Below are 223,907 nucleotides of genomic sequence, written 5' to 3' on the forward strand. Positions count from 1 at the left end.
AATCAGCGGCACGCTCAGCTTTCTCGCGTGCTTTGAGCTGTTGGGTGAGGGGGCCGTTCAGGGGGACCAGCGCTTCAAAATCACTCCACAAAGTGCAAGCGATCAAGCGCACCCCTTTGAAAATCACCACGCCTTGATGCAAAAACGTGATGCCTAAGCGCTGGCATGTTTCGCGCAAGCGCTCGTCCGCCACTTCAAATGGCATCCCATCGTATTCGTGGTTGCCTGGCACAAAGAAAACAGGCACTGGCCATGCGGCCAAATCTTGTCGGGGAGAAAATCGAGCCAAACCAAAATCGGTGTCCTGGTGATCTATCAACATTGAGCCATCTTGATAAGAACCGATGTCGCCTGCCAAGACCAAGACATCGGCCAAAGGCGAGGGTTCGGGTGTGAAGCGTGGGTGAGTTTCCAGATGTAAATCTGACAGCAGTTGAATGTTCATGAGGGCCTTGCACTTTTGAAAACACCGTGCGCAATGTCGATCAGAACTTCTCTTAACCAAACGTGTTCGTTTTGCGCCTGCTTGCGTCGGTGCCATACCGCATCGACGTGCAGGGTGGGCACTTTGAACGGCAGCTCGCACATGAACAGTTCATGGGCGATGCCTGTGGTGGGTACAAAGTGTTTGGGCAGAACGGTTAGCAAATCAGAATTCACAACCACACGGCCTGCGGTAAAAAATTGGTTCACGGTCATGACCACACGGCGCTGTTTTCCAATGGATGCCAAGGCCTCATCAATAAAACCATAAGGGCGGCCAGAAAAGCTCACCAACAAATGTCGAGCATTGCAAAACTCATCCAAACTGATGTTCTTTTGAGCCAAAGGATGCTGGCGCCGCATGACGCAAACATACTCACCGTCGTACAAGCGTTGGTGCTCGAATGCAACGGCCTCCCCCGATTGTGCTTTTGCGGTGAGGTCGGCCAATACAGCGGGGAAATAACCCAAAGCCAAATCGGCAGTCCCGTCGTTCAACATGTTTCTGGGGTCGCGCGTGGTCAGCGGCAAAACGCGAATAGAAACATTGGGCGCATGCTTTTCTAACACTTGACCCAGATCGCCCATCAGTTCTGCCGCAGTTGCATCGGCCATCGCCAAGACAAAAGAATTGCGTGCTTCAGCAGGCACAAAGTGTTGAGGCACCAAGGCCGTTTGCAATTGGTCAAGTGCGGCCCTCACGTTGGGCCACAGCTGCAAAGCAAAGGGCGTGGGCGTGATGCCATGGCCATCGCGCCTAACCAGATCGTCGCCCAATGTTTCACGCAGTCGGCGCAGTGCATTGCTCACAGCGGGCTGGGTGATCGACAAATTGCGCGCCGCTTTGGTCAAGCTCTTTTCTGCCATGACCTCATCGAAGACCCGAAGTAAATTCAGGTCCAAGGTGCGAAAGTTGGTATGAACAGCTTCAATCATTTCTATTGTGAATGTTTAGCATCATAAATATAAAGTTGAATAACACTAGAGTAAACCCTATGATTCGTTCATGGTCAAGCAAAAAGTGGGATTTTTCCCAAAGCTAAGGCCCAAACGCTAAGGCTCCGCATAGCCTTTCCTAACTAGGAAATCAAAATGAAACACAACTTTGTTCACGTAGAGTATCCCCTCACACACCCAGGTGTTGACCGTGCCGAGCGGGCGGTTGCCAACATCAAACGCATGAGCGACAGTTTCAGCCCAACACGCACCTTGGCAGCCATGCTTTTGGCGGCCATCGTGGTAGCGTTTGTGGTTGTGGCTGACCAAATGATGGCCACGTGGGCAGATGGCCATTTGCTGGCAGCATGGGTGACGCTTTGGGCGGTGGCCTTTGCCGCTGTCGGTTTGTTTGCTGGGGTGTCCAAATCACTGGCGATTCAAGCAAAGCAAGCCTTGAATGCTTGGTCTGCAAGCATGGCGCGCCGCCGCTCCGATGAGCGTCTGTGGGCAATTGCGCAAACGGATGCCCGCTTGATGTCTGAGTTGCAAAGTGCTTTGAGCCGCTCTGACAAAGACTTGCCCTCACTTCAAAGCAGCACACAGCGCCGAGTTGAGCGCATGCTTGAAAACCGTCAGTACTATATTTAATGGGCCGATTAATGAGCCGTATTTTGGGCCGACGCGAAAGCCTCCTTCGGGAGGCTTTTTTGATTTTGAAGTTGCGCCTCAGGCGGGTTCTTGAGAGTCAGAGTTGACTTTTTGCGAGGCCAAATAAATGCCCGGCAAAATGAAAGCGGCACCCACTGCATGGTGCCAACCCAAAGTTTCGCCCAAGAACAGCCAAGCCGCCAGGCCGCCATACAAAGGCCCCAGGTAAAGGCTTGTCGCCACACGACTCGCCCCCAAGGTTTTTTGACAAAAGCCGTAAGCCCAGTAAGCGCCCACTCCTGGGAAAATTGCTGCAGCAATTACAAGTAATCCAGCATTTAAGCTCCATCCAGCATGCTGCGTCGCAGTCCACTCGATGATTGCAAAGGGTAGTAAAACCAGGCTGCCGCCCAGGCAAGTGGCTGCCAATCTCGCGGTTGAGCTCAATGGACTGGCCCACTTTTTAAGCAACAAAGCGTAGGCTGCCCAAGCCACCATGGCTATCACCACCAGGCCATCACCCAAAACCCAAACGACTTGAGACAGTGCCACCCACTGGCCTTTGACCACCACATGCAAAACACCCAGCAAGGCGATGCCAACCCCAAGCGATTGTTTCCAAGTGAATGACTCTTTCAGTCCGAAGACAGCACCGAGGGTGATCAAGACTGGCGAGGCCGCATAGATCAATGCAATATTGATGGCCGTGGTTGTTTCTGCTGCCCAATAAACCCAGGCGCCGCAAATGAGCATGCCCAAACTGCCCAAGACCACATACTGCCGCCAAGCTTTCAGGGTGCTATGGCGCTCGTGCCAAAGCTCTTGGCGGGCAATCAAAGCCAAAATGAGACCGGCTAAAAACCAGCGCCCCAATGCCAAGACATGGGGACTGATGATGCCAGGTGCAATTCTGGCCACAATGTAATTCACCGACCACAAGGCCGGTGTAATCCATATCAAAGCTTGCGCCAGTTTTTGGCGCGAGTCTGTGTTGATCAGACCGCAGCCAAGCGTTGCTCCAACGCCGCTTTGGTGTCTAGCAATGCTTTTGGAAGTTTGTATGCCAATTGCTCAAAGTGTGTGGTGTGCAATTGGAACTCTTGCTGCCAGGCAGCTTTGTCAATGCTGGTCACAGTTTTGAACTGATCTGCTGTAAAGTTCAAACCTGTCCAGTTCAACTCGCCATAAGTGGGCGTGATGCCAAACATGGTCTCTTGACCTTGGGCCTGACCTTCCAAGCGGTCGATGATCCACTTCAAAACACGCATGTTGTCGCCATAACCTGGCCAGACAAACTTGCCAGCCTCGTCTTTGCGGAACCAGTTGACGCAGTAAATGCTAGGCAACTTGAAACCGTCGGCCTGAATTTTGGCGCCCATGTCCAACCAGTGTTGGAAATAGTCGCTCATGTTGTAACCGCAGAAGGGGAGCATGGCGAAAGGATCGCGGCGAACCACGCCTTGTGCGCCAAAGGCAGCTGCCGTGGTCTCAGAACCCATGGTGGCTGCCATGTAAACACCTTCGGTCCAGCTGCGAGCTTCAGTGATCAATGGCACGGTGGTGGAGCGGCGGCCACCAAAGATGAAGGCGTCGATAGACACGCCAGCGGCATCGTCCCAGGCACTCGTCAAGTGCTGGGTTATTGATGGCAGACACGGTGAAACGCGCATTGGCGTGGGCTGCTTTGGCGCCTGTTTCTTTGCCAATCTGGGGTGTCCAGTCTTTGCCTTGCCAGTCGATCAAGTGATCGGGTACTTTGCCGGTGTCTTTGTCCATGCCTTCCCACCAGACATCGCCATCATCGGTCAATGCCACGTTGGTGAAAATCACGTTTTTGTCCAAGCTGGCCATGCAGTTGGGGTTGGTGTGGTGGTTGGTGCCTGGGGCCACACCAAAATAACCGGCTTCGGGGTTGATGGCCATCATCTTGCCGTTGGCTTGGGGTTTGATCCATGCAATGTCGTCGCCAATGGTGGTGACTTTCCAGCCGTTGAAGCCTTCAGGCGGCACCAACATAGAGAAGTTTGTTTTGCCGCAAGCGCTTGGGAAAGCCGCTGCCACATGGTACTTTTTGCCTTGTGGGTTGGTTACGCCCAAAATGAGCATGTGTTCGGCCAACCAACCTTGTTCGCGGCCCATGCTGGAGGCAATGCGCAAGGCCAAGCATTTTTTACCCAGCAAAGCATTGCCACCGTAGCCTGAGCCGTAAGACCAAATTTCGCGTGTTTCTGGGTAATGAACGATGTACTTCAAGCTTGGGTTGCAAGGCCAAGAGGTGGCGTCTTTGGCGCCATTGACCAAGGGTGCACCCACGGTGTGCAAGCAAGGCACGAATTCGCCATCTGCGCCGATCACATCAAACACAGCCTTGCCCATGCGGGTCATGAGCTTTTGGTTAACGGCCACGTAAGCGCTGTCGGTCAATTCAATGCCGATGTGGGCAATGTGTGAGCCCAAGGGTCCCATCGAGAATGGCACCACATACATGGTGCGGCCTTGCATGCAACCTTCAAACAAAGGGTGCAAGGTTTTGCGCATTTCTGCAGGAGCCATCCAATTGTTGGTGGGGCCGGCTTCTTCTTTCTTTTCAGTGCAAATGAAAGTGCGGTCTTCTACGCGGGCCACATCGGATGGGTCAGAGCAAGCCAAGAAGCTGCCAGGGCGCTTGGCGGGATTGAGTTTTTTGAAGGTTCCCTTGTCTACCAAAAGTTGGCAAAGTCGGTCGTACTCTTCTTCGGATCCGTCACACCAGTAGACATTGTCAGGCTTGCACAGGGCCGCCATTTCTGTCACCCAAGCAATCAGCTTGGGGTTTTTCACATAGTTGGGGGTGTTGAGGTTCAGGCCCTGCATCACTGGTGAGTTCATGGGAAAAGCTCCTAAGTTTAAAAATCGTTTTTTGAAAAGCCCTTGTTGACGCCAACAATGAGCTTTTCAAAAAACGACACCCAGTCCCGTAACCTGCCCGTAACCGGTCCCGAATTTTAAAGACGATGGCGGAAAAAGGGTGCTCTTAATGATGAAAACCCTTCAAAATGTATGCAAAGCATGCATAACCCTAGTTTTTTGCTTGGGTTCCTAGGCGGTCTCTTTGTTGGGCGGGCGTAAAAAACCCGCCTTGAAGAAGGCGGGTAGGGCGATTTGAGATGGGCGTTTTAGGCCATGGCAATAGCAATGAAAGCCAGCAAAAAGATCAAAACTGCGCCAGCGACAGGGATCACGACGGGAATGTGCTTCACGACACCTTCAACAGGATCTTGGGTTTCGTGTGAATCGTTGTGTGCGGACATGAAAAAACCTCATTTTGTTCAGCCGGCTATTTTAGCTGAACTCGACATACCTGCAACACTTCCTGCCCGTAGGCCTCTAGCTTTTTCACACCAATGCCACTGATGCCGCGCAAATCGTCCAAATTTTGGGGGTTGGCTGAAGCGATGTGTGCCAGTGTGGCGTCGTGAAAAATGACATATGCGGGCAAATTATGTTCTTTGGCCACTTCTGCACGCCAAGACTTGAGGTTGATGTAGCGCACCAAATCGTCTTGGCTTAAATTGGCCGCTGCGGGTCCAGGCGCTTGGGGCTTGCGACCTTTTTTCTCGGGTTTGTGGCTCACAGACTCTCGCAGCAACACCTTGATGTCGCCTCGAAGCACCGCCCGAGAGCCTTCGGTCAGCTGCAAGGTATTGAACACTTGCCCCTGAACATTGAGAGCACCCATGGCTATGAGCTGGCGCAATACACCCCTAAGCTGTGTCTCGCTGAAATTGGCGCCAATGCCAAAAGTACTTAATTGCGAGTGGCCGAATTGGGTCATTTTTTCTGTGGACTTGCCGCGCAAGATATCCATGATGTGACCCGCTCCAAATGAAAAACCGCTGTGTTGCTCAGCCCGGAAAACGGTGGACAACAATTTTCGGGCGGCGTCGGTGCCATCCCAAACGGCGGGGGGATGAAGGCAGTTGTCGCAATTGCCACAGGGCTCGCTGTGTTCATCAAAATAAGCCAACAAGCGAACCCGGCGGCAGTCTGTGGCTTCGGCCAAAGCCAGCAAAGCATCCAACTTGCCACGCAACAGTTGTTTGAAGTTTTCTTCTGCAGGACTTTCATCAATCATGCGCCGTTGGTTGACCACGTCTTGCAGGCCGTAAGCCATCCAGGCGTCTGCGCGCAAGCCATCGCGGCCTGCGCGACCTGTTTCTTGATAGTAGCCTTCAATGTTTTTGGGCATGTCCAAGTGGGCCACGAATCGCACATCGGGTTTGTCAATGCCCATGCCAAAAGCGATGGTGGCCACCATGACCACGCCCTCGTCGCGCAAAAACCGATTTTGGTGTTTTTGCCTGATGGCGGCATCCAAGCCTGCGTGATAGGGCAAGGCATCGATGCCCGCTTCTTTCAATAGTTCGGCTACCTCTTCCACCCGCTTGCGTGATTGGCAATAAACCACGCCGGCCTCACCCTCATGTTCGCGCTCAATGAAGCGAAGCAGCTGGGTGCTGGCGTCTTTTTTCTCAACAATGGTGTAACGAATGTTGGGCCGGTCAAAGCTGCTGATAAAGAGGCGTGCGTCTTCCAGCTGCAAGCGCTCAATGATGTCGGCTCGCGTGAGCGCATCTGCTGTGGCAGTGAGGGCAACACGGGGCACATTGGCATAACGCTCGTGCAGCACTGTGAGGCCGCGGTATTCAGGCCGGAAGTCATGACCCCACTGACTCACACAATGCGCTTCGTCGATGGCAAACAGGCTTAGAGCATTTTGGCTGTAAAGCGAATCGAGCAAAGCCAAAAAACGGGGCGTGGTGATTCTTTCGGGGGCGGCATAAAGCAGGGTGATTTCGCCTCGGCGCAAGCGCTGCTCGATGGTTTGAGCCTCGTCCATGCTCAAGGTGGAGTTGAGGAAAGCAGCGCTAACGCCGGCTTCATGCAGCGCCCCAACTTGGTCGTGCATCAGGGCAATTAAGGGCGACACCACAATGGTGATGCCAAAGCCAGCGTTTTGCCTAGCAATGGCCGGAATTTGATAGCACAAGCTTTTGCCGCCACCTGTGGGCATGAGCACCAGCGCGTCTTGCCCGCTGGTGACATGCTCAATGATGTCGCGCTGCGGCCCTCTGAACGACTCATAGCCAAAGACCTCACTGAGGATGCTCAGAATATGGGGTGAAATGAGGACTTCGGTAGACACGGCCTGTATTGTCTCCGAAGCCTTGTTGCACTTTGGATGGGAAGCGGGTGTATTTCAAGGTATTTGATTGCAATGCACTTCAAGAGCCCCTGATGTTTTTTACAATAAGGACATGAAACCTCTGAACTACACCCGCGCCCAAGCCTTGCCAGCCATTCTGGAAAAACGCATTGCCATTCTCGATGGCGCCATGGGCACCATGATCCAGCGCTTCAAATTGAGCGAAGCCGATTACCGCGGTGAGCGCTTCAAAGATTTCCCCAAAGATGTGAAGGGCAACAACGAGTTGCTCAGCCTAACCCGCCCCGATGTCATTCGCGACATTCACGAAGGTTACTTGGCGGCAGGTGCCGACATGATTGAAACCAATACCTTTGGTGCCACCACCATTGCGCAGGATGACTACCACATGGCCGACCTAGCCATTGAAATGAACCGCGCCTCGGCCGCGTTGGCTCGCGCCGCCTGCGACAAGTTTTCAACCCCCGACAAACCGCGCTATGCGGTGGGTGCTTTAGGCCCAACACCCAAAACAGCCAGCATCAGTCCAGACGTGAACGACCCAGGTGCGCGCAATGTGGATTTTGAAAGCTTGCGCAAAGCCTATTACGAACAAACACAAGCCTTGGTGGAAGGCGGCGTGGATGTGTTGTTGGTGGAAACCATCTTCGACACCTTGAATGCCAAAGCGGCGTTGTTTGCCATTGAAGAATATTTCGCAGCCAGCGGCGAGCGCTTGCCCCTCATCATCAGCGGCACCGTGACCGATGCTTCTGGCCGAATTTTGAGCGGACAAACCGTCACAGCGTTTTGGCACAGCGTGCGCCATGCGCGCCCGTTGGCCATCGGCCTGAATTGCGCATTGGGCGCCACCTTGATGCGCCCCTACATTCAAGAGTTGGCCAAAGTGGCTGACGACACCTTCATCAGCTGCTACCCCAACGCGGGCCTGCCCAACCCCATGAGCGACACAGGCTTTGATGAAACCCCCGATGTCACCAGCCGCTTGTTGCATGAGTTTGCGGCTGAAGGGCTGGTCAACATTGTGGGCGGTTGCTGCGGCACCACGCCAGAGCACATTGGCGCGATTGACAAAGCAGTCAGTCCGCTGGCACCTCGCGGATTGCATCTTGGGGCGTTTTACAAGGAAGCTGCTTGAGTTGGTGCTTGCAACGCCAAGGGCGCACCAAACCGCAACGCGCCTAGCGATCGATGCGCCGCTTTGGTGCGGTGCTTGATTTAAATTTGAAACGCTAAGGCCCTTTATACAGGGCCAAACTGCCACGACACATATTAAACAGGGCCGACTGCAAGTTGGCCCATTGTTTGCATAGTACCTCTCGTCTTTACAGAAAAGAGGTTGCCATGTCTGAGTTCTTTGATCCGTACAACGCCGATCGTCCCTTGATGCTGAAATGCAGTTGCGGTCGCGATCACTCCCCCGCCGACCACTATGCAGAAGTTGCGGCCGATGCCGCAGCTGCTACATTGCGTGCGCGATCAGAAACCGCAGAGTTTGAGGCCTATAGCCAAGAGTTCATTGAAGCCACGTTAGTTAAAGCCTTGTTTCCACAAGACCAAGAGCGCCGCAACTTCTTGCGCGCGGTGGGTAAAAAAACCGCTATGGCCGCCATTGCCAGCGTGTTGCCTGTGGCCAGTCTGCAAGCCATGGCGCAAGAAAAAGGACCGCTTGAAAAACCAAACTTGAAGATTGGCTTTATTCCAATTACATGCGCCACGCCCCTCATCATGGCGCACCCATTGGGCTTCTACAGCAAGCAAGGCTTGAATGTTGAGGTGACCAAAACGGCTGGTTGGGCCTTGATTCGCGACAAGATGATCAACAAAGAATATGACGCGTCGCACTTTCTGTCGCCCATGCCTTTGGCCATCAGCATGGGGCTCGGTGCCAGCACCACGCCCATGAATGTGGCCACCATTCAAAACGTCAATGGACAAGCCATTACCTTGAGCTTGAAGCACAAAGACAACCGTGATCCGAAGAACTGGAAGGGCTTTAAGTTTGGTGTGCCGTTTGATTACTCCATGCACAACTTCTTGTTGCGTTATTACTTGGCAGAAAACGGTTTGAACCCTGATACCGATGTACAAATTCGCGTTATTCCACCTGCAGAGATGGTGGCCAATTTGCGCGCAGGCAACATCGATGGCTTCTTAGGCCCCGATCCTTTCAACCAGCGCGCAGTGTTTGATGAGGTGGGTTTCATTCACATGCTTACCAAAGATCTTTGGAATGGCCATCCTTGCTGCGCATTTGGCACCAGCACTGAGTTCATCCAAAAAAATCCGAACACCTTTGCTGCGCTTTTCCGTGCGGTGCTCACGGCAGCCGCCATGGCACGCTTGCCAGGCAACCGCGAATTGATTGCCAAAGTGATTTCCCCCACGCAGTACTTGAACCAACCCGAAGCGGTGATCAGCCAAGTGTTAACGGGCAAGTTTGCCGATGGCTTGGGCAAGATTCAAAACGTGCCCGACCGTGCAGACTTTGACCCCATGCCTTGGCAGAGTTTGGCGGTGTGGATGCTGACGCAAATGAAGCGTTGGGGTTACATCAAAGGCAATGTGGATTACAAACAAATTGCCGAAAAAGTTTTCCTCATTACCGATGCGCGCAAGCACATGAAGGATTTGGGGCAAACCGTGCCACCTGGAGGCAACTACATCAAGCACAAGATCATGGGCAAAGAGTTTGATGCGGCCAAGCCCGAAGAGTATTTGAAAACCTTTGCCATTCACAAGATGGGCTGATCGATTGTGAACACCATTTCAATTAATTTCCGAGCGGCGCTTGTCTCTTGCTTGATCTTGGTTTTTTTCTTAGGTGCGTGGCAGCTTTCATCGCAAGGCCCATCAATTGGTGCTGCAACCAAGGCGGGCGCAACGGCAGAAGAAATTGAGTATCAAAAAATGATGGGCAAAGACCCAGGCGCGAGCAAGAGCACGGGCTTTCCGCCGCCTGCAGAGGTTGCCAAGGCCGTAATCAAACAGCTTTCCAATCCGTTTTATGACAACGGACCCAACGACAAAGGCATTGGCATTCAATTGGCGCATTCATTGGGCCGTGTCGGTTTGGGTTTTGCGTTGGCCGTGCTGGTTGCCTTGCCATTGGGTTTTTTAATTGGCATGTCGCCGCTCATGCAAAAAGCCTTTGATCCGTTCATCCAAGTGTTGAAACCTATCAGTCCGTTGGCATGGATGCCTTTAGCGCTTTACACCTTGAAGGACTCCAGCATCAGCGGCATTTTTGTGATATTCATTTGCTCGGTCTGGCCCATGCTGATTAACACCGCATTTGGTGTTGCATCGGTCAAGCGTGAATGGTTGAACGTGGCCAACACCTTAGAAGTCAACCCATTGCGCAAAGCCTTCTTGGTGATCTTGCCAGCGGCAGCGCCCACCATTGTGACGGGCATGCGCATCAGCATGGGGATTGCTTGGTTGGTGATTGTGGCCGCTGAAATGTTGGTGGGTGGCACGGGCATTGGTTACTTCGTTTGGAACGAGTGGAATAACTTATCTCTGGTGAATGTGATTTTTGCAGTGCTGGTGATTGGTGTAGTAGGCATGTTGCTTGACATGGAGTTTTCAAAATTACAAAAAGGGGTGAGCTATGTGGAATGAACCCGGCGAGCGCACAGGCAATTTCGCACAGACCAACTTCTTGCAAATTGAAAAATTGGGCAAGGCCTATCAAGCCGACAAACCCGTTTTTGCGGATGTATCCTTTTCAGTGGCACGAGGCGAATTTGTTTGCATCATCGGTCATTCGGGCTGTGGCAAAACGACCATCTTGAATGTATTGGCTGGTTTGGATTCCGCCAGCGTCGGCCATGCCTTCATGGATGGCCGTGAAATTGCAGGTCCCAGTTTAGAGCGCGGCGTGGTGTTTCAAAGTCACGCGCTCATGCCGTGGTTGACCGTCAGACAAAACATTGCCTTTGCAGTGAAGTCTAAATGGCCTGATTGGAAAAGCGCGCAAGTCAATGAGCATGTTGAAAAGCATGTGGACATGGTGGGCCTGTTGCCAGCCATCGATAAAAAGCCCAGCCAATTATCGGGTGGTATGAAGCAGCGCGTGGGTATTGCAAGGGCCTTTGCCATTCAACCGAGGATGCTTTTATTGGATGAACCCTTTGGTGCTTTGGATGCGCTGACGCGCGGCACCATTCAAGATGAACTCATGGGCATTGTTCGCCAAACGCAGCAAACGGTTTTCATGATTACGCACGATGTGGACGAAGCCATTTTGCTGTCCGATCGAATTTTGCTTATGAGTAACGGCAGTGAAACCAGCGGCCGCTATGTGCCAGGCGGTTTGGCCGAGGTGGTGGTGAACAATTTGCCCAGAGACCGAACCCGATCGCAGTTGCATCACTTGCCCGGTTATTACGACATTCGAAATCACATTGTTGATTTCTTGGTCTCTCGCGCCAAGGCGCACTGACTTTCTCACTGATTTTTCACTGACTTTATATCTCAACTCATTTTCACGAGGAACATCATGAATCGCTTAGACGTGACAGAAAAAATCATCAGCACCAAGGTGTCCAAGGGCATCAAGTGGTCTGATGTGGCCGACAAAGTGGGACTGTCTAAAGAATGGGTCACGGCCGCTTGCCTGGGCCAAATGACCTTGGATACCCCACAAGCCAAGATCATTGGCAAGATTTTTGGCCTGACAGCCGAAGAACAAAAGTGGCTGCAAGTGGTGCCCTACAAAGGCTCTTTACCTACCGCTGTGCCCACAGATCCTCTTATCTACCGCTGGTATGAAATTGTGAGTGTCTACGGCACCACCATCAAAGAACTGATTCACGAAGAGTTTGGCGACGGCATCATGAGCGCCATTGACTTCAGCATGGATATCGTGCGCCAGCCCGACCCCAAAGGGGACCGGGTGAACGTGGTCTTATCGGGCAAATTCCTGCCTTATAAGCAGTATTGATGCGCCAAACGCCTTGGGCGTGGTTAAAATAGCCACTTCCCAAGGAGCGTTGCAGCCCGCCAGCCACATTGGCCGCGGGTCAGGCTTGGGGCTTCAAGCGGGGCTTTGCCCTATCTCATTTGCAAACTACGCTCACCTGCGATCCAAGGGGTGAGTTTTGTTTGATACTGTTTCTCCATTAAAGCTGTCGGGCCTTGAGCCGGTCTCGATTGGTACGAACTCTTTGTTTGTGAACATTGGTGAGCGCACCAACGTCACGGGCTCGAAGGCCTTCGCCCGCATGATCTTGAATGGCGAGTACGAGCAAGCTTTGGCCGTGGCCCGTCAGCAAGTCGAGAACGGCGCGCAAATCATTGACATCAACATGGACGAAGCCATGTTGGACAGTCAAGCGGCCATGGTGCGATTTTTGAATCTCATTGCTTCTGAGCCCGACATTGCCCGCGTTCCCATCATGATCGACTCCTCCAAATGGAGCGTGATGGAAGCAGGTCTGCGTTGCATTCAAGGCAAAGGCATTGTCAACTCCATCAGCATGAAAGAGGGCGTAGACGTCTTCAAGCAACAAGCACAGCTGATCAAGCGCTATGGCGCCGCGGCAGTGGTCATGGCCTTTGATGAAAAAGGCCAGGCCGATACCTACCAGCGCAAAATAGAAATTTGCGAACGCGCGTATCGCGTGTTGGTCGATGAGGTCGACTTCCCACCCGAAGACATTATTTTTGATCCCAACATTTTTGCCATAGCCACCGGCATTGAGGAACACGACAACTATGCGGTGGACTTCATTGAAGCCACACGTTGGATCAAACAAAACTTACCGGGCGCCAAAGTGTCGGGCGGTGTGTCCAATGTGTCGTTCAGCTTCCGCGGCAACGACCCTGTGCGCGAAGCCATTCACACCGTGTTTTTGTACCACGCCATTCAGGCGGGCATGGACATGGGCATTGTCAATGCCGGCATGGTGGGCGTGTACGACGAACTCGAGCCCGAACTGCGCGCGCGCGTAGAAGACGTGGTGTTGAATCGACGGCCTGATGCCGGTGAGCGTTTGGTGGAAGTGGCCGAGAACGCCAAAGGCGCAGCCAAAGACGACTCACAAAAGCTGGCTTGGCGCGGTACGCCTGATGCTCCTGTAGCGGTATCGGCGCGTTTGTCGCACGCCTTGGTGCACGGCATTACTGACTTCATCACCGAAGACACAGAAGAAGCCTATCAAGAAATTTTGGCCAAGAACGGCAGGCCGCTGCATGTGATTGAAGGCCCGCTCATGGATGGCATGAATGTGGTGGGTGATTTGTTTGGCCAAGGCAAGATGTTCTTGCCGCAAGTGGTCAAGTCGGCGCGCGTGATGAAGCAAGCGGTGGCGCACTTGGTGCCCTACATTGAAGAAGAAAAGCGCCAGCAAGAAGCCGCTGGCCAAGACGTGAAGTCCAAAGGCAAGATTGTGATTGCCACCGTGAAGGGCGACGTGCACGACATTGGCAAAAACATTGTGACGGTGGTACTTCAGTGCAACAATTTTGACGTGGTCAACATGGGTGTGATGGTGCCATGTCACGAAATTTTGGCCAAGGCCAAAGAAGAAAATGCCGACATCATTGGCTTGTCTGGGCTGATTACGCCCAGCTTGGAAGAGATGCAGTACGTAGCCAGCGAGATGCAAAAAGATGCGCATTTCCGCTTGCGCAAAATGCCTTTGCTCATTGGTGGCGCCACCACCAGCCGCGTGCACACTGCCGTCAAAATTGCACCGCACTACGAAGGCCCGGTGGTGTATGTGCCCGATGCCTCGCGCAGTGTGAGCGTGGCCCAAGGCTTGTTGTCAGACCAAGCTGCCACCTACATTGACGAGCTGAATGCCGACTACGCCAAAGTGCGTGAATTGCATGCCAATAAAAAACAAACGCCCATGTGGGCACTGGCCAAAGCGCGCAGCAACAAAACAAACATCGACTGGACAAATTTCAAATCGCCCACGCCCAAGTTCATTGGTCGCCGTGTGTTCAAGAATTTTGATTTGGCCGAGTTGGCACGCTACATTGACTGGGGCCCCTTCTTTCAGACGTGGGATTTGGCGGGACCTTACCCTGCCATTTTGAAAGACGAAGTAGTGGGCGTTGAAGCGCAAAAAGTTTTCAATGATGCACAGAAAATGTTGCAAAAAATCATTGAAGGACGCTGGATCACGGCGCACGGTGTGATGGGCTTGTACCCCGCCAACAGCGTGAACCACGACGACATTGCTTTGTATGCCGATGAGTCGCGCCAATCGCCTGTGCTCACTTGGCATGGCTTGCGCCAACAAACAGAAAAGCAGCCTGGAAAACCTAGCCGTTGCTTGGCAGATTTTGTAGCGCCACAATTAGATGCAAAAGGTCAGCCCACCAAGTTGCAAGATTACGTAGGCGTGTTTGCAGTGACTGCTGGCATCGGTATTGAAAAACGCGAACAAGCTTTTGAAGCGGCGCACGATGACTACAGCGCCATCATGCTCAAAGCCTTGGCCGACAGATTTGCAGAAGCCTTTGCAGAGTGCCTTCACGAGCGTGTTCGCAAAGACTTGTGGGGCTATGCTGCGCAAGAAAATGCATCGCTCGAAGATTTGGTTGCCGAGAAATACCAAGGCATCCGGCCTGCGCCTGGCTACCCTGCATGTCCAGACCACTCAGTCAAAAAGCAAATGTTTGAACTCTTGCAATGCGACGAGATTGGCATGGGGCTGACAGAGAGTTTGGCCATGACGCCGGCTGCGAGCGTGTCAGGTTTTTACCTGGGCCACCCCGATAGCCAATACTTCAACGTGGGCAAGGTGAGCGAAGACCAAGTGCATGATTTGGCAAAACGCCAGAACTTGAAAGTGTCAGACATTCAGCGATTGTTGGCGCCCAATTTGTGAGCGCTTTGATGAGCGCTAATTTGCGCCAGCCACAAGCACGCAACACCCAAAACGCCAGCAAGCAAAAGCCAGCGCAAGCCATGTGTGTAGCCCACCTCGGGCGTCCACAACAAACCTAAAGCCAAGGGCGCTGCTGCGCGGCCTAAAGCCAAAGGCAGGCCCAACATGCCATTGAGTTGGCCCACATGGTCGCGGCTGACATATTGCGCCATGGCGGTGCCCTTGACAATGGTGTTTAGGCCATTGCCCAAACCGTAGAAGGTGACAAACATCAAAGCAGCCCAAGGCTCCAAACCACCTGCCACTAAAAACAACAAGCCCAAAGGCACCAAACAAGGAATCCATTTATTGGCGGTATGAACATCTAAATGTTTTTCAAAGACAAACAACAATAATCGCCCCAACACTTGAATGACACCAATTGAGGCTGGAATGGCGATGACCCATGCGGGTGACAAATGTGCCTCTTCCAACAAACTCACCATGTGTGCTGGAAGTGCAGAGCTGACGCTGAAAGTTAAAAACATGAAGCAGGCAAGCAGCCAAAAAGGTGCGCGTTTTAAGTGAACACCGATGGCATCTGCTGGAATTTGTGGGGGCTGTAACTCAGGATTGCACGGCCCCTGAATTTCGAGTTTTTGATTCTCTTCAGCACTTTTCTTGCCATGGGCATGGCGCAAGAACCAAAAGTGCAAAGGCCAACAAATAAACCAATGCAACATGGCCAATACCCACAAGGCATGGCGCCAACCCAAAGATTGAATCAACCACGAAGACAGCGGAATGAACACCGTACTGGCCAGCCCCCCCAAGAATGTCATGATGATGATGCCCCGCCTAAAATCGTTGGGAAATCTGCGGGTGACGATGGCGAAAACAGGTGAATACAGAGTGGCCGACATGCCGATACCCAAGGCCAGCCATACGCCATAAAACCCCAGCAAGGAGTCGATGAAGCTGTGGGCCAGCAAACAAGCACCCACCCACACAGAACCCCAAGTCATGACCTTGCGCTCATGACCTTGATCAATCCAACGCCCAATGGGGTAAGCCATCAAACCATCGGCCAAGAGGGCCAAGCTAAAACCCAATGACACTTCGGCACGGGTCAGTCCTAATTCGCGCTCGACCGGCCCCATCAACAAAGAGAAAGTGTAGAAAACGCTGCCCCATGTGATGAGTTGGGCCCATGACAGCCAAACGGAAAAAGAACCCAAAGAGGGTGCTTCAAAATTTGGTTTTGATATTTCCCAAAAATGCCTGAATATGCGCATGTCTGCATTATCGGTCTGCTTCAATGGGTCTGCGGTACTGCACCGCTTCTGCCAAATCCGATATTTCAATTTCGGCTTTGCTCGACAGATCGGCAATGGTTCTGGCGACTTTCAAGACACGATGCGTGCCTCTACCGCTCCATCCAAAATGTGCAGCAACTTGTTGAAGGTATGTCGAAGCCTCTGACGACAATGCGCAATGCATATCTAGCAGAGCACCGCTGAGCAACTGGTTAGCGCATCCTTGCCTCTGTTGGGCAAAGCGGCTTGCTTGCAGGCATCTGCCCCTGATGATGGCAGTGCTTTCTGCGGCAGGCGCATGGATCAAAAGATTGGCATCTTGGCTAGGAACTTCAATGTGCAAGTCAATTCGGTCTAACAAAGGGCCGCTGATTTTTCGCATGTACCTTTGAACTTGATCGGGCGTGCATCGGCACAAAGGCCCATTGTGTTGACCCGAACGGACCTGACCCGCATAACCACATGGGCAAGGGTTCATGGCCGCAATCAACTGGAACCTGGCAGGGAACTCGGCCCGCATGGCGGCCCGCGAAATGGTCACGCTGCCCGATTCAAGTGGCTCGCGCAGTGCTTCTAGGGCAGACCTTGGAAACTCTGGCAGCTCATCTAAAAATAAGACGCCATGATGAGCCAGAGAAATTTCCCCAGGCCGCGGTGGCGAGCCACCGCCAACCAAAGCCACCGCACTGGCTGAATGGTGTGGATGGCGCGTAGGCCGCTTTGCCCAATGTGCAAGATCAAACCTTCCTGCGAGGCTGGCAATGGCAGCCGCTTCTAATGCTTCGCTCACATCGAGAGGCGAAAGCAAACCCGAAAAACGATGGGCCAGCATAGACTTGCCCGACCCTGGCGGGCCCATCATCAACAAGCTGTGACCCCCGGCCGCAGCGATTTCAAGTGCACGTTTGGCCCCTGCCTGTCCTTTCACATCGGCCAAATCGAGTACCTGCGCCATGGTTTGTGTGGGCAGTGCGCTGGGCTCTAACTTTGCCCAGCCCTGGTCGTCTTGAATGTCAGCAACTTCATGCTTTGAGTCCGCTAGGGCAAACCGTTTGGCCACAGCCTTTAAGCTTTTAGCTCGATAAACAATGACATCCGGCACCAGCGATGCTTCTTCTGCGCTACCTGGCGGCAGCACCAGGCCTCGGCCTTTGGGTTGTTGGTGCATGGCCAAGCCCATGATCAACCCACCTTTGACGGGTCGCAAAGCGCCAGACAAAGACAGCTCGCCGGCAAATTCAAAGTGCTTGAACTCATGGTCATCGATTTGTCCGCTGGCGGCCAAGATGCCCAATGCAATGGGCAGGTCAAAGCGCCCAGAGTCTTTGGGTAGATCGGCGGGTGCCAGGTTCACGGTGATGCGCTGGTTGTTTGGGAAATCAAAACCAGAGTTTTGCAGCGCAGAGCGAACGCGTTCACGAGCTTCTTTTACTTCAACATCTGCCAGGCCCACCAAAGTAAAGCTGGGCAAACCATTGGCAAGGTGCACCTCAACAGTGACTGGCGGTGATTGAAGACCCAGCAAAGCTCGACTTTGCACCAAAGACAGACGCATACCAGCTCCTTGCACCAAGTTAGTGCACCAAAGGGGTGGCTTTTGACAAGCCATACCTAGGGTGGTGCAAAAGTCATTGGAACACCGAACTGATGAAAACGGCGCATTTAAGGGGGATAACATTGGCTTGCACTGGTGCAGTGCAGCATTGGCATGCTAAATGCTAAGTTTCCAATGTCTATTCATAACTTTCAGGATCTACCAATGAAAAAAATCGTTTCCCCCCTCTTGCTGGCCATGTCTTTGGCAAGCGCTGGCAGCGCAATGGCCCAAACGGCGCCTGCAGCACCAGAATCAAGCTTGTCTTTCAATGTGGGCGCGGTCAGTGATTACCGTTATCGTGGTATTTCGCAAAGCCGCCTCGACCCTGCAGTTCAGGGCGGTGCCGACTATGCTGACAAGAGCGGTTTTTATTTGGGTGTTTGGGGTTCCAGCATCAAATGGATCAAAGACGCTGGTGGTGACTCCAACATGGAAGTTGACATTTATGGCGGCTACAAATTCACAGTTGGCGACATTGGCTATGACTTGGGTTTCTTGCGCTATGAGTACTCAGGCAACAAGCTGACACCAAGTGCCAACACCAACGAGTTGTATGGCGCCGTCACCATGGGCCCCCTGACTGCAAAGTATTCACAAAGCACGGGCAACCTGTTTGGTTTTGCAAACAGCAAGGGAAGCACCTACTTGGACTTAACCGCCACATTTGATTTGGGCGGCGGCTACACATTGGCGCCTCACTTGGGTCGTCAAACCGTCAAGGGTACTGACAACGGCAAGTATTCCTACACAGACTATGCACTGACATTGGGCAAAGATTTGGGCAATGGCCTGACAGCCTCTGCTGCCGTGATTGGCACTGATGCTGAAAAAGGCTCTTATGTATATGGCACCAAGCAACTCGGCAAAGCCGGTGTGGTTGTTGGTCTCAAATACGCGTTTTAAATTAGCTTAAACACAAGGAGCCATCATGAAACTGGTGACCGCCATCATTAAACCGTTCAAGTTGGACGAAGTTCGTGAAGCCTTGTCCGCCATTGGCGTTCAGGGAATTACGGTAACGGAAGTCAAAGGTTTTGGTCGACAAAAAGGTCATACCGAGTTGTATCGCGGCGCTGAGTACGTGGTGGACTTCTTGCCGAAAGTAAAAATTGAAGCCGCTGTTTCATCCGATCAAGTTGAACGTGTGATCGAAGCCATCGAGTCAGGTGCACGCACCGGCAAGATTGGCGACGGCAAGGTGTTTGTGTACGACTTGGAACAAGTCATTCGCATCCGCACCGGTGAAACTGGGGCAGAAGCCCTTTGATGTCCCTGAAAGAGAGAACAAAAATGAAAAAACTATTTGCCTCCCTCGCGTTGGGATTGTCCTTGTGCTTCGGTGGTGCTGCGTTTGCTCAAACTGCACCTGCCCCTGAAGCCAAAGTGGAAGCGAAAGCTGAGGCGAAAGCCGATGCTGCCGCTACAGCTACAGCTACAGCGCCTGCACCAGCACCAGCTTCTGCGCCCGCAGCCGCTGAAGCTGCTCCCGTCTTGGTCCCCAACAAAGGCGACACGGCTTGGATGATGGTCTCCACCATCCTCGTCATCATGATGGTGGTGCCAGGTTTGGCCCTGTTCTATGGCGGCTTGGTACGCAGCAAAAATATGCTGTCGGTACTCATGCAAGTCATGGTCACCTTCTCTTTAATCACCGTCTTGTGGTTCACTTATGGCTACAGTTTGGCGTTCACAGAAGGCAACGCCTTCATTGGTGGCCTTGACCGTTTGTTCATGAAAGGCATCTGGGACAACGCAGCAGGTACTTTTGCCAATGCCGCTACATTCAGCAAAGGTGTGGTCATTCCAGAAATCACTTTCGCTGGATTCCAAGCCACTTTCGCTGGCATCACGTGCGCATTGATTGTGGGTGCCTTTGCAGAGCGCATTAAGTTCTCTGCAGTCTTGCTCTTCATGACTTTGTGGTTCACTTTCAGCTACTTGCCTATTGCCCACATGGTGTGGTTCTGGATGGGTCCTGACGCTTACGCCACCAAAGAAGTGGTTGACGAGATGACGGGCAAAGCTGGTTTGATCTGGCAGTGGGGTGCGCTTGATTTTGCTGGCGGTACCGTTGTGCACATCAACGCAGCTGTGGCTGGTTTGGTTGGCGCCTTCATGATCGGCAAACGTGTTGGATATGGCCGCGAAGCCATGACACCTCACTCTTTGACATTGACCATGGTCGGTGCCTCTTTGCTGTGGGTGGGCTGGTTTGGTTTCAATGCTGGCTCTGCTTTGGAAGCCAATGGTTTTGCCGCTCTTGCTTTCGCCAATACCTTGTTGGCAACGGCCGCTGCTGTGTTGGCCTGGTGTGTGGGTGAAGCCCTCATGCGCGGCAAAGCTTCGATGTTGGGTGCGGCTTCGGGTGCAGTGGCTGGTTTGGTGGCCATCACGCCAGCTGCTGGCAACGTCGGTATTGGCGGCGCCTTGGTTATTGGCATCGTGGCAGGCTTTGCATGCTTGTGGGGCGTCAATGGCCTGAAGAAAATGTTGGGCGCTGATGACTCCTTGGATGTCTTCGGTGTGCACGGTGTGGGCGGTATTGTGGGCGCCTTGCTAACGGGTGTATTCAATTCCCCCGCCTTGGGTGGCCCTGGCTTTGTTGCCGACTGGGTAACCGTCACCATGGTCACTGCTGATGATTACTCCATTGCTGCACAAGTTTGGACACAAGCCAAAGCCGTGTTGCTCACCATTGTGTGGTCTGGCGTGGTTTCTCTGATTGCGTTCAAACTCGTTGACATGACAGTGGGTCTGCGCGTCTCTGAAGAAGCCGAGCGCGAAGGCTTGGACATCAGCTCACACGGCGAAACTGCTTATCACAGCTAAGCCATCCTAATTTCCGAGAAGTTAGTCTCCAAGTTCAAAGCCCGCTTCGGCGGGCTTTTTTTCGTCTGCCAACAGGTTTAAACCATTTGCATGGCGTTCTTAATTCACAATCTAGAGCTCAAAGTTCAAAGTTCGAATTTCAAACTACGACCGCCTGCACGACGAGAAACATGACAACGCCCATCATCAAGCCGCAATGGCATCGCATCACCTCCGACGCCGATGGTTTGGGAGAGTCGCCCTTTTGGCATCCTGCAGAAAATCGTTTGTACTGGGTCGACATCCCTGGCAAGCGTTTGCGCCGAATGAGCGTGTCTGACGATTTGTCATGCGGGCAAGTGCCTGACACGTGGTCACTTGATGAGGAGCCCGGTTGTTTTGCCCCAGCCGTTCACGGGGGCTGGGTCATTGCCTTGCGAAGTGGGGTATACCGTGCCAAATCTTGGGGCGGCGCCTTGCAAAAGTTGGCGGCCGCACCTTACGATGTTTCGCGCTTGCGTTTCAATGATGGCAAGTGTGATCCTGCGGGCAACTTTTGGATTGGTTCCATGTACGAGCCGCGCGATCAAGCCGCTGCTGTTTTGTATGCCTTGAAAGCCGATGGTCAATTGGCTGCCAAGGCCAAAGACGCTACGGTAGCCAATGGTTTGGCGTGGTCCCCTGACAGTAAAACAATCTATTGGTCTGACACAGGCGCACATTGCATCAGGGCTTGGGACTACGACCCTGACACGCAGGCCATGAGTCGAGAGCGTGTGTTTGCCCAATTCCCACAGAAGCCCAAAGACTGGGCTTACGGGACTGCCAGCGCACAGGCCTATTGGGGTCGACCCGATGGGGCCGCTGTAGATGCACAAGGCAATTACTATTCGGCCATGTACGAGGGGCAACGCTTGGCCAAGTTTGCGCCAGATGGTCGTTGCTTGGCTTGGATTGAGACGCCTGTTCAGTGCCCCACAATGCCCTGCTTTGGCGGCGCAGACCTGCGCACCTTGTTCATCACGACATCGGCCCATGGCCGAAGTGCAGTGGAGTTGCAGGCTTTGCCCCATTCAGGCTGCATTTTTGCCATGCGTGTTGATACGCCAGGGCAAGCTGTGAGTTTTTTCAAAAACTGAATTGACCTATTTCATTAGAGCAAAACTGCTTGAAAATGTCCTAAACAAGATACAGACGTTTACCATTGCCACATGAATTCAAGCCCACCCAACCTGCCAACGCTTTTGGAGACCATCCGTTCTGCCAGCGTAGAGCCTGAAGGCCGCCGACCCACATTTCGCATTCATGGCTCTGGCAGCCATGATTTTTATGGCGAATCCTTAGAGGGCGAATTGTTGGAAACGTGCGGCCTACAGGGCATTTCGCAGTACGAACCCAGTGAACTGGTGGTCACGGTGGCTGCGGGCACGCCTCTGCAGGAGTTAGAGGCTGCACTAGCAGACCAGGGGCAGTGCTTGGCTTTTGAGCCGCCTCACTTCCAAAGAGCTACTCAATCAGCCCCTTCCGCCAAACCAGCCACGGTGGGCGGCATGGTGGCCTCTGGCCTGAGTGGCCCTGCGAGGGCCAGCGTGGGTTCGGTTCGAGACTTTGTGCTAGGGCTACGGTTTATCAATGGCCGCGGCGAACACCTGAGCTTCGGTGGCCAAGTCATGAAGAATGTGGCCGGTTATGACGTGAGCCGTTTGTTGGCCGGCAGTTGGGGCACCTTGGGCCTGATCACCGAAGTTTCTTTGAAGGTCTTGCCCATGGCGCCTGCCGAAGCCTTTTTGATGTGCCAGCTGCCGCAAGACAAAGCACTCAATTTGCTACATCAGTGGGGGGGTCAACCTTTGCCCTTGAATGCCAGTTGCTGGGTTAAAGACACAACGCAAGCTGGCGCGCCCGAGTTTTTGTTCGTGCGTTTGCGAGGCGCACACGCAGCAGTGCAATCTGCCAAGCTGCGCATGTCGCAAGATGTGGCCAAGTTACAAAGTGAATTGATAGAACAAACTGCCGAAGCAGCAAGCCATGATTGGGTCTTGGCCCGAGATCAGCGTTTGCCATTTTTCACAGAACACGCCGCTTCTGAAGACTTGGCTTTGTGGCGATTGTCGGTTCCCCAAACTGCGCCAGTCATAAACTTGCCCATCACGGCCAGTGGCACTTTGATAGAGTGGCATGGTGCTCAGCGTTGGGTGTGGGCGCCGCTCAGCCAAGCATCTAATATTAGGCACGCAGTTGCAGCCGTGGGTGGACAAGCCACGGTTTTTCGTCGGCCGCAACAGGCCAGTGCGGCTATGCGCCTCGCCACGCCCGTCTTCACACCGCTTGACCCGGTGCAACAACGCATTCAACAAGCGTTGAAACACGAATTCGATCCTGCGGGCATCTTTGGTCCGCGCAGACTGAACGCGCATTTCTGAGGCTCAAAATGCAAACCCAACTCGCACCTGAGTTTCAAAACACCCTGATCGGCAAAGAGGCCGAGGCCATTTTGCGCCAATGTGTGCATTGTGGTTTCTGCTCTGCCACCTGCCCCACCTATCAATTGATGGGCGATGAATTGGACGGGCCGCGAGGCCGCATCTACCTCATGAAGCAAGTGTTTGAAGGGGCAGAGCCCACCCGCAAAACACAATTGCATCTCGACCGCTGCCTCACGTGTCGCAATTGCGAAAGCACCTGCCCTAGCGGTGTTGAATATGGACATTTGGTTGACCTCGGCCGCAAGGTGGTCGATGCCAAAGTGCCAAGGCCCGTGAAGGAGCGTGCACTGCGTTGGGTGCTCAAGGAAGGGCTTACTTCTGCGCTGTTTGCACCGGCCATGAAGCTGGGACAAAGTGTTCGAGAACTGTTGCCGGCCGCTTTGAAGGCCAAAGTTCCAGCGCCACAAAATGCAGGTGCGTGGCCCCAAAAAACGCATGCACGCAAGGTCTTGATGTTGGCCGGTTGCGTGCAGCCCGCCATGATGCCCAACATCAACACAGCAACAGCGCGCGTGCTCAATGCTTGTGGCATTCAGGTGGTCGTGCCGCCAGCGGCAGGCTGCTGCGGCGCTGTGAAGTTTCACTTGAACGATCAAGTGGGTGGTTTGGATCACATGCGTCACAACATCGATGCTTGGTGGCCATGGGTTGAGCAAGGTGTCGAAGCCATTGTGATGAATGTTTCAGGCTGTGGCGTCACTGTGAAAGAGTATGGTCACTTGCTACAACATGACGTGCAATATGCAGAAAAGGCAAAACGCATTTCTGAACTCACCCGTGACTTGAGCGAGTTGTTGCCCATGTGTTTGCCTGAGCTGCAAAAGAAATTAAAGCCCGAGCAAATTGCGCAAGTTGGCCTTCTTGCCTACCACCCGCCATGCACACTACAGCATGGCCAACAACTCAAAGGTGGGGTAGAGACCCAACTGGGCCAGCTGGGCTTCAAGTTGCGCGTGGCCGACAACGAGTCACATTTGTGTTGCGGCTCGGCCGGCACCTATTCTGTGCTTCAAGCCGACACAGCCTATGCCTTGCGCGATCGCAAACTGGGGCATCTCAACAAGTTGCAGCCCACAGCTATTTTGAGCGCCAACATTGGCTGCATTACCCATTTGCAAAGTGGCGCCGATGTGCCTGTCAGGCACTGGGTGGAGCTGGTGGATGAGGTGCTGTCAAAAAGTCAGTGAGTGCTAGTCAGAGCCGCTTCAATGTCTTGTGCCATTTTTTCTGGCTTGTCCATGGAAGCGTAGCGCTTGATCACGCGGCCATCGCGCCCAACCAAAAACTTGGTGAAATTCCACTTAATGGCTTTGCTGCCCAATAGGCCGGGTGCTTCGGCGCACAGCCATTGGTAAAGTGGGTGTGCATCAGGCCCATTCACATTGATTTTTTCCAGCATGGTGAAACTCACGCCGTAATTGACTTGGCAATATTGCGCGATGGCTTGATTGCTGCCGGGGTCTTGGTTGCCAAATTGGTTGCAGGGAAAGCCCAACACCGCCAGGCCTTGGTCTTTGTAGGCTTGATGAACTTTTTCGAGTCCTGCAAATTGAGGTGTGAAGCCGCAAGCACTGGCGGTGTTCACAATGAGCATGACTTTGCCGCGCAATTGACTCAGCGCCAAGCTTTGGCCGTTCATTTGAGTGGCTTCAAAATCGTAGATTGTTTTCACAGGATGCGCCTTTAAAAAGCAAAGTCAAATGAACAACAGGCTAAACGCTCAACCATGCAGGTTGTCATTTTTAGCCACTTCAATCAAATGATTCACCTCTTCACTGTGCTCGCGCAAGTTGCGTTCGTGCCAGCGTTGGATGAGCCACATGCAAAAGGCCACCACAAAACCAAATGCCGTGATGGCGCCAAAGGCAGAGAGCCCCATGCCGGTAGAGAAAGTGTATAAGCCGCCCAACAACAAAATACAGGCCTGCTCATTGAAATTTTGAACTGCAATTGAGCGTCCAGCTCCCATCAGGTTGTGGCCACGGTGTTGCAGCAAGGCATTCATGGGCACCACCAAAAAGCCACCCAAGGCGCCCAGCAATATGAGGAAAGGCGCCGCTACCCAAACGTTGTCAATGAAGTTCATGCCCATCACCAAAACGCCCATGCCAATGCCCAATGGCATCACCATTGTGGCTTGGTGCAGTTTCATGCGCATAGAGGCAACCACTGCACCCACTGCTGTGCCAATGGCCACGACACCCACCAAGCTCGAAGCTTGTGTGGTGGAGTAACCCAAAGCGGCGGCACTCCAAGCCAAGACGATGTAACGCAAGTTGCCCGAGACGCCCCAAAACAAGGTGGTGGTAGACAAAGAAATTTGTCCCAATTTGTCATTCCACAAACGTGAATTGCAACCCCAGAAATCGGGCAGCAAGGCCACTAAGTTCTTAGGCATTGGGCGCATCTCGACACCGGTGTTGGGAATGCGGGTGTTGAACCAAGCGGCCAAAGCATACAGAGAAATTAAAAGCAGAATGGCAGCTTCAGGCCCTGTATCGATGCCGGTATCAATGAACGGCATGTTGAAGCCCAACAAGAACTCAGTCACATTGGGGCCTACCAATTGGCCACCAATCAAAACACCCAAGATGATCGAGGCAATGGTCAAGCCTTCAATCCATCCGTTGGCTTTGACCAATTGAGAGGATGGCAGCAGCTCAGTCAAGATGCCGTATTTGGCGGGTGAGTAGGCTGCAGCGCCCAAGCCCACGATGGCATACGCCAGAAGTGGGTGCGTGCCAAACAGCATCATCAAGCAACCCACCACTTTGATGGCGTTGCTGATGAACATGACCTCACCTTTGGGCCTGGAGTCGGCAAAGGCCCCCACAAAGGGCGCGAGCACCACATAAAAGAGTGCGAACATGGGCACCAAAGCCGCACGTTGCCATTCGGCACCACCACTGATGCGAATGAGTTCAACCGCTGCGACAAAAAGTGCATTGTCGGCCAGCGAGCTGAAAAACTGGGCCGACATGATGGTGTAAAAACCGCGCTTCATGAAATCATGCTGTGTTTCGAGAGAGCAAAAAAACCGAACTCGAAATTATGAAAGTTGATGAAAGCAACACCTTCAATGCAAGTGTTGGCGTAAGTTTCTGTTATATCACGCTATGAAGTGACACAATCTAGGCTTCTTCCCTTGTGATTGATTTCAGTTTAACGATCTGACATGCCAAGACCGATTCAGGCCACCATCGACCTTCAAGCTTTGCGACACAATCTCGCGCAAATGAAATCAGCCGCACCCGATGCTTTGGTGTGGGCGGTTGTGAAAGCCAATGCGTATGGCCATGGCATTGAGCGGGTCTTGCAAGGCTTGCGTGCAGCGGACGGCCTTGCCCTGCTTGATTTGGCAGACGCAGAGCGTGTTCGGCAACTGGGCTGGCGCGGGCCCATTTTGTTGCTGGAAGGGGCTTTTGAAACTCGCGATCTGGAGTGGTGTTCACGTCTCAACTTGTGGCATGTGGTGCATTGCGAAGCGCAAATTGACATGTTGGCCATTCACAAAACACATCAAGCGCATCGTGTATTCCTTAAAATGAATACGGGTATGAATCGATTGGGTTTTACACCTCAGGCCTTTCGAGCGGCTTGGACACGCTTGAATGCATTGCCTCAAGTCGATGAGATCTCTCTCATGTCGCACTTCAGTGACGCAGATGGCGACAAAGGCATTTCGGCGGCCATGGCGATATTTCAAGAATTCACCCACGACTTATCGGGCGAACGCAGTCTTTGCAACAGCGCGGCCGTTTTGCGTCACGCCAAAGACGCCAAGGTACGCGTTGATTGGGTGCGCCCAGGCATTGCGCTGTATGGCAGCTCCCCAGATTACCCCGCACATTCGCCAGCGCACTGGGCTTTGAAACCGGTCATGAGTTTGAATGCGGCGATCATTGCCGTACAGCATTTGCAAGTGGGTGACACGGTTGGCTATGGCTCTGCGTTTGTTGCCGATCGGCCCATGCGAATTGGTGTGGTGGCGTGTGGTTATGCAGATGGCTACCCAAGACATGCACCGACCGGCACGCCCGTTTGTGTGGATGGAGTGAGATCGCGCACAGTGGGCCGCGTGAGCATGGACATGATCACCGTTGACATCACCGACTTGCCTCATGCCGATCGAGGCAGTGAGGTTACGCTGTGGGGCTTGCCCACAAAAACCAGCATACCATCTGCGGGCGTATCGATTGATGAAGTGGCCAGTGCGGCAGGCACTGTGGGATATGAGTTGATGTGCGCATTGGCGGCGCGTGTGCCTGTCACGGTTTTGGATTCGCCTTGAACGCCAAGCAGCAAAACACCTTGGCCCTGGTGGCCGCGTTCATGTTGATCTTGATTTGGGGCGCCAACTTCAGCGTTCAAAAGTATCTGCTTGACACCTTGTCACCGAGTGGTTTTTTATTCGCCCGTTACCTGATCATGCCGACCTGTGCCTTGATCATGATGCGCATCACATTGGGTCAATTTTTTCCGCCTATCGCTCGAAAAGACCTTTTTGAATTGGCCAGTCTGGGCTTTATTGGGCACAGCTTGCATGTGGGCATTGTTTGTTATGGCATTCATTTGTCCACGCCATTTTCAAGTTCTGTGATATTGGCCTGCGGCCCTATTTTTACCTTGCTGATTTTGCGCTGGAAAGGCCATGAGCGGCTTCAGCGTTACCAAGTCTTGGGTGTGTCGGTCGCGTTTGCGGGCGTGCTGCTTTTCCTTTCTGAAAAAATCATGAAAGGTGACATGCGGGCCACCGGTGGTGACGTGGTGCTTTTTATCGCGGCTGTCTTGTTTTCTTATTACACCGTGCAAGCCAAACCCATGCTCGAAAAACACGGCAACATTTTGACCATGGGCTATGCCACGCTGTGGGGTGGCTTGCCGGTCATGTTGTTGTCAATTCCAGCAGGACTCGAAGCGCCGTGGGCCACTTTGGGTGTTCAAGGTTGGGCTGCCATGGGTTGGTCGATTTTGATTTCCGCTTTTGGGGGTTGGCTGGTTTGGGGCTGGGTGAATCAGGTTCGGGGTGTGGCCAAAACGGCACCTCTCATGTACCTCATGCCGCCCGTGGCAGGTTTGTTTGCGTGGGCCATTACGGGTGAGCAATATACCGCCACCAAATTGGCGGGTGCCGCCATTGCATTGTTCGGTGTTGCCTACACGCAATTTGCGCCTCAGCGCAAAAATCCGTCGTAAGCGGTCTTCATGATGAGCATGCTCACGACGACCAAGAAGGCATAACGCACAAAGCCTGCGCCGTATTGGAGTGCCAGTCGGGTGCCAATCAGACTGCCAATCACATTGGCCAAGGCCATGGGAATAGCCAGATGCCACCACACATGGCCTTGCCAAGTGAACAAGGCCAAGGCCGAAAAGTTGGTGGCAGTGTTCATCAGTTTGGAAGAAGCCGAGGCGTTCAAAAAATCGTAGCCCAAGAAACGAACATAGGCAAAAACAAAAAAACTACCGGTCCCTGGTCCAAAAAAACCATCGTAAAAACCAATCAGCAGGCCCATGCCCGCTGCCACCAAAGCCTCTTTTTTGCCCTGAAATCTTGGCTCGTGCAACTGCCCCATGTTTTTCTTGGCAAGTGTGTAAATGAGCAAAGCGATGAGTAAAAACGGCAATGCTTTTCGCAGAAAACTCGGATCAATGTAAGTCACGGTCCATGCGCCGCAGGCAGAGCCCAACAGGCCAGCAGCCGCAGCTGGAATCAGAGCCGCCCAACGCAGGTCTACTTTTTTGCTGAATTGATAGGTGGCAAAGGCAGTGCCCCAAATGGCAGCACTTTTGTTGGTGCCAACCAAGGTGGCGGGGGGTGCATAAGGAAAGGCGGCAAAGAGGGCGGGAACCAAAATGAGTCCGCCGCCACCCACAATGGAGTCGACCATGCCCGCAAACAGCGAAGCCAGGGAGACAAGCAAAATTTCCATCAAAAAAAAGCGCCGCTTGCGCGACGCTTATAAAAAGTCACATCTCGTTTTGGATGTTTATGTTCGATTAGTTTGGGTGTCTCCTCTGCCCTCAAAACGAACCCAAACTGCAGTTCATCGAGTGCATGAAATGTAAAACGCTTCATGAGGCTTTGCCATCAGGGATTTCCCGCGGCAGACTCCTTGGCATTTCTGGCCATCCAGTGGGCCGCTTTTTCGGCAATCATCAAAGTGGGGCTGTTGGTATTGCCACTCGTGATGGTGGGCATGACGCCGGCATCCACCACGCGCAAACCGCGAATGCCGCGAACTTGCAATTGGCTGTTGACCACCGCCATGGGGTCGTCCTCACGGCCCATTCGAGTGGTGCCCACTGGGTGAAAAATGGTGCTGGCAATGTCGCCAGCAAGTCGGGCCAACTCTTCATCGCTTTGGTATTGAACACCCGGCTTGAACTCTTCAGGCTCAAAGCTTGCCATGGCTGCCTGCGACATGATGCGCCGGGTGACGCGCAGGCTGTCGGCGGCTACTTTGCGATCTTCCTCTGTGCTCAAATAATTGGGCGCAATGGCCGGCGGCACTTTGAAATCTGGGCTCTTCAAGCCCACGCTGCCGCGGCTGGTGGGGTTCAAGTTGCAAACGCTGGCCGTGATGGCAGGAAAGCTGTGCAAGGGTTCGCCAAAGGCGTCTAGGCTGAGAGGCTGCACATGGTATTGAATGTTGGCCCACTCGCGCTGTGCATCGCTTTTTGTGAAGGCACCCAATTGGCTGGGTGCCATGCTCATAGGCCCCGATCTAGACAAAGCATATTCCAAACCAATTTTGGCCTTACCCCACCAGCTGTTGGCCAAGGTGTTCAGCGTTTTGGCATTCTTTACTTTGTAAACAGAACGAATTTGCAAATGGTCTTGCAAATTAGCACCCACACCCGGCAAGTCATGAGCCACATCGATGCCCACTTGCTTTAGAGCATGGCCGGGGCCGATGCCAGAGAGTTGCAAAATTTGGGCAGAACCAATGCTGCCTGCACTGAGCGCCACTTCGCGCGTGGCGGTGGCGGTGACCAATTGGTGGCCGTCCCAAACCTTGACGCCCGTGCATCGCTTGCCACCATCGGCATCGGTTTCAATGACCAGGCCGGCCACTTGGGCTTGAGTCCAAAGTTCAAAGTTGGGACGCGCGTAGCAGGTGGGCCTTAAAAAGGCTTGTGCCGTATTCCAGCGCCAGCCACTTTTTTGGTTCACTTCAAAATAGCCCACGCCTTCGTTGTTGCCCTGATTGAAATCACTTGAAGAGGGAATGCCTGCTTGCTGAGCCGCAAGCGCAAAAGCATCTAGCACCTCCCAACTCAAACGTTGTTTTTCAACACGCCATTCGCCGCCTGCTTGGCGCGCTTTGAGAAGTTGAAAGTAATCGATAGAAGCGGGGTTGTCATGCGTTTGGGGCTTGAGCAGTTCAGTGACAACGCCTTTTGCGCCATGCACGTCAGAGGCGCCCATGTGGTGATCTTCGTGCAACCTGAAATAGGGCAGGCACTGATCCCAGCGCCACGCGTCATCACCTGTGAGCTTGGCCCATTGATCGTAATCACGCGACTGACCGCGCATGTAAATCATGCCGTTGATACTGCTACAACCGCCCAATACTTTGCCACGAGGGTAGCGCAAGGTTCGGCCGTTCAAGCCTTGTGCAGCCTCTGTTTGATACAGCCAATCGGTGCGGGGGTTGCCAATGCAATACAAATAACCCACTGGAATGTGAATCCAGTGGTAGTCGTCGCGCTTGCCGGCCTCGATGAGCAGCACACGTTTGCTGGCATCGGCTGACAAGCGGTTTGCCAAAAGACAACCTGCAGTACCTGCGCCAACGATGATGTAGTCAAAAGTGCTGTCGTTCATGGCGCTTCAAAAAAGAGTCTTTGCTTACTTGGCCGTTGGCATGACGAACTCGGCGCCCTTGCCAATGCTCTCTGGCCAGCGTTGCATGATGGATTTTTGCTTGGTGTAAAAGCGCACGCCTTCTTCACCGTAAGCGTGCATGTCGCCAAACAAACTGCGCTTCCAGCCGCCAAAACCATGCCAGGCCATGGGCACAGGAATGGGCACGTTGATGCCCACCATGCCGACTTGAATGCGGCGTGAAAACTCGCGCGCCACATTGCCATCGCGCGTGAAGCAACTCACGCCATTGCCAAACTCGTGGTCATTGATCATTTGCACGGCTTGGCCAAAATCCTTCACGCGCACGCAAGACAACACAGGCCCAAAAATTTCTTCTTTGTAAATTTTCATGTCGGTGGTGACGTTGTCAAACAAAGTGCCGCCTAACCAGAAACCGTTGGCGCAACCTTCACCTGCTTTGGCGCCATCAAAATGCCGGCCATCGACCAACAATTGGGCACCTTCAGCCACGCCGGCGTCAATGTAGCCACTGATGCGCTGCTTGGCTGCCGCTGTAACAATGGGGCCCATTTCGGCGGCCAAATTCTCGCCATTCAAAACTTTGAGCGCGCGTGTTTTTTCTAACAACAAGGGCATCAAGCGTTCGGCCACATCGCCTACCAAAACGGCCACGCTGATGGCCATGCAACGCTCGCCTGCAGAACCGTAAGCTGCGCCAATGAGTGCATCAGCAGCTTGGTTGATGTCGGCATCGGGCATGACCACCATGTGGTTTTTGGCGCCGCCCAAAGCTTGTACGCGCTTGCCGTGGCGAGCGCCGTTTTCGTACAGGCTGTTGGCAATGGGAGTTGAGCCTACAAAACTCACAGCCTTCACATCGGGGTGTGTGACCAGTGCATCCACGGCTTCTTTGTCACCTTGCACCACATTGAAAACACCATCAGGCAGGCCCGCCTGTTTCATAAGCTCAGCCATCAACAAACTGGGGCTCGGGTCGAGGGGGCTGGGCTTTAAGACAAAGGTATTGCCACACGCAATGGCCACTGGAAACATCCACATGGGCACCATGACGGGAAAGTTAAAGGGTGTGACACCTGCTACAACACCCAAAGGCTGGCGCAAGGTCCAGTTGTCAATGCCGGTTGAAACTTGGTCTGTGAAGTCGCCTTTGAGCAATTGAGGAATACCGCAAGCAAACTCGACAATTTCAATGCCGCGAGTGACTTCACCTTGTGCATCGGTAAAAACTTTGCCGTGCTCTGCCGTGATCATGTGCGCCAGTTGGTCGCGGTGAAGGTTGAGCAGCTCCAAAAATTTGAACATCACCCGGGCGCGGCGAAGTGGCGGTGTGTCGGCCCAAGCTGGAAACGCAGCCTGAGCAGACGCAACAGCCTGATTGACGTCTTGGGTGTTGGCCAAATGCACGCGGCCTGTAACGGCGCCGGTGGCGGGGTTGAAAACATCTTGCGCGCGAGCGCTGGTGCCCGACACAGTTTGGCCTGATATGAAATGAGCAATGCTGGTGACAGTCATGAAGAATCCTGCGGCCTCAAGGGCGAGTGAATATAGGGTTTGTGGATATGTGAATATTAATCGGTCTTGGGCTGTGCGGCACCAGGGTGGCGGCGTCTGAACATGCTCCAGCCCTCCATTTGCAAAACGTACTCTCCATGTTGGTTCTTCATTTCCCATTGGGTGCGCACCAAACCGACATCGGGTTTAGAGCGCATGGGCCTGGACTCCAAAATTTTGTGCTTCAAGTGCAAGATGTCATTGGGGAAGACGGGTTTTTTCCATTGCACGTTTTCCAAGCCTGGTGAGCCCAGACTGGAAGACTCTTGCAAAAAGTTGGTCACCATCAGTCGCATGGCCATCGAGCAGGTGTGCCAACCGCTGGCGCACAAATTGCCAAACACAGAAGCCTTGGCCGCCTCATCGTTCAGATGAAATGGTTGTGGGTCGAACTGTGTGGCAAAAGCAATGATCTCTTCTCTTGTGGGGGAGATGGTGCCCAAATCGCGCTCTTGGCCGGCTTGCAAGTCTTCCCAGTAGTAGCGGATGGTGCGCGCGCTTTCACTCGACATCAGCGTGCCCCAGACACGTCAATCAAGCTCATGGTGGTGTAGCTGGCGTCTTCAGACAGCAGCCACACAATGGCCTGCGCCACTTCCATCGCGGTGCCGCCCCTCTTGGCAGGCACCAAATGCTCCAAGTCTTTGACACGATTTGGCAGGCCACCCGAAGCATGGATTTCGGTGTCAATGAGCCCGGGGCGAATGGCATTGACGCGAATGCCCTCGCCGGCAACTTCCTTGGCCAAACCCAAGGTGAAACTGTCAATCGCGCCTTTGGCTGCGGCGTAATCCAAGTATTGACTTGCTGCGCCGAGCCGAGATGCCGCACTCGAGAGATTCACAATGCTGCCGCCTTGGCCGCCGTGTTTGGTGCTCATTTGCAAGATGGCTTCGCGCGCGCACAACATAGAGCCCAAGACGTTGATGTCAAACATTCTGCGCCAGCGCGCCATGCTCATTTCATCGAGTCGCGCGTAGACATCGATCACACCAGCGTTGTTGACCAGGCCTTGCATGGGGCCCAATTCGGCTTTCACGCGCTTGAACATGGCCAGCACTTGTGCTTCGTCAGCCACATCGGCTTGGACGGCGATTGCACGCGCCCCCGTGGCCTGAATTTGCTTCACCACCTGTTGGGCAGCTTCGGCATTGGCGGCGTAATTGACCGCCACATCCCAGCCTTTTTGAGCTGCCAAAACGCATGTGGCAGCACCAATACCGCGGCCACCTCCCGTGACCAATACAACTTTGCGCATGCTTTGTCTCCTGCAGAGTTATGGCCAAACTGTTAAAACAGAGGCCTGTGTTTGCTTTATCTGCGCAGATTACCTTAAGTAGGAGCTTTTTGTGAGTCACTCAGTCGACTATTATTTCGCCCCGCAAAGCCCATGGGCTTATTTGGGCCACCAACGTTTTCAAAACATCCTGCAAAAATCGGGGGCCTCGGTTCGCGTCATGCCAATCGATTTGGGCGGCAAGGTTTTTCCTATTTCTGGGGGCCTGCCTTTAGGTCAAAGAGCGCCTCAAAGACAAGCTTATCGCTTGACGGAACTGGCGCGCTTTAGCAAATGGTTGGGTGCACCCTTGCACCTCAAGCCCACATTTTTTCCGGTCAGTGGCGACGACGCAGCCAAACTCATCATTGCGGTCGACATGGCCGCAGGCGCCAATGCCGCCATGGCCATCACGGGCGCTATTTTGTCGGCGGTTTGGTCGCAGCAGCGAAACATTGCCGATGAAAAAACCTTGGTTGAATTGCTGAAGGAGCAAAACCTGCCAGCCACTTGCCTAGAGCAGGCCTACAGTCAAGCGGCCCAAGAGCGCTATGAAACCTATACCCAAATGGCCATTGATGTGGGGGTCTTTGGCGCACCCAGTTATGTGGTGAATGGCGAAATTTTTTGGGGTCAAGACCGCCTTGATTTTGTCGAGCGAGCGCTCGCGACTTAATTTTTCAGGAGTAACTCATGGGATCCACCATTCAATTGACTGCTGCAGACGGCACGCAAGTGCCGGCCTATGTGGCCACACCCGCCGCGCCCGCCAAGGCGGCCGTGCTGGTCATTCAAGAAATTTTTGGGGTCAATGCGCACATCCGAGAAGTGGCTGATGCCTATGCCAGTGAGGGTTTTTTGACCATTGCACCGGCCATGTTCCAACGCGTTCAAGCCCAGGTGGAGCTGGGTTATGCGGAGGCCGACATGGGTGCTGGCATGGCCCTCAAAACAGCCGTTGAAGCACTGCCCGAACCCGGCGCCTTGCAAGACATTCAAGCCGCCATTGACCATGCACACGCCAGCTGTGGTGGCAAAGTGGGCATTGTGGGTTATTGCTGGGGTGGCTTGCTCACTTGGCGATCGGCTTGCCTTTTGAATGGCTTGTCTGCGGCGGCCCCTTACTACGGTGGCGGCATGACCACAGAAGCTGAATCTGCACGCCAAGCCAAAGTGCCTGTCATGGCGCACTTTGCTGAAGAGGACAAATGGATTTCAATGGAATCTGTGGCCGCCTTCCAGAAAGCACAACCTGCTGCGCAGGTGTTTACCTATCCTGCGCATCACGGCTTCAATTGCAACCACAGAGGCACTTGGCAAGCGGAGGCTGCTGCTTTGGCCAAGCAAAGAAGCTTGGCGTTTTTCAAAATGCACCTGCTGGGCAGCGCACATTGAACTTACCTCCCTGATCGCGCCAAAAAGCGCTTGCGCCAAAAGAACCAGCCCAAGCACAAAGCGATCAGGGCCATACAGCCGATGATCCACCAAAACCCCGTTTGTGCGTGCAACAGCGGGACGACATCGAAGTTCATGCCAAATATAGCGGCAATCAAATTCAAGGGCAGAAAGATAGCCGTGAGGGTTGTGAGCATTCGCATCGACTCGTTCGTGCGATTGCTTTGCGCGTTAAAGTGAATTTGTACGGCTGTCTCGATACTTTGCTCCAAGCGCCGCACGTGGTTCACAACCCGATCAATGTGTTCTAGAACATCGCGGCTTCGCACTTTGAGAATTTCGTGTTCATTGGCCAAGTCATTGGAATTAGGTGACGCCCAAGTGTTCAATGACTCTAGCCAAGCTTGCATGGCGCTGCGTTGGTCTTCGCAAATTTCATCCAAGTGGTGCAGAGACAAGCGCGCTTCCAAAAGTGCGGCCCAATTGTTAAATCGGGTGTAGGGATTGATGAGCTCAGCTTGCCAATGATCCAGTTGACGCGTAAGGTCACGGCGCAAATCCAAATAAGCATCGACCACCAAACTGACCATGCGAAGCATCATGTCTGCGGGGCTGAAAGGGATGCCTCTGGCGCTAGCCGAGCGGCTGTCGGCGGCATCCTGAGCTTGCCCTGAAGTTTGGCTTGCGCTTTCTTTCTCAAGCAAAGCATGGCTGGCCGCCAAAAGCCGATCGGCATAAGCTTCTCGAACGGCGCAGTCGTCAGGGTGGACCGTGAGCAGCACCCGGTCAAACACAGCAAAGCCAATGGGACTGGTATCGACACGGCGCAAAGCTGGCGGCCCACTGAGCTTGGGCTTTCTTTTTCTCTGGCCAGTAAGCTCCGCATTTTCAGTTTCGCGAGCAGCATTGGCCAAGCGCCTGAACACCAAAATATCGCAGTCAGAAGTTAAATCAAACCGAGAGGGCAGTTGGCTATTGAGTAAATCTGACACATGCAAATCGAGCAAGCTGTGCCCGTTCAACTCAAGCAGAGCTTTTTGAACTTGAACCAGCTCTGTTTGAAAAAAAGTTCGCGAACAGGCCAGCCAAACAAAACCTCGGTCAGGCAGGCTTCTTGGCAATGTCAAGGCGGCTTGCACGTGATGGCCTGAAACAGTAAATACGCGCATGTGAGGGGGCCTTATATTGATGGGCGGCAGAGGGGCTTAGGGTGAGCGAATCATGCCATTTGAAAATTGTGCCTGATCTTTGTCAAATGAAGCGACGGGGCTACACTTAGGGCATGCTCTGGATCAAAGCCTTTCACATTGTCTTCGTGGCCAGCTGGTTTGCTGGTTTGTTTTATTTGCCCCGAATTTTCGTCAATTTGGCCATGGTGCCAGACGACTCCGTGGCAGAGCGCGAGAGACTGCTGCTCATGGCCAGAAAACTGTTGCGCTTCACCACCATTTTGTCGGTGCCCGCCATCGCGCTCGGTGTTTGGCTTTGGTGGGGCGTTGGCATTGGCTGGGGCCCGGGCAATGCTTGGATGCACGCCAAGTTAGGTTTGGTGGTTTTGATTGTGGGCTATCACCATTATTGCGGCCGAATTTTGAAAAAATTTGAAGCCCAACAAAACACAAACAGCCATGTTTGGTACCGCTGGTTCAACGAAGCGCCTGTTTTGTTGCTGGTCGCAGTGGTCATTTTGGTGGTGGTTAAACCTTTTTAAGCCAAGCCAACACGCACGATGAATAAAACAGCGGCATGGCCTTTGGCTGGCATTTATGCCGTGTTGATCATCTATGCCAGTCTTTATCCATTTGAAAGTTGGCGTTCACAGGGGGTTGATTGGACGGCCTTTTTTTGGGCGCCTTGGCCGCGCTATTGGACTTCTTTTGATGTCCTCTCTAACGTTTTAGGCTATGCGCCCTTGGGTTTTGTGGTCGCCTTGGCGCTGCAGCGCAGTGCCCCCCAATGGCCCGCGGTAATCTTGACCTTGGCCATGGGTTCCCTTTTGGCGCTGGCCATGGAGTCTATGCAGCTTTTTCTACCGGCCCGAGTACCTTCAAATTTGGACTGGTGCTTGAACAGCTTGGGCACTTTGATAGGGGCTGGCACTGCTTGGATTTTGGAGCGTTTTGGTTTTTTAGATCGGTGGAGCCGATTTCGAGCCAACTGGTTTTTGCCCGATGCCAAAGGCTCATTGGTGTTGCTGGCCTTGTGGCCTGTTGCCTTGCTTTTTCCAGCCCCAGTGCCCATGGGCTTGGGACAGGTTTTGGAGCGTGCTGAAGAAGCATTGGCCTTGTGGCTGCAAGAAACCCCATGGCTTGATTGGCTGCCAGTTCGGGAAGTGGAACTCCAACCATTGCTCCCGTTTTATGAAATCTTGTGTGTCAGTTTGGGCCAATTGCTGCCCTGCCTGTTGGCATTTAGCCTGGTTCGGCAAGGGCATCAAAAAGTGGTGTCTTGGTTTTTCTTGTCAGGATTTGGCTTGCTGTGCACCGCCCTCTCGGCGGCTTTGACGTATGGCCCTGCGCATGCGTGGAGCTGGCTAAGCCCGCAGGTGCAAGTGGCCTTGGTGTTGGCCGCCTTGGCGGCTTGGCCCTTGATGTGGCTTAAAGAAAAAACACTGCAAGTGTTGGCGCTGGTGGGCTTGGTTTTGCAACTCACCCTGCTCAACAATGCATCGGCCAATGTCTACTTTGCCTTGACCCTGCAGAATTGGGAGCAAGGACAATTTATTCGATTCCATGGCTTGATTCAGTGGGTGGGCTGGCTTTGGCCCTTTGTTTTGCTGGTTTATTTGATGCGCCGTTTGTCTTCAGCCCGCCACACTAAAATGAGCGCATGAGCCAAACTGCAACCTCCCCAACAGAGTCAAGCCAAGCGGCTGCTCCTAGCAAGCCCTACTACGAACGCCATATTTTTTTCTGTTTGAACGAAAGAAAGAATGGCGAAGCCTGCTGCGCACTTCAGGGCGCCCAAGCGGCCTTTGACCACTGCAAGTCACGCGTCAAGAGCCTCGGACTTTCTGGACCTGGACAAGTTAGAGTGAACAAAGCCGGCTGTCTTGACCGTTGTGCAGGCGGGCCTGTGGCTGTGGTCTATCCCGAGGGCACTTGGTACAGTTTTGTAGACAACGCGGACATCGATGAAATTGTCGACAGCCATTTGAAAAATGGCCAGGTTGTCACTCGCTTGTTGACGCCACCCGAACTTGGGCGCTGATGAACGCTGCCACGCAAAGCCTGCTGCTTCAAGGGCCTGCGGGCGTTTTGGAGAGTTTGTGTGATGTGCCTGAAGGCGGCATTTATCACGGCACAGCGGTAATTTCACACCCACACCCTTTGTTTGGCGGCACCATGCAAAACAAAGTGGTGCAAACTTTGGCCAAGGCCTTTGTCCAAAGTGGTTGGCGCGCCATTCGATTTAATTTTCGCGGCGTCGGAGCAAGCGCGGGTGTCTATGACGAAGGCCGCGGTGAGGTGGATGATTTGATGAGCGTGATTCAAGCCACATTTCAAAGCTCGCAGCCGCTGGCGCTTGCTGGGTTTTCTTTTGGCGCCTTTGTCACAAGCCAAGCCGTTATTCGCTTGCCTGCTACCATGCCCTTAGAAAAACTGGTGTTGGTTGGCACGGCCGCATCGCGTTTTCAAGTGGCCCCAGTGCCCACCGAGCTCCATGAAAAAACCTTGGTTGTGCATGGCGAAATTGACGACACAGTGCCATTGGCCAGCGTCATGGACTGGGCTCGGCCACAATCCTTGCCGGTCACGGTCATTCCTGGTGTTGAACACTTCTTTCACGGACAATTGCCCCTCCTTCGGACCTTGGTCAGCCGCCATCTCCGCGCTTGATGTTGTTTGACGCTTTCACAAACCCACCATGACAACTTTGTTTTCAACACTCCGCCAATACACGCTCCGCGCTGGACTCACCTTGAGCCTTGCGCTCACGGTTGTCGTTGGCCTGCCTGGTACCGCGCAAGCGCAGGGCCCAGCGCCTGTGCCACCAGAAGTTGCAGCCCGTGCCTATTTGTTGTTGGATGTCACAGCTAACCAAATTTTGGCCTCCCGCGACATGGACATGCCTGTGGAGCCGGCCTCCTTGACCAAGCTCATGAGCGCCTATTTGGTTTTTGATGCCTTGAAAGCCAAAAAAATTGACTTGAAACAAACTCCCAGCGTCAGCGAGCGTGCTTGGAAAATGCCTGGCTCGCGCATGTTCATTGACCCCAAAATGAAAGTGCCAGTTGAAGACCTGATCAAGGGCATGATCGTGCAATCGGGCAATGACGCCACTGTGGTTTTGGCTGAGGGCGTGGGCGGCACGGTGGAGCGCTTTGTCCAGATGATGAACGAGCAAGCCAAGGTTTTGGGAATGAACAGCACCAGCTACAAAAACCCAGAGGGTTTGACCGAAGCGGGGCACACCACCACCGCGCGCGACTTGGCCACCTTGGCCACGCGATTGATGCGAGACTTTCCTGAATATGTCCCAACTTATGCCATCAAAAAGTACCGTTACCCGGGTACGCCAGCCGCCAATGACAGCAATCGCAATTTGTTGCTGTTCAAAGACCCAACCGTCGATGGTTTAAAAACGGGCCACACGGACGCCGCAGGCTACTGCTTGGTGGCAACCGCCAAGCGCGACCTCCCAAATGTTGGCCCCCGTCGCTTGATGGCCATTGTGTTGGGCACCAACAGCGAAATTGCCAGGGCCAATGAAGCGCAAAAATTACTCAACTGGGGCTATACCGCTTTTGATGCCGTTAAATTGTTTGATGCGGGCCAAGCCGTTGCCACACCGGCCATTTGGAAAGGCAAGGCCTCCAGCGTCAAATTGGGAAGATCCGAAGCCCTTGTGGTGGCTGTTCCCGCAGGCTCAGCGGCGCAAATCAAAACCCAATTGGTGAGGCCCGACCCCTTGGTGGCCCCTGTGACCAAAGGCCAAGCCATTGGAAGTCTTCAGGTTTTCCGTGGCGACCAGCTTTGGGTTGACTTGCCGCTGCAGGCCCTAGACTCGGTTGAGCAAGCTGGCGTGTTGGGCCGAGCCTGGGATGCTGTTCGTTTGTGGATCAAATAAGAAAAGTTGGTACTTGCCAACTTTGGTCAGCACGGACCTCACGCAGAAATTTTTGCCTAAGCCTTAATCCAACGCTATACTAGAAGGCTTTTCCGCATTTGGGGCGGAGAAGTATTTTTTTTTAATTCCAAACGTTTAGGGACGTTTTTTTAAATGCCAACCATCAATCAATTGGTGCGTCAGGGGCGCGAGGTCGAAAAGACCAAGTCAAAAAGCCCTGCGATGCAAAACTCTCCGCAGCGCCGCGGTGTGTGCACCCGTGTGTACACCACGACGCCTAAAAAACCTAACTCCGCTCTGCGTAAAGTTGCCAAAGTGCGCTTGACCAACGGCTTCGAGGTGATCTCCTACATCGGTGGTGAAGGCCACAACTTGCAGGAACACTCCGTGGTTTTGGTACGTGGTGGTCGTGTGAAAGACTTGCCAGGTGTGCGTTACCACATCGTGCGTGGTTCACTCGACTTGCAAGGCGTGAAAGACCGCAAGCAATCGCGTTCTAAATATGGCGCTAAGCGCCCGAAGAAAGCTTAAGTTAGCTTTCAAAAAAGGTGTTGTTCTGGTTTTTAGACGAGCCGGTTCAACGAAGTGACTCCATGTTGGAGTCGAGTAAGTGCAAGTTCAAATTGAATTTGCAGGGTGTCTGGATCGGACGTCCAGCCATCAAACTGAAGCAAAGAGGTGAAATATGCCACGTCGTCGTGAAGTCCCTAAACGTGAAATCCTGCCGGACCCCAAGTACGGTAATGTCGAACTTTCCAAATTCATGAATGTGATCATGGAAGGCGGCAAAAAAGCGGTTGCCGAGCGCATCATTTATGGTGCCTTGGAAAACATGGAAAAGAAAACGGGCAAAGACCCTGTCGAACTTTTCTCAATCGCCATCAACAACGTCAAGCCCATGGTGGAAGTTAAATCCCGCCGCGTGGGTGGTGCCAACTACCAGGTGCCAGTCGAAGTTCGCCCTGTCCGTCGCTTGGCTTTGTCCATGCGTTGGATCAAAGAAGCGGCCCGCAAGCGTGGTGAAAAATCCATGGCTTTGCGTTTGGCCAACGAGTTGCTCGAGGCCAATGAAGGCCGCGGCGGCGCGATGAAAAAGCGTGATGAAGTGCACCGTATGGCTGAAGCCAACAAGGCCTTCTCACACTTCCGCTTCTAATTTCTGCGGTTGGTGCTCGGCCCTGTGGTGGGCCCCAACCGAAGTTCAAGCCCTGTAGAGACCCTGCAGGGCATTTGTATTTTTTGTTTTAACTGAATTCCAAGAGGTTGATCATGGCTCGCAATACTCCCATCGAGCGCTATCGCAACATCGGTATTTCCGCGCACATTGACGCGGGTAAAACCACCACCACCGAGCGTATTCTTTTTTACACCGGTGTGAATCACAAAATTGGTGAAGTGCATGATGGCGCTGCCACCATGGACTGGATGGAGCAGGAACAAGAGCGTGGTATCACGATCACTTCTGCAGCCACCACATGTTTCTGGAAGGGCATGGACGGCTCTTTCGAAGATCACCGCATCAATATCATTGACACCCCTGGTCACGTTGACTTCACCATTGAAGTTGAGCGTTCCATGCGCGTGCTAGACGGCGCTTGCATGGTTTACTGTGCAGTGGGCGGCGTGCAGCCACAGTCTGAAACTGTGTGGCGTCAAGCTAACAAGTACAAAGTGCCCCGTTTGGCCTTCGTGAACAAGATGGACCGCACTGGTGCCAACTTCTTCAAAGTGGTCGACCAAATGAAGTTGCGCTTGAAGGCCAACCCTGTGCCAATCGTCATCCCCATCGGCGCTGAAGACAACTTCACCGGCGTTGTCGACCTTCGCAAAATGAAGGCCATCATTTGGGACGAAGCCTCACAAGGCATGAAGTTCACATTCGAAGAAATCCCCGCTAACTTGGTCGAATTGGCCAAAGAGTGGCGCGAAAAAATGGTCGAAGCTGCTGCTGAAGCCACCGAAGAATTGATGAACAAGTACCTCGAAGAAGGTGACCTGTCCGAAGAAGAAATCACTGCTGGTTTGCGCATGCGCACCATCAACAGCGAAATTCAGCCCATGCTGTGCGGCACCGCCTTCAAGAACAAAGGCGTGCAGCGCATGTTGGACGCTGTTTTGGAATTGATGCCTTCTCCATTGGACGTGAAAGCCATCAAAGGTTTTGACGAAGACGAAAAAGAAGTCACACGCAAGGCCGACGACGAAGAGAAATTCTCTGCCTTGGCATTCAAACTAATGACCGACCCGTTCGTGGGTCAACTCACTTTCGTTCGTGTTTACTCTGGCGTTCTGAAAAAGGGCGACACCGTTTACAACGCGGTGCGCGGCAAGAAAGAGCGTATTGGTCGTATCGTGCAAATGCACGCCAACAACCGCGAGGAAGTTGACGAAATTCGCGCCGGCGACATCGCTGCTTGCGTGGGTTTGAAAGACGTGACCACAGGCGAAACATTGTGCGACCCCAACGCGGTCATCACTTTGGAGCGCATGGTGTTCCCCGACTCCGTGATCCGTCAAGCTGTTGAGCCAAAGACAAAAGCCGACCAAGAAAAAATGGGCATGGCCTTGTCACGTTTGGCGGCAGAAGATCCATCTTTCCGCGTTCAAACCGACGAAGAATCTGGCCAGACCATCATTGGTGGTCAGGGCGAATTGCACCTCGAAATTATTGTCGATCGCATGAAGCGTGAATTTGGCGTTGAAGCCAACGTGGGCAAGCCTCAAGTGGCTTACCGCGAAACCATCCGCAAAGTTGTCGAAGAAGCCGAAGGCAAGTTCGTTCGTCAATCAGGCGGCAAGGGTAAGTACGGTCACGTGGTCTTGAAGGTTGAGCCACAAGAAGCCGGCAAAGGTTTCGAATTCGTTGACGCCATCAAGGGTGGTGTGGTTCCTCGCGAATACATCCCTGCGGTGGAAAAAGGCGTGATCGAAGCTTTGGGCCAAGGCGTGTTGGCTGGTTACCCAGTGGTTGACGTTAAGGTTACTTTGCATTTCGGTTCATACCACGACGTTGACTCCAACGAAATGGCTTTCAAAATGGCCGCCATCTTTGGTTTCAAAGAAGGTTGCCGCAAAGCCAGCCCCGTCATCTTGGAGCCCATGATGGCCGTTGAAGTTGAAACACCGGAAGACTACGCTGGTAACGTGATGGGCGACTTGTCCTCACGCCGCGGCATGGTTCAAGGCATGGACGACATGGTCGGCGGTGGCAAGGCCATTAAAGCTGAAGTGCCACTTTCTGAAATGTTCGGCTACTCCACCACATTGCGCTCGATGTCACAAGGCCGCGCCACGTACACGATGGAATTCAAGCACTACGCTGAAGCGCCCCGTAACGTTGCTGAAGCTATTGTGGCCTCAAGGGCAAAGTAAAGACATTGCGGGACTGATCAAAATGCAAAGCGTTTTGCTCTGTCCTCAACTGATCAATCTTCCTTAGCAGGATAGAAAAAAGTTAAACCTGTCTGCGATCCAGTGCCACGCTGTACCCGTGCGGTGTGAACAAGCAATTGGATGCAAACATAAAACCACAACACGGGCTTTGTTCTTTGGAGAATTGAAATGGCAAAAGAGAAATTTGAGCGGACAAAACCGCACGTGAACGTTGGCACCATTGGTCACGTTGACCACGGCAAAACAACATTGACAGCTGCTATCACCACCGTGTTGGCAGCCAAGTTTGGCGGCGCTGCTAAGGCGTATGACCAAATTGACGCAGCGCCTGAAGAGAAGGCCCGCGGCATTACCATCAACACAGCGCACGTTGAGTACGAGACGGCCAATCGCCACTACGCTCACGTTGACTGCCCAGGCCACGCCGACTATGTGAAGAACATGATCACTGGCGCGGCTCAGATGGACGGCGCCATTTTGGTGTGCTCCGCTGCTGACGGCCCCATGCCCCAAACCCGCGAGCACATCTTGTTGGCTCGTCAGGTGGGCGTGCCTTACATCATCGTTTTCTTGAACAAGTGCGACATGGTGGACGACGCCGAGTTGCTCGAGTTGGTGGAGATGGAAGTTCGCGAGTTGTTGTCCAAGTACGACTTCCCAGGCGACGACACACCGATCATTCAAGGCTCAGCCAAGCTGGCTTTGGAAGGCGACAAGGGTGCTTTGGGCGAAGAAGCCATCATGAAGTTGGCAGACGCTTTGGACTCCTACATTCCTACACCCGACCGCGCGGTTGACGGTGCATTCTTGATGCCAGTGGAAGACGTGTTCTCCATCTCTGGTCGCGGCACAGTGGTCACTGGCCGTATCGAGCGCGGCATCATCAAGGTTGGCGAAGAGATTGAGATTGTGGGTATTGCTGATACGCAAAAAACCACATGCACAGGCGTTGAGATGTTCCGCAAGTTGCTGGACCAAGGCCAAGCCGGTGACAACGTGGGTATTTTGCTGCGCGGCACCAAGCGCGAAGACGTGCAGCGCGGCCAAGTGCTGTGCAAGCCCGGCTCGATCAAGCCACACACACACTTCACAGGCGAAATTTACGTTTTGTCTAAAGACGAAGGTGGTCGTCACACGCCATTCTTCAACAACTACCGTCCTCAGTTCTACTTCCGTACAACTGACGTGACAGGCGCTATTGAATTGCCAGAAGGCAAAGAGATGGTGATGCCAGGCGACAACGTGTCGATCACTGTGAAGTTGATCAACCCGATCGCCATGGAAGAAGGTCTGCGTTTTGCGATCCGCGAAGGCGGCCGCACTGTGGGCGCTGGCGTTGTGGCCAAGATCCTCGCTTAATTCAACACATTTAAGTTTGGAACTTACACATGTCAGCTAAACAAAAAATTCGCATTCGCCTCAAAGCGTTTGATTACAAATTGATCGACCAGTCTGCTGCTGAGATCGTGGACACTGCCAAGCGCACCGGCGCAATTGTCAAAGGCCCCGTACCTTTGCCAACACGCATGAAGCGTTTTGACATTCTGCGTTCACCGCACGTCAACAAGACCAGCCGTGACCAGTTTGAAATCCGTACGCACCAGCGTCTGATGGACATCGTTGACCCTACAGATAAAACTGTGGACGCCTTGATGAAGTTGGACTTGCCTGCTGGCGTGGACGTCGAAATCAAGTTGCAGTAATTTGCAATTGAAAGACAGTTGAGGCCTTGCTAGCCTGGAAAACCAGGCCGGCAATGTCCTCATCGGGGTCTGAAAAAGCCCCAAAAAGACTCGAATTTAAAAACCGCTTGCCATATTCCTTGACGAGCGGCTATAATTTGAGGCTCAGCCCAATTTGGGTTGGGATTTATTAACCTTCTTTCATACATAACTCAGTGGCCAATTGAAGTCGCTGGGGTGGAAGTTTTGGAGAAAAAAACATGAGTCTTAGCAACTCCCTAGGGTTGCTGGGCCGCAAGGTGGGCATGATGCGTCTGTTCACTGATGATGGGGACGCAGTGCCTGTCACAGTGGTAGATGTTTCAAACAACCGCGTGACCCAGGTTAAAACCCAAGAGAACGATGGCTACGTTGCCCTTCAGGTAACGTTCGGCTCGCGCAAAGCATCGCGCGTGACCAAGCCAATTGCTGGCCACCTTGCGAAAGCAGGCGTTGAAGCCGGTGAAATCATTCAAGAATTCAAAGTGACTGCTGATACAGCAGCTCAGTACGCCGCTGGCGCTGCTGTGCCTGCTACGGTGTTTGCTGTGGGCCAAAAAGTGGACGTGCAAGGCACTTCCATCGGTAAAGGCTTCGCGGGCACCATCAAGCGTCACAACTTCAAGTCACAGCGCGCGTCGCACGGTAACAGCCGTTCGCACAACGTGCCAGGCTCGATTTCTATGGCGCAAGACCCAGGTCGCGTGTTCCCAGGTAAGCGCATGTCCGGTCACCTCGGTGATGTCACATGCACAACCCAGAACCTCGACGTCGTGCGCGTAGACGAAGTTCGTGGTTTGCTCCTCATTAAAGGCGCAATCCCTGGTTCCAAAGGCGGCTTCGTCACTGTGCGTCCCGCCATTAAAGCTAAAGGAGCGAACTGATGCAGCTCGAACTCCTGAACGACCAAGGCCAAGCCGCTTCAAAATTTGATGCGCCAGAAACCGTGTTCGGTCGTGCATACAACGAAGACCTGATTCACCAGATCGTGGTGGCTTATCAAGCCAATGCCCGTCAAGGCACCCGCGCTCAAAAAGACCGTGAACAAGTTCACCACTCAACCAAGAAGCCATTCAAGCAAAAAGGCACCGGTCGTGCACGTGCTGGTATGACTTCTTCGCCTCTGTGGCGCGGCGGTGGTCGGATTTTCCCGAACATGCCCGACGAGAACTTCACACAGAAGATCAACAAGAAGATGTACCGCGCTGGTATGGCTTCTATCTTCTCTCAATTGGCACGCGAAGGCCGTTTGGCGGTGGTCGACTCCCTCAAGGTTGAGTCCCCCAAAACCAAACAGTTGGCTGCCAAGTTCAAAGCCATGAACCTCGACTCCGTCTTGGTCATTGCCGACGAAGTCGACGAAAACCTGTATTTGGCTTCCCGCAATTTGGTCAATGTCCTCATTGTTGAGCCCCGTTACGCCGATCCAGTTTCTTTGGTGCACTACAAGAAAGTGCTTGTGACCAAAGCAGCTGTCGACAAACTCAAGGAGATGTTCGCATGAGCACACAAAAGTTTGACGAAGGTCGTCTGATGGCTGTGTTGGTTGCACCTATCGTGTCCGAGAAGGCCACCATGGTTGCAGAAAAATCAAACGCCGTCACATTCAAAGTGCTACAGGACGCTACCAAGCCTGAAATCAAAGCTGCTGTGCAGTTGATGTTCAAGGTGGAAGTTAAGGGCGTGTCTGTGGTGAACACCAAAGGCAAGACCAAGCGTTTTGGCAAGACAATTGGCCGTCGCGACAATGTTCGCAAGGCTTATGTCACCTTGATGCCCGGTCAAGAGCTGAACCTCTCAGGGGAGGCCGCTTAATCATGGCAGTCATTAAACTCAAACCAACCTCACCCGGCCAACGTGGCGTGGTGAAGGTGACTCGCGATCACCTGTACAAAGGCGAGGCCTATGCGCCTTTGCTCGAAGCACAGCATCAAAAAGCGGGTCGCAACAACAACGGTCACATCACAACCCGTCACAAGGGTGGTGGTCACAAACATCACTACCGTGTTGTTGACTTCAAACGCAACAAAGATGCAATTCCAGCCAAAGTGGAACGCATTGAGTACGATCCAAACCGCACAGCGCACATTGCACTGGTTTGCTACGCAGACGGTGAGCGTCGTTACATCATTGCACCCCGTGGCTTGGAAGTTGGCGCAACCTTGTTGTCCGGTTCGGAAGCTCCGATCCGTGCAGGCAACACATTGCCCATCCGCAACATTCCAGTGGGTTCCACCATTCACTGCATCGAATTGAAACCAGGTGCCGGCGCTCAAATCGCTCGCTCTGCTGGTACTTCTGCCACATTGTTGGCCCGCGAAGGCATCTACGCTCAAGTGCGTATGCGTTCCGGTGAAGTTCGCAAGATTCACATCGAATGCCGTGCAACCATTGGTGAAGTCGCCAACGAAGAACACAGCTTGCGCCAGTTGGGCAAAGCCGGTGTGAAGCGTTGGATGGGTATTCGTCCTACCGTCCGCGGTGTGGCCATGAACCCTGTTGATCACCCACACGGTGGTGGCGAAGGTCGTACCGGTGAAGGCCGTCATGCAGTTGACCCATGGGGTAACCTGACCAAGGGCTACCGTACCCGTAACAACAAGCGCACGCAGGTCATGATCGTGTCGCGTCGCAAGAAGTAAAGGGTAGCCAATGACTCGCTCACTTAAAAAAGGTCCATTCGTTGACCATCACCTCGTTGCCAAGGTTGAAAAAGCCGTTGCAACGAAAGACAAGAAGCCCATCAAAACATGGTCACGTCGTTCTATGGTCTTGCCCGATTTCATCGGTTTGACCATTGCTGTGCACAACGGCAAGCAACACGTGCCTGTTTATGTGACTGACCAAATGGTTGGCCACAAGCTGGGTGAATTCGCTCTGACCCGTACATTCAAGGGTCATCCAGCGGACAAAAAAGTCCAGAAGAAATAAGGAAAGACCATGGAAACACGTGCAGTCCTCAGGGGCGTCCGTTTGTCGGTCGATAAAGGCCGCCTGGTCGCCGATTTAATTCGCGGCAAAAAAGTGGATCAAGCTTTGAACATCCTCACATTCACGCAGAAAAAAGCTGCTGGCATTGTGAAGAAGGTTTTGGAGTCCGCCATTGCCAACGCTGAACACAACGACGGTGCTGACATCGACGAGTTGAAGGTGAAAACCATCTACGTCGAACAAGGCGCCACACTCAAGCGTTTCACAGCCCGCGCCAAAGGCCGTGGCAACCGTATCAGCAAGCCCACATGCCACGTGTATGTGACGGTTGGCAACTGAAAGGCCTAGGAAGAATATGGGACAAAAAATCCATCCTACCGGCTTCCGCCTGGCGGTCAGCCGCAATTGGGCAAGCCGTTGGTACGCAAGCAACCGTGATTTCGCCGGCATGTTGGCCGAAGACATCAAGGTTCGTGAATACCTCAAGGCCAAGTTGAAGAACGCTGCTGTGGCACGCGTCCTCATCGAGCGCCCCGCCAAAAACGCACGCATCACTATATTCTCGGCTCGTCCGGGTGTGGTGATCGGCAAAAAAGGCGAAGACATCGAGAGCTTGAAGAAAGAACTCGCAGCTCGTTTGGGCGTGCCAGTGGCAGTCAACATCGAAGAAGTGCGCAAGCCCGAAATCGATGCCCAACTGATTGCTGACAGCATCACACAACAGCTCGAAAAGCGGATCATGTTCCGCCGCGCCATGAAGCGTGCCATGCAAAACGCCATGCGTCTGGGTGCCCTTGGTATCAAGATCATGTCTGCTGGCCGTCTGAACGGTATCGAGATTGCACGTACCGAGTGGTACCGTGAAGGCCGCGTGCCTTTGCACACTCTGCGCGCAGACATTGACTACGGCACTTCTGAAGCCAAGACCACCTACGGTGTGATTGGTGTGAAGGTCTGGGTCTACAAGGGTGATACCTTGGGTCGCAACGATGCACCTGCATTGGCTGAGCCCCGTCAAGAAGAAGAGCGTCGCCCACGTGGGCCGCGTCGTGATGCACGTCCGGGTGACCGGCCTGCGCGCGGTGCGCCACGTCGTGCTGGCGGTACCAACACAGCACCTGTTGACGGCAGCGACAAGCCCGCCGACGCAGGTGGTGATGTCAAACCCACCGTTAAGCGCGTACGTAAAGTAGCCGCGCCAGCTGCAGCAGCTGACGGTGCCAAAGGAGAGTAAACATGCTGCAACCCGCTCGCAGAAAGTTCCGTAAGGAACAAAAGGGCCGTAACACCGGCGTCGCAACCCGTGGCAACACGGTTGCGTTTGGTGATTTCGGTTTGAAGTCCACCGACCGTGGCCGTTTGACGGCCCGTCAGATCGAAGCTGCACGTCGTGCAATTTCACGTCACGTGAAGCGTGGCGGCCGTATCTGGATTCGTGTGTTCCCCGACAAGCCAATCTCTACAAAACCTGCAGAGGTTCGTATGGGTAACGGTAAGGGCAACCCCGAGTACTACGTGGCTGAAATTCAGCCCGGTAAGGTGTTGTATGAAATCGTTGGCGTGCCAGAGCAATTGGCCCGTGAAGCGTTTAAATTGGCCGCAGCCAAACTGCCCTTGCGCACGACGTTTGTCGCACGCATGATTGGCCAGTAATTCAGGAGAACTCACAATGAACACAACTGAACTGCGCACCCAAGACGAAGCTGGTTTGGCGAAAGAAATCAAGGATCTGCAAAGAGCCCATTTCAATTTGCGCATGCAAAAAGCCACTCAGCAACTCGGCAACACGAACCAACTGCGCGAAACTCGCCGCAGCATCGCTCGCGCCAAAACCATCCTTGCCCAAAAGCAAGCCGCCAAATAAGGAGTGACCATGACGGAAGCTAAAACATCCCTCAAGCGCACCTTGATCGGCAAGGTGGTCAGCGACAAGCGCGCCAAAACCGTAACGGTGTTGGTGGAGCGTCGCGTGAAGCATGCTTTGTATGGCAAGATTGTTGCCAAATCAAGCAAGTACCACGCACATGACGAAACTGGACAATATGGCATCGGCGACGTGATTGAAATCACCGAGAGCAAGCCAATTTCCAAAACCAAAAACTGGGTTGCCACCCGTTTGGTTGAAAAGGCTGTCGCGATCTAAGCTTTATCAGCTCATTTCAGCAAGCTTTCAAAAAACGACTCACAATAGTGGGTCGTTTTTTTTCGTTTCAACAGTTCACTTTTAAGGAATTAGCATGATCAAGGTCGGAGACACCATTCCCGCAGTCACATTGACAGAGTTTGTAGAAGTAGAAGGCAACGGTTGCAGCATTGGCCCCAACCCCGTGGATGTTGCAAAAGCTTCTGCTGGCAAAACCATCGCTTTGTTTGCTTTGCCAGGAGCCTTTACGCCCACCTGCTCAGCCAAGCACGTGCCTGGTTATGTGGCGCAATTTGACGCCTTGAAAGGCGCTGGTGTCGATGAAATTTGGTGTGTCAGCGTGAACGATGCGTTTGTGATGGGCGCATGGGGCCGTGAATTGCAAAGCACAGGCAAAGTTCGCATGATGGGTGACGGTAGCGCCGATTTCACCAAGGCCACAGGCCTGACTTTGGACCTCACAGCGCGCGGCATGGGCTTGCGCAGCAATCGCTATTCCATGTTGGTGAAAGATGGCAAAGTGGCTACTTTGAACGTCGAAGGCCCTGGCAAATTTGAGGTCAGCGATGCTGACACCATGTTGTCTCAAGCGAAAGCCTAAATAGCCATTGCGCCTGGTCGCACATCAAAGCATCACGCGGAGATAGTGCGCACCAGGCAATGGGTTGTGATAGTAGGGCGGAACCTCTTCAAACCCAAGGTCTTCGTAAAGCGCGCGCGCAGTTTCCATCTCGTCTAGCGTGTCTAACAAAACGCAGCTGTAGTCGCATTGACGTGCAGCATCCAAAATACTCTCAGCCAATTGACGCCCTAAGCCAAGGCGCCTAAATGCGGGCCTCACATACAAGCGTTTCATTTCTGCCGCGTTGGGTGAGTCGGCAGAGTCTAGGGGTCGCAGTGCACAGCATCCCGCCACTTCTTGATTCACCATGGCCAACAACAGAGAGCCCCGTGGTGCTGCGTATTCACCTGGCAATTGCGCCAACTCCGAATCAAAATCTTGAAAGCAAAGATCAACACTGAGCGATTGAGCGTACTCAAGAAAAATCTCACGCACCGCCAACATGTGTTCAGCCGTTGTTGCTTCGAACAAAGAGATGGTGGGAGGTGTGGAGGGATGCAAGTGAGGCAAAGTAGCTAGGGCTGAGCAAAAAGTACGGTGAAAGTTTAGCGGTAAATGGTTGCGATCAAATGGGCGAAGCACCCAGATTGATCAGGGCAAACACCAAGCCAGCACTGATCAAGATGCAGACCAAAGCCAACAACCAATGGGTGGGGCCATCTTTGGAAGAGGGTGCGGGAGTCTCAACTGATTTATTGCCTGTCAACATGGCGCGAGTGAGGTTTTCTTTTTTCTTGATCAAATACCAGAGGATGGCCAACAGATGAATGGCCACCAGCATAAGAATGATTGTCTTGCCGTAGCCTTTGTGCCAGCGTGTGGCCAGACTCACAGTGCTTTCTGAAACAAAGCGAACCAAGGGACCCGAATTGGCAATTTCGTCGTCACTGAAAAGCCCGGTGCTTGCTTGCAAAGCCAACAAGCCAAGGATGGCGATGATGGAGAGAGAACCCAAAGGGTTGTGGCCTAGAAAAGAGGTGTGCTGCGCAGAAGGCGTTAAATACTGACGCACCAAGCCTGGCGTGCAAGTCAATTGCTGCCAGCGAGACCAATAGCCGCCACAAAAGCCCCACATGACTCTAAAAATGAGCAAGCTCAAAACGCCATAACCGCATCTGAAATGCCAGACCATGGCATTGCCGCCCACATTGCCTGTGATCACCAATGCAATGATCAAGCCCGCCAAAGTCCAGTGGAAGAGGAGAGTTGGCCAATCCCAAACGCGTATCTGAATCATGAAAAAACTTTCGAAACCTGAAGTTTTGTCAACAAAGAATAAAAAAACTATGAGAAACTGTAAAGCAGTTCAACGCCATTGGGAGTTTTTATGAAAAAACAATTTGCCTTCTTTTCGGGCTTGCTAGCCCTTTTGCTGGCTTTGCCCGCTTCAGCGCAATTTGCCAAACCCGAAGATGCCATCAAATACCGCAAGGCCAGCTTCACCGTCATGTCGGCCCACTTTGGCCGCGTGGGTGCCATGGCCTCAGGCAGAGCGCCCTATGACGCCAAAGCCGCAGCAGAAAATGCAGACATTGCAGCGGCCATGTCCAAGTTGCCTTGGGCTGCATTCACTGAAGGCTCTGACAAAGGCGATACCCGTGCCAAGCCTGAAATTTGGAAAGACAGCGCCAAGTACAAAGAAGCCGCAGACAAAATGCAAGCCGAACTCACCAAGCTTTCAGCTGCCGCCAAAGTCGGCAATGTCGATGCATTGAAAACAGCCTTTGGTCCTGCTGCAGCCACATGCAAAAATTGTCACGACAATTTCCGCAAAGAATAATCTTTAAGCTTCAGCGCATGCCAACAGCAGCGCTGTCAATTCTGTCGGGGCACTGATCATCGGATCGTGCCCCGTTTTCATTTCGATCACGCGTGAATTTTGTTGCCACAAACCATCCCAAAATTGGGGGTCCATCACACGTCGTCTGGCCACATCGATGGTGGCCAATGGCGGCACAGTGCAATTGATGAAGGTTCGCGGCACGCTGGCAACGCGGGCTGCATCAAAGTTCAAAACATGTTGGTAGGTACCGCCAGGGTGCGGCGTTTGTTGCCTTTGAACCCATTCATAGCCTTGGGCAGACAGGCCAAACACAGCGGGGTCGGGTGGCGGAAAACTGTTGTTGATACTTTCAGCCGCCGCATCGATGCGGGCTTTTTGGGTGGCACTGGCATGTGTGCTGCTCCAGCTTTCACCGGGCTTGGGAACCACAGCATCTAAGTAGACCAAGTGTTTCAAGCGAGAGGCACGTCGATCAGCCACGGCCGTGCCCAGCATGCCCGCGTAGGAGTGCACCACCAAGATGGCGTTTTGCATTTCTTCTGCGTCGAGCGCTTGCAACACATCTTGAATGTGAGTTTCTAAATCAATCCCTCGGTGCAACAAATGCGAGCGCTCGCCCAAACCCGTCAGCGTCACAGCGTGAGCACTGTGACCTGCACGAATGAGGCTTTCGGTCACGTGCTTCCAGCACCAAGCACCATGCCATGCGCCATGCACCAATAAAAATTGCGCCATCAGATCACACCTTTGGTTTGAAGTTGTTCAATTTGTGCAGGGCCATAACCCAGTACCTCGTTCAGTACCTGTGTGGTGTGTTGCCCCAATTGAGGCGGCACATGGTCTTGCCGCACAGGGGTGAGGCTGAGCTTCAGAGGGCTGGCCACAAGTTGCAAATCTTTTTGATGTGGGTGTTGCCAGGTGCTCACCATGTTGCGAGCCGTTACCTGCGGATCTGCAAATACTTCAGCCAAACTGTTAATGGCACCACACGGCACCTTGGCCAATTCAAGCGCAGACAACCACGCAGCTTTGGGCCGCGTCATCATGATCTTTTCAAGCAAGGGCACCAACACCGCTCTGTTTTTGACGCGCTCGGTGTTCTTGCTAAATCGCGGATCAGTGGCCAATTCGGGGTGACCCGCCACTTCGCAAAACTTGGCAAATTGACCATCATTGCCAACCGCCAAAATCAGATGGTCGCGCGAACCAGGTATGGCATTTGTCGCAGGCATCACCTCAAAGACTTGATAGGGCACGATGTTCTGATGCGCATTGCCAGCGCGTCCTGGGGTTTTGCCGCTGACCAAATAGTTGGCCCCCAAATTGGCAAGCATGGCGACTTGGGTGTCTAGCAAAGCCATGTCGACATATTGGCCTTCGCCGGTTTTTTCGGCATGCCGCAATGCCGCCAAAATACCCACAGTGGCATACATGCCCGTGAACAAATCGGCCACGGCAACCCCCACTTTTTGGGGGCCACCTCCCAAATCATCGCGCTCGCCAGTAACGCTCATCAGACCGCCAATGCCTTGGACCGCATAGTCATAACCTGCTCTGTCACTGTAAGGGCCAGTTTGTCCAAAGCCGGTGACGCTGCAATAAACAAGTCGGGGGTTGAGCGCTTTCAAACTGGGGTAATCAAGCCCATAGCGGGCCATGTCGCCCACCTTGAAGTTCTCAATGAAGACATCGCAATGAACTACCAACTCCCGTATCAAGGCTTGGCCATCTGGTTTAGAAATATCACAAGTGAGTGAGCGCTTATTTCTGTTGGTGCCAAGGTAGTATGCTGCTTCAGGCGTATCTTTGCCTTGTGCATCTTTCAGAAATGGGGGGCCCCAGCTGCGGGTGTCGTCGCCTGCACCCGGGCGTTCTATTTTGATCACATCAGCGCCGAGGTCGGCCAATGTTTGGGTACACCAGGGGCCCGCGAGCACGCGGGAGAGATCTAGGATGCGAATGCCGTCTAATGAATTCATACCGTCATTGTCGCGAAAAATAAACTCACATGCAGGCGTTGATAATCGAAGCATGCGCAATTATTTTTTGAAGAATGCGGCAGCCGTCTTTTTCGCCATTGCAGGCCTCACCGCATGCCAGCCCAGTTTAAATTGGCGGGCTGTGCAATTGGAGGGGACGAACCTCAAGTTTGAGCTGCCGTGCAAGCCAGATAAAACCACCAAATCCGTCAAAATGGCTGGGCTTGACATCGACTTGTCGATGGTGGGTTGCGAGGCCAATGACGCGGTTTGGGCCGTCATGACAGCCCAAGTACCGGCCACTGCCGACCGTGTTGAAATTTTGAAAGGTTGGCGCACAGCCACCCTGCAAAACATGCGAGCCACTCAGACGCAAGACTTAACTTGGTCACCAAGCCGCGTGGCAGCCTTGCCCGGTACTCTTCGCATCAAGTCTCTTGGCACATCGGCCAAGGGTCAGCCCGTACATGCTCAAGCCGTTTGGTTTTCACATTTAGAGGGCGAGGCGGTTCGTTTGGTGCATGCGGTGGTTTATCAAAACCAAGGCCCCAAAATGGACTCAAGTGCTGAGCAGTTGATTGAAAGTTTGAAATTACCATGAACCCAGTGATGAGCCCTAATTTGCCGACGCGACAAATGGTGGGGGTCTTTTTGGCTTTTGCCTCGGCTTATTTCTTTTCGAATTTGATCCGCGCCATCACGGCCACTTTGTCGCCCACCTTGACCCAAGAGTTGGCCTTGTCTGCGCAAGACCTGGGCTTGCTGGCGGGGGGGTACTTTCTGGGCTTTTCAGCCACCCAACTCCCTTTGGGCAAATGGCTTGACAGGCATGGCCCTAAAAAAGTTTTGTTGTCTTTTCTGGTGGTTGCCGTTTTGGGTTGCATCGCTTTTGCGATGGCCCAGAGTTTCATGGGCCTGTGGCTGGCCCGGGTTTTGTGTGGAGTGGGGGTTAGCGCATGTTTGATGGCGCCTTTGACTGCCTATCGAAGATGGATGTCACCCGGTGCACAGTTGCGCGCCAACTCTTGGATGCTCATGACGGGTTCTTTGGGCATGGTCTCATCTACATTGCCCATTCAATGGCTGATGCCGATGGTGGGCTGGCGAGCCATATTTGCAGGCATGGCCGTTTTGGTCGTTTTGTCGATGGTCATGATTTATCTGTTGGTGCCTGTGTGGGCAAAGCCAGAATCCGACGCAAAAGATTCCCCAACGAAAGCCGTTGAAAGTGAAGAGGGCTATAGACCCATTTGGCGCAGCGCGTATTTTTGGCGCATGGCACCGCTTGGTTTTTTTGGCTACGGTGGCTTGGTGGCATTGCAGACCCTTTGGGTGGCGCCTTGGATGACCGTGGTCGGAGGCTACTCGGCGATGGATGCTGCAACGGGTTTGTTCGGCATCAACGTTGCCATGTTGCTTACTTTTTGGGCTTGGGGCTTGGTCACGCCCCATTTTGCAAAGCGTGGCATTTCAGCCAATCAAGTGATTGCATGGGGTCAGCCCCTTAGCTTCGTGGTGCTGGCTTGGATCATTGTGTCTGGCCCTCAACTGGGCGACAACACTGCGCTGGCTTTGAGTTTGTTTTGCATCAGCAGCACTTTTGTGTCTTTGGCGCAGCCTACTGTCGGCATGTCTTTTCCGCCCCATTTGGCGGGTCGTGCACTGTCTGCTTACAACCTGGTTATTTTTGTTGGTGTGTTTGTGGTTCAGTGGGGCATTGGCTTGGGCATTGATTTGTTCAAGTCGCTAGGATGGCCGCCTGTTTTGGCCTTTCAAGCGGCCTTTTCGGTATTTGGCTTGTGCCTTGTTTTGTCCTATGTTTATTTTCATTGGGCAAACCGCGATAATTCAGCATGATCGGAATTCTCATCATCGCTCACGCGCCGCTGGCTTCTGCCCTGCGAGATTGCGCTTTGCATGTCTTTCCCGAATGTGCCGCTGGCGTTCAAGCCTTAGACATTGCGCCTAACGCAAGCCCTGAGGAAAGTCTGTTGCTGGCCAAAGCGGCCATGGCAAGGCTCAACACGGCAGAGGTTTTGCTTTTAAGCGACGTGTTTGGAGCCACCCCATCGAATGTGGCAGAAAAACTCAATGACGGCATTGACACGCGTTTGCTCGCTGGCGTGAACTTGCCCATGTTGCTACGCAGTGTTTGTTATCGCCATGAAAGCTTAGATGCCCTAGCTGCGCGTGCGCAAGCTGGCGGTACCCAAGGCATCATGCCGGTAGGCTTTACAGCCCCACAAAATCAATCAGGACCCCGACATGCTCCAAGCTACCACGACCATCAGCAATAAGCTCGGTTTACATGCGCGAGCCTCCGCCAAATTGACCAAGTTGGCGGGAGGCTTCCCGTGTGAAGTTTGGATTGCCAAAGGTGAGCGCCGTGTCAATGCCAAAAGCATCATGGGCGTGATGATGTTGGCAGCAGGCATTGGCAGTCAGGTCACCATCGACACCGATGGCGATCAAGCTCAAGAAGCCTTGGATGCTGTTCTGGCTTTGATCGCAGACAAATTTGGTGAGGGTGAATGACTTTCAGCATCCATGGCTTAGCAGTTGCTAGAGGCATCGCCATTGGACGGGCGGTGCTGGTGGCGTCGAGCCGTGTGGATGTAGCGCACTACTTTATACAGCCCGATCAAGTGGGGGCAGAAATTGCTCGTTTGCGACAAGCTCGCGATGCCGTCATTGAAGAGCTAAGGCGACTTCAAAACGATCTGACAAGCGATGCGCCGCCCGAGTTGGGGGCCCTGCTCGATGTTCACCTTATGCTGCTAGAAGACGAGAGTTTGTCAGTGGATGTGAAGCAGTGGATTGAAAAGCGGCTTTACAACGCAGAGTGGGCCCTCACCAGTCAAATGGAAGTCATTGGCCGACAGTTTGACGAAATGGAAGATGCCTATTTGCGTGAGCGCAAGGCAGACCTTGAGCAAGTGACCGAGCGTATTCTGCATTTCTTAAAAGGCGGAAACTCCCCTGTGGTGCGCATCAAGCCACAAGCCAGGCCCCAACAAGAGTTGCAATTGGGCGACACATTGGATGTGCCTTTGGTGTTGGTAGCGCACGACCTGTCACCGGCCGACATGCTGCAATTCAAGCAAAGTGTGTTTACCGGCTTTGTCACCGACGTTGGCGGCAAAACTTCTCATACGGCCATTGTGGCCAGAAGCCTAGACATTCCCGCAGTGGTCGGTGCGCGCAGTGCCAGCCAACTGATTCGGCAAGACGATTGGGTCATCATTGATGGCGATGCGGGCGTGGTCATTGTCGACCCTTCTTCCATCATCTTGGCAGAGTATGGCTTCAAACAACGCCAGGGCGATTTAGAGCGCGAACGCCTGAGCCGACTGCGCCACACCCCTTCGGTCACCTTAGATGGCCAAAAAATCGAATTGTTGGCCAACATCGAAATGCCTGAAGATGCCAAAGGCGCTTTGCAGGTGGGCGCTGTTGGCGTTGGTCTTTTCCGCAGCGAATTTTTGTTCATGGGCCGGCAAGGAAACTTGCCAGATGAAGAAGAGCAGTTCCAACAATATCGGCGCGCTGTGGAGGGCATGCAAGGCTTGCCCGTCACCATTCGCACGGTGGATGTGGGGGCTGACAAGCCCTTGGATGAAGCCAGACATGACGCCGCTCACTTGAATCCGGCGCTTGGTTTGCGCGCCATTCGGTGGAGCTTGGCCGATCCTGAAATGTTCTTAACCCAGCTGCGCGCTATTTTGAGAGCGGCTGCTTTAGGCAAGGTCAATCTGTTGGTGCCCATGCTGGCGCACGCCAGTGAAATTCACCAGACGCTGGCTTTGGTCAAGCAAGCGCAGCTTGATTTAGATGCACGCGGCGTGGTGTATGGCCCCGTGCAAATAGGCGCCATGATCGAAATTCCAGCCGCTGCCTTGTCGCTCAAATTGTTCTTAAAGTACTTTGACTTTTTATCAATTGGCACCAACGACCTCATTCAGTACACGCTGGCCATTGACCGTGCTGATGAAAGCGTGGCCCATTTGTACGACCCCTTGCACCCTGCGGTGCTCAGACTGGTGGCCGACACCATTGCTGAAGGTGCAGCGCAAGGCAAGGAGGTTTCGGTGTGTGGCGAGATGGCCGGTGATGTGAGCATGACCCGTTTGCTGTTGGGCATGGGCTTGAAAAGTTTTTCCATGCACCCCTCACAGGTGCTGCAAGTGAAGCAACAAATTTTGCGCTCAGATGCGGCCAAGCTCAAAGCGTTTGCGCAACAAGTGCTGGCGTCAGAAGATCCATCGAGCCTGATGGCCAGCTGATTCAAGCAAGCTCTAATTGGAGCTCGACTTGATTTCAAATTGAGGATCGTTGGCCGCTTGCTGGTTCTTGCTTGTTCGCCCCAGCCATGCGCCCCCCACAATGAGCACGCCGGCCCATGCCACCAAACTTGTGAGTGCTTCCTGTCTGTCAATCAAGAGCAACAAGGTGGAGCCAAGAGGCGTTAAAAAGCTGAGCAGTCCTATGTGTTGCGCGTTGCCATGTTTCAAGGCGGCATCCCACAAATAAAAAGCCAGACCCAAGGGCCCAAGGCCCATCCAAATGAGCAAGGCCGCATCGCTAAAGCTGAGCGACACAGGTGTTTCGAGTGTGAAGTGACACAGCAAAGACAGAACGCCGGAGACAAATCCGAAGTAGCCGATGGCTGCGGTATGAAAGGGCTGTACCCGCTGCGTCATGAGCGAATAAGTGGCCCAAATGAAAGCAGAAGCCAAGGCGGCCAAATAGCCCAAATTGAAATCGGCATCAATGGCTTGGCCGTTGGTCATGACCAACACCGCACCAGAAAATCCCGATATGGCTGCCAGCACTTGGCGAAAGTGCAGGCGGCTGTGTTTGTGAAACAAAGGCGCCAACACCACGATCAACAAAGGCCACAAATAGTTCACCAAATTGGCTTGAACGGCGGGCGCCGTGCGAAATGCCAAGAACAACAAAAAGTGATAACCAAACAAACCGTAGATACCAAGCGCCAACGTTTTGGCGGGCACGATGGCCAAGCGCCATTGAAAGCCCGACCATGGCAAAGCCACCAAGCTGCCAATTAAGAGCGCGCAGCCTGCCGTTAAAAATGGCGGCACATGCGACAAGCGCACACCCACTGGCGCCAAGGTGGCCCACAGTGCAATGGCGCCTAAGGCCAGCCAAGTGGCGCGAAGGCTAGAGCGCATTAGCGTGACAAACTAGCGCCGTGCGCTTGCTGATCAGCGTGATAGCTAGAGCGCACCATGGCACCCACAGCGGCGTGTTTAAAGCCCATCTCGTAGGCCTTCTCTTCAAACATCTTGAAGGTGTCTGGGTGCACATAGCGCTTCACGGGCAAGTGGCTGGTGGACGGCGCCAGGTACTGCCCCAAGGTGAGCATTTCAATGTTGTGCTCGCGCATTTCGCGCATGACTTGCAAAATTTCTTCGTCTGTTTCACCCAGGCCCACCATGAGGCCGCTTTTGGTGGGCACATGTGGGAAAAGCGCTTTGAATTTTTTCAGCAACTGCAAAGAAAATTGATAGTCAGAGCCGGGTCGAACTTCTTTGTACAAGCGCGGCACGGTTTCTAAATTGTGGTTCATCACATCGGGTGGTGCAGCCTTCAAAATTTCAAGTGCGCGATCGTCACGGCCGCGAAAATCTGGGACCAACACCTCAATTTGCGTTTTGGGTGAAAGCGCTCGCGTTTCGCGAATGCAGTCGACAAAATGGCCTGCACCGCCATCGCGCAAATCGTCACGGTCGACGCTGGTGATCACGACATAGCTCAACTTCAAGTCGGCAATGGTGCGGGCCAAGTTGTCGGGTTCATTCACATCCAATGGATCGGGGCGGCCATGACCGACGTCACAAAAGGGGCAGCGCCGTGTGCATTTGTCGCCCATGATCATGAAGGTGGCAGTGCCTTTGCCAAAACATTCGCCAATGTTGGGGCAACTGGCTTCTTCGCAAACGGTGACCAAATTGTTTTTGCGAAGGATGTCCTTGATTTCGTAGAAGCGGGTGGTGGGCGAGCCGGCTTTGACACGGATCCAGTCTGGCTTTTTGAGAACTTCGCCAGGCGTGACTTTGATGGGAATGCGAGACAACTTGGCGGCCGCTTTTTGCTTGGCCGTGGGGTCGTAGTTTTCTTGAGATTGTGCCTCGCGCACAACCTGGCCGGTTGAGATGGATTCTTTGGTCATTGCATTCTTTCTGTTTCAGGGGGCGAGCAAGGCGCTGAGCTTGTGCGCCAAGACGTCCGCAGCTTCCTCCCAAGAGGTGTTGATGCCTATTGTAAAAAGGTCTACCGATTGCAAACCAGCATAGCCACATGGATTGATGCGCTGAAAGGGCTCCAAGTCCATTTTCACATTGAGTGCCAGGCCGTGGTAGCTGCAGTGTCTGGAGACTTTGATGCCCAAGGCACTGATTTTCCCCAAGCCTTTGAAGGGGTCGTTGGGTGATACAGGGCCTGTCAATGCGGTGTGAGCGAAGGGGTCGGCCATGCGCACGTAAATGCCGGGTGCATTGGCAACACGGTGTCCTGTGACGCCAAAATGAGCCAGCGTTCTAATAACAGACTCTTCTAGGCGATAAACATATTCTTTGACAAAGTAGCCTCGGCGCTGCAAATTGAGCAAGGGATAAGCCATCACTTGTCCAGGGCCGTGGTATGTGACTTGCCCGCCTCGGTTGGTGGCAATGACGGGCGTTGTGCCCGGGTTCAAAACATGATTTGCCAAGCCCGCTAAACCTTGCGTGAAAACCGGGGGGTGCTCGCAAAGCCACAACTCATCGCCAGTTTCAGCGGTGCGCAAGGCCGTGAAGTCTTGCATAGCTTGGTAAGTGTCCGTGTACGGAACAAGACCCAGTTGTTTGACCAGCATGGCGGTGGGCTTAGAGCGCTACTTTGACCATGGGGTGGCCCGTGAGTGCGCGGTAGAGATTGTCTAGTTGTTCTCGGCTGGTGGCTCTGATGGTGAGGGTCAGGCTCAGGTAATTGCCGGCTTTGCTGGGGCGCATTTCAATGGTGGCGGGGTTGAAGCCGGGGTCGAATTGTTGGGCAATTTGAGCCATGGTTTCGGCAAAACCGTCGACCCTTGCGCCCATCACTTTGATGGGAAAGTCGCAGGGATATTCAATCAGGGACTCTTTTCGAGAGTCGCTTGGGATGGGGGGAATGGCGGAGGCGCTCATGAGATCGGTTTTCTTTGGGGCTGAATTTAACGACAAATGACCACGGCTCCGACGGCAATCCAGCTCAAGCCAAAGTTTAAAAGAACAAGCGGGTGAATTTTGCCCAGTTGAGCGCCTGCGCTCGAAAGATCGCCTGCGCTCAGAGCAGCTTGCATCTTTCGAAATGGGCCGAAGTACAAGTGACCAAAGACCAGACACATGAGCAAGCCAACGCCCAACATGACATGCCAACCTTTGGGGACAAGTCGCATGTCCACGCCCATGAGCATCAGGCCGCCGCTGGCCAGCAGCAACAAAATACAAAGTCCCACCATCTTGAAAAAACGCGCCAAGATACCGCCCAACAGGGGCAAGCGCAAAACCGGCTCTAGCTGGGCAATGGCCACAGGACGAATGGCCCAAATCATGAGCGCCATGCCCCCCATCCAGACGATGCCAGCAGCCAAATGGACAAATTTAATGATTTCATACATGAGGATTGACTCGTTTCAAAGGAATGCGACAAAATAATGACCAGTTCGATTGTGAGCCTTTTCCGATGTATGGGTTTTCACTTACAATCGTGAGCTTTGCGGAACCAAGGGTATCTGTAACCTGGTTGTAAACAAACATGGTCAGAATACCGCCACAAGATTTTGAAGACGATGGTGACGTCAATGGTGCTGAAAAGTTCAGGCCCCTGACAGCTGAGGAAGCACAAAAGCTAAGACTTCAGCAACCCCTCCTCTCCATTTGGCGAGTGGTTTTGGCGCAATTTGTGGTTGGTTTGGCTGTTGCGGCCCTCACTTGGCTCTTTACGGGGCGAGTTTCGGCGGCATGGTCGGCAGCTTATGGTGCTTTGGCGGTGGTCATTCCTGCAGCTTTGTTTGCGCGGGGCCTCACGAGCAAAGCCACCACCTTGAACTCAGGAACTGCGGTTTTTGGATTCTTGTTGTGGGAAATGGTGAAGATCGGCCTTACGATTGCCATGCTTTATGCGGCAACCTGGTTGGTCAAAGATTTGAGTTGGCCTGCCATGTTGGTGGGTCTGGTGGTCACAATGAAGGTTTATTGGGTGGTGTTTGCCTGGCGCAAAGTGTTTCACCCAGAAACTTGATTTGAAACCAAGTTGAAAAGTTAAAGTTAATTTTTAAAGAGCCTAGAGAATGTCAGCTTCAAACGCTCCCAGCGCCGGTGAATACATTGGCCACCATCTGAAGCATCTCCAAAACAAAGAGATGTCGGGTGTAATTGACTTTTCAGTTTTTAACATCGACTCCATCTTTTGGGGTATCTTTTTAGGCGTTGTGGGCAGCTTCTTGCTTTGGAAGGCTGCCAGCAAAGCCACCTCGGGTGTGCCTGGCCGTTTTCAAGCCGCTGTCGAAATTTTGTATGAAATGGTCGACTCACAAGCCAAGGGCATCATTCACAACGCCCAAAGCCGCAAGCTGGTTTCACCCTTGGCCTTGGCGGTTTTCGTATGGATTTTCTTGCTCAACTCCATGGACTTCTTGCCAGTTGACTTGTTCCATTCCTTGTTTGTCTTAACAGGTCTCGACAGCAGCATTCACTACTTCCGCGTTGTGCCCACAGCCGACTTGTCTACCACGCTGGGCATGTCTGTGTCTGTGTTGTTTATCTGCCTCTACTACAACATCAAAATCAAAGGCCTAGGTGGCTGGTTCCATGAACTCACCACCGCACCTTTCGGCGCACATCCTATTTTGTGGCCCTTCAATTTTGTGTTCCAAATGATTGAATTCGTCGCCAAAACCGTGTCTCACGGCATGCGACTGTTCGGCAACATGTATGCTGGCGAACTGATTTTCATGTTGATCGCTTTGATGGGTGGCGCGGCCGCTATGTCATTGACAGGCATTCTGTTGCCCATCGGTCACGTGATCGCTGGCTCCATTTGGGCCATCTTCCATATCTTGATCGTGGCTTTGCAAGCTTTCATTTTCATGATGTTGACTTTGGTCTACATCGGTCAAGCGCACGATGCTCATTGAGTATCTATTTCAGGTTTCTTTCTTAACTTTTTTTATCATCCATAGGATCAATTAAATGGAACACGTCCTCGGTTACGTCGCACTGGCATCTGGTCTCATCATCGGCATGGGCGCGATTGGCGCTTGTATCGGTATTGGCATCATGGGCAGCAAATACCTCGAAGCAGCTGCTCGTCAACCCGAATTGATGAACGAACTGCAAACCAAAATGTTCTTGTTGGCTGGTTTGATCGACGCGGCTTTCCTGATTGGCGTTGGTATCGCCATGATGTTCGCCTTCGCGAACCCGTTTGTTCTGAAGTAATTCCTGCAACAACCATAAGAAAGGTGTTGCCGTGAGTATCAATGCAACCCTGTTTGTTCAAGCCATTGTTTTTGCAATCTTGGTTTGGTTCACGATGAAATTCGTGTGGCCACCCCTTGCAGCCGCATTGGATGAACGAGCTCAAAAAATCGCCGACGGCCTCGCCGCTGCTGACAAAGCCAAATCTGAACTCGCCGCTGCCAACCAGCGCGTCGATGCCGAATTGGCCACCTCACGCAACGAAACGGCTGCACGCTTGGCTGACGCCGAGCGCCGTGCTTTGACGATCATCGAAGAAGCCAAAGCCCGTGCCACTGAAGAAGGCAACAAGATCATTGCTGCAGCCAAAGCTGAAGCAGAGCAACAAACGGTGAATGCCCGTGAAACTTTGCGTGAGCAAGTTGCGGCATTGGCTGTGAAGGGCGCCGAGCAGATTCTCCGCAAGGAAGTCAATGCGGGTGTTCATGCCGATCTGTTGAACCGTCTGAAGACCGAGCTGTAATCCTTAACAGTCCGAGAAGACCATGGCAGAACTTGCAACCATCGCCCGCCCCTACGCCGATGCGCTTTTCAAAGCGCAATCGGCCGACCTTGCGGGAACTGCAGCTTGGCTCGACGAGCTTGCCGCAGTTGCGAGCAACGCGCAACTGTTGCAATTCTCTGAAAACCCCAAGGTGACCGACGCGCAGGTTTTCGATCTAATTTCTGGCGTCGTCAAAACGGCGTTGCCAGCGGCAGGTCAAAACTTTTTGCGCTTGGCCATTGAAAACCGCCGGCTTGTGGCCTTGCCCGAAATTGCCAGTCAATTTCGCGCATTGAAAAATGCACAAGGTGGCACAGCCGATGCGATCGTTCACAGTGCTTTCCCCATTGATGCAGCCGCTTTGGCTGATCTGTCTGAAACGCTTGAAAAACGCTTTGGCCGCAAACTCAACGTCAGCGTTGAGATCGATGCGTCACTGATTGGTGGCGTGCGCGTGGTCGTGGGGGACGAGGTGTTAGACACTTCCGTCAAGGCCCGTCTGGAACAAATGAAAGTGGCTCTCACTGCTTGATGCAGCGAGAGGCCCGATCTAATTAAAGAAAGAAGGAAAGAGTCATGCAACTCAATCCAGCAGAAATTTCTGAGCTGATCAAGAGCCGAATTCAAGGTTTGTCTTCTGATGCAGACATCCGCAACCAAGGCACTGTGGTGTCCGTCACTGACGGTATCGTGCGCGTTCACGGTTTGTCTGACGTGATGCAAGGCGAGATGCTTGAGTTCCCCGCTACGGCCGCAGGTGTTGCAACCTTCGGTTTGGCTTTGAACTTAGAGCGCGACTCTGTCGGCGCCGTGATTTTGGGTGAGTACGAGCACATCTCTGAAGGCGACACGGTCAAATGTACCGGCCGCATTTTGGAAGTGCCCGTGGGCCCTGAACTGATTGGCCGTGTGGTCAACGCTTTGGGTCAGCCAATTGACGGCAAAGGCCCCATCAATGCCAAGATGACCGACGTGATCGAAAAGGTTGCGCCTGGTGTGATCGCACGTAAATCTGTTGACCAGCCAATGCAAACTGGCTTGAAGTCAATTGACTCCATGGTGCCCGTGGGCCGTGGCCAACGTGAATTGATCATTGGTGACCGTCAGACTGGTAAAACAGCTGTAGCCATCGACGCCATCATCAACCAAAAAGGTCAGAACATGACCTGCGTCTATGTGGCGATTGGTCAAAAAGCTTCTTCCATCAAAAACGTGGTTCGCGCGTTGGAGCAAGCTGGCGCCATGGCTTACACCATTGTGGTGGCAGCCTCCGCTTCTGAATCTGCGGCCATGCAATACGTGTCAGCCTACTCTGGTTGCACCATGGGTGAATATTTCCGCGACCGCGGCGAAGACGCATTGATCGTTTATGACGATTTGTCTAAGCAAGCTGTTGCCTACCGTCAAGTGTCTTTGCTCTTGCGCCGTCCACCAGGCCGCGAAGCTTACCCTGGCGACGTGTTCTATCTCCACAGCCGTTTGCTCGAGCGCGCAGCTCGCGTCAATGCTGAGTATGTTGAAGCCTTCACCAAAGGCGCTGTCAAAGGCAAAACAGGTTCACTCACAGCTTTGCCAATCATTGAGACGCAAGCCGGTGACGTGTCTGCCTTCGTGCCAACCAACGTGATTTCGATTACCGACGGCCAGATCTTCTTGGAAACATCTTTGTTCAACGCCGGTATCCGTCCTGCGATTAACGCTGGTATTTCCGTGTCTCGCGTGGGTAGCTCGGCTCAAACCAAAGTCATCAAGGGTCAGTCTGGCGGTATTCGTACCGACTTGGCGCAGTACCGTGAATTGGCTGCGTTCGCGCAGTTCGCTTCCGACTTGGACGAATCTACACGCAAACAACTCGACCGCGGTGCCCGCGTGACAGAACTCCTGAAGCAGGCTCAGTACAGCCCCTTGTCCATCAGCTTGATGGCAGCTTCTTTGTTCGCTGTCAACAAAGGCTTCATGGACGACGTAGACGTGAAGAAAGTTCTGTCCTTCGAAAGTGGTTTGCACGCGTACCTCAAAGATAAATGTGCCGCCCTGTTGGCCAAAATCGAAGAGACCAAAGCTTTGGACAAAGATGCCGAAGCTGAGTTGAACGCTGCTGTGGCCGCATTCAAGAAATCTTTTGCTTAATTTCTACCTGACCAAAAGGAGCCTCTAATGGCATCGGGCAAGGAACTACGCACCAAGATCAAATCGGTGGAGAACACCAAGAAGATCACCAAAGCGATGGAGATGATTTCTGTCTCCAAAATGCGCAAAGCGCAGGAGCGCATGCGCACGGCGCGTCCTTACGCCGAGAAAATTCGCGCCATCGCGAGCAATCTCGGCCAGGCCAACCCTGAGTATGTGCATGCTTACATGAAGCACTCTGACGGCAAAGCCGTTGGCTTCATTGTGGTCACCACAGACAAAGGCTTGTGCGGTGGTTTGAACACCAACCTGTTGCGTGCAGTCACAACCCAATTGCGTGAAACGCAATCGGCTGGCAAAACTGTTCAAGCAGTGGCCATTGGCAGTAAAGGTTTGGGTTTCCTCAATCGCGTGGGTGCCAAGGTGGTTTCTCACGTCACTCACCTGGGCGACAAGCCCCATTTGGAAAAACTCATCGGCCCCGTCAAGGTCATGCTCGATGCTTATGCCAATGGTGAGTTGAGCGCGGTTTACCTTTGCTACAACAAATTTATCAGCACCATGGCTCAGCAGCCCACCATCGATCAGTTGTTGCCTTTGTCGGCCGACAAGATGGAAGCTGAAACCAAGGCGTCTGGTACGCATCACGGTTGGGACTATTTGTACGAACCCGATGCACAAGCCGTCATTGACGACTTGTTGGTTCGTTATGCGGAAGCTTTGGTTTACCAAGCTGTTGCAGAGAACATGGCCTCCGAGCACGCTGCTCGCATGGTGGCCATGAAAGCCGCAACAGACAACGCGGGTAATGTGATTGGCGAGCTCAAACTCGTTTACAACAAAACTCGTCAAGCAGCCATCACCAAAGAATTGTCCGAAATCGTTTCTGGCGCTGCGGCGATCAGCGGTTAAGTCAATTCAGCTAATTCAAATTATTGGAGCGAAAAATGCAAGCCCAAGGAAAAATTGTTCAATGTATTGGCGCCGTGGTTGACGTGGAATTTCCACGCGATCAAATGCCCAAGATTTATGATGCTCTGAAAATGGATGGCTCAGCCCTCACATTGGAAGTGCAGCAGCAACTCGGTGACGGCGTGGTGCGTACCATTGCGCTCGGTTCATCCGACGGTCTGCGCCGCGGCTTGATGGTGTCCAACACGGGCAACCCCATCACTGTGCCCGTGGGCAAAGCCACATTGGGTCGCATCATGGACGTGCTCGGCACGCCTATCGATGAGCGCGGCCCCGTGAGCCAAGAACTCACAGCTTCTATTCACCGCAAAGCCCCTGCTTATGACGAGTTGAGCCCATCACAAGAATTGCTGGAAACCGGCATCAAGGTGATTGACTTGGTTTGCCCATTCGCCAAGGGCGGTAAAGTGGGTCTGTTCGGTGGTGCCGGTGTGGGCAAAACCGTGAACATGATGGAGTTGATCAACAACATTGCCAAAGCGCACAGCGGCTTGTCCGTGTTCGCCGGTGTGGGTGAGCGTACTCGTGAAGGTAACGACTTCTATCACGAAATGGCTGACTCTGGTGTGGTGAACTTGGAAAACCTGCTTGAGTCCAAAGTGGCCATGGTGTACGGTCAGATGAACGAGCCACCAGGCAATCGTTTGCGCGTGGCCCTCACAGGCTTGACCATTGCCGAATCTTTCCGTGACGAAGGCAAAGACGTGTTGTTCTTCGTTGACAACATCTACCGTTACACATTGGCCGGTACCGAAGTGTCTGCCTTGTTGGGTCGTATGCCTTCTGCTGTGGGTTATCAGCCTACACTGGCCGAAGAAATGGGCCGTTTGCAAGAGCGTATTACGTCTACCAAAGTGGGCTCCATCACTTCCATCCAAGCCGTTTACGTGCCAGCCGATGACTTGACCGACCCATCACCTGCCACCACCTTTGCTCACTTGGACTCCACTGTGGTGTTGTCTCGTGACATCGCATCTTTGGGTATCTACCCTGCGGTTGATCCTCTGGACTCTACAAGCCGTCAGCTCGATCCATTGGTTGTGGGTGTCGATCACTACGAAACAGCTCGCGCTGTTCAAGGCACATTGCAGCGCTATCGCGAACTGCGCGACATCATTGCCATTATGGGTATGGACGACTTGGCACCTGAAGACAAGTTGGCTGTGGCCCGTGCCCGTAAGATTCAACGTTTCTTGTCACAACCATTCCACGTGGCTGAAGTGTTTACAGGTTCACCTGGTAAGTACGTGCCTTTGTCTGAAACCATTCGCGGTTTCAAGATGATTGTGGCCGGTGAGTGCGATCACTTGCCAGAACAAGCGTTCTACATGGTTGGCGGCATTGACGAAGCCTTCGAAAAGGCCAAGAAAATGGCGTAAGCCATTTTTGTAAACCCTTTTCAAGGAACAAACTATGAACACCATCCGCGTTGATGTGGTCAGTGCCGAAGAGTCCATCTTCTCAGGTGAAGCCCGTTTTGTGGCCTTGCCTGGTGAAGCTGGAGAGTTGGGCATTTACCCCCGTCACACACCGTTGATTTCACGCATCAAGGCTGGCTCTGTTCGCATCGAAAAAGCCGACGGCACCGAAGAGTTTGTCTTCGTGGCTGGCGGCGTTTTAGAAGTGCAACCCGACCACGTAACCGTGTTGTCTGACACTGCTATTCGCGGTAAAGATTTGGACGAAGAAAAAGCCAATGCGGCAAAAGCTTCTGCAGAAGACGCGCTTCGCAATGCCAAATCTGAAATCGACATGGCACGTGCGCAAAGCGAGTTGGCAGTGTTTGCTGCCCAACTGGCGGCCTTGCGCAAGTTCCGCACTAAAAAATAAAATGATGGCGTTGAACACGCTGTTTGTTTTCTGAAACCCGGCGCACGCCGGGTTTTTTGCTTCTAAGGACACCATGCGCAAAGCCAAACTTCAAGCGGCCACATTGGGCGGCAACCCTGACGACATTGAGGCGGCTTTTTATGACGCACTCAGACAAGGCGACATTGAGCGCTTGATGGCTTGCTGGGCGGACGAAGAAGAAATTGTGTGCGTGCACCCAGGAGGCCCCAGACTGATTGGGGCTGGGGCTATCCGCGCCACCTTTGAAGCCATGTTTGCCAACGGCACGGTTCAAGCGCACCCAACGCAAGTGCACAAGGTTGAATCCTTGGCCAGTGCCATGCACCATTTGCTTGAGCGGGTTGAAGTGCTAGGCCCCGATGGACCTCAGACAGCCTATGTATTGGCCACCAACGTGTATCACAAGACGCCACAAGGTTGGCGCATGGTGGCGCACCACGCCAGTCCTGGTACGCCCAATGCGCCTGCAGAAGTTTCCTCCAGCCCTTCAACACTGCATTGACAGACTATTTAGCACCTCCTTGGCTGCCTGGCGGCCATCTGCAAACCATTTGGCCAGCCTTGTGGTCGCGCAGGTTTGAAGCTTCTCCACCGCAATGGCGGCGCGAGCGATGGAACACGCCTGATGGTGATTTTGTTGATGTCGATTTTTGTGAAGCCCAGTCTTCAGGTGGAACTGGCTTGAATCAAAGACACAGACCTTTGCTGGTGTTGTTTCATGGGCTCGAAGGCTCTTCAAGCAGTCACTCTTCGCAGGCCTTTGCAGATTGGGGCATACGCAATGGCTGTGATGTCGCAGTGCCTCACTTTAGGGGGTGCAGTGGCACATTGAATTTGATGCCCCGCGCCTATCACTCCGGTGACCATGAAGAGGTTGATCATTTGCTCCGTCGATTCAAGCAAAAGGTTGACGCACAAGGACGACCTGGACTTGTGGCGGCGGGCGTGTCATTGGGCGGCAATGCCTTGATGCGCTGGGCTGGTGAACACGGCCAGTCGGCGCAACAAATTGTGAAAGCCATAGCCAGCATTTGCTCACCATTAGACCTTACAGCCAGCGGCAAAGCCATTGGAGAAGGCTTTAACCGACAGGTTTACACGCGCATGTTTTTGCGCAGCATGAAGCCCAAAGCCATGGCCAAACTCAAGCAGTTCCCTGGCCTGTTTGATGCACGCAAACTGATGGCCGCCAAAGATTTGTACGAGTTTGACGATGTGTTCACCGCGCCCTTGCATGGCTTTCTAAACACCGATGATTATTGGTTGAGGGCCTCCGCATTGCCCCTCTTGGGCCAAGTTGCTGTACCTGCTTTGGCTTTGAATGCTCAAAACGACCCATTCATACCGTCAAACAGTTTGCCAACTCAGGCCCAAGTTAGCACTCACGTAAAGCTGTGGCAACCAAGGGGTGGTGGCCATGTGGGATTTGCCAGCGGCGCACTCCCCGGGCATTTGAAAGCCATGCCACAGGCTGTGGGTCAATGGCTTTTACAGCACATCGCCTAAGATTGAAGCCATGGACGATATTGTCAAACAAGCCATGGCCAAGTGGCCCAATGTGCCTCATTGTTTGGGCTGGTTGGGCCTGGATGAGCGCGGACATTGGTACCTCAGAGACGACCATGCGCAAGCACGCGGCCGTTTTCAAAGTGGTGTACCTGGCTCTAAAGGCTCATTGCTTCAGCACGACAAACTCATCGAGTTCATTCATCGCAATTACGCGGTGGATGAAAAGGGTGCCTGGTTTTTTCAAAATGGCCCGCAGCGTGTTTATGTGGAGTTGGCCGCCACGCCCTTTGTTTGGCGCATGTCATCGGATTTCAAATTGACCGCTCAAACGGGACAAGAAACGCTGGCCCAAACTTGCTTCACTGACCAAGCCGGAAGAGTTTATTTTGAAACCGACATGGGCTTTGGTTTGCTTCACACTTTGGATGTGGCCAAGGCGGCAGAAGGCTTGGAGATGGATCTGTGGCCCTTAGAGCGTGTGGATGCCGCAGAGATACCAAGCCGATTTGCCTACACCCTTAGCCCAGAAGCAGACAACAAAAAACCGCTCTGACGTGCATGACGTTGATCGAGCGGTTTTGAAGCAAGCCCAGAGACTGGGCTGACCAAACTAATTTACTTTTTCTCAGCAGGCGCAGCAGGTGCTTCTGGCTCTTTGAACTTGCCACCTGCAGAGGATGTGAGGTAGGCAACGGCGCGGCCAATTTCGAGGTCGCTGTAATCGCCGCCACCTTGGGCACCCATGGCGCCTTTGCCTTTGAGCACAGAATTGACCAAAGCGTCATAACCTATTTTGAGTCGAGGCGCCCAGGCACCTGCGTCGGCGTACTTAGGAGCACCTGCAGCGCCAGCATCGTGGCAAGCGGCACACTGTGCTTTGTAAACTTCTTGGCCGGCTTTCATGGGGCGGTTGGCATCGCGCACTTCAACCGCACCTACTTTTTGAATGCGCTCGGCAACAGTGCGCTCGGTGTCGCTGCCAGGGGCTGTTTTGTTGGCGGATGTCACGTAGTACACCAGGCCAATGATGATGAAGACGGGAATGATGAAGGAGGCAAAGCTCAGCATCAACATTTGCTTGGGTGTTTTGACCGGGCCAGTGTGGTCTTCGTGGGCTTGATCGTGGCTTTTGTCGCTCATAGCGTCCTCAATGAATCTCTATTGAACTGTATCCGGTTGAACGGAATCAACTTTCGATTATAACCTCCGAGATTTAGTGCGCGGCCCTGGCAAGCTATGAATTGCGGGGTCGCATGCCATAATTGACCGCTACCATCAGCAATGAAACAGGCGCGGCTGTAGCTCAGTGGATAGAGTATTGGCCTCCGAAGCCAAGGGTCGTGGGTTCGATCCCCGCCAGCCGCACCACTTGCTCATCGATTTTTTCCGCCACCCACCACACCTTCGCTGGGTACGAGTTGAATATCGTCTTTGCGCCGGCGCGTGCCAATGGGTGTGGAAGTGAGGCCCTTTTGTGAGGCCTCAATGTCTTCTTGGCTAGGATAATCTCCCAATAACCAGTAGTCAAAAACACGTCTGGCGATGGGCGCCGCTTGGGCTGCGCCAAAGCCTGCGTTTTCAACCACGATGGCCAAGGCAATTTGTGGATTGTCTGCAGGCGCAAAAGCCATGTACAAAGCATGGTCGCGTTGATGCTCTTCCAGTTTGCTGGCGTTGTACTTGTCTTTTTGGCCAATGGTCACAGCTTGCGCCGTGCCAGTTTTGCCAGCGCTTTGATAGGGTGTGCCTGCAAACACACGCGCAGAGGTTCCATCTTTGGCAACGCCAATCAAGCCCTGTTTGATCACTTCCACATGTTCGGGTTTGTAGCCCAAATTAACAGGCGCATCGCTCTTGACTGCGCGATCGACGCGCTGAATTGGATCTTGGGTGGCCATGACCAAGCGAGGTTTGTGGAAGGTGCCACCATTCGCCAGAACGGCCGTTGCATTGGCCAATTGCAACATGGTGAACGCGTTGTAACCCTGCCCAATGCCCAAGGAAATTGTTTCTCCGCCATACCAACGTTGTTGTTCTGGCTTTTTATAAGTTTTCTTTTTCCACTCGGTGCTGGGCAAGGTTCCGCGCAGTTCACCAGGCAAATCGAGCCCCGTGATTTGACCGAAACCCAGTGGCTTCATGAAGTCATGGATGGCGTCGACGCCCATGGTGTTGGCCAATGAATAGTAATAAACATTGCTAGACAGCACGATGGAGCGAACCATGTCGACAGGCCCTAAGCCTGCATCGCCGTGGCTTCTGAAGGTGTGACCGCCATAGGTCCAAGTACCGGTGTCGTTGGTGATTTCGGTGGCACTTCGTTTGCCTGTTTCAAGGGCGGCAAGTGCCATGAAGGGTTTGTAGGTGGAGCCGGGTGGGTAGGTGCCGCGGATGGCGCGATTGAGAAGCGGTTTGTCAATCGACTCACTGAGCATTTTCCAACTCTCGCTGTCGATGCCATCAACAAACAAGTTGGGATCAAAAGTGGGCTTGCTCACAAAGGCCAATATTTCACCGGTACGGGGATCAAGCGCAACCAAAGCGCCGCGTCGATCGCCGTAGAGATCTTCAATCATCTTTTGCAATTTGATGTCGATCGAAAGCACCACGTTTTGACCAGGCGTTGCCGGCTTACTGGCCAGCCTTCTAACTGCTCGACCACCAGCGGATGTTTCTACTTCTTGGACGCCAGTGATGCCGTGCAATTCACGTTCGTAGCGTTGCTCGACGCCCAGCTTGCCAATGTACTGCGTGCCATGGTAATTGGCTTCTTCGTCGCTTTCTTCAAGCTGCTCTTTTTCTTTTTGGTTGATCCGGCCAATGTAGCCCACCACGTGGCTACCTAAATGACCAAAGGGATAGTTGCGAAACAACCTGGCTTTGATTTCAACGCCCGGAAATTGAAATTGCTGCGCTGTGAACTTGGCAACCTCCTCGTCGGTGAGTCGAGAGCGAATGGGCAGCGAGTCAAAGTTTTTTGACTCTTCGCGCATGCGCTTAAAGCGCCGCCTGTCGCGCAGTGGGATGTCAATGATTTCAGACAATCGGTCGATGGTGGCTTCGACGTCCTTCACGCGCGAGGGTGTGATCTCTAAGGTGTAAGCGGAGTAGTTGTTGGCCAGCACCACACCGTTGCGGTCCAAAATAGTGCCGCGGTTGGGCACTGTGGGCAAGATGGCGGTGCGGTTGTTTTCAGCTTGCGCCAGCAAGTCATCGTGGCGAATGACTTGAAGATAAAACAAGCGCATGCCCAGCAACGCAAAACACAAAAGCACGACACCCTGCATCACCATCACGCGCGTTTGAAATTTGAAAATTTCAAATTCTGTGTTGCGCAACTCGCTTAACGAGGGCAGGTGAAAGGCCATGATTTAGATGGGCCGATTGGCGTCGGGGTCATGTGCCCGACGTTGTGGCGCGAGCAAGATGAAATTGGCGACGGGCCACAACAAGGTTTCTAAAAATGGTGCGAGCAACATGGGCCAACCAGGGAAGTCATTGCCAGTGCTCAGACGAATGAGCAGGCCAATGGCTTCTGCCAGAATAAAGAAAGGCGCAATTTGCAGCATTTGCTCTTTGATGGGAAACCAAAGCAATCGACGGTGCAAGCTGAAAGCAAAGTAGCTGAGCACCACATACGACAGTGCGTGCTGGCCAAACAAGGATGAGTGCTGCACGTCCATCCAAAGACCCAAAACGAAGGCAATGGCCATGCCGACTCTGCGAGGTTGATGAATACCCCAGAAGAAAATACACACGGCCAAAACGTCTGGCATCCAAAGAGCTTGTGAAAAACTCAACAACATGCTCAGCAGCAATGCACAGATTAAGCTGCCCGCAATGAACCAGGGGCTGACAGGCAACAGCAAGGCTTCGCGACGATCCATGATCATGGTGCTTTGCCTTTGGTGGAGGCTGAAGCGGCTGAAGCAGCTGAAGCAGCTGTTGCGCCAGTGGGTTGAAGGATCAAGACATGTCGACCTTGCAGCTCGGCCAGCGGTTTGGCGTGAATGCGCGCAAAAGAAATATCGACACGCCTTTCAATGTGACTAATGCGGGCAACTTGAAGTCCTGCAGGATAAACACCATCGATGCCACTTGTGATGAGCAAGTCACCTTCTTTGACGTCGGCGCTGGCAGGTACAAATTTCAACTCAATCATGGGCACACCCTCCAACATGTCGCCGTTGGTGATATTGCGTGAGCCTGTTCGGCTGTTCAAAACAGGAATGCTTTGTTGGTGGTCGGTTAAAAGTGTGACTTCAGCGGTCATGGGCAATAAGCGCGTGATTTGTCCAATCACACCTCCCGCATCAATGACGGGTGATCCCAAAACGACGCCATCGACTTGTCCTTTGTTGAGCACAAGGCGTTGGTTGTAGGGGTCGGGGACATCAAATAAAATTTCGGCGGCTTGCGATGGTGTAGAAATGTTGGATGACAGCCCCATCAATTGGCGCAGTGTTTGATTTTCGAATTTCAATTGCTCTACTTGTTGTGAGCGAGCAGACAGCTCAAGGATTTTGAGGTCTGCGGCCTTGAGATTTTCTTGGGCTTGTTCCAAGCTTTGAAAATGTTTGCCTGCAAAGTTCAGTGCTTGTCCAGGCTGAAGCACCAGCCACTGAACAGGCAAAATGAGTGTTGAAAGCGCTGCGCGAAGGGGCTTGGTGAATTGCAGTTGCATGTCGCCAAACATGAGCAACAAGGACAATGCTGAAAAAAAGACAAGCTTGGTGAGAGGCGCAAAGCCCACCCTGAAAAAGGGTGGAGGAGAGCGATCAAGAGACTCTAGCGCCATGTATTGCGCCAGCGTTATTCACTGGTGAAGATACTGCCCAGGCGGTCCATGCGTTCGAGGGCCATGCCGCAACCGCGTGCCACGCAAGTGAGAGGGTCTTCGGCCACCAAGACGGGCAAGCCGGTTTCTTCGGACAGCAAACGATCAAGGTCGCGCAATAAAGCGCCGCCGCCTGTCAGCATCATGCCGCGATCTGAAATGTCGGCGCCCAGCTCGGGAGGCGTTTGTTCCAGAGCGGTTTTGACGGCTGAGACGATGTTGTTCAGAGGATCGGTGAGGGCTTCCAAAATTTCGTTGCTGCTGATGGTGAAGCTGCGGGGCACGCCTTCTGACAGGTTGCGGCCCTTGACTTCCATCTCGCGCACTTCACTGCCTGGGAAGGCCGAGCCAATGTTTTTCTTGATGGCTTCTGCGGTGGGCTCACCAATGAGCATGCCGTAGTTGCGGCGAATGTAGTTGATGATGGCTTCGTCAAACTTGTCGCCACCCACGCGCACGCTGCCTTTGTAGACCATGCCGCCCAAAGAAATAACGCCCACTTCGGTGGTGCCACCACCAATGTCGACCACCATGGAGCCGGAGGCTTCAGACACCGGCAAGCCGGCGCCAATGGCTGCGGCCATGGGCTCTTCAATGAGGTAAACCTCGGAAGCGCCAGCGCCGAGGGCTGATTCGCGAATGGCACGGCGTTCAACTTGGGTAGAACCACAGGGCACACAAATAATGATGCGGGGGCTGGGCCTGAAGGTGCTGCGGGGGTGCACCATGCGAATGAATTGCTTGAGCATTTGCTCGGTGACGGTGAAGTCGGCAATCACACCGTCTTTCATGGGTCGAATGGCTTCGATGTTGCCGGGTACTTTGCCCAACATAGACTTGGCTTCGTGGCCAACAGCCTGCAAAACTTTCTTGCCTTGGGGCCCGCCCTCGTGGCGGATGGCTACCACTGAGGGCTCGTCTAGCACGATGCCTTTGTCGCGCACGAAAATGAGGGTGTTGGCGGTACCCAGATCAATGGCCAAATCGGTAGAAAAATAGCGGCGAAACGAACTGAACATAACAAATCCTAAGCAACTGCTGTCGTGATGCGGGCGGCATGCAGTTTGGGGGTCATTGAAGGGCGTAAATTGTGGGCTTGAACAAGCTTTTTTGGAGAGCTGGCAGCGAACACACGATAATAACCGATCGCTTGAAAAAAATGCGGTTTAAAAGCCCAAATTTGTGGCGCTTGAAGCGCCAGTCATGAGTCACCATTTATGTCCTTAACTGCCCAAGACATCGACCGAATTGCCAATTTGGCCCGGTTAGAGCTACCGCCAGAGGAGGGCCAACGCATGTTGGACCAAATCAATGGCTTTTTCAGCATTGTGGAAGCCATGCGTGCGGTTGACACCACCGGTGTACAGCCCCTGCCACACCCCATTGCCACCATCCAAGAGATGGCGCTGCGCTTGCGCGATGACGTGGCCTCTGAGCCCAATCAGCGAGAAGCCAATCAACAAAGCGCCCCTGCTGTTGAGCGTGGCCTGTTTTTGGTTCCCAAAGTGATCGAATAAGGGAACGCCATGACTGCTTTACATGATTTAAGCGTTGCAGCTTTGGCTGCCGAACTTCGCACCAAAAAGGTTAGCGCTACAGAAGTGGCCCAGCACTTTTTGGCACGCAGCCAAGCGGATACGTCTGGCGCGTTTTTAAGTCTCAACCCAGAAGCCACCCTGGCGCAAGCCAAAGAGGCCGATACCCAACTGGCGGCGGGCATTGCCGGGCCTTTGGCTGGCGTGCCCATGGCCCACAAAGACATTTTTGTCACCACCGACTTTCCCACCACGGCAGGCTCCAAAATGCTGGAGGGCTATCGCTCGCCCTTTGACGCCACAGTGGTGCGCAAATTGGGAGTTCAGCCCGGCGGTGCAGGTATGGTCAATGTGGGCAAGCTCAATTGCGATGAATTCGCCATGGGCTCGTCCAATGAAAACTCGGCTTACCAATCAGTGACCAACCCTTGGGACACAACACGTGTACCGGGTGGTTCTTCTGGCGGAAGTTCTGCGGCTGTGGCTGCACGCTTGGTGCCCGCGGCCACAGGCACAGACACGGGTGGCTCCATTCGCCAACCGGCCAGCTTTTGCGGCATCACGGGCATCAAACCCACCTATGGCCGTGCCTCACGTTACGGCATGATTGCCTATGCTTCTAGCTTGGATCAAGCTGGGCCCATGGCCCGCACCGCAGAAGACTGCGCGCTCATGTTGTCAGCCATGTGCGGCCCCGACCTAGACCGCGATTCCACTTCACTCGATGTGCCCGCAGAAAACTTTGCACGCGATTTGAATGCGTCCCTCGATGGTTTGCGCATTGGTATTCCCAAAGAATTTTTTGGTGATGGTTTGGCGTCTGGTGTTCGTGCAGCTGTCGATGCGGCTTTGAAAGAATACGAAAAACTCGGCGCCAAGTTGGTACCTATCAGCTTGCCTCGCACCGAACTTTCTATTCCTGTTTACTACATCATTGCGCCCGCAGAAGCGTCCAGCAATTTGAGCCGCTTCGATGGTGTGAAGTTTGGCCATCGCACCAAGGACTACACCGACTTGGTGTCCATGTACAAGCGCTCGCGCGCTGAAGGTTTTGGTGAAGAAGTGAAGCGCCGCATCATGACGGGTTCCTATGTGTTGTCGCACGGTTACTACGACGCATACTACCTGCAAGCGCAAAAAATCAGGCGCATGATTTCCGATGACTTCCAACAAGCTTTCAAAGTTTGCGACGTCATTGCAGGTCCGGTAGCGCCCACTGTGGCGTGGAAGTTAGGCGAGAAAGCCGACGATCCTGTGGCCAATTATTTGGCTGACATTTTTACGCTGCCCGCATCTCTGGCAGGCTTACCTGGCATGAGCGTACCAGCAGGTTTCGGTGAAGAGGGCATGCCTGTTGGCTTGCAACTCATTGGCAATTATTTCAAAGAAGCACAGTTGCTCAACGCCGCACATCGTTTGCAGCTAGCCACTGACTTCCACCTCCGTCAACCTGGAGGCGCAAAATGAGCACAAAACAAAAATCTCTCTTGTTCCAAGGCTACGAAGTGGTCATTGGCTTTGAAACGCACGCACAGCTTTCAACCCAAAGCAAAATTTTCAGCCGCGCACCCACAGCGTTTGGTGCAGAGCCCAACACGCAAGCTTGTGCGGTTGACTTGGCTTTGCCTGGCACGCTGCCCGTCATGAACAAAGGGGCGGTTGAGCGCGCTATTGAATTGGGCTTGGCGGTAGGCGCCCACATTGCTGAAGCCAGTATTTTTGCGCGCAAAAATTATTTCTATCCCGATCTGCCCAAGGGCTATCAAATCAGTCAATTTGAAATTCCCGTTGTGCAAGGCGGCGAGGTGTCTTTCTTTGTTGGTGACGAAAAGAAAACCGTTCGCTTGGTGCGTGCGCACTTGGAAGAAGATGCGGGCAAATCTTTGCACGAAGACTTCATTGGCCAAAGCGGCATTGACCTCAACCGCGCGGGCACACCGCTCTTAGAAATTGTGACCGAGCCCGACATTCGCTCTAGCGAAGAAGCCGTGGCCTACGCCAAAGAGTTGCACAAAATTGTGACTTGGATTGGCATTTGCGATGGCAACATGCAAGAGGGCAGTTTCCGTTGTGATGCCAACGTGTCGGTGCGCAAACCGGGGGATCCTTTGGGCACACGCCGCGAAATTAAAAACTTGAACAGTTTTAAGTTCATGCAGCAAGCCATCGACTTTGAAGTGCGCTGGCAAATTGAACAAATTGAAGACGGCTTCGAGATCCAACAGGCCACCGTATTGTTCGATCCAGACACGGGCGAAACACGCGCCATGCGCACCAAAGAAGATGCGGCAGATTACCGCTACTTCCCCGACCCCGATTTGCCGCCGCTTGTCATTGGTCGCGATTGGGTGGCCCGTGTGCAGTCTGAGATGACCGAGTTGCCACGTGTCATGGCTGCGCGTTTTGTGGCCGACTACGGACTGCCCGAGTACGATGCCACCACGCTCACGCAAAGCAAAGCCATGGCCGCTTATTTTGAAGCGGCTGCCAAGGCTTGTGGGCAAGCCAAGTTGGTCAGCAATTGGGTGATGGGCGAAGTGTCACGTCGCTTGAACGCCAGCGAAGTGGGCATTGAGAACGCACCAGTCAGTGCTGCACAACTGGCTGCCATGATTGCGCGCATTGCCGACAACACCATCAGCAACAGCGCCGCCAAACAAGTGTTTGATGCGCTGTGGACGGAAGGCGGCGAAGTGGATGCCATCATTGAGGCCAAAGGCCTGAAGCAGATGAACGACAGCGGCGCCTTGGAAGCCATCATTGACGAAGTATTGGCGGCCAACCCGAAGAACGTGGAAGAGTTCAGAGCTGGCAATGCCAAAGCTTTGAACGGCTTGGTGGGCCCCATCATGAAGGCCAGCAAAGGCAAGGCCAACCCGGCTCAGGTGAATGAGTTGTTGCTAAAAAAGTTACAGGGTTAAGCCAAGTATTGGAGAGGGATGAAGCTGGTACCGGGTGCCACGCCCGGTGCCAGTTTGCACCAACAAACCAGCTTCGAGCAGGGCTGTCAATTCGCGATAAGCTGTGGCGCGTGACACGCCGCAGAGGTTGACGTATTTCTCGGTACTCAAACCGCCACTGAATCCATCGGGCCCTGCATCGTAGAGTTTATTGATGGCTTTGTTTTGGGATGGTGTGAGGCTTGAATGATGTTCTCGCAAGCCTGCCCAAAAACGTGTTTTGTGCATGGCTGATTGCATTTGTTCCCAGCTGCTGTCAGCGGCCTTGTGAATGCAAGCGACGAACCATTGAACCCAGTGCGTGACGTCCATGTTGGCGCTGCTGGTTGCCGATTGAAGTTGTTCGTAATAGGCGCTCCTTGCATGCCAAATTTGTTGTGACAAGCTCCACAGGCGTTGTTCTGTTTGAAGATCTTGAGCCAAGGCCATCTCCACCAAGGCGCGGCCAATGCGGCCATTGCCATCTTCAAAGGGATGAATGGTTTCAAACCACAGGTGAGCCAACGCGGCACGAACCAAACCATCTTGTTTGCCCAGACTGCTGTTAAACCAATCGATGAAGAGTTCCATGTTGCGCTTGACATCTTTAGAAGCTGGCGCTTGGTAGTGCACAAGGTCGGGCTTGCCCATTCGAGGTGTGACGATTTGCATGGGCTCCGGATGTGTCCGATAAGCACCTGTCAGAATCTTTTGGGAGCCACTCCGGCCGGTTGGAAACAAAGCGGCTTGCCAGTCAAACAAAGTTTGGTGACTCAGCGCGCGATGACTATTTTGCAAGGCGCCTTGAAGTAGATTGAGTGTGGCCTCGGCGCGCGCGTCGCGTTTGTTTTTTTTTCCGTCAGCCAAACCCAAACGACGTGCGGCAGACGCTCTGACCGAGTTGAGTTGCAGTATTTCGCCTTCAATTTGAGCTGTTGCCAAAGCTTCATCTGACCAGCCCTGAAGTTGAAGCGCGACGAGGTCAGGCAATTGCAGGTGCGTCGCGAGTCCCATGGCTCTTCCCTGTGAAAAGCGTGTGGCCGCTATCGCGGGTTGAAGTGCAGCCAGGTCGACCTTGAAGTGAGGCCATTTGGAAGATTGCCAGAGGTACATAAAGCGCATCATAAGCTTTTACGCTTCAAATGTGAAGCGTAAAATGAAAATTTACGCTTCACTTGGCTGTCATTAGACGCCGTAACGATCCCGATAGGCCTGTACTTTCGGCAGGTGTTGGCCCATCTCGTTGCCGCTTTGTGTGGACAAATACGCCAGCAAATCAGACAGCTGCGCAATGCAGCACACGCTCATGCCCAGGGTGTTGCGTACATATTGCACAGCGCTGTGGGGGACGTCTTTGACCGTGCCACCCGCTTGTACTTCGGTGGCCATTTCTTGTCGGTCTAAAGCAATGGCAATGGCATGCGCAGTCGCACCGGCTTTTTTGATCAGCTCAATCGACTCGCGCGCGGCAGTGCCAGCGCTCATCACGTCATCCACAATGAGCACACGGCCTTTGAGCGGTGCACCCACCAAGGTACCGCCTTCGCCATGGTCTTTGGCTTCTTTGCGGTTGTAGGCAAAGGGCACGGTTTTGCCTAGGCGTGCGAGTTCAATTGACACAGCCGCACCCAGAGGAATGCCTTTGTAGGCGGGTCCAAAAATCATGTCAAATTCGATGCCGCTCGCCATCAAAGCTTTTGCATAGAATTGAGCGAGTTTTCCGAGTTTGGCGCCATCGTCAAACAGGCCTGCGTTGAAGAAATACGGGCTCATGCGGCCTGCTTTGGTTTTGAATTCACCAAACTTGAGCACACCCGCATCGACAGAAAATTGAACAAACTCTTGCGCCAAGGCCGCTGTGTCGGTTTGGGGTGTGTGTCCAGTCACCATGGGGAAATCCTTGTTTAAATTAAGCAGCTTGAATTTGAACGGCATCCGTTCTGCGGCCACCAAAGGGGTGGAGGCTTGGATTGCTCAAAACAATCCTGATTGTATTTGCGTGCAAGAGGTTAAAGCGCAAGCGCCCGATGTGGCGGGCAAATTTGAGACTTTGGCTGGGCTCAAGGGTCATTTTCACTTTGCTGAGAAAAAAGGCTACTCGGGTGTGGCGGTTTACACCAAGCACGAACCCAGCGAAGTGCTTGTGGGTATGGGTTGTGATGAGTTTGATGCTGAGGGTCGTTTTGTAGAGTTGCGATTTGATACACCCAAGCGCAAGCTGTCGGTGATCAGCACGTATTTTCCAAGTGGTTCTTCAGGTCCTGAAAGGCAAGAAGCCAAGTTTCGCTTCTTGGACCACATGGGCCCGCACCTCAAGTCTTTGGGTGCCCAGCGCGAATTCATTGTGTGCAGTGATGTGAATATCGCGCACCAACAAGCCGACTTGAAAAACTGGAAAGGCAACCTCAAGAACAGCGGTTTTTTGCCCGAGGAGCGTGCATGGATGACGCACATGACCACCGAAGGCCCCTTGGTGGATGTGTACCGCAGGCTGCATCCCGATACCACCGACGAGTGCTACACCTGGTGGAGCAACCGAGGACAAGCCTACGCCAAGAATGTGGGCTGGCGCTTGGACTATCACTTGGCTACTGCCGCATTGGCAGCAGGTGCACAAAAAGCTGAGATCTAAAAAGAAACGCGCTTCAGCGATCATGCGCCTTTGACCATCGATTACAACTGGACATTGTGAGCGCAGTTTGAGTTCTAAGCATTAAGTGCGCAGAACTTAATCGCGCAAATAGGTGAGCATTCGGCCTTTGTAGGCCGCCTCTGTTTGTGTGGCTGACATGATCAGTGTTTCTTCATTGAGCGAAAAACCTTGTGCGGCCATGTTGCGATGAAAGTGGGAGCGATTGCCTCGATTGGGATCAACCACCCAAACCTCCGCATGGTCTTCAATGTGCTCGTTGATGTAATGGGCCAGGTCGCCACGCTCATCGCGTTCGTAAAGAATGTCGCTGCCAATGATCAAGTCGAACTTGCTGCTTACAACAGGGTCTTGTTGTTGTGCAGCGTGTTCGCCCCATTGACCATGCTGGTAACTCATGGGGCTCAAGTTGTTGAGGCGCAAATTTTCTTTCAAAAACTCACCGGCCAGTGGGTGACAGTCTGATGCCGTGATATTGGCACCTCTGCGATGCCCAACCAAGCTTGCCAGCGCCAAGCCACAGCCCAGTTCAAGGATGCGTTCTTGTGCAATTACAGGCCGGGTGGCCAAGCGCTCTGCCAACTTTGAGCCTGAGGGCCAGAGCAAACCAAACAGCGACCAAAAAGCGGATGAAATGCCAAGGGCCTGTGCGGCACCTTCAGGGTCAAAAAATTGTTGCTTGTTGAGCAAAGAGCGAATGAGCAAATTGGGAACGCCTAGAACAGCGATGGACTCGTGCTTGATTTGATAGCCGTAAGCGCAGTTGGATGGAGGGTCGTTCAGACCCAGTGAGGGAGTTGATGTGTGATGTGGCAGATAAACAATCGGGCAAGCACGGGTTGTGCTTAATTCAACCCATCTTACGCTCAAGCCGGAAGCTCTGGCAAGCTGAAGTGCACATGCCTGTCTGCGCGGGCAATGGTTTCAGGGCGGTGGGCAATCACAATGCGCGTGAGCTTAAGCTGTGCCAGTGTGTTGGAAACGGCACTTTCATTTTGCATGTCCAAATGACTGGTGGCTTCGTCTAAGGCCAAAACGCTGGGCTGCGCATAGAGCGCACGCGCCAACAAAATACGCTGCTTTTGACCGCCACTGAGGCCCGTGCCCAACTCGCCAATGAGCGTTTGATAGCCCATGGGCATGCGTGTAATTTCTTTGTGAATTTCTGCCAATTGGGCACAGGCTTCAATTCTGGAAAGGTGAGGCGACATATCAAAGAAGGCGATGTTGTCGGCAATGCTGCCCGTGAGCAAGGCATCTTCTTGCATGACAACCCCAATTTTGCGGCGAACATTGGACATGCCCAATTGGCTGATGGGCACGCCCCCATACAAGACCATGCCCTGTGTTGGCGTGAGCAGGCCCAATAAAATTTTGAGTAAAGTGGTTTTGCCGCAGCCGCTGGCGCCCGAAATGGCCACATGCTCCCCCGCCTGAATGCAAAGGTCCATGTTGTAAAGCAGCCAAGGTTCGCCCTCGCTGTATCGAAATGACACCTTGCGAAGTTCAAGACTAGCCGGCAAGTGGGCCAAGTCGTGAAAAGGCAAGTTGCCTTGGGGTGTATCTTGTTCAGGCGGTGTGAGCACAATATCGGCCAGCCTGTCGCGGTGCAAATTGAGCATCTTGAATTCAATGCCTTGGTTGATGAGTGCACTGACACGACCCGTGAATTGAATTTTGTAACTGATGAAGGCCAGCAGCATGCCCACTGTGAAAACGCTTGTACTTTGATTGAGTGCTTGCGAAGGCAAAATGATTTTGGCACCTAGCCAAAAGACGCATAAATTTTCAAGGCCAAAAATAAGTGTTCGTGCCACATTGAAACCAATATTCAATTTGGCGGTTTGAAAATCACGGTTCATGACTTCCACCATCAGACTTTGCCATCGCGCGCGCCGTTCATTTTCTCTTGAAAACAATTTGAGGGGTGTCATGGCTCGAAGCGTTTCAATAAAGTGACTTTGCTCCTGACCTGACAAGACCAATCGCTCTGAGGCGGCGTGCCTGAACGGCGAATAACTGACCCAGCGCACCAGAGCATACAAGGCGCAAGCGGTGACAACCACCCAAGTGAGTGAGGGTGAGTAAATGAACATCATGACCAAGGCCGCAATGGCCATCAAGCCATCGAGCAGTGATTCGATAGCGGTTTGAGTGAGTGTTTTTTGAATGTCATGAACCGCGTTGAAGCGCGATGAGATATCGCCCAAGTGGCGCTTGCTAAACCAGTCGGCTGGTAATTTGACCAAGTGCGCAAACACATTGCCAAGCCATTGAACCGAAACGCTTTGGCTGAGCACCATGACCCACCAACTGCGCGCGTAGGACAGCGCCGATTGAATGAGGAGAATGATGGCAAAGCCGATGGCCAACACAGAAAGCAATTCGTGATCACCCGAGCTTAAGACATCGTCTACCACGACTTGGTTGAACATGGGCGTGAGGATGGCAAACAGCTCGAGGACCAATGCCAGAGCCAATATTTGGAGTGCCGATTTGCCAAAGCCTTGGAGCTTGCCGGTGAGCATGGAGAGTGGAAAAGCCTTGGGTGCTGGGATGGTTTTGAAGTCGGGTTGGGGTGTGAGCTCCAAAGCGATGCCCGTGAAATGCTGCGAAATTTCAGCGCGTGAGACCAGCCTTAAGCCCAATGCAGGATCGAGCAAGGTGATTTTGTTCCCTTTGATTTTTTGCAGGACCACAAAGTGATTCAAGTCCCAATGCAAGATGCATGGCAAGCGCAATTGGCTCAGCTCTTCCAACTCCAAGCGAACGGGGCGGGCATTGAATCCCAACACCAGGCTGTGATCGATGAGTTGCTTGAGGTTGGCGCCCTTGAGTGATTGTGAAAACTTGTGCCGCAAATCCATCAATTGCCAATGTTGACCATGGGCGTTGGCAATCATGCACAAACAAGCCAAGCCGCATTCAGACGCTTGCAATTGCAAAACAGGATTCAAGGGGAATTCATTTCTGATGTGTGAAAGAAGATGCCTGCGCACCGTTGGTGCGCAGGCAGTTGCAGGTCAGACTTATCGCGTGCACATGTTCCCGGAGAAGTCGCCCATGGGGTTGTAGGCATTGGGGTCTGGCTTTTCACGCGAAGAGGTGTCAATATCTAACAATCCAGCCGCCTCATACACGGCATACATGTTGGCGATGGCTTCACCTAGCTTGACTGCCCATCGATACGCAATATTTCCCCCCTCGACTTGGCCCAATTCTTCTATGTTTAAATTTCTCATTTTATTCTCCTGGTTGTGCTGAAAAAATCGTTTCAGCGGCGATATAAAAATCAAATGCAGACAAGACCAAAATCACGGTGGCATTCACTGATGAGTGAAGAATGCAGCTCAACAGATACGCCTTACCCTTGCCCATTTCCAACTTGTGCAAGTCGTACTGTTTTAAAAAAAAGTAGAAGAAGAAAAACAATGCAATGAGTCGGATGAAAATGGGGACTGGCAGATCGTCTGGCGTTGTGAAGTGAAGCAAGGCCATGAACAATGGCGCCACCACAAACAGCAAGCGCCTATTAAACAGTTTCTCGTGAATGGCGGCCGCCACAATCATGATGAAATTTTCAATAAGCGGTGCTACCAACATCATGAAAACCGCAATGGATACGAGCGACTTGGTTTCTTCGTCGTCTGGGCCACCATCTAAATTGCAAAGCACGGCAATCAAAGTGATGTGGATGGCTTGAATCAGATTGATGCCAACCAGCACGTCAATGAATCCATGCCGATTGAGGGGCAAGGCCCTGATACTTTGAATGAAGCTCATGACATTTTTTGACGTGCATGAATGGCCAAGAGGGGCTCAAAGACCCATTCCCAAATGCCACGCAAATCGTGAATGACGTCGGCTTCGAGTGTCATGCCTGGGCGCAAGGGCCGTGCCTCGCCAAAAGCCATGACATGCTGGGATGCTAATTCGACGTGGATTCTGTAGAGCGGCTCGTTGCTTTGCGTGGAAGCCATCAGGGCTGTGCCTTGTCCATGCGGCAAGTCCTGTGGCGCAATAGGGGTGCCGCTCACCTTCAGAACGCGACCTCTGGCCAGCCCAAACTTTTGATACGGATAGGCGGCCAAGCGAAGCCACACTTCTTGACCGGGTTGAATGAAGCCGGCGGTGCGAGTGGGCGCAAACAGAGCGGCAACCAAGGTGTGAGCCGATGGGCTAGCGAGCGGCACCATGCTGGCAATGGTTTGGCCATTCTGCGCCATGGCGCCTAGGCTTAAGTGAACGGTGCTAACTTGGCCTGCCTGCGGTGCAAGCACACTGCTGGTTTTGCGCGATTGAATTTCGGCTGTTTCTTGATCGAGGCTGGCCAGGCTGCGGTCGATTTGGAGCAGATCGATGGCCAACTGCCTTTGCAGGTGGGCCAAGTCGGCCTGCGCTAAGTTTTGCTCGCGTGCCAAAGCATTGCCGTTGCGCAGCGTATTTTCCAAGCGAGATTGCAGGTCTATGAGTTCTTCTTGTTTGCCTTGCGCTTGAATGTCGGAGACAAAACCTTGAGCCGCCATTTGCTCAAATCGGACAGAGGTTTTTTGCGCCAATTCAACCCGCCGCTTTGCCAAAGCGTGTTCTTGGGCTGCTTGTGCGGCTTCGAGTGTCAAAGAGCGAATGCGATCTGCCAAATGAGCTTCGCGCTGGTGGTTTTGAGCAACGCGCGAGCCGCGTTCAGCCAACAGCGTGCTGCGGCGTTGTGCCAAATGCGATGCCAGCAAACTTGCTGTGCTGCCTTCTATCGAGATTTTGTCGGTGTTGACTACAAATAAAACTTGTCCTTGTTCAACCCAGTCGCCTTCTTTGACGCGCTGTTCGAGCAGCACACCTGAAACGGCAGAACTCAACTCCACGGTACCCCATTGCGGCATGAGGACGCCAGGAATGCGAACCTTGCGAGCCACTTGGCCCCATGCTCCGTAAGCCAGCAAAGCACCTGCCAGCAGCAAAGCCATGCCAGCCACAACGCTGAAGCGCGGATGGTGTGCCAGGTGAATGGGACCCATCCAAGAGGCCTGCTTGGATTGGGTAACTTCTGTGCGGAAAAGTGGTGTGGTCATGTGAGAGTCAGTGAACAAGACCTCACAATACGAGTTTCAGAGGCAAACTTTGTTACATTGCCTTGCAAGCGAAACCCATTGAAATTCCAGCATGCTTCAGTACCAAACCATCCCTGTCACGCCGTTTCAACAAAATTGCTCTTTGGTTTGGGACGATCAAACCCAGCAAGCCGCAGTGATCGATCCTGGCGGTGACCTTGATTTGATCTTGGCCGAGGTTCAACAACGGGGTTTGAAACTCGAGCAAATTTGGCTCACCCATGCACACATCGATCATGCAGGCGGTACCGCTGTGTTGGCGCGCACTTTGAATTTACCCATCATAGGCCCGCACCCTGGTGATCAGTTTTGGATTGATCGCTTGTCTGATCAAGGCCGCATGTTTCAGTTTCCCGACGCAGAAATTTTCACACCCACCCGATGGCTTGCGGATGGCGATACCGTAACCTTGGGCTCACACACACTGAACGTGCGGCATTGCCCTGGACATACGCCAGGTCATGTGGTGTTTTACTCAGCTGAAATCAAACGTGCGTTTGTGGGCGATGTGCTGTTTGCCGGTAGCATTGGCCGCACTGACTTTCCGCAAGGCGACCACGACACCTTGATTGCCAGCATCACGCAGCGTTTGTGGCCCATGGGCGATGACACGGTGTTCATTCCTGGACATGGCCCCGAGAGTACCTTTGGTCGTGAGCGTCGCAGCAACCCTTATGTGGGTGGGACCTGAGCCTTCAAGGGCCCTTAACTCAATTGTGTTCAATTGAGTTCAATTGAACTCAATTGAGTGGTGCGGTACCACTACCCTGAATGGCTTGCGCATAAAGGTGCGCCACTTTGGGTAAGTTGGCTTCAAGTTCCTGAATGCGGTTGTTGCCGCTCGGGTGTGTCGACAAAAAAGCAGGTTGCCCTTTGCCGCCGCCAGTGGCACTCAGCATTTTTTTCCAAAGCTGGACACTGGCTTCAGGTTTAAAACCGGCGCGCGCTGCAATTTCAAGCCCGACCAAATCGGCTTCTGTTTCGTCGTCGCGGCCATACTTCAAGGTGAGCAATTGGGTGCCTAAGTTGGCCGCAACATCGCCCAGTTGGCCCAGGCCCAAGAGCTGTGAGGCCACCGACAAACCCATGCCTGTAGCTTTTGATTTGGCCAAGCGCTCACGCGAGTGCTCGCGCAAAGCATGCGCCATTTCGTGCCCCATGATCATGGCCACTTCATCATCGTTGAGCTTGAGTTGATCGAGGATGCCGGTGTAGAAAGCAATTTTTCCACCGGGCATGCACCAAGCATTGATTTGCTTGCTGTTAATCAGGTTGACTTCCCATCGCCACTTGCGCGAATCGGGGTTCCATTGGGCGGTGAACGGAATCAGTTTGGCGGCGATGGCGCGCAGGCGTCTGAGTGGTGGATAGTCGTCTGGGGCCAAGGCACCTTTGCTGTCGGCTTCTCCCAGGGTTTGTTGATATTGTTGCTTGGCTGATGCCTCCAGCGTTTCGGCTGGAATGAGCTTGCGAATACCAGAGGCTTTGCCCACGTCGACTTGTGCATGGGCAGTGCCGGCCAGCAATGCGCTGAAGCCCAAGCCGGCCCCGCCCAGTTGGTTCAAAAAAGCACGGCGAGAAGACCCCTCTGCTTCAGAAACTGAAGGCTCTAAGGGGTCAGGCCCGTTCAAATTTGAATAGCATCGCCAGCACATGCTTCAATCATAGTGCCGCACCCACAGATTTCAAGGCAAGGGACTCGCAAAATCCGCATACATGCTTGGATAATGTCGTTATGACAGAAAAGCCCATTTCAAATCAGCCCACTTTTTCTTGGCTTGCCTCTTGGCGCGTTTATTTAGAGCCTGCCAGCTTGCGCATGGTGTTTTTGGGTTTTGCGGCAGGCCTGCCTTTGCTGTTGGTGTTGGGTACTTTGAGCTTTCGTTTGCGTGAGGCTGGCATCGACCGCAGCACCATTGGCTACCTCAGTTGGGTGGGGCTGGCCTATGGTTTTAAGTGGGTTTGGGCGCCTTTGGTCGACCGCATGCCCATTCCTTGGCTCACGCGCTCTTTGGGCCGCAGACGCAGTTGGCTCTTGCTGGCGCAGGCCATGGTCATGCTGGGCTTGGTGGGCATGGCACTGAGCGATCCTTCACATACTTTAGGCCCTGTGGTTTGGTGTGCCTTGTTGGTGGCTTTTGGCTCTGCCACCCAAGACATTGCACTCGATGCTTTTCGCATTGAGTCAGCCGACCCCACACACCAAGCTGCGTTGGCGGCCAGTTATCAAACGGGTTATCGCTTGGCCATGATTTGGGCCGGTGCGGGTGTGTTGTGGGTGGCTGCATGGGTGCAGGGCGACAGTGGTAGTGGCTACATGCATGCTGCTTGGCAAACAGCTTATTTGGTGATGGCGGCTAGCATGTTCGTCGGTGTCATCACGGTGCTGCGATCGCGTGAGCCCAAGCCAGCCGAATTGCCGCCCGCAAAAAATGTGAAGGAATGGTTGAAAGGTGCTCTCATAGATCCCTTTGCCGATTTTGTGAAGCGCTACAAGTGGCAGGCAGCCTTGATATTGAGCTTGATTGCGGTGTATCGCATCAGCGATGTGGTGATGGGCATCATGGCCAACCCGTTTTATGTGGACATGGGCTTCACCAAAACAGAGGTGGCCAGCGTCACCAAACTCTATGGTGTGCTAATGACTCTTCTGGGTGCTTTTGTAGGTGGTGTCATGGCACTGCGCTGGGGGGTGATGCGCATTTTGTTGCTGGGCGCCGTGCTCAGTGCTTTAAGCAACTTGTTGTTTGCGTGGTTGGCCGGACATGGCCATGATGTCAATGCGCTGATCCTGGTGATATCGGCAGACAACCTGGCCAGTGGCATTGCCTCTGCTGCGTTCATTGCCTACTTGTCTTCCTTGACCAATATTCAATATTCGGCAACGCAATATGCGCTTTTGAGTTCCATGATGCTTTTATTGCCCAAGTTCATTGCCGGTTTCTCGGGTGATTTTGTCAATGCCCATGGCTATGCCGACTTCTTCAATGCCACGGCCCTGCTAGGTTTGCCAGTGCTGGTTTTGGTTGCGCTGGCAGCGCGTTATCAGACTGCTGAACCGTCCTCTTTTCAGCCTCCTACTGAGGACTGATTCAAGTGATTCACCGCGACCTGCCGGATAGAGGACGGTGCTTTTTAGGTGTTATTTAGACGCATGACCTCAAGTTGCGCCTCTTATACTTGAAGCCATGAAAATTACGCATTTGCTGTTGACGCATAGTTTTGCTGGCACCGAACGGTATGTGGTTGAACTTGCCAACGCACAAGCCCTGTCAGGCCATGAAGTAACAGTTATTTTGCACAAGCGAGCTGCGCAAGATCGACCCAACTCAATCGCTCATCGGTTTAACGAAAAGGTTCGGCAACTGTTTGTGGGAGGCCCCAGTTGGATTGCTTTTTGGTGGGCACGCCAAATCGTTCAAAAATTACAAATCGATGTGGCGCACGCCCATTTAAGTGGGGGGTGCAGAGCTATCCAGTCGCTGCGCGCACCTTTTTTGCGCGTTGCAACATTGCACATTCATTACAAACCGCAGCAGCATCGCGGCATGGACGGATTGATTGCCATCGCACCATGGCAAATGAAAGAGATTCCACCAGATCAATTGGCTTGTACAGAACAGATTAACAATTGGACGCAAGCTACAAAACCAGATGCCTCAGCACGCGAAAAAATACGTGCTGAACTCGGCATACCACCTGATACTTTTTTAATTGGCGCCTTGTGTCGCGCAGAAAAAAGCAAGGGCTTAGACGTTCTGATTGACGCCTACTTGACAAACCCGCCAGCTAATTCTCGCTTGGTGATTGTTGGGGGTGGACATGAATGGAAGGCCTTGAGAAAAAAAACACCCACCGAGATCCTGATGCCGGGTTTTGTGAATCGACCACAAGATTGGTTCAGCGCCTTTGATGGCTATGTGAGTGCAGCAAGGTATGAGCCATTTGGACTTGTTTTTTTAGAGGCCTTCGCTGCTGGTTTGCCTGTGCTGTCCACCGCCAGCGATGGGGCTCAAATGTTTCAAGCCCTGATCGGGCGGCCCTTGTTGAAGTGCGGAGACGCACAGTCAATGGCCGAAGGACTGCAGCAGTTTTTAAGAGAACGTCCCGCAAAACGCAGCTACGATCTCAGTGATTTCAATTATGAAAATCAGGTCAATCGGATCGAAGCTTTTTACAAAAAGCAATGGGCCCGTTAACCCTCAAATTCATCCAATGAAAAATTTACTTTGCAATAAATTCCCAAGCGATATGCGTGAATTTATTCTTGAGTTTGTAGTTCATGCGGCGAAATTGTTGACTCAGATTGAGTGGGACCAGTGGCGTCAATGCATCTTTGTGCACCACCCATTCAACTTTGCGCGCTTCAAATTGACCCGAGAATCCATACATCCTGCCTAAGGGGTTTGCACCCGTAAAGTAGAGATGTGTTTTCTCGGTCATGATGTTGACATGCGTCGGGTCTTGAAATGCTTCAAAAGCGGGATAGCAGGGAGTGAGAGCATACAAAATGCCCCCTGGTCGAAGTACGCGATGTATTTCGTTCATCAAATCAATGAACGGAAAGCGAGTTGACAATCCGTCCTGCGTGGGTAGAACGCGCGGCACATGCTCCAAGAAATCAAAAGCTGACAGCGAATCGAAGTAGTGATCTGGAAAAGGAATTGCTTGCAGCGTTAAATTGGCCTGGCGAATGGTAATTTGAGATGAATTTTCTGTGGGTGCAATGTCGACACCAAAGAGCTCATCCTGTTGGTAAGGGTTGCGAGGCACTGGGCCGCAGCCTAAATCTAAATGTCGTGTTCTTTGCATGGTGAAGCTTGGATTATTTCTTTGAATTCACAGATTGAAGGTAATGCGCAAGAATGGCAATGGCTTGACTCAGACGTGCAGACCATCGAATGGGAGCCTGCAAGGAGAAACAAAAGTAGATCCAAAATTCAGAAAAACTTGGTGTGGGCTTGGTTCGAAATTCATATTTTGCAAGTTTCAACCATTGCGTTGTAACGCCCATTTCATTTCGGTAAAAAGCCAACATCTTCTCGACACGCAAAGCGTAGCGTGCATTTTTGATTGGCGAATGACGGAACTCAAGCAGGGCATTGTTGGCATGCTCTCGGTGCATCACCAGCGGTTCTGCCAAATAGTATTTGTGAGCACCGAGGATGTCGCTGCCGTAGAAAAGACAATCGTCAGGGCGAGACTTCCATTCGGCAACTTGTTCCTTGGGCAATTGAAGAATTTGATTCAGCAGAGACCGCTTGAGTGTGTTGCCTGAAGTTGCAACACCTTGCCAGCGCTGAATGAAGGCGCCCATAAGAATGGACAAGCCAAGGTCGCGGCTTTTTTGGTGGCGCTTTCGATTCAATACGAGCCCTTCGGAGGCGCCAAACTTTTGCATGTTGCAATAGACGTAATCGAGACTGGGGCTGGCCTCGTAGATGGCCGCCATTTTTTCCAAATAATTTGAATTCCACAGATCATCTGAATCAAGCAGCGCCACGACATCACCATTCGCCTTTGCGCATCCTGTGATCCAGGCCGCCATTTGGCCCGAATTGGGCTGTGTCAAAACGCTCACTTTGGGATGCTTGTTAAAGGCCTGCGTCAGACGCGCCACGGATTCGTCTTGAGAACCGTCGTCCACCACGATCACTTCGAGGGGCGGATAAGTTTGTGACAAAGCAGATAGCACAGCCTCAACGACATAGTCTTGGTAGTTGTAACTGCTGATGAGAACGGAGATGCTGGGCTTGTTCATTTCAATCAGTTTGATATTTAGACGGACTGAAAAAAGCTTTGGCTTTCAAGCCCCAAAAATGCTTCAATGCAAAACGAAAGAAAGACTTCTTTTTGTTGATGTAAAGCAAATCATTCGCACGAAGGCGCAAATGACGAATCAACTCAAACGACAGCCATTGCTTTGATTGTGCTTGGTACAAGTTGGACAATGTTTGCAAGTAGGCTTGATCCTGACTGGGCACGCTGGCTAAGTATGAAAACCAGTTGCAGCGCTCTTTGAACAAGTCAGCCCGATTGCCCGCCTCTACCCGATTGACTTGTCGAGAGACGTCGGTTTGACCACCAGCATGTTGGCGATATTGAACCAGTGCTTCGTCGACATATTTAATGTCGCCCACAGTGGCTGCCCAAAACGCTAACCACCAATCGTGAAATTTAATGGGCGGTATGGGCAGGGCTTGTTCCAAGAGGGTGCGTTTGAAAAGCATCGCATGACCAGAGATGCAATTCCAGAATGCAAAGACGGCGGGTTGATGGCCTTGGTACATGTGAAGCCGATCAGAAATTCGCATGTTCATAGGTGATCCATCGGCATTTATGAGTTGGGAGTCACAATAGGCCATCACGTGGTCGCCCAGCTGATGTTCTAATCGCATCAACTTGTCAGGATGCCAAATGTCATCTTGGTCGCAGGGAGCAATCAATTCGCCTTGACACAAACTCAAGGCGCGGCTGAAGTTTTGGTTAATGCCTAAATTTTGAGCATTTTTGTAAATGCGAATTCGGTGATCTTTTTGTCCGCGTTCTTCGGCAATGGCAAGGGTTCCATCTGTCGAGCAATCGTCCACAATCACGAGCTCTAAATTTTTCCAAGTTTGATTCAAGATGGAATCAATTTGCGCCGCTAAGAATCGTTCACCGTTGTAAGTACACATGGCAATCGAAATTAACGGTTGCCCAGTGTTTGAAAACATGGCTTAGTGGGTCAATTTTCGTTCAGTGCGATGAGCCGACTGTTTCGCCCGGTTTCAGCTGGTACACCGTGCCGCAGTAGGGGCACTTGGCATGACCTTCGCGGGCCACATCCAAGTAAACCTTAGGGTGGTTGTTCCAGACTTTCATGTCAGCCTTGGGGCTGGGGCAAAAGACACCACCTTGTGGGTTTAAGTCTTTCGCCAGAAGTTCAATAGCTTGGCTCATGAACAGGGTCCTTTTTGAATTAAACGCGCGTCAACCAGTGAGCGTATTTGGGATTCTTACCGTTCACGATGTCAAAGAAGCCAGTCTGAATTTTTTCAGTGATAGGGCCGCGGCTGCCAGCGCCAATTTCGATGCGATCGAGTTCGCGAATGGGCGTGACTTCGGCTGCCGTGCCAGTGAAGAAGGCTTCGTCGCAGATGTAAATTTCATCGCGTGTGATGCGCTTTTGCACAATCTCAAGCCCCAAATCTTTGGCGATGTGGAAAACGGTGTTGCGCGTGATGCCATTCAATGCACCGGCCGACAAGTCGGGGGTATAGATCACGCCATCTTTAATTACAAAAATATTTTCGCCAGCACCTTCGGACACAAAGCCAGAGGTGTCGAGCAACAAGGCTTCGTCGTAGCCCTCATCGACAGCTTCCATATTGGCCAAAATGGAGTTGGTGTAGTTGCTCACCGCTTTGGCCTGGGTCATGGTGATGTTCACATGGTGGCGCGTGAAGCTGGAGGTTTTGACGCGGATGCCGCGCTTCAAGCCCTCTTCGCCCAAGTAAGCGCCCCAAGTCCATGCAGCCACCATGAGGTGGATGGTGTTACCTTTGGGGCTGACACCCAACTTTTCGGATCCAATCCAAGTCAGAGGACGGATGTAGCCGCTTTCCAAATTATTTGCTTTCACCACGGCTTTTTGCGCTTCGCACACTTCCTCTTTGGTGAAGGGCAACTTCATGCGCAAAATTTTGGCGCTGTTGAAAAGTCGGTCGGTGTGCTCTTGCAAGCGGAAAATGGCGGTGCCATCGACAGTTTTGTAAGCACGCACGCCTTCAAAGGCGCCGCAGCCGTAATGCAAAGTGTGAGTCAAGACGTGGATCTTGGCGTCGCGCCATTCGACCATCTTGCCGTCCATCCAAATTTTGCCGTCACGGTCTTCCATCGAGGGTGTTGCGGTGCTCATTGTTTTGTCCTTTGTTGCCAGTTTCGCAAAGCGTTCATTTTACGAGCCTTATGGGGGTCTTTTGCTCGACTTCTATTCGACTTTTTCTCGACTTTTTTCAGTTCTTAAAGAGAAGCTACAGATTCTTCAGCTTCTTCTTGCAAAGGCCGCGTCATCTCCCATCCCTGTAGCTTGCCAGCTTTGAATGTGCAGACGACAAAAGAGTCTCCAGGGTCGGTCCACTTGAAAATTTCAGGCTGCGCGTTTTCTTCAGAAAGTCGCACGCCCAAAGACTTGGTCATGGCAATCACGTGCATCAGATTGACGCCTTTTTTCAACTTGACATTGAGCATGACGGCACTGTCGACATGCCCAACAGGCCGATTGGCGGCTCGGCTCAAGACGGTCACCATGCGGGTGAAATGCAACAAAATCCACATCACCACAGCGCCTGTGGCCACAGCCACTCCTGGCCACTTGTATTCATGCCAGGCCGCAGCAACAAAGACAATTACCCCAATCGGGATCAGTATTCTGGAAAAGTTCATGGCCGGATCTTAAAGTCCCCGAACGCAGTTCATAGCGTCTTCGATGCGGTCAACCGGATAAATGTTGAGGCCTTCAAAGTTCTTGTCGTTCTTTTTGGGCGCATTGGCTTTGGGCACCACGGCCACGGTAAAACCCAACTTGGCAGCTTCTTTGAGGCGCTCTTGGCCGCGCGGCGCCGGCCTCACTTCACCCGCCAAACCTACCTCACCAAAGGCAATAAAACCCTTGGGCAAAGGCTTGCCCCTAAGTGATGAAGTGATTGCTAACATTACTGCCAAGTCAGCTGCTGGCTCACTTATTCGAACGCCGCCTACTGCATTGACAAACACATCTTGATCCATGCAGGCCACCCCAGCGTGCCGGTGCAAAACCGCCAAGAGCATGGCCAATCGGTCTCTTTCAAGGCCCACTGACAGCCTGCGCGGGCTGGGGCCGCCGCTGTCGACCAGGGCTTGAATTTCGACCAAAAGGGGCCGCGTGCCTTCCAAGGTGACCATGACACAACTGCCCGCCACCGGCTCTGCATGCTGCGACAAAAAGATGGCGCTGGGGTTTGAAACACCCTTCAGGCCTTTTTCGGTCATGGCAAAAACGCCAATTTCATTGACCGCGCCAAAGCGGTTTTTGATAGCCCGAATGAGGCGAAAGCTGCTGTGGGTGTCGCCCTCAAAGTACAAAACGGTGTCGACCATGTGCTCCAAAACACGTGGCCCCGCCAAGGCGCCCTCTTTGGTCACGTGGCCTACCAAGACGATGGCTGTGCCCGTGGCTTTGGCGGCGCGGGTGAGGTGAGCGGCGCACTCTCGAACTTGAGCCACCGAGCCAGGCGCAGAGGTGAGTTGGTCGGAGTAAACCGTTTGGATGGAATCGATGACCGCAATGTGCGGACGCTCAGTTTGAAGCGTTGCCAGAATTTTTTCGAGTTGAATTTCGGCCAGCACTTGAACTTGGCTGTGGTCTAGCCCAAGCCGTCTGGAGCGCAGTGCCACTTGGGCGCCGCTTTCCTCACCGGTGACATACAGGGTGTTCATGCCTTTGCGTTGCAGGGCATCAAGCGCTTGCAACAGCAAGGTGGATTTGCCAATACCGGGGTCGCCGCCAATCAACACCACACCGCCTTCCACCACGCCGCCGCCTAAAGCCCGGTCGAGCTCTTCAATGCCGGTGGGGCTGCGGTCGACGTCGGTGGCTTCGATGTCACCCAGTTTGGTGAGCTCTGAGGTTTTGGCCAGCGCTTGAAATTGGCTGGTGTATCTGTTTTTGGCGCTGCCGCCAGCATCAAGAGTGCTTTCGATGAGGGTGTTCCAGGCACCGCAAGCAGGGCATTTGCCCAACCAGCGTGGCGTGGTGCCACCGCAATCGGAGCAAGTGAAAATGGTTTTGTCTTTGGCCATGTCGCAAGCCTAACACTCTGAAGCTGACAAATGTGCAAGGGCCGCTGTCATGCCCAAGCTTGCAAGAGTTTGTGCGCGATGTCGGAGGCAGGCAAAGCTTCGCAGTCGGAGGCATTTTGACCTGACCACAAGGGCGAATAATCGCTCTGGCCTTTGGCTTCAGCTGCTGCTCGCAAAGGCGCGACCGCTGCGGTAGCCAAGGGAAACGCGGGGGCCTGAGGGTTGAGGGGGCCAAGGTCGCGCATAAATTGATTGACTATGCCGCGCGCGGGTCTGCCGCTAAAAAGGTTGGTTAAGGCGGTGTGCTTTGCAGCGTCGGACATCAGGGCTTGGCGGTGCAAGTCGCTGGTGCTGGCTTCGTGGCTGGTTAAAAATGCGGTGCCCACTTGAACTGCGCTGGCGCCCAATATTTTGGCGGCACTCACCGCCGCTGCATTTGAAATGCCACCTGCGGCAATCACGGGCAATTGCACGGTTTTTTTAATTTGGGGAAGCAAAGCCAAGGTCCCTAATTGGGTGCTCAGGTCTTCTGTGAGAAACATCCCGCGATGACCGCCCGCTTCGAGGCCTTGCGCAATGACGGCATCAACGCCGTGTTGCTCTAGCCACTGCGCTTCTTGCACGGTGGTGGCAGAAGACCAAATTTGGATGCCCCAAGCCTTGAGTTGCTTGACCCATTCGGCTTTGGGCAGGCCAAAGTGAAAGCTGACGATGGCAGGTTTGATTTGGCCTAGCAACTTCAAACTCTCTTCGCTAAAGGGCGCGCGACCTGGTCCGGAGGCCACAGTGGCAGCGTCAATGCCGTGCGCTGCATAAGCCGAAGCGAGCTTCAAACGCCAGGCGCTTTCTGTTTCGGCTTGCGGGGCCGGTGGTGTGTGGCAGAAAAAATTGACATTGACTGGCAACAAGCCCCCCCAGGCCGCTGAATTGCGAGTTGCAGTGGCATTGCTCGCGACGTTTTGAATCGCATCGCTGAAAGCGTTCAGCTCGTGTTGCAGTTGCTCGATGCTGAGCATGGCGGCTGGAATGCTGCCGATACCGCCTGCTTTGAAGACGGCCGCCGCCAGTCGGTGATTTTGAGAACCAGCCATGGGCGCTTGAATCAGGCGGAGCGAGTGGGTGTCAAAAAATGAAGTGCGCATCAAGCAATTATTCCCGCAGCGCGGGCCCATGAGGAGAGCCATTTCGGAATTTTTTGGCAGAAATGGGGTTAACCCGATTTGGCATTGTTTAGAAATTCATTTAACATGTTAAATAAATTCAAAACCCATGAAACAACAAGCCTTTGTCCACCGCAATTTGCCTCGTTTGCTGCTCCAAGCACGTGAGGCGGTGATGGCGCACACCCGCCCCAGCTTGCGCGAGCATGGCTTGTCCGACCAACAATGGCGAGTTTTGCGTGTGTTGGGCGAGCATGCGCATTGCACCGAGGGCGTGGAGACCGGGCGCGTCGCCAAAGAGGCTTTTTTATTGGGGCCAAGTTTGACGGGCGTTTTAACGCGCATGGAACGGGCCGGCCTCATTGCGCGAAGCCGCTGCGCTCAAGATGCGCGCAGAACGGTGGTGCGTGCCACCCCATTGGGCTTGTCCAAAGTGGTTCAGTTGTCGCAAGCCATTGAGGCGCACTATGAATGGATGGAAAGCGAATTGGGAAAACAAAAATTGGCCCAGTTGTACCAATTGTTGGATACGGTCATTCAGTTGGAAACCGCCCCCATGGATCAGATGGATCAAATGGATGAAAAGGGTGAGCAAGTTCAGCCAGTGGCAGAAATGGAATAAATCAAGATGACTCAAAACGTTTCAAGTCCCCAAGGCTATTGGCCGCAAGGTACGGTGTATGGTGCGCTGCTCAACTTCCAGCAAGAGTGGCAAATCAAGGCGCCCCAAATGCCAGACGCGCCTTACAAAGGCGCGCCCAAAGCGCCCGTGCTTTTCATCAAAACGGCCAACACCTTCACGCCATCTGGGGGCCGCATTGCGCTGCCATCGACAGTGGCCGAAGTTGATATTGGTGCCAACTTGGCTTGGATCTTTGGCCCCGATGCTCAGCCTGTGGCGTGTGTGTTGGTCAATGACGTGTCGATTCCGCATGAGAGTTATTACAGGCCGCCTGTGAAGTTCAAATGTATCGATGGATTCTTGGGCGTGGGCGCAACAGCCCAAAGCATTGAGCAGGTCAGCACAGATGCGGTGGTATTGACGGTGAAGTTGAACGGGCAGCTTGTTCAGCAACTGAATTACGCAGACACCGTGCGCAAATCGCAAGCCTTGTTGGCCGACATTTCAGAATTCATGACTTTTCAAGAAGGCGATGTGTTGTTGCTTGGCAGTGATTGTTTGCCGGATGGCAAAAGGCCCCGCGCCAAAGCAGGCGATGTGGTCGAAATTTCAGCCGATGGTTTCGAGACCTTGGTGAATTCATTTGCAGGAGGTGCTGTATGAAGCACGCACGCATTGCATGGGCAGGCGCCATTCACGAAGCGGTGGAATCGGATGGCGAGTTGTTGCTCACGCGCAGTCCATGGTCTGGCAAGCGCTTGAAGTTTGACGAGGTGGTGTGGTTGCCACCACTGGCGCCTGTGGCGCAAGCCAGAACCATTTTGGCTTTGGGGCTGAACTACGCGGACCATGCCAAAGAATTGGCCTTCAAAGCGCCGGAAGAACCCTTGGTGTTTGTCAAAGGTGAGGCCTCGCTCATTGGCCACAAGGCCCTTACACGCAGACCGCAAGGCGTGACTTACATGCACTATGAATGTGAGTTGGCCGTGGTGATAGGGCGCACAGCCAAGCATGTGAAAAAAGAAAACGCTTTGGATTATGTGTGCGGCTACACCGTGGCCAACGACTACGCCATTCGCGACTATTTGGAAAATTGGTATCGGCCCAACTTTCGCGTGAAGAACCGCGACACTTGCACGCCCATAGGACCTTGGCTGGTGGACGCCAAAGACATTCACGATGCCTATGGCAACCCCATGAACTTGAGTTTGCAAACCACGGTGAATGGCAAGGTAACGCAGAGCGGCCACACACGCGACATGATTTTTGATGTGCCCACCTTGATCGAGTATTTCAGCGCCTTCATGACCCTGCAGCCCGGCGATTTGATTCTGACAGGCACACCCGATGGTGTGGTCAATTGTGAGGTGGGTGATGTGATTGTCACCAGCATTGAAGGTGTGGGCGATTTGATCAACACCTTGGGTGAATAGCCTTAATGCTCGGGTCATTGAACCCAGCATCAGAAAAAAACATCCGAACAAAACAGGAATAGAAATGCGCATTGACCATTTGATTGACGGCCAAAAAGTGGCCAGCTCACAAACCTTTGAAACCATTGACCCGGCCACGCAAGAAGTCTTGGCCGAGGTGTCGTCGGGCGGTAAGCTTGAAGCCAATCAAGCCGTGGCAGCTGCCAAAGCGGCCTTTCCAAAATGGGCAGCCACCCCAGCCACCGAGCGCGCCAAGATCATGCGAGAGTTGGGCGAACTCATTGCCAAGCATGTGCCAGACATTGCCGAAACAGAAACCCGCGATTGTGGCCAAACCATTTCGCAAACAGGCAAGCAGTTGGTACCCCGGGCCGCCGACAATTTTTCTTACTTTGCAGAAATGTGCACGCGGGTAGATGGTCATACCTATCCCACACCCACGCACCTGAACTACACCTTGTTTCACCCAGTGGGTGTGTGTGCCTTGATCAGCCCCTGGAACGTGCCCTTCATGACAGCCACCTGGAAAGTGGCGCCTTGCTTGGCCTTTGGCAACACAGCGGTGTTGAAAATGAGCGAGTTGTCGCCCATGTCGGCAGCTCGATTGGGTGAGTTGGCATTGGAAGCGGGTGTGCCACCTGGCGTGTTGAATTTGGTCCATGGGTATGGCCGCGATGCTGGCGAGCCCTTGGTGTCACACCCCGATGTGCGGGCCATTTCGTTCACAGGCTCTACCGCTACTGGCAACCGCATTGTGCAAAGCGCAGGCCTTAAAAAGTTCAGCATGGAGTTGGGCGGCAAATCACCCTTTGTGATTTTTGAAGACGCTGACTTGCCCCGCGCATTGGACGCAGCCGTGTTCATGATTTTCAGCAACAACGGCGAGCGCTGCACGGCAGGCAGCCGCATCTTGGTACAGCAAAGTATTTATGCCGACTTTGTGCAGAAATTCACGGAGCGCGCCAAACGTATTTCTGTGGGCGATCCACTGGACGAGAACACCATCGTGGGCCCCATGATCAGCCAAGCGCATTTGGCCAAAGTTAAAAGCTATATCGAGCTCGGCCCCAAAGAAGGTGCCACGCTTTTGTGTGGCGGTTTGGACAGACCTTCTTATGCGCCTGAACTATCAGACCGTGTGAAGAAAGGCAACTTCGTTTGGCCCACTGTGTTTGCCGATGTCGACAACCGCATGAAAATTGCACAAGAAGAAATTTTTGGTCCAGTGGCTTGCTTGATTCCTTTCCGCGATGAAGCGCACGCCATTGAGTTGGCCAACGACATTCAGTATGGTTTGTCCAGTTATGTGTGGACAGAAAACATTGGCCGTGCGCATCGCGTGGCAGCATCGGTTGAAGCTGGCATGTGTTTTGTCAACAGCCAAAACGTGCGCGATTTGCGCCAACCTTTTGGTGGCACCAAAGCCAGCGGCACAGGCCGTGAAGGTGGCACTTGGAGTTACGAAGTTTTTTGCGAACCTAAAAATGTGGCCGTGTCGATGGGCTCACACCACATTCCACATTGGGGAGTATGAGCATGGGACAAGTTTCACTCGCGGCCAAAATCACGCATGTGCCGTCCATGTATTTGAGCGAGCTGGACGGTCCTCAAAAAGGCACGCGCCAAGCGGCCATTGATGGCCATCACGAAATTGACAGGCGCTGCCGTGCCTTGGGTGTAGACACCATCGTGGTCTTTGACACGCACTGGTTGGTGAACTCTGCCTATCACTTGAACAACGCGGTTCATTTCAAAGGCAACTACACCAGCAATGAATTGCCGCACTTCATCAGCAACATGCCCTATGAATACGACGGCAATCCTAAGCTGGGTCACATTTTGGCCAAAGCCTGCAATGAAGCGGGCGTGACCACCTTGGCCCATGAGCACACCAGCTTGGCCTTGGAATATGGCACCTTGGTGCCCATGCGCTACATGAATGCCGACAGGCACTACAAAGTGATTTCGGTGTCTGCTTTGTGCATGGTCCATTCCTTGTCTGAAAGCGCGCAACTGGGTTGGGCCATGCGCCAAGCGGTAGAGCAACATTACGACGGCAATGTGGCCTTTTTTGCCAGTGGCTCTTTGTCGCACCGCTTTGCCCAAAATGGTTTGGCGCCTGAATACGCCAACAAAATGTGGAGTCCGTTTTTAGAGCAACTTGACCACAGCGTGGTTGAAATGTGGCAACGTGGCGATTGGAAAACTTTCTGCGCCATGCTACCTGAGTATGCGGCCAAGGGCCATGGCGAAGGCTTCATGCACGACACCGCCATGTTGCTCGGTGTCTTGGGCTGGGATCGGTATCAAGGCCAAGCCGAAGTGGTCACGCCTTATTTTCCAAGCTCGGGCACGGGGCAAATCAATGTGGTGTTTCCGGTCACACCTGTCAATGACGAAACAGGCCATTCATTGCATACGCTCAACCTCCAAAGCCTGAAAGACCCCGCAGCGGTTTACGCTGCAGGCGCTAGCCGTTTGTGATTTATTTTTGAAAGTTATCAGATGCCTCATTTGGTCATTCTTTACACCGGTCAGTTGGATGCCGAAACCAATATGAAAGTGTTGTGCCGTGATTTGGCCGACGCCATGTTGAGCGTGGTCGATGAAGCGGGCAAACAAGTATTTCCCACTGGCGGTACTCGTGTGTTGGCTTACCCCGCGCCGCACTACGCGGTGGCCGATGGCGGTGCGGGCGGACGAAAGGCGGCCATGTTTGACAACAACCCGCATGGGGGCTCTGAAGACTACGCCTTTGTCTATTTGAATGTTCGCATGGGCAAGGGACGCAGTGCGGCCACACACAAACGTGCGGGTGAAATTTTGGTGGAGGTCACGCATAAACACTTCGCTGAATTGTTTGCCAAACGCCACATTGGCATCACTTTGCAAATTGACGAGGGCCCTGAAGTGTTTGACAACAAACACAGCAACCTTCATCCTTTGTTTGCAGCGCTTTAAGCCTTTGAAAAGAAATCCATGTTTGATTCAGACCGCATTGCACAGTTGGCCGCAGAGTTGCAGCAATCACAGAAAACACGCCTGCAGGTCGAGCACTTTTCCAAGCGCTTTCCAGGCATGACCATTGAGGATGGTTATCGTGTGAGCCGAGCCTGGGTGGCGCTTCAATTGGCAGAAGGTCGCCAAATCATTGGGCACAAAATTGGCCTCACGTCGCGTGCCATGCAACAGGCCAGTCAAATTGACGAACCCGACTACGGCACTCTGCTCGACAACATGCTGTACACCTGCACGCCAGGCAAAGTTCTTGACATTGCCTTCACCGATTTTGTAGTGCCGCGCGTTGAAGTTGAATTGGCATTCGTTTTGAAAAAAGATCTTCACGGCCCCAACGTGACGTTGCAAGAAGTATTGGCTGCCACGGAGTACGTCACGCCTGCCATCGAAATCATCGATTCACGCATCGAACAATTTGACCGCCACACCAAAGTGATGCGCAAAGTCTTCGACACCATCAGCGACAACGCGGCCAATGCCGGCATTGTGGTGGGCGCCGAAAAAGTCGACCCCCTCGCTACCAATTTGCCTTGGTGCGGCGCCATTTTGAAATTGAATGGCGTGGTGGAGGAAACCGGCTTGGCGGCAGGTGTCCAAGGCCACCCTGCGGTGGGCATTGCTTGGCTTGCCAACAAGTTGGCTCCTTGGGGTGAGCATTTGAAAGCGGGCCAAATTGTGTTGGCCGGCTCCTTTACCAAACCAGTTCCAGCCAAAGTGGGCGACGTGTTCGAAGCCGACTATGGCGCTTTAGGTTGTTTGCACTTTAAATTCATTTGAAAGAGACATCATGAAAACTCCTGTTAATCGTTTCAAACAAGCCCTTGCTGAAAAGCGCCCCCAAATTGGCTTGTGGCTGGGCTTGGCCAGCAGCTACAGCGCCGAGATGTGCGCCATGGCAGGCTTTGATTGGTTGCTGATTGATGGCGAGCATGCGCCCAACAATTTGCAAACCATTCAGCAACAACTTCAAACCATTGCAGCCTATCCTGTCAACAACGCCGTAGCGCGTGTGCCTGTGGGCGATACTGCCTTGATCAAACAGTATTTGGATTTGGGTGCCGAAACTTTGCTCATCCCCATGATCGATACAGCCGAGCAAGCGGCGCAATGTGTTCAAGCAATGCGCTATCCGCAAGACGATGGCAAGGGTGGTGTGCGCGGAATGGGTGGCGCGCGCGCCTCACGCTGGGGCATGTTTCCCAACTACACCAAAGAAGCCAATGAACGAGTTTGCTTGTTGGTGCAAGCCGAAACGCGCGAAGCCTTGAAAAATTTAGAAGCCATTGCCAACACGCCCGGTGTGGATGGTGTGTTCATTGGCCCTGCCGATTTGTCGGCGTCTTTGGGCCATGTGGGCGACCCCAACCATCCTGAAGTGCAAGACGCCATTGAAAAGGCCATTGCGCGCATTTTGAAAGCAGGCAAAGCACCAGGTATTTTGACCTCTGACGTAGCCCAAGCCAAACACTACTTAGAGCTAGGCGCTTTGTTTGTAGCGGTGGGTCTTGACACTCAAATCTTGGTTCGCCACACATCTGCTTTGGTGCGTCAATTCAAACCTGATGCAGGCATTGCTTTACCCACAAGCGGCCAGGTGTATTGATCATGTTGACGCACCAACTTCCGCCGTCTCGATCTTTGCAACACGAAGTGCACCCCAAGGAGTGGGAGGCGCGCGTGCAATTGGCTGCCTGCTACCGAGTTTTTGCCTTTTTAGGCTGGACTGAAATGATCTACAACCACATCACCTTGCGCTTGCCGGAAGAAGTGAGTGGTGCCGAAAAACATTTTTTGATCAACCCATTTGGATTGCACTACAGCGAAGTCACGGCCAGCAATTTGGTGAAAACTGATTTGAAAGGCAAGCCGCTAGACGGCTCGCCTTACCCAGTCAATCCTGCTGGATTTACGGTGCATGCTGCTTTGCATGACAACCTGCCTGGCGCACATTGCGTGATGCACACCCACACCACCGCAGGTGTGTCAGTGGCTTGTTTGAAAGAGGGTTTGCAACAAACTAATTTTTACACGGCGCAATTGCACAACATGATTGCCTACCATGACTTCGAAGGCATCACCATTCATTCTGAAGAGGCCCCCCGCTTGCTCAAAAGCATTGGCAATAAACAAGCCGTGATTTTGCGCAACCATGGCTTGCTGTCTTGGGGCGCCACCTTGCCTCAAACTTTTGCCATTCTTTGGACATTGCAACGAGCATGTGAAATTCAATTGGCCACCTTCAGCATGGGCGGCCCGTCCCAAGTGATTCCGGTTAGCGAAGAAGTGGCTGCAAAGTGCACCCGCGATGCACTGCAGTTCAACCCCAACCATGGCGCCGGCACCGATGTGCTGGATGCGCTGATTCGACAGGTAGACCGACAGTTGCGCAAACCCGAAGAAAGTTATCGTTTATGAAAGTTTGCATCTACGGCGCAGGCGCGATTGGCGGATGGATTGGCGCACACTTGGCGCAAATTGGCCACGAGATCAGCGTGGTGGCGCGCGGCGCAACATTGCAAGCTTTGAAAAAAGACGGACTGCAATGCATTCAAACGCAGCCCAGTTTGATCACCCTCAAAGCCCAAGTCAAAGCATCGGACCAAGCTGCTGATATGGGCCCGCAGGATGTGGTCATCGTGTCGGTCAAGGCGCCTGGCATGTTGGACGTTGCTCGCAACATGGCGCCACTGCTGGCGCCTCATACCATGGTCATGACGGCCATGAACGGTGTGCCTTGGTGGTTCTTCAATGGATTTGGTGGCGCACTTAAGGGCACGCGTTTGAACACCATCGATCCTGAAGGGCACATTGACCACGCCATTCCTGCCCACCATGTGGTGGGTTGCGTGGTGCACGCCAGTTGCTCCTTAGATGCACCAGGCGTGGTGCGCCACCATTTTGGCCAAGGCCTTATTTTGGGCGAACCTGCCCAACAGGGCGAGCAGGTGGCTGAGCGTGTGCAAGAGCTGGTGGCACATTTGCAAACCGCTGGATTCAACGCCAGTGCATCGGCTCAAATTCAAAAAGATGTTTGGTACAAGCTGTGGGGCAACATGACGGTCAACCCTATCAGTGCCTTCACAGGCGCCACCACCGATTTGATCATGCAAGACGATTTGGTGCGCAACTTTGTTTCTCAAATCATGCTGGAAGCCAAAGTCATTGGTGAGAAGATTGGTATACCGATTGCACAAACACCAGAAGACAGACATGCGGTCACTCGCAAATTGGGCGCCTTCAAAACATCCATGTTGCAAGATGTCGAAGCGGGCAAAGCGGTTGAACTCGATGCTTTGGTCAGTGTGGTGCGGGAGTTGGGCCAACTCACCCAAGTCAGTACCCCTTACACCGATGCGCTGTTGGGCTTGAGTCGCCTGCATGCCAGAGTGCACGGGCTCTACCCTGCACAATGATGGCATGACCGAACAATCAAAATCGCTGTCCAGCACCGCCTTCGCCACCTTGCTGCTCATCGCCTTCATGATGGGCGCGAACCATGTGGCGGCGCGCTTTGCTTTCAACGATGGTGTCGATGTTGTCACGGCGGTCACCTTTCGCAGCGTGCTCACCGCCATCGTGGTAGGTTTGATTTTGTGGCAGCAAAAAGTCCAAATTCAAGTAACTGCGCACCACAAAAAATACATGCTCATCATTGGCGCGCTGATTGCCGTTCAAAGTGTGTGCTTGTACTCTTCGGTGGCCAGACTGCCTGTGGCCTTGGCTTTGCTGGCTTTCAATACCTACCCATTGTCGACAGCCTTTTGGGCAAGGGTGCTTTATGGCCATCAACCAGAGAAAGCGGTGCTTTGGAGCATGCCCATTTTGTTGTTGGGCTTGGCCCTGGCTTTGGATGTGATGGGTGCAGCGTCTGGTTTAGGCGCGGCCGAGCACTGGTCACAAATTGGCAGTGGTGTGGCATTTGCATTGGCCGCTTCTGCCACCTTTGGCTTGGCGCTGGTCTACACCCAACATGAAACCACTGGCTTAGATGGTCGCTTGCGCACCTTTTCTTCGATGTCCATTGTGGGTGTGTTTGCCATAGTGGTTGCCATGAGCCAAGGGGGCTTTCATTTGCCGCAGGCGCCTGCGGGTTGGTGGGGTCTTGGCATGCTCTCATTTTTGTACGGCACCGCTTTCACCATTTTGTTTACCGTGTTGCCCAAGTTGGGCGTGGTGGGCAACTCAGCCATCATGAACGTTGAGCCCATCTTCGCTTTGGTCTTAGCGTGGGCGCTGCTAGGTCAGAGCATTGCACCCATTCAATTGATGGGCGCGGCGCTGGTGGTGGGCACTGTGATGTGGCTGGGTCTTCGCAAACGCTGAAGGCCCAACAAGACTCGAGCCTGTTGCATCCAGATGGTTTACTCAAGGCCCTTTTTCAAACTCAGCGCAGTGTCATAAAGCACATTTTTGGATGCGCCAGTGATGTCGCTGGTCATTTTGACGGCGGTCTTCAAGGGCAGTTCGGTGAGCAGCAATTTCAAGGTGCGCAAGCTGCTGGCGTCTAATGCCTCAGTGGGGTCTGTTTTGGGTTTTTCAAGCGCATGAATGACCAAGGCAAATTCGCCTCGCACACGGTCTGTGTGTTCGGCAAACCAAGCAGTCAATTTTTGGGCTTCAAGGGTGTGCACTGTTTCAAATTGCTTGGTCAATTCACGGCCGATGGTCACAAGCCTGCCGCCTAAAATGTTCAGAGCCTGTGCGAGTGCTTCAATGCGATGAGGCGCTTCGAGCAGCACCACTGCACGCTGCTCACCCACCAATGTTTCGATGGCGCGCTGTCTTTCTGCCGCCTTGGAAGACAAGAAGCCCGTGAAGACAAAGCCCCCTTCTCCCACAACGCCAGCGGCACTCAAAAGCGTGGTCACACTGCTGGCGCCAGGCAAAGGCATAACCCGATAGCCAGCAGCTGCAACTGCCGCTACCAAGCGTGCGCCAGGGTCGCTGATGGCGGGTGTGCCGGCATCACTCACATAAGCAACGCGCTCACCTTGTGCCAAGCGCGCGATGACTTGGGCAGCCGCTTCGGCTTCGTTGTGCTGGTGAACGGCCAACAGTTGAGAGTTGTTTCTATCTAAGCCATAAGCCCGCAGAAGTTGTTGGGTATGCCGGGTGTCTTCGCAAGCCAGTGTATTGGCCCTTTCAATCACATACAAAGCGCGCAAGGTGATGTCGGCCAGATTGCCAATGGGGGTGGCCACCACATACAGTGTGCTGGCGGGATGGTTTTGCGGACCCACAGCCTCGCGGGCAGCCTGAAAGGCTGTGCCATACACCGAGCTTAGCGCTGCAGAAGGTTCAGAAGGCAATGTTTCAGAAAGTCGTGTCAATGGTGTTCCTCAATCCAACAAATCAACGCAAAGCTTCGGCACATCAAAGCACCAAAGAAGCGGGCGATGCCGCAGAAATTGCGGCGCTGCGTTTTCTGCAAGCACAGGGCTTGCGCTTGTTGCAGCGCAATTATCGAACGCCCGGACGGGGTGGTGGCGAAATTGACCTCATTTTGCAAGAATCCGACAGCACGGTGGTGTTCGTGGAAGTTCGAAAGCGAACTTTAAGTCGCTTTGGCGGCGCATTGGGCAGTGTGAGCGCCATCAAACAAAGGCGTATTATTTTTGCAGCGCGGTATTTTTTGTTGCGCTGGCAGCACCTTCCACCTGCCCGTTTTGACGTCATTGCGTGGGAGCCACAAGGCATGATTTGGGTCAAGGCCGCTTTTGATACCTCTAATTGAAGCCTTTTCTTGAAGCCTTTTTTAGCGCTATGGAATCGGCAGAGGGTATCATCAAGCCCATGTTAGACCTGCGCATTCAGCAACACTTCATCGACAGCGCCGACCTGCAATACCAAGCGGCCGAAACCTTGGCCAAGCCCTTGGACGCGGGTGTGCAGGCGCTCATGGCCTGCGTCACCAGTGGCGGCAAGGTGTTAGTGTGTGGCGAGGGTAGCTCGGCAGCCTTGGCGCAGTACTTCGCCAGTTTGTTTGTTGGCGGATTTGAGCGCGAGCGTCCCGAGTTGGCCGCCATAGCGCTGCGCCACGAAGGCTTAGGCGACCCTGCTTATGCAAGTTTGGCCAGGCAAGTGCGTGCCTTGGGCCAAGCCGGTGATGTGCTTCTGCTGCTCACCACCAACGGTGAAGAAGAGGGCTTGATGCGGGCATTGCACGCAGCCCATGAACGCGACATGACCGTCATTGCGCTCACGGGCAAAGGCGGTGGCGCTGTGGCCAAAGCCCTGCTTGAAACAGACGTGCATGTGGGCGTCCCCCACGATCGTGCTGTGCGCATTCGCGAAGTTCAACAACTGGCTTTGCACTGTTTGTGCGATGGTGTGGATGCCCAACTCATGGGCGATCAAGACTCGGGGGCATGACGAAATGAAGGGCATTTCTTTTCCATTTCTTCCTGATTAAAATATTCAAAGATTCTCAAAGGACTTTTCAAGTGAAACTCAATCTCAATCGTTGGATGCTTTCTGGTTTGGCCATCAGCGCCTTGGTCACCAGCCTCTCGGCCTGTGCGCCTTTGATTGTGGGCAGTGCTGTCATGGGTGGCTTTGTGGCCATTGACCGCCGTACCGCAGGCATTCAACTGGAAGACGAGAGCATTGAACTTCGCACTGCTCAGGGCTTGCGCCAAAATTTGAGCAATGCGGCACATGTGAATGTCACCAGCTACAACCGCATGGTCTTGCTCACAGGCGAGGTGAGTTCAGCCGCTGAAAAAGAGTTCGCCGAAAGACTGGCCAAGAGTCAAGAGAACGTCAACTCTGTGGTCAATGACTTGGCCATTCAGCCAGCCAGTTCACTCACGCAGCGCTCTAAAGATGCCATCACCACGGGTCAAATCAAGGCTTTGTTGGTGGATGCCAAAGACTTGCAATCAAATGCCTTCAAAGTCATCACTGAGCGCGGCATTGTTTATTTGATGGGCCGTGTTACACCCCGAGAGGCACAGCGCGCCTCTGAAATTGCTCGCAGCGGTAGCGTTAGTGGTGTGGTCAAAGTGGTTCGGGTGTTTGAAACCATCACCGATGAAGAGCTGAAGCGAATCAGTGCTCAGCCGCTGTCGCCTCAAGCGCAGCCCAAGCTCTGAACAATTTGTCACTTCAATAAAAAGGGCGCCGGTCAAATCGGCGCCCTTTTTTTCACATTGCAATCAACCCAAGCGTTTGATCAAGCTGGAAGTGTCCCAACGCTTGCCACCCATTTGCTGCACATCGGCATAAAACTGATCGACCAAGGCGGTTACCGGCAAGCGCGCACCATTGCGCTTGGCCTCGTCCATGACCAATCCTAAGTCTTTGCGCATCCAATCGACAGCAAAACCAAAGTCAAATTTGTTGGCCACCATGGTCTTGCCGCGGTTGTCCATTTGCCAGCTTTGGGCGGCGCCTTTGCCAATGACATCCAACACCAGGTTCATGTCGAGACCGGCTTTTTGACCGAAGGCAATGGCTTCGGATAAGCCCTGCACTAGGCCTGCAATGCAAACTTGATTCACCATCTTGGTGAGTTGGCCCGCACCTGACTCGCCCATGAGGGTATAGGCGCGTGAGAAAGCCATGGCGGCAGGCTTGGTGGCTTCAAAAATAGCGGCATCACCACCGCACATGACGGTGAGCAAACCATTTTGTGCACCGCCTTGACCACCCGATACGGGGGCGTCGATGAAATTCAAACCTTGCGCTTTGGCAGCTTGGTAGAGCTCGCGCGCCACATTGGCGGAAGCGGTGGTGTGGTCGACCAAAATAGCGCCCTTCTTCATACCAGCCAATGCGCCATCTGCACCGAGCACCACTGCGCGCAAATCGTCGTCATTGCCAACGCAGCAAAAAACGATATCGGCATGGGCCACTGCTTCACGCGGTGTTGCTGCGTGGGCTGGTTTTTTGGTGTCTGCAAACTCTTGGCACCAAGCGGCTGCTTTGGCGGCACTGCGGTTGTAAACCGTCACGGCGTGACCAGCGCGGGCCAAGTGTCCGGCCATGGGATAGCCCATCACGCCTAAGCCCAAAAAGGCCACATTTTGGGAAGGAGCGGATTCGTAGGTTTTTGCGTTGAGGCTGCTCATGATTGTCTGTGTGAAAGAGTTGAAGAAATGATCAAGCTTGCAATTGTCCACCAGATTGAGATTTTTGGTAACCTTGTGCCCATGAGTACTCAAGTTTCAGACAAGCTCCAGCAGGTGCGCCAACGGATTGCGAAGGCTTGTGCTTCGGTGGGGCGAGCGGCAGATGCTGTAACCTTGTTGGCCGTTTCGAAGACCATGCCAGCACAGGCCGTTCGGGAGGCCTATGCAGCTGGCCAACTGGCGTTTGGCGAAAACTACATTCAAGAGGGTGTCGACAAAATAGCCGAATTGGCAGACTTGCCCCTGCAATGGCATTGCATTGGGCCCATTCAAAGCAACAAGACCCAGCTGGTGGCCAAACATTTTGGCTGGGTACACAGCATTGATCGTTTGAAAATTGCCGAGCGTTTGTCTGCTCAACGGCCTGCCCATTTGCCACCGCTTCAGGTTTGTTTGCAAGTCAATGTCGATGGTGGCGCCAACAAGTCGGGTGTAGCGCCGCCAGATCTTTTGGCCTTGGCAGAGGCTGTTGCCAAGTTACCCAATTTGCAATTGCGTGGCCTCATGACCATTCCAGAGCCTGCCGAAAACGATACCGCGGCTCGCGCGGTACACCGTCAGGCCAAAGAACTTTTTGACAGCTTGAATGCCGCGGGCTTGAAGTTAGACACCCTGTCGATGGGCATGACCGCCGATATGGAAGCGGCCATTGCCGAGGGCAGCACGTGCGTGCGAGTTGGCACGGCCATCTTTGGAGCGCGCCCCACAGCCGCTTAAAAGCGCGGTAAATCGGGGTGCGATATTTGGCCACCCCGAACCAACATCTTGCCGTACTCAGCACAGCGGTTGAGCGTTGGAATAACCTTGCCTGGATTGAGCAAGCCCATTGGGTCAAAGGCTTTTTTCAAGGCAAACATCTGCGCATTTTCTTCCGCTGAAAACTGCACGCACATGCTGTTGAGTTTTTCAACGCCTACACCATGCTCGCCTGTGACGGTGCCGCCCATGGCCACACTGGTTTCCAAAATCTCGGCGCCAAACAATTCACAGCGGTGCAGCTGATCGGGGTCGTTGGCATCAAACAAAATGAGTGGATGCAAGTTGCCATCGCCCGCATGAAACACATTGGCACAGCGCAGCTGGTACTTCTTTTCCATCTCGGCAATGGCCAACAAAATATCGGCCAAGCGTTTGCGCGGAATGGTGGAGTCCATGCACATGTAGTCGGGGCTGATACGACCCGAAGCCGGGAATGCATTTTTGCGGCCGCTCCAAAAGCGCAAGCGCTCGGCTTCGTCTTTGCTCACGGCAATGGCCGTAGCGCCGCAGCCGCGCAGCACATCGCTCATGCGGCCAATTTCTTCTTCAACCTCTTCGGGCGTGCCATCGCTTTCGCACAACAAAATGGCCTCGGCATTGAGGTCATAGCCCGCGTGCACAAAATCTTCCACCGCAGCGGTCATGGGTTTGTCCATCATCTCTAGGCCTGCAGGAATGATGCCGGCTGCAATGACCGCTGCCACCGCGTCGCCCGCTTTGCGAATGTCGTCAAAGCTGGCCATGATGCAACGTGCCAATTGGGGCTTGGGCACCAGCTTGACGGTCACTTCGGTGGTGATGGCCAACATACCTTCACTGCCCACCAAAACCGACAGCAAATCAAAACCAGATGTATCAAGCGCATCGCTGCCAAAGGTGATGGCATCGCCTTCAATGGTGAAGCCCTTCACCTTGAGCACATTGTGCAAGGTGAGGCCGTACTTGAGGCAGTGCACGCCGCCTGAGTTTTCTGCCACGTTGCCGCCAATGGTGCATGCAATTTGGCTGGAGGGGTCGGGTGCGTAATACAAGCCATGTGGCGATGCGGCTTCTGAAATAGCCAGGTTGCGCACACCGCATTGCACCACCGCTGTTCTTGAATGCGCATCAATTTTGACAATCTGATTGAACTTGGCCATCGACAAAGTAACGCCCAATTTGTGCGGCATGGCGCCCCCCGACAAACCGGTGCCAGCGCCGCGCGCCACCACCGGCACGCCCAAGGCATGACAAGCCTTTAAAACAGCTTGCACTTGGCTTTCTGTTTCGGGCAACGCCACCACCAAGGGACGCTCGCGATAGGCCGTGAGGCCATCACACTCATAGGGCACGGTGTCCTCGAGGGTGTAGAGCAAAGCGTGTGCAGGCAGCACGCCGCTTAGAGCGTGCACCACTTGCGCTTGTCGATCGGCGCGCGACAGCGCTTCGAAGTTGGTGAGTGCGTTCATGGCAATCTTTGCAAACGAGAAATCAAATTTATTTGAAGATCACGGTTTTGTGACCGTTCAAGAGCACGCGGTGTTCGCTATGCCACTTCACGGCACGTACCAACACCTGACTTTCGGTATCGCGCCCTTGAGTGGTGAGGTCTTCAACGGTTTTAGAGTGATCTACACGGGCCACATCTTGTTCAATGATGGGGCCTTCGTCAAGGTCGGCGGTGACATAGTGGGCTGTGGCGCCGATCAATTTGACGCCGCGATCGTGCGCTTGGTAATAAGGCTTGGCGCCTTTGAAGCTGGGCAGGAAGGAGTGGTGAATATTGATAGCGCGGCCCGACAGCTTGCGGCACAAGTCGTCAGACAAAATTTGCATGTAACGCGCCAGCACCACCAACTCGGCGCCTTCAGACTGAATGATCTCGTACTGTTTGGCTTCGGCCTCGGCTTTGTTGGCCGCTGTCACGGGGATGTGGTGAAAGGGCACGTTGTAGCTGGCCGCCAGCTGGTAGAACTCGCGGTGGTTGCTCACAATGGCGCGAATGTCGATGGGCAGCAAGCCGCTTTTCCAGCGAAACAGCAAATCGTTCAAACAATGGCCTTCTTTGCTGACCAAAATGACCGCAGGCATGGGCTGTTGGGTGTTGTGCAAGTTCCAGGTCATTTGGAAGGGGACTGCAAAACTGGCCAATTGGCTGCGCAAATCGGCCTCGCTCACCTGGTCGCAGGCAAACTGCACGCGCATGAAAAACAGGCCGGTATCGTGGTCGTTGTACTGGGCGGCCTCTTCAATGTTGCCGCCGCGCTCTAGCAAAAAGCCCGACACGGCGTGCACGATGCCCGTTCTGTCGGGGCAGGATAGCGTGAGAATAAATGCGTGATTCATAGGCGACATTGTCGCAGGGACGAGACTTTTTTGCCGAAACGGAGACTTTCACGGGGTTACACTGTTTTTATCCAGCTTTTGGCACTTTATTTGAAGCGAGGCGATCACATGTCTTCTCAGGAAACTCAGCGCGCACCGGGCGCCTTTCAAATCAACATGGACCACCAATGGTTGCCGTTCACGGCCAACCGCCATTTCAAGCAAGATCCGCGTGTTTTTGTGGCGGCTGACGGCATGCACTTCACCACCCACGATGGCCGAAAAGTGGTCGACGGTATCTCCAGCTTGTGGTGTGTGGGCGCTGGCCACAACCGCAGACCCATTGCCGAGGCCATCAAAAAGCAACTCGACACCCTCGATTACGCCACGGCCTTCCAAGTCAGCAACGATCAGGCTTTTGAAGCCGCCCAAATGATTGCCGATTTGTGCCCGGGCGATCTCAACAAAGTGTTGTTCTGCAACTCCGGCTCGGAGGCCGCCGACACTTCTTTGAAGGTGGCATTGGCCTACCACCGTGCGCGCGGCGAAGGCCACCGCCATGTGTTCATTGGCCGCGAAAAAGGCTACCACGGCGTTAATTTTGGGGGCATGAGCGTGGGCGGATTGCCTGCCAACCGCAAAGTCTATGGCGCTCAGCTGCTGCCGCGTGTCGACCACATGCGCTTCATTCACGACCCAGTGAACCATGCCTACATTCACAACCAAGAACCCGTTTGGCAAGAAGACCCCCTCTTAGAACTAGAAGGCCGCATCTTGGCCTTGCACGACCCCAGCAATGTGGCGGCCATCATTGTGGAGCCGGTGGCAGGTTCTGCTGGGTGGTATTTGCCGCCCAAAGGCTACTTGAAGCGCCTGCGCGAGATTTGCGACAAGCACGGCATCTTGCTTATTTTTGACGAAGTCATCACGGGCTTTGGCCGCATGGGCACCAACTTTGGTGCCGACTACTACGGCGTGGTGCCCGACATGCTCAACTTTGCCAAGTGCGTCACCAATGGCGTCATTCCTTTGGGCGGCGTGGTTTGCCGCGACTTCATTTACAACGCCATGATGAACGCTGGCGCGCCCGAATATGCAGTAGAGTTTTTTCACGGCTACACCTACTCTGGCCACCCTGTGTCTTGCGCGGCGGCCATTGCCACTTTGAATTTGCTCAAAGAAGAAAATCTGTTTGCGCGTGCTGGCCAGATGGGCCCCGTGTTGGGCGATGCCATGCACAGCGCCTTCAAGGGCTTGCCCAATGTCACTGGCATTCGCAGCTTGGGACTGGCCGGCGCTGTTGAACTTGCTCCCATTCCAGGAGCGCCCGGAAAACGTGCCTACGACATCTTCTTAGACTGCTTTCACAAGGGCGTGTTGGTGCGTTCTGCAGGAGAAAATTTGGTCCTTTGCCCGCCATATATTGTTGAAAAAGAGCACATTGATCAAATGGTCAACACACTGGCAGACAGCATTCGAAAACACGCCTGAGTTTTTTGCGCGCGTTGCCTTACTTTTTTCAATTGTCATTGACACTGCTGGTGGCCACAGCGGCGGCGCTGCTGTGTGAGTGGCTTCACACGCCCATTCCTTGGATGCTGGGGCCCTTAATGGCCACGGCTTGTTTGTCGGTGTCGGGTGCGCCCACCAAGAGTTCAGGCTATTTGCGCAATGTGGGGCAATGGACCATTGGTGCCGCTTTGGGTTTGTATTTCACGGCCGAAGTAGGGCAGTTGGTGCTGAGCTTGTGGTGGGCCATTTTGCTCGGCATTGTGTGGGCCTTGGCCTTGGGCTTTGGTTTTGGGCTATGGCTGCAGTGGCGCAATGCGCCATACCTGCCAGAGCTCTCCGCCAAAGACATGCGCGCCACTTCGTATTTTGCAGGCGCCATTGGCGGCGCATCCGAAATGACGCTCATGGCCGACCGCCACCATGCACGCTCAGATTTGGTGGCGGCTTCTCACAGCTTGCGCCTTGTGATGGTGGTCATTTGTTTGCCATTTGCCATGCAATGGTTTCAAGCGCACTTTGGTTTGAATGTGAATTCCAGCCTGTTGCCAGGGCCCAGAATTTTGCAGTGGCCAGGCATTTTTTATTTGGGCTTGGCCACCTTGGTGGGCGCACTGCTGATGGTGCTCATCAAACGCAACAACCCGTGGTTCATGGGTCCCTTGTTGGCCTCCATGGGGTTGACCTTGGCGGGTGTTCAATGGACAGCCATTCCCTCTGAAATGTCCAACATGGCGCAGCTTTTCATTGGCATCAGTTTGGGTGTGCGTTTTAAGAAAGAGTTCATTCGCACAGCGCCGCAATGGTTGTTGTCAGTGGCAATTGGTACCGTGGGCATGATGCTGGCATCGGTAGCCTTTGGTTGGGCCTTGGCCTTGGGTACTGGTTTGCATCCGGCCACTTTGATTTTGGGCACTTCGCCGGGAGGCATTGCCGAGATGGCCATCACGGCCAAAGTGCTGGAACTGGGCGCGCCCGTGGTCACGGCTTTTCAGGTTTGCCGCTTGATGGCTGTGTTGCTGATTGTGGGGCCGCTTTACCGCAGGGTGGCGGTGCCCGATTGATGGCGCAAGCTAATTGAGTAGCAACTAGTGAACGACAACAGGCTGCTGTGCCAAGCCCGTGTAACGCTCAAGGGTGTCTTCCACCTCTTCTTGCGTTGGGGTATTTTGTTGCCAGGCCTGAATGTGCATTTGAAACATTTCGGCCCACGAGCCATCGAGGTAAACCTCTTTGCCCGAGCGTTTGTCGACGATTTCAAAGCCGTGTCGCTCTAGCGTGGGGGGCTTTGAGAGGGGAGTAGCCTCGCCGGTGTCGTTGGCCAACACATGCATGACGGCAAATGATTCGGATTCGTACAACAAGTTCATAGTGACATTCTGACTTAAGTCTGTCTCATTTAGATAGGGTTGTTGTAAATTTTTTCAAGATGGCAAAGCGGGTAGCTTTTCGGTGTTGCGCATTTCCATGTCAATGAAGTTGCCATTGACTTGGCTGATCTTGATTCGCAAGGGCAGACCGCCATGCGCAGGTGAAAGCCAGAGTTCAATTTGACTGTCGTACTTGCCTCTGGGCAAGCAAACCCAACGCTGGGTCTCAAGCTTTTTGCCATCGACGACGATCTCTTCTGTCGATTGGAATGTGATTGTCCAGTTCACGGCATCTCGTGCGGTGGCAGTTTGCACCATGAGCTGAGAGCCTGGCGCGTAATTTTTCGCAGTCACTGCCGCCGCCATTTGAATGAACAAGCTCACTTGATCTTGTGCGCCTGCTTGTAACGGGGCACTGGGCATGTTGCCGCTGAAACTGATTTTTTGATTCGCGGTTTCAAAGTGGGCTGCGCGCTCACCCCGCCAGCGGTCGGAGTATCGAAGCGGTGCCAACCCGTTGTCTGTTAACGAACCTATGCTTCGCCAAACACGGCTGCCCATTAAAAATGCCTTGACCTGAAGCTCTGCCTCGTAGGCTCTGGGTAAACCCTTGTCATTGGCAGCTTGGGCCTGCCATTTGAGTGATCCGGATGCGTTGTAAATCAAACCGCGCTCTTGCCCGACCAGTTTGTAGTTGATTTGGGTACTGGGGGGAAAGTCGCCTGTTTTGGCGGTGAGTGCATTTGATGCAGGCGGCGTTGCTTGCGCCATGGGCAAAGATGTTTCAGCTGCAATCGGTGGTACTTCTGTGTCTGGCTGTACAGGTGTTGAAGTGGCCGCAGTCCCAATTTCCGGCGCAGGGTTTGGCGCTGGTGCAATGGCTTGTTTTGGAGCGGCCTCAGTTGCACTGACCTCGATGGCACTGGCCTCTGGAGCCGGCAAAGCTTCGGAGGGCAAGGCTGTGATGTTGGCGGGGGGCAGTGTGCTGGGCGAATTCGAGGCTTGCGGTGGCCTCAATATAGGTTTAGGTTTAGATTGAGTCTGAGCCAGTGCCTGTGCTGGCGGCCTGGGCTCGGCGGAAATAGGGGCCGGCACCATGCGGGTTTGCAAGGGCCCCAACTTTTGCGATTCTGCTTCAATTTTCCAAATATCGATGCCAGGTGCCCAGAGCAGCCAAAGGTGAACGCCCAACACCAATGCACCCAACATGGCCAAGGTGCCATGGCGCTGTTGGGCCTTGTCTTGGGTTAAATCACGGTCAGCGGGCATTTGAAAAAAATCTAGCTATCTTGTGTGTCGGAAAATAGAGGGTGATTGAGATTGGTTAAACTGAAGACACGCTTTGAATCTTTTGCATTCAGCTTGAAACATCAATGAGATTCTTTTTTGAGGCTCCCCCATGAAATTAGCGACATACAAAGACGGATCACGTGACGGTCAATTGATTGTGGTCTCGCGTGACTTGAGCACAGCACATTATGCGACTGGCATTGCCTTGCGCATGCAGCAGGTACTAGACGACTGGAACTTTTTGTCGCCCCAACTCGAAGACCTGTACCAAACGCTGAACAGTGGCAAAGCCCGCCATGCATTTCCCTTCGACCCGGCAAACTGCATGGCCCCTTTGCCCAGAGCCTATCAGTGGGCAGACGGCTCAGCCTATTTGAACCATGTGGAGTTGGTGCGGGCCGCCCGCAGCTCTGAAGTGCCGCACAGTTTTTACACCGATCCACTCATGTACCAGGGCGGCAGTGATGACTTCATTGGGCCTTGCGACCCAGTGGTTTGCCGCGACGAAGCCTTTGGCATTGACTTTGAGGCCGAAATTGCCGTTATCACTGGCGATGTGCCCATGGGGGTCTCCCCCGAAAATGCCTTGGACGGTATTCGTTTGGTAATGCTTGCCAATGACGTGAGTTTGCGAAACCTCATCGCCAATGAGCTGGCCAAAGGCTTTGGATTTTTTCAAAGCAAACCAGCAACCGCTTTCAGCCCAGTAGCCGTCACCTTGGATGAACTGGGCGATGCCTGGGATCATGGCCGTGTGCACCTGACCATGCAGTCAACTTGGAACGGTCGCAAAGTAGGCATGTGTGAAGCTGGCCCCGAAATGACCTTTCACTTTGGCCAACTCATTGCGCACATTGGCAAAACGCGCAACGTGCGCGCGGGCTCTATTGTGGGAAGTGGCACGGTTAGCAACAAGAGTATCGACGTCAATGGCAAGCCTGAGTGGCCCAAAGGCTATAGCTGCATTGCTGAAAAGCGGGCCATTGAAACCATTTTGGATGGCAAACCCAGCACCGAGTTCATGAAATTCGGTGACAGCATTCGCATTGAAATGAAGGGCAAAGACGGACAAAGTGTGTTTGGCGCCATTGACCAGAAAATTGCGCCTTTCGAGCAAGCCTGACCGACGGCCTCATGCGAACTTGACCATTTTTCTGGAGACCTTCATGAGCCAAGTCATTGACTACAGTCGCTACCAAACACTGCAAATCACGCGTCGGGGTGCCAATCAAACGGTGCTCGATATTCAGATGAAAGCCGGTGGCCCTGGTGGCAATGGCAAGCTGCCAACAGCGGGTCACGAAGGTCATTGGGAGCTGGCCGAAATTTGGCGTGATGTGTCGCGCGATGACAGCGTGCGAGCTGCGGTGCTGCGAGGTGAAGGCATGGGCTTTTCGGGCGGTGGCGATTTGGCCTTGGTGGAAGACATGGCGCGCGATTTCGAGATTCGCAGCAGGGTCTGGAAAGAAGCCCGCGACCTGGTCTACAACGTCATCAACTGCGACAAACCCATCGTGAGTGCCATGCACGGACCGGCAGTGGGCGCTGGGTTGGTAGCGGGGTTGTTGGCAGACATTTCCATTGCCAGCAAGACCGCCAAAATTGTGGATGGCCACACCCGCTTGGGCGTTGCAGCGGGCGACCATGCCGCCATCATTTGGCCATTGCTTTGTGGCATGGCCAAAGCCAAGTACTACTTGTTGTTGTGTGAGCCTGTGAGTGGCGAAGAAGCCGAGCGAATTGGCTTGGTGTCGTTGGCGGTTGAAGAAGACCAGCTATTACCTAAGGCCTATGAGGTGGCCGATCGCTTGGCCAATGGCAGCCAAACGGCCATTCGCTGGACCAAATATGCCTTGAACAATTGGTTGCGCCAAGCGGGCCCCAGCTTTGATGCTTCTCTGGTCTTGGAGTTCATGGGCTTTGCAGGGCCTGATGTGCAAGAGGGTTTGGCCAGCCTCAGAGAGCGCCGCTCACCCCATTTTTAAGCCTTGCTTTTCATGCGAGCCAAGAAGAGTTCATTGTTGGCTTTGCGATCCGCTTGCACTTTTTGCATGCTGGGCCGCTCCGACCACATCTTCATGTAGTCCTTGACGGGCAAGTCGGCCAGAAAATCTCGGCCGTACATGGTTTTGCTAACTGCCGTGATCAATGGCAAATGAACGGCTGCGGTGCAGTCGGCGATGCTCATTTCATTGCCGGCAATGAAGGGTTTGAATTGCGCAAGCTTGGCAAATGCTGCCACATTCTTCTCCAGCTGTGCGCCCACTTTTTCCTTGACCGCATCACTCACCTTGCCGCCAAAGAAGGCCTCGGGGTAGAGATTTCGTGCCACCAACTCTAAGTGCAAATCTAAAAAAATGACGAGTTCACGCACCTTGGCCGCTTGGAAGGCATCCTTGGAAAGCAGGGGATGCTCAGGGTATTGCTGCTCAATGTATTCCACCATGACAGCCGACTCGCAGATTGAGCCTTGCGCTGTTTTCAAATAGGGTACTTTGCCCAAGGGGCTAGCGTCTGGATCGGTTTGCCCCACCCAGACCAACTCTTCTTCAAAGGCCACGCCCTTTTCCAGCAGGACCAATTTGACTTTGTTGTGATAGTTGCTGGCGCCAAAGCCGCAGAGTGTGAGCATGTTGAGTCTTCCTGTAGAGATAACGAGATAAAACCAGAGCTTAACTTTTGATCGTGCCTTGGTGGGTCGCGCAGTTGACGCCACGCCTTGCTTGCACTGGCTTTGTTCACTGTATGCGTTAAGCTTGAGCCTCCCACACCCCAAGGAGCCCCCATGAGCGATACATCAGCTTTCGGATTTGGAAAATTTGTGCCTGGTTTTGACTTCTTGCAAAACTTGGGACAAGCCGCCAATCCTGGCGCTAAAGGCTCGCCGCAGGGCATGCCAAACATGGCCAGCTGGGTGGCGCCTACCTTGAACATCGAAGAACTCGACAAGCGCATTCAAGAGCTCAAAACGGTTCAGTTTTGGCTGGAGCAAAACACCAATGCGCTGAAGGCCACCATTCAGGCTTTGGAAGTTCAAAAAATGACCTTGTCGACCTTGCAAGGCATGAATGTCAACATGGCTGAAATGGCCAAAGCCTTTACCGCCAAAATGCCAGATTTACAGCCAGAAGTTAAGCCAGAAATCAAGCCAGAGGTCCAGCCAGAAGTCAAAGCAACTGAGCCCCAACAAGAAGCAGCAAAAGGCCCTGCCGTCGACCCCATGCAGTGGTGGGGATCGCTCACGCAACAGTTTCAAAACATTGCGGCAGCAGCAGTGAAAGATGTGGCTGCCAAGGCCATGAAAGAGGGCGCTCAGCCTAGCAAAAAAACAGCTAAGACAAGCGCAAAAACATCGGCAAAAACAAGCACAAAAACAAGCGCAACGAAAGCGCCAAGATCTGCCAAAGCCCAAAAGCCGCGTGCACCGCGCGCCAAAAAACCAGCCCCATGAATTTGTTTCCCTTCGGACATGCCACGCACCCGCAGTGGCCCATGGCAGCAGGCTTGGTGATTGCCCAGTTGCGCGCCCAAATGACCTTGCCTGGCCATGCGAGCAGTCCGCGTTTAGGTTTGCTGTACATCACCGACTATTACGCCAATGACGCGGAAGCTATTCTGGCGCACCTCCAGCAAGAATTGCCCATGGTGAAAGATTGGGCCGGCACGGTGGGTGTGGGTGTGGCCGCCAACAACGCAGAGTATTTTGACGAGCCCGGCATGGCCCTCATGTTGTGTGATTTGCCAGCCCAGCAATACCGGGTTTTTTCGGGGGCTCAGCCCTTGCCTCCTAGCTTTGAAGCAGCCAGTGCGCTTGTGCATGCCGATCCGCAAACCCCCGATCTGGCAGAGCTCATTGCAGAAATGGCAAGCCGAACTCAAAAAGCTTATTTGTTTGGCGGCCTCACTGCCAGTCGCAAGCAGGCGGTGCAGTTTGCATGGCACGATTCAGAGCCTGCTCAGAAAGGCGTTTTCTCGGGTGGTTTGAGCGGCGTGGCGTGGGCGCCAGAGGTTCAAATTTTGTCGCGCGTGACCCAGGGTTGCGCGCCCATCAGCAAAGAGCGAGAGATCACAGAAGCCGAAGGGCATGTGGTTTACCAACTCGATGGCTTGCCTGCGCTCGATGTGCTCATGGCCGATTTGAAGGTGTCGTTGTCAGAGCCCCAAACAGCACTCAAAGCGGTGCGATCGACGCTTGTAGGCCTCTCGTCGCCAGGTCAGCAAGGGGTTGGCCGAACCGGCAGTTTGGGTGCCGATGTGCGTGTGCGCCATATTGTGGGCCTAGACCCTGCGCGAAAAGGCGTGGCCATTGCCGACCATCTGGAGGTGGGACAGAAATTGGCTTTTTGTCAGATGAGTTTGCAAGCCGCCAAGTCTGATCTTCGGCGCATTTGTTCTGAGATTCGAGAAGAGTTAGAGCCCGAAACTTTGAGCCTAGAAATGGCCAATGCCTTGGCCGCCAGTGAAGCAGAAGCAGCGCCGCACTTAGCCCGGCGCATTGCAGGTGCTGTGTATGTCAGTTGCTCTGGGCGAGGCGGTCCGCACTTTGGCGGCCCCAGTGCTGAGTTGCAATGGATTCGCCATGCCCTAGGCGATGTGCCTTTGGTAGGTTTTTTTGCCAGCGGCGAAATTGCCCATCACCACTTGTATGGCTACACCGGTGTGTTGACGGTTTTCACCACACCAGAAGAAGAGGCTTGATGACGCGCCTGCGTCCTGCTCAAACGCCGCGCGCTCGTGCCTGTTTGAACTGCACTTGAAAGGCCGAGAAGGTATCGGCTTCTAATGCCGTTCTAACTTCTTGCATGAGCCGCAAGTAATAGTGCAAATTGTGGATGGTGGTGAGCATGGGGCCGAGCATCTCGCCGCAGCGGTCGAGGTGATGCAAATAGGCGCGGCTAAATCCTTCTCTGCCGCCGTCGTCCCAAGACACGTTTGAAGTACCTGCACAGGCGTAGCAGGTGCACGTGGTGTCCAAGGGTTGTGGGTCCGATTTGTGGCGAGCATTGCGCAGTTTCAAATCGCCAAAGCGTGTGAACACGGTGCCATTGCGTGCATTGCGGGTAGGCATGACACAGTCAAACATGTCGACACCTTGCGCCACGCCTTCCACCAAATCTTCGGGGGTGCCCACGCCCATCAAATAGCGCGGCTTGTGGGCCGGCAAACGGTGCGGCGTGTGCGCCATGATTTGCAGCATCTGCTCTTTGGGCTCGCCCACGCTCACGCCGCCAATGGCATAGCCAGGGAAATTCATTTCAACCAAATGGTCCAAGGACTCTTGGCGCAAGTTTTCAAACATGCCGCCTTGCACAATGCCAAACAAAGCATTTGGATTTTCAAGGCGCGCAAACTCGTTTTGACTGCGCGTGGCCCAGCGCAAACTCATCTCCATCGATTTGCGGGCTTCAGCTTCAGTGGTGAGATGGCCCTTTGTTTCATAAGGCGTACACTCATCCAACTGCATCACAATGTCTGAATTCAAAATGCTTTGAATTTGCATGCTCACTTCGGGCGACATGAAGAGTTTGTCGCCATTCACGGGCGAAGAAAAATGCACGCCTTCTTCGGTGATTTTGCGCATCGCGCCCAAAGACCAAACCTGAAAACCACCTGAGTCGGTGAGGATGGGTTTCTGCCATTTTTCAAAACCATGCAAGCCGCCAAAGCTTTTCATGATGTCAAGGCCGGGGCGCATCCACAAGTGAAAGGTGTTGCCCAAAATAATTTGCGCGCCCATTTCTTCAAGGCTTCGCGGCATGACGCCTTTCACGGTGCCGTAGGTACCCACGGGCATGAAGATGGGTGTTTGAATCACGCCGTGGTTGAGCGTGAGCTGACCTCTTCGCGCATGGCTGTTGGGGTCAGTTTTGAGGAGTTTAAATTCAAGCATGCGGCAATCTGGGCAAGGGGTTGTTGAAGGGCAAAAGAGCTCAAGCTCGCTTCAGTAACATGGCATCGCCATAACTGAAAAATCGATACTGCTTTGAAATGGCATGCGCGTACAAATCCATCACATGGTCATAGCCTGCAAAAGCACTGACCAACATCATCAAGGTGCTTTTGGGCAAATGGAAATTGGTGATGAGGCAGTCTACCCATTGAAACTCAAAGCCTGGTGTGATGAAAATTTGGGTATCTCCTTGCGCTTGACCCGAATGGGCCCATGATTCCAAAGTTCTGACCGAGGTGGTGCCCACTGCCCAAACTTGGCCGCCACGTGCCTTGCATTCATGCAAGGCACGCTGGGTACTTTCAGGAATGTCATACCACTCGGAGTGCATGGTGTGCTCAGCAATGTTTTCCGACTTAACCGGCTGAAAGGTGCCCGCACCCACATGCAAGGTCACGCTGGCTGTGCTCACCCCCCGCTCTTTCAGATGTTGCAAAAGCGCTTCGTCAAAATGCAGCGCCGCGGTGGGTGCTGCCACGGCACCCGGGTTGCGTGCAAACACAGTTTGGTAGCGCGCCTCGTCTTCTGCAATGTCAGCGGCAGACGCGCTGCCGTCATGCGGCCGTTCGATGTAGGGCGGCAAAGGTACATGGCCATATTGAGCCATCAAGGCGTGTGGTTGGTCTTTCAATTGAAAGCAGAACAAGGCACCTTTGTCATCTGGCCAGCGGCCCAACAAAGTGGCCTCAAAACCGCCGGCGCCCTGTTGAGCGTCAATGCCCATGTGAAGCCTTGCGCCAATGGGCGGTTTTTTGCTGACTTTCATGTGGGCCACCACGCGGTGATCGGGCAACACGCGCTCGATCAGCAGTTCAACTTTGCCGCCCGTTGACTTTTCGCCAAAGATTCGCGCCTTCACCACCTGGGTGTCATTGAAGACCAGCAAGTCGCCTGCTTGCATCAATTCGGGCAAGGATTTGAAAATTCGATCAATGGGTTCTTGCGCACTGCCGTCTAAAAGCCTAGAACTGCTGCGCTCGCTGGCAGGGTGTTGGGCAATGAGTTCAGGGGGCAGGTGAAAGTCAAAGTCGCTCAAACTGAATTGGCGTTTGGCTTGAAGGACTGGGCTTGGCTTTGAATTTGGCTTGGGTTTGCTAGTAGAAGTCATGGTCTTGAGGGCCGAACCAGACCCGTTCCAAGTGAAAGAAACTGATTGTCCCATGACACAGCGCAATGTTTGACCAAGTAATTGTTTCTAAATTTTGTAACAAAGCGCATTATGTAAACCGCATTCAAGAAACTATCTATCTTTATTCAACATCGCGCTAACCCAAGACAGTACCGTACGCCCATGCCAAAAGTAGTATCCGAATCCCAACAATTCGCTGATCGGTTGCGCAGCGCGTTGGAAAGTGCGGGCGTGCGTGCTTCACCGACCCTGGTGGCCAACGCCTTCAACCTTCGCTACCACGGGCGCAGCATTACCCCGCACACGGCCCGCAACTGGCTTTTGGGAAAAGTCATGCCCACGCAAGACAAATTGCGTGTGTTGGCTGAGTGGCTGCAAGTAAGCCCTGACGAACTTCGCTTTGGCCGTGCACCTGGCAAAACCTATGTGTATGAAATGAATGACGGTCCCATTGAAATGGCCCTGGCCGATCGTGAAATGATCGACCGTTACTTGTCGCTGTCACAGGCAGAACGCAAAACCATTCGAGATGTGGTGTCTGCCTTTGTGTTGGCCAAGGCGGCCGAGAGAATGCCCTGAGCACAGGGCTAACTTAGGCGCGCATCCACGGCACAATGTCAGGATGCTAGCCAATGCATCGTCAAATCCTTCTGCTAAGCCCCCTGCAAAGCCCTTGTCAGCGCCGCAAAAAGCCATGCGCAAGATGGGCTTGGTGCGCGACATCGATCTGGCGCTGCACATCCCTTTGCGCTACGAGGACGAAACGCGCATCGTCAAATTGCGCGATGCCAGAGAGGGTGATACCGTTCAAATTGAAGCCACCGTGGTTTCATCCGAGGTGCAATTGCGCCCGCGTCGCCAACTGCTGGTGAGAGTCGATGATGGCACCGACACCTGTGTGTTGCGTTTCTTCAGCTTTTATCCAGCCCAGCAAAAGGCCTTGGCGGTTGGCCAAGTGATCAGGGCCAGAGGTGAAGTCAAGGGCGGGATGATGGGTTTCACCATGATGCACCCTTCGTTCAAAGCCGCATCGGGTGAACTGCCATCGGTGCTCACGCCGGTCTACCCTGTTTCTGCCGGTTTGCCGCAAACCTATTTGCGACGCGCCATTGCAAGCGCCTTGTCGCGCGCCGATTTGGGCGAGTCATTGCCTGCCGCCATCACTTGGCCTTCTGCACCCCATGGCAAATTAGCCCCCAGCTTGCGCCAAGCCCTTAACTACTTGCACCATCCCACACCAGAGGTTTCGATTGCGGCCCTTGAAGACCGCTCGCATCCTGCCTGGCAAAGGCTGAAGGCCGAAGAATTGCTAGCGCAGCAGCTCTCACAGCGCATGGCCAAACAAGAGCGCGATACCTTGCGAGCTCCCGCCTTGCAAGTGAAAGCTGGCGGTTGGCACGACAAGTTGAAAGAAGTTTTGCCCTTTCAGCTCACAGCGGCACAGCACAGAGTGGGCCAAGAAATTGCACAAGATTTGGCACGGCCTGTGCCCATGCACCGGCTGCTTCAAGGCGATGTGGGTGCAGGCAAAACCGTGGTTGCGGCCTTGGCTGCCATGTTGGCCATTGATGGCGGTTGGCAGTGTGCCCTGATGGCGCCCACCGAAATTTTGGCGCAACAACATTTTGCCAAGTTGGTGGGCTGGCTGGCGCCATTGGGCGTGCGCGTAGCTTGGCTCACCGGCAGTCAGAAGAAAAAAGAACGCACCGAAATGCTGGCCTTGATTGAATCCGGTGAAGCCAATTTGGTGGTGGGTACGCATGCAGTCATTCAAGAGCAAGTGAAGTTTAAAAATTTGGCGCTGGCCATCATTGACGAGCAGCATCGCTTTGGTGTGGCACAGCGCTTGGCGCTCAGAGACAAAATGCAAGATCCTGGCATGGAGCCGCACCTGCTCATGATGACGGCCACGCCCATCCCGCGCACCTTGGCCATGAGCTACTACGCCGACTTGGATGTTTCGGTCATTGACGAGTTGCCACCCGGCCGCACCCCTGTGGTGACCAAAGTGATTTCAGACAGCCGACGCGATCAAGTCATTGGGCGCATTGGCGCGCAACTGGCCGAAGGGCGACAGGTTTATTGGGTGTGTCCTCTGATTGAAGAAAGTGAAGCCTTGGATTTAACCAATGCCACGGCCACCCACGAAGAATTGTCTGCCGTGTTGCCGGGCGTGACCGTGGGCTTGTTGCATTCCCGCATGTCGGTAACAGAAAAACGCGATGTCATGGCCCAATTCACACAAGGCAGCATGGGCGTGTTGGTCAGCACCACCGTGATTGAAGTGGGCGTCGATGTGCCCAATGCCTCCTTGATGGTCATTGAGCACGCCGAGCGCTTTGGATTGAGCCAATTGCATCAATTGCGGGGTCGTGTGGGGCGCGGTGCTGCGGCGTCTGCCTGCGTGTTGCTGTATGGCACACCCGAGGGCGGCCGCTTGAGTGAAACGGCACGCGAGCGTTTGCGCGCCATGGTAGACACCAACGATGGTTTTGAAATTGCCAGACGCGATTTGGAAATCAGAGGGCCAGGCGAGTTTCTGGGTGCGCGACAATCGGGGGCCGCCATGTTGCGGTTTGCCGATTTGGCCACCGACGAGCATTTGCTTGACTGGGCAAGGCAAACAGCACCGATGTTGCTGGAAAAATACCCCGACATGGCCGAGCGACACATCGCTCGCTGGTTGGGTGGAAAATCGGAGTTTTTGAAAGCTTGAGAAATTGGCATGACCCTGACAGAGCTGAAATACATTGTGGCGGTGGCCCGCGAGCGGCACTTTGGCAAAGCGGCCGATGCATGCTATGTGTCGCAACCTACCTTGTCGGTGGCCATTAAAAAGCTCGAGGCAGAGCTTGATGTGAAATTGTTCGAGCGCAGTGCCAACGAGGTCAGCCCCACGCCGTTGGGTCAAGAAATCATTCGCCATGCACAAGGGGTGTTGGAGCAAGCGGCCGAAATCAAAGAAATTGCCAAGCGCGGCAAAGACCCCTTGGCAGGCACCTTGCGTTTGGGTTTGATTTACACCATTGGGCCTTACTTGCTGCCCGATTTGATGCGGCAGATCATGAAGAAGGCACCGCAAATGCCTTTGATGCTGCAAGAAAATTTCACGGTCAAACTGATGGAAATGTTGCGCGCAGGTGAAATCGATTGCGCCATTTTGGCTGAGCCTTTTCCAGACATGGGTTTGGCCACCGCCGCTTTGTACGATGAGCCTTTCATGGCCGCCTTGCCTGTCAAGCATGGGCTGGCCAAGAAAAAATCGATCACCGCAGAGCAACTTAAAAACGAAACCATGTTGCTGCTTGGCACGGGCCATTGCTTTCGAGACCATGTGCTGGAAGTGTGTCCAGAATTTGCTCGGTTTTCTAGCAATGCAGAAGGCATCCGAAAAAGCTTTGAAGGCTCTTCGCTTGAAACCATCAAGCACATGGTGGCCGCTGGCATGGGCGTGACCTTGGTGCCGCGTTTGTCGGTGCCAGCTGAGGCCCTGGCCAAAGAGGCCAAGCGCAAAAAACACGAAGACCCCGACATTGCGTACTTGCCCATCATCGATGAGGCGGGCGGTTTGCCGCCCACACGCCGAGTGGTCTTGGTCTGGCGCAAAAGCTTCACGCGCTATGAAGCCATTGCCGCACTCCGCAATGCCATTTATGCCTGCGAGCTGCCTGGGGTGACTCGCCTCTCCTAAGTGCAACGCAAGCTGCTCTCGTCCAAAAGCTTCATCTGCCATGCGTGAAAAACTCAGCTTGTACTTAGACCTGATTCGCTGGAACCGACCCGCTGGTTGGCTCTTGCTGTTGTGGCCTACGCTGTCGGCTTTGTGGGTGGCTGCAGATGGTTTTCCAGGATGGCATTTGCTCATTGTTTTCACGCTCGGCACCATTCTCATGCGCAGCGCGGGTTGCTGTTTGAACGATGTGGCCGACCGCGATTTTGACAAGCATGTCAAACGCACGGCAGATCGACCCGTCACAAGCGGTCGAATCAGCGTCAAAGAAGCGTTGGCGGTTGGTGCCGTATTGGCATGGCTTGCCTTTTGTTTGGTGCTCACTCTTCGAAAAGAAACATTGGCGTGGTCTTGCTTAGCACTAGCAGTAGCCTTTCTCTACCCTTATGCCAAGCGATATGTGGCCATGCCACAAGCTGTACTGGGCGTTGCCTTTAGCTTTGGCATTCCCATGGCGTTTGCTGCTGTCACTGGAGAAGTCCCTTGGATGGCTTGGGCGCTGCTGCTCGGTAATTTGTTTTGGGTTTTGGCCTATGACACCGAGTACGCCATGGTCGATCGCGATGACGATTTGAAAATTGGCATGAAAACTTCTGCCATCACTTTGGGCAAATGGGATGTGGCTGCAGTGATGTTTTTTTATGCCGCCTTTGTGGGTATTTGGGGCGTGGTGCTAGATGCAACTCACAAGCCTCTTTTGTGGGTGGGCTTGGCTGCTGCTGCGCTGCAGGCTGCTTGGCATTTTTGGCTCATCAAAGACCGCTCACGTGAGGGTTGTTTCAAAGCATTTCGATTGAATCACTGGGTGGGTTTTGCAGTGTTTGTGGGGCTGGTGCTGAGCTACCTTTGAGCCGCCTCGGTTAGTCTTTGCCAAACTCATCACCTAATTCAGCTGCGCGCTTTTGCGCTGCCAGCATGGCTTTCACGAAAGCCTCTTTCACATGGTCATCGGCCATGGAAGTGAGTGCCGCATAAGTGGTGCCGCCTTTGGAGGTCACGCGTTGGCGCAGCACTTCAGGTGAGTCTGTCGATTGACGGGCCAGATGGGTGGCGCCGCCAAAGGTGGCTTTGGCCAAGTGATAGGCTTGGTCTTGGCTTAAACCCATTTGAACGCCCGCTTCGGTCATGGCCTCTAAAAAGTAAAACACATAGGCCGGCCCAGAGCCAGAAAGCGCGGTAACCACATCCAAGTCAGACTCTTGTTTAACCCACAGCCACTCGCCAGTGCTTTGTAAGACCTGTTCGACCAATGCTTTGTCGTTTGCCGAAACACTTGCTCGCGCAAACAAGCCAGTAATACCCTGACCCACCAAGGCTGGTGTGTTGGGCATGCTGCGCACCACGCGCTCAGTGTGAAGCCAGCGTGCAATGCTGTCGCTTCGGATGCCTGCTGCCACCGACAGGTGAAGGGCCTTGGGTGTGAATGCAGCCACAGGCAAAGCGGCATCTCTGAAAACTTGTGGCTTGACCGCCCAAACCACCAAATTGGCATCGGCCAAAACATCCGATGCTGCCGCATGAACTTCGATGTCAAATTCTTTACGCAGTTTGTCGGCAGTTTCTGCAAACGGTTCAATCACAGTCACTTGCTTGGGTGCAAGTCCTTGTCTAATCAGGCCGCCCAAAATGGCGCTGGCCATGTTGCCACCGCCAATGAAGGCCAAGCGCATATTTTGAAAATCAATGTGAGTCGATGAAGTCATGAATCATTCTCGAGATAGAGAGGGAGGCCTTGAACGGCTTTGTTCAAAGTTTGATTTATTTTGTCCGATTCGGTCAATTGGGCTTATTGTCTCTTTTTCAGAGGGCGGCTTTCGGTTAATCTTCGAGTCATGAAGTACATCCTTGCACTTGACCAAGGCACCACCAGCTCCAGGGCGGTGCTGTTCAATCGCGATGCAAAGCCAGTGGCCATCGCGCAACAAGAGTTCACCCAATACTTTCCCAAGCCAGGATGGGTTGAGCACGATGCTCTTGAGATTTGGCAGACGCAAAAAAAAGTCATGCAAGAGGTGTTGCAAAAGGCGGGCGTTGCTGCTTCTCAAATAGAAGGCATCGGCATTACCAACCAGCGCGAAACCAGCGTGTTGTGGGACCGCAGAACGGGCCTGCCCATTGCGCCAGCCATCGTTTGGCAAGATCGCAGAACCGCAGGTTTTTGTGACAAGCTCAAAGCCAAAGGTGCTGCCAAGGGCATTCAACAAAAAACTGGCTTGGTGCTAGACGCTTATTTTTCTGCCACCAAAATTGCGTGGTTGCTTGATCATGTGGCGGGCGCTCGGCGTTTGGCAGCGCAAGGACATTTGGCCTTTGGCACCATTGACACTTGGCTGATTTGGCAGCTCACTGGCGGCCGGGTTCACGTGACCGATCCCAGCAACGCTTCTCGAACCTTGTTGTTTAACTTGCACACCCAAGCCTGGGATGCAAGTTTGCTCCAACAATTCAATATCCCCTTTTCAATCTTGCCGCAGGTGGTGCCCAGCAGTGGTGTGCTGGCCGAAATAGATGCGCATCTTTTGGGTGCTTCGATTCCCATCGCGGGGCTGGCGGGTGACCAGCAGGCGGCCACTTTTGGACAAGCATGTTTTACGCCCGGCATGGCCAAGAACACCTATGGCACGGGCTGTTTCATGCTCATGAACACCGGTCATGTGCCAGTTCAAAGTCGGCATCAACTGCTCACCACGGTAGCTTGGCAAGGCCCTCCAACAACTGACTCTTGGCGTTCAACCGCATATGCATTAGAGGGCTCTGTGTTCATGGCTGGCGCCACGGTGCAATGGTTGCGGGATGGTTTGCAAATCATTCAAAACGCCAGCGACATTGAAGCGCTGGCGGCCAGCGTTTCCGATACGGGCGATGTTTTTTTGGTACCTGCCTTCGCAGGCTTGGGAGCGCCCGATTGGGATGGCCAAGCGCGTGGCACTTTGGTGGGCATGACGCGCGGTACCACGCGCGCCCACATTGCGCGTGCAGCCCTCGAGGCCATTGCTTGGCAGGTGGCCGATATTTTTTCTGCCATGTCCAAAGACAGCGGCTTGCCATTGACGGAGTTGCGGGTAGACGGCGGTGCCAGCCGAAACAATTTACTCATGCAGATGCAAGCCGATGCATTGGGTGTGCCAGTGGTGCGCGCCAGCGTTTCTGAAACCACGGCTTTGGGTGCTGCTTATTTGGCGGGTCTGGCCACAGGATTCTGGTCGGGTGCAGACGAAATTTCGGCGCAGTGGTCGCAAGATCGAAAATTTGTCCCAAATATCAGTTTGCGTGCAGCACAAGCTAGACGGGCCGGTCATGCGCGCTGGCGCGAAGCAGTTGCGCGCGCGCGGTCTTGGGCGAAAGATTAAATGAAGGCATGAATCCTTTGTTGACCAACAGAGCGCAGTTGCTGGCTCAACTCGACCATGCGCCAGAGTTTGACTTGGCCATCATTGGAGGCGGCGCCACCGGCCTGGGTGTCGCCGTGGATGCGGCTGTGCGCGGCTTGAAAGTGGTGCTCTTGGAGGCGCACGACTTTGCCAAAGGCACTTCATCACGCTCCACCAAATTGGTTCATGGCGGTGTGCGTTATTTGGCGCAAGGCCAGTTGCCTTTGGTGAGGGAAGCTTTGCGAGAGCGAAAAAATCTGCTTGCCAATGCGCCCCACCTGGTTCAGCCCATGCCCTTTGTGATGCCCGCTTATCGGCGAAAAGACCAATGGCTTTATGGCCTGGGCTTGAAGCTTTATGACCTGTTGGCAGGGCACGCTAGGCTAGGGCCAACGCGCTTTTTAAACCATGCCGAAACTGTGCGGGCTTTGCCAGGCGTCAGGGTGACGCACTTGGTGGGGGGTGTTCAGTATTGGGACGGCCAGTTTGACGATGCCCGTTTGGCCTTGGCCTTGGCGCGCACGGCTGCTGCCCACGGCGCAATGCTGTTCAACCATATGCCCGTCAAAGGCTTTGTAACGGAGCATCCGGCGGGGCGCATCAAAGGCTTGATCTGCCAAGACGCCGAAACGGGGCAAGAGCGCACACTGAAAGCGCGTTGCGTGGTCAATGCCACGGGCGTCTGGGTGGACCAAATTGAGGCCATGCTACACACCGCGCCAGGCAATGCCGCCGATGTCAAATTGCCGCAAGCAGTGAGGCCAAGCCAAGGCGTTCATTTGGTGGTGGACGCATCCTTCTGGCCGGGTTCATCGGCCTTGTTGGTGCCGCACACCCAAGATGGCCGCGTTTTGTTTGCTGTGCCTTGGCAAGGCAAAGTGTTGTTGGGCACTACAGACACGCCCAAAGCCCAAGTGGAATGGGAGCCGCAGGCGCTAGAGTCTGAAATTGAGCAAATTTTGCAAGAGGCAGCCAAATATTTGGTCAAAGTGCCTCAGCGCTCGGATGTGACCAGTGTGTGGGCTGGGCTGAGGCCCTTGGCGCGAAAAGCGCAAACCTCGCAAGATCAAGGCGCCACTCAAAGCGTGAGCCGAGAACACACCGTGAAAGTGGCCACCAATGGTTTGGTTTCAGTTACGGGCGGCAAGTGGACCACTTACCGTGCCATGGCCGCCGATGTCATGCAAGCCATTCGCCAAGCCCAGCTGCTTTCATTGACCTCGGATGATGTTACCGCCCAGACCAAGCTGTGGGGAGCGCCTAGCCCTGATGCCGACAGTGGTTTATCCAGCGAACAAGGTCAATACGCCAGATATGGCTCAGAAGCCGAAATGTTGGCCACCTTGCCGGGAGCGCAGCATTGGCTTGCGCCTCATTTAAATGAGGCCATGGTCAGGTTTGCAGCCCGCTTTGAATATGCGAGAACCGTGGAAGACGTGTTGGCGCGCCGAAATCGCTTGCTGTTCTTAGATGCCACTGCGGCACTGGCCGTGGCGCCCCAGGTGGCAGAAATTCTGAGCTCAGAAACGGGGGTGACACCCCAATTGGCGGCTTTCGAGGCCCTGGCAAAGTCCTATCAAATGCCTTAAATGCATATTTCCATCGCTTTTTCACTCAAAAAGTGTTGACACAGGCCATAAATGTTGTAATATCGCGGGCTTCGCTTTCAAAAAAGGCGGAGTTATCTACCCAAACTAAAGCATTGCGAGTGGTTCGCAGTGTGGATGACGGGTCCAAGACTGATCTTGGTGCTTTTGAAAATCAAACTAAAAAGTTCTGATTTTTGGGGGTGCACAAGGTGCAAGTTGGGAAATATTGAAATGATTCAGACAGAAACTCGGTTGGATGTTGCCGACAACACCGGCGCTAAGTCCGTCCTTTGCATCAAGGTGCTTGGCGGATCTAAACGTCGTTACGCCAGTGTTGGCGACATTATCAAAGTGAGCATCAAAGAAGCTGCGCCCCGTGGCCGCGTCAAAAAAGGCGAGGTTTACAGTGCTGTGGTCGTTCGTACAGCCAAGGGCATTCGCCGTGGTGATGGCTCACTCGTTAAATTCGATGGCAATGCAGCAGTTTTGCTCAATGCCAAGTTGGAGCCTATTGGCACCCGCATCTTCGGCCCAGTCACGCGTGAATTGCGTACTGAGAAGTTCATGAAGATCGTGTCCTTGGCACCTGAAGTTCTTTAAGGACACGCCATGAACAAGATTCGCAAAGGTGATCAAGTGATCGTCATCGCCGGTCGTGACAAAGGCAAGCGCGGCACCGTGTCGCTCCGTGCCGATGACTCGCATGTGGTGATTGAAGGTATCAACCTGGTTAAAAAGCATGCCAAGCCAAACCCTATGAAGGGCATCAACGGCGGCATTATTGAAAAGACCATGCCTATTCATCAGTCCAATGTTGCTATTTTCAATGCAGCAACAGGCAAGGCTGATCGCGTGGGCATTAAGTTGTTGGCCGATGGCAAGCGCGTTCGCGTTTACAAGTCCAGCGGCGAAGAAATCAAGGTGGCATAAAGATGGCACGTCTGCAACAACATTACCGCGAAAAAATCGCACCAGAACTGATGACCAAGTTTGGTTACAAGTCAGTTATGGAAGTTCCCCGCATTACCAAAATCACCCTCAACATGGGTGTGAGCGAAGCCGTTGCCGATAAAAAGGTCATGGACAGCGCCGTGGGCGACCTCACCAAAATTGCTGGCCAAAAGCCAGTGGTTACCAAGGCCAAAAAGCCAATCGCCGGTTTCAAAATCCGCGAAGGCCAAGCCATTGGTTGCATGGTCACATTGCGTGGCGTGCAAATGTATGAATTCCTCGATCGCTTCGTCACCGTGGCTTTGCCCCGTGTGCGCGACTTCCGTGGTATCTCTGGTCGCGCTTTCGACGGCCGTGGTAACTACAACGTCGGTGTGAAAGAGCAAATCATTTTCCCTGAAATTGAGTACGACAAGGTTGACGCTTTGCGCGGTCTCAATATCAGCATCACCACGACGGCCAAGACCGACGACGAATGCAAAGCATTGCTCGCCGGCTTCCGCTTCCCGTTCAAGAACTGAGGTGACACGTGGCTAAAGTAGCATTGATCGAGCGCGAGCTCAAGCGAGACAAATTGGTAGCCAAGTACGCGGCTAAACACGCGGAATTGAAAGCCATTTCTCAAGATCCAAAACGCAGCGACGAAGAGCGCGCAGCAGCCCGTTTGGGCCTGCAAAAGCTTCCACGCAACGCAAACCCAACACGTCAACGTAACCGCTGTGCCATCACTGGCCGCCCACGTGGTACGTTCCGTCAATTCGGCCTCGGCCGCGCCAAAATTCGCGAATTAGCCTTCCAAGGCAACATTCCTGGCGTGACCAAAGCCAGCTGGTAATCGGCAGAGGAGATACAACATGAGCATGAGTGATCCCATTGCCGACTTGCTGACTCGCATCCGCAACGCCCAAATGGTGGCCAAGGCCTCCGTTTCAATTCCCTCTTCCAAAGTGAAGGTGGCCATTGCCCAGGTGTTGAAAGATGAAGGTTACATCGACGGCTTCCAAGTCAAAACAGAGGGCGGCAAGTCCGAACTCTCCATTGCCCTGAAGTACTACGCAGGTCGCCCTGTGATTGAACGCATCGAGCGCGTCAGTCGCCCTGGCCTTCGCGTTTACAAAGGCCGCGATGCCATTCCACAAGTCCTCAACGGTTTGGGCGTGGCCATCGTCACCACACCCCAGGGCGTGATGACCGATCGCAAAGCGCGTGCAGCCGGTGTCGGCGGCGAAGTTCTTTGCTACGTCGCTTAAGCGCAGGAGAGACTAAAAAATGTCCCGAGTTGGAAAAATGCCTGTGACCATCCCCGCTGGTGTGGATGTGTCTATCAAAGAAGACCAAATCAGTGTCAAAGGAACTGGCGGCACGCTTGCCACCGCTTCTAGCCTGTTGGTCAAAGTGAACAATGACAACGGTATGATGACCTTCATTCCGGTCAACGATTCCCGTGAAGCCAATGCCATGAGCGGCACCATGCGTCAGCTGGTCAACAACATGGTGATCGGTGTGACCAAAGGCTTTGAGAAAAAGCTCAACCTCATTGGCGTGGGTTACAAAGCTGCTGCCCAAGGCAACAAGTTGAACTTGGCGGTTGGTTATTCGCACCCTGTCAACATTGACATGCCTGCTGGCATCAAGGTCGAAACACCTGCGCCAACCGAAATCATCATCAAAGGCGCTGACCGCCAACGTGTGGGTCAAATCGCTGCTGAGATTCGTGCTGTTCGTCCTCCCGAGCCTTACAAAGGCAAAGGCATCCGTTATTCGGATGAGAAGATCACGATCAAAGAGACCAAGAAGAAATAAGGAGCTGCATCATGTTGACCAAAAAAGAGCAGCGTCTCCGTCGTGCACGTCAAACACGCATCCGCATTGCACAGCAAGGCGTGGCACGTTTGACTGTGAACCGTACCAATCTTCACATTTATGCCAGCGTCGTTTCCGGCGACGGCAGCAAAGTGTTGGCCAGTGCCTCTACCGCCGAAGCCGATGTTCGCAAAGAACTCGGCGCAGCCGGCAAGGGTGGCAACGCCAATGCAGCCCAATTGATCGGCAAGCGCATCGCTGAAAAAGCGAAAGCTGCTGGTGTTGAAAAAGTGGCTTTTGACCGCGCAGGTTTTGCATTCCACGGTCGTGTCAAAGCTTTGGCTGAAGCCGCTCGCGAAGCTGGCTTGCAGTTCTAAACGGATCGGAAATTACAAATGGCTAAGTTTCAGGCAAAAGCACAAGGTGACGGTCCAGAAGACGGTCTCCGCGAAAAAATGATCGCGGTCAACCGCGTGACCAAGGTTGTGAAGGGTGGACGTATTTTGGCGTTCGCAGCACTCACAGTCGTGGGCGATGGCGATGGCAAAGTGGGCATGGGCAAAGGCAAATCGAAAGAAGTGCCAGCCGCTGTTCAAAAAGCCATGGAAGAAGCACGTCGCAACTTGCAAAAAGTGTCGCTCAAAAACGGCACCATTCATCACACCGTTTACGGTCACCACGGTGCAGCGCGCGTTTTCATGGCGCCCGCTCCCAAGGGTACTGGCATCATTGCCGGCGGCCCAATGCGTGCTGTTTTCGAAGTGATGGGTATCACTGACATCGTGGCCAAAAGCCATGGCTCGTCAAACCCTTACAACATGGTTCGCGCTACTTTAGACGCTCTGACTCAATGCACAACGGCATATGAGATTGCCTCCAAGCGTGGCAAGAGCGTTGAAGACATCTTCGCTTAAACCAAAAAGGCATCAAGATGACAACACAACAACAAACCGTCAAGGTCCAATTGGTTCGCAGCCCTATCGGTTGCAAACAAGACCACCGCGACACCGTTCGGGGTCTGGGCTTGCGCAAGCTCAACAGCGTCAGCGAATTGCAGGACACACCTTCAGTTCGCGGCATGATCAACAAGATCAGCTATCTGGTCAAAGTTCTCTGAGGTAATTCTGATGGAACTCAATAGTATTAAACCTGCAGCTGGCGCCAAACACGCCAAGCGTCGCGTTGGCCGTGGCATTGGTTCAGGCTTGGGTAAAACCGCTGGTCGTGGCCACAAAGGTCAAAAATCTCGTTCAGGCGGCTACCACAAAGTTGGTTTCGAAGGCGGTCAAATGCCTTTGCAGCGTCGTCTGCCCAAGCGTGGCTTCAAGTCTCAACTCTTGAAGTTCAACGCCGAAGTCACATTGACTGCCCTCGACAAACTCGGCTTGCCCGAAGTTGACTTGTTGGCACTCAAGCAAGCTGGCTTGGTTGGCGAGTTGGCCAAAGTGGTCAAGGTCGTTAAAACCGGCGCGTTAACCAAGGCTGTCAAGTTGACTGGCATTGGCGCAACAGCAGGTGCGAAAGCAGCCATTGAAGCTGCTGGCGGATCTTTGGCCTAATCGGCCAAGAATTTACAACGTTTCAAAAGAGATAAGCAGTGGTCACTAGCGCAACAACAGCAAACAAAGGCAAGTACGGAGACTTGAGTCGCCGTCTCGTCTTCTTGTTGTTCGCCCTGGTGGTTTACCGTGTGGGTGCGCACATTCCTGTTCCAGGCATTGACCCCGCACAACTGCAACAACTCTTCAATGGTCAGCAGGGCGGCATCCTGAGTTTGTTCAACATGTTCTCTGGTGGTGCCTTGTCGCGCTTCACAGTGTTCGCGTTGGGCATCATGCCTTACATCTCTGCGTCCATCATCATGCAATTGCTCACCTATGTCTTGCCTGCATTCGAGCAGCTCAAGAAAGAGGGCGAAGCAGGGCGTCGCAAAATTACTCAGTACACCCGCTTTGGCACCTTGGGCTTGGCGCTGTTCCAGTCGCTGGGCATTGCCATGGCCTTGGAAGCCTCTGCAGGCTTGGTCATTGCCCCCGGTTTTGGTTTCCGCATGACAGCCGTTGTGAGTTTGACTGCGGGCACCATGTTCCTCATGTGGTTGGGCGAGCAAATTACCGAGCGCGGTTTGGGCAACGGTATTTCTATTCTTATTTTTGCTGGTATTGCTGCAGGACTGCCAAGCTCTATCGGTGGTTTGTTGGAGTTGGTTCGCACAGGCGCCATGGGCCCTCTGGTTTCCATCTTCATCATCGTGGTTGTGATGTTGGTCACTTATTTTGTGGTCTTCGTTGAGCGCGGCCAGCGCAAAATATTGGTCAACTATGCTCGCCGTCAGGTGGGCAACAAGGTGTATGGCGGTCAATCGTCACACCTGCCCCTGAAGCTCAACATGGCGGGTGTCATTCCCCCCATCTTCGCGTCTTCTATCATTTTGTTGCCGGCCACGGTGATCAACTGGTTCAGCTCTGGCGAGTCCAGCAACCCAGTGGTGTTGTTCATGAAAGATGTGGCCTCTACACTCACACCAGGTCAGCCGATCTATGTGATGTTCTATGCAGCTGCCATTATTTTCTTCTGCTTTTTCTACACAGCCTTGGTGTTCAACAGCCGCGAAACGGCCGACAACCTCAAGAAGAGTGGTGCGTTCATCCCCGGCATTCGTCCCGGTGACCACACTGCCAAATACATTGACAAGATTTTGGTGCGCTTGACATTGGCCGGTGCCGTGTACATCACCTTTGTCTGTCTCTTGCCCGAATTCCTGATCTTGAAGTACAACGTGCCGTTCTATTTTGGCGGCACCTCACTTCTGATCATTGTTGTGGTGACCATGGATTTCATGGCACAAGTTCAGAACTACATGATGTCTCAGCAGTATGACTCGCTCCTCAAAAAGGCGAACTTCAAAACAACGCTGTGATTGAATTGATAGATAAAAGAGTTTTAGGAGAAATGAAATGAGAGTTTCGGCTTCGGTCAAAAAAATTTGCCGCAACTGCAAAGTCATTCGCCGTAAGGGCGTGGTTCGTGTCATCTGCACAGACCCACGTCATAAGCAGCGTCAAGGCTGATTGCAAGAGTTATTAGAGGACGAAAATGGCACGTATCGCTGGCATCAACATTCCGCCGCACAAGCATACCGAAATTGGCTTGACAGCTATCTTTGGTATCGGTCGCACCCGCGCTCGCAAAATTTGCGAGGCTTCAGGCATTGCTTATTCCAAAAAGATCAAAGATCTGACGGATGGCGACCTGGAAAAAATTCGCGATCAAATCGCATTGATCACCATTGAAGGTGACTTGCGTCGCGAAACAACCATGAACATCAAGCGTTTGATGGACATTGGTTGCTACCGTGGTTTCCGCCACCGCCGTGGTTTGCCCATGCGTGGTCAGCGTACTCGCACCAATGCTCGCACTCGCAAGGGTCCGCGCAAAGGCGCTGCAGGCTTGAAGAAATAACAGGGATTGAGAGACCACTATGGCAAAAGCCCCATCCAATAGCGCCGCACAACGCGTGCGCAAAAAAGTTCGCAAGAACGTTGCCGACGGCATTGCACACGTGCACGCCTCGTTCAACAACACCATCATCACCATCACTGATCGCCAAGGCAATGCGTTGTCATGGGCTTCATCAGGTGGTCAAGGTTTCAAAGGTTCACGCAAGTCAACACCGTTTGCAGCTCAGGTTGCTTCCGAAGTAGCTGGTCGTGCTGCCATTGAGCAAGGCATCAAGAACCTCGACGTCGAGATCAAAGGCCCCGGCCCAGGTCGCGAGTCTTCAGTTCGTGCATTGGGCGCCTTGGGCATCCGCATCACTTCGATTGCAGACGTCACACCCATGCCACACAATGGCTGCCGCCCTCAAAAGCGTCGCCGTATTTAATTTCAAAGCCCACCGCCATTGCCGTGTTGGCAATGGCTCCCGCATGTCTCATGCGGTAGTTGACAGAAAAGGAAGATCAAGTGGCACGTTACCTAGGCCCTAAGGCCAAACTATCCCGCCGTGAAGGCACAGACCTGTTTTTGAAGAGCGCACGCCGCTCTATCGCAGACAAGTCTAAATTTGACAGCAAGCCCGGCCAGCACGGCCGCACTTCAGGTCAGCGTACATCAGACTACGGTCTGCAATTGCGTGAAAAGCAAAAAGTGAAACGCATGTACGGTGTGCTCGAGAAGCAGTTCCGCCGCTATTTCACCGAAGCCGACCGTCGCAAAGGCAACACCGGCTCCAACCTCTTGAGCTTGCTCGAGTCACGCTTGGACAACGTTTGCTACCGCATGGGCTTTGGCTCTACACGCGCTGAATCACGTCAATTGGTTTCTCACAAAGCTGTGACGGTCAATGGCCAACCAGTGAACATTCCTTCCTACCTCGTCAAAGCTGGCGATGTGGTGGCAGTTCGCGAAAAATCCAAAAAACAAACACGTGTTTTGGAAGCTTTGCAATTGGCTCAACAAGTTGGCATGCCAGCTTGGGTTGAAGTCAACATCGAAAAAGTAGAAGGCGTCTTCAAGAAGTCTCCTGATCGTGATGAATTTGCGTCTGACATCAACGAATCATTGATCGTTGAATTGTATTCACGCTAATTTCATCTTGTTTCAATCGTTCCCTCGCTGCGTCGCATCGCAGCTTGGGTGCTTCATCAGCCTTACCGGTGTAACGGACCGGGGGTATTGAGAGGAAGTCTGAATGCAAACCAATCTGTTGAAACCCAAAGCCATCCAAGTCGAACAACTCGGCCCCAACCGCGCCAAGGTCACCTTGGAGCCCTTCGAGCGTGGCTACGGCCATACGCTGGGCAATGCCTTGCGCCGCGTTTTGTTGTCTTCCATGGTGGGTTATTCCGCCACCGAAGTCACTATTGCCGGTGTTGTTCACGAGTACTCATCCATTGATGGCGTGCAAGAAGATGTGGTCAACATCTTGTTGAACCTCAAAGGTGTGGTTTTCAAACTGCACAACCGTGACGAAGTGACGCTCAGCTTGCGCAAAGACGGCGAAGGCCCAGTCACTGCCGCCGACATCCAAACACCGCACGACGTTGAAGTCATCAACCCTGAGCACATCATTGCCAACCTGTCTCAAGGTGGCAAACTCGACATGCAAATCAAGGTTGAAAAAGGCCGTGGCTATGTGCCCGGTTCGATGCGCCGTTTTGCCGACGAGCCTACAAAGTCTGTTGGCCGCATTGTTCTCGATGCCTCTTTCTCACCTGTGAAGCGCGTCAGCTACACAGTCGAAAGCGCGCGTGTTGAACAGCGTACCGACCTCGACAAGTTGGTCATCGAAATGGAAACCAACGGTGCCATTACCGCCGAAGACGCAGTGCGTTCTTCTGCCAAAATTTTGGTTGAGCAATTGGCTGTGTTCGCACAGCTCGAAGGCAGCGAATTGTCTGCATTCGACGCACCTGCACAGCGCGGTGGTGCCAGCAGCTTCGATCCAATTTTGCTGCGCCCAGTCGACGAGCTCGAACTCACTGTTCGCTCTGCCAACTGCCTCAAAGCAGAAAACATTTACTACATCGGCGACCTCATTCAGCGTACCGAAAACGAATTGCTCAAGACCCCTAACCTGGGTCGCAAGTCACTCAACGAGATCAAAGAAGTTTTGGCCTCACGTGGTTTGACATTGGGCATGAAGCTCGAGAGCTGGCCACCTGCCGGTTTGGAAAAGCGTTAATTTTTAAAAGTCCCACTTGCAAGAAAGAAGTGGGCAGTGCACGGGCAGTACCTGATACGGCTGCTTGATTAATAAAGAAAGGACTAGCACCATGCGTCACGGACACGGATTACGTAAACTCAATCGCACAAGCTCACACCGCTTGGCAATGCTGCAAAACATGATGAACTCCATCATTGAGCACGAAGTGATCAAAACAACAGTGCCAAAGGCCAAAGAATTGCGCCGCGTCATTGAGCCCATGATTACTTTGGCCAAAGTTGACACAGTGGCCAACCGCCGCTTGGCTTTCAACCGCTTGCGCGACCGCGACAGCGTCACCAAGTTGTTCACAGACCTCGGCCCTCGCTTCAATGCGCGCCCCGGTGGTTACACACGCATCTTGAAAATGGGCTACCGTGTGGGTGACAATGCGCCCATGGCTTTGGTCGAGTTGGTCGACCGTCCTGATGTGGCCGATCAAGCGCCTGCCGCTTAATCAATGGTTTGATTTCAGCTTTAATTTTTCATTCTTAAGTATTAAAGCTGATTAACAAGTTATACTCACGTTTTTACCGCGGGGTGGAGCAGTCTGGTAGCTCGTTGGGCTCATAACCCAAAGGTCGTTGGTTCAAATCCGGCCCCCGCAACCAAATGAAGCCAAGGCAAACGCCTTGTTGCACATTGAAAAATACCCACTTCGGTGGGTATTTTTTTGGCCGCTCGCTTAATAAAAGTTTAAGAAAATTTAAGAAAAGACATTTTCAGCAATCTGAGTCAGTTCCGACAATGCCAGCTCGGTGGTGGCAAATCGAACTTCAGAACGTGTGCCTTTAAAGTGTTTCAGCAAAGTTTGGCAATGAGTTTGCTGTTGGGTTTGGTGAGGGGTTTGCTGATGCGCATCGCGCCAAGCCCAAGCCAGCCACACAGTGCCCACAGGCTTGCTTTCACTGCCGCCCGTGGGGCCTGCAACCCCAGTCACGGCCACACTGAGTTGGGCACTTGAATGTGCCAAAGCTCCCAAGGCCATGGCCCTGGCAACCTCTTCACTCACAGCGCCATGAGCTTCAATGAGGGCCATTGGCACACCCAATATCTGGTGCTTAGAGGCATTGGAGTAAGTCACAAAACCGCGCTCAAACCAAGCGCTTGAACCCGACAATTGGGTGCAACTGGCAGCAATCAAGCCGCCAGTACAACTTTCTGCAGTGCACAGGCTGAGCTGTCGAGCCCCTAAAACTTGGGCTAGCGATGCACAAAGGGTTTCTATGTGGGGTGTCACCATGCTCTCCAAAGTGCAAAACAAAACAGCGTACAGAACGCGGCAACAAAGTCATCGAACAAAATGCCAAAGGCGCCGCGCCAACCAAATCCTTTGAACAATTGATCGGCCCAGGCTACAGGGCCAGGCTTGGCCGCATCAAAAAAACGAAACAAGGCAAAGGCCATCAACTGGGTGCTAAAGCTGGCAGGAGAGAGCACGAACAGCACCAACCAAAAGGCCACCACCTCGTCCCAAACAATGGCACCAGGGTCTGAAATGTTTAAATTCTCAGCGCATACCTTGCAAGCCCAAACGCCCACCAAACTGGCGATCACAATGATTGCAAATTGCTCTTTCTGAGTGAAAAAATCTTGCAGCGCCCACCAACTGAGCCAAGCCCACAGCGTACCCACTGTGCCGGGTGCTTTGGGCGAAAGGCCCGCACCAAAGCCCAGTGCCACCCAATGGGCCGGATGACGAAACATAAAACCAGCATCGGGTCTCATGGTGTTTTGAAATGGTCAAAAGAAGAGAAGGTATTGGCCACCGAACTGCCCTGACTGTCTAACAATGTCAGTTGGGGCGATGCGATGATCTTGCCAATGCGCGTGACATGGGTGCTGGCCGCCTCACTGGCGGCCACGATGGCGCCGCGTTGGTGCTCTGGCGCTGTGAAAACCAATTCGTAATCATCACCACCCGACAGACAAAGGGGCAGCAAAACCTCTTCTGGCAAGCCAGAGCTCTTGGCACAAGCCATGGTGCTGAGCACTTGGGCAATGTGAATTTCAGCACCCACACCACTGGCCTTCAAAATGTGTTGCAAGTCGCCCAGCAAGCCATCGCTGATGTCAGCCGCCGCGTGAGCCAGTCCTCGCAACGCCATGCCCAGCGCCACTTGGGGCGTGGGCTTTTCCATGCGCAGGCGCGCGGTGTCAAAAACCGATTGCGGCACACTCAAATGGCCTCGAAAAACTTCCAGAGCCAAGCGCGCATCTCCCAAATGGCCACTGACGTAAATGTCGTCTCCCACTTGGGCGCCACGGCGCAACAGTGCTTGATATGCAGGCACTTCGCCCATGACGGTGATGCAGATATTCAGCGGCCCGCGGGTGGTGTCGCCCCCAATCAAATCGCATTGGTAAAGGTCTGCCAATGCCCACAGGCCTTTGGAAAACTCTGCCAACCACTGCGGCTGTACTTCGGGCAAGGCCAACGACAGCAAGAAAGCTTTGGGCTCGGCACCACATGCAGCCAAGTCGCTTAAATTGACGGCCAGTGCTTTGTGCCCCAAGTGTGCGGGGCTCACGGTCGATAAAAAGTGACGCCCCTCCACCAGCATGTCGCTGGAAATGGCCAACTGCTGCCCAGATTTGACGGCTAGCAGCGCGCAGTCATCACCCACCCCCAGCGTGGCATGGCGCGGGGGGCGCTTGAAGAAGGTTTCTATCAGATCAAACTCGCCCATAAGCTCAAGCATAACCTCAACAATTGGCGGAAGAAAAAGCGGGAGAATAAGCGCAAGAATAAGCCAAAGAAAAAACACTTCGCTGCAATGAAGGGCCGCAAAATGCGACAATTCGGCCATGACCACCTACCGCATTGCCCCCTCACTCTTGTCAGCCGATTTTGCTCGCTTGGGCGAAGAAGTGCGCAACGTCATTGCTGCCGGCGCCGACTGGATTCACTTTGACGTGATGGACAACCATTACGTGCCCAACCTCTCGTTCGGCCCCATGATTTGCCAGGCGCTCAAGCCCCATGCCAAAACGGCCGATGGCAAAGACGTGCCCATTGATGTTCACCTCATGGTGCAACCTGTAGACGCATTGGCCGCCGCTTTTGCCGATGCCGGCGCCGACCTCATCAGCTTTCACCCCGATGCATCGGCGCATGTGCACCGAAGCGTTCAGGCCATCAAATCCAAGGGTTGCAAGGCGGGCGTGGTGTTCAACCCCGCCCAGTCGCTTGATGTCTTGGAGTGGGTCATTGAAGACATCGATTTGATTTTGATCATGTCGGTCAACCCAGGCTTTGGCGGCCAAAGTTTCATTGACAGCGCATTGCGCAAAGTGGAAATGGCTCGCAAATGGATCGAGGCCTCAGGCAAAGACATTCGCCTTGAGGTGGATGGCGGTATCAAGGTCGACAACATTCGCCGTGTGGCCGATGCCGGCGCCGACACCTTTGTTGCGGGCAGTGCCATCTTTGGCAAACCCGATTACGCGGCAGTCATTCAAGCCATGCGCCAGGAATTGAAGGGTGGCTAAGTTGCTGGGCATGCAGGTGCAAGCCTGCATGATTGACCTCGATGGCACCTTGGTCGACACCATGGGTGACTTTGAAGCGGTGGTGGCCTTGATGCTTCAAGATTTGGGTTTGCCACCCTTAGGGCGCGAGCACCTAGAGGGCATGGTTGGCAAGGGTTCTGAATATCTCATTCAGTGTGTGCTTCAGCGGCAAATGCCTTCGGCAGAGTATGCCCAACAGCACATTGGCGAAATAGCGCAACCCTCCGAGGCACAGTTGCATCAAGCTTGGGAAATTTACCAAGCCCATTATCAGCGCGTGAATGGACAGGCCAGTGCTGTTTATCCGGGTGTTTTGCAAGGGCTCCAAGGTTTGGTAGCCAAGGGCTTGCCATTGGCATGTTTGACCAACAAACCCAAAGATTTGGCGCAAAAGCTGCTGCAACAAAAAGGTTTGGCCGAATTTTTCCCGCTGGTTTTTGGCGGAGACTCCTTTGAACGCAAGAAACCCGACCCCTTGCCCTTGCTCAAAACCTGTGAGGCACTGGGCTTTGCGCCGCACCAGGTTGTGATGGTGGGCGACTCCAGCAACGATGCGCAAGCGGCGCGCGCTGCGGGCTGCAAAGTGGTGCTGCTCACCTATGGCTACAACCATGGCTTGCCCGTCAGAGGGGTGGAGGCCGATCACCACCTAGACTCTCTGGCAGAAATTCTGCTTTGAACACCCGCCAGAGCTTTGGTACACTGGTGGCCTCATGATCTTGTTTCATTCATTCTTCGCAGTCCAGCTGCCGGCCACTTTGAGCCGGGGAGCCTGGTCTTGGCGTCAGCCAGTTTAAATTTGCCTAGAACCGGCAGCCCCTTGGTTGTCAAAGAATGGTTCATGCCCACACATGAACGCTTGAATGAACTGGCTAGAAAAACGGAGCCTCGATCGTGATCACAGAACTTGAATTTAAAAGCTTAGCCCAACAAGGCTACAACCGCATTCCCCTCATGCTCGAGGCGTTTGCCGATTTAGAAACCCCACTCTCGCTGTATTTGAAGCTGGCCCATCAAAAAGATGGCGGCAAACACAGCTTTCTGTTGGAGTCTGTGGTGGGCGGCGAGCGATTTGGTCGCTACAGCTTCATTGGTTTGCCAGCGCGCACCTTTTTGCAGGCGCGTGGCTTTGGCAGCGCAGCGCACACCGAAGTGGTGACCGACGGCGTGGTCGTTGAAACGGCACCAGGCAACCCGCTTGACTTCATTGAGCAATATCAAAAGCGATTTAAGGTGGCGCTCAGGCCTGGCTTGCCACGCTTTTGCGGTGGCTTGGCGGGCTACTTTGGCTACGACGCTGTGCGATATATCGAGAAGAAACTCGAAAAATCTTGCCCGCCCGATACCTTGGGTACGCCCGATATCTTGCTTCTGCAATGTGAAGAGTTGGCCGTGATTGACAACTTGTCGGGCAAACTTTATTTGATGGTCTATGCCGACCCTGGCGTGCCAGAAGCTTATTCCAAAGCCAAAAAGCGTTTGCGTGAATTGAAAGAGCAATTGAAGTATTCGGTCAGTGCACCGGTGCTGAGCTCCACACAAACCTACCCTGCCGAACGCGATTTCAAAAAAGAAGATTATTTGAAAGCCGTGTTGGAAGCCAAGGAACTCATTGCGGCCGGCGATTTCATGCAAGTGCAGGTGGGACAGCGCATCAAAAAACGTTACACCGAAAGTCCCTTGTCTTTGTACCGTGCTCTCAGGTCTTTGAACCCCAGCCCCTACATGTACTTCTACAATTTTGGCGACTTCCATGTGGTCGGTGCCAGCCCCGAGATTTTGGTGCGCCAAGAACAAACCGAAGAGGGCGTGAAAGTTACCATTCGCCCACTGGCAGGCACAAGGCCACGTGGCGCCACACCCGAAAAAGACAAAGCGGCTGAGCTCGAGTTGGTCAATGATCCTAAGGAGCGGGCCGAGCACGTGATGCTGATTGATTTGGCGCGCAATGACATTGGCCGCATTGCCAAAATAGGCTCTGTGAAAGTGACTGAAGCATTCGCCATCGAGCGCTACAGCCATGTGATGCACATCGTGAGCAATGTGGAAGGCATTTTGAACGAGGGCATGACCAACATGGATGTGCTCAAGGCCACGTTTCCTGCGGGCACACTCACCGGCGCACCCAAGGTGCACGCCATGGAGCTGATTGACAAATTGGAGCCCACCAAGCGCGGTGTGTATGGCGGTGCTTGTGGTTATTTGAGCTACGCGGGCGACATGGATGTTGCCATTGCCATTCGCACGGGCATCATCAAAGATCAAGTCTTGTATGTGCAAGCTGCAGCAGGTGTGGTGGCCGACTCTGTGCCAGAGTTGGAGTGGAAAGAAACCGAACACAAAGCGCGCGCCTTGTTGCGCGCCAGTGAGTTGGTGGAAGAAGGCTTGGAGTAACCGACATGACAAAAATCAAATTGTTGATGGTCGACAACTACGACTCTTTCACATACAACATCGTTCAATATTTTGGTGAGCTGGGCGCAGACATTGAAGTCTTTCGCAATGACGAAATTAGCCTCGAAGGCATTGCACAAAGAAAACCCGATCGCTTGGTGATTTCGCCAGGGCCTTGCTCACCCGCAGAGGCTGGCATATCGGTGGCAGCCATTCAGCACTTTGCAGGCAAGCTGCCCATCTTGGGGGTGTGCTTGGGCCATCAAAGCATTGGCGCAGCCTTCGGCGGCAAGATTGTGCGAGCGCAAGAATTGATGCACGGCAAAACCAGTGTCATTCACACCACGCAGCAGGGCGTGTTTAGAAATCTGCCAGAAAAATTCACGGTCAATCGCTACCACTCACTGGCCATCGAGCGTGCTAGCTGCCCTGCCGAATTGGAGGTGACAGCCTGGACCGACGATGGTGAAATTATGGGAGTGCGCCACAAAAGTTTGGCCATTGAAGGTGTTCAATTTCACCCAGAGTCGATTCTCACTGAGCATGGACATGCCATGCTGAAAAACTTCTTGGAAGCCCATTGACATGAACTCAACTGCTAGCTCATCTGCAAGTGCACCTGCAAGCGCACCTGCAAGCACACCTGCAAGCACACAGACGGCCAATCATTTGGCCACATCGTCTCGAGTCGATTTGAGAAGCGACACGGTCACGCGCCCCACGGCTGGCATGCGAGAAGCCATGGCCAAAGCGTTGGTGGGCGACGATGTTTACAAAGACGACCCTAGCGTGAACGAGCTGCAGGACAAAATTGCCAAGATGCTGGGCTTTGAGGCGGCGCTGTTTATGAGCACGGGCACGCAAAGTAATTTGTGCGGCATTTTGTCGCACTGCCAACGCGGCGATGAATACATTGTGGGCCAAATGGCACATTGCTATCGCTGGGAAGGTGGCGGCGCCGCCGTGTTTGGCAGTGTTCAGCCACAGCCACTCACCCAGCAGCCCGACGGCAGCTTGTCCTTTTCAGACATCGAAGCCGCAATCAAGCCCGATGATGCGCACTTTGCAATGACCAAAATGGTGGCCTTGGAAAATACATGGGGCGGCAAAGTTTTGCCACAAACTTACCTGAATGAGTTCAGTGCCTTTGTAAAGCAAAAAGGTTTGGCCCGACATCTGGATGGTGCCAGGTTGTTCAATGCGGCGGTGGCCCAAGCCACGGCTTCAGGCACATCACCCTACGACGAACTGAAAAACATCACGCAGTGTTTTGACAGTGTCTCTGTTTGCTTTAGCAAAGGTTTGGGCGCACCCATGGGCTCTGCCTTGTGCGGCACCAAAGAGTTAATTGCCAAAGCCCATCGCGTTCGCAAAATGGCAGGTGGCGGCTTGCGACAAGCGGGCTTCATGGCGGCTGCCGCATCCTATGCCCTCGATCACCATGTAGAGCGACTGGCTCAAGATCATCAACTCATGGCGTACATGGCGCAAGGCTTGTCTGGTATTCCTGGACTTCAAGTTGAAACTCCCCAAACCAACATCTTGTTTGTGGACTTGGTGGACGGCGCCAAAGCCAAAGGCGTTGCCTTGCAAGCGCATTTAAAGCAAGAGGGCATCGACATGACGGGTTTGTACCGCCTTCGATTTGTCACGCACCTCGATGTCGATCGTGCAGGGGTTGATCGCGCCATTGCGGCCATTCGCCAATTCTTCAACGCTTGAATTTACTTTCAGAGAACAACATGCCCATCACCCCACAAGAAGCACTTCAAAGAACCATTGAGCACCGCGAAATTTTTCACGACGAAATGCTCAAGATCATGCGCATGATCATGAATGGCGAGTTGTCTCCCGTCATGACGGCTGCGCTGATTACAGGCCTTCGAGTTAAAAAAGAAACCATTGGCGAAATTACCGCTGCAGCCCAAGTGATGCGTGAGTTTTCCACCAAGGTTCATGTGCCAGACGCCCGTCACTTGGTCGACATCGTGGGCACTGGCGGCGATGGCTCACACACCTTCAATATTTCAACCTGCGCCATGTTTGTGGCTGCTGCTGCTGGCGCCAAAACAGCCAAGCACGGTGGCCGCAGTGTGAGCAGCAAGTCGGGTAGTGCCGATGTTCTTGAAAGTTTGGGCGCCAACATCAATTTGTCGCCTGACAAAATTGCGCAGTGCGTGCAAGAGGTGGGCATTGGGTTTATGTTTGCGCCCAACCATCACCCGGCCATGAAGAATGTGGCACCTGTGCGCAAAGAGCTTGGTGTCAGAACCATTTTCAATATTCTGGGGCCCTTAACCAATCCCGCAAGCGCACCCAACATTTTGATGGGCGTGTTTCACTCCGACTTGGTGGGCATTCAAATTCGAGCTTTACAACGTTTAGGCGCAGAGCACGCGCTGGTGGTCTACGGCCGCGATGGCATGGACGAAGTCAGTTTGGGTGCAGCCACCTTGGTGGGCGAATTGAAAGATGGTCAAATTTCTGAGTATGAAATTCACCCCGAAGACTTTGGCATGCCGATGGTGAGCAATCGGGCTTTGCGCGTCGAAACCCCTGAAGAGTCGCAGGCTGTTTTGCGCAGCGTTTTGAACAACGAAGTTGGCGCTGCGCGCGACATCGTGATCTTGAATGCGGGCGCAGCTTTGTATGCAGCCAATGTAGCAGCCACTATCAAAGAGGGCATTGCTTTGGCACGAGAAGCCATTGCGTCTGGCGCCGCTCAGAAAAAGTTGGAACAGTTTGTGACATTCACCCAAAAATCAGGCAGCCCCACATGAGCGATATTTTGAAAAAAATTGTGGCCGTCAAGCACGAAGAGATTGCGCTGGCCGCCAAAAAGAAATCATTCGAAGCCGTGAAAGCCGATGCTGAAAGTCGAGTTTTAACGCGCGATTTTGTGGGCGCTATTCGGCAAAAAATAGAGGCACAAGAAGCGGCCGTCATTGCAGAGATTAAAAAAGCCAGCCCGTCCAAAGGCGTGTTGCGCGCAGACTTTATGCCTGCAGACATTGCGCAAAGTTATGCAGAGCATGGCGCGGCCTGCTTGTCTGTGCTCACCGACGTGCAGTTTTTTCAAGGCAGCTCCGACTATTTGAAACAAGCCCGAGCCAGTTGCGACTTGCCAGTGCTTCGGAAAGACTTCATGGTCGATCCCTATCAAGTTTACGAGTCACGCGCCATGGGCGCCGATTGCATCTTGCTCATTGCCGCTTGTTTGGACGATGCCCAAATGAAAGATCTGGAAGCCATTGCGCGCAGTTTGGACATGGCGGTGTTGGTCGAGGTGCATGATGCAGACGAACTGAGTCGCGCTTTGAAACTCAAAACCCCTCTGGTGGGCATCAACAACCGCAACCTTCGCACTTTTGAGGTAAGCCTAGACACCACGCTTGGCATGTTGAAGGATGTGCCCGCCGATCGCATTCTGATCACGGAAAGCGGCATTTTGTCGCCCACCGATGTGCAAAAAATGCGTGAAGCCCATGTCCATGCCTTCTTGGTGGGTGAGGCCTTCATGCGCGCAGACGATCCGGGGCAAGCCCTGGCCGACTTGTTTCACTGAAAGCCAACAGCCAAAATGCGGCTGAGCCAATCCGACTTGTTCAATGTTGCAGGCGATGCCCTGAAGGTGGCTCAGCCTTCAAATCAGCTGCTGGCTGCCGACTGGCCGCCAAAGCTGGAGGTCCTCACGCAAGGCTGGCAAGAACTGTTGGGCCACTTTTGGCGCAGCCCCACAGGCGTGTTGCTTGACCAGAAAATGCGTGCCGGCTTGTCCGCTGGGCGAGTTTTTTTCCCGCAAGCTGTGTACAAGGCCTTTGCCCTCACACCTTTTGAAAATGTGAAGGTGGTGGTTTTGGGTCAAGACCCCTATCACGGCCCTGACCAAGCGGAGGGCTTGGCATTTTCTGTCGGGCCGGGTCAGAAAATTCCCCCCAGCCTGCGCAATATCTTCAAAGAGATTCAGCGAGACTTGGGTGTTCCCATGCCCACTGGCCCCCAAGCGGGCAGCTTGGTGCGGTGGTCGGAGCAAGGTGTTTTGCTCCTCAATGCGGCGCTCACGGTTGAGCAGTCATTGCCTGCCAGTCATAGCAAGTGGGGTTGGGAAGTACTTACTGACAATATTATCCAAGGCATTGCAGCCCACCCTGAACCCAAAGCATTTTTGTTGTGGGGCGCGCACGCTCAGGGCAAGGCAAGCCTCATTGACAGCTTGAACATCGACGGTCGGCATTTGGTTTTAAAGGCCAATCACCCCTCGCCTTTATCGGCTTTGCGACCCCCATTGCCGTTCATGGGCTGCGGTCATTTTGGTCAAGTGAACCACTGGCTTGAGCGTCAAAAGAAAAATCCAATCCGGTGGTAATTTCCTGTTTCGAGCTTGCGGGGGCCTTGAAAAAAGTGGCATAATCCCAGATTCGCTGAGGAGGGGTGCCCGAGTGGCTAAAGGGGGCAGACTGTAAATCTGTTGGCTTACGCCTACACTGGTTCGAATCCAGTCTCCTCCACCAGCAAAACTTAACTTGTTAAGAACAAAGAGCGTTTGGAATCAGATGAACGCATCTGGGGTTTGGCAGCCTTTGGCTTGTTCCCTAGATGATGTACCTGACTCTGCTGCAGACAATGCGGGAGTAGTTCAATGGTAGAACCCTAGCCTTCCAAGCTAATGACGCGGGTTCGATTCCCGTCTCCCGCTCCAGTTTTTAACAAGAGGGTGCAGTTTTAGTGCGGACAAAGTGCCTTGTTGTGCTGAGTCAAGATCGCCCTTGTGGCTCAGTGGTAGAGCACCCCCTTGGTAAGGGGGAGATCGCGGGTCCGATTCCCGCCAAGGGCACCAGTTTTTTAGTCAGAGTTTTAATGTTTTTTTCGGAGTCGAGAAATGGCAAAAGAGAAATTTGAGCGGACAAAACCGCACGTGAACGTTGGCACCATTGGTCACGTTGACCACGGCAAAACAACATTGACAGCTGCTATCACCACCGTGTTGGCAGCCAAGTTTGGCGGCGCTGCTAAGGCGTATGACCAAATTGACGCAGCGCCTGAAGAGAAGGCCCGCGGCATTACCATCAACACAGCGCACGTTGAGTACGAGACGGCCAATCGCCACTACGCTCACGTTGACTGCCCAGGCCACGCCGACTATGTGAAGAACATGATCACTGGCGCGGCTCAGATGGACGGCGCCATTTTGGTGTGCTCCGCTGCTGACGGCCCCATGCCCCAAACCCGCGAGCACATCTTGTTGGCTCGTCAGGTGGGCGTGCCTTACATCATCGTTTTCTTGAACAAGTGCGACATGGTGGACGACGCCGAGTTGCTCGAGTTGGTGGAGATGGAAGTTCGCGAGTTGTTGTCCAAGTACGACTTCCCAGGCGACGACACACCGATCATTCAAGGCTCAGCCAAGCTGGCTTTGGAAGGCGACAAGGGTGCTTTGGGCGAAGAAGCCATCATGAAGTTGGCAGACGCTTTGGACTCCTACATTCCTACACCCGACCGCGCGGTTGACGGTGCATTCTTGATGCCAGTGGAAGACGTGTTCTCCATCTCTGGTCGCGGCACAGTGGTCACTGGCCGTATCGAGCGCGGCATCATCAAGGTTGGCGAAGAGATTGAGATTGTGGGTATTGCTGATACGCAAAAAACCACATGCACAGGCGTTGAGATGTTCCGCAAGTTGCTGGACCAAGGCCAAGCCGGTGACAACGTGGGTATTTTGCTGCGCGGCACCAAGCGCGAAGACGTGCAGCGCGGCCAAGTGCTGTGCAAGCCCGGCTCGATCAAGCCACACACACACTTCACAGGCGAAATTTACGTTTTGTCTAAAGACGAAGGTGGTCGTCACACGCCATTCTTCAACAACTACCGTCCCCAGTTCTACTTCCGTACAACTGACGTGACAGGCGCCATTGAATTGCCAGAAGGCAAAGAGATGGTGATGCCAGGCGACAACGTGTCGATCACTGTGAAGCTGATCAACCCGATCGCCATGGAAGAAGGTCTGCGCTTTGCGATCCGCGAAGGCGGCCGCACTGTGGGCGCTGGCGTTGTGGCCAAGATCCTCGCTTAATTTGCGTCTTTCTATGCGCTGAAGGGGTATAGCTCAATTGGCAGAGCGTCGGTCTCCAAAACCGAAGGTTGTAGGTTCGATTCCTACTGCCCCTGCCACCTGAAAAGGTGAGCAAAACAAGCCCGCCATCACCTGGCGGGCTTCGGCGTCTAAAAGACAAGGTATTTTTGTCGGGCTTGAAAGAGCTCAAAAAAGGTCTGTAAGCCAATATGGCAACTTCTGAAGTTCAAACCGTAGGTTCCACTGCTGACAAGCTCAAGCTTGGCTTGGCCATTGCATTGGTGGTGGCTTCTTTGGCCGCTTTCTATGCGCTCTCCAAGCATGGCGCCTTGGCGCAATGGGGCGCACTCATTGCGGGCTTGATCGCTGCCGTGGTGGTCTTTTTGCTTTCAGAGACGGGTAAGCAGTTCATCGCCTTCGGCCAAGATGCCGTGCGCGAAGTTAAAAAGGTCGTGTGGCCAGAGCGCAAGGAAGCCATGCAGATCACGGCATACGTGTTTGTCTTTGTGGTGGTCATGGCGTTGTTCTTGTGGCTCACCGACAAAACGCTCGAGTGGGTTTTCTACGATCTGATCTTGGGGTGGAAAAAATAATGACTGACGCTGTTGATAACGCGCCTAAAGCAGGCGAATCCACCAATCCGGATTTGAAGTGGTATGTGGTCCATGCTTATTCAGGCATGGAAAAGGCGGTTGAGCGCAACATCATTGAGCGCATTCAACGCGCCGAGATGCAGAATAAGTTTGGTCGTATTCTGGTTCCCACTGAAGAAGTGGTTGAGATGAAGAACGGCCAAAAGCGCACCACGGAGCGCAAGTTTTTCCCAGGCTATGTGCTGGTCGAGATGGTCATGGACGATGAGACATGGCACTTGGTTAAGCACACCAACAAAGTCACTGGCTTTGTGGGCGGTGCCAAAAACCGTCCTGCGCCTATTTCTGAAAATGAAGTTCGCAAAATTGTGAGCCAAATGCAGGAAGGCACTGAAAAGCCCCGCCACAAAGTGGAGTTTGAAGTGGGCGAGTATGTGCGCGTCAAAGAAGGCCCGTTCACCGACTTCAATGGCACCGTGGAAGAAGTCAATTACGAGAAAAATAAAATGCGCGTGGCGGTCACCATTTTTGGTCGATCAACACCAGTCGAACTTGAGTTTGGTCAAGTCGAGAAAACGTAAACCTCTTTTCTTGTGACCCGACTCCGCAAGAAAAGTTTGAAAAAGAAGAGTCGTTAATCAGGGGAGCTTGACCTCAACCATCAAGCGTTTGCACCCACTAGGAGTTAAACATGGCGAAAAAAATCGTCGGCTTCGTTAAGCTGCAAGTACCAGCTGGCAAGGCCAACCCATCACCCCCCATCGGCCCGGCATTGGGTCAACGTGGTTTGAACATCATGGAATTCTGCAAGGCGTTCAACGCCCAGACTCAAGGTGTTGAGCCAGGTCTGCCTTTGCCTGTGGTCATTACCGCTTTTGCCGACAAGAGCTTCACCTTCATCATCAAGACGCCTCCAGCGACCACCTTGATCAAGAAGGCCATCAAGTTGGACAAGGGCTCTGCTCGTCCACACGCCGACAAGGTTGGCAAGATTTCTCGCGCTCAGCTCGAAGAAATTGCAAAATCAAAAATGAAAGATTTGAACGCCGCCGATTTGGACGCTGCTGTCCGCATCATCGCCGGTTCTGCTCGCTCAATGGGCGTGACTGTGGAGGGCGTGTAAATGTCCAAGTTAACTAAAAAACAAAAAGCACTGGTTGGCAAAGTAGACGCCAACAAGTTGTACGCCGTAGCCGATGCATTGGCTTTGGTCAAAGAGTGTGCCACTGCCAAGTTCGATGAATCTATCGACGTGGCCGTGCAACTCGGTATTGACGCCAAGAAATCTGACCAAGTGGTGCGTGGCGCCGTGGTCTTGCCTAACGGCACTGGTAAAACAAAACGCGTAGCCGTGTTTGCACAAGGCGCTAAGGCTGACGAAGCCCGCGCCGCTGGTGCAGACGTGGTGGGCATGGACGATTTGGCTGCACAAGTCAAAGCTGGTGACATGCCTTTCGACGTGGTCATTGCTGCCCCCGACGCCATGCGCGTTGTGGGTACCTTGGGTCAAATCTTGGGCCCACGTGGTCTGATGCCTAACCCCAAAGTTGGCACTGTGACTGCCGACGTGGCCACTGCCGTTAAAAACGCCAAAGCCGGTCAAGTTCAGTTCCGCGTTGACAAAGCCGGTATCGTGCACGGCGCCATTGGCCTGCGTTCATTTGATGTTGAAAAGTTGCAAGGCAACTTGGCCGCATTGATCGATGCTTTGGTCAAAGCCAAGCCCCAAACCAGCAAAGGTGTTTACCTGCGCAAAGTGGCGGTGTCTTCAACCATGGGTGTGGGCGTTCGCGTCGACACACAATCCATCGCGGCTTGATCGTGAAAAACCGAGGGGAGTGCTGGGGCAATCTGGCACTTCACTCAGTGTGGTGGGCTGAACCCAATCTTCGGAACAAGTTCAGGCCATCCAAGACCGTTGGCGTGCAGCAATGCACTTAATCGTGAAAGCCAACGCAGATGGCGATCCCGCTGCAGATGGACAAAATCCTGAACAGTTGATCGCTGAAATTAGGCGAGCTCTAGAGCGCAATTGCTCAAAAGCTCATTCAAAAGGAGTAGACCTTGAGTCTTAATCGCAGTGAGAAAGAAGCGGTCATTTCAGAAGTGACCAGCCTCGCCGCCAAAGCTCAAACGCTGGTGATTGCGGAATACCGCGGCATCACGGTCACTGACATGACCAAACTGCGTTCTGATGCACGCAGCAAAGGTGTGAGCCTGAGTGTGTTGAAAAACACCTTGGCCCGCCGTGCTGTTGCCGGAACCTCGTTTGAAGTTGTCGCTGATCAGATGACCGGTCCGCTGATCTATGGCTTCTCTGTAGATGCTGTGGCTGCTGCAAAAGTAGTCGCTGACTTCGCGAAAACCAACGACAAGTTGGTCATTCGCGGTGGTGCCATCTCAGGCAAAGTTTTAGATGCCAACGGCGTTAAGCAACTGTCAAACATCCCATCCAAAGATGTGTTGTTGGCTCAGTTGTGCGGCTTGATGAAGTCACCAATTTCCCGTACCGCAGTGGTGTTGGGTGCATTGGCGGCCAAAAAAGGCGAAACGGCTGCCGCGTAATCGCGCAGTCCTTTTTTAAATAATTGTTAGGAAATAAAAATGGCATTTGATAAAGACGCATTTTTGACCGCGCTCGACAGCATGACGGTCTTGGAACTCAACGACTTGGTGAAAGCCATCGAAGAGAAATTTGGCGTGAGCGCCGCAGCCATGGCAGCACCTGCTGCTGGTGGTGGCGGTGGTGGCGCTGCAGCTGCTGAAGAGCAAACAGAATTCAACGTGATGTTGCTCGAAGCCGGCGCAAACAAAGTGTCCGTCATTAAAGCGGTTCGTGAAATCACTGGCTTGGGCTTGAAAGAAGCCAAAGACATGGTTGACGGCGCTCCTAAGGCGGTCAAAGAAGGCGCTTCTAAAGCTGACGCTGAAGCCGCTAAGAAAAAGCTGGAAGAAGCCGGCGCCAAAGTCGAACTCAAGTAATTCGACTTTTGTCCAAGGCTGGAGAGTCCCAAAAGGGCCTCCAGCCTTTGGTGCTTACAGAGCACAGCCAAAAAATAGCTTCAAAGCCAATTTTTTGAGTGTTCTCTGACCCGACTGCAGAGACGCCTTGGTTCGGGCTGCGTGCAATGCGCAGCCGTCCGCCAACGCTGGTAGAGGCCAGCGGCCAAGCCCGTTTTGTGATGTATTTCACAAAACACACAGTCGCCGAAAGATCAAGCCCCGGAGATCTCATGGCCTATTCATTTACCGAACGCAAACGCATTCGCAAAAGTTTCGGAACACGCGAAAGCGTGCTCGAAGTTCCTTACTTGCTCCAAATGCAAAAAGACGCGTACACGTCATTTTTGCAAGCAGGTGTTGCCTCCAACAAACGTGCCCACGAAGGCCTGCAAGCTGCTTTTGAATCAGCTTTCCCCATCGTGTCTCACAACGGTTTTGTCGAGATGAAATTTCTCGAGTACAACTTGGCCAAGCCGGCCTTTGATGTACGCGAATGCCAAACACGTGGCCTCACATTTGCATCGGCTGTGCGCGCTCGCGTTCAGCTGATCATCTACGATCGTGACTCTTCTACATCACAGTCTAAGGTTGTGAAAGAAGTGAAAGAGCAAGAAGTCTACATGGGCGAAGTGCCCCTCATGACCGACAAAGGCTCGTTCATCATCAACGGTACCGAGCGCGTGATCGTGTCTCAGTTGCACCGCTCTCCTGGCGTGTTCTTTGAACACGACAAGGGCAAGACCCACAGCTCTGGCAAATTGTTGTTCAGCGCACGCATTATTCCTTACCGCGGTTCTTGGCTCGACTACGAATTCGACCCCAAAGACTTGCTGTACTTCCGTGTTGACCGTCGTCGCAAGATGCCCGTCACCATTCTGCTCAAAGCCATTGGCTTGAACCCAGAATCCATTTTGGCCAACTTCTTTGTGAACGACAACTTCCGCTTGATGGACAGTGGCGCACAAATGGAATTTGTGTCTGAGCGTCTGCGCGGCGAAGTGGCCCGTTTTGACATCACCGACAAGTCTGGCAAAGTGATTGTTGCCAAAGACAAGCGCATTACCGTTCGCCACACCCGCGAACTCGAGCAGTCTGCTACCACGCACATCAGCGTGCCAGAAGACTTCTTGGTGGGCCGCGTGGTTGCGCGCAACATTGTCGACACCGACACTGGCGAAATCATTGCCAAAGCCAATGAAGAACTCACAGAAGCATTGCTCAAAAAATTGCGCTCTGCTGGCGTGCAAGAACTGCAATGTATTTACACCAACGAACTCGATCAAGGTGCGTACATTTCGCAAACATTGCGTGTGGACGAAACCGTTGACGAATTCGCAGCACGTGTGGCCATCTACCGCATGATGCGCCCTGGTGAGCCACCCACAGAAGACGCAGTGCAGGCTTTGTTCCAGCGCTTGTTCTACAACCCTGACACCTACGATTTGTCGCGCGTGGGCCGCATGAAGTTCAACGCCCGCGTGGGCCGCGACGAGTCTACGGGCCCCATGGTGCTCACCAACGAAGACATCTTGGCCGTGGTCAAGATCTTGGTTGATTTGCGCAATGGTCGCGGCGAAGTCGACGACATCGATCACTTGGGCAATCGCCGCGTACGTTGCGTGGGCGAGTTGGCCGAGAACCAATACCGCACCGGTTTGGCACGCATCGAAAAAGCTGTGAAAGAGCGTTTGGGCCAAGCAGAGCAAGAGCCTCTGATGCCTCACGACCTGATTAACTCCAAGCCAATTTCTGCTGCACTCAAAGAGTTCTTTGGTGCATCACAGTTGTCACAGTTCATGGACCAAACCAACCCCTTGGCAGAGATCACGCACAAGCGCCGTGTGTCTGCCCTTGGCCCAGGTGGTTTGACCCGCGAACGTGCAGGCTTTGAGGTGCGTGACGTGCACGTGACCCACTACGGTCGTGTGTGCCCTATCGAAACGCCTGAAGGTCCAAACATTGGTTTGATCAACTCACTCGCCTTGTATGCGCGTTTGAACGAGTACGGTTTCATTGAAACACCCTACCGCCGTGTGGTGGAAGGCAAAGTGACGATGGACATCGATTACTTGTCAGCCATCGAAGAAGGCAAGTACGTGATTGCTCAGGCCAACGCCACATTGGACAAAGAAGGTCGCCTCACCGACGGTCTGGTGTCTGCCCGTGAAAAAGGTGAATCCATTTTGTGCGGTGCAGATCGCATTCAATACATGGACGTGTCACCTGCTCAAATCGTATCTGTGGCCGCATCTTTGGTGCCGTTCCTAGAGCACGATGACGCCAACCGTGCGTTGATGGGTGCCAACATGTCTCGTCAAGCCGTGCCAGTGCTCCGTCCTGAGAAGCCATTGGTGGGTACCGGTATCGAGCGCGTTGCTGCGGTCGACTCTGGCACCGTGGTCACTGCCACTCGCGGTGGTGTGGTCGACTATGTCGATGCCACCCGCATCGTGATTCGTGTGAACGACAACGAAACCCAAGCGGGCGAAGTGGGCGTTGACATTTACAACCTCATCAAGTACCAACGTTCTAACCAGAACACCAACATTCACCAACGCGCCATTGTGAAGCGTGGTGACAAGTTGGCCAAAGGTGATGTGATTGCCGACGGCGCCTCCACTGACCTGGGCGAAATTGCCATCGGTCAAAACATGCTGATCGCTTTCATGCCTTGGAATGGTTACAACTTCGAAGACTCAATCTTGATCTCCGAGCGCGTGGTGTCTGAAGACCGCTACACCTCAATTCACATCGAAGAGTTGGTGGTCATGGCACGCGACACCAAGTTGGGTGCCGAAGAAATCACACGTGACATCCCTAACTTGTCAGAGCAGCAATTGGGCCGCTTGGACGAGTCAGGCATCATCTACGTGGGTGCAGAAGTGCAACCCGGCGATGTGTTGGTGGGCAAGGTCACACCCAAAGGTGAAACCACACTCACACCAGAAGAGAAGCTGCTCCGCGCCATCTTCGGTGAAAAAGCCAGCGATGTGAAAGACACCTCATTGCGCGTGGACCAAGGCTCACAAGGCACCGTCATTGACGTTCAAGTGTTCACACGCGAAGGCATTGTGCGCGACAAGCGTGCGCAACAAATTATTGACGACGAACTCAAGCGCTTCCGCTTGGATTTGAACGATCAATTGCGCATCGTTGAAGCCGACGCTTTTGATCGTATCGGTAAATTGTTGGACGGCAAAGTTGCCAACGGCGGCCCCCAGAAGCTGGCCAAAGGTACCAAGATCGACAAGGCTTACCTCGAGTCCATCGAGAAGTTCCACTGGTTTGACATTCGTCCTGCCGACGAAGACATTGCCAGTCAACTCGAGTCCATCAAGAACTCGCTTGAGCAAACGCGTCACAGCTTCGATTTGTCTTTTGAAGAGAAGCGCAAGAAGCTCACACAAGGCGACGAGTTGCCAGCAGGTGTTCTGAAAATGGTCAAGGTTTACTTGGCTGTGAAGCGTCGCTTGCAGCCTGGTGACAAGATGGCCGGCCGTCACGGCAACAAAGGTGTGGTCTCCAAGATCGTGCCCGTGGAAGACATGCCTTACATGGCAGACGGCACACCTGCTGACATCGTGTTGAACCCCTTGGGCGTTCCTTCCCGCATGAACGTGGGTCAGGTGTTGGAAGTTCACTTGGGTTGGGCTGCCAAGGGCATTGGTCACCGCATTGGTGACATGCTCCAAGCCGAAGCCCGCGTGGCCGAGTTCCGCACCTTGTTCGAAGAACTCTACAACGGCATTGGCCGCAAAGAAGACTTGTCCAAGTTGTCTGATACAGACGTCTTGGCCATGGCCGAAAACCTCAAAGGTGGTTTGCCATTCGCCACGCCCGTGTTCGACGGCGCTGCGGAAGAAGAAATTCGCACCATGTTGAAAATGGCTTACCCCGACGATGTCGCTGCACGCAAAGGTCTCACCGCCACGCGCACGCAAGCGCATTTGTTTGATGGCCGCACTGGCGAAGCCTTCGAGCGTCCCACCACCATTGGCTACATGCACTTCTTGAAGTTGCACCACTTGGTCGACGACAAAATGCACGCCCGTTCCACAGGTCCTTACTCACTGGTCACGCAGCAGCCTTTGGGCGGCAAGGCCCAGTTTGGTGGCCAGCGTTTCGGCGAGATGGAGGTGTGGGCTTTGGAAGCTTACGGTGCCTCTTACGTGTTGCAAGAGATGCTCACGGTCAAGTCCGACGACGTGCAAGGCCGTACCAAAGTGTACGAAAGCATTGTCAAAGGCGAGCACACCATCAGTGCCGGCATGCCCGAATCGTTCAACGTCTTGGTCAAGGAAATTCGTTCCTTGGGTCTCGATATTGAACTCGAGCGTTCTTGAACCCCTGCTAGATTAATAAAAGGAAGAGTCTCATGAAATCACTTCTGGACCTGTTCAAGCAGTTCACACCGGACGAGCATTTTGATGCCATCCGCATTGGCTTGGCTTCACCCGAAAAAATCCGTTCTTGGTCTTTCGGCGAAGTTAAAAAGCCTGAAACCATCAACTACCGCACGTTCAAGCCTGAGCGTGATGGTTTGTTCTGCGCCAAAATTTTTGGCCCCATCAAAGACTACGAATGCTTGTGCGGTAAATACAAGCGCTTGAAGCACCGAGGCGTGATCTGCGAGAAGTGCGGCGTTGAAGTCACACAGACCAAAGTGCGTCGCGAACGCATGGGTCACATTGACTTGGCAGCACCTTGCGCACACATCTGGTTCTTGAAATCTTTGCCTAGCCGTTTGGGCTTGGTATTGGACATGACCCTGCGTGACATCGAACGCGTGTTGTACTTTGAAGCATATGTGGTGACCGACCCCGGCATGACACCTTTGAAGAAGTACAGCATCATGTCCGAAGACGACTACGATGCCAAAGTGCAAGAGTACGGCGATGAGTTCCAAGCCAAGATGGGCGCGGAAGGCATCAAAGATTTGTTGCACGGCATTGAAATCGAATCAGAAATTGAACGCCTGCGCGGCGACCTCACTGGCTCTGAAGTCAAGGTCAAGAAAAACGCCAAGCGTTTGAAAGTGCTCGAAGCCTTCAAAAAATCAGGCATCAAGCCTGAGTGGATGGTGCTTGAAGTATTGCCCGTGTTGCCACCGGACCTGCGTCCTTTGGTGCCACTGGACGGTGGCCGTTTTGCCACTTCCGACCTCAACGATTTGTACCGCCGCGTCATTAACCGCAACAGCCGTCTGCGCCGTTTGCTCGAGTTGAAAGCGCCTGAAATCATTGCGCGCAACGAAAAGCGCATGTTGCAAGAAGCAGTTGACTCATTGCTCGACAACGGTCGCCGCGGCAAAGCCATGACCGGCGCCAACAAGCGCGCCCTCAAATCTTTGGCCGACATGATCAAAGGCAAGAGCGGTCGTTTCCGTCAAAACTTGTTGGGCAAGCGCGTCGACTACTCTGGTCGTTCTGTGATTACCGTGGGCCCAACTCTCAAGCTGCACCAGTGCGGTTTGCCCAAGTTGATGGCCATCGAGTTGTTCAAGCCTTTCATCTTTGCACGCCTCGAAGCCATGGGCATCGCGACCACCATCAAGGCAGCCAAGAAAGAAGTTGAAGCCGGTACACCCGTGGTGTGGGACATCTTGGAAGAGGTGATCAAAGAGCACCCCGTCATGTTGAACCGTGCGCCTACTTTGCACCGCTTGGGTATTCAAGCTTTTGAGCCCTTGCTCATTGAAGGCAAAGCCATTCAGTTGCACCCCCTCGTTTGCGCGGCCTTCAACGCCGACTTCGACGGTGACCAAATGGCCGTTCACGTGCCTTTGTCTGTGGAAGCGCAAATGGAAGCCCGCACCCTCATGCTGGCCTCCAACAACGTGCTGTTCCCAGCCAACGGTGAACCTTCTATTGTGCCGTCGCAAGACGTGGTGCTGGGCTTGTACTACACCACCCGCGAACGCATCAACGCCAAAGGCGAAGGCTTGATCTTCTCCGACATCGGCGAAGTGCAGCGTGCCTTGGATGCCGGTGCGGTTGAACTCACAGCCAAAATCAGCGTGCGCGTGACCGATTGGATTCTGAACAAAGAAACCAAAGAGTTCACACCTTCTACCAACATGGTGTACACCACCGTGGGCCGTGCTTTGCTGTCTGAAATCTTGCCCAAGGGCTTGGCTTTCGAGAACATCAACAAAGCACTTAAGAAGAAAGAAATTTCCAAGCTCATCAACACCTCTTTCCGCAAGTGCGGTTTGAAAGAGACCGTGGTGTTTGCCGACAAGCTGTTGCAAAACGGTTTCCGTTTGGCCACACGCTCGGGCATCTCGATTGGCATTGACGACATGTTGGTACCACCCGAGAAGGGCGCCATCATTGGTGAAGCCGAGAAAGAAGTCAAAGACATCGAGCAGCAGTATGTGTCGGGTCTGGTTACCTCTGGCGAGCGTTACAACAAGGTCGTTGACATCTGGGGCAAAGCGGGTGACGCTGTGTCCAAGGTGATGATGGACCAGCTGCGCAAAGAGAAAACCACCGATCGTCACGGCAATGTGGTTGAGCAAGAATCGTTCAACTCCATTTACATGATGGCCGACTCTGGTGCCCGCGGTTCTGCGGCGCAGATTCGCCAGCTGGCTGGTATGCGCGGTTTGATGGCCAAGCCTGATGGCTCCATCATTGAAACGCCGATCACGGCCAACTTCCGTGAAGGTCTGAACGTGTTGCAGTACTTCATTTCTACACACGGTGCACGCAAAGGCTTGGCCGATACGGCTTTGAAGACCGCCAACTCCGGTTACTTGACACGTCGTTTGGTTGACGTGACACAAGACTTGGTGGTGACTGAACTCGATTGCGGCACCACAGACGGCTCGCAAATGCGCGCCATCGTTGAAGGTGGTGAAGTGATTGAATCCTTGCGCGATCGCGTCTTGGGTCGTACTTTGGCCGACGACGTATTGCACCCTGAGTCGCGCGCTGTAGTGGCTACGGCTGGCACCTTGCTCGACGAAGACATGATTGAAGTGTTTGAAGCTGAAGGCGTCGACGAAGTTAAAGTTCGCACCGCCCTCACTTGCGCTACACGCTTTGGTTTGTGCGCCAAGTGCTACGGCCGCGACTTGGGTCGTGGCGGTTTGATCAACAACGGCGAAGCTGTGGGTGTGATTGCTGCGCAATCTATTGGCGAGCCAGGTACACAGCTCACCATGCGCACATTCCACATTGGTGGTGCGGCCTCACGTGCATCTGTGGCTTCCAGTGTTGAAGCCAAGTCGAATGGTTTGATTGGCTTTAACGCTGCCATGCGTTATGTCACCAACACCAAAGGCGAGTTGGTGGTCATTTCTCGTTCCGGCGAAATCATCATTCACGATGAACATGGCCGTGAGCGCGAGCGTCACAAAGTGCCTTACGGCGCCATCCTCACAGTCAAGATTGACCAAGCCATCAAGGCTGGCGCAATTTTGGCCAACTGGGATCCATTGACACGACCCATCATCACTGAATTTGCCGGTCAGATTAAGTTCGAGAACGTCGAAGAAGGTTTGACAGTGGCCAAGCAGGTCGATGAAGTGACTGGTTTGTCCACCTTGGTGGTAATCGATCCTAAGCGCCGTGGCTCTACCAAAGTGGTTCGCCCGCAAGTGAAACTGATCGACGCTGCTGGCAAAGAAGTGAAGATTCCTGGCACCGATCACTCTGTGACCATCGGCTTCCAAATCGGCTCACTCATTCAAGTGCGCGACGGCCAAGATGTGGGCCCAGGCGAAGTCTTGGCGCGTATCCCTGTTGAAGGTCAAAAGACCCGCGACATTACCGGCGGTTTGCCACGCGTGGCCGAACTGTTCGAAGCCCGCAGCCCCAAAGACAAGGGCATGTTGGCCGAGATGACCGGTACCGTGTCGTTTGGTAAAGAGACCAAAGGCAAGGTTCGTTTGCAGATTACCGATCCAGACGGCAAAGTGTGGGACGAACTCATCCCCAAAGAGAAAAACATCATGGTCCACGAAGGCCAAGTTGTGAACAAAGGCGAGAGCATTGTGGACGGCCCAGCCGACCCACAAGACATCTTGCGCTTGCTCGGTATGGAAGAGTTGGCTCGCTACATCGTCGACGAAGTGCAAGACGTTTACCGCTTGCAAGGCGTGAAGATCAATGACAAGCACATCGAGGTGATCGTGCGTCAGATGTTGCGCCGTGTGGTGGTTGAGAACATTGGTGACTCCACCTACATCGCTGGCGAGCAAGTGGAGCGCTCAGAGATTTTGAACACCAACGACGCCTTGCGCGCCGAAGGCAAAATCCCTGCAACCTTCAGCAACTTGTTGCTCGGTATCACCAAGGCTTCTTTGTCGACCGACTCGTTCATCTCTGCGGCTTCCTTCCAGGAAACCACCCGCGTGCTCACCGAGGCTGCCATCATGGGCAAGCGCGACGAGTTGCGTGGTCTGAAAGAGAACGTCATTGTGGGCCGCTTGATCCCTGCGGGAACAGGCTTGGCTTATCACAAAGCACGTGCCGCCAAAGATGCGATGGACGAGGCCGAGCGCCGCGCCATCACAGAAGCCGAAGCCGTTGAATTGGCCGAAGCCCAACAGTTGACCGAAGACGCAGCCAACGCTGCCGATTCGAACGCTTGATCGACTTCCGGCTTCGGTCGGAATGAACAGCGCCTCTGACCCGATGACTCGGCCAGAGGCGTTTTGTTTTTGCGACTGTTTTGATTCAAAATAACGGCAACATGTCACTGCTTGTTTTTTGCGCCATTTTGGCCACACTTTTTTTCTGGGCGGTTGGTGCTTACAACCGCCTGATGGTGTTGCGCGCCAATGTGGCCAAACAGTTTGCGGCGGTAGACGCTCAGTTGCTTCGTGTGCTGGTTTGGTTGCAAGGCAACCTGCCAGCCTCCATGCGCGATATGTTGAGCGAGATGGAAGAGGCGGCATTGCCAGAGGCCTTGCTCAAAAATGAACGTGACTTGAAGTTGTTGGACATTCTGGAAGCGCTGTCAGACAGCCTTGATGCTGCGCGAACGCAGCCCTTGTCTCCCGTGGTCATGCAACAGGTCAATGAAAACCGCTTGGCCTTGGCCGCGTGGGCCAAAGCAGAAGTGCGCGCAGGTCAAAGCGGCGAGGCCACTTGGTTCATCGATCCACTGCCTTACAAGTTTGACCGCTTGAAAGCCCAAGCCTGGCCTCTAATGGACGCCTACAACCAAGCCGCTGCCAAATACAACGAAGCGGTGAGTCAATTTCCAGCCAGTGTGTTGGCCAAACAAGTCAAATTTGTACCGGCTCAAACGCTGGACATTGCCGATTTGTTGGCATGAAGCCCGGTTTTTACTGAAGGCACGCATTGCAGCCAAATTTACAAGCACCGCTGTGGCAATTGTTGCAAGCTGCGGCACAGGTGGCATTGGCCGTTCAAAACGGCCGGTCGATGACCGCCGCTTTGGAGGCAGTTCCCAAAGATTTGCGACCTGGTGTTCAAGCACTGTCGTTTCAAACCATGCGATGGTGGGGGCGCGCCTTGGCGCTTCGAAAATGCTTGGCGCGCAAAGCCCCGCCGGCACAAGCAGATGCCTTGCTCTGTACGGCATTGGCTTTGTCTTGGCAAGACGATTTAGCCCCCTATCCAGTTCACACCTTGGTCAACCAAGCGGTCGAAGCAGCACGCAGGCACAAAGACACGCGGGCGCAAGCACCGTTTGTCAATGCGTGTTTGCGCCGGTTCTTGCGAGAACGCGAGGCCTTGATTGCACAAACCGATACCGATCTCACTGCACTTTGGAACCACCCGGCTTGGTGGGTCAAGCGCTTGCAAACAGACCATCCGCAAGATTGGCAAAGCATTTTGCAGGCGGCGCAGTCGGCGGCGCCCATGACACTGCGCGTCAGTCCCGAACACAGCACGGTGCAGGGGTATTTGCAAGTTTTAGAGGCGCAGGGCATTACCGCCAAAGCAGTGGCCGAGTTTGGCGTTCAGTTGTTCAAGGCAGTACCTGTCTATCAGCTGCCCGGATTTTCTGAAGGCCATGTGTCCGTGCAAGATGCCGCGGCGCAGTTGGCTGCGCCCTTGTTGCTCAATGGCTTCAAACCATCCCAACATGGTTTGCGTTTGCTTGACGCTTGTGCAGCGCCAGGTGGCAAAACAGGCCATTTGTTGGAGTGTCATCCTGAGGCCCAAGTCTTGGCTTTGGATGTCGACCCCGTGCGCTGTGAGCGCATTCAACAAAATTTAGATCGTCTCAAGGTAAAAGCCCAAATTGTGGCTGCCGATGCAGCCCAGCCTGCCGATTGGTGGGACGGCCAAAGCTTTGACGGCATTTTGCTCGATGCACCTTGCACCGCCTCTGGCATTGGCCGAAGACACCCCGATGTGAGGTGGCTCAGGCGCGAATCAGATGTGGCGCAGTTGGTCGCCATTCAAGCCAAGCTACTGAAGGCCCTGTGGCCCCTGGTCAAACCCGGGGGCAGATTGCTTTACTGCACATGTTCGGTCTTCAAGGCCGAGGGCGAATCCCAAATCCAAACGTTTGTTCAACACAACACTGATGCCCAGATCTTGCCTTCTCCAGGCCATTTAACGCCCTCAATTGCGACATCTGTGACAAGTCTCCGCGACAATGTCATGGGTGAACATGACGGTTTTTATTACGCACTGCTGGAAAAGCGTTCAATTTGAGTTGAATGGCATGGCGCGCACAAGTCTTTGGCTTCGTGTGCTCTCTTGGTGTGTGTGGTCGGTCTGCGCTTTTTCCTTGCCTAGCCATGCCCAAACGGCGGCAGCCTCCCAGGTAGAAGTCACAGAATTGCGCCTTGAGCGTTCGGAAGGTGCTTTGCTTTTGCAAAGCACTTTGCGCTTAGACCTGAGCAGCACCTTTGAAGAAGCCTTGCAAAAAGGCATGCCGCTTTATTTTGTCACCGAGGCCGAGTTGACGCGCGATCGTTGGTATTGGTATGACAAGAAAATTGGCACTATTGCGCGCCATTACCGATTGGCCTACCAGCCCCTCACCCGCATGTGGCGTTTGAATGTGTCGCGCGAACCCATTGGGGCCGTGGGCTTGGCCAGCAGTTTGTCGCAAACTTTCGAAACCTTGCCAGAGGCTCTGGCGGCCATTCGAAGAACGGTTAATTGGAAATTGGCCGATGTGTCCGAGCTTGGTAGCGACAACAAGTTCACCCTCATTTTCAAGTTTCGTTTGGATGTGTCGCAATTGCCAAGGCCGTTTCAGATGATGACGGGAGGTCAATCGGAATGGAATTTGAGCACCCAAAGAACCTTGCGCTTGAATTCTGATTTAGGTCGATGACCCGCTCGGTTCAAGCAGACTTTCCTCATGAATCGGAACCCCAAAGATCGAATTGCCACAGGCGCACAAGCCTCTAAAACAGTGCGCTGGATGGTTGGTATTGGGGTCACCATTTTATTCATCATCGGCCTTCTGCTGCTGATTCTTCTCACACAGGCCACCAGCAACCGCGCGCTTTACGACCGCAACTACGATCGCCTGTACTGGATCAATACCGCGGTGGCTTTGCTGTTGTTGGCTGGATTGCTTTGGGGCCTGACGCGCCTCATCATTCGCTTGCGTCAGGGGCAATTTGGCTCCCGCCTGTTGGTCAAGCTGGCCGCTATTTTTGCCCTCGTAGGCGTGGTGCCTGGCGTTTTAATTTATGTGGTGTCTTATCAGTTTGTGTCTCGCTCTATTGAGAGTTGGTTTGATGTGAAGGTGGAGGGCGCCTTGGTGGCGGGCTTGAATTTAGGCCGCGCCACCTTAGACACTTTGTCGAGCGATTTGGCCAAACAATCTCGCGTGGCGGCCCAGCAGTTGGTGGATGTGCAAGAGGCCACTGCCGCACTCACACTAGACCGAGTCCGCACCCAAATGGATGCCAACGATGCCGTGTTGTGGACGCTTGATGGGCGGCTCATTGCCACGGCAGGGCAGTCGCGTTTTGCCATTCGGCCAGAGCGGCCCACTGCAGCCCAGTTCAAGCAAGTGCGCAGCAAACTCAGTTTGGAAATAGTGGAGGGGCTGGATGAAGCGGCAGGTACGCCAAGCGGGCGCATCAAAGTGCTCACCCTGGTGCCACAAAACAGCCTGAGCTTGCGTGACGACCCTTGGGTTTTGCAAATTTCTCAGGAACTTCCCGCTACCTTGGTGGCCAATGCCTTGGATGTTCAGCTGGCCAATCGGGAATACCAAGAGCGTGCACTGGCGCGAGATGGGCTTCGCAAAATGTACATCGGCACACTCACATTGAGCCTGATCATGGCCGTGCTGGCCGCGGTGTTGTTGGCGGTGCTGTTGGGTAACCAAATTGCCCGGCCCTTGCTCTTGTTGGCGCTCGGTATGCGCCAAGTTGCTGCGGGTGACCTCACTCCCAAATACACGCTGCAAGGCAAAGACGAGCTGGGGGGCTTGACCCGTTCCTTCGCCGAAATGACGCAGCAGCTCTCGGACGCCCGAAGTGCCGTAGAGCGCAGTTTGATGCAACTCGATGCCGCCCGAGGCAACTTGCAAACCATTTTGGACAACCTGACCGCTGGCGTCATTGTGTTCAACGCCCGCGGGGTCATTCAATCTTCCAACCCGGGTGCCACGCGCATTTTGAAAGTGCCCTTGGCGGCGCATCAAAAAGCGTCTTTTTTGAGCTTGCCCAATTTGCAAAACTTTGCTACAGGCGTGCAAGAGCAGTTTGAACTGCTTTCCGCAGACAAAGACCGGCATGAACTTGACCACTGGCAAAAGTCCTTTGAAATTCATGCATCGGGCCAAGGCTTGGAGGCCACCTCCGTGACGCTGGTGGCCAGGGGCGCTATCTTGCCCGACGGCATGCGACTTTTGGTGTTTGACGATATTTCTGAAATTGTGTCGGCCCAACGCTCGCAGGCCTGGGGCGAGGTGGCCCGCCGCTTGGCGCACGAAATCAAGAACCCCCTGACGCCTATTCAGTTGTCAGCCGAGCGCTTAGAGCGCAAACTCGATGGCAAGTTGGTGGAGGCAGACCAGACGGTTTTGTCGAAGTCGGTGAAAACCATCGTCGATCAAGTGGCTGCTATGAAGCGTTTGGTGGACGAGTTCAGAGACTACGCCCGTCTGCCCTCAGCTGACCTCAAACCTCTTGATCTCAACAGCTTGATTAACGATGTGATGGCCCTGTATGCATCAGAGCCAGTGGATAGAGCATCACGGCCTCAAGTGAAAGCCGACCTTGACCCCACTTTGCCGCTCATAGAGGGCGATGCACAGCAACTCAGGCAAGTGGTTCACAACCTGATTCAAAACGCACAGGATGCCAGCGATCCTCAATCGCACGTGAGCGTGGTGACCCGTTGGAGCCCTGCGCGCAAGCGCGTCAAGTTCACCGTTCTTGATGAAGGCCCTGGTTTTTCGCCCAATATATTGCAGCGCGCCTTCGAGCCTTACGTTACAACCAAAGCCAAAGGCACCGGTTTGGGGCTGGCAGTAGTGAAGAAAATTGCCGATGAGCACGGTGCCCGATTGGATATTGCCAACCGAGTTGAAGATGGGGTGGTCAAAGGTGCCCAAGTATCGTTATCATTCACTGTCGAGAAATTAGCGCAGATTTAAAACATGCGTCAGTTTTTAGGAGGACTTCAAGTGTCCAATGAAGAAGCACATTTGATGCAAATTTGAGGCAACTAAGCGCAACATGGCAAATATATTGGTGGTCGATGACGAGTTGGGCATTCGCGATTTGCTCTCCGAAATCCTCAACGATGAAGGGCACAACGTCGAGCTGGCCGAGAACGCCGCGCAAGCGCGAGAGATACGTCTTCGCATGCGGCCCGATTTGGTATTGCTCGACATCTGGATGCCCGACACCGATGGTGTGACCTTGCTCAAAGAATGGTCTACCGGTGGCCTTTTGAACATGCCGGTCATCATGATGAGTGGCCACGCCACCATCGATACTGCAGTGGATGCCATTCGAATTGGCGCCCAGGCGTTTTTAGAAAAACCCATCACACTGCAAAAACTTTTGAAAACGGTTGAGCAAGGTTTGGCACGCGAGCAAGTGCGCCAAGCGGCTGCGGCTTACCAAGCTTCTCAATTGCCCGCTGGTGTTGCAGCCCCTGCGCAGTTGGGCGTTGCCAGCGTTCCAGACAACGTTCTCCAGGTTTCTCAAACCTTTGACCTTGATTTGCCTCTGCGCGACGCCCGTGATGCTTTTGAAAAAGCCTACTTTGAATTTCACTTGGCCAATGAAGGCGGCTCCATGACCCGCGTGGCCGACAAAACAGGTTTGGAGCGCACCCACCTGTATCGCAAATTGAAGCAATTGGGCGTTGACCTCACCAAAGGCAAGCGCGCTGGCGCTTGATTTTTGCTGTTCAATCCTCGGTTTCGACAGTTCGTCGCAAATCGAATGCATTGACACACACAGCTGTCTACATTAGGCCCCTTCTAAACAGCGAGGTCTTATGACAACACCATCCTCTTCTCCCAATGCGCCCAATTGGCAAGCGGCCAAAGACACCTTTCACGCTTACGCCACTTGGTTGGTCAACATCAGTTGGAAATTATTTGTTGGCTTGTCCATTGTTCTACTGATGGCCTTTGGCATTTTTGACTTGCCCCAACTGGCGTTCTTGATCATCCTCACTTCAATTGTGATCAAGGCTACTTTCAAGCAACAAATTCAAGCCGAAGAAAAAGCCACTGCCGCCACTTACTTGGCTGAAGCCGAGCAACTCAAGCGTCAATTGGTGGAGGCGCGCATGGCAACCATGCAGGCGCAAGTAGAACCTCATTTCTTGTTCAATACCTTGGCCTCCATCGATCACTTGATTGAAACCGATCCGCCGCGCGCCAGTTTGATGCAAAAGAGTTTGATCGCTTTGTTGCGAGCCACGCTGCCCACATTGCGCGAGCAATCACCCAACACCGTTCGCTATTTGGGCCAAGAGCTGAGCGTCATTCGCCCTTACCTTGATATTCAAAAAATGCGCATGGAAGATCGCCTGCAAATTCAATGGGATATTCCAGAGGGGCTTCATTCCGCCGAAATGCCCAACATGATGGTGCTCAGTTTGGTGGAAAATGCATTCAAGCATGGCCTTGAGCCCAAGGCTGAGGGTGGCACATTGGTGTTGCGCGCAGAGGTCTCACATGGCAAATTGGTGGTCACTGTGAAAGATTCTGGGGTGGGTTATTTCCCAGCCGATCAAACTGCGCAAGCTGAATCAACGCAAGGCGGATTTGGTTTGAAAAATATTCGCGACAGATTGGCGCTTATTTATGGCGACCAAGCCAGTTTGAGCATCCGGGCCTTAGAACCCTATGAAGGCTCTGGCACCTTGGCCATTCTCACTATGCCCTACAAGTCTGCGCCCATCGAAGCCACGGCGGGTCTTTGAAATGATTTTGAACACCAGCATGTCAAAAATGCCTCGAGCCGTGATTGCCGACGACGAGCGACTCATGCGCGATCAACTGCGCACCAGATTGCATCAGGTGTGGCCAGAATTAGAAGTTGTGGCCGAGGCCAAAAACGGGCTTGAAGCGGTTCAAGCGGTGAGAGAACATCAGCCAGACGTGATTTTTTTAGACATCCGCATGCCAGGCCTCACCGGCGTAGAAGCAGCCAAAGAAATTGCACAACTTGAGCTCAGCGACGATGCCTTGTTGCCCGAAATGGTTTTCATCACAGCCTACGATCAGTACGCCATCGACGCGTTTGAGCAAGGCGTGGTTGACTATGTTTTAAAACCTGCAGAGCCTGAAAGACTGAGGTTGACGGCAGAACGCTTGAAGACTCGGTTGATGCAACGCGTCCCTGAGTTCAATGGCCATGAGAAAGACAGCAGTCCTATCACCCATTCAGTTCAGCAGTTGCTGCATGTGCTGTCGGCGCAGGTGTCGGGGCGTCCAACTCAGTATTTGTCTTGGTTGCAAGCCTCGGTGGGTCAAACCCTTCAGATGGTGCCTGTTGAAGATGTGCTTTATTGTGTGAGCGATGATAAATACACGCGCGTTCAAACAGCCAGGCAAGAGTTTTTGATTCGCAAGCCCATCAAAGAATTGGTGGAAGCGCTAGACCCCGCTATTTTTTGGCAAATTCACAGAAGCACCTTGGTGAATGTGCGGGCCATTGCCGGCGTGCTTCGCGATGAAAGAGGCAGACAAGAAGTTTTGATAAAGGGTCGATCAGAAAAACTGCAAGTCAGTCGAAGTGCCGCGCAGTTATTTCGAAGTATGTAAATGCTTTAAGGCAAGGCCACTGGCTTGAGTGTGATTTGCCGAATTTCTGGGCTTGGCAATTTGATGGCCAGACCTTGGAAATAGATTTTCACCAGAGGCAGCTGCTGGCTGTAAACCTTGAACGGCCCAGGCCCATAAATGCTTCTTTCCTGACCTGGCGTTAAAGACAAGCTGGCTACGCGTTGGTTGCCATCCATGATGCACAGCTTGACATTGTCTAAAGCCACCACGTGCACATACTCGCCTTTTTTGCGCGCAGTTGCGGGTTGAATTTCAGTGTCAGTGGTCTCCCATGCGCAGGAGGTGTTGAGAGACTCAGTAGATTGAGGGGCAGGAGAGGGTTCTTGTTTGGGCTCTGCCTTAGTTTCTGGCTTAGTTTCAGTTGCAGGTTCAGCCTTAGGTTCTGGCTGTGTGGCTTGGATGCTGGCTTCAGTGGAAGGTTTGCTGACTGAATTGGAAGATTGCTGCACTAGGAAAAAAACCGCCATCAAAATGGCCATCACCATCAGTGCGCCTCCCAGCCCTGAAATCTTGAATGCAGGCTTTGCGGCAGCAGCTTGTTCATGCGCTACTTTTAGGGTCGGTGAAGGCGTGTTTGAAACGCTGGATGCAACTTCAGCTTCAATTTCAACTTTAACTTCAACTTGAAGCGTGTGCCCCAAAAATTGCAGAAGTTTCTTGCCAGTTGAAAACTTAATATCTGAGTTGTAAAACCCAGAGTCGCCACCCTTTTCCAGTTGCTGAACCTGAAGTACCGACAGCATGTTGCGACGAGCCAATGTGGCGCGATCCAACCCCGCACTGGTGCGCAAACGTTCTAACAGAACACCATGCTCATGGGTCCATTGGGGCTTGTTCATGGGGCCTGCCAAGGGTGGGTTGAAATATTTTGCAATCTTGAATTCTAATGATCAACATATAAATCAGCAAGTTAGCAATTTTTTTGCAAGAAATACCTCAACTGGTGCGCTAGACGGCTTGCTTTGGACTGCCTAGAATCCGCTTCCCTAGCTTTTTAATCCTATGCAACTCATGTGGCTCTCTGGCCCCACCGGCCAGGTTAAATCTGTTTCCATCACTGCGCGCAATATCTTGGTTGCGGCAGGTGCTTTGGCCATGGCCTTGCTGCTTTTGGGTTTTGCGCTCAACTGGGTTGGCTTGCGGGTGGCGGTTGAATACAACCCAGACCTTGCTCGCAGTTTGGGCGGTGTGACCACAGAGGCCGAGCAATTGCGAATGGAATCTGTTTACAGGCAAAACCTCAGGCAAATCCAGTCATCCATGGATCAGACGGTTCAAGATGTGAAAAAACTAGAGGCGCTCAAAAACAGGTTCATGAACTTGGCAACGCCTGCTGGCCTTAAGGACAAGGCCCCTGCCTTGCAAAACGCCAAAGGGGGCCCCTTTGTGCTGCCCAATCTGACACAAAATTGGATGGGTCAAATTTTCAAGCAGCCTTTGCAAACAGAATTGCAACAAACGGCTGAGCATGTGCATTCAGTCAACCAATTGCTCGCACTGCAACAACAAGATTGGCAACAGCATCTAACATGGCTTGAGGCCTTGCCCATTGCTTTGCCCATTCAAGGGGAATTTAAATTGACCAGTGGCTTTGGCGTGCGAAACGACCCCTTCACAGGCAGCCTGGCCATGCATGAAGGCATTGATTTTGCGGCCGAAATTGGTACGCCTGTGGTGGCGCCTGCCCAAGGTCAGGTGGTTCGTTCGGAATGGGATGCCACCTATGGCAATGTGATTGAAATCAGGCACGCAGAAAATTTCATCACCCGTTATGCACACCTCAGCAAACGCTTGGTAACTGTCAATGCAATGGTGCAAAGCGGCGCACTCATTGGCAATGTGGGCAACACAGGCAGATCGACCGGCCCCCACTTGCATTACGAAATTTTTCAAAATGGCCGAGCGCTCAACCCGTTGACCGTTTTACCAGCTACAACCCGTTAAATACTTGGCCCTTTGAACTACCCTCTTAACTTTCCTCACAGCAGGCACTATGTTTGAAAAATTCAACCGCCAGTCAATGGCCGCAAGTTCAGAAAAATTTGACACCATCGTTGGCCGAACCACCACCATTCAAGGCAACTTGATGCTGCTCGACAGCGTGCGCATCGATGGCCGAGTGGTGGGCAACATTGAGGCCGCGCCTGACTGCAAAATTGCGGTGGCCATTGGCCCCACGGGCGAAGTGACGGGTGACATCAAGGCCCACCGGGTGATGGTAGCGGGTAAAGTTTTTGGGCACATCCATGCGGTCGATCGCGTTGAATTTCAAAAAGACTCTTGTGTCCAGGGTGATGTTTCCTATGGATCCATTGCGGTAGAGCACGGTGCCAAGCTGTCTGGGCTCATCATTCAAAACAAAGCGCTAGACGAATCGGCCTCGGCCTCGGGAGCTCAAGCGGCTATCCAAAGCGCCCAGTCCACCAAAAACAACAGCTAAACCGCAATTCTCAAGCCGCTTCCCAGCCAGCCTACAATGGGCCAATTTTGAGTATCATTGCCAGACATCTGACTGATACTAGACCCTTAAGATTGTTGGCATGACATGAGTGAGTTCGGAGCGCGTGGACAGGATTCATCTTCTGAGTTTTTCTTCAGGGTGACCGATCGTCTCCAAATGGACAGTTGCCTCACAGCCTTGGCGCAAGACGGCAAAAGTGTGGTCATTTCCAGCGACTCCAACGAACTCATTGACCATTACGGCGCAGCCTTTGTTCGCCGAATTAAGCAAAAACTCCCGCAAACTCAGCTCGAAGTTTTTTTGCCGCGTGACACCGAGGCCATGCTTGAGCGCTTCAATCAGTTGCTCAACACCCTTTCCTTGGATGTGGCAACCAAACTTCGCACAGGCATTGCACCTGAAAAAATATGGGTGGTGCACGATGCCAACGCCATGGGCGGGCATGAAATTCAACTGCTCACCCGACTCATTCAACAGTTCCCTGGCGCAGGCATCAGTGTCATTTTGATGTTCACTGAGGGCACATCACAAGGTGATGCCATTGCCAGCCAAAACAAACAATTTATATCCTGGTCCTTAGAGCGGCCTACTGCTGAACAAAAATTAGCGACCATTCAACAGGCACGAAAAAATGGCCAAGAGGAAGCCGCTGTTGACTTCTTCAATCGGCTTAGCAAATCGGCTGTGAAAAAAATGCCCGCTGCTGCTGGCGGCACAGCAAGTGCTGCCCCTGTCGCTTCAAAGGCGCCCCCCCAACAACCGCCTTCACAAAAGCCCCGTCAAACTGCAAAGAGTTTGACTGTCGTGGCAGCCATTGGCGCATTGCTTTGTGTTTCCTTGGGCGTTGCGTTTTGGCTGAACCCAGAAGTGGGAGACCAAGTTTTGGCCAAGGTCAATGACATCGTGGAAGGCCCAGGCAAACCCCAGTCAAAAGAAGACAAGCCAACCCCCAGTACGGCTGGCGCTGACGCGAAGGAAGTTCCTCCAGGCGCCCCCAACCTCTCTCAACTTGAGCCTAAAGTTGAATTGGTTCCTGGCCCAGTGCCTGCCGCAACTGCACCTGCCTCAACTGCACCTGCTGCTGATCCCGCGCCTGCTCCAGCGCCGCTGCCCCCTCCCGAACCAGCCAAAGAAGTTGTAGCCAAGGTGATTACTGAATTGCCAGATGTAGCCCTTAAAGGACGACTCTGGCTAAAGAGTTTGCCTGAAGATGGCTTCGTTTTAGAACATGAAAGTTTTGAAACAGTGAAAGAAGCCAGGGCATTTATCAAAGACAAAGAGTGGCTGATCAATGCGCGCATTGCACCGGTGTTTACTTTAGGAAAAGACGAAGCCAGATTTGCAGTCATGACTGGCCCCTTCAGGTCTGTTGAACGGGCTAAAAACACCATTTCGCGTTTGAAGTTGTCTTCCAATGTCACCATCACTTCGGTGCAAATTGCAACCAACCAGTCTGAGCCCAATAAGCCCAAAAAACCTAAACCTTAGGTTTGTGAGTTCATCAGACCCATCCATTAGATGGGAGACATGCCACCCATTTTGACCTCACCCCCAATTTTGGGCGGAATGATGGTGATAGAAATTCGGCGGTTCAAAGGGTTGGTTGGGTCTTGCGGCATGGAAGGCACACTGTCGCCATAGCCAATCACCTGTGAAATGCGTTCAATTGGCACCTTTTCCAAAACCAACTCTCGTCTTGCAGAATTGGCCCGTTCTGCAGAGAGCTCCCAATTGCCATACCCCGCAATACCGCCGCCATAAGGCTCTGCATCGGTATAACCTTCAATTTTTAATTTGTGCGTAGGACATTTGTTGGCCACAGCCGCAATTTTTTGGAATTGCTTTTTGGCAAAGTCCGACAAGGTAGTGCCCCCTCTTTGGAACAAAGGCTCGCCTGCATCTTTGAGGGTAATGCGCAATCCGTCTGTAGAGTAGTCAATGTCGAAGGGAGGCTTGGCAGATTGAAGACCCGCATCTCCTGCAATGAGTTCTTTCAGTTCCTTGGCAACAGGCTCTATGCATGAAGTGTCAATGCGCTCGCGCTTTGAAATGTTGTCGAACAACATGACCCACACCACAATAAAGAAGGCCATGAGCACGGTCACGAAGTCGGCATAGACCAGCTTCCAAGATCCGTGTTGTACCTCTTTTTTGTGTTTCTTTATATAGCGACTACGACGTGTCGATGCCGCTTTTGTTTTTGTGCCAGGACCAGGCTTCAAGGGAAGTTCAGGCGTTTCCATGGCCGCAGCGCTTGCTGTGCCTTCTACGCCGCCAACTGGCGGTGCAAGCTGATTGTCTGGAACCGAGCTCATGCAAATTAACCAGTTAACTTATTGCCAGATGTTGCCATGACACCTTCAGCAAGCTCTGTCATGGTGGGGCGTTGGTCGGTGAACATTACCTTGCGACCATATTCCACTGCAATCATGGGAGAGAAATTGCTGTAGTTGGCAATGAGAATTTCTTTAACAGCTTCATAGGGTTTGACATCCATTGCTGCCAACTGCTCCATAGAGCGGCTGATGGGCAGCATCATGGCATAGGCTGAGAAAACGCCCAGCAAAGTGCCAATGAGAGCCTCCGAAATGAGGTCGCCAATTTCGCCTGGCCCAATGCCAGTTTTAATCGATGTCAATGCATGAACCACACCAATAATGGCGGCCACAATGCCAAATGCGGGCATGCTGTCGGCAAGTGTGGCAATCGACTCAGAGGGCTCAAGTGCTTCTTGGTTCATCACTTCAATTTCCTGCGCCATGACCGACTCAAGTTGCCCCAGGGTAACGGTTCCGTCCATCATCATGCGGAAATAATCGGTAATGAACTCAATCAGGCGCGGGCTTTTAAGCACAGCTGGGTATTTTGCAAACAACTCACTTTGCTTGGGATCAGAAATATCGGCTTCAATGGACAAGGCGCCATCGCGTTTGATCCTTTGGAGCAACTCAAACATCAAACAGAGCAGGCCTAAGTTGGCCTCTTTGCCAGTAGTTGATGGCAGAAAGATTCGAAAAAAAGCACGCGACAAACTTTTTAAGTTGCGCCACTTGTTTGAAGCGACCAAGGTGCCAACAGCCGCACCAAAAATGATCAAATATTCTTGGGGCACCCACAATTGATCGATATGGCCGCCTAGCCAAATGAAGCCGCCAATAGCACAGCCAAAGGCAATGATCCAACCCAAACCAATGTTCATATCTTAAAAGCGGAATGCGCTGTGAGGTTAAAAGTAATCAAAAAATAGTAGCATCAAAAAATGTGCAGAGCATTACAACTTTGAAATTCAATCCAATCAATGAGACTGAAAACAATGCACACCATTCAACATCACAGTTTTTGGAAAAGTGAATTCGAGTCGAGCTTGGTCATGATCGATTGCGCGGCCTGCAGCAGCGCGTTAGATTTCACCAATCCTGCAGTGGCTGTTGCTAAATCAGTGTCTAGCAAATTACTGCGTTGCAGCTCTACATTGTTTTTTTGCACATCCGCTGCTTCAGTGGCTGCATCCAATTGATTTTGCAACAGGCCTGTCTTCACTTGGGCTGTGGTGACTTGCTTTAAGACCAATTGAATGTTGTCCATGTCGCTAGCCGACAAAGCCGTACCAGCCGTTAATTTGTCACGAACCGAGCCCATGAACGTCAACACATTTTGTGTCATTCCATTGGGCGCAGACATGACCTCAGAATAGCTCAATGCAGTTTCTAAGCTGACATTGGGGGCAACTAAAACACTGGTGGGTGTGGCGGTTCTCAAAATCTGCTCGCCATTGGCATCTTTTGCCAAGGACATTTGATTCACGGTGTTGTACAAAGTGCTTGCCTGCTGCCCCAAGGTTTTAAGGCCATCAGCACCCAAGGTACCGTTGCCCGCTTGCACCATCATTTGCTGAAATTTAGTCAAAGCAATGTTAATGCCGCTCAATTGAGAGTCAGTCGATGTCAGAGAAGCATTGATGTGATTTTGATTGACTCTGAACATGGCAAATTGCGCATTGTCCAAATCAATTTGCACACCCAAGCCGGCTGCCAATGCATCGTCAGAGGCCACTTGATATTTGCGACCCGAGGAAATTTGTTGCTGGTACTTGACCACATCCGAGGTGTGCTGCTGCATTGACGATACGCCGCTGTCAAAGACCTGTTGGCTGCTGATTCTCATTGTTTTGGTCCTTGCTTAAAGTTCATCATGACAACATGCCAAGCAGAGTGTCAAACATCTGTTTGCCAGTTTGCATCAATTTGCTGGAGGCGTTGTAGAGCTGCTGGTACTTGACCAAGTTGGCCGCTTCCTCATCCAAATTCACGCCGGTGATGGAAGATTTTTGGTTGGCCAAACTTTTTTCTAAGGCTTCATCCGATTGCAGCGTGTTCTTCCATGTGGCAATGGTGGTTGCTACGCTGCTGGTGATGAAAGTTACGGGAGAAGTAAATGAATCGCGTTTGCTTTGCAAAGCGGCAGAAGCGGTGGCGTCCATGTTGGCAAACTGTGCGTTGTCAAATGTACCCACTACTTTGAACTGACGCGCATCAAACTCTGCTTTGCTCAATGCAGTGTCAATGCTCTTTCGATAGTTGTTGCTCTGAGGATTTGAGCCTTCAACGAGTTCGCTGTAAACAAAATTAGTGCCATCCGCTTTTTTCCAAAGCCCATCTAGCAAAGCTTTGCCGGCAGTGTCAGTGCTAATGCCCGTCAGTGGGGTGGGGCTTGAGGTGATTGAAGAAAAACCAAATATAGGTGCAATGGCATTGCCGGCGGCGTTGGTAATTTGGTTGACACTTCGCACAAGTTGTGTGGCCAGCAAATTAATGCTCTTTTGTACTGTTGGTACAAAGTTTTGAATCAGATGGACATAAGCGCCCGCTTTGCCATCTTGCAAAATGGTTTGGCCAGGCACCATCACAGAATTGCCATTGGCATCAATCAGCGGATTGACACCATCGATTGCTTTTTGTTCGACAGAGGGCAGCACAAGTTTGACATAAACAGGATTGCGCCCATCCAAAGATGCCACCTTGATTCTGAGGTCGGTGAGAGGCATGTCACTGCGAATGACACTTGTGCCTGCAGTATTGGTGAATTTGTTGGCCACTTCCCGGTCAACCAAATGTTGCCCATTTAGCAAAAAACTGGCCGTGGCATCTTCATTGATCAAGGTGCTGCCACCGACCAGTTCTTGAAGCTTGCCCAAAATTCGATCGCGTTCGTCTAGCAAATCGGGAGACGCTGCAGCAACGCCGGGTATAGCTGCGGCGCGAATTTTGGCATTGATGGAAGCCAATTGAGGCGTGAGTGAATTGGCTTGATTCAGCACATCGGCCAAAGCTTGAGAAGCATTACTTGAAATTTGTCCCACGGCATTGGCCAAACCACGCACCCGATCGGCTACCAAACGCGCATTGCCGATCAAGCTTTGTTGGTAAGCCGAGTTGGTGGGTTCATTGGCAATAGAGCCAGCGGCATTGAAAAAATTGCCCAAGGCAGTGGCAATGGATGTGGCAGGCTCGGTGAGCATGGCATCTAAGGGCGCCACCGATTGAGTCAGTGCTTGGCTGTAGCTGGTTTTGCTTTGCTGCGACAGCAATTGGCCTTGCAGCAAATTGTCAAAATATCTTGTGAAACCTTCAACGGCAAAGGAGGTGCCAGTCAGATCCATTGAAGAAGGCGACAAGCCATTCACTCGCACATTGGAAGTGCGACGCACATACCCCTCAACCGATGAACCAGTGACGTTCTGTGAAGTGACCAGCATGCCCGACTGAGCGGACTGAAGTCCGGCCATGGCGCTGTCAAAAAGGGCTGCTGTTCTCACTGAATGGTTCCGATGTGCTTAAGGCTTTACGGCAGTGGCAGCAGAGTTGATTAACTGCGCTGCTTGAACCTGCTGAATCATTTGCTGTGCCATGGCTTTGCCAAAGCCAAAACCGCCTTGCGCGGCCATGTTGTTGGCCAATTGTTCATCTGCCAAACTCAAATAGGTAGAACTGCTACCACCTTTGCTGCTTTCGCTGAACACGGAATTGCGTATCTCGCGCATCATCTGGCGCAACAGCACAGCCTCAAAGTCTTGAGCTGTCTGTTTGATTTTCTGAATTTGCGGCGTATCGGCTACACCGCTAGTAAGCGGCTTTGCAGAAATCAAACCAGAGACAATGAGGTCGGCCATGTTAGATAATTTCCAGCTCTGCTTGCAATGCACCAGAAGTTTTCATGGCTTGCAAAATAGACATCAAATCTTGCGGTGTCACACCCAACAAGTTGATGGCGCGGACCACTTGCTCTAAGGAAGCGCCTTCTTCGACGCGCACCATTTGACCCGCTGGGCCGGGATCGATGCTGACGCGCTCATTGCGCTGGTTCACTGGGCGGTTGCGAGAAAACAATGATTGGGGAACCACTTGGTTGCTTGCTTGTACTTGGATGGTCAGATTGCCATGAGTCACAGCGAAAGGCGCCAAACGGACTGACTGATTCACCACCACAGATCCTGTGCGTGCATTGATGACCACCCTGGCAATGTCTACAACGGGTTGAATCTCGAGTTCAAGCAATTGCGCCATCACACTGACGCGTTGTGCTCTTTGAACGGGCACCCGAACAGAAACAGTTCTGGCATCGATGGCCGTTACTGCATTTTCTTCACTCACCACCTTAGAGATGGCTTCGACAGCCCGCTGAATTTGAGCGTAATCCACTTTGTGGAAATTGAACTCAACTACAGGGTCTAAGTCGGCTTCTGGTGCAGCTTGCTCCACAATGCCGCCGCTTGGAATACGACCCGATGACAACTGATTGATGGTGGTTCTGGCCATGGCAGTGCTCACAGACGCACCTGGAATCACAATCGATCCTTGTGCTTGACCGTAGACTTGACCGTTGGCTGCCTTCAAAGGCGTCATGATGAGAGTACCGCCGCGCAAACTGCGGGCACTGGTCAAAGAGGAAACGGTGACATCCATGGTCTGACCAGGGCGGGCCAATGCGGCCAACTCTGCTGTCACCATAACCACAGCGGCGTTGCGTGCTTGCAAATTAATGCCAGGCGGCACAGCCACACCCAGTGAATTGAGCATGGTAATGACAGACTGACCCGTAACAGGATTGGCGCCAGAGTTGTCGCCAGTACCGTCTAAGCCCACCACCAAGCCGTAGCCAATCAATTGATTGGGGCGCAGACCCGATACCACGGCCATGTCCTTCAAGCGCGCGGCCATGACTTCAGACATGCCAAACACAAAAGCCGCGATCAAAAACCATTGAGAGAGAGTGCGATGGGTCATGGCCTATGCCTCAGTTAGGAGAAAACCGTGTGAACAATTTGGTCAAGAAACCAGGGCTCTGAATTTGATCGGTGATACCTTGACCGCGGTATTCAATGCGAGCATCAGCCACTTGTGATGACAGCACCGTATTGCCCTGCAAGGTGGCAGGAGACACAACGCCGCCAAAGCGAATTACTTCTTCTTCGTGACCTACAGCCAAGCGTTTTTCACCAGCCACATTCAAGTTGCCATTGGGCAGCACTTCCAAAACAGTGACTGTGATCGTGCCCAAAAATTGATTAGAGGCTGAGGATCCGCCTTTGCTGTCAAAGTTAGTGTTACCGTTCGAATTAACGCCCCCATTCAAACCGGTAGTTGATCCTGAACTTGTGCTCAAGTTGAGTCCAGCATTCAATCCGTTTGAAGACAAGCGGCGTGCGTTGGTGCCAATGTCTTTGCTGGCACGGGTTGTTTCATTCAACAACACAGTCAGTGTATCGCCCACACGAACAGCACGGCGCTCTTCAAAAAGGCCTCTGTGTGTCAAAGCTACAGGCCTTGTAGTAGGAACCAGTGAGCCTTTAGTCGTTGCAATGACGGCTTGCGATTCAGGCCGTGCGGTTGTGCCGCCATTGACCAACGATTGCTTGGAGGCAGAAGGCAACTCTGCACAGCCTGCCAAAACAGCAGCGATTGAAATAAGCAATAAAAGTTGTTTCATCACAGTTGTCCTAACTTTTGCAGCATTTGATCGGAAGCCGAAACTGACTTGGCTGTAATTTCATAAGCACGCTGTGCAGCAATAAGCGAAACCAATTCTTCAGCCACGTTCACGTTCGATTGCTCGGTGTAAAACTGGGTGATGGAGCCCATACCGTCTTTGCCTGCAACACCCACTTGAGCCTCACCAGAAGACATGGTTTCGTAGTACAAACCACCGCCTGCTGAAGCCAAGCCTGTTGGGTTGACAAAGTTCACCATGGCAATTTGATCGGCTTGCGTAGGTGATGTAGAGTCAGCCAAGTTGTAGCTCACGGTGCCGTCGGTGCCAATGGCAACCGTGGTTGCTTTAGAGGGAATCACAATGCCCGCTGAACCGGCACTGGCAGAAGAGATGCTGCTTTGTCCCAACAGCACATTGCCACTGGCCGTCACAATTTGGCCCTTGTCGTTGCGCATGAAATTGCCTGCACGTGTGTAAGCCACACCATTGGATGTTGATACAGCAAAGTAACCATTGCCATTGATGGCCATGTCCAAGGGGTTTTGGCTTTGTACCAAAGAGCCCGCGTTGTTAATGCGCTGAGTGGCCGCAATGCGAGCACCGTTGCCTGCTTGCAAGCCAGCTGGCACATAGCTGGCCGAATCTTCGTTCATGCCAGGTGCACGAATATTTTGATACAGCAAGTCTTCAAAAATAGGACGAACACGTTTGTAGGCGGTGGTTGAAACGTTGGCCAAGTTGTTGGAGATGCTGTCCAAGTTGGCCTGCTGTGCATCCATGCCAGTTTTGGCAACCCATAATGATCTCAACATTTTCTAACTCCTTCATTCACGGGTGTTTAAACCCTAGACAGAGACATCAAAGCCCCTGCAGATTTCGAATTTTGTTCAGCAACTTGAACCAAACGAATGTTCAAGTCAAACAAGCGGTTTTGCGCAATCATTTGAACCATGGCCTGTGCTGCACTGACGTTGCTGCTTTCTAAAGAGCCAGGCACCAAGCGAATGTCATCTAAAGAAGCCAAATCTTGGTTGGAGGTAAACAGGCCGTCGGCTTGACGCTCCAAAGTGTGAGGCGCTGGGTTGACCAATTTCAAACGTGCCACAGGCGTTTCAAATTTTTGGCCTGGCAATGTGGCTGTGATCGTGCCATTGGGCTGAATGGCCACATCTTGACTACCCACTGGAATTTGAATGGTTTGGTTCTGCTCGTTCAAAACACGCAAGCCCGATGAGTTCACCAGAAAACCTTGTGCATCCATGTGAAATTTGCCAGCACGTGTGTAGGCTTCTTGGCCATTGCTGCGAAGTACAGCAAACAATCCTTGATCTTGAATGGCAGCATCCAATGAATTGCCCGTGGCAGTGACTGCGCCAGGCGTCCAGTCTGCACCGGGTGTTGAATCAACCACAAAGGCGCGAGAATCTGCATTGCTTCCATTCACAGGAACGGCCCGAAATGAAGACAACATTTCCCTAAAACCTGGCGTTTGCAAATTTGCCATGTTGTGCGATGTTGTGGCCAACTGCCCCATGGCGCTTTTGGCACCGGTCATGGCAGTGAAGACAAAACGATCAATCATGATTTAAGCCAGGTTTGTTAAGAAGTTATAAAGATCAACCGACCATTTGCAATGTGTCGCGCAAAGTCTGGTCAACAGCTTTCAAGCTTTGTGAGTTGGCGCTGTAAGAGCGTTGCAAAATCATCAAGCGAACCAGTTCGTTGGCCAGGTCAACGTTGGATGCTTCGAGTGCTTGGCTGCGAATTTCGCCCAACACACCTGTGCTTGCGCGGCCTACAGTAACGCCAGTGCCGTCTTTCTCGGTGCCGGTCATGTTGGAAGCAGCAAACGCATTCTTGCCAACAGGAATAAGGCCTTCTTCGTTGTCGAAACTCACCATGGCAACTTGACCAATGAATTGTTGTTTGCCAGTGCCATAGACACCCACGATGCGGCCTTCGTTGTCAACCGTCACTTTGGTTAAGCGTGAAACTGGCTCGCCATTTTGGATGCTCTTGGTAATCTGGAAAGCGCCTGCGTGAAGCTGTGTGCCTGACAAATCGAGATCCACAATCAAATCAGTACTGCCACCAGCTTGGTTGGTAAGGCGGCTGGTCAACTTGGTGGTCGTTTTGAACATCGAATCGCCAGACAAAGAGTCTTTCACGATGGTGTCGATGTTTTGGCCACCCATGAAGCTGAGCTTGGCTACAGTTTTGTAGCCAGTTCCGTTGGCGCCTTGAGTTTCAGGGTTGGCAGCGCGACTGGAAAATGTAGAGCTATCTTGGTAGTCGTAAAACTTGCCATCAATTGATGCATAAACTTCCACTTGTGAAGTGGTGGTTGTCAAAATTTCACCAGAAGTTTTTTTGTTGGTTGCACCTGTAACAGGAATTTCAGTGCCTTCGGGCGTGATCAAAGTCATCGACAAGGGGCGCTTGAATGTGATCGCTGCGCCAGAGGTAGAAGCACCAATTGCGCCAGAAACCGTGATGTTCAAGCCGTTGATCGCGGTGATGGTTGTGCCAGTGTCCGTTGTGCCGAGATAGACTTTGTCACCAACCGCCAAGCCAGCTGCTGTTGTCACGGCAACAGATGTGTCTGCGGCCAAGGTATTGGCAGTGGTTGTGGTTGCGTTATCTTTGTTGAAAAACGAAATAGAAGCGCCGCTGGGAACTGTCACGTTGGCACTGGTTGTGAGCGAAGTAGCACCAGCTGTGTAGGTGGCTACCGTTACACCAGAATCAACACCATTGATGAACACTTTCATACCAGCTGTTACCGTCACAGCTGACCCTGCACTGCTTGGAGCTGCTGTTAAGGAGACGGTTGTGCCGGCTGATTCGGTACTAGCCAAGGTTGAGGCAACCGGTGCTGTGTTGACACGCAAAATGGTTTCTCTGTTCAACGTCACACTGGTGGTGCCCAGTGTATTGGGCGATGCTGCAGTGCTGGGTGTATAGGTATAACCGTTAGCCCCCGAAGTGATTGACAATGTTGAATCATTGATACGGCGGTAGTACACCTCCAAGGTGTGTGAATTGCCTGAATTGTCAAACACGGTCTGAGTGGTTTTGTTGTTGTAAGTTGCCTGAGTAGGGTCAAATGCAACATTGGCTGATTTGGTAAACGCTGTGGAAGTGGAATCCAGCATGGCCGACAAATTGGAATATGTGGTGGCATTGCCTGGCAAGTTGCTTTCGGGCATGCGCAGCAAGCCGTTGTTCTTGATCAAGTCATCCGTCAGTTGATTGCCATCCATGGTGGGCTGATAGCCAGTAAGGTACATGCCATTTTCGTTCACGATGTAGCCGCTCTTGTCCACACCAAACTGGCCATTGCGAGAGTAAAAAACTGCAGAAGGATCGACAGTTGCTGCACTGCCAGAGCCTTGCAACAAACGGAACATGCCTTTGCCACTGATGGCCAAGTCTAGAGGGTTGGCTGAGTTGGTAATGGCACCTTGCGTCATTGCACGGCGCACACCCAAGGTTTGACTGCCTTGGCCTGTCGCGGGCTGGTCAGACGAGTTGCTGCCGTTCAGAAACTGCGTGGCAAACACATATTCGCCAGTTTTGTAGCCAATGGTATTGGCGTTGGCAATGTTGTTGCTGACGGTGTCAATGGCTTGGGAAACGTTTTGCAGTCCAGAGAGTGCGGTTGCGATATTGCTCATGTCAATGTCCTCAGGTTAATCTGTTGATTCAAAAAAATTAAATGGACAGCCACTTGACAATGTCAGTGGTCAAAATGTTGCGTCCATCGCTCAGGCCCACTTTCATGTCTGAGCCCTCTTGACCTATGCTGGCCACCATGGCGCCCACATAGGCTTTGGGTGAAGAAGTTTTGCCTTGTGCATCTTTGGAAATAAGTTCAAGCGTATAAACGCCAGAGGCCACTTGCTTGCCAGCATCGTTGCCACCATCCCAAATGAAATCGCTCATTCCTGCTGGGGTGGGACCAAAATCAAACTGATTGACGATTTGTCCGTTGCCATCGCGAATCACAGCTTTCAAAGAATCAGCAGGTGCATCCAATTTGGCTGCCATTCCCACAGCATTTCCAGAGTAGTAAATCTGTGAACCTTCCGCCAAAGCTGTTTTGCCAACACTTGAAGACAAGTTCATGAAGTTGGCCGATTGCATTTGCGCTACCAAGGCAGTCACCGATGTATTCAGTTTGTTAATGCCATCTACCTGGTTTAGCGCAGCCAGCTGTGAAGTCATGGCGGCGTTGTCCATGGGGTTCATCGGATCTTGGTTTTGCAATTGCACCGTCAACATTTTCAAAAAGTTCTTTGAAAGATCAGCCGAAGAAGTGCCATTGCTGGTGGCCGGTGCTGGCGGTGCAAAGCGGTCGTAAACAGGAATGTTATTGATCGTTGTTGACATGATTGCTTCCTTTATTTGCCAAGATCCAGCGTCTTGAGCATGAGTTGCTTGGTGGTGTTCATCATTTCAATGTTGAACTGGTAGGCGCGCGATGCAGACACCATGTCCACCATCTGCTCTGCAGGGTTCACGTTGGACATGGTGACGTAGCCTTTAGAGTCGGCCAAAGGATGGCCAGGCCGGTATTCCATGCGTGGCTCAGCATTGCTCTCAACAATGCGAGCCACCTTCACACCTTGGCCCACTCGGCCTGCACGAGCTTCAGATTGCAGTACCACATGGCGTGCACGGTAAGCTTGACCATCTGCGCTCACAGCGCTTTCAGCATTGGCGACATTGGATGCAATCAAGTTCAGGCGCAATGACTGCGCTACCAAACCTGTTGTGCCCACATCAAAAGTGCCCATCAAGCTCATGATGGCTGCCCTGTAATGGCTGACAGACGCGAGCGAAAGGAAGAGCCCAAGAAGCTGATGGCAGCTTCAGTGAAAAAGGCGTTTTTCACAAAGTTGCCACGCTCAATGTCGGGGTCTACTGTGTTGCCATCTAAAGAAGGCTGAACACCTACGCGAAACATTTGCTGGGGTGACTGAACAGAGGAAGTCATATGAATATGACCCTGATGAGTGCGTTGGAGGCTCACTGAGTTTGTGCTGGCCTGACCAGACAAGCGCTGCATCAATACCGATTGAAAATCAATATCGCGCGCTTTGTAATTGGGCGTGTCTGCGTTAACCAAGTTTGAGCTGAGCAATTCATGGCGAAGGCTGCGCAACTTGAGTGCGGCTTCTCCAAATTTCAGCGAGTCAAATTGAGGGACGGTGTTCACGTTAGATCCAATAAATTAATCAAATTTCTCAGATACTTCGCAAACTGCGTGCCAACCCACTAAAACTTCTAAAAACACCATAGTTGGCAGCTTTAAGTGGTACAAATAGCCCAAAACCGATCCTTAACTGGTTTTCACGGCAAAAATTGCAGGCCTGCCTTGTTGGCCCTTGGCAATTTATGCCGCGAAAACACAAGCTCAGAGATTTGAATTGGCAGAGTCCTCAGACAACAGTGAAGAAAAAGAACTAGACCCGACGGAGCGGCGGCTTGAACGCGCGCGCGAGGAGGGTCAGTTCGCGCAATCTCGAGACCTCACCACCTTCTTGGTGCTCGTGCTGTTTGCAGCTTTTTTTCTAGGAGTCGGCGGCTTTTTAATGAAGGGCATGGTGGAATTGGTCAAGCAAGGCTTGACCTTTGGCACCAGTGAAGACTGGCAAGTCCACTTGAGCGAATGGGCCAGTGGCCCCTTGTTTGGCGCCATGCTCTGGATTTTGGCCATCGTATTGCCCTTGTGGCTGGTCTCCGCCTTGGCGCCTTTGGCCATGGTGAAGTTTCAGCCAGTTTGGGCTTTCAAACTCAATCCTGACAGGCTTGACCCGTTTGCAGGTCTAGGCCGAATTTTTTCTACGGACACCCTGACCGAGGTGGCCAAGAATATTTTGAAAGTCATTGTGGTTTTTGGTGTGGGCGTGGCCTATGTCACCAGCCTCATGGGCAACCTCAGCGTTTTATCCAGACAGGGTTTAGACCAAGCCTTGGCCAACAGTTTAGGCCTCATAGAAACGGGATTGCTGCTGTTGCTGTTGCCCATTTTGGTGGTGGCAGCGTTGGACGTGGTCATTCAGTGGTTCAGCTTCTCAAAGAAAATGAAAATGAGCCCAGAAGAGTTGAAGCAGGAGATGAAAGAGACTGAGGGCTCGCCCGAATTGAAATCTCGTCTCAGACAGCGGCAGCGTCAAATTGCCACATCGCGCATGATGTCTGCAATGGAAAAAGCCGATGTGGTGCTGGCCAACCCCGATCACTATTCTGTGGCTCTCAGGTATGACGCCGAGAAAATGCGTGCCCCCATCGTGGTGGCCAAAGGCATGGACGAAATAGCCTTGCTCATTCAGCGCGTGGCCAATGAAAACCAAGTGCCGGTGGCCCGCATCCCTCCTTTGGCCAGGTTGCTGCACAAGCATTTGAAGGTGGGCGAACCCATTCCGGCGCCCTTGTTTGAGGTGGTGGCCAAGGTGCTGGCTTGGGCCTATGAGTTGAAGCAAGCTTCTGCGGCAGACGACTTGCCTCTGCCAGAAATTGGCGCTTTGCCAAATCTAGACCAGGCCTAGAGCAGGCCTAGAGCCTGGGGCCAAAACCAGCGCGAATTAATTCGAAGGGGGACTCAAGGGCGGTTTGAACCAAGTCTGCGAAAGACGGCAGCAACAAAACCACCACCACAAAGGCCACCGGAATCATGATGGCAAAACCCACCGAGAAAAGGTTCATTTGTGGGCTAATCCGCGCCAAGATGGCTTGCGTCATGTTGAACAAAAAGTAAATCACAATGCCTGGCAGGGCCAACACCAAGCCTAAAGTGAAGGCATCTTGAACCAAGCCCAGCACAGAGCCCCAGTTCCAAGCAGTTGGCCAAGTTCCCAAAGGCAATACTTTGAAACTTTGCGCCAACAACTCAAGCATGACCAAGTGAATGTTCAGTGTGAAGGCCAAGGCAATGGCCAACAAGCCTAAAAACTCGCCTACCAAACCTGAAGCCAAATTGGCATCTTGTTGCAGTGTGGCCGCAAAACTCAAACCAGATTGCTGCGACAGCACGTCGGCCAGCATGTCTACTGCCGTCAGGCCAATTCTGACCATCCAGCCAGACGTGAGGCCAACAGCCAACTCAACAAACACCAAGGCATACCCGGGTGGCATGCTGTCTATAGGAGGAAGGTCTGATTGAACAAGCGGAACGAGTGCAAATGCAATGACCAAGGCCAGCAAAACTCGCAATCGCATAGGGGCTGACCTGAATGCAAACAAGGGCATGGTCATGAAACAACCCAAAAGTCGCACTGAAATCAGCATCCAGAGGGTTGCTGTTTGGGTCATCCAATCTGGGCTGATCGGCAACACGAGGCTTACCTCAGAATGTCGGGCAGCTCTTGAATGACCTCGCGCAGGTAATCCACAAAGATTGCCAAACTAACAGGTCCGGCAATGAGCATGACCACAGCGATGACCACCAGCTTGGGGATGAATGCAATGGAGCTTTCGTTGACCGATGTTGCCGCTTGAATAATACCAATGACCAAGCCCACAATGAGAAGGCTGATGAGGATAGGCCCGCTCAGAATGAAAGCCATCCACAGCGCTTTAAAGGCAACTTCGATGACAAAGCCTGAATCCATCTTAGGTGACCTTGAAACTGTTGACCAAAGAAGCGGCCAGCAAAGACCAGCCGTCTGCCAATGCAAATACCACCAACTTGAGAGGCAATGAGAACATCATGGGTGAGACCATGACCATACCCAATGAGGTCAAAATGCTGGCCACAGCAAAATCGATGGCCAAGAAGGGCAAGTAAATGAGGAAGCCAAACAAGAAACCTGTTTTGATTTCAGAGACGGCAAAAGCGGGAATGAGGACCGTCATGGGCACATCGGCTCGGGTTTCAATGGGCTTGCCCCAAAGCTTGGCAAAAAGGCTGAGGTCGTCTTTGTTGGTTTGGCTCAGCATGAACTGCTTCAAGGGCTCGGTGCCAATGGTTACCGCTTCTTCAAACCCAATTTTGCCGCTGGCCAAAGGCAAGTAAGCATCTCGGTACATGGCATCGAGCACGGGGTTCATGATAAAAAATGTCAGAAACACCGACAGACCGATCAAGACCAAATTGGGCGGCATGCTTTGAAGTCCCAATGCTTGCCGCAACATCGAAAAGACAATGAGAATTCGAATGAAGCTGGTCATGAGCATGAGCGCAGCCGGTAAAAAAGAAAGGGCCGTTAAGGCCAGCAAGGTTTGCACGGGTACGGCATACACAGTGCCGGCTTTGGAGGTGCTTGAAGTGACCAGCGGTAAGTTTTGAGCTGCAGCCCAACCGCAACACAGAAGAAGGGCAATGGCCACCAGCCATTTGAGCTTGAACAGCCTCATGCGCTGTTCTTTCTTGAAAGCAGTGTCATGAGTTGGCCAGCAAAGCCAGAGGGCAGTGAACCCGAGTTGGCCATGGGTTCAAAATCGTCTAACTCTGCCAACAAACTGATGTGCGTGGGGGTGTGGCCTAAGGCCAAAATACGATCTTGCATGCGAACCACCAACAAACGTTCGCGCGGGCCCACTGGAAAGGCGGCCAGCAATTGAATTTGTCCACCTACTGTAGAGCCCTGTGCGCCACGGCGAAAAAGCCAAACCACCACCGCAACCAGCACCACCAGCAAGCTGAGAGTGACCAAACCTAACCAAGCGCCTCCCCAGACAGACGACGATGAGCCAGAAGCGCCATTTGAAACGGGCGCTGACAAGGCTTGCGCTTGAGCGGCAATTGAGAAAATGCCTAAATAGACAAATGCTGAAAGACGCGACAAGGAGGAAAGTGGGGTCAATTTTTAGATTTCCGTAAACGCTCCGATGGTGAAATGATATCAGTCAAGCGGATGCCGTAGCGGTCGTCAACGATGACAACTTCGCCTTGTGCAATTAAACAACCGTTAACCACCAAATTCAAGGGCTCTCCAGCCTCCACGTCAAGCTCGATCACGCCACCGTTTTGAACCGACATGAGGTCGCCCAATGGCATCTGGGTTCGGCCCAACTCAATCATCACCTTCACGGGCAGGTCCATGACCATGTCCATGTCGTGAATGGCCGGTTTTGCGGTGTCTGCTTCGGGAGAAGGCACCTTGCCCCAATGACTTAAGTCATCAGAGTGCCGTTTTTCAATCTGCTCGGTCACAGGTCACCTTCACTTTTTTGAATTTGTTGATCTAACTGGCTCAGGGCCTTTGCGGCATTGGCCAAGTCTGTTTGCGCCTGGGCGGGAACGTCAAGGCTGCCGAGGTATTGACCCGAAGTTGCACCCTCAAAGTCTTCAATTTTGGGAATGACCGGCGCGGCATTCATGTGCTCCACCTTCAGAGCGTAATGGCCATTTCTAACGCCATAGCGCCCGCTGAGGATGCTGACGCCATCGACCATGAGGCGCACCGGTGCCGATAAATCAATGGGCAGAACTTGGCCCAAAGACAAAGACAACAATTGCGCCACAGAAAGTTCTTTTTCACACAAGACGGCCACAGACTCGACGGGCTTGGCATACAACTGATGCTGCAGGCTGCGGCTCCACCCGCCTGGTTGCCCCGAAGCTTCGGAAGGGTTGGCTGAGGTGCTGGGGGTTTGCCAGCTCAGTGCGCGCTTGGGCAGACACAAATCTACTTTCAGTTCGAGCAAGTTGAAGTGGATGGAAAATTGAGCGTGCAACACCGTGTCTTTGTGAGAGGCTAGCCTGAGCGAGGAGAGTTGTTGCTCTTGCCTGAGGGGTTGCAATCGAATGGGGTAAGCTGTTTGCCACGCTGCCTCATAGGCCGTGGCCAATGTTTCAAGCAAACGTTGCCGAATACCCAATTCGATGTGTGTGAGTTTGCTGCTTCTTGGTTTGATGGGAATGATGCCGGCGCCGCCAAACAAACAATCTACGGCTGCAGCCACCCAGCGAGAGTCGAAGCTCCAGGCGCAAAGTGTTTGAAGCGCATCGATTTCAAACACTTGAATGTCTGCAAAAGAGGGTGCTTCGAGCACAAAGGCTTCGTAAGTTTTCATCTCCATGTGGCCAGCCAAAATCTTGATTTCAGCTGGAACCAAGGTAGACATAGACTGTCGCCACTGCGTTACAAATTGCATGTGCATAGCATCCAGCTGCTCGCGATCCCAGTCGTGCGCGACCTGAGTGTCTAAGCCCTCTAGGGCTTCTTTGGCAAATGGAAATTGCATGTTGTCTGGGTTGGTGTTCATAAGTTTCTTCTAGGCTCAAAGCTTTACGCGTAGAGATAAACTTGGTTAGAGCCGGTTTCGCGGGCGCGCATGGCGCCTGTTTCCCGCGGCGTCATAACCTTGGATGGGTCGCCAGCAGCCTGATTGCCGCTAAAAGCACGTTCTTGGTAATCTGCAAAATTTGCAGCATTGGAAGAGCCAGACTGACCCTGCTGCCGCATATCAAGCTGCAACTCCAAACCCATTTGCTGAAATTGCTCACGCAATTGCGGCGCACTTTGTTCGAGTCGGGTTTTGGTGGAATCGCTCACGCCTTCCACAATGAGCAAGGCGTTGCCGCGTTCATCGAGCTTTAGCTCAATGGTGAATTTGCTTTGATCGGGGGGTGTGAGTTCCATCACCACATGACCGCCGCCTTGCTTCACCATCTTTTGAATTTCTAGCTGTATTGCGCCGGCATCCAGTCTCACTTCATGAGGAACCAGCGGCGCTACACGTTCTTGTGATTGCGTAGAAATCCAATCCATCACGGTTGTCACTGGGCGTTGTGGACCTCCCACCAAGCTACTCACAAAACTCGAAGAAATGTCGTCCAAACTTTGAACTGTTTCTGGCCTAGGCGCTTCTTGCACAAGTTCTGTTAAACCAGTGCTAGTGGCTGTCAGCCCGGCCAAATCTGTTCGATTGACCCCGGTGGCGTCGCCTTTTTGCTCATTTTTGATGCCCGACTGCACATTGCTGAACGAGACACCCTCAATCTGATTTTCCGATGAGGCTGCACCACCTTGCAGACCAAGCGCGTTGCCTTTGGATGTCTGGCCGGCTTGTAGCAATGGCGCATCCGACTTAGACAACTTTGCATCAAAATTGAATGCGGTTTCTTGTGTCTGAGAAACTTGCGCTTCTGCCTTTGTGTCTGATATCGCGTCAGTTCTTGAGTCTGATCTTGTGTCAGATAGAGTATTTTTCTTTTCAGCAGCCAAGTTGCCAACAGCTAAAGACTGTGCAGCGTTTGCAGAGTTGATGGGTACTGCCAACGTTGGATTTGCTACAGAAGTACTTTTCTGGTCAACGCCATTGGTGGACGCTGAATTTGCCTCAGACTTCAAAGTGAAAGAAGGGTCTGCAACCATAGGCGAAGCCGCCGGCAGTGAAGCCTGATTGAAAATGACAGCTTCAGCTTGCAAGCCGGCAGGCTTGACGGTGTTGGAAGCTGGGGCAGTCAGTGCATTTTGCGCTTGCGCGGTGTCTGCAGGGGTGGAAGCCAGCTCGGCAGCTGCGGATGCCATAGAAGCCATCTGAGCCGACGGATTGCCGGTTGAAACATGGCTGGCGGGAATACTCTCACTGTTCAACAAAGACGAGCTCTGAGGGGATGCCAACTGAGCAGCCGAGGCAATTTGCGCCTCTACTTGCAAACCAGAGCCGGTGCCGGGGCCGGAGCCAGAGCTGGAAACAGAGCCAGCGCCAGAGGCCAGCGCCTGGGGTACTTGCCCAGCGTCTTGACCAGCTCCCGAAGCAGCACCGATTGAATGTGTGGCCGAAACTTCGCCCAAATTGGCGGCAGCGGGCACAGGCACATTGGTCGCTGAAGTTGACATTTGCGCTGCCAAGTTGGCTGCAGCCAACTCTGCGCCTTGCAATGAATTGGCTAAATCAAGGGCTGTGGTGTCTTGCTTGAGAGCCTCGGTGGCATCGGTCAATAAAGTGCCAGATGCCAAATCTTGACCTGTTGAATTGGCAAGGCCTGCCTGACCAGTTAAGGCAAAATTTGCATCTCCCACGGCATTCATGAGCACTTCTGCCGGCAAAATTTGCAGGTCTGATGCTTTCTTGGCAGCATCTTCCGAATTGTCTGGGCTCAAATTTGCAGGTACCTCTGTAAGACCTGCAGGGGCTTGCATTGCAGCTGCCAGCTCCTGTGTAAAGCCTTCTTCTGGCGCTAGCGCAGCAGGATCTAGTGCGTCGATGGAAAGCGTTGGAGCCGCAGCAGAAGGTGGGTTGGATACAAAGATGGCCATGATTTAATTTCCAAAATTTAAATCATGTAATGCAACTTCAATGCCACCTTGCTATTTGCTGTTTTGTCGGGCCTGTAAAACGTCTTCTAAAGCCTTGTCCTCGTGCTTCTCAAACTGATGCTGGCGCTGTTGTTTGCGCTTGGCCAAGAAAGATTGAAGGGTTTTGAGGCGCTGGGCATCTTGCAAGGCTTTGTCTAGGGCCTCTCGGCTTTGTGACTTCAAAGCCTGCACCTCGGGCTCTTGCGATTTGGCTGTAGCCCGCAAATTGAGACCAAAATTGGCTTGGGTTTGCAAATTCAAAACGCTATCGCCTTCTTTGGCTGCTTTCACCCACTGCGTTTCGTATTCCTTGGCATAGGACTCAACTTGCAAATTGAAATTGCGCACGCGCTCATATTCGGCCTGAACCCGTTTGGACTGCGCCACAGACCGGTCTTTGCGCAATTTCAGCATTTGCTGAAGCACTTCAAACACGCGATTGCTCATATTTTGGAAGCCCTCGCAATGCTGCTCAAAGCCGTCACACTGCCCTCAAGGTCAGCCACCTGGTGCGACTCTTGTTGCAAAAAAGTTTGAATGTGAGGCCACAATCTCAGCGCCGCATCTAAATCGGGGTCGCTGCCCTGCATGTAAGCGCCCATGGCCACCATGTCGCGACTGCGCTCGTGCCGGCTAATCAGTTGTTTAATGCGCCGGGCCGCCAGCACATGGTCTTGCGTAGCCACTTTGGGCATCACCCTGGAAATAGATTTTTCAATGTCAATGGCGGGGTAGTGACCTGAGTCGGCCAATTCGCGTGACAAGAAAATGTGCCCATCAAGCACACCCCGCGCAGCATCGGCCACGGGGTCGTGCACATCGTCGCCTTCTAGCAGCACCGTGTAAAAAGCCGTTAAGGAGCCCTCAGGGTGTTCGCCGTTGCCCACTTTTTCAACCAGCGCTGGCAGCTTGCCAAACACACTGGCAGGGTAGCCGCGGGCCACTGGCGCCTCGCCAAGACTTAAGCCAATTTCGCGTTGCGCCATGGCGTAGCGGGTGAGGCTGTCAACAATGAGCACCACATGCTTGCCTTGGTCTCTGAACCAAGTGGCCACGTCGGTGGCGTATTCGGCGCCTTTGGCACGCGCTAAGGGAGACGTATCGGCAGGCGAGGCCACCACCACAGCACGAGATCTCGACACATCGTCCAATTGGTCATCGCAAAACTCGCGCACCTCGCGGCTGCGTTCGCCCACCAGCGCAATCACAATGACATCGGCCACGCAATTGCGTGTGAGCATGGAAAGCAACACACTCTTGCCCACGCCAGAACCGGCAAACAAGCCCATGCGCTGGCCACGCCCCACAGACAACATGGCATTGATGGCGCGCACACCGGTGTCAAGCGGTTCGTGAATGGGTTTGCGTTTGAGCGGGTTAGGGGAGGCAAAGCGCATGAGGTCGTCGCTCCAGCTGGCACCGCCCAAACCATCAAGGGGTCTGCCCAAACCGTCAACCACTCGGCCCAACAGCTGAGGACCAATGGGCACTGACGCAATGCCCTGCCGCATTTGATAGCCCTGCGCGCGTCGCTGCGGTGTAAGCAATGGGTAGACCACGGCACCTGGCGAAAGCCCCGCCATTTGATCAAAGGCCATGAGGTAGGTGGTGTCGCGTTCAAAGCCAATGCATTCGGCATCGACCCAAGTGCCTTGCCGAGAATTTTCTACACAAGCTTGCGCGCCAATCGACAAGGGCAAGCCTTCAACTTCTACCAACAGACCCGACACCCGTTTCACGCGGCCTTCGCGCACAGACAAGGGCAAGTTGGCCAACTTGGCGCGTTGTGAGTCTACAAATTGTTGAAGATCGGCCTGGCTCAAGGCGGTCTCCTTCAGACTGTATCCGAAGCGTGTTGGGGCAATAAACCTAATGCGCTTCTCACCAATGCATCGCGTGCACTGACACCTACATCGAGCCTGGTGCCATCGACCAATACATAAGCAAAGCCCTTGCTCAATTCTCCATCGGCTCGAACCAAAGACTGAAATGGCATGTCAGGGTGGCTAAGCAAAGACTGCCAAGCTTCAAGCTCTGCAGGGGGCACGCCCACAATTAAATTTTCACCTGGACGGGGCAAGCGCATGAGGGCTTCTTGCACAGCGGCTACAAACACCGAGCGGTCCATTTGCTCTTTACCGGCCAAGCGCAGTGCTGTTTCATACACCCACTCGGGCAAAGCAGATTGAAAGGCTTGTGGCAAAGATTGCAGTTCGGCCATGACGCGCTGCATTTCTTTAGACATGTGCTCAATGTCTTTGATGCCGCTTTGATAGCCTTGCTGATATCCAACTTGAAAGCCTTCTGTGCGGCCTTGCTCAATGCCTTCTTCGCGGCCTTTGGCAGCGCCTTGCGCATGACCTTCGTTGAGGCCTTCTTGAAGACCTCGGGCATAGGCATCTTGGTAGGCTTTGCCGCGAATGGCATCGACTTCGTTGACGCTGGGCAAAACCAAAATGGCTTCGTCTATCTGGCGCACAGAAGTGTGGCTTAGGGAGTGCTCGGTGGTGGCCGGCTCGCCGTCAAAAGAGGGAGGGCTCCAGCGGTTCATGATCAATTGGCCCCAGTACCCATGCTGACGATGGCCAAAGAAATTCGCTCTTCGTCTTGCATCTGACGTGCCAGCAGCACAATTTCCGCTTGTTTGGCCTGAACCTCTTGCACTCGAACAGGTGGCATGCTTTCCATTTCCACGCGGAAACGATCTGCCTTGCTTTTGGTGATGTTGGAGAAAAAGAATTTTTGCAAATTGGGGCTGGCGCCTTTGAGCACCACCAGCATGGCATCGTCTGGTACTTCGGTAAGCAAGGTTTGAACTGCTTGCGGCGCAATTTTCATCAAGTCTTCAAACGTGAACATGCGCTCGAAAATTTGTTCTGCCAATTTCTCGGAGTGCTGTCGGATGCTGGCCAAGGTGGTTTTCTCCAAACCACCAGTAAACAGTCGCAAAATTTCGGCAGCAGGACGTGCGCCACCAACGCCACTGATTTCTGCGGTGGTGTCGTCGCCAAGCGTTCGCTCCAACATGTCATTCAATTCCACCAAGGCAGAGGGATTGATTTGATCAAGCAGGGCCACACGCAGCACCAATTCGTCGCGCAATTCGGCTTCAAACAATTCCAATACAGCGGCCGATCTTTCGGCAGGAATGAGCGACAGCAGGGTGGCTGACACTTGGGGGTGCTCTGCCTGCAAGTGGCGCTGCAATTGCTCGTTGCTCATGCTGGTTAGCAAATCGAGCGCAGGCACCGTGCTGGCCAATTGGCTGGCTGTTGAACCACCGGCTTCGCCTGCAAACTTGTCCATGAGAGACGTAACAAAACGCTGCGGGTCAAACGGCACTTGCTTGCGGTGCGCTGTGACGTTTTTAAATTCTTCCAGCACTTGAATCATGACCTCGCGGTCGATGCTTCTGAAGTTGGCCATGAGCGATGACACTTTTTGGGCTTCAGCAGGTGTGAAGTTTTTCAGCAAAGTGCCGGCTACTTCGGGGCCCAATGACATGAGCACAATGGCAGCGCGTGAAGGACCGTCTAAGTTGGCACCACTGCTTCTTTCAAGGTCTGGCGATTGCAGACCTTTGCGAAGTGCGCCACCCAAAACGCCCGGTTTGAAATTTGAAACGGCCGTGTTCATGATTTGTCCTGCCCCGGTGCATTGGCAGGGCCCTTTTCAGAAACCCAAGCACGCAACAGCAAAGCGGTGTCGTCGGGTTGATCGGTGGCATATTGGGTAGCGTAGGCCACCACATCTTCAAACTTGGCTTTGCTGGCCATTTCGCGTTCGCGCATGCGCTCCATTTGCGCCTCAATTTCTCTTTCAACGCGCAACTCTTGTGCGCGCTTGACTTCTTGTTCCATGGCCCAAGACAAATCAAGTTCTTTGATTTCTTCCCGCATGCGCTGAGCTGCGCGGCCTTGTGGAGAGTTGGGCAAATCGGGATCGATGGGCGGCAGTGGCACGGGCCGCATTAAGGGGCGTGCAATGGCGAAGTAGGCAAACAGCAAGCCCAAGGCAATGGCGCCATACCGAATGAGCTGCGACGTTAACTCGGGCGTTAGACGGCCAGGATCTTCTGCCACCGGCACAGGCTCTTCCGAGAAGGGCAAATTGGCCACGCTGACCGTGTCGCCGCGGAGTTGAACAAAGCCAATGGCGTCTCTCACCAAGGCATTGATCTGCTGAATTTCTTGCGGCGTATAGGCCACAGTGCGAGTGGCATTGGCCTTGGCGCCTTTTTCGTATTTGTAATCGAGCACCACAGCGGCTGACACGCGGCGCAATTGGCCTTTGCTCGATTTGATTCTTTCAATGGCCCTGTCTACTTCGAAGTTCACCGTCTTTTCATTGCGTGAACTGCCTTCCTCAGAGCCCGATGCGCCTGTGTCAATGCTGCCGGGCGCACGGAGGTTGTCACCTCTTGCCTCAGTGGTGATGGGCGCTTTGGCAGGATCTTGGGGCTGATTGGTGAGCGAGCCTGGCACGCCGCCAGAGCCCGATTTGCCGCCACTGGCCTCAATGGACATTTGGCTGCGAATGGCTTTGTCGGGCGGTGAATTTTTGCCAAATGTTTCAGACGTGCGCTCGCGCTCGTCAAAGTCCAAATCGACCGTGACTTGCGCGCGGAAGCCGTCTTTGCCAGCCAGTGGTTCCAAGATGGCAGCCACTCGGCGGTTGAGTGCGGCTTCTAATTCGGAGGTGTATTTAAGTTGCGAAGGATCGAGCCCCTCTTGGCGTGCGGCACTGTTGCCTAAGATGCCGCCTTCGGTGTCCATGATGGACACTTCTTGCACGCGCATGCCGGGAACGGCAGAGCTGACCAAGCGCGCAATGGCTGCAATTTGAGGGCTGTCCAGCATGCGGCCAGGGTGCAAAGTGAGAATGACGGAGGCGGTGGGACGCTCTTGTTCACGCACAAAGGCAGAGGGCTTGGGCACTGCCAAATGCACACGCGCCGATTTAACTTGACCCAAAGAGCTGACACTGCGGGCCAGTTCGCCTTCAAGGCCGCGCAAATAATTGACGCGCTCAACAAACTGGCTGGTGCCAAATTTTTGGTTTTCTAAAAGCTCAAAACCCACATTGCCGGCCTTGGGCAAACCTTGCCCTGCCAGCTTCAAACGGGTTTCATAGACCAAAGCTTGAGGCACTGTGATAGCGCCTCCGCCCTCCGTAAATTGGTAGGGCACATTCATTTGCTGTAAGGCCGTGACGATGGCGGCACCGTCGCCTTCATTGACGTTTGCAAACAACACTCTGTAGTCTTGCGAGCTTTTTCCTGCTGATAAAACAACACCCAAAGCCAAAACCAAGCCGGCAAAGCCAAGGCCCATGAACAAACGTTGATTGGTGGTGAGGGCTTGAAACCGTTCGCGCAAAGAATCAACCACACCTGCTGGTGTGTTTAAATTTGCCGCGCCGGAACCACCCATCGACAGAACGACAGCGTCTCGATCTGGAGAGAGAGTTTTGGGAGCATCCAATTAAGTCAGTGCCTCCATATGTAATCACATTGTTTCAAATTTTCACTGACATAAACCAATCATTACACAGCTGTAATGTAGGACTACAAGTTTTTAATCAAGCTCTTTGCCAGGTGGCTTTGAAGCTGACCCACTGGTCAGGACCCTTGTGCAAGCTCAATGTGCCGCCATGCGCCTTTGCAATTTCTTGGCACAAGCTAAGGCCCAGACCATCACCTTTGGGCCTTTGTGTATCGATGTTTGGATCGTTTAAGTGTCTGTAAAAGCGCTGGAAGATGCGGTCATCAATGCCGTCAAGAGACAGGAAGGTGGTGTTGGACAGGGAAAACTCAACCAAATCACCAAACACTTTGGCATTGAATTTGATTTTCCCTTGCGGCGGCGTGTATTTGATGGCGTTGCTGACCAAATTGTTAAGAAGTTGCTGAAACAAGTTGGGGTCGGCCAAGAGTTTGATATCGGGATTGAGTGAGTATTCAAATTGAACATGGGGTACCAAGCTTTGAATATCTTCGCCTGTGACTGCAATCAAATCGAACAACATTATTTCTTGGAGGTCTAGCTTGAAGTTGTCGCCATCTGCTTGTGACAGCAAAACCAGTTTGTTGGTAATAGAAATTAAGCGCTCCACCTCATCTGAAAGCATCGACAACTGAATTTGCTCCACGCTGTTGTCTTGTGCCCTGTTGAGCAAGCGCTTGAGGTTGCCCCTGATCACTGTCAATGGCGTGCGAAGTTCGTGGGCCGCATCGCTTGAAAACCGCGAGGCTTGCTCGAAGTTCAATTGAAGTCGTTTTATCAAACTGTTGAAGTAGCCAACAAAACTTGCAAACTCCACATCAAATTGTTTTTCAGAAAGTGCATTGCCACTGCTACTACTACTGCCACTAACATTGCCATTACCTTTGAGGTCAATTTTTTGGAATGTGTTTTGCAAATTTTGCAATGAACGCATCACCCAATAAGTTAAAAACCAGGTGCACAACAAAATACAAAGCACCAACAAGGGCCACATGCTGTTAACCACACTCTCGCGAGCTTCCATCATGTCTTCAAACCTAGCTTCAAACATTCGCGCTGGAATGGCAACGAAAAAATCTTGATTACCTTGGGGGACTTTGAACAAAATCCAATCGCTTTCGCCCTGGCGTAGCTCTGCCAACTCAACGGCGTAGGTGCGCGAAGGATTTCGGATGTTGCGCCAAACCGCCCCCGAAAGCATGTTTTGCTGGGCCGTATTGCCTGTATCTCTTAGCCATACTTGCGCTTCATTGGGATTCAAGTCTGAATAAAAAGCATTGATCTTTTGTTGAACGGCTTGAGCGCTCAAGTCGCTCAAGCTTTGGTCTTTCAAACTCAATTCCAGATAGCTTGCAAAATTGCCATAAAAAATTTCATGCAGGGGTTTGGTAGAGGCGTAGCGCACAGAAATTCGCGTGACGACTGCAAAAAAAACAATCGAGATGGTGACCAGTAAAAAAAACTTCAGCTTAAATGAACGCAGCATTTTTAAGATTGAGTTTTAAACCGATAGCCCACGCCTCGAATGGTTTCAATGGGAAAGGCAATGCCCAATTCTGGGCTTGGGCTGCTTAGCTTTTTGCGAAGTCTTTGCACCGAGACATCCACCACATTGGTGCCGGGGTCGAAGTCCACGTTCCAAACTTGTTTCAATATTTGTTCACGTGAAAAAATTTGTCCGGGCGACGTCATCAAGCACTCGAGCAACACATATTCGCGTTGCGTCAAAGTGGCCTTTTCTCCTTGCCAAGTGGCTACGCGTGTAAAGCGGTCTAAAGACAAATCGCCTTGCACCAGCGTCATTTCAACTTTGCCGCGCTTGTTGTTGATCATGGCTTTCACGCGAACAATTAGCTCTTCCATGTAAAAGGGCTTCGGCAAATAATCGTCTGCCCCTTTTTCAAAACTCTTCAAGCGGTCTGGCAGGTCAATGGATGCCGTGAGCATGATCACTGGCGTGTTCAAGTTGTTGCGTCTAATTTCCTCCAGCACCTGAAAACCATCCATCAGGGGCAATGCCACATCGAGCAAGATGGCATCGAAGTTGAGCTGCAAAGCTGTTCGCAGGCCTCTGAAGCCGTCTTTTTCCAATTGAGTTTGTATGCCAACAGCCTCAAAAGCCGACGCCACCAAGTCTGCAATTTGCTCGTCGTCTTCTATCAGGAGGATCTTCATCGCTTCATGGCAAACCCCAAAGTGGGGCCCTGGCCTTCTCTTAAATTAAGGTATATTGGTTTTCAGCCTGGTTGAAAGCACAACAAAGCAGGTCACTTGGATCGCAATCTTACTTTTATTATCAATTCAGAACAGTTAAATTGACAACAGATTCAAAGATGGCAAATTCAGAAAAAGTAACGGCACCCGCTCAAGCCAGTGATCTGGCTGGTGCATTTGAGCTTTTTGTTGAAGCATCGCAAGCGCTAGAGCAGCAATACGCCACTCTCAGCCGAAAAGTTGAAGACCTCAGTGCCGACCTGTTTCAAGCCAACGAGCGTTTGAACGTTTTGCTCAACGCCTTGCCTGCCGCCGTGGTGCTCATTGAAAACGACAAAATCAGCCATTTCAATCAGGCAGCAGAACAATTGGTGCCAGGACTTCAAACGGGAGAGGCTTGGGCCACGCCTGCCTCATGGAAGCCTGGCCATGGACCGGACGAATTTCATGTCAATTCATCCGAGGGTCTGCGCACCCTGCAAGCCCAACGCGTGCAAGAAGGCTTGCGCAGCGTGATACAAATTCAAGACATTACCGCCAACTTGCGCACCCTAGAAGACAACGAGCGGGTAGACCGCTTGGCCGCCATGGGCAAAATGTCGGCCGGTATTGCGCACCAACTTAGAACACCTTTGTCTACAGCCTTGTTGTATGCATCGCACCTTTGCAACCAAGAACTGGAGTTGCAAGACAGGGTGAGCTTCGCCAAAAAACTACAAAACCAACTGATTCACCTAGAAAAAATGGCCGGTGAAATGTTGCAGTTTGTAAGGGCTCGCCCCCACAAAACCCAAATCATTGCCCTAGACGAGTTGGTAAGCGAGGCCCTGCAAACCTTGGAAGGCCTGTCTCAAGAGAAGCACATTGAACTGTCGGTTAGCTTGAAGGCAGACAACTGCATGGTGAGCGTAGAACGCCCCTCCGTGGTGTCGGCCTTTATTGCCATTTTGGAAAACGCCATTCAGTGTTCTAGCCCGGGCCAAACCATTGTGGTTCAAACCCAAGCCGACCATTTGCGCGGCCAACTGAGCATTGAAGACGATGGCCCCGGCATTGCCGAAGACATGCTTTCCAGACTGTTTGAACCCTTCGCCACCAACCGCGTGACGGGTACTGGCCTAGGACTTGCAATTGCCCAGAATGCCATTCGCAGCCACCGTGGAGAAATTACCGCGCAAAACAAACCCGAAGGCGGGGCGCTTTTTGTGGTGGCTTTGCCCAGCATGGCCAACATTTAAACTCTGTATAAGCCTACAAAGTTAACAACTGCTCACACATGAATCCGTTTCAAATTCTCCTAGTTGAGGACGACACCGACCTTCGCGAGGCCATCAGCGTGACGCTGCGTTTGGGCGGCGTAGACCACGTGGCCTTTGAGTGCGCCGAAGATGCACTGCCCGCCATAGACCCCGAAGTAGAGCAAATGCTGGTGACCGATTTCCGTTTGCCTGGCATGAATGGCTTGCAGTTGTTAGCCCAAGCCCGAGACAAACACCCCCAGCTTCCGGTGGTGGTCATGACCGCCTATGCCGACACCCAGTTGGCCGTGCAAGCTTTGAAAGGTGGCGCCCGTGATTTCCTCATCAAGCCCTTCATGCCCCAACAATTGTTGGAGGTCATTGCGCGCCATCACCCCAGCCCACCCTCGGCAAAAATTAGCGCTGATGGGGAAATAATTGCCTCCGATCCGGCAATTCTTGCCGTTAAAAACCGTTGCGAGCGTGTGGCTGGCACCGGCGCCACCGTGCTTTTAACGGGCGAATCGGGTGTGGGCAAAGATGTATTTGCCAAGCAAATTCACCAACTTTCGGGCCGCAACAGCAAGCCCTATGTGGCCATTAATTGCGCCGCCATTCCAGACAACCTGCTTGAGTCCACCCTGTTCGGCTATGAAAAAGGCGCCTTTACGGGTGCTACCAAGGCCCAGCCAGGCAAGTTTGAACAGGCCAACGGCGGCACGCTTTTCTTAGATGAAATAGGCGAAATGCCGCTTGAATTGCAGGCCAAACTGCTGCGAGTGCTGCAAGACCAAGTGGTAGAACGCTTAGGCTCTATGCGCTCTGTGAATTGCGATGTGCGCATTGTGGCGGCCACCAACCAAGACCTGCAGCAGAGAGTGAAAGACGGCAAATTTAGGGAAGATTTGTACTTCCGCTTGGCCGTGTTTCCCATTCGCATTCCACCACTGCGTGAGCGCCAACAAGACATCTTGCCATTGGCCGAACATTTCTTGGCGCGCTATGGCCGCACCATGGGCCGCCAGGGCTTGAAACTCTCCGCCCAAAGCAATCAAGCCTTGCAAAGCTACCCCTGGCCGGGCAATGTGCGTGAATTGGAAAACGCCATGCAGCGCGCCCTGCTTTTAAGCGATGGCGATTTGATCGAACCCAACGACATTGAGCTACATGGCAGCGAGCCAAGCAGTGCTGTGAGTGCACCCATTGGCAATTTGACCGCCAGTGGCACACCTCTTGCATACAGTTCAGACACTGAAAGCACAACTTCGGGCGCACAGGACATGGATTCCATTGAACGTGAGCACATTTTGAAAGTTCTGAAGCAAGTGGGTGGCAACCGAAAAGAAGCCGTCAACGTTTTGGGATTGTCCGAAAGGGCCCTGCGCTACAAGCTCAAGGCCTACAAAGAAGCCGGTTTTCTTTTTGATTGAATTGAATTAAGATAAATAGCATGTCAAACATTAACCTCGAGTCCCTCACCAGCCAGATGAAAGTCATGGCCGATATGGCGTCGGGTCAGTTAAATTCAACATCCACTTTGCCCAAGGCAGGCGAGCCCGATTTTGAATCAGCTTTGAAAAAAGCCGTGTTGGCAGTCAACGAAACTCAAAACGTGGCGCAAGCCAAAGTGCAAAGCTTCTCCACCGGTCAAAGCAACATGACCTTGGAAGAAGTGATGGTCGACTTGCAAAAAGCCAACCTGTCCTTCCAAACCATGATTGCTGTGCGCAATCGTTTGGTGGATGCCTACAAAGAAGTTACCAACCTGCAGGTTTGAGTGCTTCTGTTTGAAGCCTCAACCAAAGTTTGAAGAAAAACAATGAAACCATCAATTGCTCTTCAAACGCATCGACTAGCAATTCGCTCTGTTGTTGAGCGTCACAATGCGCGCAACGCGCGAGTTTTCGGTTCGGTGCTACGCGGCGAGGATCAAGAAGGCAGCGATTTAGATATTTTGATCGACCCTACACCCGACACCACACTCTTTGACATTGGCGCAATTCGCCATGAACTCTTACAATTGCTAGGCGTTCAAGTGGATGTGCTCACACCCAATGCCTTACCTGATTCATTCCGAGCTAAAGTCATCAACGAAGCTCGCCCTGTATGATGCGAGACCCGAAGCGGCTGTCCGACTATCTTGATCATATTCTGGAAGCGATAGAGCGTATTGAAGAGTACGTTGCAGATTTGGAAGAAATGAGTTTTCTTGGTAATAAACTTGTCCAAGACGCTGTCATCCGTAACTTCGAAGTTATCGGTGAAGCAAGTAACAACATAGAAAAGCGCTTTCCTGAGTTTGTGGCGGCTCATCCAGAATTGCCACTGGCCTCTGCATATCAAATGCGCAATGCCGTTGCTCATGGCTACTTTCAAGTAGATTTTGAAATTCTCTGGAAGACGATTCGTCGTGATCTTCCTAGCTTGCACACCAAGGTAGAAGAGATTCGAGTAAAGCTGACTTTGGGAAGTTAATCCAAAGAATCAGTATTTAGATTCTTCCAACTTCTTGTCTTCTTCATGCGCCCAAGCCAACACTTGGGCAATGGCTGCATAAAGCTCGGGGGGTACCCAAGCGTTGAGGTCTAGTTCCATTAAGAAGGCCACCAAGCTGGGTTCGCTGCGTGTGGGAATGCCAAGCTCTTTAGCGCGGTCTAATATGGCTTGGGCAATTTCACCTTTGCCTTTGCTTAAAACGCGAGGTGCTGGCGTGTTGGGCTTGTAGCCAACGGCCACTGCTTGCAAAATTTCTTCGTGGCCCAAGTTAGACATAGGGTGCTTCCTTGTCTGAAAGCAAAGCTGTTGGGTCTGGCAATTGCTCCACCCTAACATCTGTCAGCCCATGCGTTTTCAATTCTTGCAATAGCTTGGGCGCAAGAGCCGACCAATTGACTTTGCCATCTTCGTCTGGCTTGCCATACAAAACCTGCAAGCTAATGTCTTGCCCCCATTGAGACCCTGCAACTCGAAGCTGCCCAAGGTTTGGAAGTGTGATTTCCACTTTCAACATAGCGCCTTTTTCAAGCTGCCCAGCTAGCTTTGGGTTATTGCGCCAAGTGTCTTCTCTAACAATGCGCATGGGCAAGCCAGGCACCAACTCGGTCTGCCACACCATGTTGCCTTGCGTGAGCATGCGCGCTGCTTGTTCGGCTGCGTCGCTGTCGGGCTCTAAGGCTGAAACCCATTGAGTTAGCTGTGCGGCACTGGGCTCTTGGAAAGAGGCATCGCGCCTAGAAAGCCAGGCTTCATTGAGTTTTTGCGCTGCAAACACATCACTTTTGGCAATGGCTTCGTAAATGCTTTTGAGTTGGCTGTTGATGTCTGCAGAAGAAGGAGCCTTAGGTTCACCGTCTTTGGGTTTAGCGGAAGTCTGTGCTGCAATACTCAACAAGAATGGCATCAAGTTGGCAACATTGCCATTCGATTTGGCCAGCACACCACTCAACCAAGTTGACAAACCTTGCGCCAACAAGGGATGCACATCACCCGACTTCAATGCGTCGGGATCTGCGCCTTGAGGCTGGAACCCAGGCACTGCCGGCTTGGGCGACTGAAGCAACGTTAAAGGCAGCGGCGCTGCCAGAGCAGATCGTGCCGCTTGCCCCTCTGCGCCTGCAAACACGGGCTGTGTCCATTGCAAGGCTACTCGGCTGTCTAACGATTGCGCTTCTTCGGCCACACCGGGCACTGCAGTTACCGGCGACACCGGGCCCACCTCTAACTTTTGCGTTAGCGGCAGGTGCAGTTCTTGAACTGGTGTGGGTATAAACATGGTGCCGAGCAATGATATGGCTTAGCGGCCATTTGGTAAATGCCCGTTGCTTATTAGGCGCTGGCGGCTAACGCGGCATTCATGCCGTTGATGCCACTAGAAGGCGTACCAACGGCTTTGCTAGACAAAGACTTTGCTGTTGCCATAACAGGCTGCAAATACTTAGATGCAAAAGTCTCGTCCTTTTGACCAGCGTGTTCTAACCAAGCTTCAGCCAAAGGCACAAACGCATTGATCACGCCTTGAATCATTTCGGGGTCGCGGCGGAGGCGGGCGCGAATAATTTCTTTGCCGGCCCAGTCATAAATGAAGGCCAGGTTTTGTGCAATTTCGCCGCCTCTTTCTTTGTCCAAGCAAGACTCAAGGCCAGTGGTAATGAGGTCGATGGCTTTGGTTAAAGACTCAGATGAGTCTGCGCCTTCAGCCATTTGAATTTTGCCCGTTTGTAAATGATCAAGCAGGCGTTGGTAAACCATAGCCACAAGTTCTACAGGTTTGGCGGATGACACAGAGGTTTCGCGCTGTGTAGCTGCATAGGTTCGGTGTGCACGCATAGTCATAAGGGTTCCTTTAACAAACAGGGGTTGCCACTAAATTCAATTGTTTTTCTGGGAATTGGTGAGCCCATCCAGCGCGCTCTTCAAAGAGTCGCTGGTGCCTTGCAGTTTGAACAGCAAAGCGTCGAGTGAGGCGTATTGCGCGGTATAGCGAGCCTGCACAGCAATGAGTTTGTCTTGCAGCGCTGTTTTGCGCTTGTTGAGGTCGGACTGTGTGCTTTGCTCGCTGGCAATTCGATCTTGAATAACGCCGCCGCTCAAAATCATGTCGCCAATTTGGGAAGCTAAATCTGAGGTGGTGCTACTGCTGTAGCCAATGCGAACACCAGCGGCCAAGCGCGTTTGCAAAGTGCTGCTGGCAGCCGCCAACAAGGTATCGTCTACCGCCAAATTGCCACTGTCTAGAAGCTTCAGGCCCATAGCAGACAAATCGGTTTGACCTGCTAATGCGCCACCTGTGAGGTTGGTCATGGGCAGCATAAGCCCAGTAAGCACTTGGCGCATCATGCTGGCCACACCAAAGTCGCTGTTTAAAACACCTCGTGACGATGCATCCATGCTGGAGGCGGTTTGAGATTTGAACAAAGAATACAAATCGTTGTAGGCTTTGACCAAGGCATCTAGTTTGGGCCTGGCCGATACAGAGTCATTTGATACCGTCAAGGTAACGGGTGTTGCCAATGCCGTAGTTGTGGCCAAGTTGAGCGTAATGCCTGTAATGGCATCAGACACCGTATTGCTAGCGCGGGTGAACTCTACGCCATTGAGTTTAAAAGTAGCATTTTGGGCTGCTTGGTATTGCGTCTTGGTAATGCCTGCTGCTACCGTGTTATCCGTCAAAGAAAATGCAGCAGCGGTGCCTGTTGTTTTTGACTTTAGCGAGAGTACATACTGCCCTGTATTGCTCAGAAAAACAGTGGCATCGGCACTTGTTTTAACGGCAGCTTGCGCAGCATCGTCGTACCAAGCTTGCGCATCTGCTGCTGTGGTAAATCCAGACACATTCCAAATGGTAGGCTGCGCAAGGCTGCTTACTTCCATTTGATAACTGGCCGCAGTGGCCGCAGCAGTAATTTCTGCCGATGCCACCGAAGCATTGCTAATTTTTGCCGCTTGCTTGGAAAAATTTGCCGGCGTTTGAAGTTCAATTAAGCTGGCTTTGAGTGCAGACAACTGACTTTTAATTTGGCCCAAGGCCGTAATTTTGACCGTAGACCTGCTGATTCTGGCGTCTAGCTTGTTAACCGGTACGTTTTCGGCTTCCATGAGCCCACTCACAATGCCAGCCACATCGAGTGAGCTGCCTGCGCGTGAAGAACTGCTAGAAGTGGAAGAGACTGCCATGATCTAGCAAATGCAAAAATCAGGCCACCTGATGAACCATTTTGTTACCGAGCATTTCAAAAGAGCGAGCAAGGCGCAACAACTCTTCAGAAGGTAGAGTGCGAATGACTTCGCCAGTATCAGGATCGACCAGCTGAACAATCATGTGGCCTGAGGTTTCGTCTTTTGAAATACGAACAGACCGAGCTTGGGATGAGATGAAGTGCTGGATGTCGCGCATTGCCGTTTCAGCGGCGTCTCTTACCTCTTGGCTAGACTCTCGTACATTGGTCTTAGGCAGTGGTACGCTGGCCACCTTAGACACAACATTGGCATCGGTGGCTGGAGCCGTTTCAATGGGGGCCTTGACGTTAGACAACATAGACCCCAGATTGACTGCATTTTTAGAAATCGCATCCATGGGTTGTTTCTCCTTTAAAGAATCTCAACCAGATTTTGAAGACTGGTTGAGAAACTTCATATTACTTCAACAGGCTCAAAATGACATTAGGCATCTGGTTTGCCTGGGCCAACATGGCTGTAGCGGCTTGTTGCAAGATTTGACCTTTGGTCAATGAAGCTGTTTCACTAGCGTAGTCGGTGTCTTGAACACGGCTACGTGCAGCAGTTAAATTTGCTGAAAGCTCTGTGACATTGTTAACTGCATAGTCCATTTGATTTTGATATGCACCTAATTCTGAACGTTGTTTTGTCAACAATGTTAGGTAATCAGAAGCTGCTTTGCTCGTTGTTTCAAATGCAGTTTGTGCAGTAGAAGCTGTTGCTGAAGCCAAATTGGTTGAGTAAACGGCCTCTGCAAGTGACTTAGAAGCATTAGTGCTGTTTTTAGTTAAAACGCCTTTGTCAAAAACAATGATGTCACCTGTAGTCCAGGCAGTACCAGCTGCTAGTGTTATGGTTAATCGATCTGATGAGACTGCAGTACTGGCATGCAAAGTGCCCAAGGCTACATAAGCACCAGCGCCATCCATTTTCCAAATTGTTCCTCCGTTTGCCACAGACGCTGCTGCTGCAGAGGATAAAGTTAGCGATGTCGCTGAAGCATTTCCAGTGTTGGTTGCCGTAGCAAAATTGCCACCAATATTAAAAAAACCACTATTTTTTAAAGCTATAGTGTCAGAAGTAGCAGCACTAGAATAGATAGTCGTTTTTGTATCTGTCGAAGTTGCGCTCTCTGCAACATTCAATAAACTAATGCCTGCAAAACTAGTGCGGTTTGCAATTGAACTAATTGAACTTAGCAAACCCTTTAACTCGTTTTGAATAGCTGTCCGACCATCCTGATTCATTGAACCATTCGCTCCTTGTGTTGAAAGAGTCAAAATGCGCTGGGCCATTTCAGTCGCCGCATTGATTGCACCCTCTGCGGTTTGAACCATGGAAATGCCATCGTTTAAGTTGCGGACACCTTGGTTAGCGCCATTAATTTGTTGAGTTAAAGCGTTTGCAATACCTAAGCCAGCCGCATCATCTTTAGCCCTATTGATGCGTAGACCAGAAGACAAGCGTTCTACGGAAGAAGCCATTGCACCTTGAGCTGACTGAAGGTTTTTAGACGCCAACACTGAGGCGATATTTGTACCCAAAACTGCGGCCATATTTATTCTCCAATTAAAAAAGTTTATTTAAGGAGTGACAAAATGACGTTAGGCATTTGGTTAGCTTGGGCCAGCATTGCAGTGGCAGCTTGCTGCAAGATTTGACCTTTAGTCAACGAAGCAGTTTCAGCAGCGTAATCGGTATCTTGAACACGACTGCGTGCGGCTGTCAAATTAGCAGATAATTCAGTCACGTTATTGACTGCGTATTCCATTTTATTCTGGGTTGCACCTAACGATGATCTTTGAGTATCAAGAGCTGTAATGTATGAGTTTGCTTCGGTTATTACTGTCGTAAAATCTGATGCTGCCGCACTTGAACCAGCAGTTGCAACTGCTGCAATTGCTTTTTTCAAATCGCCTGCTGCACCAGCATAGGTAGAACCGTAGGCTGCGCTAGCTGTATCAGTCCAAATAGCGTTAATGCTAGTTGCCGAGCCAATTGTGACCGTATCACTCGAAACATTACTTGCGTAAATCGTAATGTCCGCAGATGCTCCCAACAATGCATTATTGGAAAACTTAGTCCTAGATTGAATGCTTCCAATTGCACCCCAAAGCTGCGTCAATTCATTTGAAATTGCTAATCTTTGATCGGAGTTCATGCTTCCGTTGGCACCTTGTGTGGCTAGGGTCAATATACGCTGAGCCATTTCAGAAGCTGCACTAATAGCTCCCTCAGCCGTTTGCACCATAGAGATACCGTCATTCAAATTACGGACGCCTTGATTTGCGCCATTGATTTGTTGTGTCAACGCATTGGCAATGCCTAAGCCGGCCGCGTCATCTCTTGCACGATTGATACGCAAACCAGAAGACAAGCGCTCAACAGAATTGGCCATGTCAGACTGCGCAGACTGAAGATTTTTGGAAGCCCAAATCGAAGCGATGTTTGTACCTAATACTGCAGCCATGAGATTCTCCTAAAAAGGTTGTTGGTTGTTAGGCCGGTATTTCCAAAGGCCCTACAGCATCTCTTACGGCCCCCCTCCCCAATCTGTTTAGCGTTTCGATCCAGAAATCACTCAATCCCCCTTAAATAACAACTCTGTAATCTTCCATTGCCCAATTTCCAACCCCTAATTGGTAACATGTTGAAAACCAATTAACTAAATGGCAACCATCACGTCCAGACTTGAAGGGCTCAAGAAGCCTTTGGCTCAAGCCGGCGTGCCGGTCATGGTGCTGCTCATCCTGGTCATGATGCTGGTGCCCCTGCCGGCACTCCTGCTAGACCTGCTTTTCACGCTCAACATCGGCATGGCCATCATGGTCCTTATTGCCGCCTTGAATGTCAAAAGCTTCAAAGACTTTGTTTCTTTTCCCACGCTATTACTCATTACCACCCTCATGCGTTTGTCGCTCAATGTGGCTTCCACGCGCATTGTGTTGTTAAACGGTCACACAGGCACCGATGCTGCAGGCAAGGTCATTGAGTCGTTTGGGCAGTTCCTCATTGGCGGCAATTTCACGGTGGGTGTGGTCATTTTTATCCTCATCACCATCATCAATTTCGTGGTCATTACCAAGGGCTCGGGGCGTGTGGCCGAGGTGTCTGCTCGCTTTGCGTTGGACTCTATGCCTGGCAAACAAATGGCCATTGATGCCGACATGAATGCGGGCCTTATTAAGCAAGAGGAAGCCAAGCAGCGGCGCCAAGAGGTGGCGCAAGAGGCCGACTTTTTTGGCTCCATGGACGGTGCGTCTAAGTTTGTGCGCGGCGATGCCATTGCCGGCATTCTCATTTTGGTGATCAACCTCATTGGCGGCTTGATCATTGGCATGATTGCGCACAACATGAGCTTTGACAAAGCGCTCACCATTTACGGCACGCTCACCATTGGCGATGGTCTGGTTGCCCAGGTGCCTGCGCTTATTATTTCTACAGCGGCTGGTATTTTGGTCACGCGTGTGGCCACCGAAGACAATTTCTCCGAGCAGCTTTCCAAGCAGATGAGCAGCAACCAAAGCTCATTGTTCATTGCTGCCGGTGTGCTGGGCTTGTTGGGCGTGTTGCCTGGTATGCCGCATGCCATGTTTATTTCATTTGCAGTGTTTTTTGCTGGCTTGGCGTACATGATCAGGCGCAAAGCGGCCAATGTGGTTAGCGATACGGCCGCCTTCAACAAAGATGAAGCTGCCCGGCAAGAGTTAGGCTGGACCGATGTGCCCGTGGTGGAGCCTTTGTGCTTAGAGTTGCCTTACCGCCTCATTCCCATGGTGGACAAAGGCGAAGACAGCGACCTTATCAAGCGCATTAGAGCCATTCGGCGCAAGTTTATTAACGACATGGGTTTCCTTACGCCTTCGGTGCACATTCGAGACAATCTGCAACTGCCACCCGAAACCTATCGCTTCTTAATTTACGGCGGCGAAGTGGGGCGTGGTCAGTGCTTGCCCGACAGGTTGTTGGCCATTGCGCCGGAGGGTGTCGAGCCTATGCCTGGTTTGCAAATTCGCGACCCCTCCTTTGGCATGCCCGCCACTTGGATTGAAACCAGCAGCCGAGAATTTGCCATCAGCCGTGGGCACACCGTGGTGGAGCCCGCCGTGGTTATGGCCACGCACCTAGACACGCTCATTCACCGCCACGCTTCAGAGCTTTTGGGCCGGCAAGAAACGCAAGAACTGCTTGATCACTTTAAAGGCAGTTTTCCCAAGCTGGTGGAAGATGTGGTGCCCAAGGTGGTGCCATTGGCTTTGTTGCAGCGTTTGCTCCAGCTGTTGCTTGAAGAAGGCATCAATGTGAAAGACCTGCGAACCATTTTGGAAGTGGCTGCAGAGCACGCTCCCAAAACGCCAGATCCATTGGACATTCTGCCCATGGTGCGCCAAGCTTTGCGCCGTACCATTGTGCAAAACGCTTTAGGCAGTGGCCAACAAGCCCGAGTGTTGGGCGTGCAGCCTGAGTTTGAGCGCCTCATTGAGCAAGCCATTGGCACTGCCGCGGTAGCACCCGATGGTGTGATTGAGCCTTCGCTCATGCGCCTGTTGGTGCAAGAAATTTCTACCCATGTAGACGACATGGAGGCCAAAAACTTGCCACCCGTCATTGTGTGCAACCCTCGCACGCGATTAACTTTTGCCAGAATTGTGAAGAAAATTCGCAGTCAAGCGCATGTGTTGGCCATGACAGAATTGCCGCTAGACACACAGCTCACGTTTGAAAAATTCTTGTGTTCGCAGGCAAGTGCTGGCTAAATCAAATATAAACACAATAAAGCGGAATAACTCTTTCAAATGGCCCCCCACAAAATCATTGCAGCTACCACCACCGAAGCGCTTAAGCTGGTTCGCGAGCAAGTGGGTGGCGATGCTTTGGTGTTGTCCACCCGAGATACACCAGACGGTGTGGAAATTGTGGCCATTTCGCCAGAAGCACTGGCCAAGATGTCGCAAAGGCCTGAAGCCAAAGTGGCGCCAGTTGCAAGTCCAGCTGCTAATCCTTTAGCTCCAAGCCCTAGCAGCACGGCTTCTGCAAATAGCTTTAGCTCGCCTGCAACGGCCGCTGCCCCTAAGGTTTTCAAGCCATCAGCAGCAGATTTTTCACCCCCCGAAGACAAGCGCGTCGACAAACTGTTGGCCGAGTTTTCTGAAGTGAAGCAATTGCTGCAAACGCATTTGTCAGCCCGAGCGTGGGACGACATGCAGGCGCAATCTACAGAAAAAGCGGAAGCACTTCGCATTCTTTTGAATGCAGGATTTTCTCCACAACTTTGTGGTGAAACGGCAGATCAATTGAGCGCGCAAGGCCCTTCCGATGTGCCCTTGATGGATCGCTTGCAGGCCTTGCTCGAATCTAAAATTCAAACCCTAGACCCGCTCTCGGTGTTTGACCCCGGTGGTGTGTTTGCTTTTATTGGCCCCACTGGCGTGGGTAAAACCACTGCCATTGCCAAAATTGCTGCGCGCTGTGTGCTGCGCTATGGCCGCGACCAATTGGCCTTGCTCACCACCGACACGTTTCGCATTGGCGCGCAAGAACAATTGAAGGTTTATGCCAAAATTATTGGCGTACCTGTGGTGTCATTGCGCGACAGCGACGATTTGGCCTCCAAGCTCAGTAGCATGAAAGACCGCCGAGTTATTTTGCTAGATACCGCCGGTGTGAGCCAACGCGACACCCAAATGCTTGAGCAGTCGCAATTGTTGCTAGAAGGAGCACCTGCGCTCAAGCGCATTTTGGTCATGAGCAGCACCACCGATTTGCGCACGCAAGAAGATGTGATCTTGATGTACCAAATGGCCGAGAAGAATGAAAAGTCTCGCGCTGTAACCGCGGCCATCATTACCAAAACAGATGAGGCCGCGCAAATTGGCCCTGTGCTCGATTGCCTCATTCGCCATCAGTTGCCGCTTATGTTTTTGGCCAACGGCCAGCGCGTGCCCGAAGACTTAAGCCAAGCCAACACGGCCTACCTTAGCCACAGAGCATTGCGCCCGCGCATGCTGTCTAGCCGTTTGCAAATTCCCGACGATCAAATACCGGTGCACATGGCCGACCAATTGAACGATTGGGTCAAGGCTTCATGAGTGAACCGGCCACACTGAACGGGCTCAAAGACCAAGCCGATGGTCTTCGTGAGTTGTTTGGTCAATCGCCGCCGCCAGTGCATGTGCTGTGTTGCCCCACCAGGCCCTCGCTGGCCTTGTCTTTGATGAGCGAACTAAGCCAAAGCTTGGTGGCATTAGAGCGAACCGTAATGTGGGTAGACGAAATTGATTTTGCCAACCGCGAGCAATGGCCTCTGCCTTGCAAAGTGAAGTTTGATTTGTCCAAAACCCTTCAAGGCTTTGTAGACCTTGAACAAAGCGTATCGCCCTTGCAACCCACACTTTGGTATGGTTTGTCTTTGCACACTGCTCGCATCCAAGACAGCGTGCAAACTTTGTCCGATCGATTGATGCGAAGCGGCGTAGAGTTTGACACCATCGTTGTTTCAACGGCCGCGCTCAAGGCAGACAGCTTCAAGCACTATGGCCCACGCATTCATTGCACGGCCTTAACTGGATGCGAAGCGGCAGAGCTGAACCAAACCTTTGAGTGGTTGGCCCACATTCAAGATCAAACACCGGTAGCGTCTTGGGGCTTGGTTTTGGCCGGTGAAGCAGGTACCTCTGTCAATACATTGGGTTGGGCCGAAGAAAAAGTCAAAACCAATTTAGGCCCCCATGTAAAAGTGCTGGGCCACATAGATACATCGGTTGCAAATTTGCCTTTGCACAGTGCTTGGCAAAGGTGGCCCGAACTCACTGCCAAGCTCACCAACCATCTGTTGATTCACTAGCATGCCGCCTAAGTATCAACAAGATTTGGGTGAGCAACTCAAACAATATCAACCGCTTGTAAAGCGCATTGCCTCGCGCATTGGCTCCAAGTTGCCCGCCAATGTGATGTTGGACGACCTGATTCAAGAAGGCATGACGGGTTTGCTAGATGCCTTGCAGCGTTATGTGCCGCAACCCAACCAAAGCTTTGAAGCCTATGCCAGCATGCGCATTCGAGGCGCCATTTACGATGCCTGCCGCAAAGAAGACATCTTGCCGCGCAACCAACGCGACCAACTCGATTTGCTAGAAAAAGTAACGCAGCGCTTAGAACACAGCTTGGGCAGGCTGCCCACCGAGCAAGAAATTGCCAAAGAAGCAGGCGTGTCCATAGAAGAGTATTTTGTGGTGATCGACACCTTCGTGAATGTGATGCCTATTGACGATGTGCCCGAAAATTTGTTGCCCACCGATTATTCTGCAGACCCCTTAGAAAAGGTGTCAGGCCAACAATTCTTGGGGCAGGTGGTAGACATTTTAAAAACGCTGCCAGAAAAGCAGCGCTTGGTGATGGCCTTGCATTACCAAGAAGATTTGTCGTACCGAGAAATTGCAGCAGTGCTAGACCTCACGCCAGGCCGCATTAGCCAGCTGCACACACAGGCCATGATTTCTATTCGGGCCTTGCTTAACGTGGAAGTTGGTTGAGCTATTGTTGAGTAGCTTGAGTTGAAGTGTTGGCTTTAGAACTTGCCAAGCAACTGACCACCACCTAAAAACGATACGCCGCCTTCGCTTGAGTAAGTAGCACCGGCAGAAGATTGCGCCGCATAGGCCTGAAGTGCCGCATTGCGCTGCATGGCCAAACGAATGAGATCGCTGTTGAGTTGATGGTCAGATCGGGCCTGCGCCAGGCGGTTGTTCAATTGCGCTTGTTGGTCTTCTGTGTAGGTGGCAATGAGTTGTTTCAAACCATCTACGCCGCCTGGGTGGTTTTCCAAGCTTTTGAGGGCCATTTGGCTGTTAACAATGGCCGCCTCTAGTCCGGGCAATGCGTGATTTTCTAATGTGATGCGCAAGTCATGCACAGCCTGTGCCACTTGCTCTACCAGGGCATGCGTGTTTTCAAATGTCATGCAGGCGTACTAAGTTGTGGTGCTTTATTTGTGACCTGCGCGAACCGCTGCCACTGCATCACCCAACAAGTTGCCAGCCACTTTGTTGTAATCAATTTCAAAGGTACCGTCGGCCAAGCGTTGGCGAATTTCTTTCACCAACTCAATGTCAAATTTGTCGCTGGCGTGGGCTTTTACTGCGGCGCTGGTGCTGGCATTAGATTGAGCAGCCACAGACACAGCCGCTTCGCTAATGCCAATGCGAACGGCTGGCTCAGATTTGTTAGGTGTAGGTTGTTGCAAAGACGCAGCAGCAGGGCCACCCTGAAGGCTAGGCGCCTTGGGTTGTGCCAATCCACGAATGTCATTTTTAATCACCATGATTTACCTCATTCCATCACCACTTCAACCACGCCCTGCAAAACAGCAGTGCCTTGGATTATTTTGCCATCAGAAATACGTACTTTAACTGATGCCCCCAAAGCCGCGTCAGCCAGAGCCTGTCCTGACGCATCGATGCCAAATCCACGGCCCACAATGGCCACCCGAACTTGGTCTCCCGATTTAATTACGGACATTGGCCTGAAATCGTTTAGTCGAAGGGCGTTTCCGGCCTGCTGAGCCCGGCTGAGCTCCATGTTTTTGAGCAATTCTGGGCTGTCTACCAAGCTGTCGCCCATCTTTGACAGGTCGCCGTCCACCCATTTCCAATCGCTTGGCGTTAAAACTTGCCCAGACTTCAAGGGCCTGGTGGCTGCCAAATAGCGCCCCTTGACCACCACATAAAGGCTAACGGGCCTGGCCCAAACCCGACCTGTATCGCACCTTAAATTCAAAAGAAGCTTGCCCCAGGCCTTGTCTTTTCTTAAAAGTTCAACACTTGGGTTTTTAGTACAAGCTGGAAATTCCAGCTTGCTTGGTTCCCACTGAATGCTGAACTCCCGGCCCTCTAAAGAAGGGTGTTGATCTAGAAACTGTTTTACGGCATCTTCAGCCTGAACGCTTAATGCAGCTTGCGCAGGGCTTGCCAAGCAAAACATCAAACAGAAAATAGATAGCAAAGTACGCATAAGTGAGCTGGTTATGCCATTTATCAAGTCATGCTCAAACAATAATAGATCTCGCCCATGGCATCCAAAGCCACGCCCGAAACACCTTCTGGCTTGGGGATATCTGGGGGCACGGCAAAAATATTCATATTTTGAGCAGGCAACACGCGCTCTACTTGAAGGGTTTGATTGACAAGGCCCGAACACAAAGTGAGCACGCCTGCAAAGCCTGAGCCATCGGCATGGGGGTCAAACTGAATGAATTGACCCGCACCCACCGCATAGCGCACGCCATTTTGTACATAGGGCGTCATGCGCATGCGCGAAAGGCTGCACGGAAAAACCAATCTGTAGCCATCTGCCAAGCGTTTTACATGGCCTGCAACAGCCGCCATGCACTGCCCCAGCTTTTGAAACTCATCGTTGCTTAGGTTCAACCCCAGCCAGTCCATGTAAATGGTGAGGCTTCTAGATTGCGCCTGAATGCTGCCGGCTTGGGCGCCCAATTCTCTGAGCGGGTCTAGCAAATCAAGCAAACTGCTGTCTAACCAAACCTCTTGCATGGCTTGAGCAGACATGGGAAACAGTTGCGACAAAGGCACTTGGCCCACTCGCAAAGTCCAGTCTTGCAGCTCACTGAGCAATGCGTCCATTTGCACCACGGTGCGTTCGTCGTCGCGTTGGTTCACAATGCGGGCGTTTTGAATGAGGCTGAGGCCTTTCATGCGCATGGCTTTAAAGCCAGGATCGCCTTGGCCTAGCAGTTGAGCTTGTGCACTCTTGGGTGCCACAGCTTCAAAACTGCTAAGTGACGCAGTATCGCGCGAGACCAAAACCTGCAGCCTAGAAGCCCAAGGACCAAACACTTTGAGCTGCGCATCGGGCTCCAGAATTTGCCCCAGCTGAATATCCTTGAGGGCACTGGCCACGTTGGGCAGCAAACCTTGCGCAACATCCAAAACACTGGGCTGACCCAGAGTGAGCTGCCGAGCCACGTCTTCTACCAAGCTAGCTGCGGTATCGAGGCCCAACACCGACAAAGCACCCGATAAATCGCGTGCATACAAAGCGCCCTGTTGCATGTCGACCGAGCCCACTTGAATGCTGCGTGTCAAACCCTGCAAGCTAAGCTCTGCATCGGACACCACCAATGACAGATGGTCAAACTGATGGGTTGCCATGGGGCCTCCCTGTCACTCTTTCACTGGCTCTGGGCGAGTTGAGAAAATCAAACCTCTTGCCATCGGGCACATCTTCCACGGCCACCTGCAATTTGTTGGACAGGTCGCGCAGTTGTTGGGTCATGCGCTTGACCGAATTTTTGAGATTCGAAATTTGCGACATCATGGCCACCACTTCTTGGTCATTGCCCACCGCATCGGTTTGATGCAAATGTTCTTTGAGCAGGGCAAACGAGCGACCCAAATCGGACGCGGTGGTTAGCACGGTTTGAATGCCCTCTGCCGTGAAGGCCAAGTCGTACACCAAGTTTTCATGGGTAGCGCCAGAGCAAAATTGCAGGTGAATGTTCAACAGCTTTTCG

The 223,907-nt window shown here is 52.9% G+C and carries 242 protein-coding genes, 6 tRNA genes, 1 pseudogene and 1 riboswitch (2 of these 250 running past the window's edge); of the genes and pseudogenes, 150 read left to right on the plus strand and 99 right to left on the minus strand.

Annotated features, from left to right (window positions below; all coding sequences use genetic code 11):
• Positions 1–445 carry the 5' portion of a metallophosphoesterase gene (locus tag B9Z32_RS01285; protein ID WP_108419599.1) on the minus strand. Its footprint begins 383 nt before the window's first position, so the window shows 445 of its 828 coding nt (coding positions 1–445); it begins with the start codon at positions 443–445; its stop codon lies beyond the left edge, outside the window.
• Positions 442–1,419 (minus strand): LysR family transcriptional regulator, encoded by a 978-nt coding sequence (locus B9Z32_RS01290; RefSeq protein WP_108419600.1) that lies wholly within the window; start codon positions 1,417–1,419, stop codon positions 442–444. The genes B9Z32_RS01285 and B9Z32_RS01290 overlap by 4 nt, the downstream gene beginning before the upstream one ends.
• 156 nt (positions 1,420–1,575) lie before the next feature.
• On the opposite strand from B9Z32_RS01290, the gene B9Z32_RS01295 reads away from it, so the two are divergent.
• The gene (locus B9Z32_RS01295) at positions 1,576–2,070 is read left to right on the plus strand and encodes a hypothetical protein (protein WP_108419601.1); all 495 of its coding nucleotides are present in this window, start codon (positions 1,576–1,578) and stop codon (positions 2,068–2,070) included.
• A 78-nt stretch (positions 2,071–2,148) separates the two neighbouring features.
• Here the strand turns inward: B9Z32_RS01295 and B9Z32_RS01300 are convergent, their stop codons facing one another.
• The 4 genes and pseudogenes from B9Z32_RS01300 to recQ all read right to left on the minus strand — a co-directional run bounded on the left by B9Z32_RS01300 (position 2,149) and on the right by recQ (position 7,255).
• Positions 2,149–3,030 carry a DMT family transporter gene (locus tag B9Z32_RS01300; RefSeq protein ID WP_233248017.1) on the minus strand — a complete coding sequence of 294 codons (882 nt, stop codon included), beginning with the start codon at positions 3,028–3,030 and terminating at the stop codon, positions 2,149–2,151.
• Positions 3,031–3,065: 35 nt separating this feature from the next.
• Positions 3,066–4,938, minus strand: a pseudogene (locus B9Z32_RS01305) (phosphoenolpyruvate carboxykinase (GTP)).
• A gap of 287 nt (positions 4,939–5,225) precedes the next feature.
• Positions 5,226–5,360, minus strand: coding sequence for a hypothetical protein (locus B9Z32_RS14250; protein ID WP_255416591.1), 135 nt, complete (start codon positions 5,358–5,360; stop codon positions 5,226–5,228).
• A 26-nt stretch (positions 5,361–5,386) separates the two neighbouring features.
• Positions 5,387–7,255, minus strand: coding sequence for a DNA helicase RecQ (recQ, locus tag B9Z32_RS01310; protein WP_369909266.1), 1,869 nt, complete (start codon positions 7,253–7,255; stop codon positions 5,387–5,389).
• Between the two features lie 112 nt (positions 7,256–7,367).
• Here recQ and B9Z32_RS01315 point away from each other — a divergent pair, with 112 nt between their 5' ends.
• From B9Z32_RS01315 to metH, 6 genes are all read left to right on the plus strand, one after another.
• Entirely contained in the window at positions 7,368–8,414 is a 1,047-nt protein-coding gene (locus tag B9Z32_RS01315) for a homocysteine S-methyltransferase family protein (RefSeq protein WP_108419603.1), read from the plus strand.
• Positions 8,415–8,620: 206 nt separating this feature from the next.
• Positions 8,621–10,027 (plus strand): CmpA/NrtA family ABC transporter substrate-binding protein, encoded by a 1,407-nt coding sequence (locus B9Z32_RS01320; RefSeq protein ID WP_108419604.1) that lies wholly within the window; start codon positions 8,621–8,623, stop codon positions 10,025–10,027.
• 6 nt (positions 10,028–10,033) lie between these two features.
• Complete coding sequence (gene ntrB, locus B9Z32_RS01325) at positions 10,034–10,900, plus strand: nitrate ABC transporter permease (RefSeq protein ID WP_108419605.1); 867 nt, start codon at positions 10,034–10,036, stop codon at positions 10,898–10,900.
• Positions 10,890–11,723, plus strand: coding sequence for an ABC transporter ATP-binding protein (locus B9Z32_RS01330; protein ID WP_108419606.1), 834 nt, complete (start codon positions 10,890–10,892; stop codon positions 11,721–11,723). The genes ntrB and B9Z32_RS01330 overlap by 11 nt, the downstream gene beginning before the upstream one ends.
• Before the next feature lie 57 nt (positions 11,724–11,780).
• Positions 11,781–12,224 carry a cyanase gene (gene cynS / locus B9Z32_RS01335; RefSeq protein ID WP_108419607.1) on the plus strand — a complete coding sequence of 148 codons (444 nt, stop codon included), beginning with the start codon at positions 11,781–11,783 and terminating at the stop codon, positions 12,222–12,224.
• A gap of 35 nt (positions 12,225–12,259) precedes the next feature.
• Positions 12,260–12,365, plus strand: a riboswitch (S-adenosyl-L-homocysteine riboswitch).
• Between the two features lie 16 nt (positions 12,366–12,381).
• Positions 12,382–15,123, plus strand: a complete 2,742-nt coding sequence (metH, locus tag B9Z32_RS01340; RefSeq protein ID WP_108419608.1) for a methionine synthase — start codon at positions 12,382–12,384, stop codon at positions 15,121–15,123.
• Here the strand turns inward: metH and B9Z32_RS01345 are convergent.
• Positions 15,096–16,340 carry an MFS transporter gene (locus tag B9Z32_RS01345; protein ID WP_233248018.1) on the minus strand — a complete coding sequence of 415 codons (1,245 nt, stop codon included), beginning with the start codon at positions 16,338–16,340 and terminating at the stop codon, positions 15,096–15,098. The two genes, metH and B9Z32_RS01345, sit on opposite strands and share 28 nt — an antisense overlap.
• A 64-nt stretch (positions 16,341–16,404) precedes the next feature.
• The gene (locus B9Z32_RS01350; protein WP_108420914.1) at positions 16,405–17,973 is read right to left on the minus strand and encodes a YifB family Mg chelatase-like AAA ATPase; all 1,569 of its coding nucleotides are present in this window, start codon (positions 17,971–17,973) and stop codon (positions 16,405–16,407) included.
• Between the two features lie 204 nt (positions 17,974–18,177).
• On the opposite strand from B9Z32_RS01350, the gene B9Z32_RS01355 reads away from it, so the two are divergent.
• The 6 genes from B9Z32_RS01355 (at position 18,178) to glcF (ending at position 24,496) form a co-directional block, all read left to right on the plus strand.
• Positions 18,178–18,918: a TorF family putative porin gene (locus tag B9Z32_RS01355; protein ID WP_108419610.1), complete on the plus strand. Its 741-nt coding sequence runs from the start codon at positions 18,178–18,180 to the stop codon at positions 18,916–18,918.
• 25 nt (positions 18,919–18,943) lie between these two features.
• Positions 18,944–19,282: a P-II family nitrogen regulator gene (gene glnK / locus B9Z32_RS01360; RefSeq protein ID WP_108419611.1), complete on the plus strand. Its 339-nt coding sequence runs from the start codon at positions 18,944–18,946 to the stop codon at positions 19,280–19,282.
• Between the two features lie 23 nt (positions 19,283–19,305).
• On the plus strand, positions 19,306–20,844 hold the full coding sequence (gene amt, locus B9Z32_RS01365) for an ammonium transporter (RefSeq protein WP_108419612.1): 1,539 nt from the start codon (positions 19,306–19,308) through the stop codon (positions 20,842–20,844).
• Between the two features lie 170 nt (positions 20,845–21,014).
• Positions 21,015–21,962 carry an SMP-30/gluconolactonase/LRE family protein gene (locus B9Z32_RS01370; protein WP_108419613.1) on the plus strand — a complete coding sequence of 316 codons (948 nt, stop codon included), beginning with the start codon at positions 21,015–21,017 and terminating at the stop codon, positions 21,960–21,962.
• A gap of 72 nt (positions 21,963–22,034) precedes the next feature.
• The gene (gene glcE, locus B9Z32_RS01375) at positions 22,035–23,246 is read left to right on the plus strand and encodes a glycolate oxidase subunit GlcE (protein ID WP_108419614.1); all 1,212 of its coding nucleotides are present in this window, start codon (positions 22,035–22,037) and stop codon (positions 23,244–23,246) included.
• An 8-nt stretch (positions 23,247–23,254) separates the two neighbouring features.
• Complete coding sequence (gene glcF, locus B9Z32_RS01380; RefSeq protein ID WP_108419615.1) at positions 23,255–24,496, plus strand: glycolate oxidase subunit GlcF; 1,242 nt, start codon at positions 23,255–23,257, stop codon at positions 24,494–24,496.
• Here the strand turns inward: glcF and B9Z32_RS01385 are convergent.
• Both B9Z32_RS01385 and lplT read right to left on the minus strand, forming a co-directional pair.
• Entirely contained in the window at positions 24,490–24,981 is a 492-nt protein-coding gene (locus B9Z32_RS01385; RefSeq protein WP_108419616.1) for a glutathione peroxidase, read from the minus strand. The genes glcF and B9Z32_RS01385 overlap by 7 nt on opposite strands.
• Before the next feature lie 48 nt (positions 24,982–25,029).
• Positions 25,030–26,313, minus strand: a complete 1,284-nt coding sequence (gene lplT, locus B9Z32_RS01390) for a lysophospholipid transporter LplT (protein WP_108419617.1) — start codon at positions 26,311–26,313, stop codon at positions 25,030–25,032.
• 171 nt (positions 26,314–26,484) lie between these two features.
• Between lplT and alr the strand changes: the two genes are divergently transcribed.
• Positions 26,485–27,600 (plus strand): alanine racemase, encoded by a 1,116-nt coding sequence (gene alr / locus B9Z32_RS01395; protein WP_108419618.1) that lies wholly within the window; start codon positions 26,485–26,487, stop codon positions 27,598–27,600.
• Positions 27,597–28,505 (plus strand): DMT family transporter, encoded by a 909-nt coding sequence (locus tag B9Z32_RS01400; RefSeq protein ID WP_233248020.1) that lies wholly within the window; start codon positions 27,597–27,599, stop codon positions 28,503–28,505. The genes alr and B9Z32_RS01400 overlap by 4 nt, the downstream gene beginning before the upstream one ends.
• On the opposite strand, the gene B9Z32_RS01405 is transcribed toward B9Z32_RS01400, so the two are convergent.
• The 5 genes from B9Z32_RS01405 to B9Z32_RS01425 all read right to left on the minus strand — a co-directional run bounded on the left by B9Z32_RS01405 (position 28,484) and on the right by B9Z32_RS01425 (position 33,973).
• Positions 28,484–29,242 (minus strand): TSUP family transporter, encoded by a 759-nt coding sequence (locus B9Z32_RS01405; RefSeq protein WP_108419619.1) that lies wholly within the window; start codon positions 29,240–29,242, stop codon positions 28,484–28,486. The genes B9Z32_RS01400 and B9Z32_RS01405 overlap by 22 nt on opposite strands.
• A gap of 158 nt (positions 29,243–29,400) precedes the next feature.
• Entirely contained in the window at positions 29,401–31,140 is a 1,740-nt protein-coding gene (locus B9Z32_RS01410; RefSeq protein ID WP_108419620.1) for a GMC family oxidoreductase, read from the minus strand.
• Between the two features lie 24 nt (positions 31,141–31,164).
• On the minus strand, positions 31,165–32,676 hold the full coding sequence (locus B9Z32_RS01415; protein ID WP_108419621.1) for a CoA-acylating methylmalonate-semialdehyde dehydrogenase: 1,512 nt from the start codon (positions 32,674–32,676) through the stop codon (positions 31,165–31,167).
• A 56-nt stretch (positions 32,677–32,732) separates the two neighbouring features.
• A complete protein-coding gene (locus B9Z32_RS01420) occupies positions 32,733–33,227 on the minus strand; it encodes a MaoC family dehydratase (RefSeq protein ID WP_108419622.1) in 495 nt (164 codons plus the stop codon).
• Complete coding sequence (locus tag B9Z32_RS01425; protein ID WP_108419623.1) at positions 33,227–33,973, minus strand: SDR family oxidoreductase; 747 nt, start codon at positions 33,971–33,973, stop codon at positions 33,227–33,229. Before B9Z32_RS01425 ends, B9Z32_RS01420 begins: the two co-directional genes overlap by 1 nt.
• A 91-nt stretch (positions 33,974–34,064) precedes the next feature.
• Here B9Z32_RS01425 and B9Z32_RS01430 point away from each other — a divergent pair, with 91 nt between their 5' ends.
• Positions 34,065–34,667, plus strand: coding sequence for a 2-hydroxychromene-2-carboxylate isomerase (locus tag B9Z32_RS01430; protein ID WP_108419624.1), 603 nt, complete (start codon positions 34,065–34,067; stop codon positions 34,665–34,667).
• A 17-nt stretch (positions 34,668–34,684) separates the two neighbouring features.
• A complete protein-coding gene (locus tag B9Z32_RS01435) occupies positions 34,685–35,386 on the plus strand; it encodes a dienelactone hydrolase family protein (protein ID WP_108419625.1) in 702 nt (233 codons plus the stop codon).
• Between the two features lie 2 nt (positions 35,387–35,388).
• Here B9Z32_RS01435 and B9Z32_RS01440 read toward each other — a convergent pair whose 3' ends face one another.
• Complete coding sequence (locus tag B9Z32_RS01440) at positions 35,389–36,555, minus strand: magnesium transporter CorA family protein (protein ID WP_108419626.1); 1,167 nt, start codon at positions 36,553–36,555, stop codon at positions 35,389–35,391.
• Between the two features lie 113 nt (positions 36,556–36,668).
• Here B9Z32_RS01440 and B9Z32_RS01445 point away from each other — a divergent pair, with 113 nt between their 5' ends.
• From B9Z32_RS01445 to B9Z32_RS01545, 21 genes are all read left to right on the plus strand, one after another.
• Complete coding sequence (locus B9Z32_RS01445) at positions 36,669–37,097, plus strand: CopD family protein (RefSeq protein WP_108419627.1); 429 nt, start codon at positions 36,669–36,671, stop codon at positions 37,095–37,097.
• Between the two features lie 18 nt (positions 37,098–37,115).
• Entirely contained in the window at positions 37,116–38,219 is a 1,104-nt protein-coding gene (locus B9Z32_RS01450) for a VanZ family protein (RefSeq protein WP_108419628.1), read from the plus strand.
• Positions 38,216–38,596, plus strand: a complete 381-nt coding sequence (locus B9Z32_RS01455) for a ferredoxin (protein ID WP_108419629.1) — start codon at positions 38,216–38,218, stop codon at positions 38,594–38,596. Before B9Z32_RS01450 ends, B9Z32_RS01455 begins: the two co-directional genes overlap by 4 nt.
• Complete coding sequence (locus B9Z32_RS01460) at positions 38,596–39,225, plus strand: alpha/beta hydrolase (RefSeq protein ID WP_108419630.1); 630 nt, start codon at positions 38,596–38,598, stop codon at positions 39,223–39,225. The genes B9Z32_RS01455 and B9Z32_RS01460 overlap by 1 nt, the downstream gene beginning before the upstream one ends.
• 28 nt (positions 39,226–39,253) lie before the next feature.
• Positions 39,254–40,456 carry a D-alanyl-D-alanine carboxypeptidase family protein gene (locus B9Z32_RS01465; protein ID WP_108419631.1) on the plus strand — a complete coding sequence of 401 codons (1,203 nt, stop codon included), beginning with the start codon at positions 39,254–39,256 and terminating at the stop codon, positions 40,454–40,456.
• Positions 40,457–40,609: 153 nt separating this feature from the next.
• The gene (rpsL, locus tag B9Z32_RS01470) at positions 40,610–40,987 is read left to right on the plus strand and encodes a 30S ribosomal protein S12 (RefSeq protein WP_017759704.1); all 378 of its coding nucleotides are present in this window, start codon (positions 40,610–40,612) and stop codon (positions 40,985–40,987) included.
• A gap of 154 nt (positions 40,988–41,141) precedes the next feature.
• Positions 41,142–41,612 (plus strand): 30S ribosomal protein S7, encoded by a 471-nt coding sequence (rpsG, locus tag B9Z32_RS01475; RefSeq protein ID WP_090130012.1) that lies wholly within the window; start codon positions 41,142–41,144, stop codon positions 41,610–41,612.
• 113 nt (positions 41,613–41,725) lie between these two features.
• A complete protein-coding gene (fusA, locus tag B9Z32_RS01480) occupies positions 41,726–43,828 on the plus strand; it encodes an elongation factor G (protein ID WP_108419632.1) in 2,103 nt (700 codons plus the stop codon).
• A 189-nt stretch (positions 43,829–44,017) separates the two neighbouring features.
• Positions 44,018–45,208, plus strand: coding sequence for an elongation factor Tu (gene tuf / locus B9Z32_RS01485; protein WP_108419633.1), 1,191 nt, complete (start codon positions 44,018–44,020; stop codon positions 45,206–45,208).
• 29 nt (positions 45,209–45,237) lie between these two features.
• On the plus strand, positions 45,238–45,552 hold the full coding sequence (rpsJ, locus tag B9Z32_RS01490) for a 30S ribosomal protein S10 (RefSeq protein ID WP_055359482.1): 315 nt from the start codon (positions 45,238–45,240) through the stop codon (positions 45,550–45,552).
• 239 nt (positions 45,553–45,791) lie between these two features.
• Positions 45,792–46,454: a 50S ribosomal protein L3 gene (gene rplC / locus B9Z32_RS01495; protein ID WP_055359483.1), complete on the plus strand. Its 663-nt coding sequence runs from the start codon at positions 45,792–45,794 to the stop codon at positions 46,452–46,454.
• Complete coding sequence (gene rplD, locus B9Z32_RS01500) at positions 46,454–47,074, plus strand: 50S ribosomal protein L4 (RefSeq protein WP_108419634.1); 621 nt, start codon at positions 46,454–46,456, stop codon at positions 47,072–47,074. The genes rplC and rplD overlap by 1 nt, the downstream gene beginning before the upstream one ends.
• Positions 47,071–47,385 (plus strand): 50S ribosomal protein L23, encoded by a 315-nt coding sequence (rplW, locus tag B9Z32_RS01505; RefSeq protein WP_090132134.1) that lies wholly within the window; start codon positions 47,071–47,073, stop codon positions 47,383–47,385. Before rplD ends, rplW begins: the two co-directional genes overlap by 4 nt.
• A 2-nt stretch (positions 47,386–47,387) precedes the next feature.
• Positions 47,388–48,212 (plus strand): 50S ribosomal protein L2, encoded by an 825-nt coding sequence (gene rplB, locus B9Z32_RS01510; protein ID WP_090132136.1) that lies wholly within the window; start codon positions 47,388–47,390, stop codon positions 48,210–48,212.
• A 10-nt stretch (positions 48,213–48,222) separates the two neighbouring features.
• The gene (gene rpsS, locus B9Z32_RS01515; RefSeq protein WP_055359487.1) at positions 48,223–48,501 is read left to right on the plus strand and encodes a 30S ribosomal protein S19; all 279 of its coding nucleotides are present in this window, start codon (positions 48,223–48,225) and stop codon (positions 48,499–48,501) included.
• Between the two features lie 9 nt (positions 48,502–48,510).
• Positions 48,511–48,840: a 50S ribosomal protein L22 gene (gene rplV / locus B9Z32_RS01520; RefSeq protein ID WP_055359488.1), complete on the plus strand. Its 330-nt coding sequence runs from the start codon at positions 48,511–48,513 to the stop codon at positions 48,838–48,840.
• Between the two features lie 16 nt (positions 48,841–48,856).
• Positions 48,857–49,735 carry a 30S ribosomal protein S3 gene (rpsC, locus tag B9Z32_RS01525; RefSeq protein WP_108419635.1) on the plus strand — a complete coding sequence of 293 codons (879 nt, stop codon included), beginning with the start codon at positions 48,857–48,859 and terminating at the stop codon, positions 49,733–49,735.
• Between the two features lie 2 nt (positions 49,736–49,737).
• Entirely contained in the window at positions 49,738–50,154 is a 417-nt protein-coding gene (gene rplP, locus B9Z32_RS01530) for a 50S ribosomal protein L16 (protein WP_055359490.1), read from the plus strand.
• A gap of 16 nt (positions 50,155–50,170) precedes the next feature.
• Positions 50,171–50,365 carry a 50S ribosomal protein L29 gene (gene rpmC, locus B9Z32_RS01535; protein WP_090132140.1) on the plus strand — a complete coding sequence of 65 codons (195 nt, stop codon included), beginning with the start codon at positions 50,171–50,173 and terminating at the stop codon, positions 50,363–50,365.
• Positions 50,366–50,374: 9 nt separating this feature from the next.
• Positions 50,375–50,644 (plus strand): 30S ribosomal protein S17, encoded by a 270-nt coding sequence (rpsQ, locus tag B9Z32_RS01540; RefSeq protein ID WP_108419636.1) that lies wholly within the window; start codon positions 50,375–50,377, stop codon positions 50,642–50,644.
• Between the two features lie 94 nt (positions 50,645–50,738).
• Complete coding sequence (locus B9Z32_RS01545) at positions 50,739–51,245, plus strand: peroxiredoxin (protein WP_108419637.1); 507 nt, start codon at positions 50,739–50,741, stop codon at positions 51,243–51,245.
• A 24-nt stretch (positions 51,246–51,269) separates the two neighbouring features.
• Here B9Z32_RS01545 and B9Z32_RS01550 read toward each other — a convergent pair whose 3' ends face one another.
• Together B9Z32_RS01550 and B9Z32_RS01555 are read right to left on the minus strand one after the other, a co-directional pair.
• Entirely contained in the window at positions 51,270–51,710 is a 441-nt protein-coding gene (locus tag B9Z32_RS01550) for a GNAT family N-acetyltransferase (RefSeq protein WP_108420916.1), read from the minus strand.
• Between the two features lie 121 nt (positions 51,711–51,831).
• On the minus strand, positions 51,832–52,503 hold the full coding sequence (locus B9Z32_RS01555) for a cytochrome b/b6 domain-containing protein (RefSeq protein ID WP_108419638.1): 672 nt from the start codon (positions 52,501–52,503) through the stop codon (positions 51,832–51,834).
• Between the two features lie 90 nt (positions 52,504–52,593).
• On the opposite strand from B9Z32_RS01555, the gene B9Z32_RS01560 reads away from it, so the two are divergent.
• A complete protein-coding gene (locus tag B9Z32_RS01560; RefSeq protein WP_108419639.1) occupies positions 52,594–53,046 on the plus strand; it encodes a cytochrome c in 453 nt (150 codons plus the stop codon).
• A 3-nt stretch (positions 53,047–53,049) separates the two neighbouring features.
• Here the strand turns inward: B9Z32_RS01560 and B9Z32_RS01565 are convergent, their stop codons facing one another.
• Positions 53,050–53,784, minus strand: coding sequence for an alpha/beta hydrolase (locus tag B9Z32_RS01565; protein ID WP_108419640.1), 735 nt, complete (start codon positions 53,782–53,784; stop codon positions 53,050–53,052).
• The gene (locus tag B9Z32_RS01570; protein ID WP_108420917.1) at positions 53,784–55,028 is read right to left on the minus strand and encodes a CaiB/BaiF CoA-transferase family protein; all 1,245 of its coding nucleotides are present in this window, start codon (positions 55,026–55,028) and stop codon (positions 53,784–53,786) included. Before B9Z32_RS01570 ends, B9Z32_RS01565 begins: the two co-directional genes overlap by 1 nt.
• Positions 55,029–55,080: 52 nt before the next feature.
• Between B9Z32_RS01570 and B9Z32_RS01575 the strand changes: the two genes are divergently transcribed.
• From B9Z32_RS01575 to ptsP, 5 genes are read left to right on the plus strand one after another with little or no spacing between them, the layout of a single operon-like run.
• Positions 55,081–55,629, plus strand: coding sequence for a hypothetical protein (locus B9Z32_RS01575; RefSeq protein ID WP_108419641.1), 549 nt, complete (start codon positions 55,081–55,083; stop codon positions 55,627–55,629).
• An 8-nt stretch (positions 55,630–55,637) separates the two neighbouring features.
• Entirely contained in the window at positions 55,638–56,885 is a 1,248-nt protein-coding gene (locus B9Z32_RS01580; RefSeq protein ID WP_108420918.1) for an MFS transporter, read from the plus strand.
• Positions 56,882–57,325 (plus strand): PTS sugar transporter subunit IIA, encoded by a 444-nt coding sequence (locus B9Z32_RS01585; protein ID WP_108419642.1) that lies wholly within the window; start codon positions 56,882–56,884, stop codon positions 57,323–57,325. Before B9Z32_RS01580 ends, B9Z32_RS01585 begins: the two co-directional genes overlap by 4 nt.
• Complete coding sequence (locus B9Z32_RS01590; RefSeq protein WP_108419643.1) at positions 57,294–57,563, plus strand: HPr family phosphocarrier protein; 270 nt, start codon at positions 57,294–57,296, stop codon at positions 57,561–57,563. The genes B9Z32_RS01585 and B9Z32_RS01590 overlap by 32 nt, the downstream gene beginning before the upstream one ends.
• Positions 57,560–59,311 carry a phosphoenolpyruvate--protein phosphotransferase gene (gene ptsP, locus B9Z32_RS01595; protein ID WP_108419644.1) on the plus strand — a complete coding sequence of 584 codons (1,752 nt, stop codon included), beginning with the start codon at positions 57,560–57,562 and terminating at the stop codon, positions 59,309–59,311. Before B9Z32_RS01590 ends, ptsP begins: the two co-directional genes overlap by 4 nt.
• 12 nt (positions 59,312–59,323) lie before the next feature.
• Here ptsP and B9Z32_RS01600 read toward each other — a convergent pair whose 3' ends face one another.
• Genes B9Z32_RS01600 through B9Z32_RS01620 form a run of 5 tightly spaced genes read right to left on the minus strand, consistent with a single transcriptional unit; the run spans position 59,324 to position 62,688 of the window.
• Entirely contained in the window at positions 59,324–60,220 is an 897-nt protein-coding gene (locus B9Z32_RS01600) for a DMT family transporter (protein WP_108419645.1), read from the minus strand.
• Positions 60,220–61,206, minus strand: coding sequence for a lipoyl synthase (gene lipA, locus B9Z32_RS01605; RefSeq protein WP_108420919.1), 987 nt, complete (start codon positions 61,204–61,206; stop codon positions 60,220–60,222). Before lipA ends, B9Z32_RS01600 begins: the two co-directional genes overlap by 1 nt.
• A gap of 30 nt (positions 61,207–61,236) precedes the next feature.
• A complete protein-coding gene (gene lipB, locus B9Z32_RS01610; RefSeq protein WP_108419646.1) occupies positions 61,237–61,905 on the minus strand; it encodes a lipoyl(octanoyl) transferase LipB in 669 nt (222 codons plus the stop codon).
• 10 nt (positions 61,906–61,915) lie between these two features.
• Positions 61,916–62,215 carry a YbeD family protein gene (locus B9Z32_RS01615; RefSeq protein ID WP_108419647.1) on the minus strand — a complete coding sequence of 100 codons (300 nt, stop codon included), beginning with the start codon at positions 62,213–62,215 and terminating at the stop codon, positions 61,916–61,918.
• A gap of 26 nt (positions 62,216–62,241) precedes the next feature.
• On the minus strand, positions 62,242–62,688 hold the full coding sequence (locus B9Z32_RS01620) for a CopD family protein (RefSeq protein WP_108419648.1): 447 nt from the start codon (positions 62,686–62,688) through the stop codon (positions 62,242–62,244).
• Positions 62,689–62,825: 137 nt separating this feature from the next.
• Here B9Z32_RS01620 and B9Z32_RS01625 point away from each other — a divergent pair, with 137 nt between their 5' ends.
• From B9Z32_RS01625 to B9Z32_RS01680, 12 genes are all read left to right on the plus strand, one after another.
• Positions 62,826–63,311 (plus strand): ATP synthase subunit I, encoded by a 486-nt coding sequence (locus B9Z32_RS01625; RefSeq protein WP_108419649.1) that lies wholly within the window; start codon positions 62,826–62,828, stop codon positions 63,309–63,311.
• 49 nt (positions 63,312–63,360) lie between these two features.
• A complete protein-coding gene (atpB, locus tag B9Z32_RS01630) occupies positions 63,361–64,206 on the plus strand; it encodes a F0F1 ATP synthase subunit A (RefSeq protein WP_108419650.1) in 846 nt (281 codons plus the stop codon).
• A gap of 55 nt (positions 64,207–64,261) precedes the next feature.
• A complete protein-coding gene (atpE, locus tag B9Z32_RS01635) occupies positions 64,262–64,510 on the plus strand; it encodes a F0F1 ATP synthase subunit C (RefSeq protein WP_108419651.1) in 249 nt (82 codons plus the stop codon).
• 31 nt (positions 64,511–64,541) lie between these two features.
• On the plus strand, positions 64,542–65,012 hold the full coding sequence (locus B9Z32_RS01640) for a F0F1 ATP synthase subunit B (protein ID WP_108419652.1): 471 nt from the start codon (positions 64,542–64,544) through the stop codon (positions 65,010–65,012).
• Between the two features lie 22 nt (positions 65,013–65,034).
• Entirely contained in the window at positions 65,035–65,565 is a 531-nt protein-coding gene (locus B9Z32_RS01645; protein ID WP_108419653.1) for a F0F1 ATP synthase subunit delta, read from the plus strand.
• Between the two features lie 44 nt (positions 65,566–65,609).
• On the plus strand, positions 65,610–67,163 hold the full coding sequence (gene atpA, locus B9Z32_RS01650; protein WP_108419654.1) for a F0F1 ATP synthase subunit alpha: 1,554 nt from the start codon (positions 65,610–65,612) through the stop codon (positions 67,161–67,163).
• A gap of 27 nt (positions 67,164–67,190) precedes the next feature.
• A complete protein-coding gene (gene atpG / locus B9Z32_RS01655) occupies positions 67,191–68,075 on the plus strand; it encodes a F0F1 ATP synthase subunit gamma (protein ID WP_108419655.1) in 885 nt (294 codons plus the stop codon).
• Positions 68,076–68,110: 35 nt separating this feature from the next.
• On the plus strand, positions 68,111–69,514 hold the full coding sequence (gene atpD / locus B9Z32_RS01660) for a F0F1 ATP synthase subunit beta (RefSeq protein WP_090132177.1): 1,404 nt from the start codon (positions 68,111–68,113) through the stop codon (positions 69,512–69,514).
• A gap of 34 nt (positions 69,515–69,548) precedes the next feature.
• Positions 69,549–69,965, plus strand: a complete 417-nt coding sequence (locus tag B9Z32_RS01665) for a F0F1 ATP synthase subunit epsilon (RefSeq protein WP_108419656.1) — start codon at positions 69,549–69,551, stop codon at positions 69,963–69,965.
• 73 nt (positions 69,966–70,038) lie between these two features.
• Complete coding sequence (locus B9Z32_RS01670; RefSeq protein ID WP_108419657.1) at positions 70,039–70,488, plus strand: nuclear transport factor 2 family protein; 450 nt, start codon at positions 70,039–70,041, stop codon at positions 70,486–70,488.
• Positions 70,485–71,492: a YheT family hydrolase gene (locus B9Z32_RS01675; RefSeq protein ID WP_108419658.1), complete on the plus strand. Its 1,008-nt coding sequence runs from the start codon at positions 70,485–70,487 to the stop codon at positions 71,490–71,492. Before B9Z32_RS01670 ends, B9Z32_RS01675 begins: the two co-directional genes overlap by 4 nt.
• Positions 71,493–71,502: 10 nt before the next feature.
• Positions 71,503–72,048, plus strand: a complete 546-nt coding sequence (locus tag B9Z32_RS01680; protein WP_108419659.1) for a DUF2946 family protein — start codon at positions 71,503–71,505, stop codon at positions 72,046–72,048.
• 62 nt (positions 72,049–72,110) lie between these two features.
• On the opposite strand, the gene B9Z32_RS01685 is transcribed toward B9Z32_RS01680, so the two are convergent.
• Entirely contained in the window at positions 72,111–72,635 is a 525-nt protein-coding gene (locus tag B9Z32_RS01685; RefSeq protein WP_108419660.1) for a cytochrome c5 family protein, read from the minus strand.
• A 152-nt stretch (positions 72,636–72,787) separates the two neighbouring features.
• Here B9Z32_RS01685 and B9Z32_RS01690 point away from each other — a divergent pair.
• Positions 72,788–72,863 (plus strand) — tRNA-Arg (locus B9Z32_RS01690).
• Between the two features lie 5 nt (positions 72,864–72,868).
• On the opposite strand, the gene mrdA is transcribed toward B9Z32_RS01690, so the two are convergent.
• From mrdA to B9Z32_RS01710, 4 genes are read right to left on the minus strand one after another with little or no spacing between them, the layout of a single operon-like run.
• Positions 72,869–74,863, minus strand: coding sequence for a penicillin-binding protein 2 (gene mrdA, locus B9Z32_RS01695; RefSeq protein ID WP_108419661.1), 1,995 nt, complete (start codon positions 74,861–74,863; stop codon positions 72,869–72,871).
• A 3-nt stretch (positions 74,864–74,866) separates the two neighbouring features.
• Complete coding sequence (gene mreD, locus B9Z32_RS01700; RefSeq protein WP_108419662.1) at positions 74,867–75,388, minus strand: rod shape-determining protein MreD; 522 nt, start codon at positions 75,386–75,388, stop codon at positions 74,867–74,869.
• The gene (gene mreC / locus B9Z32_RS01705; RefSeq protein ID WP_108419663.1) at positions 75,385–76,293 is read right to left on the minus strand and encodes a rod shape-determining protein MreC; all 909 of its coding nucleotides are present in this window, start codon (positions 76,291–76,293) and stop codon (positions 75,385–75,387) included. The genes mreD and mreC overlap by 4 nt, the downstream gene beginning before the upstream one ends.
• A gap of 14 nt (positions 76,294–76,307) precedes the next feature.
• Positions 76,308–77,351 (minus strand): rod shape-determining protein, encoded by a 1,044-nt coding sequence (locus tag B9Z32_RS01710; protein WP_108419664.1) that lies wholly within the window; start codon positions 77,349–77,351, stop codon positions 76,308–76,310.
• Between the two features lie 198 nt (positions 77,352–77,549).
• Between B9Z32_RS01710 and gatC the strand changes: the two genes are divergently transcribed.
• Genes gatC through gatB form a run of 3 tightly spaced genes read left to right on the plus strand, consistent with a single transcriptional unit; the run spans position 77,550 to position 80,788 of the window.
• Positions 77,550–77,849, plus strand: a complete 300-nt coding sequence (gatC, locus tag B9Z32_RS01715; protein ID WP_108419665.1) for an Asp-tRNA(Asn)/Glu-tRNA(Gln) amidotransferase subunit GatC — start codon at positions 77,550–77,552, stop codon at positions 77,847–77,849.
• 9 nt (positions 77,850–77,858) lie between these two features.
• Positions 77,859–79,334, plus strand: a complete 1,476-nt coding sequence (gene gatA, locus B9Z32_RS01720) for an Asp-tRNA(Asn)/Glu-tRNA(Gln) amidotransferase subunit GatA (RefSeq protein ID WP_108419666.1) — start codon at positions 77,859–77,861, stop codon at positions 79,332–79,334.
• A complete protein-coding gene (gene gatB / locus B9Z32_RS01725; protein ID WP_108419667.1) occupies positions 79,331–80,788 on the plus strand; it encodes an Asp-tRNA(Asn)/Glu-tRNA(Gln) amidotransferase subunit GatB in 1,458 nt (485 codons plus the stop codon). Before gatA ends, gatB begins: the two co-directional genes overlap by 4 nt.
• On the opposite strand, the gene B9Z32_RS01730 is transcribed toward gatB, so the two are convergent.
• Together B9Z32_RS01730 and pyrE are read right to left on the minus strand one after the other, a co-directional pair.
• Entirely contained in the window at positions 80,777–81,919 is a 1,143-nt protein-coding gene (locus tag B9Z32_RS01730) for a Fic family protein (protein ID WP_158268160.1), read from the minus strand. The two genes, gatB and B9Z32_RS01730, sit on opposite strands and share 12 nt — an antisense overlap.
• Positions 81,920–81,991: 72 nt before the next feature.
• On the minus strand, positions 81,992–82,696 hold the full coding sequence (pyrE, locus tag B9Z32_RS01735; protein ID WP_108419669.1) for an orotate phosphoribosyltransferase: 705 nt from the start codon (positions 82,694–82,696) through the stop codon (positions 81,992–81,994).
• Between the two features lie 10 nt (positions 82,697–82,706).
• Between pyrE and B9Z32_RS01740 the strand changes: the two genes are divergently transcribed.
• Positions 82,707–83,438, plus strand: a complete 732-nt coding sequence (locus B9Z32_RS01740) for an exodeoxyribonuclease III (protein ID WP_108420920.1) — start codon at positions 82,707–82,709, stop codon at positions 83,436–83,438.
• A gap of 96 nt (positions 83,439–83,534) precedes the next feature.
• Here B9Z32_RS01740 and B9Z32_RS01745 read toward each other — a convergent pair whose 3' ends face one another.
• The 5 genes from B9Z32_RS01745 to B9Z32_RS01765 all read right to left on the minus strand — a co-directional run bounded on the left by B9Z32_RS01745 (position 83,535) and on the right by B9Z32_RS01765 (position 88,525).
• A complete protein-coding gene (locus B9Z32_RS01745) occupies positions 83,535–84,326 on the minus strand; it encodes a methyltransferase (RefSeq protein WP_369909293.1) in 792 nt (263 codons plus the stop codon).
• On the minus strand, positions 84,323–86,413 hold the full coding sequence (locus B9Z32_RS01750; protein WP_199219920.1) for a peptidase domain-containing ABC transporter: 2,091 nt from the start codon (positions 86,411–86,413) through the stop codon (positions 84,323–84,325). The genes B9Z32_RS01745 and B9Z32_RS01750 overlap by 4 nt, the downstream gene beginning before the upstream one ends.
• A gap of 72 nt (positions 86,414–86,485) precedes the next feature.
• Positions 86,486–86,698, minus strand: coding sequence for a hypothetical protein (locus B9Z32_RS01755; RefSeq protein ID WP_108419670.1), 213 nt, complete (start codon positions 86,696–86,698; stop codon positions 86,486–86,488).
• A 1-nt stretch (position 86,699) separates the two neighbouring features.
• Positions 86,700–87,239: a hypothetical protein gene (locus B9Z32_RS01760; RefSeq protein ID WP_108419671.1), complete on the minus strand. Its 540-nt coding sequence runs from the start codon at positions 87,237–87,239 to the stop codon at positions 86,700–86,702.
• On the minus strand, positions 87,236–88,525 hold the full coding sequence (locus tag B9Z32_RS01765; RefSeq protein ID WP_108419672.1) for an HlyD family secretion protein: 1,290 nt from the start codon (positions 88,523–88,525) through the stop codon (positions 87,236–87,238). Before B9Z32_RS01765 ends, B9Z32_RS01760 begins: the two co-directional genes overlap by 4 nt.
• Positions 88,526–88,616: 91 nt before the next feature.
• Here B9Z32_RS01765 and B9Z32_RS01770 point away from each other — a divergent pair, with 91 nt between their 5' ends.
• On the plus strand, positions 88,617–89,255 hold the full coding sequence (locus B9Z32_RS01770) for an MBL fold metallo-hydrolase (protein ID WP_108419673.1): 639 nt from the start codon (positions 88,617–88,619) through the stop codon (positions 89,253–89,255).
• Between the two features lie 49 nt (positions 89,256–89,304).
• Here B9Z32_RS01770 and B9Z32_RS01775 read toward each other — a convergent pair whose 3' ends face one another.
• Entirely contained in the window at positions 89,305–90,219 is a 915-nt protein-coding gene (locus B9Z32_RS01775) for a M48 family metallopeptidase (RefSeq protein ID WP_108419674.1), read from the minus strand.
• 80 nt (positions 90,220–90,299) lie between these two features.
• Between B9Z32_RS01775 and B9Z32_RS01780 the strand changes: the two genes are divergently transcribed.
• The gene (locus B9Z32_RS01780) at positions 90,300–91,655 is read left to right on the plus strand and encodes an MFS transporter (protein WP_108419675.1); all 1,356 of its coding nucleotides are present in this window, start codon (positions 90,300–90,302) and stop codon (positions 91,653–91,655) included.
• Positions 91,656–91,752: 97 nt separating this feature from the next.
• Positions 91,753–92,763: a glycosyltransferase gene (locus B9Z32_RS01785; protein WP_108419676.1), complete on the plus strand. Its 1,011-nt coding sequence runs from the start codon at positions 91,753–91,755 to the stop codon at positions 92,761–92,763.
• A gap of 25 nt (positions 92,764–92,788) precedes the next feature.
• Here B9Z32_RS01785 and B9Z32_RS01790 read toward each other — a convergent pair whose 3' ends face one another.
• The 8 genes from B9Z32_RS01790 to B9Z32_RS01825 all read right to left on the minus strand — a co-directional run bounded on the left by B9Z32_RS01790 (position 92,789) and on the right by B9Z32_RS01825 (position 99,528).
• The gene (locus B9Z32_RS01790; RefSeq protein ID WP_108419677.1) at positions 92,789–93,376 is read right to left on the minus strand and encodes a class I SAM-dependent methyltransferase; all 588 of its coding nucleotides are present in this window, start codon (positions 93,374–93,376) and stop codon (positions 92,789–92,791) included.
• A 13-nt stretch (positions 93,377–93,389) separates the two neighbouring features.
• Positions 93,390–94,325: a glycosyltransferase family 2 protein gene (locus tag B9Z32_RS01795; RefSeq protein WP_108419678.1), complete on the minus strand. Its 936-nt coding sequence runs from the start codon at positions 94,323–94,325 to the stop codon at positions 93,390–93,392.
• A gap of 1 nt (position 94,326) precedes the next feature.
• Entirely contained in the window at positions 94,327–95,241 is a 915-nt protein-coding gene (locus B9Z32_RS01800; RefSeq protein WP_158268161.1) for a glycosyltransferase family 2 protein, read from the minus strand.
• Positions 95,242–95,302: 61 nt separating this feature from the next.
• Positions 95,303–95,506, minus strand: a complete 204-nt coding sequence (locus B9Z32_RS01805) for a zinc-finger domain-containing protein (protein ID WP_108419680.1) — start codon at positions 95,504–95,506, stop codon at positions 95,303–95,305.
• Positions 95,507–95,525: 19 nt separating this feature from the next.
• Positions 95,526–96,464: a branched-chain amino acid transaminase gene (locus B9Z32_RS01810; protein WP_108419681.1), complete on the minus strand. Its 939-nt coding sequence runs from the start codon at positions 96,462–96,464 to the stop codon at positions 95,526–95,528.
• Positions 96,465–96,568: 104 nt separating this feature from the next.
• Complete coding sequence (locus B9Z32_RS01815; RefSeq protein ID WP_108419682.1) at positions 96,569–96,991, minus strand: glycerate kinase; 423 nt, start codon at positions 96,989–96,991, stop codon at positions 96,569–96,571.
• A gap of 9 nt (positions 96,992–97,000) precedes the next feature.
• The gene (gene radA, locus B9Z32_RS01820) at positions 97,001–98,386 is read right to left on the minus strand and encodes a DNA repair protein RadA (protein WP_108419683.1); all 1,386 of its coding nucleotides are present in this window, start codon (positions 98,384–98,386) and stop codon (positions 97,001–97,003) included.
• A gap of 47 nt (positions 98,387–98,433) precedes the next feature.
• The gene (locus B9Z32_RS01825) at positions 98,434–99,528 is read right to left on the minus strand and encodes a nitronate monooxygenase family protein (protein WP_108419684.1); all 1,095 of its coding nucleotides are present in this window, start codon (positions 99,526–99,528) and stop codon (positions 98,434–98,436) included.
• Between the two features lie 127 nt (positions 99,529–99,655).
• Here B9Z32_RS01825 and hpaR point away from each other — a divergent pair, with 127 nt between their 5' ends.
• From hpaR to B9Z32_RS01880, 11 genes are all read left to right on the plus strand, one after another.
• Positions 99,656–100,168, plus strand: coding sequence for a homoprotocatechuate degradation operon regulator HpaR (gene hpaR, locus B9Z32_RS01830; protein WP_108419685.1), 513 nt, complete (start codon positions 99,656–99,658; stop codon positions 100,166–100,168).
• Between the two features lie 6 nt (positions 100,169–100,174).
• Complete coding sequence (locus B9Z32_RS01835; protein ID WP_108419686.1) at positions 100,175–100,831, plus strand: fumarylacetoacetate hydrolase family protein; 657 nt, start codon at positions 100,175–100,177, stop codon at positions 100,829–100,831.
• Entirely contained in the window at positions 100,828–101,601 is a 774-nt protein-coding gene (locus B9Z32_RS01840) for a fumarylacetoacetate hydrolase family protein (protein WP_108419687.1), read from the plus strand. The genes B9Z32_RS01835 and B9Z32_RS01840 overlap by 4 nt, the downstream gene beginning before the upstream one ends.
• 64 nt (positions 101,602–101,665) lie before the next feature.
• Positions 101,666–103,135, plus strand: a complete 1,470-nt coding sequence (gene hpaE, locus B9Z32_RS01845) for a 5-carboxymethyl-2-hydroxymuconate semialdehyde dehydrogenase (RefSeq protein WP_108420922.1) — start codon at positions 101,666–101,668, stop codon at positions 103,133–103,135.
• 2 nt (positions 103,136–103,137) lie between these two features.
• Positions 103,138–104,085, plus strand: coding sequence for a 3,4-dihydroxyphenylacetate 2,3-dioxygenase (gene hpaD, locus B9Z32_RS01850; protein ID WP_108420923.1), 948 nt, complete (start codon positions 103,138–103,140; stop codon positions 104,083–104,085).
• Between the two features lie 21 nt (positions 104,086–104,106).
• A complete protein-coding gene (locus B9Z32_RS01855; RefSeq protein ID WP_108419688.1) occupies positions 104,107–104,562 on the plus strand; it encodes a 5-carboxymethyl-2-hydroxymuconate Delta-isomerase in 456 nt (151 codons plus the stop codon).
• 18 nt (positions 104,563–104,580) lie between these two features.
• Positions 104,581–105,396 carry a 2-oxo-hept-4-ene-1,7-dioate hydratase gene (gene hpaH, locus B9Z32_RS01860; protein ID WP_108419689.1) on the plus strand — a complete coding sequence of 272 codons (816 nt, stop codon included), beginning with the start codon at positions 104,581–104,583 and terminating at the stop codon, positions 105,394–105,396.
• Positions 105,397–105,406: 10 nt separating this feature from the next.
• Positions 105,407–106,222, plus strand: a complete 816-nt coding sequence (locus B9Z32_RS01865) for an aldolase/citrate lyase family protein (protein WP_108419690.1) — start codon at positions 105,407–105,409, stop codon at positions 106,220–106,222.
• Positions 106,223–106,224: 2 nt separating this feature from the next.
• Entirely contained in the window at positions 106,225–107,034 is an 810-nt protein-coding gene (locus tag B9Z32_RS01870) for a class II aldolase/adducin family protein (RefSeq protein WP_108419691.1), read from the plus strand.
• Positions 107,031–108,032 carry a 2-dehydropantoate 2-reductase gene (locus tag B9Z32_RS01875; protein WP_108419692.1) on the plus strand — a complete coding sequence of 334 codons (1,002 nt, stop codon included), beginning with the start codon at positions 107,031–107,033 and terminating at the stop codon, positions 108,030–108,032. The genes B9Z32_RS01870 and B9Z32_RS01875 overlap by 4 nt, the downstream gene beginning before the upstream one ends.
• Before the next feature lie 4 nt (positions 108,033–108,036).
• Entirely contained in the window at positions 108,037–108,942 is a 906-nt protein-coding gene (locus tag B9Z32_RS01880; RefSeq protein WP_108420924.1) for a DMT family transporter, read from the plus strand.
• Between the two features lie 38 nt (positions 108,943–108,980).
• On the opposite strand, the gene rsmI is transcribed toward B9Z32_RS01880, so the two are convergent.
• Positions 108,981–109,949: a 16S rRNA (cytidine(1402)-2'-O)-methyltransferase gene (gene rsmI, locus B9Z32_RS01885; RefSeq protein ID WP_233248022.1), complete on the minus strand. Its 969-nt coding sequence runs from the start codon at positions 109,947–109,949 to the stop codon at positions 108,981–108,983.
• On the opposite strand from rsmI, the gene B9Z32_RS01890 reads away from it, so the two are divergent.
• The 3 genes from B9Z32_RS01890 to B9Z32_RS01900 all read left to right on the plus strand — a co-directional run bounded on the left by B9Z32_RS01890 (position 109,949) and on the right by B9Z32_RS01900 (position 111,713).
• Positions 109,949–110,353 carry a YraN family protein gene (locus tag B9Z32_RS01890; RefSeq protein WP_108419693.1) on the plus strand — a complete coding sequence of 135 codons (405 nt, stop codon included), beginning with the start codon at positions 109,949–109,951 and terminating at the stop codon, positions 110,351–110,353. The genes rsmI and B9Z32_RS01890 overlap by 1 nt on opposite strands.
• 59 nt (positions 110,354–110,412) lie before the next feature.
• On the plus strand, positions 110,413–110,991 hold the full coding sequence (locus tag B9Z32_RS01895; RefSeq protein WP_108420926.1) for an SIS domain-containing protein: 579 nt from the start codon (positions 110,413–110,415) through the stop codon (positions 110,989–110,991).
• Positions 110,992–111,062: 71 nt separating this feature from the next.
• The gene (locus B9Z32_RS01900; RefSeq protein ID WP_108419694.1) at positions 111,063–111,713 is read left to right on the plus strand and encodes a BON domain-containing protein; all 651 of its coding nucleotides are present in this window, start codon (positions 111,063–111,065) and stop codon (positions 111,711–111,713) included.
• Between the two features lie 63 nt (positions 111,714–111,776).
• On the opposite strand, the gene B9Z32_RS01905 is transcribed toward B9Z32_RS01900, so the two are convergent.
• Positions 111,777–112,691 carry an NAD(P)-dependent oxidoreductase gene (locus B9Z32_RS01905; RefSeq protein ID WP_199219921.1) on the minus strand — a complete coding sequence of 305 codons (915 nt, stop codon included), beginning with the start codon at positions 112,689–112,691 and terminating at the stop codon, positions 111,777–111,779.
• 81 nt (positions 112,692–112,772) lie between these two features.
• On the opposite strand from B9Z32_RS01905, the gene B9Z32_RS01910 reads away from it, so the two are divergent.
• The gene (locus tag B9Z32_RS01910) at positions 112,773–113,468 is read left to right on the plus strand and encodes a YggS family pyridoxal phosphate-dependent enzyme (RefSeq protein ID WP_108420928.1); all 696 of its coding nucleotides are present in this window, start codon (positions 112,773–112,775) and stop codon (positions 113,466–113,468) included.
• Here B9Z32_RS01910 and B9Z32_RS01915 read toward each other — a convergent pair.
• Entirely contained in the window at positions 113,465–114,958 is a 1,494-nt protein-coding gene (locus B9Z32_RS01915) for an FAD-linked oxidase C-terminal domain-containing protein (protein ID WP_108419695.1), read from the minus strand. The genes B9Z32_RS01910 and B9Z32_RS01915 overlap by 4 nt on opposite strands.
• A 28-nt stretch (positions 114,959–114,986) precedes the next feature.
• A complete protein-coding gene (gene purU, locus B9Z32_RS01920) occupies positions 114,987–115,835 on the minus strand; it encodes a formyltetrahydrofolate deformylase (RefSeq protein WP_108419696.1) in 849 nt (282 codons plus the stop codon).
• Positions 115,836–115,943: 108 nt separating this feature from the next.
• Between purU and B9Z32_RS01925 the strand changes: the two genes are divergently transcribed.
• Both B9Z32_RS01925 and B9Z32_RS01930 read left to right on the plus strand, forming a co-directional pair.
• On the plus strand, positions 115,944–117,305 hold the full coding sequence (locus B9Z32_RS01925) for an aminotransferase class III-fold pyridoxal phosphate-dependent enzyme (protein WP_108419697.1): 1,362 nt from the start codon (positions 115,944–115,946) through the stop codon (positions 117,303–117,305).
• The gene (locus B9Z32_RS01930) at positions 117,302–118,387 is read left to right on the plus strand and encodes an AbrB family transcriptional regulator (RefSeq protein WP_369909820.1); all 1,086 of its coding nucleotides are present in this window, start codon (positions 117,302–117,304) and stop codon (positions 118,385–118,387) included. Before B9Z32_RS01925 ends, B9Z32_RS01930 begins: the two co-directional genes overlap by 4 nt.
• A 24-nt stretch (positions 118,388–118,411) precedes the next feature.
• Here the strand turns inward: B9Z32_RS01930 and B9Z32_RS01935 are convergent, their stop codons facing one another.
• Together B9Z32_RS01935 and B9Z32_RS01940 are read right to left on the minus strand one after the other, a co-directional pair.
• The gene (locus tag B9Z32_RS01935) at positions 118,412–118,693 is read right to left on the minus strand and encodes a DUF3567 domain-containing protein (protein ID WP_108419698.1); all 282 of its coding nucleotides are present in this window, start codon (positions 118,691–118,693) and stop codon (positions 118,412–118,414) included.
• A 54-nt stretch (positions 118,694–118,747) separates the two neighbouring features.
• Entirely contained in the window at positions 118,748–119,962 is a 1,215-nt protein-coding gene (locus B9Z32_RS01940) for a DUF3108 domain-containing protein (protein ID WP_108419699.1), read from the minus strand.
• Between the two features lie 130 nt (positions 119,963–120,092).
• On the opposite strand from B9Z32_RS01940, the gene B9Z32_RS01945 reads away from it, so the two are divergent.
• Positions 120,093–121,106: a fumarylacetoacetate hydrolase family protein gene (locus B9Z32_RS01945; protein WP_108419700.1), complete on the plus strand. Its 1,014-nt coding sequence runs from the start codon at positions 120,093–120,095 to the stop codon at positions 121,104–121,106.
• A 43-nt stretch (positions 121,107–121,149) separates the two neighbouring features.
• The gene (locus B9Z32_RS01950; RefSeq protein WP_199219922.1) at positions 121,150–121,968 is read left to right on the plus strand and encodes an enoyl-CoA hydratase/isomerase family protein; all 819 of its coding nucleotides are present in this window, start codon (positions 121,150–121,152) and stop codon (positions 121,966–121,968) included.
• Here B9Z32_RS01950 and B9Z32_RS01955 read toward each other — a convergent pair.
• Complete coding sequence (locus B9Z32_RS01955) at positions 121,965–122,615, minus strand: glutathione S-transferase (RefSeq protein WP_108419701.1); 651 nt, start codon at positions 122,613–122,615, stop codon at positions 121,965–121,967. The two genes, B9Z32_RS01950 and B9Z32_RS01955, sit on opposite strands and share 4 nt — an antisense overlap.
• A gap of 153 nt (positions 122,616–122,768) precedes the next feature.
• Between B9Z32_RS01955 and B9Z32_RS01960 the strand changes: the two genes are divergently transcribed.
• Together B9Z32_RS01960 and B9Z32_RS01965 are read left to right on the plus strand one after the other, a co-directional pair.
• Entirely contained in the window at positions 122,769–123,434 is a 666-nt protein-coding gene (locus tag B9Z32_RS01960) for a PhaM family polyhydroxyalkanoate granule multifunctional regulatory protein (protein WP_108419702.1), read from the plus strand.
• Complete coding sequence (locus B9Z32_RS01965; protein ID WP_108419703.1) at positions 123,431–124,681, plus strand: FIST N-terminal domain-containing protein; 1,251 nt, start codon at positions 123,431–123,433, stop codon at positions 124,679–124,681. The genes B9Z32_RS01960 and B9Z32_RS01965 overlap by 4 nt, the downstream gene beginning before the upstream one ends.
• Positions 124,682–124,700: 19 nt before the next feature.
• Here B9Z32_RS01965 and tgt read toward each other — a convergent pair whose 3' ends face one another.
• Both tgt and queA read right to left on the minus strand, forming a co-directional pair.
• Positions 124,701–125,873, minus strand: a complete 1,173-nt coding sequence (tgt, locus tag B9Z32_RS01970; protein ID WP_108419704.1) for a tRNA guanosine(34) transglycosylase Tgt — start codon at positions 125,871–125,873, stop codon at positions 124,701–124,703.
• Between the two features lie 40 nt (positions 125,874–125,913).
• A complete protein-coding gene (gene queA / locus B9Z32_RS01975) occupies positions 125,914–127,041 on the minus strand; it encodes a tRNA preQ1(34) S-adenosylmethionine ribosyltransferase-isomerase QueA (protein ID WP_233248023.1) in 1,128 nt (375 codons plus the stop codon).
• Between the two features lie 183 nt (positions 127,042–127,224).
• Between queA and B9Z32_RS01980 the strand changes: the two genes are divergently transcribed.
• From B9Z32_RS01980 to ubiA, 4 genes are read left to right on the plus strand one after another with little or no spacing between them, the layout of a single operon-like run.
• Positions 127,225–127,641, plus strand: a complete 417-nt coding sequence (locus B9Z32_RS01980; RefSeq protein ID WP_108419706.1) for a hypothetical protein — start codon at positions 127,225–127,227, stop codon at positions 127,639–127,641.
• Positions 127,642–127,684: 43 nt separating this feature from the next.
• The gene (recG, locus tag B9Z32_RS01985; RefSeq protein ID WP_108419707.1) at positions 127,685–129,778 is read left to right on the plus strand and encodes an ATP-dependent DNA helicase RecG; all 2,094 of its coding nucleotides are present in this window, start codon (positions 127,685–127,687) and stop codon (positions 129,776–129,778) included.
• Positions 129,779–129,787: 9 nt separating this feature from the next.
• Positions 129,788–130,753: a hydrogen peroxide-inducible genes activator gene (locus B9Z32_RS01990; RefSeq protein WP_108419708.1), complete on the plus strand. Its 966-nt coding sequence runs from the start codon at positions 129,788–129,790 to the stop codon at positions 130,751–130,753.
• A gap of 40 nt (positions 130,754–130,793) precedes the next feature.
• Positions 130,794–131,642 (plus strand): 4-hydroxybenzoate octaprenyltransferase, encoded by an 849-nt coding sequence (ubiA, locus tag B9Z32_RS01995; protein WP_108419709.1) that lies wholly within the window; start codon positions 130,794–130,796, stop codon positions 131,640–131,642.
• A gap of 10 nt (positions 131,643–131,652) precedes the next feature.
• Here the strand turns inward: ubiA and proC are convergent, their stop codons facing one another.
• Positions 131,653–132,495 (minus strand): pyrroline-5-carboxylate reductase, encoded by an 843-nt coding sequence (gene proC / locus B9Z32_RS02000; protein WP_108419710.1) that lies wholly within the window; start codon positions 132,493–132,495, stop codon positions 131,653–131,655.
• Between the two features lie 129 nt (positions 132,496–132,624).
• Here proC and glpK point away from each other — a divergent pair, with 129 nt between their 5' ends.
• The 20 genes from glpK (at position 132,625) to B9Z32_RS02100 (ending at position 144,824) form a co-directional block, all read left to right on the plus strand.
• Positions 132,625–134,142 carry a glycerol kinase GlpK gene (gene glpK, locus B9Z32_RS02005; protein ID WP_108419711.1) on the plus strand — a complete coding sequence of 506 codons (1,518 nt, stop codon included), beginning with the start codon at positions 132,625–132,627 and terminating at the stop codon, positions 134,140–134,142.
• Between the two features lie 8 nt (positions 134,143–134,150).
• Positions 134,151–135,752 carry a glycerol-3-phosphate dehydrogenase/oxidase gene (locus B9Z32_RS02010; RefSeq protein ID WP_108419712.1) on the plus strand — a complete coding sequence of 534 codons (1,602 nt, stop codon included), beginning with the start codon at positions 134,151–134,153 and terminating at the stop codon, positions 135,750–135,752.
• A 231-nt stretch (positions 135,753–135,983) separates the two neighbouring features.
• Entirely contained in the window at positions 135,984–136,352 is a 369-nt protein-coding gene (rplN, locus tag B9Z32_RS02015) for a 50S ribosomal protein L14 (RefSeq protein WP_053172537.1), read from the plus strand.
• A 9-nt stretch (positions 136,353–136,361) separates the two neighbouring features.
• Positions 136,362–136,682: a 50S ribosomal protein L24 gene (rplX, locus tag B9Z32_RS02020; protein ID WP_108419713.1), complete on the plus strand. Its 321-nt coding sequence runs from the start codon at positions 136,362–136,364 to the stop codon at positions 136,680–136,682.
• A gap of 2 nt (positions 136,683–136,684) precedes the next feature.
• The gene (gene rplE, locus B9Z32_RS02025; protein ID WP_108419714.1) at positions 136,685–137,224 is read left to right on the plus strand and encodes a 50S ribosomal protein L5; all 540 of its coding nucleotides are present in this window, start codon (positions 136,685–136,687) and stop codon (positions 137,222–137,224) included.
• An 8-nt stretch (positions 137,225–137,232) separates the two neighbouring features.
• Positions 137,233–137,538: a 30S ribosomal protein S14 gene (rpsN, locus tag B9Z32_RS02030; protein ID WP_055359580.1), complete on the plus strand. Its 306-nt coding sequence runs from the start codon at positions 137,233–137,235 to the stop codon at positions 137,536–137,538.
• 19 nt (positions 137,539–137,557) lie between these two features.
• The gene (gene rpsH, locus B9Z32_RS02035) at positions 137,558–137,953 is read left to right on the plus strand and encodes a 30S ribosomal protein S8 (protein ID WP_108419715.1); all 396 of its coding nucleotides are present in this window, start codon (positions 137,558–137,560) and stop codon (positions 137,951–137,953) included.
• Positions 137,954–137,972: 19 nt separating this feature from the next.
• Positions 137,973–138,506 (plus strand): 50S ribosomal protein L6, encoded by a 534-nt coding sequence (rplF, locus tag B9Z32_RS02040; protein WP_108419716.1) that lies wholly within the window; start codon positions 137,973–137,975, stop codon positions 138,504–138,506.
• A gap of 11 nt (positions 138,507–138,517) precedes the next feature.
• Complete coding sequence (gene rplR / locus B9Z32_RS02045) at positions 138,518–138,883, plus strand: 50S ribosomal protein L18 (RefSeq protein ID WP_108419717.1); 366 nt, start codon at positions 138,518–138,520, stop codon at positions 138,881–138,883.
• A gap of 18 nt (positions 138,884–138,901) precedes the next feature.
• The gene (gene rpsE / locus B9Z32_RS02050) at positions 138,902–139,420 is read left to right on the plus strand and encodes a 30S ribosomal protein S5 (protein ID WP_108419718.1); all 519 of its coding nucleotides are present in this window, start codon (positions 138,902–138,904) and stop codon (positions 139,418–139,420) included.
• Between the two features lie 17 nt (positions 139,421–139,437).
• Positions 139,438–139,623, plus strand: a complete 186-nt coding sequence (gene rpmD / locus B9Z32_RS02055; RefSeq protein ID WP_108419719.1) for a 50S ribosomal protein L30 — start codon at positions 139,438–139,440, stop codon at positions 139,621–139,623.
• A gap of 10 nt (positions 139,624–139,633) precedes the next feature.
• Complete coding sequence (gene rplO, locus B9Z32_RS02060) at positions 139,634–140,065, plus strand: 50S ribosomal protein L15 (RefSeq protein ID WP_108419720.1); 432 nt, start codon at positions 139,634–139,636, stop codon at positions 140,063–140,065.
• A 38-nt stretch (positions 140,066–140,103) separates the two neighbouring features.
• Entirely contained in the window at positions 140,104–141,426 is a 1,323-nt protein-coding gene (secY, locus tag B9Z32_RS02065) for a preprotein translocase subunit SecY (protein ID WP_108419721.1), read from the plus strand.
• 37 nt (positions 141,427–141,463) lie between these two features.
• Positions 141,464–141,577, plus strand: a complete 114-nt coding sequence (gene rpmJ, locus B9Z32_RS02070; protein WP_028820150.1) for a 50S ribosomal protein L36 — start codon at positions 141,464–141,466, stop codon at positions 141,575–141,577.
• A 25-nt stretch (positions 141,578–141,602) separates the two neighbouring features.
• On the plus strand, positions 141,603–141,968 hold the full coding sequence (gene rpsM / locus B9Z32_RS02075; protein WP_028820149.1) for a 30S ribosomal protein S13: 366 nt from the start codon (positions 141,603–141,605) through the stop codon (positions 141,966–141,968).
• Between the two features lie 19 nt (positions 141,969–141,987).
• Positions 141,988–142,392, plus strand: coding sequence for a 30S ribosomal protein S11 (gene rpsK / locus B9Z32_RS02080; RefSeq protein WP_055359588.1), 405 nt, complete (start codon positions 141,988–141,990; stop codon positions 142,390–142,392).
• Positions 142,393–142,472: 80 nt separating this feature from the next.
• The gene (rpsD, locus tag B9Z32_RS02085; protein ID WP_108420931.1) at positions 142,473–143,096 is read left to right on the plus strand and encodes a 30S ribosomal protein S4; all 624 of its coding nucleotides are present in this window, start codon (positions 142,473–142,475) and stop codon (positions 143,094–143,096) included.
• A gap of 103 nt (positions 143,097–143,199) precedes the next feature.
• Positions 143,200–144,192 (plus strand): DNA-directed RNA polymerase subunit alpha, encoded by a 993-nt coding sequence (gene rpoA / locus B9Z32_RS02090; protein WP_108419722.1) that lies wholly within the window; start codon positions 143,200–143,202, stop codon positions 144,190–144,192.
• Between the two features lie 91 nt (positions 144,193–144,283).
• Positions 144,284–144,670 (plus strand): 50S ribosomal protein L17, encoded by a 387-nt coding sequence (gene rplQ, locus B9Z32_RS02095; protein ID WP_108419723.1) that lies wholly within the window; start codon positions 144,284–144,286, stop codon positions 144,668–144,670.
• A gap of 77 nt (positions 144,671–144,747) precedes the next feature.
• Positions 144,748–144,824 (plus strand) — tRNA-Met (locus B9Z32_RS02100).
• A 95-nt stretch (positions 144,825–144,919) separates the two neighbouring features.
• On the opposite strand, the gene B9Z32_RS02105 is transcribed toward B9Z32_RS02100, so the two are convergent.
• From B9Z32_RS02105 to thiL, 3 genes are read right to left on the minus strand one after another with little or no spacing between them, the layout of a single operon-like run.
• A complete protein-coding gene (locus B9Z32_RS02105) occupies positions 144,920–145,456 on the minus strand; it encodes a CinA family protein (RefSeq protein ID WP_108419724.1) in 537 nt (178 codons plus the stop codon).
• On the minus strand, positions 145,450–145,920 hold the full coding sequence (locus B9Z32_RS02110) for a phosphatidylglycerophosphatase A (protein WP_369909317.1): 471 nt from the start codon (positions 145,918–145,920) through the stop codon (positions 145,450–145,452). The genes B9Z32_RS02105 and B9Z32_RS02110 overlap by 7 nt, the downstream gene beginning before the upstream one ends.
• A 17-nt stretch (positions 145,921–145,937) precedes the next feature.
• Positions 145,938–146,903 carry a thiamine-phosphate kinase gene (gene thiL, locus B9Z32_RS02115; protein WP_108420932.1) on the minus strand — a complete coding sequence of 322 codons (966 nt, stop codon included), beginning with the start codon at positions 146,901–146,903 and terminating at the stop codon, positions 145,938–145,940.
• Positions 146,904–147,021: 118 nt separating this feature from the next.
• On the opposite strand from thiL, the gene rpe reads away from it, so the two are divergent.
• From rpe to B9Z32_RS02260, 28 genes are all read left to right on the plus strand, one after another.
• On the plus strand, positions 147,022–147,705 hold the full coding sequence (rpe, locus tag B9Z32_RS02120) for a ribulose-phosphate 3-epimerase (RefSeq protein WP_108419726.1): 684 nt from the start codon (positions 147,022–147,024) through the stop codon (positions 147,703–147,705).
• A gap of 10 nt (positions 147,706–147,715) precedes the next feature.
• Positions 147,716–148,405 carry a phosphoglycolate phosphatase gene (locus B9Z32_RS02125; RefSeq protein WP_108420933.1) on the plus strand — a complete coding sequence of 230 codons (690 nt, stop codon included), beginning with the start codon at positions 147,716–147,718 and terminating at the stop codon, positions 148,403–148,405.
• Positions 148,406–148,620: 215 nt separating this feature from the next.
• Positions 148,621–150,120, plus strand: coding sequence for an anthranilate synthase component I (gene trpE, locus B9Z32_RS02135; protein WP_108419728.1), 1,500 nt, complete (start codon positions 148,621–148,623; stop codon positions 150,118–150,120).
• 5 nt (positions 150,121–150,125) lie between these two features.
• Positions 150,126–150,704 carry an aminodeoxychorismate/anthranilate synthase component II gene (locus tag B9Z32_RS02140; RefSeq protein WP_108419729.1) on the plus strand — a complete coding sequence of 193 codons (579 nt, stop codon included), beginning with the start codon at positions 150,126–150,128 and terminating at the stop codon, positions 150,702–150,704.
• Between the two features lies 1 nt (position 150,705).
• Positions 150,706–151,842, plus strand: a complete 1,137-nt coding sequence (gene ltaE / locus B9Z32_RS02145; RefSeq protein ID WP_108419730.1) for a low-specificity L-threonine aldolase — start codon at positions 150,706–150,708, stop codon at positions 151,840–151,842.
• A 20-nt stretch (positions 151,843–151,862) separates the two neighbouring features.
• Positions 151,863–152,900, plus strand: a complete 1,038-nt coding sequence (gene trpD / locus B9Z32_RS02150) for an anthranilate phosphoribosyltransferase (protein WP_108419731.1) — start codon at positions 151,863–151,865, stop codon at positions 152,898–152,900.
• Positions 152,897–153,685: an indole-3-glycerol phosphate synthase TrpC gene (trpC, locus tag B9Z32_RS02155; protein WP_108419732.1), complete on the plus strand. Its 789-nt coding sequence runs from the start codon at positions 152,897–152,899 to the stop codon at positions 153,683–153,685. The genes trpD and trpC overlap by 4 nt, the downstream gene beginning before the upstream one ends.
• Before the next feature lie 15 nt (positions 153,686–153,700).
• Positions 153,701–154,486 (plus strand): uracil-DNA glycosylase, encoded by a 786-nt coding sequence (locus B9Z32_RS02160; RefSeq protein ID WP_108419733.1) that lies wholly within the window; start codon positions 153,701–153,703, stop codon positions 154,484–154,486.
• A gap of 59 nt (positions 154,487–154,545) precedes the next feature.
• Positions 154,546–154,631, plus strand: a tRNA-Tyr gene (locus tag B9Z32_RS02165).
• Between the two features lie 114 nt (positions 154,632–154,745).
• Positions 154,746–154,819 (plus strand) — tRNA-Gly (locus tag B9Z32_RS02170).
• A 63-nt stretch (positions 154,820–154,882) separates the two neighbouring features.
• A tRNA-Thr gene (locus B9Z32_RS02175) sits at positions 154,883–154,957 on the plus strand.
• A gap of 42 nt (positions 154,958–154,999) precedes the next feature.
• Complete coding sequence (gene tuf / locus B9Z32_RS02180) at positions 155,000–156,190, plus strand: elongation factor Tu (RefSeq protein ID WP_108419633.1); 1,191 nt, start codon at positions 155,000–155,002, stop codon at positions 156,188–156,190.
• Between the two features lie 22 nt (positions 156,191–156,212).
• Positions 156,213–156,288 (plus strand) — tRNA-Trp (locus tag B9Z32_RS02185).
• 111 nt (positions 156,289–156,399) lie between these two features.
• Positions 156,400–156,783, plus strand: a complete 384-nt coding sequence (gene secE, locus B9Z32_RS02190) for a preprotein translocase subunit SecE (RefSeq protein ID WP_108419734.1) — start codon at positions 156,400–156,402, stop codon at positions 156,781–156,783.
• Entirely contained in the window at positions 156,783–157,364 is a 582-nt protein-coding gene (gene nusG / locus B9Z32_RS02195; RefSeq protein ID WP_108419735.1) for a transcription termination/antitermination protein NusG, read from the plus strand. The genes secE and nusG overlap by 1 nt, the downstream gene beginning before the upstream one ends.
• Before the next feature lie 110 nt (positions 157,365–157,474).
• A complete protein-coding gene (rplK, locus tag B9Z32_RS02200) occupies positions 157,475–157,906 on the plus strand; it encodes a 50S ribosomal protein L11 (protein WP_108419736.1) in 432 nt (143 codons plus the stop codon).
• The gene (gene rplA / locus B9Z32_RS02205) at positions 157,907–158,602 is read left to right on the plus strand and encodes a 50S ribosomal protein L1 (protein WP_108419737.1); all 696 of its coding nucleotides are present in this window, start codon (positions 157,907–157,909) and stop codon (positions 158,600–158,602) included.
• A 245-nt stretch (positions 158,603–158,847) separates the two neighbouring features.
• Positions 158,848–159,348 carry a 50S ribosomal protein L10 gene (rplJ, locus tag B9Z32_RS02210; protein WP_108419738.1) on the plus strand — a complete coding sequence of 167 codons (501 nt, stop codon included), beginning with the start codon at positions 158,848–158,850 and terminating at the stop codon, positions 159,346–159,348.
• Positions 159,349–159,387: 39 nt separating this feature from the next.
• Positions 159,388–159,765 (plus strand): 50S ribosomal protein L7/L12, encoded by a 378-nt coding sequence (rplL, locus tag B9Z32_RS02215; protein ID WP_108419739.1) that lies wholly within the window; start codon positions 159,388–159,390, stop codon positions 159,763–159,765.
• A gap of 251 nt (positions 159,766–160,016) precedes the next feature.
• Positions 160,017–164,129: a DNA-directed RNA polymerase subunit beta gene (gene rpoB, locus B9Z32_RS02220; RefSeq protein ID WP_108420934.1), complete on the plus strand. Its 4,113-nt coding sequence runs from the start codon at positions 160,017–160,019 to the stop codon at positions 164,127–164,129.
• Between the two features lie 32 nt (positions 164,130–164,161).
• Positions 164,162–168,385, plus strand: a complete 4,224-nt coding sequence (gene rpoC / locus B9Z32_RS02225; protein WP_108419740.1) for a DNA-directed RNA polymerase subunit beta' — start codon at positions 164,162–164,164, stop codon at positions 168,383–168,385.
• A gap of 101 nt (positions 168,386–168,486) precedes the next feature.
• Positions 168,487–169,074, plus strand: a complete 588-nt coding sequence (locus tag B9Z32_RS02230) for a hypothetical protein (RefSeq protein ID WP_108419741.1) — start codon at positions 168,487–168,489, stop codon at positions 169,072–169,074.
• Between the two features lie 26 nt (positions 169,075–169,100).
• Complete coding sequence (gene rsmB / locus B9Z32_RS02235; protein ID WP_233248025.1) at positions 169,101–170,429, plus strand: 16S rRNA (cytosine(967)-C(5))-methyltransferase RsmB; 1,329 nt, start codon at positions 169,101–169,103, stop codon at positions 170,427–170,429.
• On the plus strand, positions 170,386–171,060 hold the full coding sequence (locus B9Z32_RS02240; protein ID WP_233248028.1) for a DUF4390 domain-containing protein: 675 nt from the start codon (positions 170,386–170,388) through the stop codon (positions 171,058–171,060). The genes rsmB and B9Z32_RS02240 overlap by 44 nt, the downstream gene beginning before the upstream one ends.
• 27 nt (positions 171,061–171,087) lie before the next feature.
• Positions 171,088–173,346, plus strand: a complete 2,259-nt coding sequence (locus B9Z32_RS02245; RefSeq protein ID WP_108419742.1) for an ATP-binding protein — start codon at positions 171,088–171,090, stop codon at positions 173,344–173,346.
• Positions 173,347–173,428: 82 nt separating this feature from the next.
• On the plus strand, positions 173,429–174,100 hold the full coding sequence (locus B9Z32_RS02250; protein WP_108419743.1) for a response regulator: 672 nt from the start codon (positions 173,429–173,431) through the stop codon (positions 174,098–174,100).
• A gap of 100 nt (positions 174,101–174,200) precedes the next feature.
• Positions 174,201–175,136 carry a sensor histidine kinase gene (locus B9Z32_RS02255; RefSeq protein ID WP_108419744.1) on the plus strand — a complete coding sequence of 312 codons (936 nt, stop codon included), beginning with the start codon at positions 174,201–174,203 and terminating at the stop codon, positions 175,134–175,136.
• 28 nt (positions 175,137–175,164) lie between these two features.
• Entirely contained in the window at positions 175,165–175,980 is an 816-nt protein-coding gene (locus tag B9Z32_RS02260; protein WP_108420937.1) for a LytTR family DNA-binding domain-containing protein, read from the plus strand.
• 5 nt (positions 175,981–175,985) lie between these two features.
• Here B9Z32_RS02260 and B9Z32_RS02265 read toward each other — a convergent pair whose 3' ends face one another.
• Complete coding sequence (locus tag B9Z32_RS02265; RefSeq protein WP_108419745.1) at positions 175,986–176,840, minus strand: hypothetical protein; 855 nt, start codon at positions 176,838–176,840, stop codon at positions 175,986–175,988.
• Positions 176,841–177,003: 163 nt separating this feature from the next.
• On the opposite strand from B9Z32_RS02265, the gene B9Z32_RS02270 reads away from it, so the two are divergent.
• The 3 genes from B9Z32_RS02270 (at position 177,004) to B9Z32_RS02280 (ending at position 179,950) form a co-directional block, all read left to right on the plus strand.
• Positions 177,004–177,945, plus strand: a complete 942-nt coding sequence (locus tag B9Z32_RS02270; RefSeq protein WP_108419746.1) for a M23 family metallopeptidase — start codon at positions 177,004–177,006, stop codon at positions 177,943–177,945.
• A 76-nt stretch (positions 177,946–178,021) separates the two neighbouring features.
• Positions 178,022–178,441 (plus strand): polymer-forming cytoskeletal protein, encoded by a 420-nt coding sequence (locus B9Z32_RS02275; RefSeq protein WP_158268162.1) that lies wholly within the window; start codon positions 178,022–178,024, stop codon positions 178,439–178,441.
• A 105-nt stretch (positions 178,442–178,546) separates the two neighbouring features.
• Positions 178,547–179,950 carry a hypothetical protein gene (locus B9Z32_RS02280; protein ID WP_146179439.1) on the plus strand — a complete coding sequence of 468 codons (1,404 nt, stop codon included), beginning with the start codon at positions 178,547–178,549 and terminating at the stop codon, positions 179,948–179,950.
• A 26-nt stretch (positions 179,951–179,976) separates the two neighbouring features.
• Here B9Z32_RS02280 and B9Z32_RS02285 read toward each other — a convergent pair whose 3' ends face one another.
• From B9Z32_RS02285 to flgB, 13 genes are all read right to left on the minus strand, one after another.
• Entirely contained in the window at positions 179,977–180,777 is an 801-nt protein-coding gene (locus tag B9Z32_RS02285; RefSeq protein WP_108419749.1) for an OmpA family protein, read from the minus strand.
• 5 nt (positions 180,778–180,782) lie between these two features.
• The gene (gene motA / locus B9Z32_RS02290; protein WP_108419750.1) at positions 180,783–181,661 is read right to left on the minus strand and encodes a flagellar motor stator protein MotA; all 879 of its coding nucleotides are present in this window, start codon (positions 181,659–181,661) and stop codon (positions 180,783–180,785) included.
• Positions 181,662–181,792: 131 nt separating this feature from the next.
• Positions 181,793–182,626 (minus strand): flagellin, encoded by an 834-nt coding sequence (locus B9Z32_RS02295; protein WP_108419751.1) that lies wholly within the window; start codon positions 182,624–182,626, stop codon positions 181,793–181,795.
• A 25-nt stretch (positions 182,627–182,651) separates the two neighbouring features.
• A complete protein-coding gene (gene flgK / locus B9Z32_RS02300) occupies positions 182,652–184,277 on the minus strand; it encodes a flagellar hook-associated protein FlgK (RefSeq protein WP_146179440.1) in 1,626 nt (541 codons plus the stop codon).
• A gap of 18 nt (positions 184,278–184,295) precedes the next feature.
• Positions 184,296–184,631 (minus strand): rod-binding protein, encoded by a 336-nt coding sequence (locus tag B9Z32_RS02305; RefSeq protein ID WP_108419753.1) that lies wholly within the window; start codon positions 184,629–184,631, stop codon positions 184,296–184,298.
• Position 184,632: 1 nt separating this feature from the next.
• Positions 184,633–185,745: a flagellar basal body P-ring protein FlgI gene (locus B9Z32_RS02310; protein ID WP_108419754.1), complete on the minus strand. Its 1,113-nt coding sequence runs from the start codon at positions 185,743–185,745 to the stop codon at positions 184,633–184,635.
• 10 nt (positions 185,746–185,755) lie between these two features.
• A complete protein-coding gene (locus B9Z32_RS02315; protein WP_108419755.1) occupies positions 185,756–186,448 on the minus strand; it encodes a flagellar basal body L-ring protein FlgH in 693 nt (230 codons plus the stop codon).
• Positions 186,448–187,263, minus strand: coding sequence for a flagellar basal-body rod protein FlgG (flgG, locus tag B9Z32_RS02320; RefSeq protein WP_108419756.1), 816 nt, complete (start codon positions 187,261–187,263; stop codon positions 186,448–186,450). Before flgG ends, B9Z32_RS02315 begins: the two co-directional genes overlap by 1 nt.
• A gap of 26 nt (positions 187,264–187,289) precedes the next feature.
• Entirely contained in the window at positions 187,290–188,033 is a 744-nt protein-coding gene (locus B9Z32_RS02325) for a flagellar basal body rod protein FlgF (protein WP_108419757.1), read from the minus strand.
• Between the two features lie 34 nt (positions 188,034–188,067).
• Positions 188,068–190,128 (minus strand): flagellar hook-basal body complex protein, encoded by a 2,061-nt coding sequence (locus tag B9Z32_RS02330; RefSeq protein ID WP_108419758.1) that lies wholly within the window; start codon positions 190,126–190,128, stop codon positions 188,068–188,070.
• A gap of 37 nt (positions 190,129–190,165) precedes the next feature.
• Positions 190,166–190,843: a flagellar hook assembly protein FlgD gene (locus B9Z32_RS02335; protein WP_108419759.1), complete on the minus strand. Its 678-nt coding sequence runs from the start codon at positions 190,841–190,843 to the stop codon at positions 190,166–190,168.
• An 11-nt stretch (positions 190,844–190,854) separates the two neighbouring features.
• Positions 190,855–191,259 carry a flagellar basal body rod protein FlgC gene (gene flgC, locus B9Z32_RS02340; RefSeq protein ID WP_108419760.1) on the minus strand — a complete coding sequence of 135 codons (405 nt, stop codon included), beginning with the start codon at positions 191,257–191,259 and terminating at the stop codon, positions 190,855–190,857.
• Positions 191,256–191,672, minus strand: a complete 417-nt coding sequence (flgB, locus tag B9Z32_RS02345; protein WP_199219923.1) for a flagellar basal body rod protein FlgB — start codon at positions 191,670–191,672, stop codon at positions 191,256–191,258. Before flgB ends, flgC begins: the two co-directional genes overlap by 4 nt.
• A gap of 211 nt (positions 191,673–191,883) precedes the next feature.
• Here flgB and B9Z32_RS02350 point away from each other — a divergent pair, with 211 nt between their 5' ends.
• A complete protein-coding gene (locus B9Z32_RS02350; protein ID WP_158268163.1) occupies positions 191,884–193,005 on the plus strand; it encodes a flagellar biosynthesis protein FlhB in 1,122 nt (373 codons plus the stop codon).
• A gap of 7 nt (positions 193,006–193,012) precedes the next feature.
• Here the strand turns inward: B9Z32_RS02350 and B9Z32_RS02355 are convergent, their stop codons facing one another.
• The 14 genes from B9Z32_RS02355 to B9Z32_RS02420 form a co-directional block, all read right to left on the minus strand.
• Complete coding sequence (locus B9Z32_RS02355) at positions 193,013–193,792, minus strand: flagellar biosynthetic protein FliR (RefSeq protein WP_108419762.1); 780 nt, start codon at positions 193,790–193,792, stop codon at positions 193,013–193,015.
• A 5-nt stretch (positions 193,793–193,797) separates the two neighbouring features.
• Positions 193,798–194,067 carry a flagellar biosynthetic protein FliQ gene (locus B9Z32_RS02360; protein ID WP_108419763.1) on the minus strand — a complete coding sequence of 90 codons (270 nt, stop codon included), beginning with the start codon at positions 194,065–194,067 and terminating at the stop codon, positions 193,798–193,800.
• 1 nt (position 194,068) lies between these two features.
• Positions 194,069–194,812, minus strand: coding sequence for a flagellar type III secretion system pore protein FliP (fliP, locus tag B9Z32_RS02365; protein ID WP_108419764.1), 744 nt, complete (start codon positions 194,810–194,812; stop codon positions 194,069–194,071).
• Positions 194,809–195,261 carry a flagellar biosynthetic protein FliO gene (locus tag B9Z32_RS02370; RefSeq protein WP_108419765.1) on the minus strand — a complete coding sequence of 151 codons (453 nt, stop codon included), beginning with the start codon at positions 195,259–195,261 and terminating at the stop codon, positions 194,809–194,811. The genes fliP and B9Z32_RS02370 overlap by 4 nt, the downstream gene beginning before the upstream one ends.
• Positions 195,258–195,611 (minus strand): flagellar motor switch protein FliN, encoded by a 354-nt coding sequence (fliN, locus tag B9Z32_RS02375; protein ID WP_233248030.1) that lies wholly within the window; start codon positions 195,609–195,611, stop codon positions 195,258–195,260. Before fliN ends, B9Z32_RS02370 begins: the two co-directional genes overlap by 4 nt.
• A complete protein-coding gene (locus B9Z32_RS02380; RefSeq protein WP_108419766.1) occupies positions 195,608–196,666 on the minus strand; it encodes a flagellar motor switch protein FliM in 1,059 nt (352 codons plus the stop codon). The genes fliN and B9Z32_RS02380 overlap by 4 nt, the downstream gene beginning before the upstream one ends.
• A 23-nt stretch (positions 196,667–196,689) precedes the next feature.
• A complete protein-coding gene (locus B9Z32_RS02385; protein WP_108419767.1) occupies positions 196,690–198,666 on the minus strand; it encodes a flagellar hook-length control protein FliK in 1,977 nt (658 codons plus the stop codon).
• Between the two features lie 51 nt (positions 198,667–198,717).
• Complete coding sequence (locus B9Z32_RS02390; RefSeq protein WP_108419768.1) at positions 198,718–199,152, minus strand: hypothetical protein; 435 nt, start codon at positions 199,150–199,152, stop codon at positions 198,718–198,720.
• A complete protein-coding gene (locus tag B9Z32_RS02395; RefSeq protein ID WP_108419769.1) occupies positions 199,149–200,528 on the minus strand; it encodes a FliI/YscN family ATPase in 1,380 nt (459 codons plus the stop codon). The genes B9Z32_RS02390 and B9Z32_RS02395 overlap by 4 nt, the downstream gene beginning before the upstream one ends.
• 11 nt (positions 200,529–200,539) lie before the next feature.
• Positions 200,540–201,256: a FliH/SctL family protein gene (locus B9Z32_RS02400; RefSeq protein ID WP_108419770.1), complete on the minus strand. Its 717-nt coding sequence runs from the start codon at positions 201,254–201,256 to the stop codon at positions 200,540–200,542.
• Between the two features lie 2 nt (positions 201,257–201,258).
• Positions 201,259–202,341 carry a flagellar motor switch protein FliG gene (locus tag B9Z32_RS02405; protein WP_108419771.1) on the minus strand — a complete coding sequence of 361 codons (1,083 nt, stop codon included), beginning with the start codon at positions 202,339–202,341 and terminating at the stop codon, positions 201,259–201,261.
• Complete coding sequence (gene fliF, locus B9Z32_RS02410) at positions 202,338–204,188, minus strand: flagellar basal-body MS-ring/collar protein FliF (RefSeq protein WP_108419772.1); 1,851 nt, start codon at positions 204,186–204,188, stop codon at positions 202,338–202,340. The genes B9Z32_RS02405 and fliF overlap by 4 nt, the downstream gene beginning before the upstream one ends.
• A gap of 97 nt (positions 204,189–204,285) precedes the next feature.
• Positions 204,286–205,695 (minus strand): sensor histidine kinase KdpD, encoded by a 1,410-nt coding sequence (locus B9Z32_RS02415; protein ID WP_108419773.1) that lies wholly within the window; start codon positions 205,693–205,695, stop codon positions 204,286–204,288.
• 2 nt (positions 205,696–205,697) lie between these two features.
• On the minus strand, positions 205,698–206,384 hold the full coding sequence (locus B9Z32_RS02420) for a response regulator transcription factor (protein ID WP_108419774.1): 687 nt from the start codon (positions 206,382–206,384) through the stop codon (positions 205,698–205,700).
• Positions 206,385–206,542: 158 nt separating this feature from the next.
• Here B9Z32_RS02420 and B9Z32_RS02425 point away from each other — a divergent pair, with 158 nt between their 5' ends.
• From B9Z32_RS02425 to B9Z32_RS02445, 5 genes are read left to right on the plus strand one after another with little or no spacing between them, the layout of a single operon-like run.
• Positions 206,543–207,661, plus strand: a complete 1,119-nt coding sequence (locus B9Z32_RS02425) for a PAS domain-containing sensor histidine kinase (RefSeq protein ID WP_108419775.1) — start codon at positions 206,543–206,545, stop codon at positions 207,659–207,661.
• 38 nt (positions 207,662–207,699) lie between these two features.
• On the plus strand, positions 207,700–209,091 hold the full coding sequence (locus tag B9Z32_RS02430) for a sigma-54 dependent transcriptional regulator (RefSeq protein WP_108419776.1): 1,392 nt from the start codon (positions 207,700–207,702) through the stop codon (positions 209,089–209,091).
• A gap of 20 nt (positions 209,092–209,111) precedes the next feature.
• Positions 209,112–209,438: a flagellar hook-basal body complex protein FliE gene (gene fliE, locus B9Z32_RS02435; RefSeq protein ID WP_108419777.1), complete on the plus strand. Its 327-nt coding sequence runs from the start codon at positions 209,112–209,114 to the stop codon at positions 209,436–209,438.
• 42 nt (positions 209,439–209,480) lie between these two features.
• Entirely contained in the window at positions 209,481–209,771 is a 291-nt protein-coding gene (locus B9Z32_RS02440; RefSeq protein ID WP_108419778.1) for a nucleotidyltransferase family protein, read from the plus strand.
• The gene (locus B9Z32_RS02445; protein ID WP_108419779.1) at positions 209,768–210,136 is read left to right on the plus strand and encodes a DUF86 domain-containing protein; all 369 of its coding nucleotides are present in this window, start codon (positions 209,768–209,770) and stop codon (positions 210,134–210,136) included. Before B9Z32_RS02440 ends, B9Z32_RS02445 begins: the two co-directional genes overlap by 4 nt.
• 9 nt (positions 210,137–210,145) lie before the next feature.
• Here B9Z32_RS02445 and B9Z32_RS02450 read toward each other — a convergent pair whose 3' ends face one another.
• The 7 genes from B9Z32_RS02450 to B9Z32_RS02480 all read right to left on the minus strand — a co-directional run bounded on the left by B9Z32_RS02450 (position 210,146) and on the right by B9Z32_RS02480 (position 215,846).
• Complete coding sequence (locus B9Z32_RS02450; protein WP_158268164.1) at positions 210,146–210,433, minus strand: EscU/YscU/HrcU family type III secretion system export apparatus switch protein; 288 nt, start codon at positions 210,431–210,433, stop codon at positions 210,146–210,148.
• Positions 210,426–211,433, minus strand: coding sequence for a hypothetical protein (locus tag B9Z32_RS02455; RefSeq protein ID WP_146179441.1), 1,008 nt, complete (start codon positions 211,431–211,433; stop codon positions 210,426–210,428). Before B9Z32_RS02455 ends, B9Z32_RS02450 begins: the two co-directional genes overlap by 8 nt.
• A 53-nt stretch (positions 211,434–211,486) precedes the next feature.
• Positions 211,487–211,993, minus strand: a complete 507-nt coding sequence (gene fliS, locus B9Z32_RS02460) for a flagellar export chaperone FliS (protein ID WP_108419782.1) — start codon at positions 211,991–211,993, stop codon at positions 211,487–211,489.
• Between the two features lie 36 nt (positions 211,994–212,029).
• Positions 212,030–213,334 carry a flagellar filament capping protein FliD gene (gene fliD / locus B9Z32_RS02465; RefSeq protein WP_108419783.1) on the minus strand — a complete coding sequence of 435 codons (1,305 nt, stop codon included), beginning with the start codon at positions 213,332–213,334 and terminating at the stop codon, positions 212,030–212,032.
• 19 nt (positions 213,335–213,353) lie between these two features.
• The gene (locus B9Z32_RS02470) at positions 213,354–213,734 is read right to left on the minus strand and encodes a flagellar protein FlaG (protein WP_108419784.1); all 381 of its coding nucleotides are present in this window, start codon (positions 213,732–213,734) and stop codon (positions 213,354–213,356) included.
• A gap of 61 nt (positions 213,735–213,795) precedes the next feature.
• Positions 213,796–214,932 carry a flagellin gene (locus B9Z32_RS02475; protein WP_108419785.1) on the minus strand — a complete coding sequence of 379 codons (1,137 nt, stop codon included), beginning with the start codon at positions 214,930–214,932 and terminating at the stop codon, positions 213,796–213,798.
• A gap of 23 nt (positions 214,933–214,955) precedes the next feature.
• Positions 214,956–215,846, minus strand: a complete 891-nt coding sequence (locus B9Z32_RS02480) for a flagellin (protein ID WP_108419786.1) — start codon at positions 215,844–215,846, stop codon at positions 214,956–214,958.
• A 199-nt stretch (positions 215,847–216,045) separates the two neighbouring features.
• Between B9Z32_RS02480 and flhA the strand changes: the two genes are divergently transcribed.
• Genes flhA through B9Z32_RS02500 form a run of 4 tightly spaced genes read left to right on the plus strand, consistent with a single transcriptional unit; the run spans position 216,046 to position 220,908 of the window.
• On the plus strand, positions 216,046–218,133 hold the full coding sequence (gene flhA / locus B9Z32_RS02485; RefSeq protein ID WP_108419787.1) for a flagellar biosynthesis protein FlhA: 2,088 nt from the start codon (positions 216,046–216,048) through the stop codon (positions 218,131–218,133).
• 39 nt (positions 218,134–218,172) lie between these two features.
• A complete protein-coding gene (gene flhF, locus B9Z32_RS02490; RefSeq protein ID WP_108419788.1) occupies positions 218,173–219,465 on the plus strand; it encodes a flagellar biosynthesis protein FlhF in 1,293 nt (430 codons plus the stop codon).
• Positions 219,462–220,220: a hypothetical protein gene (locus B9Z32_RS02495; RefSeq protein WP_108419789.1), complete on the plus strand. Its 759-nt coding sequence runs from the start codon at positions 219,462–219,464 to the stop codon at positions 220,218–220,220. Before flhF ends, B9Z32_RS02495 begins: the two co-directional genes overlap by 4 nt.
• Position 220,221: 1 nt before the next feature.
• Positions 220,222–220,908 carry a FliA/WhiG family RNA polymerase sigma factor gene (locus B9Z32_RS02500; RefSeq protein WP_108419790.1) on the plus strand — a complete coding sequence of 229 codons (687 nt, stop codon included), beginning with the start codon at positions 220,222–220,224 and terminating at the stop codon, positions 220,906–220,908.
• A 35-nt stretch (positions 220,909–220,943) separates the two neighbouring features.
• On the opposite strand, the gene B9Z32_RS02505 is transcribed toward B9Z32_RS02500, so the two are convergent.
• The 5 genes in view from B9Z32_RS02505 to B9Z32_RS02525 are tightly spaced (at most 24 nt apart) and all read right to left on the minus strand, a layout consistent with a single transcriptional unit that may run on beyond the window.
• On the minus strand, positions 220,944–221,336 hold the full coding sequence (locus tag B9Z32_RS02505; protein WP_108419791.1) for a hypothetical protein: 393 nt from the start codon (positions 221,334–221,336) through the stop codon (positions 220,944–220,946).
• A gap of 24 nt (positions 221,337–221,360) precedes the next feature.
• On the minus strand, positions 221,361–221,696 hold the full coding sequence (flgM, locus tag B9Z32_RS02510) for a flagellar biosynthesis anti-sigma factor FlgM (protein WP_108419792.1): 336 nt from the start codon (positions 221,694–221,696) through the stop codon (positions 221,361–221,363).
• An 8-nt stretch (positions 221,697–221,704) separates the two neighbouring features.
• Positions 221,705–222,385: a flagellar basal body P-ring formation chaperone FlgA gene (flgA, locus tag B9Z32_RS02515; RefSeq protein ID WP_108419793.1), complete on the minus strand. Its 681-nt coding sequence runs from the start codon at positions 222,383–222,385 to the stop codon at positions 221,705–221,707.
• A gap of 23 nt (positions 222,386–222,408) precedes the next feature.
• Positions 222,409–223,545, minus strand: a complete 1,137-nt coding sequence (locus B9Z32_RS02520; RefSeq protein WP_108419794.1) for a hypothetical protein — start codon at positions 223,543–223,545, stop codon at positions 222,409–222,411.
• Positions 223,526–223,907, minus strand: the final stretch of a protein-coding gene (locus tag B9Z32_RS02525; protein ID WP_108419795.1) for a hypothetical protein. It continues 1,295 nt past the right edge of the window; 382 of the gene's 1,677 nt are visible here — the last part of the coding sequence; its start codon lies off the right edge, out of view; the stop codon is at positions 223,526–223,528. Before B9Z32_RS02525 ends, B9Z32_RS02520 begins: the two co-directional genes overlap by 20 nt.

Origin of the sequence: Limnohabitans sp. MMS-10A-178 (assembly GCF_003063375.1) — a bacterium.
Classification (GTDB): domain Bacteria; phylum Pseudomonadota; class Gammaproteobacteria; order Burkholderiales; family Burkholderiaceae_C; genus Limnohabitans_A.

Bases quoted from the DNA above. Each gene is read 5' to 3' on its own strand.
- B9Z32_RS01350 (WP_108420914.1), bottom strand. From the start codon at position 17,973: ATGCGTCTGTCTTTGGTGCAAAGTCGAGCTTTGCTGGGTCTTCAATCA.
- rpsJ (WP_055359482.1), top strand. From the start codon at position 45,238: ATGTCAGCTAAACAAAAAATTCGCATTCGCCTCAAAGCGTTTGATTAC.
- rpsH (WP_108419715.1), top strand. From the start codon at position 137,558: ATGAGCATGAGTGATCCCATTGCCGACTTGCTGACTCGCATCCGCAAC.
- atpE (WP_108419651.1), top strand. From the start codon at position 64,262: ATGGAACACGTCCTCGGTTACGTCGCACTGGCATCTGGTCTCATCATC.
- B9Z32_RS02250 (WP_108419743.1), top strand. From the start codon at position 173,429: ATGGCAAATATATTGGTGGTCGATGACGAGTTGGGCATTCGCGATTTG.
- B9Z32_RS01435 (WP_108419625.1), top strand. From the start codon at position 34,685: ATGGGATCCACCATTCAATTGACTGCTGCAGACGGCACGCAAGTGCCG.
- B9Z32_RS01600 (WP_108419645.1), bottom strand. From the start codon at position 60,220: ATGCGCTCTAGCCTTCGCGCCACTTGGCTGGCCTTAGGCGCCATTGCA.
- B9Z32_RS01545 (WP_108419637.1), top strand. From the start codon at position 50,739: ATGATCAAGGTCGGAGACACCATTCCCGCAGTCACATTGACAGAGTTT.
- alr (WP_108419618.1), top strand. From the start codon at position 26,485: ATGCCAAGACCGATTCAGGCCACCATCGACCTTCAAGCTTTGCGACAC.
- flhF (WP_108419788.1), top strand. From the start codon at position 218,173: ATGGCCCCCCACAAAATCATTGCAGCTACCACCACCGAAGCGCTTAAG.
- rpoA (WP_108419722.1), top strand. From the start codon at position 143,200: ATGCAAACCAATCTGTTGAAACCCAAAGCCATCCAAGTCGAACAACTC.
- B9Z32_RS02360 (WP_108419763.1), bottom strand. From the start codon at position 194,067: ATGGATTCAGGCTTTGTCATCGAAGTTGCCTTTAAAGCGCTGTGGATG.
- B9Z32_RS02380 (WP_108419766.1), bottom strand. From the start codon at position 196,666: ATGAACACCAACCCAGACAACATGCAATTTCCATTTGCCAAAGAAGCC.
- B9Z32_RS02455 (WP_146179441.1), bottom strand. From the start codon at position 211,433: ATGTTTATACCCACACCAGTTCAAGAACTGCACCTGCCGCTAACGCAA.
- B9Z32_RS01895 (WP_108420926.1), top strand. From the start codon at position 110,413: ATGTTAGACCTGCGCATTCAGCAACACTTCATCGACAGCGCCGACCTG.
- hpaE (WP_108420922.1), top strand. From the start codon at position 101,666: ATGCGCATTGACCATTTGATTGACGGCCAAAAAGTGGCCAGCTCACAA.
- amt (WP_108419612.1), top strand. From the start codon at position 19,306: ATGAAAAAACTATTTGCCTCCCTCGCGTTGGGATTGTCCTTGTGCTTC.
- B9Z32_RS01420 (WP_108419622.1), bottom strand. From the start codon at position 33,227: ATGTCGAGTGAAAGCGCGCGCACCATCCGCTACTACTGGGAAGACTTG.
- B9Z32_RS01795 (WP_108419678.1), bottom strand. From the start codon at position 94,325: ATGAACAAGCCCAGCATCTCCGTTCTCATCAGCAGTTACAACTACCAA.
- B9Z32_RS01590 (WP_108419643.1), top strand. From the start codon at position 57,294: ATGCTCCAAGCTACCACGACCATCAGCAATAAGCTCGGTTTACATGCG.
- rpsQ (WP_108419636.1), top strand. From the start codon at position 50,375: ATGACGGAAGCTAAAACATCCCTCAAGCGCACCTTGATCGGCAAGGTG.
- B9Z32_RS01290 (WP_108419600.1), bottom strand. From the start codon at position 1,419: ATGATTGAAGCTGTTCATACCAACTTTCGCACCTTGGACCTGAATTTA.
- B9Z32_RS01790 (WP_108419677.1), bottom strand. From the start codon at position 93,376: ATGCAAAGAACACGACATTTAGATTTAGGCTGCGGCCCAGTGCCTCGC.
- B9Z32_RS01815 (WP_108419682.1), bottom strand. From the start codon at position 96,991: ATGAACTTTTCCAGAATACTGATCCCGATTGGGGTAATTGTCTTTGTT.
- B9Z32_RS01840 (WP_108419687.1), top strand. From the start codon at position 100,828: ATGAAGCACGCACGCATTGCATGGGCAGGCGCCATTCACGAAGCGGTG.
- B9Z32_RS01670 (WP_108419657.1), top strand. From the start codon at position 70,039: ATGCGCAAAGCCAAACTTCAAGCGGCCACATTGGGCGGCAACCCTGAC.
- hpaR (WP_108419685.1), top strand. From the start codon at position 99,656: ATGAAACAACAAGCCTTTGTCCACCGCAATTTGCCTCGTTTGCTGCTC.
- B9Z32_RS02310 (WP_108419754.1), bottom strand. From the start codon at position 185,745: ATGACCCATCGCACTCTCTCTCAATGGTTTTTGATCGCGGCTTTTGTG.
- rpsG (WP_090130012.1), top strand. From the start codon at position 41,142: ATGCCACGTCGTCGTGAAGTCCCTAAACGTGAAATCCTGCCGGACCCC.
- B9Z32_RS02315 (WP_108419755.1), bottom strand. From the start codon at position 186,448: ATGAAACAACTTTTATTGCTTATTTCAATCGCTGCTGTTTTGGCAGGC.
- glcF (WP_108419615.1), top strand. From the start codon at position 23,255: ATGCAAACCCAACTCGCACCTGAGTTTCAAAACACCCTGATCGGCAAA.
- B9Z32_RS02270 (WP_108419746.1), top strand. From the start codon at position 177,004: ATGCAACTCATGTGGCTCTCTGGCCCCACCGGCCAGGTTAAATCTGTT.
- rplO (WP_108419720.1), top strand. From the start codon at position 139,634: ATGGAACTCAATAGTATTAAACCTGCAGCTGGCGCCAAACACGCCAAG.
- B9Z32_RS01425 (WP_108419623.1), bottom strand. From the start codon at position 33,973: ATGCGCAAAGTTGTATTGGTCACGGGAGGTGGCCGCGGTATTGGTGCT.
- fliS (WP_108419782.1), bottom strand. From the start codon at position 211,993: ATGACTATGCGTGCACACCGAACCTATGCAGCTACACAGCGCGAAACC.
- B9Z32_RS02330 (WP_108419758.1), bottom strand. From the start codon at position 190,128: ATGAGCAATATCGCAACCGCACTCTCTGGACTGCAAAACGTTTCCCAA.
- mrdA (WP_108419661.1), bottom strand. From the start codon at position 74,863: ATGGCCTTTCACCTGCCCTCGTTAAGCGAGTTGCGCAACACAGAATTT.
- rplP (WP_055359490.1), top strand. From the start codon at position 49,738: ATGCTGCAACCCGCTCGCAGAAAGTTCCGTAAGGAACAAAAGGGCCGT.
- rpsL (WP_017759704.1), top strand. From the start codon at position 40,610: ATGCCAACCATCAATCAATTGGTGCGTCAGGGGCGCGAGGTCGAAAAG.
- fliP (WP_108419764.1), bottom strand. From the start codon at position 194,812: ATGAGGCTGTTCAAGCTCAAATGGCTGGTGGCCATTGCCCTTCTTCTG.
- rpsK (WP_055359588.1), top strand. From the start codon at position 141,988: ATGGCAAAAGCCCCATCCAATAGCGCCGCACAACGCGTGCGCAAAAAA.
- B9Z32_RS01990 (WP_108419708.1), top strand. From the start codon at position 129,788: ATGACCCTGACAGAGCTGAAATACATTGTGGCGGTGGCCCGCGAGCGG.
- B9Z32_RS02285 (WP_108419749.1), bottom strand. From the start codon at position 180,777: ATGAGCTCGGTTCCAGACAATCAGCTTGCACCGCCAGTTGGCGGCGTA.
- B9Z32_RS01905 (WP_199219921.1), bottom strand. From the start codon at position 112,691: ATGAGCAGCCTCAACGCAAAAACCTACGAATCCGCTCCTTCCCAAAAT.
- B9Z32_RS01810 (WP_108419681.1), bottom strand. From the start codon at position 96,464: ATGAGCACCGCAACACCCTCGATGGAAGACCGTGACGGCAAAATTTGG.
- B9Z32_RS01455 (WP_108419629.1), top strand. From the start codon at position 38,216: ATGAGCCAAACTGCAACCTCCCCAACAGAGTCAAGCCAAGCGGCTGCT.
- B9Z32_RS01965 (WP_108419703.1), top strand. From the start codon at position 123,431: ATGAATTTGTTTCCCTTCGGACATGCCACGCACCCGCAGTGGCCCATG.
- B9Z32_RS01440 (WP_108419626.1), bottom strand. From the start codon at position 36,555: ATGCGCGTATTTACTGTTTCAGGCCATCACGTGCAAGCCGCCTTGACA.
- B9Z32_RS02260 (WP_108420937.1), top strand. From the start codon at position 175,165: ATGCCTCGAGCCGTGATTGCCGACGACGAGCGACTCATGCGCGATCAA.
- rplC (WP_055359483.1), top strand. From the start codon at position 45,792: ATGAGTCTTAGCAACTCCCTAGGGTTGCTGGGCCGCAAGGTGGGCATG.
- rplW (WP_090132134.1), top strand. From the start codon at position 47,071: ATGAGCACACAAAAGTTTGACGAAGGTCGTCTGATGGCTGTGTTGGTT.
- fliE (WP_108419777.1), top strand. From the start codon at position 209,112: ATGTCAAACATTAACCTCGAGTCCCTCACCAGCCAGATGAAAGTCATG.
- B9Z32_RS02475 (WP_108419785.1), bottom strand. From the start codon at position 214,932: ATGGCCGCAGTTTTGGGTACAAATATCGCCTCAGTGTTGGCGTCTAAA.
- rplE (WP_108419714.1), top strand. From the start codon at position 136,685: ATGGCACGTCTGCAACAACATTACCGCGAAAAAATCGCACCAGAACTG.
- B9Z32_RS02125 (WP_108420933.1), top strand. From the start codon at position 147,716: ATGCAGGTGCAAGCCTGCATGATTGACCTCGATGGCACCTTGGTCGAC.
- B9Z32_RS01835 (WP_108419686.1), top strand. From the start codon at position 100,175: ATGACTCAAAACGTTTCAAGTCCCCAAGGCTATTGGCCGCAAGGTACG.
- atpB (WP_108419650.1), top strand. From the start codon at position 63,361: ATGTCAGCTTCAAACGCTCCCAGCGCCGGTGAATACATTGGCCACCAT.
- B9Z32_RS01710 (WP_108419664.1), bottom strand. From the start codon at position 77,351: ATGTTCAGTTCGTTTCGCCGCTATTTTTCTACCGATTTGGCCATTGAT.
- B9Z32_RS01780 (WP_108419675.1), top strand. From the start codon at position 90,300: ATGACAGAAAAGCCCATTTCAAATCAGCCCACTTTTTCTTGGCTTGCC.
- trpD (WP_108419731.1), top strand. From the start codon at position 151,863: ATGCCCATCACCCCACAAGAAGCACTTCAAAGAACCATTGAGCACCGC.
- atpA (WP_108419654.1), top strand. From the start codon at position 65,610: ATGCAACTCAATCCAGCAGAAATTTCTGAGCTGATCAAGAGCCGAATT.
- B9Z32_RS02440 (WP_108419778.1), top strand. From the start codon at position 209,481: ATGAAACCATCAATTGCTCTTCAAACGCATCGACTAGCAATTCGCTCT.
- atpD (WP_090132177.1), top strand. From the start codon at position 68,111: ATGCAAGCCCAAGGAAAAATTGTTCAATGTATTGGCGCCGTGGTTGAC.
- rpsS (WP_055359487.1), top strand. From the start codon at position 48,223: ATGACTCGCTCACTTAAAAAAGGTCCATTCGTTGACCATCACCTCGTT.
- B9Z32_RS02405 (WP_108419771.1), bottom strand. From the start codon at position 202,341: ATGAACACGGCCGTTTCAAATTTCAAACCGGGCGTTTTGGGTGGCGCA.
- ltaE (WP_108419730.1), top strand. From the start codon at position 150,706: ATGAACTCAACTGCTAGCTCATCTGCAAGTGCACCTGCAAGCGCACCT.
- gatA (WP_108419666.1), top strand. From the start codon at position 77,859: ATGACTGCTTTACATGATTTAAGCGTTGCAGCTTTGGCTGCCGAACTT.
- B9Z32_RS01805 (WP_108419680.1), bottom strand. From the start codon at position 95,506: ATGAGCCAAGCTATTGAACTTCTGGCGAAAGACTTAAACCCACAAGGT.
- B9Z32_RS01730 (WP_158268160.1), bottom strand. From the start codon at position 81,919: ATGTACCTCTGGCAATCTTCCAAATGGCCTCACTTCAAGGTCGACCTG.
- rplR (WP_108419717.1), top strand. From the start codon at position 138,518: ATGTTGACCAAAAAAGAGCAGCGTCTCCGTCGTGCACGTCAAACACGC.
- B9Z32_RS01405 (WP_108419619.1), bottom strand. From the start codon at position 29,242: ATGGAAATTTTGCTTGTCTCCCTGGCTTCGCTGTTTGCGGGCATGGTC.
- mreC (WP_108419663.1), bottom strand. From the start codon at position 76,293: ATGGCGCTAGAGTCTCTTGATCGCTCTCCTCCACCCTTTTTCAGGGTG.
- B9Z32_RS01320 (WP_108419604.1), top strand. From the start codon at position 8,621: ATGTCTGAGTTCTTTGATCCGTACAACGCCGATCGTCCCTTGATGCTG.
- B9Z32_RS02295 (WP_108419751.1), bottom strand. From the start codon at position 182,626: ATGAGAATCAGCAGCCAACAGGTCTTTGACAGCGGCGTATCGTCAATG.
- B9Z32_RS02390 (WP_108419768.1), bottom strand. From the start codon at position 199,152: ATGAGCAATCGCGTGTTTGAAGTGCTTCAGCAAATGCTGAAATTGCGC.
- B9Z32_RS01800 (WP_158268161.1), bottom strand. From the start codon at position 95,241: ATGTGTACTTACAACGGTGAACGATTCTTAGCGGCGCAAATTGATTCC.
- B9Z32_RS02470 (WP_108419784.1), bottom strand. From the start codon at position 213,734: ATGGATGCGATTTCTAAAAATGCAGTCAATCTGGGGTCTATGTTGTCT.
- B9Z32_RS01645 (WP_108419653.1), top strand. From the start codon at position 65,035: ATGGCAGAACTTGCAACCATCGCCCGCCCCTACGCCGATGCGCTTTTC.
- B9Z32_RS01855 (WP_108419688.1), top strand. From the start codon at position 104,107: ATGCCTCATTTGGTCATTCTTTACACCGGTCAGTTGGATGCCGAAACC.
- lplT (WP_108419617.1), bottom strand. From the start codon at position 26,313: ATGAAGCGCGGTTTTTACACCATCATGTCGGCCCAGTTTTTCAGCTCG.
- B9Z32_RS01775 (WP_108419674.1), bottom strand. From the start codon at position 90,219: ATGTGCTGGCGATGCTATTCAAATTTGAACGGGCCTGACCCCTTAGAG.
- ubiA (WP_108419709.1), top strand. From the start codon at position 130,794: ATGCGTGAAAAACTCAGCTTGTACTTAGACCTGATTCGCTGGAACCGA.
- trpC (WP_108419732.1), top strand. From the start codon at position 152,897: ATGAGCGATATTTTGAAAAAAATTGTGGCCGTCAAGCACGAAGAGATT.
- flgA (WP_108419793.1), bottom strand. From the start codon at position 222,385: ATGCGTACTTTGCTATCTATTTTCTGTTTGATGTTTTGCTTGGCAAGC.
- B9Z32_RS01940 (WP_108419699.1), bottom strand. From the start codon at position 119,962: ATGCCCGCTGACCGTGATTTAACCCAAGACAAGGCCCAACAGCGCCAT.
- nusG (WP_108419735.1), top strand. From the start codon at position 156,783: ATGACTGACGCTGTTGATAACGCGCCTAAAGCAGGCGAATCCACCAAT.
- B9Z32_RS02255 (WP_108419744.1), top strand. From the start codon at position 174,201: ATGACAACACCATCCTCTTCTCCCAATGCGCCCAATTGGCAAGCGGCC.
- rpmC (WP_090132140.1), top strand. From the start codon at position 50,171: ATGAACACAACTGAACTGCGCACCCAAGACGAAGCTGGTTTGGCGAAA.
- B9Z32_RS02280 (WP_146179439.1), top strand. From the start codon at position 178,547: ATGAGTGAGTTCGGAGCGCGTGGACAGGATTCATCTTCTGAGTTTTTC.
- B9Z32_RS01620 (WP_108419648.1), bottom strand. From the start codon at position 62,688: ATGTATGAAATCATTAAATTTGTCCATTTGGCTGCTGGCATCGTCTGG.
- rpe (WP_108419726.1), top strand. From the start codon at position 147,022: ATGACCACCTACCGCATTGCCCCCTCACTCTTGTCAGCCGATTTTGCT.
- B9Z32_RS01685 (WP_108419660.1), bottom strand. From the start codon at position 72,635: ATGAGCGACAAAAGCCACGATCAAGCCCACGAAGACCACACTGGCCCG.
- B9Z32_RS01355 (WP_108419610.1), top strand. From the start codon at position 18,178: ATGAAAAAAATCGTTTCCCCCCTCTTGCTGGCCATGTCTTTGGCAAGC.
- gatC (WP_108419665.1), top strand. From the start codon at position 77,550: ATGTCCTTAACTGCCCAAGACATCGACCGAATTGCCAATTTGGCCCGG.
- B9Z32_RS02420 (WP_108419774.1), bottom strand. From the start codon at position 206,384: ATGAAGATCCTCCTGATAGAAGACGACGAGCAAATTGCAGACTTGGTG.
- B9Z32_RS01570 (WP_108420917.1), bottom strand. From the start codon at position 55,028: ATGAATTCATTAGACGGCATTCGCATCCTAGATCTCTCCCGCGTGCTC.
- B9Z32_RS01935 (WP_108419698.1), bottom strand. From the start codon at position 118,693: ATGAACTTGTTGTACGAATCCGAATCATTTGCCGTCATGCATGTGTTG.
- B9Z32_RS01460 (WP_108419630.1), top strand. From the start codon at position 38,596: ATGAACGCTGCCACGCAAAGCCTGCTGCTTCAAGGGCCTGCGGGCGTT.
- B9Z32_RS02450 (WP_158268164.1), bottom strand. From the start codon at position 210,433: ATGTCTAACTTGGGCCACGAAGAAATTTTGCAAGCAGTGGCCGTTGGC.
- flgC (WP_108419760.1), bottom strand. From the start codon at position 191,259: ATGAGCTTGATGGGCACTTTTGATGTGGGCACAACAGGTTTGGTAGCG.
- B9Z32_RS01865 (WP_108419690.1), top strand. From the start codon at position 105,407: ATGAAAACTCCTGTTAATCGTTTCAAACAAGCCCTTGCTGAAAAGCGC.
- B9Z32_RS02110 (WP_369909317.1), bottom strand. From the start codon at position 145,920: ATGTTTCGTCATCCGGCCCATTGGGTGGCACTGGGCTTTGGTGCGGGC.
- B9Z32_RS01890 (WP_108419693.1), top strand. From the start codon at position 109,949: ATGGTGTTCCTCAATCCAACAAATCAACGCAAAGCTTCGGCACATCAA.
- B9Z32_RS01565 (WP_108419640.1), bottom strand. From the start codon at position 53,784: ATGGCGCAATTTTTATTGGTGCATGGCGCATGGCATGGTGCTTGGTGC.
- B9Z32_RS01575 (WP_108419641.1), top strand. From the start codon at position 55,081: ATGCGCAATTATTTTTTGAAGAATGCGGCAGCCGTCTTTTTCGCCATT.
- hpaH (WP_108419689.1), top strand. From the start codon at position 104,581: ATGTTTGATTCAGACCGCATTGCACAGTTGGCCGCAGAGTTGCAGCAA.
- B9Z32_RS02275 (WP_158268162.1), top strand. From the start codon at position 178,022: ATGGCCGCAAGTTCAGAAAAATTTGACACCATCGTTGGCCGAACCACC.
- motA (WP_108419750.1), bottom strand. From the start codon at position 181,661: ATGAACATTGGTTTGGGTTGGATCATTGCCTTTGGCTGTGCTATTGGC.
- tuf (WP_108419633.1), top strand. From the start codon at position 155,000: ATGGCAAAAGAGAAATTTGAGCGGACAAAACCGCACGTGAACGTTGGC.
- B9Z32_RS01555 (WP_108419638.1), bottom strand. From the start codon at position 52,503: ATGATTCAGATACGCGTTTGGGATTGGCCAACTCTCCTCTTCCACTGG.
- rpmD (WP_108419719.1), top strand. From the start codon at position 139,438: ATGACAACACAACAACAAACCGTCAAGGTCCAATTGGTTCGCAGCCCT.
- B9Z32_RS02010 (WP_108419712.1), top strand. From the start codon at position 134,151: ATGAATCCTTTGTTGACCAACAGAGCGCAGTTGCTGGCTCAACTCGAC.
- B9Z32_RS01875 (WP_108419692.1), top strand. From the start codon at position 107,031: ATGAAAGTTTGCATCTACGGCGCAGGCGCGATTGGCGGATGGATTGGC.
- B9Z32_RS02430 (WP_108419776.1), top strand. From the start codon at position 207,700: ATGAATCCGTTTCAAATTCTCCTAGTTGAGGACGACACCGACCTTCGC.
- B9Z32_RS01415 (WP_108419621.1), bottom strand. From the start codon at position 32,676: ATGACTGTCACCAGCATTGCTCATTTCATATCAGGCCAAACTGTGTCG.
- rpsE (WP_108419718.1), top strand. From the start codon at position 138,902: ATGGCTAAGTTTCAGGCAAAAGCACAAGGTGACGGTCCAGAAGACGGT.
- B9Z32_RS01315 (WP_108419603.1), top strand. From the start codon at position 7,368: ATGAAACCTCTGAACTACACCCGCGCCCAAGCCTTGCCAGCCATTCTG.
- cynS (WP_108419607.1), top strand. From the start codon at position 11,781: ATGAATCGCTTAGACGTGACAGAAAAAATCATCAGCACCAAGGTGTCC.
- B9Z32_RS01870 (WP_108419691.1), top strand. From the start codon at position 106,225: ATGTTGACGCACCAACTTCCGCCGTCTCGATCTTTGCAACACGAAGTG.
- B9Z32_RS01295 (WP_108419601.1), top strand. From the start codon at position 1,576: ATGAAACACAACTTTGTTCACGTAGAGTATCCCCTCACACACCCAGGT.
- ptsP (WP_108419644.1), top strand. From the start codon at position 57,560: ATGACTTTCAGCATCCATGGCTTAGCAGTTGCTAGAGGCATCGCCATT.
- B9Z32_RS01665 (WP_108419656.1), top strand. From the start codon at position 69,549: ATGAACACCATCCGCGTTGATGTGGTCAGTGCCGAAGAGTCCATCTTC.
- radA (WP_108419683.1), bottom strand. From the start codon at position 98,386: ATGGCCAAAGACAAAACCATTTTCACTTGCTCCGATTGCGGTGGCACC.
- B9Z32_RS01580 (WP_108420918.1), top strand. From the start codon at position 55,638: ATGAGCCCTAATTTGCCGACGCGACAAATGGTGGGGGTCTTTTTGGCT.
- B9Z32_RS01770 (WP_108419673.1), top strand. From the start codon at position 88,617: ATGCTTCAGTACCAAACCATCCCTGTCACGCCGTTTCAACAAAATTGC.
- B9Z32_RS02140 (WP_108419729.1), top strand. From the start codon at position 150,126: ATGACAAAAATCAAATTGTTGATGGTCGACAACTACGACTCTTTCACA.
- B9Z32_RS02230 (WP_108419741.1), top strand. From the start codon at position 168,487: ATGTCACTGCTTGTTTTTTGCGCCATTTTGGCCACACTTTTTTTCTGG.
- B9Z32_RS01680 (WP_108419659.1), top strand. From the start codon at position 71,503: ATGGACGATATTGTCAAACAAGCCATGGCCAAGTGGCCCAATGTGCCT.
- B9Z32_RS02425 (WP_108419775.1), top strand. From the start codon at position 206,543: ATGGCAAATTCAGAAAAAGTAACGGCACCCGCTCAAGCCAGTGATCTG.
- gatB (WP_108419667.1), top strand. From the start codon at position 79,331: ATGAGCACAAAACAAAAATCTCTCTTGTTCCAAGGCTACGAAGTGGTC.
- B9Z32_RS14250 (WP_255416591.1), bottom strand. From the start codon at position 5,360: ATGTCCGCACACAACGATTCACACGAAACCCAAGATCCTGTTGAAGGT.
- B9Z32_RS02500 (WP_108419790.1), top strand. From the start codon at position 220,222: ATGCCGCCTAAGTATCAACAAGATTTGGGTGAGCAACTCAAACAATAT.
- B9Z32_RS02415 (WP_108419773.1), bottom strand. From the start codon at position 205,695: ATGCTGCGTTCATTTAAGCTGAAGTTTTTTTTACTGGTCACCATCTCG.
- B9Z32_RS01550 (WP_108420916.1), bottom strand. From the start codon at position 51,710: ATGTTGGCGGTGCGTGAGATTTTTCTTGAGTACGCTCAATCGCTCAGT.
- B9Z32_RS01980 (WP_108419706.1), top strand. From the start codon at position 127,225: ATGCCAAAAGTAGTATCCGAATCCCAACAATTCGCTGATCGGTTGCGC.
- flgG (WP_108419756.1), bottom strand. From the start codon at position 187,263: ATGTTGAGATCATTATGGGTTGCCAAAACTGGCATGGATGCACAGCAG.
- B9Z32_RS01560 (WP_108419639.1), top strand. From the start codon at position 52,594: ATGAAAAAACAATTTGCCTTCTTTTCGGGCTTGCTAGCCCTTTTGCTG.
- fliD (WP_108419783.1), bottom strand. From the start codon at position 213,334: ATGGCAGTCTCTTCCACTTCTAGCAGTTCTTCACGCGCAGGCAGCTCA.
- B9Z32_RS02105 (WP_108419724.1), bottom strand. From the start codon at position 145,456: ATGGTGACACCCCACATAGAAACCCTTTGTGCATCGCTAGCCCAAGTT.
- B9Z32_RS01925 (WP_108419697.1), top strand. From the start codon at position 115,944: ATGTCTTCTCAGGAAACTCAGCGCGCACCGGGCGCCTTTCAAATCAAC.
- rpmJ (WP_028820150.1), top strand. From the start codon at position 141,464: ATGAGAGTTTCGGCTTCGGTCAAAAAAATTTGCCGCAACTGCAAAGTC.
- B9Z32_RS01785 (WP_108419676.1), top strand. From the start codon at position 91,753: ATGAAAATTACGCATTTGCTGTTGACGCATAGTTTTGCTGGCACCGAA.
- rpoB (WP_108420934.1), top strand. From the start codon at position 160,017: ATGGCCTATTCATTTACCGAACGCAAACGCATTCGCAAAAGTTTCGGA.
- B9Z32_RS01910 (WP_108420928.1), top strand. From the start codon at position 112,773: ATGAGTACTCAAGTTTCAGACAAGCTCCAGCAGGTGCGCCAACGGATT.
- B9Z32_RS01765 (WP_108419672.1), bottom strand. From the start codon at position 88,525: ATGACCACACCACTTTTCCGCACAGAAGTTACCCAATCCAAGCAGGCC.
- glnK (WP_108419611.1), top strand. From the start codon at position 18,944: ATGAAACTGGTGACCGCCATCATTAAACCGTTCAAGTTGGACGAAGTT.
- B9Z32_RS02385 (WP_108419767.1), bottom strand. From the start codon at position 198,666: ATGGCCATCTTTGTATCCAACCCACCTTCTGCTGCGGCTCCAACGCTT.
- rplV (WP_055359488.1), top strand. From the start codon at position 48,511: ATGGAAACACGTGCAGTCCTCAGGGGCGTCCGTTTGTCGGTCGATAAA.
- B9Z32_RS02305 (WP_108419753.1), bottom strand. From the start codon at position 184,631: ATGGCCGACCTCATTGTCTCTGGTTTGATTTCTGCAAAGCCGCTTACT.
- tuf (WP_108419633.1), top strand. From the start codon at position 44,018: ATGGCAAAAGAGAAATTTGAGCGGACAAAACCGCACGTGAACGTTGGC.
- B9Z32_RS02245 (WP_108419742.1), top strand. From the start codon at position 171,088: ATGAATCGGAACCCCAAAGATCGAATTGCCACAGGCGCACAAGCCTCT.
- B9Z32_RS01330 (WP_108419606.1), top strand. From the start codon at position 10,890: ATGTGGAATGAACCCGGCGAGCGCACAGGCAATTTCGCACAGACCAAC.
- B9Z32_RS02495 (WP_108419789.1), top strand. From the start codon at position 219,462: ATGAGTGAACCGGCCACACTGAACGGGCTCAAAGACCAAGCCGATGGT.
- rplX (WP_108419713.1), top strand. From the start codon at position 136,362: ATGAACAAGATTCGCAAAGGTGATCAAGTGATCGTCATCGCCGGTCGT.
- B9Z32_RS01585 (WP_108419642.1), top strand. From the start codon at position 56,882: ATGATCGGAATTCTCATCATCGCTCACGCGCCGCTGGCTTCTGCCCTG.
- B9Z32_RS01960 (WP_108419702.1), top strand. From the start codon at position 122,769: ATGAGCGATACATCAGCTTTCGGATTTGGAAAATTTGTGCCTGGTTTT.
- B9Z32_RS02325 (WP_108419757.1), bottom strand. From the start codon at position 188,033: ATGATTGATCGTTTTGTCTTCACTGCCATGACCGGTGCCAAAAGCGCC.
- proC (WP_108419710.1), bottom strand. From the start codon at position 132,495: ATGACTTCATCGACTCACATTGATTTTCAAAATATGCGCTTGGCCTTC.
- tgt (WP_108419704.1), bottom strand. From the start codon at position 125,873: ATGCTTGAATTTAAACTCCTCAAAACTGACCCCAACAGCCATGCGCGA.
- B9Z32_RS02480 (WP_108419786.1), bottom strand. From the start codon at position 215,846: ATGGCTGCAGTATTAGGTACAAACATCGCTTCGATTTGGGCTTCCAAA.
- flhA (WP_108419787.1), top strand. From the start codon at position 216,046: ATGGCAACCATCACGTCCAGACTTGAAGGGCTCAAGAAGCCTTTGGCT.
- B9Z32_RS02445 (WP_108419779.1), top strand. From the start codon at position 209,768: ATGATGCGAGACCCGAAGCGGCTGTCCGACTATCTTGATCATATTCTG.
- rpoC (WP_108419740.1), top strand. From the start codon at position 164,162: ATGAAATCACTTCTGGACCTGTTCAAGCAGTTCACACCGGACGAGCAT.
- rplK (WP_108419736.1), top strand. From the start codon at position 157,475: ATGGCGAAAAAAATCGTCGGCTTCGTTAAGCTGCAAGTACCAGCTGGC.
- rplD (WP_108419634.1), top strand. From the start codon at position 46,454: ATGCAGCTCGAACTCCTGAACGACCAAGGCCAAGCCGCTTCAAAATTT.
- rplN (WP_053172537.1), top strand. From the start codon at position 135,984: ATGATTCAGACAGAAACTCGGTTGGATGTTGCCGACAACACCGGCGCT.
- secE (WP_108419734.1), top strand. From the start codon at position 156,400: ATGGCAACTTCTGAAGTTCAAACCGTAGGTTCCACTGCTGACAAGCTC.
- recG (WP_108419707.1), top strand. From the start codon at position 127,685: ATGCTAGCCAATGCATCGTCAAATCCTTCTGCTAAGCCCCCTGCAAAG.
- rplQ (WP_108419723.1), top strand. From the start codon at position 144,284: ATGCGTCACGGACACGGATTACGTAAACTCAATCGCACAAGCTCACAC.
- B9Z32_RS02400 (WP_108419770.1), bottom strand. From the start codon at position 201,256: ATGAACCGCTGGAGCCCTCCCTCTTTTGACGGCGAGCCGGCCACCACC.
- B9Z32_RS01410 (WP_108419620.1), bottom strand. From the start codon at position 31,140: ATGAACGACAGCACTTTTGACTACATCATCGTTGGCGCAGGTACTGCA.
- mreD (WP_108419662.1), bottom strand. From the start codon at position 75,388: ATGATCATGGATCGTCGCGAAGCCTTGCTGTTGCCTGTCAGCCCCTGG.
- B9Z32_RS02160 (WP_108419733.1), top strand. From the start codon at position 153,701: ATGCGGCTGAGCCAATCCGACTTGTTCAATGTTGCAGGCGATGCCCTG.
- B9Z32_RS01445 (WP_108419627.1), top strand. From the start codon at position 36,669: ATGCTCTGGATCAAAGCCTTTCACATTGTCTTCGTGGCCAGCTGGTTT.
- B9Z32_RS02265 (WP_108419745.1), bottom strand. From the start codon at position 176,840: ATGAACAAGCCCCAATGGACCCATGAGCATGGTGTTCTGTTAGAACGT.
- hpaD (WP_108420923.1), top strand. From the start codon at position 103,138: ATGGGACAAGTTTCACTCGCGGCCAAAATCACGCATGTGCCGTCCATG.
- glcE (WP_108419614.1), top strand. From the start codon at position 22,035: ATGAATTCAAGCCCACCCAACCTGCCAACGCTTTTGGAGACCATCCGT.
- queA (WP_233248023.1), bottom strand. From the start codon at position 127,041: ATGACTTCTACTAGCAAACCCAAGCCAAATTCAAAGCCAAGCCCAGTC.
- B9Z32_RS02505 (WP_108419791.1), bottom strand. From the start codon at position 221,336: ATGACATTTGAAAACACGCATGCCCTGGTAGAGCAAGTGGCACAGGCT.
- B9Z32_RS01760 (WP_108419671.1), bottom strand. From the start codon at position 87,239: ATGAGCTTCATTCAAAGTATCAGGGCCTTGCCCCTCAATCGGCATGGA.
- B9Z32_RS01450 (WP_108419628.1), top strand. From the start codon at position 37,116: ATGAATAAAACAGCGGCATGGCCTTTGGCTGGCATTTATGCCGTGTTG.
- B9Z32_RS01880 (WP_108420924.1), top strand. From the start codon at position 108,037: ATGACCGAACAATCAAAATCGCTGTCCAGCACCGCCTTCGCCACCTTG.
- B9Z32_RS02520 (WP_108419794.1), bottom strand. From the start codon at position 223,545: ATGGCAACCCATCAGTTTGACCATCTGTCATTGGTGGTGTCCGATGCA.
- rplA (WP_108419737.1), top strand. From the start codon at position 157,907: ATGTCCAAGTTAACTAAAAAACAAAAAGCACTGGTTGGCAAAGTAGAC.
- B9Z32_RS01955 (WP_108419701.1), bottom strand. From the start codon at position 122,615: ATGCTCACACTCTGCGGCTTTGGCGCCAGCAACTATCACAACAAAGTC.
- atpG (WP_108419655.1), top strand. From the start codon at position 67,191: ATGGCATCGGGCAAGGAACTACGCACCAAGATCAAATCGGTGGAGAAC.
- B9Z32_RS01370 (WP_108419613.1), top strand. From the start codon at position 21,015: ATGACAACGCCCATCATCAAGCCGCAATGGCATCGCATCACCTCCGAC.
- B9Z32_RS01615 (WP_108419647.1), bottom strand. From the start codon at position 62,215: ATGAGCGCCTCCGCCATTCCCCCCATCCCAAGCGACTCTCGAAAAGAG.
- B9Z32_RS01950 (WP_199219922.1), top strand. From the start codon at position 121,150: ATGAGCCAAGTCATTGACTACAGTCGCTACCAAACACTGCAAATCACG.
- B9Z32_RS01945 (WP_108419700.1), top strand. From the start codon at position 120,093: ATGAAATTAGCGACATACAAAGACGGATCACGTGACGGTCAATTGATT.
- lipB (WP_108419646.1), bottom strand. From the start codon at position 61,905: ATGCTGGTCAAACAACTGGGTCTTGTTCCGTACACGGACACTTACCAA.
- rplB (WP_090132136.1), top strand. From the start codon at position 47,388: ATGGCAGTCATTAAACTCAAACCAACCTCACCCGGCCAACGTGGCGTG.
- B9Z32_RS01825 (WP_108419684.1), bottom strand. From the start codon at position 99,528: ATGCGCACTTCATTTTTTGACACCCACTCGCTCCGCCTGATTCAAGCG.
- B9Z32_RS02335 (WP_108419759.1), bottom strand. From the start codon at position 190,843: ATGTCAACAACGATCAATAACATTCCTGTTTACGACCGCTTTGCACCG.
- B9Z32_RS01465 (WP_108419631.1), top strand. From the start codon at position 39,254: ATGACAACTTTGTTTTCAACACTCCGCCAATACACGCTCCGCGCTGGA.
- B9Z32_RS01915 (WP_108419695.1), bottom strand. From the start codon at position 114,958: ATGAACGCACTCACCAACTTCGAAGCGCTGTCGCGCGCCGATCGACAA.
- B9Z32_RS02240 (WP_233248028.1), top strand. From the start codon at position 170,386: ATGACGGTTTTTATTACGCACTGCTGGAAAAGCGTTCAATTTGAGTTG.
- rpsC (WP_108419635.1), top strand. From the start codon at position 48,857: ATGGGACAAAAAATCCATCCTACCGGCTTCCGCCTGGCGGTCAGCCGC.
- B9Z32_RS01755 (WP_108419670.1), bottom strand. From the start codon at position 86,698: ATGAGAAATTTAAACATAGAAGAATTGGGCCAAGTCGAGGGGGGAAAT.
- glpK (WP_108419711.1), top strand. From the start codon at position 132,625: ATGAAGTACATCCTTGCACTTGACCAAGGCACCACCAGCTCCAGGGCG.
- B9Z32_RS01625 (WP_108419649.1), top strand. From the start codon at position 62,826: ATGGTCAGAATACCGCCACAAGATTTTGAAGACGATGGTGACGTCAAT.
- rpsM (WP_028820149.1), top strand. From the start codon at position 141,603: ATGGCACGTATCGCTGGCATCAACATTCCGCCGCACAAGCATACCGAA.
- pyrE (WP_108419669.1), bottom strand. From the start codon at position 82,696: ATGGTGACTGGACACACACCCCAAACCGACACAGCGGCCTTGGCGCAA.
- rplF (WP_108419716.1), top strand. From the start codon at position 137,973: ATGTCCCGAGTTGGAAAAATGCCTGTGACCATCCCCGCTGGTGTGGAT.
- flgM (WP_108419792.1), bottom strand. From the start codon at position 221,696: ATGGTGATTAAAAATGACATTCGTGGATTGGCACAACCCAAGGCGCCT.
- purU (WP_108419696.1), bottom strand. From the start codon at position 115,835: ATGAATCACGCATTTATTCTCACGCTATCCTGCCCCGACAGAACGGGC.
- rplL (WP_108419739.1), top strand. From the start codon at position 159,388: ATGGCATTTGATAAAGACGCATTTTTGACCGCGCTCGACAGCATGACG.
- fusA (WP_108419632.1), top strand. From the start codon at position 41,726: ATGGCTCGCAATACTCCCATCGAGCGCTATCGCAACATCGGTATTTCC.
- thiL (WP_108420932.1), bottom strand. From the start codon at position 146,903: ATGGGCGAGTTTGATCTGATAGAAACCTTCTTCAAGCGCCCCCCGCGC.